Annotated in this window: 177 protein-coding genes, 1 other RNA gene and 1 pseudogene (1 of these 179 cut by a window edge); 74 read left to right on the top strand and 105 right to left on the bottom strand. The window is 59.3% G+C overall.

Annotated features, from left to right (window positions below; all coding sequences use genetic code 11):
* Positions 1 to 231: 231 nt before the first annotated feature.
* Together ACN0SD_RS08580 and ACN0SD_RS08575 are read left to right on the top strand one after the other, a co-directional pair.
* Positions 232 to 1,008, top strand: a complete 777-nt coding sequence (locus ACN0SD_RS08580) for a GNAT family N-acetyltransferase (RefSeq protein WP_417807814.1) — start codon at positions 232 to 234, stop codon at positions 1,006 to 1,008.
* Positions 1,005 to 1,832, top strand: a complete 828-nt coding sequence (locus ACN0SD_RS08575) for a lysophospholipid acyltransferase family protein (protein ID WP_417807813.1) — start codon at positions 1,005 to 1,007, stop codon at positions 1,830 to 1,832. Before ACN0SD_RS08580 ends, ACN0SD_RS08575 begins: the two co-directional genes overlap by 4 nt.
* Here the strand turns inward: ACN0SD_RS08575 and ACN0SD_RS08570 are convergent.
* From ACN0SD_RS08570 to ACN0SD_RS08540, 7 genes are all read right to left on the bottom strand, one after another.
* Positions 1,808 to 2,032, bottom strand: a complete 225-nt coding sequence (locus tag ACN0SD_RS08570) for a ribbon-helix-helix domain-containing protein (RefSeq protein WP_417807812.1) — start codon at positions 2,030 to 2,032, stop codon at positions 1,808 to 1,810. The genes ACN0SD_RS08575 and ACN0SD_RS08570 overlap by 25 nt on opposite strands.
* Positions 2,029 to 2,211, bottom strand: a complete 183-nt coding sequence (locus ACN0SD_RS08565; RefSeq protein ID WP_417807811.1) for a DUF4169 family protein — start codon at positions 2,209 to 2,211, stop codon at positions 2,029 to 2,031. Before ACN0SD_RS08565 ends, ACN0SD_RS08570 begins: the two co-directional genes overlap by 4 nt.
* Positions 2,212 to 2,297: 86 nt before the next feature.
* Complete coding sequence (gene fumC, locus ACN0SD_RS08560; protein WP_417807810.1) at positions 2,298 to 3,692, bottom strand: class II fumarate hydratase; 1,395 nt, start codon at positions 3,690 to 3,692, stop codon at positions 2,298 to 2,300.
* A 103-nt stretch (positions 3,693 to 3,795) separates the two neighbouring features.
* Positions 3,796 to 4,251 carry an SspB family protein gene (locus tag ACN0SD_RS08555; RefSeq protein ID WP_417807809.1) on the bottom strand — a complete coding sequence of 152 codons (456 nt, stop codon included), beginning with the start codon at positions 4,249 to 4,251 and terminating at the stop codon, positions 3,796 to 3,798.
* Between the two features lie 133 nt (positions 4,252 to 4,384).
* Complete coding sequence (locus ACN0SD_RS08550; RefSeq protein WP_417807808.1) at positions 4,385 to 4,810, bottom strand: hypothetical protein; 426 nt, start codon at positions 4,808 to 4,810, stop codon at positions 4,385 to 4,387.
* 107 nt (positions 4,811 to 4,917) lie between these two features.
* Positions 4,918 to 5,273, bottom strand: a transfer-messenger RNA (tmRNA) gene (gene ssrA / locus ACN0SD_RS08545).
* Between the two features lie 17 nt (positions 5,274 to 5,290).
* On the bottom strand, positions 5,291 to 6,472 hold the full coding sequence (locus ACN0SD_RS08540; protein ID WP_417807807.1) for a hypothetical protein: 1,182 nt from the start codon (positions 6,470 to 6,472) through the stop codon (positions 5,291 to 5,293).
* Positions 6,473 to 6,667: 195 nt separating this feature from the next.
* On the opposite strand from ACN0SD_RS08540, the gene ACN0SD_RS08535 reads away from it, so the two are divergent.
* From ACN0SD_RS08535 to ACN0SD_RS08510, 6 genes are all read left to right on the top strand, one after another.
* Positions 6,668 to 8,086 carry a cryptochrome/photolyase family protein gene (locus ACN0SD_RS08535; protein WP_417807806.1) on the top strand — a complete coding sequence of 473 codons (1,419 nt, stop codon included), beginning with the start codon at positions 6,668 to 6,670 and terminating at the stop codon, positions 8,084 to 8,086.
* A gap of 179 nt (positions 8,087 to 8,265) precedes the next feature.
* Positions 8,266 to 8,703, top strand: coding sequence for a TrgA family protein (locus ACN0SD_RS08530; RefSeq protein ID WP_417807805.1), 438 nt, complete (start codon positions 8,266 to 8,268; stop codon positions 8,701 to 8,703).
* A 63-nt stretch (positions 8,704 to 8,766) separates the two neighbouring features.
* Entirely contained in the window at positions 8,767 to 9,894 is a 1,128-nt protein-coding gene (locus ACN0SD_RS08525) for an NUDIX domain-containing protein (protein ID WP_417807804.1), read from the top strand.
* 68 nt (positions 9,895 to 9,962) lie between these two features.
* Complete coding sequence (locus ACN0SD_RS08520; RefSeq protein WP_417807822.1) at positions 9,963 to 10,994, top strand: cysteine synthase A; 1,032 nt, start codon at positions 9,963 to 9,965, stop codon at positions 10,992 to 10,994.
* Positions 10,991 to 13,513, top strand: coding sequence for a DUF3772 domain-containing protein (locus ACN0SD_RS08515; RefSeq protein ID WP_417807803.1), 2,523 nt, complete (start codon positions 10,991 to 10,993; stop codon positions 13,511 to 13,513). The genes ACN0SD_RS08520 and ACN0SD_RS08515 overlap by 4 nt, the downstream gene beginning before the upstream one ends.
* The gene (locus ACN0SD_RS08510) at positions 13,513 to 14,241 is read left to right on the top strand and encodes an alanyl-tRNA editing protein (RefSeq protein WP_417807802.1); all 729 of its coding nucleotides are present in this window, start codon (positions 13,513 to 13,515) and stop codon (positions 14,239 to 14,241) included. The genes ACN0SD_RS08515 and ACN0SD_RS08510 overlap by 1 nt, the downstream gene beginning before the upstream one ends.
* Positions 14,242 to 14,346: 105 nt before the next feature.
* On the opposite strand, the gene ACN0SD_RS08505 is transcribed toward ACN0SD_RS08510, so the two are convergent.
* The 6 genes from ACN0SD_RS08505 to ACN0SD_RS08480 all read right to left on the bottom strand — a co-directional run bounded on the left by ACN0SD_RS08505 (position 14,347) and on the right by ACN0SD_RS08480 (position 20,792).
* Positions 14,347 to 15,681 carry a branched-chain amino acid ABC transporter permease gene (locus ACN0SD_RS08505; protein ID WP_417807801.1) on the bottom strand — a complete coding sequence of 445 codons (1,335 nt, stop codon included), beginning with the start codon at positions 15,679 to 15,681 and terminating at the stop codon, positions 14,347 to 14,349.
* The gene (locus ACN0SD_RS08500) at positions 15,678 to 16,685 is read right to left on the bottom strand and encodes a branched-chain amino acid ABC transporter permease (protein ID WP_417807800.1); all 1,008 of its coding nucleotides are present in this window, start codon (positions 16,683 to 16,685) and stop codon (positions 15,678 to 15,680) included. Before ACN0SD_RS08500 ends, ACN0SD_RS08505 begins: the two co-directional genes overlap by 4 nt.
* Positions 16,686 to 16,688: 3 nt before the next feature.
* On the bottom strand, positions 16,689 to 17,393 hold the full coding sequence (locus tag ACN0SD_RS08495) for an ABC transporter ATP-binding protein (protein WP_417807799.1): 705 nt from the start codon (positions 17,391 to 17,393) through the stop codon (positions 16,689 to 16,691).
* Entirely contained in the window at positions 17,390 to 18,250 is an 861-nt protein-coding gene (locus ACN0SD_RS08490) for an ABC transporter ATP-binding protein (protein WP_417807798.1), read from the bottom strand. The genes ACN0SD_RS08495 and ACN0SD_RS08490 overlap by 4 nt, the downstream gene beginning before the upstream one ends.
* A gap of 105 nt (positions 18,251 to 18,355) precedes the next feature.
* The gene (locus ACN0SD_RS08485) at positions 18,356 to 19,540 is read right to left on the bottom strand and encodes an ABC transporter substrate-binding protein (RefSeq protein ID WP_417807797.1); all 1,185 of its coding nucleotides are present in this window, start codon (positions 19,538 to 19,540) and stop codon (positions 18,356 to 18,358) included.
* 196 nt (positions 19,541 to 19,736) lie between these two features.
* Positions 19,737 to 20,792, bottom strand: coding sequence for a GlxA family transcriptional regulator (locus tag ACN0SD_RS08480; RefSeq protein ID WP_417807796.1), 1,056 nt, complete (start codon positions 20,790 to 20,792; stop codon positions 19,737 to 19,739).
* A 175-nt stretch (positions 20,793 to 20,967) separates the two neighbouring features.
* Between ACN0SD_RS08480 and ACN0SD_RS08475 the strand changes: the two genes are divergently transcribed.
* A complete protein-coding gene (locus tag ACN0SD_RS08475; protein WP_417807795.1) occupies positions 20,968 to 22,338 on the top strand; it encodes a class II 3-deoxy-7-phosphoheptulonate synthase in 1,371 nt (456 codons plus the stop codon).
* Positions 22,339 to 22,635: 297 nt separating this feature from the next.
* On the opposite strand, the gene ACN0SD_RS08470 is transcribed toward ACN0SD_RS08475, so the two are convergent.
* Together ACN0SD_RS08470 and ACN0SD_RS08465 are read right to left on the bottom strand one after the other, a co-directional pair.
* Positions 22,636 to 23,127, bottom strand: a complete 492-nt coding sequence (locus ACN0SD_RS08470; RefSeq protein WP_417807794.1) for a DUF805 domain-containing protein — start codon at positions 23,125 to 23,127, stop codon at positions 22,636 to 22,638.
* A gap of 216 nt (positions 23,128 to 23,343) precedes the next feature.
* Entirely contained in the window at positions 23,344 to 25,818 is a 2,475-nt protein-coding gene (locus ACN0SD_RS08465) for a penicillin acylase family protein (RefSeq protein ID WP_417807793.1), read from the bottom strand.
* Positions 25,819 to 25,904: 86 nt separating this feature from the next.
* On the opposite strand from ACN0SD_RS08465, the gene ACN0SD_RS08460 reads away from it, so the two are divergent.
* Positions 25,905 to 26,828 carry an NAD(P)-dependent oxidoreductase gene (locus ACN0SD_RS08460; protein WP_417807792.1) on the top strand — a complete coding sequence of 308 codons (924 nt, stop codon included), beginning with the start codon at positions 25,905 to 25,907 and terminating at the stop codon, positions 26,826 to 26,828.
* Here the strand turns inward: ACN0SD_RS08460 and ACN0SD_RS08455 are convergent, their stop codons facing one another.
* Together ACN0SD_RS08455 and ssb are read right to left on the bottom strand one after the other, a co-directional pair.
* Entirely contained in the window at positions 26,829 to 27,596 is a 768-nt protein-coding gene (locus tag ACN0SD_RS08455; protein ID WP_417807791.1) for a heparan-alpha-glucosaminide N-acetyltransferase, read from the bottom strand.
* Between the two features lie 101 nt (positions 27,597 to 27,697).
* Positions 27,698 to 28,219, bottom strand: a complete 522-nt coding sequence (ssb, locus tag ACN0SD_RS08450) for a single-stranded DNA-binding protein (RefSeq protein WP_417807790.1) — start codon at positions 28,217 to 28,219, stop codon at positions 27,698 to 27,700.
* 281 nt (positions 28,220 to 28,500) lie between these two features.
* Between ssb and ACN0SD_RS08445 the strand changes: the two genes are divergently transcribed.
* From ACN0SD_RS08445 to ACN0SD_RS08430, 4 genes are all read left to right on the top strand, one after another.
* Positions 28,501 to 28,761, top strand: a complete 261-nt coding sequence (locus ACN0SD_RS08445) for a PepSY domain-containing protein (RefSeq protein WP_417807789.1) — start codon at positions 28,501 to 28,503, stop codon at positions 28,759 to 28,761.
* 66 nt (positions 28,762 to 28,827) lie between these two features.
* Positions 28,828 to 29,403: a cytochrome b/b6 domain-containing protein gene (locus ACN0SD_RS08440; RefSeq protein ID WP_417807788.1), complete on the top strand. Its 576-nt coding sequence runs from the start codon at positions 28,828 to 28,830 to the stop codon at positions 29,401 to 29,403.
* A 6-nt stretch (positions 29,404 to 29,409) separates the two neighbouring features.
* On the top strand, positions 29,410 to 29,964 hold the full coding sequence (locus ACN0SD_RS08435) for a helix-turn-helix transcriptional regulator (RefSeq protein ID WP_417807787.1): 555 nt from the start codon (positions 29,410 to 29,412) through the stop codon (positions 29,962 to 29,964).
* Positions 29,965 to 30,068: 104 nt separating this feature from the next.
* Positions 30,069 to 30,677 carry a lytic transglycosylase domain-containing protein gene (locus tag ACN0SD_RS08430; protein WP_417807786.1) on the top strand — a complete coding sequence of 203 codons (609 nt, stop codon included), beginning with the start codon at positions 30,069 to 30,071 and terminating at the stop codon, positions 30,675 to 30,677.
* A 96-nt stretch (positions 30,678 to 30,773) separates the two neighbouring features.
* Here ACN0SD_RS08430 and ACN0SD_RS08425 read toward each other — a convergent pair whose 3' ends face one another.
* Together ACN0SD_RS08425 and hemB are read right to left on the bottom strand one after the other, a co-directional pair.
* Entirely contained in the window at positions 30,774 to 31,331 is a 558-nt protein-coding gene (locus ACN0SD_RS08425; RefSeq protein WP_417807785.1) for a YSC84-related protein, read from the bottom strand.
* A gap of 141 nt (positions 31,332 to 31,472) precedes the next feature.
* Positions 31,473 to 32,474, bottom strand: a complete 1,002-nt coding sequence (hemB, locus tag ACN0SD_RS08420) for a porphobilinogen synthase (RefSeq protein WP_417807783.1) — start codon at positions 32,472 to 32,474, stop codon at positions 31,473 to 31,475.
* 172 nt (positions 32,475 to 32,646) lie between these two features.
* On the opposite strand from hemB, the gene ACN0SD_RS08415 reads away from it, so the two are divergent.
* Both ACN0SD_RS08415 and mfd read left to right on the top strand, forming a co-directional pair.
* Positions 32,647 to 33,183, top strand: coding sequence for a component of SufBCD complex (locus ACN0SD_RS08415; RefSeq protein ID WP_417807782.1), 537 nt, complete (start codon positions 32,647 to 32,649; stop codon positions 33,181 to 33,183).
* 42 nt (positions 33,184 to 33,225) lie between these two features.
* A complete protein-coding gene (gene mfd / locus ACN0SD_RS08410) occupies positions 33,226 to 36,669 on the top strand; it encodes a transcription-repair coupling factor (RefSeq protein ID WP_417807781.1) in 3,444 nt (1,147 codons plus the stop codon).
* A gap of 66 nt (positions 36,670 to 36,735) precedes the next feature.
* On the opposite strand, the gene ACN0SD_RS08405 is transcribed toward mfd, so the two are convergent.
* The 6 genes from ACN0SD_RS08405 to ACN0SD_RS08380 all read right to left on the bottom strand — a co-directional run bounded on the left by ACN0SD_RS08405 (position 36,736) and on the right by ACN0SD_RS08380 (position 42,730).
* Positions 36,736 to 37,953, bottom strand: a complete 1,218-nt coding sequence (locus ACN0SD_RS08405) for a multidrug effflux MFS transporter (RefSeq protein WP_417807780.1) — start codon at positions 37,951 to 37,953, stop codon at positions 36,736 to 36,738.
* A 107-nt stretch (positions 37,954 to 38,060) separates the two neighbouring features.
* Positions 38,061 to 38,708, bottom strand: coding sequence for a DsbA family oxidoreductase (locus tag ACN0SD_RS08400; protein ID WP_417807779.1), 648 nt, complete (start codon positions 38,706 to 38,708; stop codon positions 38,061 to 38,063).
* Positions 38,695 to 40,224 (bottom strand): class I adenylate-forming enzyme family protein, encoded by a 1,530-nt coding sequence (locus ACN0SD_RS08395; protein WP_417807778.1) that lies wholly within the window; start codon positions 40,222 to 40,224, stop codon positions 38,695 to 38,697. Before ACN0SD_RS08395 ends, ACN0SD_RS08400 begins: the two co-directional genes overlap by 14 nt.
* Positions 40,225 to 40,327: 103 nt before the next feature.
* Positions 40,328 to 40,642 carry a hypothetical protein gene (locus ACN0SD_RS08390; RefSeq protein WP_417807777.1) on the bottom strand — a complete coding sequence of 105 codons (315 nt, stop codon included), beginning with the start codon at positions 40,640 to 40,642 and terminating at the stop codon, positions 40,328 to 40,330.
* Between the two features lie 137 nt (positions 40,643 to 40,779).
* Positions 40,780 to 40,896 (bottom strand): lipoprotein, encoded by a 117-nt coding sequence (locus tag ACN0SD_RS08385; protein WP_417807776.1) that lies wholly within the window; start codon positions 40,894 to 40,896, stop codon positions 40,780 to 40,782.
* A 16-nt stretch (positions 40,897 to 40,912) separates the two neighbouring features.
* The gene (locus tag ACN0SD_RS08380; RefSeq protein ID WP_417807775.1) at positions 40,913 to 42,730 is read right to left on the bottom strand and encodes an extracellular solute-binding protein; all 1,818 of its coding nucleotides are present in this window, start codon (positions 42,728 to 42,730) and stop codon (positions 40,913 to 40,915) included.
* 311 nt (positions 42,731 to 43,041) lie between these two features.
* Here ACN0SD_RS08380 and ACN0SD_RS08375 point away from each other — a divergent pair, with 311 nt between their 5' ends.
* Both ACN0SD_RS08375 and ACN0SD_RS08370 read left to right on the top strand, forming a co-directional pair.
* Positions 43,042 to 43,815 (top strand): 3-hydroxybutyrate dehydrogenase, encoded by a 774-nt coding sequence (locus ACN0SD_RS08375; RefSeq protein ID WP_417807774.1) that lies wholly within the window; start codon positions 43,042 to 43,044, stop codon positions 43,813 to 43,815.
* 66 nt (positions 43,816 to 43,881) lie between these two features.
* Positions 43,882 to 44,919 (top strand): patatin-like phospholipase family protein, encoded by a 1,038-nt coding sequence (locus tag ACN0SD_RS08370; protein WP_417807773.1) that lies wholly within the window; start codon positions 43,882 to 43,884, stop codon positions 44,917 to 44,919.
* Here the strand turns inward: ACN0SD_RS08370 and ACN0SD_RS08365 are convergent.
* From ACN0SD_RS08365 to ACN0SD_RS08350, 4 genes are all read right to left on the bottom strand, one after another.
* Positions 44,901 to 45,599, bottom strand: a complete 699-nt coding sequence (locus ACN0SD_RS08365; protein ID WP_417807772.1) for a DUF502 domain-containing protein — start codon at positions 45,597 to 45,599, stop codon at positions 44,901 to 44,903. The genes ACN0SD_RS08370 and ACN0SD_RS08365 overlap by 19 nt on opposite strands.
* A 72-nt stretch (positions 45,600 to 45,671) precedes the next feature.
* Positions 45,672 to 46,592: a pseudouridine-5'-phosphate glycosidase gene (locus ACN0SD_RS08360; protein WP_417807771.1), complete on the bottom strand. Its 921-nt coding sequence runs from the start codon at positions 46,590 to 46,592 to the stop codon at positions 45,672 to 45,674.
* Entirely contained in the window at positions 46,589 to 47,491 is a 903-nt protein-coding gene (locus tag ACN0SD_RS08355) for a PfkB family carbohydrate kinase (protein WP_417807770.1), read from the bottom strand. The genes ACN0SD_RS08360 and ACN0SD_RS08355 overlap by 4 nt, the downstream gene beginning before the upstream one ends.
* Positions 47,492 to 47,557: 66 nt before the next feature.
* Positions 47,558 to 49,147, bottom strand: a complete 1,590-nt coding sequence (locus tag ACN0SD_RS08350; protein ID WP_417807769.1) for an alpha-glucosidase — start codon at positions 49,145 to 49,147, stop codon at positions 47,558 to 47,560.
* A 176-nt stretch (positions 49,148 to 49,323) separates the two neighbouring features.
* Between ACN0SD_RS08350 and ACN0SD_RS08345 the strand changes: the two genes are divergently transcribed.
* From ACN0SD_RS08345 to ACN0SD_RS08320, 6 genes are all read left to right on the top strand, one after another.
* The gene (locus ACN0SD_RS08345; RefSeq protein ID WP_417807821.1) at positions 49,324 to 51,705 is read left to right on the top strand and encodes a glycogen/starch/alpha-glucan phosphorylase; all 2,382 of its coding nucleotides are present in this window, start codon (positions 49,324 to 49,326) and stop codon (positions 51,703 to 51,705) included.
* 29 nt (positions 51,706 to 51,734) lie between these two features.
* On the top strand, positions 51,735 to 53,882 hold the full coding sequence (gene glgB, locus ACN0SD_RS08340; protein WP_417807768.1) for a 1,4-alpha-glucan branching protein GlgB: 2,148 nt from the start codon (positions 51,735 to 51,737) through the stop codon (positions 53,880 to 53,882).
* A gap of 21 nt (positions 53,883 to 53,903) precedes the next feature.
* Complete coding sequence (gene glgC, locus ACN0SD_RS08335) at positions 53,904 to 55,175, top strand: glucose-1-phosphate adenylyltransferase (protein WP_417807767.1); 1,272 nt, start codon at positions 53,904 to 53,906, stop codon at positions 55,173 to 55,175.
* A gap of 78 nt (positions 55,176 to 55,253) precedes the next feature.
* Complete coding sequence (gene glgA / locus ACN0SD_RS08330) at positions 55,254 to 56,681, top strand: glycogen synthase GlgA (protein WP_417807766.1); 1,428 nt, start codon at positions 55,254 to 55,256, stop codon at positions 56,679 to 56,681.
* Positions 56,671 to 58,689, top strand: coding sequence for a glycogen debranching protein GlgX (gene glgX, locus ACN0SD_RS08325; protein ID WP_417807765.1), 2,019 nt, complete (start codon positions 56,671 to 56,673; stop codon positions 58,687 to 58,689). The genes glgA and glgX overlap by 11 nt, the downstream gene beginning before the upstream one ends.
* On the top strand, positions 58,686 to 60,311 hold the full coding sequence (locus ACN0SD_RS08320) for an alpha-D-glucose phosphate-specific phosphoglucomutase (RefSeq protein WP_417807764.1): 1,626 nt from the start codon (positions 58,686 to 58,688) through the stop codon (positions 60,309 to 60,311). The genes glgX and ACN0SD_RS08320 overlap by 4 nt, the downstream gene beginning before the upstream one ends.
* Before the next feature lie 117 nt (positions 60,312 to 60,428).
* Here the strand turns inward: ACN0SD_RS08320 and cbbR are convergent, their stop codons facing one another.
* Positions 60,429 to 61,355 carry a LysR family regulator CbbR gene (gene cbbR, locus ACN0SD_RS08315; RefSeq protein ID WP_417807763.1) on the bottom strand — a complete coding sequence of 309 codons (927 nt, stop codon included), beginning with the start codon at positions 61,353 to 61,355 and terminating at the stop codon, positions 60,429 to 60,431.
* Positions 61,356 to 61,462: 107 nt separating this feature from the next.
* On the opposite strand from cbbR, the gene ACN0SD_RS08310 reads away from it, so the two are divergent.
* The 17 genes from ACN0SD_RS08310 (at position 61,463) to ACN0SD_RS08230 (ending at position 79,661) form a co-directional block, all read left to right on the top strand.
* A complete protein-coding gene (locus ACN0SD_RS08310; RefSeq protein ID WP_417807762.1) occupies positions 61,463 to 62,458 on the top strand; it encodes a class 1 fructose-bisphosphatase in 996 nt (331 codons plus the stop codon).
* Positions 62,459 to 62,461: 3 nt separating this feature from the next.
* Positions 62,462 to 63,334, top strand: coding sequence for a phosphoribulokinase (locus ACN0SD_RS08305; RefSeq protein ID WP_417807761.1), 873 nt, complete (start codon positions 62,462 to 62,464; stop codon positions 63,332 to 63,334).
* A 17-nt stretch (positions 63,335 to 63,351) separates the two neighbouring features.
* Complete coding sequence (tkt, locus tag ACN0SD_RS08300; protein ID WP_417807760.1) at positions 63,352 to 65,310, top strand: transketolase; 1,959 nt, start codon at positions 63,352 to 63,354, stop codon at positions 65,308 to 65,310.
* A gap of 76 nt (positions 65,311 to 65,386) precedes the next feature.
* Positions 65,387 to 66,448 carry a class II fructose-bisphosphate aldolase gene (gene fba, locus ACN0SD_RS08295; RefSeq protein WP_417807759.1) on the top strand — a complete coding sequence of 354 codons (1,062 nt, stop codon included), beginning with the start codon at positions 65,387 to 65,389 and terminating at the stop codon, positions 66,446 to 66,448.
* 75 nt (positions 66,449 to 66,523) lie between these two features.
* Positions 66,524 to 67,957 (top strand): form I ribulose bisphosphate carboxylase large subunit, encoded by a 1,434-nt coding sequence (locus ACN0SD_RS08290; protein ID WP_417807758.1) that lies wholly within the window; start codon positions 66,524 to 66,526, stop codon positions 67,955 to 67,957.
* Positions 67,958 to 68,004: 47 nt separating this feature from the next.
* Positions 68,005 to 68,364: a ribulose bisphosphate carboxylase small subunit gene (locus ACN0SD_RS08285; protein ID WP_417807757.1), complete on the top strand. Its 360-nt coding sequence runs from the start codon at positions 68,005 to 68,007 to the stop codon at positions 68,362 to 68,364.
* A gap of 80 nt (positions 68,365 to 68,444) precedes the next feature.
* Complete coding sequence (locus ACN0SD_RS08280) at positions 68,445 to 69,281, top strand: CbbQ/NirQ/NorQ/GpvN family protein (RefSeq protein ID WP_417807756.1); 837 nt, start codon at positions 68,445 to 68,447, stop codon at positions 69,279 to 69,281.
* A gap of 10 nt (positions 69,282 to 69,291) precedes the next feature.
* On the top strand, positions 69,292 to 71,619 hold the full coding sequence (locus ACN0SD_RS08275; RefSeq protein ID WP_417807755.1) for a nitric oxide reductase activation protein NorD: 2,328 nt from the start codon (positions 69,292 to 69,294) through the stop codon (positions 71,617 to 71,619).
* Positions 71,620 to 71,637: 18 nt separating this feature from the next.
* The gene (gene rpe, locus ACN0SD_RS08270) at positions 71,638 to 72,339 is read left to right on the top strand and encodes a ribulose-phosphate 3-epimerase (RefSeq protein ID WP_417807754.1); all 702 of its coding nucleotides are present in this window, start codon (positions 71,638 to 71,640) and stop codon (positions 72,337 to 72,339) included.
* Between the two features lie 87 nt (positions 72,340 to 72,426).
* Entirely contained in the window at positions 72,427 to 73,335 is a 909-nt protein-coding gene (locus ACN0SD_RS08265; RefSeq protein ID WP_417807753.1) for an MBL fold metallo-hydrolase, read from the top strand.
* 1 nt (position 73,336) lies between these two features.
* A complete protein-coding gene (locus ACN0SD_RS08260) occupies positions 73,337 to 74,293 on the top strand; it encodes an MBL fold metallo-hydrolase (RefSeq protein ID WP_417807752.1) in 957 nt (318 codons plus the stop codon).
* 8 nt (positions 74,294 to 74,301) lie between these two features.
* Positions 74,302 to 74,856 (top strand): thioredoxin family protein, encoded by a 555-nt coding sequence (locus tag ACN0SD_RS08255; RefSeq protein ID WP_417807751.1) that lies wholly within the window; start codon positions 74,302 to 74,304, stop codon positions 74,854 to 74,856.
* Entirely contained in the window at positions 74,853 to 75,512 is a 660-nt protein-coding gene (locus ACN0SD_RS08250; RefSeq protein WP_417807750.1) for a phosphoglycolate phosphatase, read from the top strand. Before ACN0SD_RS08255 ends, ACN0SD_RS08250 begins: the two co-directional genes overlap by 4 nt.
* A gap of 130 nt (positions 75,513 to 75,642) precedes the next feature.
* Entirely contained in the window at positions 75,643 to 76,506 is an 864-nt protein-coding gene (locus ACN0SD_RS08245; protein WP_417807820.1) for an MBL fold metallo-hydrolase, read from the top strand.
* Positions 76,507 to 76,568: 62 nt separating this feature from the next.
* Positions 76,569 to 77,012 carry a TIGR01244 family sulfur transferase gene (locus ACN0SD_RS08240; RefSeq protein WP_417807749.1) on the top strand — a complete coding sequence of 148 codons (444 nt, stop codon included), beginning with the start codon at positions 76,569 to 76,571 and terminating at the stop codon, positions 77,010 to 77,012.
* 9 nt (positions 77,013 to 77,021) lie between these two features.
* Positions 77,022 to 78,773 carry a SulP family inorganic anion transporter gene (locus ACN0SD_RS08235; protein WP_417807748.1) on the top strand — a complete coding sequence of 584 codons (1,752 nt, stop codon included), beginning with the start codon at positions 77,022 to 77,024 and terminating at the stop codon, positions 78,771 to 78,773.
* A 114-nt stretch (positions 78,774 to 78,887) separates the two neighbouring features.
* Positions 78,888 to 79,661: a helix-turn-helix transcriptional regulator gene (locus ACN0SD_RS08230; RefSeq protein WP_417807747.1), complete on the top strand. Its 774-nt coding sequence runs from the start codon at positions 78,888 to 78,890 to the stop codon at positions 79,659 to 79,661.
* Between the two features lie 74 nt (positions 79,662 to 79,735).
* On the opposite strand, the gene tsf is transcribed toward ACN0SD_RS08230, so the two are convergent.
* From tsf to ACN0SD_RS08215, 3 genes are all read right to left on the bottom strand, one after another.
* On the bottom strand, positions 79,736 to 80,617 hold the full coding sequence (gene tsf / locus ACN0SD_RS08225) for a translation elongation factor Ts (RefSeq protein ID WP_417807746.1): 882 nt from the start codon (positions 80,615 to 80,617) through the stop codon (positions 79,736 to 79,738).
* Between the two features lie 72 nt (positions 80,618 to 80,689).
* Positions 80,690 to 81,466 (bottom strand): 30S ribosomal protein S2, encoded by a 777-nt coding sequence (gene rpsB, locus ACN0SD_RS08220; protein WP_417807745.1) that lies wholly within the window; start codon positions 81,464 to 81,466, stop codon positions 80,690 to 80,692.
* 200 nt (positions 81,467 to 81,666) lie between these two features.
* Positions 81,667 to 82,719, bottom strand: a complete 1,053-nt coding sequence (locus ACN0SD_RS08215; RefSeq protein ID WP_417807744.1) for a sensor histidine kinase — start codon at positions 82,717 to 82,719, stop codon at positions 81,667 to 81,669.
* Positions 82,720 to 83,047: 328 nt separating this feature from the next.
* Here ACN0SD_RS08215 and ACN0SD_RS08210 point away from each other — a divergent pair, with 328 nt between their 5' ends.
* Positions 83,048 to 83,383 (top strand): hypothetical protein, encoded by a 336-nt coding sequence (locus ACN0SD_RS08210; RefSeq protein WP_417807743.1) that lies wholly within the window; start codon positions 83,048 to 83,050, stop codon positions 83,381 to 83,383.
* Here the strand turns inward: ACN0SD_RS08210 and ACN0SD_RS08205 are convergent.
* Genes ACN0SD_RS08205 through ACN0SD_RS08195 form a run of 3 tightly spaced genes read right to left on the bottom strand, consistent with a single transcriptional unit; the run spans position 83,380 to position 85,425 of the window.
* The gene (locus tag ACN0SD_RS08205) at positions 83,380 to 83,901 is read right to left on the bottom strand and encodes a gamma carbonic anhydrase family protein (RefSeq protein WP_417807742.1); all 522 of its coding nucleotides are present in this window, start codon (positions 83,899 to 83,901) and stop codon (positions 83,380 to 83,382) included. The two genes, ACN0SD_RS08210 and ACN0SD_RS08205, sit on opposite strands and share 4 nt — an antisense overlap.
* Positions 83,898 to 84,542, bottom strand: coding sequence for a guanylate kinase (gene gmk, locus ACN0SD_RS08200; protein WP_417807741.1), 645 nt, complete (start codon positions 84,540 to 84,542; stop codon positions 83,898 to 83,900). Before gmk ends, ACN0SD_RS08205 begins: the two co-directional genes overlap by 4 nt.
* Positions 84,543 to 84,546: 4 nt before the next feature.
* A complete protein-coding gene (locus ACN0SD_RS08195; protein ID WP_417807740.1) occupies positions 84,547 to 85,425 on the bottom strand; it encodes a YicC/YloC family endoribonuclease in 879 nt (292 codons plus the stop codon).
* 232 nt (positions 85,426 to 85,657) lie between these two features.
* Between ACN0SD_RS08195 and ACN0SD_RS08190 the strand changes: the two genes are divergently transcribed.
* Positions 85,658 to 86,380 carry a PAS domain-containing protein gene (locus ACN0SD_RS08190; RefSeq protein ID WP_417807739.1) on the top strand — a complete coding sequence of 241 codons (723 nt, stop codon included), beginning with the start codon at positions 85,658 to 85,660 and terminating at the stop codon, positions 86,378 to 86,380.
* A 58-nt stretch (positions 86,381 to 86,438) separates the two neighbouring features.
* Here ACN0SD_RS08190 and hflX read toward each other — a convergent pair whose 3' ends face one another.
* The 8 genes and pseudogenes from hflX to ACN0SD_RS08150 form a co-directional block, all read right to left on the bottom strand.
* Entirely contained in the window at positions 86,439 to 87,725 is a 1,287-nt protein-coding gene (gene hflX / locus ACN0SD_RS08185; protein WP_417807738.1) for a GTPase HflX, read from the bottom strand.
* Positions 87,726 to 87,736: 11 nt separating this feature from the next.
* Complete coding sequence (hfq, locus tag ACN0SD_RS08180) at positions 87,737 to 87,970, bottom strand: RNA chaperone Hfq (protein WP_275811718.1); 234 nt, start codon at positions 87,968 to 87,970, stop codon at positions 87,737 to 87,739.
* A gap of 143 nt (positions 87,971 to 88,113) precedes the next feature.
* Positions 88,114 to 89,610, bottom strand: coding sequence for a TrkH family potassium uptake protein (locus ACN0SD_RS08175; protein ID WP_417807737.1), 1,497 nt, complete (start codon positions 89,608 to 89,610; stop codon positions 88,114 to 88,116).
* A gap of 26 nt (positions 89,611 to 89,636) precedes the next feature.
* Positions 89,637 to 91,013 (bottom strand): Trk system potassium transporter TrkA, encoded by a 1,377-nt coding sequence (trkA, locus tag ACN0SD_RS08170; protein ID WP_417807736.1) that lies wholly within the window; start codon positions 91,011 to 91,013, stop codon positions 89,637 to 89,639.
* A gap of 396 nt (positions 91,014 to 91,409) precedes the next feature.
* A pseudogene (locus tag ACN0SD_RS08165) lies at positions 91,410 to 91,622 on the bottom strand (IS3 family transposase); the annotation flags it as partial.
* 634 nt (positions 91,623 to 92,256) lie between these two features.
* Positions 92,257 to 93,648 carry an HlyD family type I secretion periplasmic adaptor subunit gene (locus ACN0SD_RS08160; protein ID WP_417807735.1) on the bottom strand — a complete coding sequence of 464 codons (1,392 nt, stop codon included), beginning with the start codon at positions 93,646 to 93,648 and terminating at the stop codon, positions 92,257 to 92,259.
* Positions 93,645 to 95,387, bottom strand: coding sequence for a type I secretion system permease/ATPase (locus ACN0SD_RS08155; RefSeq protein WP_417807734.1), 1,743 nt, complete (start codon positions 95,385 to 95,387; stop codon positions 93,645 to 93,647). Before ACN0SD_RS08155 ends, ACN0SD_RS08160 begins: the two co-directional genes overlap by 4 nt.
* Positions 95,388 to 95,588: 201 nt before the next feature.
* Positions 95,589 to 98,297: a hypothetical protein gene (locus tag ACN0SD_RS08150; RefSeq protein WP_417807733.1), complete on the bottom strand. Its 2,709-nt coding sequence runs from the start codon at positions 98,295 to 98,297 to the stop codon at positions 95,589 to 95,591.
* Between the two features lie 248 nt (positions 98,298 to 98,545).
* Here ACN0SD_RS08150 and ACN0SD_RS08145 point away from each other — a divergent pair, with 248 nt between their 5' ends.
* The gene (locus ACN0SD_RS08145) at positions 98,546 to 98,998 is read left to right on the top strand and encodes a host attachment protein (protein WP_417807732.1); all 453 of its coding nucleotides are present in this window, start codon (positions 98,546 to 98,548) and stop codon (positions 98,996 to 98,998) included.
* 65 nt (positions 98,999 to 99,063) lie between these two features.
* On the opposite strand, the gene ACN0SD_RS08140 is transcribed toward ACN0SD_RS08145, so the two are convergent.
* On the bottom strand, positions 99,064 to 99,846 hold the full coding sequence (locus ACN0SD_RS08140) for a Crp/Fnr family transcriptional regulator (protein ID WP_417807731.1): 783 nt from the start codon (positions 99,844 to 99,846) through the stop codon (positions 99,064 to 99,066).
* Positions 99,847 to 100,093: 247 nt separating this feature from the next.
* Between ACN0SD_RS08140 and ACN0SD_RS08135 the strand changes: the two genes are divergently transcribed.
* On the top strand, positions 100,094 to 100,876 hold the full coding sequence (locus ACN0SD_RS08135; RefSeq protein WP_417807730.1) for a Crp/Fnr family transcriptional regulator: 783 nt from the start codon (positions 100,094 to 100,096) through the stop codon (positions 100,874 to 100,876).
* 365 nt (positions 100,877 to 101,241) lie between these two features.
* On the opposite strand, the gene ACN0SD_RS08130 is transcribed toward ACN0SD_RS08135, so the two are convergent.
* The 5 genes from ACN0SD_RS08130 to dusB all read right to left on the bottom strand — a co-directional run bounded on the left by ACN0SD_RS08130 (position 101,242) and on the right by dusB (position 108,373).
* Complete coding sequence (locus ACN0SD_RS08130; RefSeq protein WP_417807729.1) at positions 101,242 to 102,642, bottom strand: sigma-54-dependent transcriptional regulator; 1,401 nt, start codon at positions 102,640 to 102,642, stop codon at positions 101,242 to 101,244.
* Positions 102,639 to 104,918 carry an ATP-binding protein gene (locus ACN0SD_RS08125; protein WP_417807728.1) on the bottom strand — a complete coding sequence of 760 codons (2,280 nt, stop codon included), beginning with the start codon at positions 104,916 to 104,918 and terminating at the stop codon, positions 102,639 to 102,641. The genes ACN0SD_RS08130 and ACN0SD_RS08125 overlap by 4 nt, the downstream gene beginning before the upstream one ends.
* Positions 104,919 to 104,987: 69 nt before the next feature.
* Positions 104,988 to 106,364 carry a response regulator gene (locus tag ACN0SD_RS08120; protein WP_417807727.1) on the bottom strand — a complete coding sequence of 459 codons (1,377 nt, stop codon included), beginning with the start codon at positions 106,362 to 106,364 and terminating at the stop codon, positions 104,988 to 104,990.
* Positions 106,365 to 106,367: 3 nt separating this feature from the next.
* Positions 106,368 to 107,435, bottom strand: coding sequence for a two-component system sensor histidine kinase NtrB (locus ACN0SD_RS08115; protein WP_417807726.1), 1,068 nt, complete (start codon positions 107,433 to 107,435; stop codon positions 106,368 to 106,370).
* Positions 107,432 to 108,373: a tRNA dihydrouridine synthase DusB gene (gene dusB, locus ACN0SD_RS08110; RefSeq protein WP_417807819.1), complete on the bottom strand. Its 942-nt coding sequence runs from the start codon at positions 108,371 to 108,373 to the stop codon at positions 107,432 to 107,434. The genes ACN0SD_RS08115 and dusB overlap by 4 nt, the downstream gene beginning before the upstream one ends.
* Positions 108,374 to 108,627: 254 nt before the next feature.
* On the opposite strand from dusB, the gene ispD reads away from it, so the two are divergent.
* From ispD to ACN0SD_RS08090, 4 genes are read left to right on the top strand one after another with little or no spacing between them, the layout of a single operon-like run.
* Positions 108,628 to 109,275, top strand: coding sequence for a 2-C-methyl-D-erythritol 4-phosphate cytidylyltransferase (gene ispD / locus ACN0SD_RS08105; protein WP_417807725.1), 648 nt, complete (start codon positions 108,628 to 108,630; stop codon positions 109,273 to 109,275).
* Positions 109,276 to 109,755, top strand: coding sequence for a 2-C-methyl-D-erythritol 2,4-cyclodiphosphate synthase (gene ispF, locus ACN0SD_RS08100; RefSeq protein WP_417807724.1), 480 nt, complete (start codon positions 109,276 to 109,278; stop codon positions 109,753 to 109,755).
* Between the two features lie 4 nt (positions 109,756 to 109,759).
* Positions 109,760 to 110,254 carry a phosphatidylglycerophosphatase A gene (locus ACN0SD_RS08095; RefSeq protein WP_417807723.1) on the top strand — a complete coding sequence of 165 codons (495 nt, stop codon included), beginning with the start codon at positions 109,760 to 109,762 and terminating at the stop codon, positions 110,252 to 110,254.
* A complete protein-coding gene (locus tag ACN0SD_RS08090) occupies positions 110,251 to 110,730 on the top strand; it encodes a CinA family protein (protein ID WP_417807722.1) in 480 nt (159 codons plus the stop codon). Before ACN0SD_RS08095 ends, ACN0SD_RS08090 begins: the two co-directional genes overlap by 4 nt.
* Here the strand turns inward: ACN0SD_RS08090 and ACN0SD_RS08085 are convergent.
* Positions 110,721 to 112,199, bottom strand: a complete 1,479-nt coding sequence (locus ACN0SD_RS08085) for a calcium-binding protein (protein ID WP_417807721.1) — start codon at positions 112,197 to 112,199, stop codon at positions 110,721 to 110,723. The genes ACN0SD_RS08090 and ACN0SD_RS08085 overlap by 10 nt on opposite strands.
* Before the next feature lie 195 nt (positions 112,200 to 112,394).
* Positions 112,395 to 112,853 (bottom strand): type II toxin-antitoxin system RatA family toxin, encoded by a 459-nt coding sequence (locus ACN0SD_RS08080; protein ID WP_417807720.1) that lies wholly within the window; start codon positions 112,851 to 112,853, stop codon positions 112,395 to 112,397.
* A gap of 96 nt (positions 112,854 to 112,949) precedes the next feature.
* Here ACN0SD_RS08080 and hpt point away from each other — a divergent pair, with 96 nt between their 5' ends.
* Positions 112,950 to 113,498: a hypoxanthine phosphoribosyltransferase gene (gene hpt, locus ACN0SD_RS08075; RefSeq protein WP_417807719.1), complete on the top strand. Its 549-nt coding sequence runs from the start codon at positions 112,950 to 112,952 to the stop codon at positions 113,496 to 113,498.
* The gene (locus tag ACN0SD_RS08070) at positions 113,495 to 113,677 is read left to right on the top strand and encodes a hypothetical protein (RefSeq protein ID WP_417807823.1); all 183 of its coding nucleotides are present in this window, start codon (positions 113,495 to 113,497) and stop codon (positions 113,675 to 113,677) included. The genes hpt and ACN0SD_RS08070 overlap by 4 nt, the downstream gene beginning before the upstream one ends.
* A 13-nt stretch (positions 113,678 to 113,690) precedes the next feature.
* On the opposite strand, the gene ACN0SD_RS08065 is transcribed toward ACN0SD_RS08070, so the two are convergent.
* From ACN0SD_RS08065 to yajC, 9 genes are all read right to left on the bottom strand, one after another.
* Positions 113,691 to 114,233 (bottom strand): DsbE family thiol:disulfide interchange protein, encoded by a 543-nt coding sequence (locus ACN0SD_RS08065; protein WP_417807718.1) that lies wholly within the window; start codon positions 114,231 to 114,233, stop codon positions 113,691 to 113,693.
* Positions 114,226 to 114,444: a heme exporter protein CcmD gene (ccmD, locus tag ACN0SD_RS08060; RefSeq protein WP_417807717.1), complete on the bottom strand. Its 219-nt coding sequence runs from the start codon at positions 114,442 to 114,444 to the stop codon at positions 114,226 to 114,228. Before ccmD ends, ACN0SD_RS08065 begins: the two co-directional genes overlap by 8 nt.
* A complete protein-coding gene (locus tag ACN0SD_RS08055) occupies positions 114,441 to 115,169 on the bottom strand; it encodes a heme ABC transporter permease (RefSeq protein WP_417807716.1) in 729 nt (242 codons plus the stop codon). The genes ccmD and ACN0SD_RS08055 overlap by 4 nt, the downstream gene beginning before the upstream one ends.
* Positions 115,170 to 115,230: 61 nt before the next feature.
* Entirely contained in the window at positions 115,231 to 115,887 is a 657-nt protein-coding gene (gene ccmB, locus ACN0SD_RS08050) for a heme exporter protein CcmB (RefSeq protein WP_417807715.1), read from the bottom strand.
* 145 nt (positions 115,888 to 116,032) lie between these two features.
* The gene (gene ccmA, locus ACN0SD_RS08045; protein ID WP_417807714.1) at positions 116,033 to 116,665 is read right to left on the bottom strand and encodes a heme ABC exporter ATP-binding protein CcmA; all 633 of its coding nucleotides are present in this window, start codon (positions 116,663 to 116,665) and stop codon (positions 116,033 to 116,035) included.
* A 4-nt stretch (positions 116,666 to 116,669) separates the two neighbouring features.
* Positions 116,670 to 117,038: an Mth938-like domain-containing protein gene (locus ACN0SD_RS08040; RefSeq protein WP_417807713.1), complete on the bottom strand. Its 369-nt coding sequence runs from the start codon at positions 117,036 to 117,038 to the stop codon at positions 116,670 to 116,672.
* Positions 117,022 to 118,002 carry a protein translocase subunit SecF gene (gene secF / locus ACN0SD_RS08035; protein ID WP_417807712.1) on the bottom strand — a complete coding sequence of 327 codons (981 nt, stop codon included), beginning with the start codon at positions 118,000 to 118,002 and terminating at the stop codon, positions 117,022 to 117,024. Before secF ends, ACN0SD_RS08040 begins: the two co-directional genes overlap by 17 nt.
* A 13-nt stretch (positions 118,003 to 118,015) precedes the next feature.
* Entirely contained in the window at positions 118,016 to 119,680 is a 1,665-nt protein-coding gene (gene secD / locus ACN0SD_RS08030) for a protein translocase subunit SecD (protein ID WP_417807711.1), read from the bottom strand.
* Positions 119,681 to 119,701: 21 nt separating this feature from the next.
* Positions 119,702 to 120,043 carry a preprotein translocase subunit YajC gene (gene yajC / locus ACN0SD_RS08025; protein WP_417807710.1) on the bottom strand — a complete coding sequence of 114 codons (342 nt, stop codon included), beginning with the start codon at positions 120,041 to 120,043 and terminating at the stop codon, positions 119,702 to 119,704.
* A 209-nt stretch (positions 120,044 to 120,252) separates the two neighbouring features.
* Here yajC and mazG point away from each other — a divergent pair, with 209 nt between their 5' ends.
* Positions 120,253 to 121,095, top strand: coding sequence for a nucleoside triphosphate pyrophosphohydrolase (gene mazG / locus ACN0SD_RS08020; protein ID WP_417807709.1), 843 nt, complete (start codon positions 120,253 to 120,255; stop codon positions 121,093 to 121,095).
* A 3-nt stretch (positions 121,096 to 121,098) separates the two neighbouring features.
* Here the strand turns inward: mazG and ACN0SD_RS08015 are convergent, their stop codons facing one another.
* Positions 121,099 to 122,364, bottom strand: coding sequence for a M20 family metallo-hydrolase (locus ACN0SD_RS08015; protein ID WP_417807708.1), 1,266 nt, complete (start codon positions 122,362 to 122,364; stop codon positions 121,099 to 121,101).
* A gap of 71 nt (positions 122,365 to 122,435) precedes the next feature.
* Here ACN0SD_RS08015 and ACN0SD_RS08010 point away from each other — a divergent pair, with 71 nt between their 5' ends.
* On the top strand, positions 122,436 to 123,191 hold the full coding sequence (locus tag ACN0SD_RS08010) for a FadR/GntR family transcriptional regulator (RefSeq protein ID WP_417807707.1): 756 nt from the start codon (positions 122,436 to 122,438) through the stop codon (positions 123,189 to 123,191).
* On the opposite strand, the gene ACN0SD_RS08005 is transcribed toward ACN0SD_RS08010, so the two are convergent.
* On the bottom strand, positions 123,178 to 123,897 hold the full coding sequence (locus ACN0SD_RS08005) for a DUF1028 domain-containing protein (protein ID WP_417807706.1): 720 nt from the start codon (positions 123,895 to 123,897) through the stop codon (positions 123,178 to 123,180). The two genes, ACN0SD_RS08010 and ACN0SD_RS08005, sit on opposite strands and share 14 nt — an antisense overlap.
* Before the next feature lie 103 nt (positions 123,898 to 124,000).
* On the opposite strand from ACN0SD_RS08005, the gene ACN0SD_RS08000 reads away from it, so the two are divergent.
* From ACN0SD_RS08000 to ACN0SD_RS07985, 4 genes are all read left to right on the top strand, one after another.
* On the top strand, positions 124,001 to 125,587 hold the full coding sequence (locus ACN0SD_RS08000) for an ABC transporter substrate-binding protein (protein WP_417807705.1): 1,587 nt from the start codon (positions 124,001 to 124,003) through the stop codon (positions 125,585 to 125,587).
* 67 nt (positions 125,588 to 125,654) lie between these two features.
* A complete protein-coding gene (locus ACN0SD_RS07995) occupies positions 125,655 to 126,602 on the top strand; it encodes an ABC transporter permease (RefSeq protein ID WP_417807704.1) in 948 nt (315 codons plus the stop codon).
* Complete coding sequence (locus ACN0SD_RS07990; RefSeq protein ID WP_417807703.1) at positions 126,599 to 128,485, top strand: dipeptide/oligopeptide/nickel ABC transporter permease/ATP-binding protein; 1,887 nt, start codon at positions 126,599 to 126,601, stop codon at positions 128,483 to 128,485. The genes ACN0SD_RS07995 and ACN0SD_RS07990 overlap by 4 nt, the downstream gene beginning before the upstream one ends.
* The gene (locus tag ACN0SD_RS07985; protein ID WP_417807702.1) at positions 128,482 to 129,435 is read left to right on the top strand and encodes an oligopeptide/dipeptide ABC transporter ATP-binding protein; all 954 of its coding nucleotides are present in this window, start codon (positions 128,482 to 128,484) and stop codon (positions 129,433 to 129,435) included. Before ACN0SD_RS07990 ends, ACN0SD_RS07985 begins: the two co-directional genes overlap by 4 nt.
* A gap of 1 nt (position 129,436) precedes the next feature.
* On the opposite strand, the gene ACN0SD_RS07980 is transcribed toward ACN0SD_RS07985, so the two are convergent.
* The 19 genes from ACN0SD_RS07980 to ACN0SD_RS07890 form a co-directional block, all read right to left on the bottom strand.
* A complete protein-coding gene (locus ACN0SD_RS07980; RefSeq protein ID WP_417807701.1) occupies positions 129,437 to 130,276 on the bottom strand; it encodes a dipeptide ABC transporter ATP-binding protein in 840 nt (279 codons plus the stop codon).
* Complete coding sequence (locus ACN0SD_RS07975; protein WP_417807700.1) at positions 130,273 to 131,106, bottom strand: ABC transporter ATP-binding protein; 834 nt, start codon at positions 131,104 to 131,106, stop codon at positions 130,273 to 130,275. Before ACN0SD_RS07975 ends, ACN0SD_RS07980 begins: the two co-directional genes overlap by 4 nt.
* A 4-nt stretch (positions 131,107 to 131,110) precedes the next feature.
* Positions 131,111 to 132,001 carry an ABC transporter permease subunit gene (locus ACN0SD_RS07970; protein ID WP_417807699.1) on the bottom strand — a complete coding sequence of 297 codons (891 nt, stop codon included), beginning with the start codon at positions 131,999 to 132,001 and terminating at the stop codon, positions 131,111 to 131,113.
* Positions 132,002 to 132,005: 4 nt separating this feature from the next.
* Entirely contained in the window at positions 132,006 to 133,013 is a 1,008-nt protein-coding gene (locus tag ACN0SD_RS07965) for an ABC transporter permease (protein ID WP_417807698.1), read from the bottom strand.
* A 71-nt stretch (positions 133,014 to 133,084) separates the two neighbouring features.
* The gene (locus ACN0SD_RS07960) at positions 133,085 to 134,683 is read right to left on the bottom strand and encodes an ABC transporter substrate-binding protein (RefSeq protein ID WP_417807697.1); all 1,599 of its coding nucleotides are present in this window, start codon (positions 134,681 to 134,683) and stop codon (positions 133,085 to 133,087) included.
* 152 nt (positions 134,684 to 134,835) lie between these two features.
* Positions 134,836 to 135,714, bottom strand: a complete 879-nt coding sequence (locus ACN0SD_RS07955) for a transglutaminase family protein (protein ID WP_417807696.1) — start codon at positions 135,712 to 135,714, stop codon at positions 134,836 to 134,838.
* 4 nt (positions 135,715 to 135,718) lie between these two features.
* The gene (locus ACN0SD_RS07950) at positions 135,719 to 138,136 is read right to left on the bottom strand and encodes a circularly permuted type 2 ATP-grasp protein (RefSeq protein WP_417807695.1); all 2,418 of its coding nucleotides are present in this window, start codon (positions 138,134 to 138,136) and stop codon (positions 135,719 to 135,721) included.
* Between the two features lie 22 nt (positions 138,137 to 138,158).
* On the bottom strand, positions 138,159 to 141,533 hold the full coding sequence (locus ACN0SD_RS07945) for a DUF2126 domain-containing protein (protein WP_417807694.1): 3,375 nt from the start codon (positions 141,531 to 141,533) through the stop codon (positions 138,159 to 138,161).
* 208 nt (positions 141,534 to 141,741) lie between these two features.
* The gene (locus tag ACN0SD_RS07940; protein WP_417807693.1) at positions 141,742 to 142,962 is read right to left on the bottom strand and encodes a cysteine desulfurase; all 1,221 of its coding nucleotides are present in this window, start codon (positions 142,960 to 142,962) and stop codon (positions 141,742 to 141,744) included.
* 9 nt (positions 142,963 to 142,971) lie between these two features.
* Positions 142,972 to 143,553, bottom strand: coding sequence for a YIP1 family protein (locus ACN0SD_RS07935; RefSeq protein WP_417807692.1), 582 nt, complete (start codon positions 143,551 to 143,553; stop codon positions 142,972 to 142,974).
* A complete protein-coding gene (locus tag ACN0SD_RS07930) occupies positions 143,553 to 144,044 on the bottom strand; it encodes a Yip1 family protein (protein ID WP_417807691.1) in 492 nt (163 codons plus the stop codon). Before ACN0SD_RS07930 ends, ACN0SD_RS07935 begins: the two co-directional genes overlap by 1 nt.
* A 1-nt stretch (position 144,045) precedes the next feature.
* Complete coding sequence (locus ACN0SD_RS07925) at positions 144,046 to 145,323, bottom strand: SufB/SufD family protein (protein WP_417807690.1); 1,278 nt, start codon at positions 145,321 to 145,323, stop codon at positions 144,046 to 144,048.
* Positions 145,323 to 146,096: a Fe-S cluster assembly ATPase SufC gene (sufC, locus tag ACN0SD_RS07920; protein ID WP_417807689.1), complete on the bottom strand. Its 774-nt coding sequence runs from the start codon at positions 146,094 to 146,096 to the stop codon at positions 145,323 to 145,325. Before sufC ends, ACN0SD_RS07925 begins: the two co-directional genes overlap by 1 nt.
* 27 nt (positions 146,097 to 146,123) lie before the next feature.
* Positions 146,124 to 146,744, bottom strand: coding sequence for a hypothetical protein (locus tag ACN0SD_RS07915; RefSeq protein WP_417807688.1), 621 nt, complete (start codon positions 146,742 to 146,744; stop codon positions 146,124 to 146,126).
* Between the two features lie 2 nt (positions 146,745 to 146,746).
* Positions 146,747 to 147,067, bottom strand: a complete 321-nt coding sequence (locus ACN0SD_RS07910; protein WP_417807687.1) for a heavy metal-binding domain-containing protein — start codon at positions 147,065 to 147,067, stop codon at positions 146,747 to 146,749.
* Between the two features lie 46 nt (positions 147,068 to 147,113).
* On the bottom strand, positions 147,114 to 147,647 hold the full coding sequence (locus ACN0SD_RS07905; RefSeq protein WP_417807686.1) for a hypothetical protein: 534 nt from the start codon (positions 147,645 to 147,647) through the stop codon (positions 147,114 to 147,116).
* 102 nt (positions 147,648 to 147,749) lie between these two features.
* Complete coding sequence (gene sufB / locus ACN0SD_RS07900; RefSeq protein ID WP_417807685.1) at positions 147,750 to 149,270, bottom strand: Fe-S cluster assembly protein SufB; 1,521 nt, start codon at positions 149,268 to 149,270, stop codon at positions 147,750 to 147,752.
* A gap of 19 nt (positions 149,271 to 149,289) precedes the next feature.
* On the bottom strand, positions 149,290 to 150,336 hold the full coding sequence (locus ACN0SD_RS07895) for a cysteine desulfurase family protein (protein WP_417807684.1): 1,047 nt from the start codon (positions 150,334 to 150,336) through the stop codon (positions 149,290 to 149,292).
* 129 nt (positions 150,337 to 150,465) lie between these two features.
* Positions 150,466 to 150,924: an Rrf2 family transcriptional regulator gene (locus tag ACN0SD_RS07890; protein ID WP_417807683.1), complete on the bottom strand. Its 459-nt coding sequence runs from the start codon at positions 150,922 to 150,924 to the stop codon at positions 150,466 to 150,468.
* 231 nt (positions 150,925 to 151,155) lie between these two features.
* Here ACN0SD_RS07890 and ACN0SD_RS07885 point away from each other — a divergent pair, with 231 nt between their 5' ends.
* From ACN0SD_RS07885 to ACN0SD_RS07865, 5 genes are all read left to right on the top strand, one after another.
* Complete coding sequence (locus ACN0SD_RS07885) at positions 151,156 to 151,833, top strand: alpha/beta hydrolase (protein ID WP_417807682.1); 678 nt, start codon at positions 151,156 to 151,158, stop codon at positions 151,831 to 151,833.
* Entirely contained in the window at positions 151,833 to 152,087 is a 255-nt protein-coding gene (locus tag ACN0SD_RS07880; protein ID WP_417807681.1) for a hypothetical protein, read from the top strand. The genes ACN0SD_RS07885 and ACN0SD_RS07880 overlap by 1 nt, the downstream gene beginning before the upstream one ends.
* Positions 152,084 to 152,518 carry a hypothetical protein gene (locus ACN0SD_RS07875; protein ID WP_417807680.1) on the top strand — a complete coding sequence of 145 codons (435 nt, stop codon included), beginning with the start codon at positions 152,084 to 152,086 and terminating at the stop codon, positions 152,516 to 152,518. The genes ACN0SD_RS07880 and ACN0SD_RS07875 overlap by 4 nt, the downstream gene beginning before the upstream one ends.
* Complete coding sequence (locus ACN0SD_RS07870) at positions 152,515 to 153,108, top strand: HD domain-containing protein (RefSeq protein ID WP_417807679.1); 594 nt, start codon at positions 152,515 to 152,517, stop codon at positions 153,106 to 153,108. Before ACN0SD_RS07875 ends, ACN0SD_RS07870 begins: the two co-directional genes overlap by 4 nt.
* Positions 153,109 to 153,206: 98 nt before the next feature.
* The gene (locus ACN0SD_RS07865; RefSeq protein WP_417807678.1) at positions 153,207 to 154,418 is read left to right on the top strand and encodes an NADP-dependent isocitrate dehydrogenase; all 1,212 of its coding nucleotides are present in this window, start codon (positions 153,207 to 153,209) and stop codon (positions 154,416 to 154,418) included.
* A 57-nt stretch (positions 154,419 to 154,475) separates the two neighbouring features.
* Here the strand turns inward: ACN0SD_RS07865 and ACN0SD_RS07860 are convergent, their stop codons facing one another.
* Positions 154,476 to 154,691, bottom strand: a complete 216-nt coding sequence (locus tag ACN0SD_RS07860) for a hypothetical protein (RefSeq protein WP_417807677.1) — start codon at positions 154,689 to 154,691, stop codon at positions 154,476 to 154,478.
* Positions 154,692 to 155,099: 408 nt separating this feature from the next.
* Between ACN0SD_RS07860 and ACN0SD_RS07855 the strand changes: the two genes are divergently transcribed.
* The 3 genes from ACN0SD_RS07855 to typA all read left to right on the top strand — a co-directional run bounded on the left by ACN0SD_RS07855 (position 155,100) and on the right by typA (position 158,313).
* Positions 155,100 to 155,717: a YitT family protein gene (locus ACN0SD_RS07855; RefSeq protein WP_417807676.1), complete on the top strand. Its 618-nt coding sequence runs from the start codon at positions 155,100 to 155,102 to the stop codon at positions 155,715 to 155,717.
* Positions 155,718 to 155,802: 85 nt separating this feature from the next.
* Positions 155,803 to 156,423, top strand: a complete 621-nt coding sequence (locus ACN0SD_RS07850; protein WP_417807675.1) for a YitT family protein — start codon at positions 155,803 to 155,805, stop codon at positions 156,421 to 156,423.
* A 69-nt stretch (positions 156,424 to 156,492) separates the two neighbouring features.
* On the top strand, positions 156,493 to 158,313 hold the full coding sequence (gene typA / locus ACN0SD_RS07845) for a translational GTPase TypA (protein ID WP_417807674.1): 1,821 nt from the start codon (positions 156,493 to 156,495) through the stop codon (positions 158,311 to 158,313).
* A gap of 81 nt (positions 158,314 to 158,394) precedes the next feature.
* Here typA and lpdA read toward each other — a convergent pair whose 3' ends face one another.
* The 5 genes from lpdA to ACN0SD_RS07820 form a co-directional block, all read right to left on the bottom strand.
* Positions 158,395 to 159,789, bottom strand: coding sequence for a dihydrolipoyl dehydrogenase (gene lpdA / locus ACN0SD_RS07840; RefSeq protein WP_417807673.1), 1,395 nt, complete (start codon positions 159,787 to 159,789; stop codon positions 158,395 to 158,397).
* Positions 159,790 to 159,825: 36 nt separating this feature from the next.
* Complete coding sequence (locus ACN0SD_RS07835; protein ID WP_417807672.1) at positions 159,826 to 160,410, bottom strand: DUF924 family protein; 585 nt, start codon at positions 160,408 to 160,410, stop codon at positions 159,826 to 159,828.
* Positions 160,411 to 160,477: 67 nt separating this feature from the next.
* A complete protein-coding gene (locus ACN0SD_RS07830) occupies positions 160,478 to 161,785 on the bottom strand; it encodes an MFS transporter (protein ID WP_417807671.1) in 1,308 nt (435 codons plus the stop codon).
* 91 nt (positions 161,786 to 161,876) lie between these two features.
* Positions 161,877 to 162,938, bottom strand: a complete 1,062-nt coding sequence (gene queA, locus ACN0SD_RS07825) for a tRNA preQ1(34) S-adenosylmethionine ribosyltransferase-isomerase QueA (RefSeq protein ID WP_417807670.1) — start codon at positions 162,936 to 162,938, stop codon at positions 161,877 to 161,879.
* Between the two features lie 5 nt (positions 162,939 to 162,943).
* Positions 162,944 to 166,360, bottom strand: coding sequence for a hypothetical protein (locus tag ACN0SD_RS07820; protein WP_417807669.1), 3,417 nt, complete (start codon positions 166,358 to 166,360; stop codon positions 162,944 to 162,946).
* A 159-nt stretch (positions 166,361 to 166,519) separates the two neighbouring features.
* Here ACN0SD_RS07820 and ACN0SD_RS07815 point away from each other — a divergent pair, with 159 nt between their 5' ends.
* The 3 genes from ACN0SD_RS07815 (at position 166,520) to ACN0SD_RS07805 (ending at position 169,157) form a co-directional block, all read left to right on the top strand.
* Positions 166,520 to 167,020 carry a peroxiredoxin gene (locus ACN0SD_RS07815; protein WP_417807668.1) on the top strand — a complete coding sequence of 167 codons (501 nt, stop codon included), beginning with the start codon at positions 166,520 to 166,522 and terminating at the stop codon, positions 167,018 to 167,020.
* A gap of 297 nt (positions 167,021 to 167,317) precedes the next feature.
* Positions 167,318 to 168,634, top strand: a complete 1,317-nt coding sequence (locus ACN0SD_RS07810) for a DUF5930 domain-containing protein (protein WP_417807667.1) — start codon at positions 167,318 to 167,320, stop codon at positions 168,632 to 168,634.
* Positions 168,624 to 169,157: a bactofilin family protein gene (locus ACN0SD_RS07805; protein WP_417807666.1), complete on the top strand. Its 534-nt coding sequence runs from the start codon at positions 168,624 to 168,626 to the stop codon at positions 169,155 to 169,157. Before ACN0SD_RS07810 ends, ACN0SD_RS07805 begins: the two co-directional genes overlap by 11 nt.
* Positions 169,158 to 169,228: 71 nt before the next feature.
* Here ACN0SD_RS07805 and ACN0SD_RS07800 read toward each other — a convergent pair whose 3' ends face one another.
* From ACN0SD_RS07800 to ACN0SD_RS07770, 7 genes are all read right to left on the bottom strand, one after another.
* Complete coding sequence (locus ACN0SD_RS07800; protein ID WP_417807665.1) at positions 169,229 to 170,002, bottom strand: DUF2189 domain-containing protein; 774 nt, start codon at positions 170,000 to 170,002, stop codon at positions 169,229 to 169,231.
* Positions 170,003 to 170,105: 103 nt separating this feature from the next.
* Positions 170,106 to 170,837, bottom strand: coding sequence for an SDR family NAD(P)-dependent oxidoreductase (locus ACN0SD_RS07795; protein ID WP_417807664.1), 732 nt, complete (start codon positions 170,835 to 170,837; stop codon positions 170,106 to 170,108).
* A 52-nt stretch (positions 170,838 to 170,889) separates the two neighbouring features.
* Entirely contained in the window at positions 170,890 to 171,438 is a 549-nt protein-coding gene (locus tag ACN0SD_RS07790) for an AAA family ATPase (protein ID WP_417807663.1), read from the bottom strand.
* 4 nt (positions 171,439 to 171,442) lie between these two features.
* The gene (gene prfB / locus ACN0SD_RS07785; RefSeq protein WP_417807662.1) at positions 171,443 to 172,570 is read right to left on the bottom strand and encodes a peptide chain release factor 2; all 1,128 of its coding nucleotides are present in this window, start codon (positions 172,568 to 172,570) and stop codon (positions 171,443 to 171,445) included.
* Between the two features lie 195 nt (positions 172,571 to 172,765).
* Positions 172,766 to 175,327, bottom strand: a complete 2,562-nt coding sequence (locus ACN0SD_RS07780; RefSeq protein WP_417807661.1) for a penicillin-binding protein 1A — start codon at positions 175,325 to 175,327, stop codon at positions 172,766 to 172,768.
* Between the two features lie 166 nt (positions 175,328 to 175,493).
* The gene (locus ACN0SD_RS07775) at positions 175,494 to 176,720 is read right to left on the bottom strand and encodes an N-acetylmuramoyl-L-alanine amidase (RefSeq protein WP_417807660.1); all 1,227 of its coding nucleotides are present in this window, start codon (positions 176,718 to 176,720) and stop codon (positions 175,494 to 175,496) included.
* Positions 176,721 to 176,796: 76 nt separating this feature from the next.
* Complete coding sequence (locus ACN0SD_RS07770; RefSeq protein WP_417807659.1) at positions 176,797 to 177,936, bottom strand: pyridoxal phosphate-dependent aminotransferase; 1,140 nt, start codon at positions 177,934 to 177,936, stop codon at positions 176,797 to 176,799.
* Between the two features lie 159 nt (positions 177,937 to 178,095).
* On the opposite strand from ACN0SD_RS07770, the gene ACN0SD_RS07765 reads away from it, so the two are divergent.
* Positions 178,096 to 178,860, top strand: a complete 765-nt coding sequence (locus tag ACN0SD_RS07765) for a DsbA family protein (RefSeq protein ID WP_417807658.1) — start codon at positions 178,096 to 178,098, stop codon at positions 178,858 to 178,860.
* Positions 178,861 to 178,947: 87 nt separating this feature from the next.
* On the opposite strand, the gene ispG is transcribed toward ACN0SD_RS07765, so the two are convergent.
* From ispG to hemA, 3 genes are all read right to left on the bottom strand, one after another.
* Positions 178,948 to 180,069 (bottom strand): flavodoxin-dependent (E)-4-hydroxy-3-methylbut-2-enyl-diphosphate synthase, encoded by a 1,122-nt coding sequence (gene ispG / locus ACN0SD_RS07760; RefSeq protein WP_417807657.1) that lies wholly within the window; start codon positions 180,067 to 180,069, stop codon positions 178,948 to 178,950.
* A gap of 85 nt (positions 180,070 to 180,154) precedes the next feature.
* A complete protein-coding gene (locus ACN0SD_RS07755) occupies positions 180,155 to 181,390 on the bottom strand; it encodes a helix-turn-helix domain-containing protein (RefSeq protein WP_417807656.1) in 1,236 nt (411 codons plus the stop codon).
* A gap of 120 nt (positions 181,391 to 181,510) precedes the next feature.
* On the bottom strand, positions 181,511 to 182,740 hold the full coding sequence (gene hemA / locus ACN0SD_RS07750; protein WP_417807655.1) for a 5-aminolevulinate synthase: 1,230 nt from the start codon (positions 182,738 to 182,740) through the stop codon (positions 181,511 to 181,513).
* Between the two features lie 237 nt (positions 182,741 to 182,977).
* Between hemA and ACN0SD_RS07745 the strand changes: the two genes are divergently transcribed.
* From ACN0SD_RS07745 to ACN0SD_RS07735, 3 genes are all read left to right on the top strand, one after another.
* On the top strand, positions 182,978 to 184,354 hold the full coding sequence (locus tag ACN0SD_RS07745; protein WP_417807654.1) for a dipeptidase: 1,377 nt from the start codon (positions 182,978 to 182,980) through the stop codon (positions 184,352 to 184,354).
* A gap of 603 nt (positions 184,355 to 184,957) precedes the next feature.
* Positions 184,958 to 185,392 carry a hypothetical protein gene (locus ACN0SD_RS07740; RefSeq protein WP_417807653.1) on the top strand — a complete coding sequence of 145 codons (435 nt, stop codon included), beginning with the start codon at positions 184,958 to 184,960 and terminating at the stop codon, positions 185,390 to 185,392.
* Positions 185,379 to 188,018, top strand: a complete 2,640-nt coding sequence (locus ACN0SD_RS07735) for a M64 family metallopeptidase (protein ID WP_417807652.1) — start codon at positions 185,379 to 185,381, stop codon at positions 188,016 to 188,018. Before ACN0SD_RS07740 ends, ACN0SD_RS07735 begins: the two co-directional genes overlap by 14 nt.
* Positions 188,019 to 188,147: 129 nt before the next feature.
* On the opposite strand, the gene ACN0SD_RS07730 is transcribed toward ACN0SD_RS07735, so the two are convergent.
* The 3 genes from ACN0SD_RS07730 to ACN0SD_RS07720 form a co-directional block, all read right to left on the bottom strand.
* Positions 188,148 to 191,240, bottom strand: a complete 3,093-nt coding sequence (locus ACN0SD_RS07730) for a M14 family zinc carboxypeptidase (RefSeq protein WP_417807651.1) — start codon at positions 191,238 to 191,240, stop codon at positions 188,148 to 188,150.
* A gap of 39 nt (positions 191,241 to 191,279) precedes the next feature.
* Positions 191,280 to 191,615 (bottom strand): hypothetical protein, encoded by a 336-nt coding sequence (locus tag ACN0SD_RS07725; protein WP_417807650.1) that lies wholly within the window; start codon positions 191,613 to 191,615, stop codon positions 191,280 to 191,282.
* 1,036 nt (positions 191,616 to 192,651) lie between these two features.
* Positions 192,652 to 193,788, bottom strand: coding sequence for a DUF6456 domain-containing protein (locus ACN0SD_RS07720; protein ID WP_417807649.1), 1,137 nt, complete (start codon positions 193,786 to 193,788; stop codon positions 192,652 to 192,654).
* A 213-nt stretch (positions 193,789 to 194,001) separates the two neighbouring features.
* On the opposite strand from ACN0SD_RS07720, the gene ACN0SD_RS07715 reads away from it, so the two are divergent.
* Complete coding sequence (locus ACN0SD_RS07715) at positions 194,002 to 194,322, top strand: DUF6477 family protein (protein WP_417807648.1); 321 nt, start codon at positions 194,002 to 194,004, stop codon at positions 194,320 to 194,322.
* Positions 194,323 to 194,325: 3 nt separating this feature from the next.
* On the opposite strand, the gene ACN0SD_RS07710 is transcribed toward ACN0SD_RS07715, so the two are convergent.
* Positions 194,326 to 195,906: a helicase HerA-like domain-containing protein gene (locus tag ACN0SD_RS07710; RefSeq protein WP_417807647.1), complete on the bottom strand. Its 1,581-nt coding sequence runs from the start codon at positions 195,904 to 195,906 to the stop codon at positions 194,326 to 194,328.
* 474 nt (positions 195,907 to 196,380) lie between these two features.
* Between ACN0SD_RS07710 and ACN0SD_RS07705 the strand changes: the two genes are divergently transcribed.
* Positions 196,381 to 197,109, top strand: a complete 729-nt coding sequence (locus tag ACN0SD_RS07705; protein WP_417807646.1) for an invasion associated locus B family protein — start codon at positions 196,381 to 196,383, stop codon at positions 197,107 to 197,109.
* A gap of 69 nt (positions 197,110 to 197,178) precedes the next feature.
* Here the strand turns inward: ACN0SD_RS07705 and ACN0SD_RS07700 are convergent, their stop codons facing one another.
* The 3 genes in view from ACN0SD_RS07700 to lpxD are tightly spaced (at most 6 nt apart) and all read right to left on the bottom strand, a layout consistent with a single transcriptional unit that may run on beyond the window.
* Positions 197,179 to 198,384 (bottom strand): beta-ketoacyl-[acyl-carrier-protein] synthase family protein, encoded by a 1,206-nt coding sequence (locus ACN0SD_RS07700; protein ID WP_417807645.1) that lies wholly within the window; start codon positions 198,382 to 198,384, stop codon positions 197,179 to 197,181.
* The gene (locus ACN0SD_RS07695) at positions 198,384 to 198,665 is read right to left on the bottom strand and encodes an acyl carrier protein (RefSeq protein ID WP_417807644.1); all 282 of its coding nucleotides are present in this window, start codon (positions 198,663 to 198,665) and stop codon (positions 198,384 to 198,386) included. The genes ACN0SD_RS07700 and ACN0SD_RS07695 overlap by 1 nt, the downstream gene beginning before the upstream one ends.
* A 6-nt stretch (positions 198,666 to 198,671) precedes the next feature.
* Positions 198,672 to 198,813 carry the final stretch of a UDP-3-O-(3-hydroxymyristoyl)glucosamine N-acyltransferase gene (gene lpxD, locus ACN0SD_RS07690; protein ID WP_417807643.1) on the bottom strand. Its footprint extends 959 nt past the window's final position, so only the last 142 of its 1,101 coding nucleotides appear in the window; the start codon falls outside the window, past its right edge — the gene reads right to left on this strand; it ends in the stop codon at positions 198,672 to 198,674.

Raw genomic sequence — 198,813 nt, 5'->3', positions numbered from 1 at the left:
TCAACCGCGCGCATTCGGTCTTCGTAGCTGTACATGAACTATCTCCAAGATAGTCCAACTTTTCGTCCGCACCCCCGCGCGATCAGAATTGACAAAAGGTTAACAAACCTGAGGGGCGTCGAAGAAATACACGCATAGGTTGCGCCATGCCTAAGCCGAGCGCAAGGAAATATTGCCAAGCGACGCGCGGGTTTTTACACCAGTGTAAGAAGTTAAAGGAACATCCTGCACGTGATCGACACGGCGTCATTTGAAATCCGACTTGCGCAAAGCGAGTCCGATATCGCTGCCTCACAGCGGCTGCGCTACCGTGTGTTTGTGCAAGAGCTGGGCGGCGGGGGCGAAACCGTTGATCACGCTGCGCAAATCGAACAGGACGCGCTGGATCCGCTTTATGATCATCTACTGCTGATTGATCGCAATCTGCCCGAGGGAGAGCACGTCGTGGGGGCCTATCGCTTGTTGCGCTCCGATCAGGCTCAGGCGGCGGGGCGGTTTTACTGCGATGGCGAATACGACCTAGCCCCGCTTAAAAGATCGGGCCGTAAGCTCTTGGAATTAGGGCGCTCTTGCGTGCATCCAAATTATCGCGGCGGCGCGGCGATGCTGTTGTTGTGGAACGCGTTGGCCGATTACGTGCTTGCCCATGAGGTCGAGATCCTGTTCGGCGTAGCCTCGTTTCATGGCACCGATCCCGACGCCCTGGCCCAGCCGCTGTCGTGGTTGCACCACCACCACCTGGCCCCCGAAAACCTGCGTCCGCGCGCGCTGCCAGAGGCATTCCAGCCGATGGATATTGTGAGTGCACAAGACCTTGATCGTCGCGCCGCGATGGCAGCGATGCCCAACCTAATCAAGGCCTATTTGCGTCTTGGCGGCTTCGTCGGAGAGGGTGCCTACATCGACGCACCTTTCAACACCACCGACGTTCTTTTATTGATGGATACCAAGGCGATGAGCGACAAACATCGCGCGTTTTACACCCGTCGTTTCGAAGGCCGTGCATGAGCTGGGACGCGCAAGAACCGCCACCCATACGAATATCCGCGCTCGGCTGGCTACGCGCACTAATGCGCGGCGTTGCGCTGGCTGCGTTGTGTTATGGCGGCTTGGTTTTGCTGTTGCTCCTGCGCCTGATCGAGCGTCCGCTCCACGGCCTTAACCGCCCGTGGACGCCCCGTATTACGCGAACGGTGTGCCGCATGTCCTTTCCGATACTTGGTATGCGCTATCGCGTGCGCGGACGCCCAATGCATCATATCGGCGCTGTAGTGGCCAATCATGGCTCGTGGCTTGATATTTTCGCGCTGAATGCCTGCCAGAACATCTATTTCGTATCCAAGGCCGAGGTCGCGCGCTGGCCGATGATCGGTTGGCTCGCGCGCGCGACGGGGACGGTGTTCATCCGTCGGGATCGACGCGAGGCAAAGATCCAGCAGCAAGTCTTTGAGCAGCGTATCCGCGCGGGGCATCATTTGTTGTTTTTCCCGGAAGGAACCTCCACTGACGCGCGCCGTATTTTGCCTTTTAAACCAACGCTTTTCGAGGCGTTCTTCAGTCACGGATTGGATCGGATCATGCAGATCCAACCGGTCACGGTGATCTATCATCCACCCCAAGGCGAAGATGCGCGGTTTTACGGTTGGTGGGGTGAGATGAGCTTTGGCCCGCATCTTCTCAAGGTGCTTGCGCAGCGACGCCAAGGGGCGGTGGATATCGTGTTCCACGACCCGCTTGATGTGGCCGATTTCGCCTCGCGCAAAGAGTTGGCGTTGCGTGCCGAACAAGCGGTGCGCGAGGGGCTACCCTATGAGGACGCGCCCGAGCGGTAATGCGCCAGAACGTAGAGCCGGATCGCCGTGGCAAGCCCGGCATCGACACCGCGCTCTACATCAATTTCAGCGGCTAATTCATTGATACCTTTTTCTTTTTGGTCTGCGATGTCGCGAAAGGCTTGCCAGAACTCATCTTCCAAAGTCACTGAGGTCCGATGCCCGCCCAAGGTCAGAGAGCGTTTTTTCGGGCGGCTCATTCTTCGTCCTCACGCGCATGCCCGTCCAAATCCCGACGCGCTTTGTCCCTTCGACGATCATCGAGCGAGGTTTGCGCCTTAGTGCGGCCAAATTTCACAGCGTTTTCATCTCCTTGCGCGCGATTTTTCACGCGGGCTTGCTGTTTGCGGAATTGGTTGAGATTGGTGACTTTGCTCATGCGCGCGAGTTTGCCACAGCTTTGCAGGACAAAAAAGGGGTGGCCAATCGCGGCCACCCCTTTGCGTTTTTAAGCAGCGAGAAAAATCAGCCTTTTGGGCCGATCATCTGTTCGGGGCGCACCACTGCGTCGAACGTGGCCTCATCGACGAAGCCCAGCGCGATCGCCTCTTCCTTCAACGTGGTGCCATTTTTATGCGCGGTCTTGGCAACTTTGGTTGCGTTGTCATAGCCGATTGTGGGCGCAAGTGCCGTGACCAGCATCAGCGATTCTTTCATCAGCTTGTCGATACGCGGCAGGTTTGCCTCGATGCCCACCACCATGTTATCGGTGAAGGCCGACGCCGAGTCGCCCAAAAGCTGCATGCTTTGCAAGACGTTATAGCTCATCATGGGGTTATAGACGTTGAGCTCGAAATGACCCTGCGAGCCAGCAAAGCCCACCGCCGCGTCGTTACCCATGACATGGGCGCAGACCATCGTCAGCGCTTCGGCCTGCGTCGGGTTCACTTTGCCCGGCATGATCGAGCTGCCGGGTTCGTTTTCCGGCAAGATCAGCTCACCCAGTCCCGAGCGCGGGCCCGAGCCGAGCAGGCGGATATCATTGGCGATCTTGAACAGCGAGGCGGCGACGGTTTTTAGCGCACCCGAGAACATCACCATCGCATCATGCGCGGCGAGCGATTCAAACTTATTGGGGGCTGTGACAAAGGGCAGGCCGGTGATCTCGGCCATATTGGCCGCGACCGTTTCCGCCCAGCCTTTGCGCGTGTTTAGCCCGGTGCCAACGGCCGTGCCGCCCTGCGCCAACTCATAAATATCGCCCAAGCAGGCTTCGACCCGCTCAATGCCTTTTTTCACCTGATGCGCGTAGCCGGAGAATTCCTGGCCCAGAGTCAGGGGCGTGGCGTCTTGGGTATGGGTGCGCCCGATCTTGATGATATCTTTGAAGGCAACTGATTTTGCCTCAAGGGCTGCGTGCAGTTTGCGCAAGCCCGGCAGCAACACGTCGCGCGCCTGCATCGCGATCCCAACATGCATTGCGGTGGGGAAAGTGTCGTTGCTGGACTGCCCCATGTTGCAGTGATCGTTAGGGTGGACCGGATCCTTAGATCCCATCTTGCCGCCCAACATTTCGATCGCGCGGTTCGAGATCACCTCATTGGCGTTCATGTTCGACTGCGTGCCCGAGCCGGTTTGCCACACGACCAGCGGGAAGTTGTCGTCGAATTTTCCGTCAATCACCTCGGTCGCGGCAGCGATGATCGCGTCAGCTATTTTGGCATCCATCGCGCCTTGCGCCTTGTTAACCTGAGCGCAGGCTTTTTTGATCACACCCAGCGCGCGGATGATCGGCACGGGTTGGCGCTCCCATCCGATCGGAAAGTTGATGATCGAGCGCTGCGTTTGTGCGCCCCAATATTTGTCGGCGGGAACTTCAAGCGGGCCGAAGCTGTCGGTTTCGGTGCGTGTCGCGGTCATCAGGGCCTCCATGAACTGCGAAAAACTCTTGCGCGTTCTAGGCCGAGTGGGGGTGATTTGCAATCGGTATGCGGATGTATACTGCCCCTAAGGCAGGTTCGCGCTATTTGCGGAATTGATCGAGGCTGACGACTTCGGCATCGCCGCGCGGCGCGGCCTCTGCTTTTTCGCCCTCGTCGTCGTCTTCTAGTTCGTCTTCGTCATAGGCTTGCGTTTCGAAACGCAGGCCAAACTCAACCGAAGGGTCCACAAAGGTCGAGACCGCGTCAAAGGGCACATACAACGGCTCGGGGGCATTGCCGAAATTCAGCGTAATCGAAAACCCGTCATCGGTGACCTCAAGCCCCTCATACCAATGCTGGATCACGACCGTCATTTCTTCGGGATAGCGTTCGCGCAGCCAGTCGGCGAGTTCCGCGTCAGGGTGGCGGGTGTCAAACGTGATGAAAAAATGATGTTCGCCTGGCAAACCGTTCGCAGCAATATCCTCAAGCACGGTCTGGATCAGCCCGCGCATCGCATCATGCATCAGATTGCCGTAATCTATCGAACGCGTCATGCACGGTCCCTTCTTCAACTTACCCTCAGCATAAGGGATTCGTTGCCAGAGGGAAGGGGGGTGCAATCACACAGCGGCGGAAGCAAAAAGACAGCGCTGAGCCGGGGTTGCACACTGCGTCTTAAACCCGCCGTCACGCCAATGTTTCACCCGATAGGCACAGCGCGACCGTCTCGGGGGGAAGCAGACCGAGTTGTTCGAAAATGGAAATTGCATCAAAGCTGTTGTAGGCCTCGGCGACTTGATCGCCCTCAAACCGCATCGCGAGCTGGCCCGTCGCACTGACGGCTGCGCAATTTGCGACCCCGATCCCGTCAATCTTGAGTAGCGTCCAAACCCAATCATCGCTCTCGACGCTGCGCAGGATCGAGATGTTCATGTTTCGCAGATGGGCGCGAAACGCCGGGACAAATTCGAGAAATTCCTTCGGACCAAGATTAAGTCCGTCCATGATTCCTGCTGCTTGTGCGCGATGGGTAAAGAGCGGCTTGATCAGATCGAGGCGCCCGTCGCCCCAAACGGCATTTAGCCACATTTCAATATTTTGCAGACGTGACATCGCAATCCTCTCAGGCTCGTGATCACCGCCATATTGTGCATGAACAGTTTACGATGGGGTTAACGCCGCTCGGATCACGCGATTGATCGGGTGCTGAAAGGGGAAAAGGTGCAGGATTCTGTTGCAAGGCTCCTGCGGGCCCCGCCTTACGCTGCTAGGCGCAAGGAGTTAGGTTTCGATCTCTCGAACTGCTTACGCAGCAAGAGCGACCGGAGCACGGTTGTCATTGGCAACTGTACAAATCGCACCGATAACGGTGGTAGCTCACCGAGACAAAGCATAACCCCTTTAGACGTTCGTCGATCCTATTTCGGCCCCATTCTCCCCCAATGAGGGTGGTTTGGTGGAGCCGCCGGGTACCGCCCCCGGGTCCGATCCGCTTATTACGAGCGCGTTTATGTCCATAGTCCCCCCGAAAGGGAACACATAACATATAGGCTGGGCGGGGCGCGTGATCAAGGGCGCGCGAGCGTGACACGCTTAGCTGCCCTCGGCGGGGGTCCCCAAGACGGTCATTGCCACACCGAGCAGTGCGAGCGCCCAGAAGGCCTTGCTTTTCAACCCCCTGCTTTGCAGCGCCGCCAACACGGCCTGCAATGTGTAATAGCCTGCAAAGGCGCGTGAGGCGTAAGAAATGATGACAAAGATATTCGTGCTCCATGTCAGGGCGATACCCGCCGCGATTAGCACGGGATAAGCGTGTCTGGGTTCCAGCCGTCCGCGTGTGAACTCGGAGATCAGCCCGCCTGCGCCTCCGGTATCGGCGACAGCGGCGGAAAACTGCGCCGCCAAGGCCGCTGCAACCAACATCGCGGGTAAGATCGGGGCGACCAAGCGCATCATCTCGATGATCGAGGTTTCGGTCAGGTTGTGGGCGTCGGGCACAAAGATGTAGGCCAACAGCACGATATAGACCATGTAGATAGCCGTGGAGAGCATCTGCGCCCATCGCATTGCGTCTATGCGCGTTGGGGCATCATAGCTTTTGCCCAGATAGCGCGCGGTTTCGAACCCTTGCACCGTGACGATCAGGCCAAAGATCAAACGCAGCGAGTCCCACGGCCCCAACTGACCGGGATCGAAAATCAGATTGCCCTGCGCTGCTGTCTTGCCAAAATACACGGCCAAACCCAGCAACAGCCCCCCGATAATTGCCAGTTTCAGCGCAACAGTGGCGTATTCCATCCGCTCAAGCGTGTGAAATCCGCCACCAAACCCCGCTACGGCAACCACGCCCAACGCGGCTGTCGTTACGACATTTGCCATGAAATGGCTGTTCCACGGTGTCAGCGACACAGCAAAAGCGCCAAACAGGTTGAGGTAATATGCGACCGAGATCACATAGGCGAAGGACAGCGAAAGCTGGGCGAGCTGCTCGATGCGCGAAATCAAAGCCGTATCGGGGCGCTCTTCGGCGGCGATATTGTTGCGCACGGCCGCCCCAAACAGCCAGCCCAGAATGCATAGCACAGCCATCGCAAAGGGTGCCCATGCCCCAAAACGAACCTCAAGGATCGGTCCGAGTACCAGAAACCCCGAGCCGATGATTGAGGCCAGCGGCGTCACCATCGCGCGCCAACGCGGCCGTGCGCGCAGCGCGGGCAGAAACATTCCCCCCAGAACAAGCAGGGCGACCAGCAGGATCGAAATGTTGAGAATCATATGGCCTCTCGCCTTACGACGACGATGGGGCGACACGCACGCCGCCGAAAAATCAAAGGATGCACCGCACGTTTGGTTCCTGATATGACGGGCGAGCGCAAGCTACGTCGCGCTTTTCGGAGCCACAAGAGGCGAAAAGTGAACCTTTCGCGCGCTTATGCGTATAAATTGAGCGGCTATAAATGCGAGGGATTGATGAGCGCGGATGTAACACTGCTTTGGCTCCGGCGGGATTTCCGCTTTTACGATCATCCTGCGATGGTTGTGGCGGCTGCAAACGGGTCGGCGGTGATCCCGGTCTTCATTTACGACGATCATGTTGAGACGTTGGGAGCTGCGCCAAAATGGCGTCTGGGTGAGGCCGTGGGCCATTTTGCCGACGCACTCGCGGAAAAAGGATCTCGCCTGATTTTGCGCAAAGGCGACCCGCTTGAAGTGTTGCGCGATTTGATCGCTCAAACCGGAGCGCGCGCGGTGCATTGGTCTCGCACTTATGATCCGGCCTCAATAGCGCGCGACAAGCGCGTAAAGGCGGCGTTGAAAGAGGACGGGATCACGGCCCAAAGCCACGCTGGTCATCTGCTGTTTGAGCCGTGGAGCGTGCAGACAGGCAAGGGAGAACCCTACAAAGTTTATTCTCCCTTTTGGCGCGCGGTGAAAGGCCGAGATATTGCCGTGCCACTAAAAACGGTGTCTGAACTTCGCGCTCCAAGTGTTTGGCCCAACAGTGAAAACCTGTCTAGTTGGCGAATGGGCGAGGCAATGAAGCGCGGCGCGGCAGTGGTGGCGAAATACGCCCATATCGGCGAGGATCGCGCGCAGGGTCGGCTGGCGGCTTTCCTGCGCGATCATATCGATCATTATAAAGAGCTGCGTGATTTCCCGTCTGCGGGCGCGACCTCGGGTCTGTCTGAAAACCTGACCTATGGCGAGATCTCCCCGCGCGCGATCTGGCATGCGGGCTGGCGTCACGTGCAAGAGGGCGCGGCGGGGGCCGAGCATTTCCTCAAGGAGCTGGTCTGGCGGGAATTTGCGTGCCATCTGCTCTATCATTTCCCCGATCTTGCCGATGCGAACTGGCGCAATGAATGGAACGGATTTCCATGGCGGCCCGACAATAAAGATGCCGAGGCGTGGCGGCGCGGCATGACGGGCGAACCGTTCGTAGATGCCGCGATGCGCGAGATGTATGTCACGGGAACGATGCACAATCGCGCGCGCATGATTGTGGCGTCATACCTGACCAAACATCTTATGACGGATTGGCGCGTCGGGCGGCGCTGGTTCGAAGACTGCCTGATCGACTGGGACCCGGCCAGCAATGCGATGAGCTGGCAATGGGTGGCAGGATCTGGGCCCGATGCCGCACCGTATTTCCGTGTCTTTAATCCTCGAACACAGCTTGAAAAATTCGATAAATCAAATGAATATCGTGAGAAGTTTATCTTTGAGGGGCAAGCGAACCCACCGCAATCGGCGCGCGATTTTTTTGACGCCATCCCACGCAGTTGGGGGCTGACGCCAGATCAAACCTATCCCTCACCAATCGCCGATCTCAAAGGCGGGCGAGAGCGTGCGCTGGCGGCCTACCAACGCCATCGCGACCCATCTTGAGCGACGGTTTCGGATCACCTCAGAGAAAAATCCATATCATTGTGTAATCGTTCGCAATTTTGCCGTAATTCTTCTTTAACTCTATAGGTCTATCGTATGCCCCAGCACCATTTTCGCTGGGTTAGGAGTATGTTATGCAACGCTTGGCCGTTCGAAATACAAAGATGCAGATACCGACCATGGCAAAATTTTTTGCCGCGATTTCGCTTGCGGGGACGGGCTTTTTTACTGCTAACGAAATTGTTCCTGCATTGCCCCAAGGAGTTGAAGGATCAGGTATTTTACCGCTGGTCGCGTCGTCCTTCGGGCTATTGCTGGGCTGGCGGGTCGTGGGTTTGGAGCCTGGGCGGCGCTGGATGAGCGCGCTTAGCGATGGTCTTCGCGGTGCGCTTTACATGATGGCGTGGAGCTATGCATTTCTTGGCGCGGCGCAGATGCTGAAACTGGCGGTGCGGATGCGCTATGATGATGCTGTTGAGGCGTTGGTCGACATCATCGGTCAGGGCGCAGCGATTGCGCAGGCATCGTTTGGCGTCAATGTTTTGCTTGTTTTGATCGGTGGTGCGGCCCTTTCCGGGGTGTCGTCAGAGTGGGCCTACCGCAAATACGGCCGCTAAAATCTTGACATTAGGGGGCATGCGCGCAGGGTGTCTCTCGAAATCAGGTCTTTGGGCAGTCCCTTGAGCATCCGCCATTTTTTCTACGGAACACTCTGTCATCCGCCGCTTTTGCGCGCGGTGATCGGGCGCGTTCCCGACATGTATCCAGCGGCGTTGGAGGGCTATCGCGCGCGTGAGTCGTGCCGTGATGGCGTGCCGCTTGGCTTTCCCGTGCTTGAGGCGCAGGCGGGGGCGACCGCGACGGGCCTTATCTGCACATTGACCACGCATGAGGCCGAGCGCATCGCGTGGTATGAGGCGGGTTACGCGCCTTACGATCTGACCGTGTCGCAAGGTGGCGCAGACGTGATGGCGCGGGTTTGGCTGCCCGGCGCGGGCCATTGGGATCTGGGCGCAGACTGGACGCTCGCGCACTGGCGCACGCAATGGGGCGCACTCAAAACCGAGGCGGCGGCGCAATTTATCCACGAGGCAGAGCAGATCGGGCCGGAGGCGGCCAACAGGCGCTATCATTCGATTTTAGTCAGTGCGGCGTCGAAACTGGCCGCGCAGGTGCAACCGATGCCGCAAACGTTACGGCGACAGGCGCAAGAGAGTGACATTAAGGTCGAATCACAATCTATTGGCTATAATGGATTTTTTCTTGTCGAAGACTACCGGCTGCGCCACCGACTGTTTGCCGGCGGTTACTCAGAGACGTTAGATCGCGCAGCCTTTATCTCAGGCGATGCGGCGGTTGTTCTGCCCTATGATGCGCGCCGCGACCGCGTTTTGTTGATTGAGCAGTTTCGCACTGGACCTTTCGCACGCGGAGAGGCGAACCCTTGGATGATCGAGGCCATTGCCGGGCGGATTGACCCCGGCGAAAGCCCCGAGCAAACCGCACATCGCGAAGCATTGGAAGAGGCCGGCATCACCCTTGATTGCCTAATCGAAGCGCCGCGTTTCTACCCGACGCCGGGGGCGAAAACTGAGTTCATTCATTGCTATATCGGCCTGACCGATCTGCCCGATGATGCAGGGCGACCGGGCGGGATGGAAGACGAGGGCGAGGATATCCGCCCCCATCTGGTGCCGTTTGATACCCTCATGGAGATGGTGCAAAGCGGCGAGGCAGGTAATGCGCCCCTTGTTGTGTTGGCGCTGTGGCTGGATCGGATGCGTGAGAGTTTGCGCGCCAAGGCTTGAGGTGGCGCGCGCGGCAGCCTAAGTCTGGGGACGATGCCCTGATGGGGCGCGCGACACTGGAGGATTTCATGCGCATTTGCGGCGATCTGGCAGCAGCGGTGGGCTACACCCCACTTATCAAGCTGAGAAAAGCGTCCGAAATGACGGGCTGCACGATTCTGGGCAAGGCAGAGTTCCTCAATCCCGGCCAGTCGGTCAAGGATCGCGCGGCGCTGTTCATCATCCGCGATGCGATCCAGCGCGGCGCATTGCAACCGGGCGGCACAATTGTCGAGGGCACGGCGGGCAATACCGGGATTGGCTTGGCGCTGGTGGGGGCCTCAATGGGGTTTCGCTCGGTCATCGTGATCCCCGAGACGCAAAGTCAGGAAAAGAAAGACATGCTGCGTCTTGCCGGGGCACAACTGGTCGAAGTGCCTGCCGCGCCTTATAAAAATCCGAATAATTTCGTGCGCTACTCTGAACGGCTTGCGGTCGAGCTGGCGCAAACCGACCCCAATGGCGCGGTCTGGGCCAACCAGTTCGACAACGTGGCCAACCGCCAAGCCCATATCGAAACCACCGGCCCCGAGATTTGGGAACAGACCGGCGGGCATGTGCATGGGTTTATCTGCTCGGTGGGGTCTGGGGGCACACTGGCAGGGATCGGGATGGCTCTGCAACCCAAGGGTGTGAAGGTCGCTCTGGCTGATCCCGATGGCGCAGCGCTGCACAGTTTTTACACCACGGGCGAGTTGAAATCCGAAGGCTCCTCGATTGCCGAGGGGATCGGGCAGGGGCGCATCACCGCCAATCTTGAGGGTTTCACCCCGGATATGAGTTACAACATACCCGATTCTGAAGCGCTGCCGATTGTCTTCGATCTGCTGAGTGAAGAAGGCCTGTGTCTTGGTGGCTCGTCGGGCATCAACGTGGCGGGCGCAATCCGCATGGCGCGCGAGATGGGGCCGGGCCATACTATCGTGACGATCCTGTGCGATTACGGCACGCGCTACCAGTCCAAGCTGTTCAACCCCGTCTTCCTGCACGAAAAAGGTCTGCCGGTTCCTGAATGGCTTGATGGCCCCGGGCGCGTTGTCCCCGAGGTATTCGCGCAATGATCTGGCGCTTTTTGCGGCTTTCTGCCTTGCTGCTACTGCTGGCGGTTCCGGCGCTGGCGCAAGATACGCAAAGTCCCGGTTACAAGGCGTTCGACACCGAGGCGACGCAGGTCGAATCGGCGGTGGCCGAAGGCAAGGTGCTGGATAGCAAACTGTCCGAGATGCGCGCTGAGATGGTCAAGTGGCGCTCGACCTTTACCAATGCGCAGGACGTGAACGCCGATCAGATCGCCACCGTAAAGAGCCAGATCGCAGCACTTGGCCCAACGCCTGCCGAAGGCGCAAGCGAAGATCCCGCGATCGCCAAGCGTCGCGATGAACTGAACGCATCGTTGACCAAATTGCAGGCGCCGGTCCTGTCGGCCACCGAAGCCGCCAGCCGCGCAGACAGCATCATTCGCAGTATCGACAAGCTGACGCGGGAGCGACAGGCTGACAAGCTGCTGCGACTGTCGCCCTCAGTGCTCAATCCTGCCAACTGGCCCGCAGCAGTAACGTTGTTTCGATGGATGAGCTCGTGGATCTACGACGAAACGCGATGGCGCTTTACCCAGCCGGTGAACTTCGATTCATTGCGCGACAACGCACCGCTGATCGCGGTCTTGGTGGTGCTGTCGATCGTCTTGCTGCTGAAAGGCGGGCGGTGGATGGCGCGGCTGACCGAGTGGTTGCTGAACAAGACGGCGATGCGCGGTCATTCGTTGATTTCAGGGCTCGTGTCGCTGGGCATGGTGGTGTTGCCGGTGCTGGGGGCCACAATGTTGGTCACGGCGGTCGACAGCACGTCGTTGTTCGGCCCGATCCTGACACAGCTTTACCATCTGCTGCCGATCATTTTGGCGATCGTGATGATGGCGTGGTGGCTGGGCGGACGGGTATTCCCGTCGCGCGATGGAGTCGAAAGCGCGCTATCGTTCAACGATGAGGGGCGTGCCGAAGGGCGATTTCAGGCGCTGATGCTGGGCATTGCGCTAGGGCTTCATGTGCTGGTGATTCGCTGGATTGCGCCGCGCGCCGAGAATTATCTGGGTGGCGCGGGTGATATCGGTTCGGACAAAGCGCAGGTTGTGGCCGAACGCGCCGATGCCGCTATGTCGATGCTATATGTCCCGCTGGAGATATTCGCCGCGCTTGTAATGTTCCGCTTGGCGCAACTCGTGCGTCGGCAGGTGCGTGCACGCAAGATTCAAAGTGACGACGACGCGTTCGCGCGCAAGCTGCTGCAGGGTCTGGCCAATGTGATGCTGGTGGTCGCGGTGGTTGCGCCGCTGCTAGGCGTGATCGGCTATGTCAGCGCAGCCGAGGCGCTGATCTGGCCAATGACGCTGACATTGGGGGTATTGGCGACGCTCGCAGTGGCACAAGCCTTCGTGGGCGATCTGTATGTAATCGTTTCGCGCTCGGAAGAGGCGCGCCGAGATTCCCTAGTGCCGGTGCTGGTGGGATTCGGGCTGATACTGGCCTCGGTGCCGGTGCTGGCGCTGGTCTGGGGCGCGCGGGTCAGCGACCTGGTCGAGCTCTGGACCTCGTTTCGTGCCGGCGTGTCGGTCGGTGGTGTGCGGATCTCTCCCACCGTTTTTCTGATGTTCGCGACAGTGTTCGTCGCTGGCTATGCGATGACGCGCGCGCTGCAAGGCGCGCTGCGCGCCTCGCTTTTGCCAAAAACCAAGATCGACAAGGGCGGTCAAAGCGCGATCATCTCGGGCGTTGGGTATATCGGGATTTTTCTGGCCGCAGTCATTGCGATTTCCTCGGCCGGGATTGACCTTAGCTCTCTGGCCATCGTCGCAGGTGCGCTTTCGGTCGGTGTTGGTTTTGGTCTGCAAACCATCGTGCAGAACTTCGTTTCCGGCATCATTTTGTTGATTGAGCGCCCGATCTCGGAGGGTGACTGGATCGAGGTTGGCACCCAGCAAGGTATCGTCAAGGCGATCACCGTGCGCTCAACGCGGATCGAGACCTTTGATCGCTCCGAGGTTATCGTGCCCAATGCAGATCTGATCTCGGGGCAGGTGACGAACTGGACACGCGCCAATGTCACGGGTCGGTTGATCGTGCCAGTGGGCGTGGCCTATGGCACCGATACGCGCAAGGTTGAGAAAATCTTGATTGAGGTCGCCGAAAATCAGCCGCTGATCATGATGAACCCCGAACCTTACGTGCTGTTTGTCGCGTTTGGCGCCTCGAGCTTGGACTTTGAAGTGCGCGCAATCCTGTCGGATGTGAATTTCAAGCTGCGCGTGATGAGCGAAATGAACCACGAGATCAACGCCCGCTTTGCCGAGGCCGGGATCGAAGTGCCGTTTCCCCAAAGCGATCTGTGGCTGCGCAACCCCGAAGTTCTGCGCGACGTCGGGCGCGGGGAACCGAGCGCACAGACGCCCGACAAGCCTGATGCGCAATCAGAGCCCGCCGCGCCGGCCGAAGCCATCACGCGCACTGATCTGGGCCGTCCAGCACCGGGCGAAGGCATTGAAGATATCGACGTGGATGGAGATGGTGATGGAGGAGCTCGCTAATGCCCCAACGGCAAAGCTACCGCATCCACCCCTACGCGCGCGATCTTGAGACGCGCGTGACGGGGCACACATCCGAGGGCGGCATTTACTGCGCGGACTCGATCTTTTACCCTACCGGAGGCGGGCAGCCCGGCGATAGCGGACGGCTGATCTGGGATGGCGGCGCGCTGGAAATCGCCACTGCGGTCAAAGGCGAACCCGATGCCCCCGGCGCGGTCGTTCTGGTGCCAGCCGAGCCCGCGCCGCTGCCTCCCGTTGGCACGCGCGTGCATCACGAACTCGACTGGGAGCGCCGCCACCGCCACATGCGCGTGCACACCGCGCTGCATTTGTTATCGGTTGCGATCCCCTATCCCGTGACGGGTGGGCAGATCGGCGTTGAACGGGGTCGGCTTGATTTCGACATGGCCGAAAAGCCCGACAATATCGAGGCGCTTGATGCGTTGTTGAATGGCTGGATCGAACAGGATTTACCCGTCAGCGAAAGCTGGATCACCGATGCGCAACTCGCCGCGCAGCCCGAATTGGTGAAAACCATGTCTGTCGCGCCACCCGTGGGACAAGGCTGGGTGCGCCTGATCGCGATCGGGTCCGAGAGCGCGCGGATTGATCTGCAACCTTGCGGCGGCACGCATGTCGCGACTTTGCGCGAAATAGGTGGCGTCAAGATCGGCAAAATCGAGAAAAAGGGCCGCCAGAACCGCCGGGTTTACCTGCATCTGACCTGACGCGCGCCGAAACATCGGGCAGGGCGGGCGCCCGCTTCCTCTTGATCGAAATATCCCGGGGGTGAATGGCGAAAGCCAGAGGGGGCAGCGCCCCCCTTTCTTGCGTTATTTCTCGGGCAACAACCCGCGCGGGCTAAAGCGCAGCACACCCAGCAAGATGATCCCCATCACCAGCATCCGCATATGGGCGGCAAAGTCGATCATATGCTCTTTGAACGGACCTGCGGGGAAGGGGCTGGCCAGTAGTGCCATCATGTCAGGCCCCCAATCGCCCGCCTTCACCCAGACATACCAGATCAACACACCGCCCAAGATCGACCCCCAGTTAGAGCCTGAACCGCCCACGATTACCATGACGAGAACGATAAACGTATAGCGCAGCGGGTTGTAGCTTGACGGGGTCATCTGACCATCGAGCGAGATCATCATCGCGCCCGCCAACCCGATCACTGCCGAGCCAAGCACGAAGATCTGCAAATGCCGACGGGTCACGTTTTTGCCCATCGCCGCGGCAGACACCTCATTGTCACGGATTGCGCGCATCATCCGCCCCCAAGGCGAACGCAGCGACATTTCGCTCAGCCAGATCAGCGCGAAAATTACGATCACGAATAGCAACAGGAAGGCCAGCTTCACGGTAATCGTCGAGCCAAGCGTCGGGTCGATCCCCCAAGCCTGCATCTTGGTGACAAAGGCATGGCTGTTTTGCAGATCAATCTCATAGGGCACGGGCCAAGGGCGCGGAATGCCGTTGACGTTAAGGACGCCACGATCCAGCCATTGCTCGTTCTTCAGCACAGCGACCACGATTTCCGCAATGCCCAGCGTCGCGATGGCCAGATAATCCGAGCGCAGCCCCAAAGCGATCTTGCCCACCAGCCACGCCGCACCCGCGGCCAGCAGCGCACCGACCGGCCAGCTTACGAGCGTCGGCAGGCCCAAGCCACCCAGATTGCCCGCCGCTGAAGGGTTGATCGCCTCAATCGCGTCAACCGACGGGTCAAAGACCCAACGAAAGGTGAAAAAGCCCGCGATCAGCACGCCCGTCACCGCTAGCCCGCGGATCTTGCCGCGCAAGTTGCGATAGAGCCAAACCGCGCCAAGCACCGCGATTGCGGCCACCGCGAAGGCTGCGAGAATACCAAAACCGCCCGCCTTGAACGCGCCGGGCGTGGGGGGCATCGAAATCAGCACCGGCGCCAGCCCGCCAAGCGCCACGAATCCCATGGCGCCTGCGTTAAACAGCCCCGCATAGCCCCATTGCATGTTCACGCCGAGCGCCATGATCGCGCTTAGCAACCCCATGTTGAGAATGCCCAACGCTGAGTTCCAGCCCGAGGTCATCCCCTCGAGCACGATCAGCCCCGCCATCAGGGCAAAGAACAAGGGAGCGCGCAAACGGCCACCCGCTGCTGCATCGGCTTGACGTGCGGTGCTCATACGATTTTCCCCTTGAAGAGGCCGGTCGGCTTAAAGATCAGGACGAGGATCAAAATGGTAAAGCTGACTGCGTATTTGTAATCGGTGGAGAGAAGCTGCACGAGCCCGTCCGGCTCCCAATTCGGGATCAGATAGGTGACGACCTTTTTCCACGCATAGGTGAGGCCGACTTCGGAAAATGAAATCACGAAACCGCCCGCGATGGCCCCCACGGGGCTGCCGATACCGCCCACGATGGCCGAGGCGAAAATCGGCAGCAATAGTTGGAAATAGGTGAAGGCTTTGAAGGATTTGTCCAGCCCGTAAAGCGTGCCCGCAATGGTCGCGAGCGCACCGGTGATGATCCAAGTGACAGCCACAACACGGTTCGGGTCGATGCCCGACAACAGCGCCAGATCCTCGTTGTCGGAAAACGCGCGCATGGATTTGCCTGTGCGTGTGCGCCCCAAAAACCAAAACAGCGCCCAGACCACTAACATAGCTGTAACCAAGGTAATAACTTGGGTAGAGCGCAGCGTAAGTGGTTCGGACATGCCCGTCATCTCGCGCCATTGCCGCGCGTTAATCACAAACCGCGCGCCGTCGGCGAAGTTGATCTGATCTACGCCAATCAGGAACCGCGTCAGCGCGTTCATGATGAACATCACCCCGACCGAGACCATGACCATCACCACCGGCGCGGCCTTCACCTTGCGGTAATACTGATACACCACCTTATCCGTGCCCAACATCAGCGCCGATGTAACGATGATGCCAAAGGGCAGGGCCAGCAGCGCCGTGGGCAGCGGGCCAAAGCTGATGCCCATCGCCTGAAAGCCCCAGGTGATCAGGATCGTGACCCCGGTGCCAAACGCCATCGTGTCGCCATGGGCAAAATTGGAGAACCGCAGGATCGAATACACCAGCGTGACCCCAAGCGCCCCCAGCGCTAGCTGCGCGCCGTAAGCTGTGGCAGGGATGATGACGTAATTGGTGATCGCGACCAGCGCGTTAAGGAAATCCATCACTCAGCCCCCCAAGAATGTGCGCCGAACTTCTGGGTCGGCCATCAGGGCCTTGCCAGTGTCGGTATATTTGTTTTCGCCTTGCACGAGGACATATCCTTTGTCTGCAATCTCAAGGGCTTGTCGGGCGTTTTGTTCGACCATCAAGATCGAGATGCCGCTGCGCGCGACCTCAATGATGCGGTCAAACAGCTCGTCCATCACGATGGGCGAGACTCCGGCTGTGGGCTCATCCAGCATTAATAGTTTCGGCTGCGTCATCAGCGCGCGTCCGACGGCGACCTGCTGGCGTTGCCCACCCGATAGCTCGCCCGCGTTCTGGCGGCGCTTGTCTTTCAGGATCGGGAACAGGGTAAACACCTGCTCCATCGTGACCTTGAAATCATCGTCGCGGATGAACGCGCCCATTTCGAGGTTTTCCTCGACGCTCATGGTTGGAAAGACGTTGTTGACTTGGGGCACAAACCCCATGCCCTTTTTCACGCGGTCTTGCGGGGACAGCGCGGTGATATCGACCCCGTCCAGCGTGACCCGGCCCTCACGCAGGTTGAGCATGCCAAACACGGCCTTCATCGCGGTCGATTTGCCCGCGCCATTGGGGCCTACGATCACCGCGATTTCACCCTTTTCGACGGTCAGGGTGCAGCTGTGCAAAATGTCGGCCTTGCCATAGCCGCCAGTCATATCGCGCGCTTCAAGATAGCTCATGACTCGCCCCCTTTGCCCGCTTCATCGCCAAGTCCGGGCTGGGCACCGTGATCTTCGCGTTGCGCGTGTTCTTTGACTTCCTCGGCCTTGACCTTGTTCTTAAGGCCGGTGCCAAGATAAGCCTCAATCACTGCCTCGTTTTCCATGATGTGATCGGCAGAGCCCTGCGCCAGAACGCGCCCTTCGGCCATCACGATCACCGGATCACACAGCCGCCCGATGAAATCCATATCATGTTCAATGACGCAAAACGTATAGCCGCGTTCCTTGTTCAGGCGCACAATTGCATCGCCAATCGTGTTAAGCAGGGTGCGGTTCACGCCTGCGCCGACCTCGTCGAGAAACACGATTTTTGCCTCGACCATCATTGTGCGGCCCAGTTCCAGCAGCTTTTTCTGCCCGCCAGAAAGGTTACCCGCCTTTTCATCGCGCAAATGGGAAATCGTCAGAAATTCAAGAACTTCGTCGGATTTCTTCATCAACGTGGCTTCGTTTTCACGAATTTTCTTGCGCGCAAACCAAGTGTTCCACAGCGTCTCACCGGGTTGACCGGCGGGCACCATCATCAGGTTCTCGCGCACAGTCAGCGAGGGAAATTCATGCGCGATCTGAAAGGTGCGCAGCAGCCCCTTGTGAAATAGCTCATGCGGTTTGAGGCCAGTGATATCCTCGCCATCCATCGTGACACGGCCAGCGGTGGGTTCATGAACCCCGGCTATCACGTTGAAAAGGGTGGATTTTCCGGCACCGTTCGGGCCGATCAAGCCGGTAATCGAGCCGGTCTCGATACTCAGGCTAGCGTCGTCGACGGCACGAAAGCCGCCAAAGGATTTGACGAGATTTTCAACCCGGATCATAGGGTCCCCTGAAGCCATGCGACCACCTTAAGATTGTGCCGCAAGATATTGTTATAATTGAAAACAGCCCGGATCGCTCCGGGCTGTTTTAGTGTGAGTGGCCGATCAGCGGTATTTCACCGTTTCGATTTTGCCATCCTTGATCACGACTTCGCGGAAGGTCCCCGCAGCTTCGCCATTGCCGATCATGTTGACGGCCGTAGCGCCTTCATAATCAATCGGCTTGCCTTCCTTAATGAGATCCAGCGCCTTGCCCAGCTCGCCGGGATAAATCTTTTCGCCCGGGCCGTTGGCGATCTCCATGATCTTGTCTTTGTAGACCTTGGGATCGGTGGAATCTGCCGCCTGCATCGCCAGCAGCATCAGCGCAGCGCCATCGTAGGAACCGCCCGAATAGGCCGAGGAGCCATCAAAGCCAGCCGCTTCTGCCATGCCAAGATAGGTCTGCATACCCTGACCTTCGGAATCCGGGAGCTGCCCGAAGGAGCCGTTGATTTCGGGTCCGAAGTTGTCTTCAAGCGCTTGGCTAACCATGCCATCGGGGAATACGAAGGTCGAGAACGCGCCGGTATCAAGTGCGCCGCGCAAGATGCCCGAGCCGCCCTGATCTACATAGCCCGCGATCACCAGCGCATCGCCACCTGCCGACGCCAGCGAGCCGACTTCAGCCGAATAATCGCCCTTGCCGTCTTCATGTGCCGCCGAGATCGTGACCTTGCCGCCCTTGGCGGTGTAGGCTTTCTCGAAGCTGTCGGCGAGACCCTTGCCGTAGTCGTTATTGGTATAGGTCAACGCCACCGATTTGATGCCTTTTTCAAGGATCTCATCAGCCATCACATCACCTTGACGCGCATCTGAGGGCGCGGTGCGGAAGAACAGACCATCATCGGGCAGGGTCGACAGCGCCGGCGAGGTCGCCGAGGGCGAGATCATTACCATGCCGTTGGGCATCGCGACGTTTTGCAGCACTGCCGTGGTCGCGCCCGAGCACATCGCGCCCAAGATGCCGCGCACCTTGTCAGACGTCACCAGCGTTTCGCCCGCTGCCGTAGCGGCCGCCGCGTCGATACAGGTCGAGTCGCCCTCGATCGGGGTCACGGTATCTCCACCCAGCAGCTTGCCGGAATCCGAGACTTCCTTCATCGCCATTTCGGCGCCTTTTGCCATGCCCGGCGCAAGCGATTCCAACGGGCCGGTAAAGCCCAGCAGAACACCCATCTTCACGTCATCGGCAAAAGCGCCGGTCGCGCCAAAAGCGATCGCGGCAGAGGCCAGAAGAATTTTTTTCATTTATTCACTCCCATGTTGAACTCGCGTTCTAGCGCGAGATTAGTGCGCGGCTGTGTAAAAGGAAACACCACGGATGACGCGAAGTCATGGAAATTCGGACCAAAAGGTCAAGCACCAATCGCACTGTCGTAACGCCAACTTGGGTGTTTGTGCATTTTTGTGAGGTGCAAACGCGGGTATGCGGGCGCGCTGTGCGTTAATGATCAGTCTCTGGCGCGGCGCCCAGATCGCCGCCGCCCGATGTGCCGCGTTCGCGGTAGGGCGTGGTTTGGTAATGCGCACGGTAACATTTAGAGAAATGCGAGGGCGAGGCAAAGCCGCACGCCATCGCCACGTTGATCACGCTCATCTCGGTTTGCATCAACAGATTGCGCGCCTTTTGCAGCCTTAGCTCCATATAATAGCGCTTGGGCGAGCGGTTCAGGTAGCGACGAAACAGTCGTTCCAACTGGCGCGCGGACATTCCGACATCGGCGGCCAATGTGGCGGGGCTGATTGGCTCTTCGATATTGGCCTCCATCTGGCCGATCACCTGCGCCAGTTTCGGGTGGCGCACGCCGATACGCGTCGGAATCGAGAGGCGTTGAGAATCGCGATCGGTGCGGATCGAGGAATGAATCATCTGATCGGCCACGGTATTGGCCAGTTGCTCGCCGTGATCTGTCGCGATCAGACGCAGCATTAAATCAATCGAGGCGGTGCCGCCCGCTGTGCTCAGGCGATTGCCATCAATCACAAACACGCTGCGGGTCAGTTCGACATCGGGGAAATCCTCGCCGAACGCATCGGTGTTTTCCCAATGGATCGTGGTGCGCCGCCCATCCAGCAACCCCGCCTCCGCCAGCGCCCAAGCGCCGGTGCACAGCCCCCCCATCGCGGCCCCGCGCCTTGCCTCGCGCCGCAGCCAGTTCAGCACCGGCTTGGTGATCGCCTCGGCCACGTCAATGCCGCCACAAACCAGCACCGTGGAATCGCGCGCCAGTTCCTCCAGCCCGATATCGGTGCGAAACACCGTGCCGTTTGAACAGGTTACATCGCGATTACCTTCGCTGACGAGTTGCCAATCATACAGCGTGCAGCCCGATACCTGATTGGCCAATCGCAGCGGTTCAATCGCGCTGGCAAAGGCCATCATCGTAAAGCGATCAAGCAGTAAGAACGCAAAGCTGCGCTTGACGCGATCTTTCTCCAGCCGGACCGAGCCCTGCGACGGTGCGGGGCGGCGATGCAGACGAGAGGGGGTTTGGGGCATGGTGATGTCTCGGATCTTGGGTCTGGTTCCCAGCGTGCACCGGAAATCTGCCCCCCCGCAAGAGCCAGTCTGTCAAGTGCGTGCCGATTGCACGCGCGCATTTTCGGGTTTGTCCTTGTGCGACGGCACCGCTATAAGCGCGGTCGAACAGAAAAATCACGCTTTGGAGGATCAGATGGGCAAGGGTTGGAGCAAATCGGACTGGCGCGCAAAACCGCGGGTTCAGATGCCTGACTACCCTGATGCCGCAGCACTAAGCGCGGTTGAGGGCACCCTGTCACGCATGCCCCCGTTGGTCTTTGCCGGTGAGGCGCGCCGTCTTAAGGCCGATCTGGCCAAAGCCGCGACCGGTGAGGCGTTCTTGTTGCAAGGGGGCGATTGCGCCGAAAGCTTTAGCGAGTTTTCCGCTGACAATATTCGCGACACGTTCAAGGTCATGCTGCAAATGGCGGTGGTGCTGACGTGGGGTGCGAAAGTGCCGGTGATCAAGGTGGGCCGGATGGCGGGGCAATTTGCCAAGCCGCGCTCGGCCCCGACAGAAATGATCGGCGGCGTCGAATATCCCAGCTATCGCGGCGATATCATCAATGGCTTTGAGGCCACGATGGAGACGCGCCAGCCCGACCCGAACCGGATGTTGCAGGCCTACACGCAGGCGGCGGCCTCGCTGAACCTGCTGCGCGCATTCTCGACGGGGGGATTCGCCGATATCCACCGCGTCCAAAGCTGGATCGCAGGCTTCGCCGATGCTGATGAGGCCGAGAAATATCGCAAGGTGGCCGATCAAATCTCTGAGGCGATGGAGTTCATGCGCGCCGCTGGCGTGACCTCGGAAACCGCGCATGAATTGGGCGCGGTCGAGTTCTACACCAGCCATGAGGCGCTGTTGCTGGAATATGAAGAGGCGCTGTGCCGCATCGATTCCACCACCGGCCTGCCCATCGCTGGCACCGGTCACATGCTGTGGATCGGCGATCGCACGCGCCAGCCCGATGGCGCGCATGTCGAGTTCTGCCGCGGTGTGCAAAACCCGATCGGTCTGAAATGTGGTCCCTCGACGACCGAGGATGACCTCAAGGTGCTGATGGCCAAGCTGAACCCGGAAAACGAGGCGGGCCGCCTGACCCTGATCGCACGTTTTGGCGCGGGCAAGGTCGGCGATCATCTGCCCCGTTTGATCCGCACGGTCGAGTCCGAGGGTGCCAATGTCGTGTGGTCCTGCGATGCGATGCATGGCAACACGATCAAATCGGCGAGCGGCTTTAAGACCCGCCCGTTTGACTCGGTGCTGCGCGAAGTGCGCGAGTTTTTCGCGATCCACAAGGCCGAGGGCACGATCCCCGGCGGTGTGCATTTCGAAATGACCGGCAAGGACGTGACCGAATGCACCGGCGGCGTGCGCGCTGTGACCGACGAGGATCTGTCCTCGCGCTATCACACCGCTTGCGACCCGCGCCTGAACGCCTCGCAATCGCTGGAACTGGCGTTCTTGGTGGCCGAAGAGCTGCAAGACCGCCGGAAACTGGCAAAAGCTGCCTCGCAGTAAGGCGCTGCGAAAAAGGCTCGAGATGCGGTGGATGCCGCATTGCGGGGCTTGCAACACGATAAGGCCCCGGCGTTTTACCGGGGCCTTTAGTTTGAGGGCTGGGGTTGCACGGGGTGCAACGGATGATGGCTATCTTGTAAGGACCAAAAACGTTCAACAATGGTTGAGTTTTGAACGGAGTTTTGGTGGCATCAAACGGGGTGGTTCACGCAACCTTCAAAAACGAGGGTTTTTGAACGCTCTCAGAACTCGTCAATGTAGATGGAATAGCCTCGCACGAAAAAAACATTCGCACCACTAGCAGCCTTCATTTGGGTTCGGGCCGAACTTGTTAGAAGACCGTTCAGATGGAACTAACAGTTGTCCTATCGTCGGACCGAGGAACATAAACGCTAGAAAAATCGTGATTCCGATAATAGGAAGATATAAAAAACCAAAAACTATAATTGCGATGAAAATGTTTGCGGCTGAAAGGGCCGTAACACCCAGCATTGATATCATTGGTATTCCAAAGAAAATGACTGCGGAAAAAAAGATATCTTTCCCGTCTTCTCCTGTGTCCTGTAAGCGCCGTGAGCCAGCCGCCCATACTGGTATTAGCAAGAAAAACGCAAAGACGTATTTCGTGTACCAGTTTAACGAAATGATTATCGGTAGGAGGCCCCAAGTGGCCGTGATTGCAAACGCAATCCCTACTGGGAAAAACCACCAAAACTCTGAGCGTGAGCTGCGGCCTGAAAAAATGAAAGATTTTCTAATACAAATCTTGATGGCTTGTGATGGCCTCATAAAAACGTCCTGACGAGCGTTTGAAAATAATTTAAGTGCTTCTATGCAGTCAAACAAAGGTAGCGCAGTACTAGCGCTTATCATAGTTCTTTTAAGATTAACGGAACGTCAGAAAAGTTCCAAGAAACAACCGTTTGCTGAACGACTTTCGCCAACCCCGACTGCCTCACCGACTACCCATTCAAACCACGTTCGCCACGCCGCACCCAAACCGCCCTATTCCTTGGCCGTTTGCGGAATTAGATGCGTCGTGCCCACAGCCGCTGCACGCGCCAGTGCGGGGTCCAGCGACATCGGAATATACTCGCCCGAGCGCCAGAGTTCGGACAGATCATCGTAATGGCTGCTCAGCGGATGGCCCGATTGTCCGGTTGAGATGATAAACACCGAGGAATCGGGATCGGCGAAATCAAGCACTTCGCGGTAGCCCGCCGCATGAACATTGGCGAACGCATCCGGCCCGTCGCCGCCCCGCGTTTTGCCGCGCATCAAGGTGAAATCGCCGCCCGAGGTCGATTGGCGGATATTGACGAACCACTTCAGCCCCGGAACCTTGCCCAACACCGGGTGATCCTGCTCGGCAATATGCACATCCCCCCAGCGCCAGCTTTCGACATTGGGGCCGTATTTTTTGCTCAGGTCCAGCAGCGCGGCATCGAGCGACTGGCGCGCGATGTCGGTGCAGGTCTCTTTCGGAGCGGACTGGAGGATATCGCACCAGCGGCTTGCCCCATCGGTATTGCGAAACACGCGTTCGATGAAATCCGGTTCGAGATGGTCGAACTTTTTCGCCAGCGGCCCCAGCTCGTCGCGGATCAGCCGGGTCTGTAACTCGCGCATCCAAGCGGCGTAGATCAGCGGCTCGGGCAGGTGTTCAGACATTTCGCCATCCCAGCTTGCGAGCAGTTCCAGCGCGCGTTGGCGTTGGCGTTCCGGCGTGCCATCGGGGGCCGGATCGCCGGTGAACCACAGGTTCGCGCCCACCAGCGGCAGCAGACCACGCGCGGCGGGGCTGACGGTGTCAAGCTGGGCTGCGATAAAGCTGTCGCGCGAATGCACCTCACGCTCACCCAGAAGTTTGCTCAGGCGCTGGATGCGCTGCGTATCGCCCCAATGAAAGCTGACATTATAGGGGAAGGGACGATCCACCGTCTTGTTATTGGTGTTCAGCACTATCCCGCCTTTGGGGTCGATGAATTGCGGATTGTCCTTGAACGGCAGATAGCCTTGCCAGCGGTTTTGCGGCTCCCATCCGGGGCTTGGCATGCGCCCCTGCGTGACATTGGCCGGGTCGCGCAGCGGAATGCGTCCTGCGGTCATTAGCGCCACACCCGTTTTGTCCGCCATGGTGATGTTTTGCGCAGGCACCACGACCTCGGACGCGGCTTTAACCCCGTCGGCAATCGAGTGCGCGCGCATCAACGCCATCGCGCCCGACATTGACGTGTCATGCGAATCAAACGCGGTCCATGCCAGCGAGACCACCGAATTGGGCGGGGTTACAGTCGCCAGATCAAAATGGCTGCCCGGCAGCACCGGGCCGTTATCCGTCCAGCGCAGGGTGATCGTGACAGGCTTGGCATCCTTGACGTTGATGATCACGCGCTTGGAGCGGAATTTCTTAAAACCATCGGGCGTGCGATATTGCGTAGGATCTTTGGGATCGAGCTGTTCAATATAAAGATCCTGATCGTCGACATAGGCCGTGGTTAGCCCCCAGCCGAGATCCTTGTTGCGCCCCGACAGCACCAGCGGCATCCCCGGTATCGTGCCGCCAATCACGCCACCGCCTTGCAGTTGCAACCGCGCCAGATACCAGATCGAGGGGGCCGTCAGCCCCAAATGCGGATCATTGGCCAACAGCGAACCGCCAGCCGCCGAGCGATCGGGCGCTGCCGCCCAAGCGTTCGAGGCCCCCGCCATGCCGCGTTCGGGGAAGGGCGAAAATGGGCCTTCGCTTGCGTTACTCGCGGTCTGGATCCCGCGCGGCATGCTCTGGAACAGGCTGGCATAGGCGGGCAGGGTGGCCACCGCCTGCTGGGGGTCATCTGGCATGATATCGTTCACCCAGCCTTGCCCCAGCATCGAGACCCGCGCGCGCAGCACCTCGTCTTGCAACTGGCTCGATAGCTGCACCGCCATAAGTTTCAAGATCGCCAGCGAATCCGCAGGGGTCCAATAGCTGATCTTGGCGTCAAACAAAAAGAACTCGGGCGCACCACGCCCCATTGCGCCTTTATTGACGATCTCGATCCATTGATTGATGCCACGCGCATAGGCCTCAAGTGCGGCCTTGGTGTAGTCATCTTGCGCCGAAACCGACGACACAGCGGCATCGTATAGCCCCAGCCGCCGCATCAGCTCATCCGTCTTGAGCGTCTTTGTGCCAAACATTTCGGACAATCGACCCTGAACCGTGCGCCGCAGCAGCAACATCTGCCACAACCGATCCTGCGCATGTGCCAGCCCCAATGCGAAAAACATATCCGGGTCGTCTTGGCCAAAGATATGGGGCACGTCCTCGGTGTTGCGCACGATCTCGACCGGTGCTTGTAGCCCTTCGACCTTATAGGTGGCGTTGTAATCGGGCAGCGACCGCGAGGCGAAGAACCACACGAGCGCGCCCATCAGGAAGATGCCTATGATTGCCGCCAGAACCAGCCGCACGCCCCATCGAAATGCCTTATACATCGCGCCTCACGTTCCCTTTGTCGAGCGCTTTGGTTGACGCCCCCGTTGCGCGCGTTACTAGATGAGCGCGACACTACAATCAACGCATGAGCGCCATTCAACGGATTTGTGCGCAGCTTACAGCAAGGGAGAGCAAGATGGCGAAACTGGCATTTCTGGGTCTTGGGGTAATGGGCTATCCGATGGCGGGGCATCTGCAAGGCGCGGGCCATCAGGTCACGGTTTACAATCGCACGGCGGCTAAGGCGGCGGATTGGGTCGCGCAACATGGCGGCGCAAGTGCCCCAACCCCGCGCGAGGCCGCGCAGGGCGCGGATTTTGTGATGTCCTGCGTGGGCAATGACGATGACCTGCGAGTGGTCTGTCTGGGTAAGGATGGCGCGTTCAAGGGTATGAAAACGGGCGCGGTGTTCGTCGATCACACTACCGTTTCAGCGGCTGTGACGCGCGAACTTTGTAAAGAGGCCAAGGGTCATGGCGTGTCTTTTGTCGACGCGCCGATCTCTGGCGGGCAGGCAGGGGCGGAAAACGGCCAGCTCTCGGTGATGTGCGGCGGCGAGCAAGCCGCCTATGACAAGGCCGAGCCGGTGATCGCCGCCTATGCCAAAATTTGTCGTCGTTTGGGCGACAGTGGCGCAGGTCAGGTCACCAAGATGTGCAACCAGATCGCGATTGCAGGGCTGGTGCAGGGGCTTTCGGAAAGCCTCCATTTTGCCGAGAAGGCCGGGCTCGATATTGCCGATGTGGTCGAGGTGATCAGCCAAGGCGCTGCCGGATCGTGGCAGATGTCCAACCGCTATCAAACGATGGCCGAAGATAAGTTCGATCACGGTTTTGCGGTGGATTGGATGCGCAAGGATCTCAAAATCTGCCTGCAAACCGGCGACGAAATTGGCGCAAGCCTGCCGATCACCGCGCTTGTCGATCAGTTTTACAAAGAGGTTCAGGCGATGGGCGGGGCACGTTGGGACACGTCGTCGCTGATCGCGCGGCTGCGCAAGCTTGATTGATTAACCCAGCAGTTGGTAGGCGACCCAAGTCGCGCCAAACAGCATTGGCTGGTGGATCAGATAAATCGGCAAACTGTGGCGCCCGGCAAAAAGCGCCACACGCATAGCGCGCCCGCGCGTTCCGATTTGATAGCGCGGCGCGCGCGCAAGCCAACCTGCGCGCGCCGCCAGTTTCGCCAGTGCCATCCCCCATAAAAACGGCGCAAGCCACGGCAAAACGGGTTCGAAATCAATCGAAGGGCGCCACTGTGTCGATAGCCCCAGCCACCACAGGGCAGGGTGGTTGAACGCGGGGCTGGCGTAATCGAGATGGATCCATAGGATCGCGATCCCCAGTGCCGCAAGCGCTGCCCAAGGCAGGCGCAGCAAAAGCACTCCAATCACCGAGCTTACGGCGATGGAATGCAAGATACCGTAATAGATAAAGACGCTGGGCATCATCAAATAGGTCGCGATGCTGACCAGTGCCGCCGCAGCGATCAGCTTGGCCAGACGGTTCAGGAACGGGCGCAAACGCAGCCCGCGCCCATGCGCGAGAACCAGACTAATCCCCGCGAGAAACACGAAGCTGCCCGCAACTGCGCGCCCAAACGCCTCCCATCCCGGCGTAAAGATGGTGCCCGGCGCGACAAAGCCGAAATTTTGCAAATCAAAGGTGAAATGGAAAATCGCCATCCCGATGAGCGCAATCGCACGCGCCAAATCGGGAAAAAGAAGCCGCATTTTGGGCGCGCTTTGGTCGGGGGAAACGTGGGGTGCCTGTGTCATACGCCCCTCATTGCGCCCCTGTGCGCATCGGTCAAGACACAAGATAGACGCTGCACAAAAACGGCATCCAAAGAAAAAGGGGGCACGTGGCCCCCTTTGGATCAGAACGGGATTTCGTCATCAAAATCAGGACGGCTACCGCCACCACCCGAGGACGAGCCACCGCCGCTTGAGGGGCCGCCGTAGCCGCCCTCATCGCGCCCGCCGCCACCCGAGGACGGGCCACCATAACCGCCTTCGTCACGGTTGCCGCCACTCGAACCACCACCCGAAGGCCCGTCAAGCATGGTCAATGTTCCGTCAAAGCCTTGCAACACGACCTCTGTCGAATAGCGATCCTGACCGGACTGATCCTGCCATTTGCGGGTTTGCAGCTTGCCCTCGATATAGACCTTGGAGCCCTTGCGCAGATATTGCTCGGCGATCTTGACCAGACCCTCTTGGAAAATCGCAACGGAATGCCATTCGGTGCGCTCTTTACGCTCACCGCTTTGCTTGTCGCGCCAGGTTTCCGAAGTAGCGATGCGCAGGTTGCACACCTTGTTGCCGTTGGAAAAGGTCCGCACCTCGGGGTCGCGCCCCAAATTGCCGATAAGAATGACCTTGTTGACGCTGCCCGCCATGCGCACCTCCCGCGTGATGTGAGCCGCGCCTGTCGTGACGCGCGGCGATTCTGAATAAGTTGCGCCGTGTATAAAGCAGCCATGACCCAGAGGGTAGGGGCAGCATGTCGCCTAAGTGCCCCCCAAGGGCGGCAAGTTCCCGCGTGCACCTTTGGTTGCACGGCCCGCACACGCCCCTCTCTCCATCCTTCCTACGATAGCGCCCGTCCGGCTGTCGGCACAGGTCAGGCCCACCGGTTCGGGATGGTCCCGCACTGGCACATAAATGAGGAATTGAGCCGATGAAAAAACTCACCCTGATCGCCGCAGCCGCACTGATGACAGCCACCGCGAGCCTACCTGTCTTGGCCGCAAGCAAGGTCGATTCCGCCAAGGAAAAAACGCTGCAAACGCAGCTTGTTGCGCAGGGCTACGAGGTGCGCCGCTTAGACATGGAAGACGGCTATATCGAGGTCTACGCGCTCAAGGATGGCAAGCGCATGGAGATGTATTTCGACGCCAAGACCCTCAAGCAGGTGGATCGCAAGGGCGACAGCAACTGATCGCCTCAACACGGGGCCGGGGTAATCCCGGCCCACCCCTTATCCGCGTTACAGGAGGGCGCCGCCATGGCCCATGAAGATGCTTCCTTCACCGATATTTCCATACAAGCTGCCTCCAGCCATCAGGTCTGGGACCCGTTCGTGCGCCTGTTTCACTGGGCGATTGCGGGGCTGTTTGTCGCCAATGCGTTTTTCACTTCGCCCAAGCACGATCTGCACCACTGGATCGGCTACACAATTGCCGCGCTTGTGGGTGCGCGTATTCTTTGGGGGCTGATCGGAACCCGTCACGCAAGGTTCTCCGATTTTCTCCCGTCCGTCTCTGGCGCGCTGAACCAGTTGCGCGATATGGCCACAGGGCGACGCCACGCCCATATCGGGCATTCGCCGCTTGGCGCGTTGATGATCTACAACCTACTGGTGACGCTGCTGGTGATTGCGGGCTCGGGCTGGTTGATGACGACGGATGCTTATTGGGGCGTGAAATGGCCCAAGGATCTTCACGAGATCGCAGTCAACTGGGCGGAATTGTCTGTCGCGGCCCATATCGTGGCGGTGATCGTTGAAAGCCTGCGCTTGCGCGTCAATCTTGCGCGCGCGATGATTACGGGCAAGAAAGACATCCGGCGTGACTCGAGGTGAGAATTGATGACAACCGCGCGCAGGCGTTCTTCGCTCTGGTCACAAGAGATCGGGCTGGCCGCATTGATCATCGTGCAGGCCGGATGTGCCTTTGTGTTTTTGATGGACGTATTTGGCGACATTCAGGACACGGGGCATTTCTCGCTGAACATCAATATCGAGCTTTTCGCCAATCTCGGCCTCGTTGCAGCGATCGTCGTCGAGGCGCGCGTGCTATGGACCCTGCTGCGCCGTCAGGCGATCGCGGATCGCGCGATTTCGGCCGCGCGCGGGGCGATGGCGCAACTGATGAGCGATCAGTTCGCTGCCTGGGGGCTGACGGCGGCCGAGGCCGATGTGGCGAGCTTTACAATCAAGGGGTTTTCCATCGCTGAAACCGCCGGTTTGCGCGGGGCGAGTGACGCCACGGTAAAATCTCAACTCAACGCAATCTATCGCAAAGCTGGTGTTGCGGGGCGTGCGCAGCTTGTCTCGGTGTTTGTCGAAGAACTGTTTAGCGGCCCGCTCCATAGCGATGCCCAGACGCAACAGGTCCGAAAAACCCCCAGCCAGACCATGTGATCAGCGGTTCTTTGCCGACTAACGGCGGGTTTTAGTTTAACTTTTCGCCTTTATGGCTATAGTCACAGCCAAGAAGACTGGGATAGTGAACGTTAGGGTGGCCGATGCGTAAGTTAATCGGGGCAATTTTTGGGGTTGCTGTGATCGCCAGCCCAATGATCGCGCAGGCCGAGGGATTGCGGTTAAGCGCAAGCTCTTCGAAGTCGCGCACGATGCTGTTTCGCAATCAGACAAAGCTTCTCGATACGCGCGGCGCACAGCAATATGAACATTCCACACGCCTCCAGCCGGGCGCGAAGAAGCTTGTGAGTGCTGGCACTGAAATCGTGCCCAATTACCGCGGCAAGTATCGTGGCCAATATCTGAGCATTGCCAAGGCCGCTGCCGCCCGCCACCGCATCCCTGAAGACCTGTTCTTGCGTCTCGTGCAGCAGGAAAGTGGCTGGAACCCGAGGGCGCGCTCGCATGCGGGGGCGCACGGGCTGGCACAGTTGATGCCCGCCACGGCTGCCAAGTTGGGCGTTGACCCTAGCGATCCCGCGCAAAACCTAGAAGGCGGCGCGCGCTATCTGCGTATGATGTATGACCGCTTCGGAAGCTGGCGATTGGCACTGGCAGCCTATAATGCCGGTCCGGAAGCGGTGGCAAAGCATAACGGCGTGCCCCCTTATAAAGAGACGACGAATTATGTTCGCGTGATCCTCGGCAGCTAATTTTTCACGCCAAAGCAAAGAAAAGCCCCGCAAAATCAGCGCTTTGCGGGGCTTTCTTAGTGTTATTCCTTAAAATCATGCCATAAGCCGCTGATCTTACGGGATAATACGGGTGTATTTCGTGCCTGCAAGCGAGGCTCCGGCAATCAAACCCGATTGACCAAAGACAAGCGCAATCACCGGTGCGGTAGAGGTCAGTGTCGAGGCGTTGATCGCGCCGCCGCCATCGGGCAGTGCATAGCGCGCATCTGCCCCAAGCTGCCAGCCATCCGAGCGACGGAAGCTTGCCAAGGATTCGGGTGTCATAAAGAACAGGGCGTGGGCGTATTGCTGCGCGCCGATCTGCAGGCCAAAGCTGGCAGAGGCCGCCGAGTAATAATCAACCGTCACATTGTTGATCCGCAGCGCGCCACGGCCATAGGAGCCGCCAAAGCCAAAGCCCGCCTCGGTCATCAGCGGCATCCACAAGACGCCAAGCGCCTTTTGTTCAAGCTCGGATGTGCCGGGGTATTTGTTCAACAGGAAGCTGCGCGTCGCATCGACCCGCGCGTCTAACTCGGCAGCACCCGTGTTGCCAATTCCGTTGCCGCAGGCTGCCAGCGTCAGCCCCGCGCCACCCATCGCCAAAAGCGACCGTCTGGAAAGATGTGTCATGTTCGTTCTGCTCCGCTCAAGTGCCCAGGTTGACCGGGCCGATACGGTCTTATTCTAACCGATTGCTACAATGTATAGCGTATGGAACCCGCGCTGTCACTTCTTCTTGAGCCATTTCACGGTGTTGTGGCGAAACCCTGCCTAGCGCCCCGCCAAGAGTTTTGCAGCCTTGGGCGCGAAATAGGTCAGCACCCCGTCACAGCCCGCACGACGAAACGACATCAGGCTTTCCATCATCACCTGATCATGATCGAGCCAGCCATTTTGCACCGCCGCCATCGCCATCGCATATTCACCCGACACTTGATAGGCATAGGTCGGCACGCCGAATTGGTCTTTCACGCGGCGACAGATGTCGAGATAGGGCATGCCGGGCTTGACCATCACCATATCGGCCCCCTCAGCCAGATCGCGCGCGACCAGCCGGATCGCCTCGTCTGAATTGGCGGGGTTCATCTGATAGGTTTTCTTGTCGCCCTGCAGCGCACCAGTTGCCCCGACCGCATCGCGAAACGGGCCGTAAAACCCGCTGGCATATTTCGCCGCATAAGACAGGATGGTGACGTTGCGATGACCCTTGGCCTCAAGCGCTGTGCGCATCGCGCCAATTCGCCCGTCCATCATGTCAGATGGCCCCAGAATATCGGCCCCCGCATCGGCCTGCGCGACCGCCATTTTCACAAGGCATTCAACGGTTTCGTCATTGATGATCTCGCCGTTGCGCACCAGTCCGTCATGGCCGTTCGCGTTATAAGGATCAAGCGCGATATCGGTCATGATCGCGATCTCGGGCACCGCTGCCTTGATCGCGCGGATCACGCGGTTGGTGATGTTTTCGGCGTTCCATGCCTCTTCGCAGGCCTCGGTTTTAACGGCCGGATCGGTATAGGGAAACAGGCAAATCGCGGGGATACCAAGGCTGGCCGCCTCTTGCGCGGCGCGCACGGCCCCCTCAAGCGTATGACGAAACACGCCAGGCATTGAGGGCACTTCGACATCGGCGCCCGCCACATCGGTGATAAAGATCGGCCAGATCAGGTCTTTCACGCTCAAGCGGTTTTCTTGCGCAAGATCGCGCAAAGCAGTGGTGCGGCGCATACGGCGCAGGCGGGAATGGGGGAAGGGCGGTAGGATCGGCGTCATTTTGGGCTCCAGTTTGGGCTCCGGTCGGTAGCTGTGTTGGGGTGCCACGGATTGCGCGCGCAATCAAGCACGCGCGCAACACAGGCCCGTCAGCGTGGCTTTGGATCTTTTTCTCGGCGCGCGGCTGGTCTAGACAGGCCAGACGGGGCGAATAAGCAATAAAGAGGCACGCGTGGACATCTTCCAAGTTATCGTCCATCTCATTGATCTGCGTAGTTTTTCCAATATGTGGTATTGGATAGCCTTGGCTGTGGTGTGGTCTTCGGCCTCGCATTGGGTGATGGGGGTTCCATGGGACATGGTGGGGCGTGCGCGACGTAGGGGCGGGCTGGCTGCGACCGATCTGGTTGAAATCACGTTCATCAACGCGCGCAGGTTGGACGGGATATGGGCGGATGCGGGCGTTGCCATTTCGATCATACTCCCCTTTATACTTAGTTTTCTTGCCATTAGCGGGTTTTTCTACGGCGCAGAAATTTCTCAAGCCGTGTTCTTATTCGCGCTGCCGCTGAGTGGGGTGTTTGCGCTAAGCGTCAGCCTGTCACATCGGCTTTGCACGCAACCCGACGTCGAGAAATCGCCCGAAATGGTGATCCACGCGCTGTCTCGTCATCGCGTTTGGGTGCAGGCAATCGGGGTTGCGTCGATCATCTTTACCTCGTTTTGGGGGATGTTTCAGAACCTGCGTTTCTCCTCGCTGTTCTTCTGAGCGCCCTTGACACGCAAGACAGGGCGGATACCTCGCTAGGCTATGGAGCAATTTACACTTTCGGGCGCCCCTGAGGGCTATGACGCCGCGCTGATTGCGCGCGAGCTGGGCAAGGGTCGCCCGGTCATTCATGTCGCACGCGATGATCGCCGATTGGCTGCAATGCGCGCGGCTTTGGCGTTTTTCGCGCCCGACACGGTGGTGCTGGATTTCCCGGCTTGGGATTGTCTGCCCTATGACCGCGTCTCGCCAAATCCTGACGTGTCGGCCACGCGCATGGCGACGCTCGCAGCACTCGGCGCGGGCGTTCCCGGTCCCTTTGTTTTGCTCACCACCCTATCGGCGGCTATGCAGCGCGTGCCTGCGCGTGAAGTGCTGCAAGGGGCGAGTTTCAGTGCCCGCGTCGGTCAGCGCATCGACGAGGCGGCGCTGCGGAACTTCCTCGTTCGCATGGGGTTTTCGCAATCCTCCACCGTATCTGAGCCCGGCGATTACGCGCTGCGTGGGGGCATCATCGACATCTTCCCCCCCGGTGATGGCGGACCAGTGCGCCTCGATCTGTTTGGCGATGTGCTTGACGATGCGCGCGGCTTTGATCCCGTCAGCCAGCGCACCACACAAAAGTTGCCCGGTATCGAACTGGCGCCGGTCAGCGAGGTGATCCTCGACGAGCCCTCCATCGCGCGGTTCCGCCAAAACTACCGCGTCGAATTTGGTGCAGGCGGGGCGGATGATCCGCTTTACGAAGCGGTTTCGGCAGGGCGCAAACAGGCAGGGATGGAGCATTGGCTGGGATTCTTCCATGACCGTCTGGAAACCCTGTTTGACTATCTGCCCGAGGCCTCGGTGATGCTCGATGATCAGACCGGCCCCGCGCAAACCAGTCGCTGGGAGGGGATCGCGGATCAGTATGACACGCGCCGCGAGGCGATGACGCGCCGCGACCGTTTGGATTCCGTTTATAAGCCCGCACCGCCCAAGTTGCTCTATCTCGACCCCGACGGATGGGAGGCCACGCTTGCGCCGCGCCGCGTGCTGCGCTTGCAGGTGATCTCGGCCCCGCCCGGTCCCGGTGTGCTAGATGCAGGCGGGCGGCTCGGGCGCAATTTTGCTCCCGAGCGGCAAGTCGAAAACCTGAGCCTTTTCAGCGCACTGAAGGACCATGTTCAAGCGCGCATGACGCGCGGTCCGGTGGTGATCGCGTCTTGGTCCGAAGGCGCGCGCGAACGCCTGAAGGGATTGATGGAAGACGAGGGTCTCGCCGGGGCCAAGCTCATCAGCGACGCCCGTAACATTGGCGATGGCGTGAACCTGACGGTTTGGCCGCTTGATGAAGGGTTCGAAGCGCCCTTCGAGGACCGTCCTCTGACAGTGATTTCTGAGCAAGACGTTCTGGGCGAGCGCCTTGTCAGCAAGCCGCATCGCAAGCGCAAGGCTGAGAATTTCCTCACCGAACATGGCACGCTCAGCCCCGGCGATCTGGTGGTGCATGTCGATCACGGGGTCGGGCGCTATAAGGGGCTGGAAACCGTGCACGCCCTTGGCGCGCCCCATGATTGCGTGCTGCTGGAATATGCGGGCGGCGACCGGCTGTATCTGCCCGTCGAGAATATCGAACTGCTCAGCCGTTATGGCCATGAAGAGGGGTTGCTGGACCGTCTTGGCGGCGGCGCGTGGCAGGCGAAAAAGGCCAAGCTTAAAGAACGCATCCGTCTGATAGCGGACAAGCTGATGCGTATCGCTGCCGAACGCCATTTGCGCGTAGCGCCCATCCTTGAGGTGCCCCATCATGAATGGGAGGCCTTCGCCGCGCGTTTCCCTTATACCGAAACCGACGATCAAATGTCGGCCATTGAGGATGTGATTGAAGATCTGAAATCGGGCCGCCCGATGGATCGCCTGATCGTGGGCGATGTCGGCTTTGGCAAGACCGAGGTCGCGATGCGCGCGGCCTTTGTCGCGGCGCAATCGGGCATGCAAGTCGCAGTGATTGCCCCGACAACCTTGCTGGCACGTCAGCACTACAAAACCTTCGCTGAACGCTTTCGTGCCACCGCGCTTACGGTGCGCCCCTTGTCACGTTTCGTGTCGGCCAAGGCTGCGGCAGCCACGCGTCAAGGCTTGGCAGATGGCAGCATTGATATCGTGATTGGCACCCATGCGGTGCTGGCAAAATCGGTGAAATTTCACAACCTTGGACTGTTAGTCATCGACGAGGAACAACATTTCGGCGTTCAGCACAAAGAGCGTCTGAAAGACATGCGCTCGGAGATCCATGTATTGACGCTGACCGCAACGCCGATTCCACGCACCTTGCAGCTTAGCCTGACGGGCGTGCGTGACCTGTCGATCATTGGCACCCCGCCCGTCGACCGCCTCGCGATCCGCACCTACATCTCCGAGTTCGACACCGTGACGCTACGCGAGGCCTTGCTGCGTGAACATTATCGCGGCGGGCAAAGTTTTTACGTCGTTCCCCGGATTTCCGATCTTCCTGAAATTGAGGATTTCCTAAAAACCCACATCCCCGAGGTGAAATATCTCGTCGCGCACGGGCAGCTTGCGGCGGGTGATTTGGACGACCGGATGAATGCGTTTTACGACGGACAATATGATGTGCTGCTGGCCACGACCATCGTCGAAAGCGGCCTCGACATCCCGACCGCCAACACGATGATCGTGCACCGCGCCGATATGTTCGGCCTGAGCCAGCTTTACCAGATCCGCGGCCGCGTCGGGCGTGCCAAGACACGGGCCTATTGCTATCTCACAACAAAACCGCGCAGCCCGCTGACGCCTCAGGCACAAAAGCGGCTGCGGTTGCTCGGCTCACTCGACAGCCTTGGCGCGGGGTTCAATCTGGCGGCGCAAGACCTTGATCTGCGCGGCGCGGGCAACCTGCTGGGCGAGGAGCAATCGGGCCATATCAAGGAAGTCGGCTACGAACTGTATCAGGCGATGCTGGAGGAAACGATTGCCAAGCTGAAATCGGGCGAGCTGACCGAGACCGGCGATGGCGATTGGTCGCCGCAAATCAATCTTGGCGTGCCGGTGATGATCCCCGACAGTTACATCCCCGATCTCGACATTCGCCTTGGCCTGTATCGTCGCCTGTCCAGCCTGACCACCAAGGTCGAACTCGAAGGGTTCGCAGCCGAGTTGATCGACCGTTTCGGCACGCTGCCCAAAGAGGTCAACACGCTGCTTCTGGTGATGCGCATCAAGGCGATGTGCAAACGCGCCCAAATTGCCAAGCTGGACGCTGGCCCCAAGGGCGCGACGGTGCAATTTCACAATGACAAATTCCCAGACCCCGCCGGGCTGGTGGATTACCTCACCGCGCAGCGCGATCTGGCAAAGGTTAAAGACAACAAGCTGGTGATCCGGCGCGACTGGAAATCGGACAAGGACAAGATCAAAGGCGCCTTCGCGATTGCCCGCGATTTGGCCGAAAAGGTCATCCAATTCGAGAAGAAAAAGGGCTAAGCGCCTTTCATCTAGCCAGAAATACTCCCGCCGGAGGCATCTCAACCCCAGCCCAAAGCGCGCCCGTCAGTTGGTTTGCGTCTTGCGGATCAGCCACCACGCAAGGCTGGAACAGGTGAGCGTCGCAATCACAATCGGCAGCGCCGTACCATTAAACAACTGCCCCACCGGTGCCGCGATCAACACAGCCCCCACCGTTGAAATCGCCGTGACAATCGAGGCCGCCATGCCCGCAATATGGCCCATATGCTCCAGTGCCAGCGCGTTGAGATTACCAAAGGTCACGCCCGCCATCCAGAACACGCTGACCGTGTAGATAAAGATCAACGGCAGGCCCGACGCACCCGCAGTGGCTCCAGTCAGCACCAACACCAGCATCACGCTTGAGACGATGATCTGCATGATATAGCTGGCTTTGACGATCTTGCGCATGCCCAGCCGCATAACATAGCGCGCGTTGAACACTGATCCCGTGCCCGCCAGCAACGCCCCTGCGGCGAACCACATCGGGAAGGTGTCGGTCACACCATGCGCGGCATAAAGCTGTTGGGATGACGAGAGCAGCGCGAACATCTGCCCGAAACCCAACGTGATGGTCACGATATAGATGCGCACCTCATAATGGGCGAGCACCTCGCGCGCGGCAGCACTCAGCTTTGCTACGCTTAGCGGACGCCGATTTTCAGGGGCCAATGTCTCGGGTTGGCGCAGCCAAAGCCAGCTTACGCCAACCAAGCCGAACACGATGAAGGCCCAAAACACGCCGCGCCAGCCGGAAAACGAAATGATCATCGCCCCGACCGAGGGCGCGACCGCAGGCACTAGAATGAAAATCATCATGATGAACGAGGTCACCCGCGCCATTTCGCGCCCCGCAAACAAATCGCGCACCAACGCCATCACTGTGATCCGGGGGGCCGAGGCCCCAACCCCTTGCACCACACGCGCGATCAGCAACGCCTCAAGCGATTGCGCATGCACCGCCATCAACGCTCCTACGATGTAAATCGCAATGCCGCCCGCAATCGTAAGCTTGCGCCCGATCGCATCTGAAATCGGCCCGGCAAACAGCGTGCCGACCCCCATGCCCAGCACGAATGACGTCAGCACAAGCTGCGCGCGGTTGATCGCATCGGGGCTTAGCTCGGTGGCGATCTGGGGCAGGGCGGGCATCATCGCATCGATGGAAAACGCCACCGTCGCGGTGAGCGAAGCCAGCATTACCGTCAATTCCGGCAGCGACAATGGAGAGCGCGCAGTCGGCGCGCTGGACGTTTGTGTCATGTAATACGGGCTTTGCATAAAGGATAAGAGAAAACAAAATACAGCGTTATACGTCAAACACCAGAGGGCGGTGCGCGCACCCATCTGTGCGCTCACGCGGAGGTGTGTTAATGCTGTGTGGCCTCGGGCGGAGCGCTGCTGAGCTCGTCAATGACCTTGATCCACAGATCCGTTGGCTGCGCGCCCGACACGACATGGCGCTCGGCGACGATAAAGGTCGGCACTGCAGTGATCCCGCGTTGGCGCGCATGGGTTTCCTTGGTGGCGAGCGTATCGATATCGGCATCCGAGGCCAGCAACCGCGCGGTCAAATCGCCGTCCATTCGCGCCGCGCGCGCGATCTCGCTCAGCGTCGCGGCATCGGAAATGTCGCGTCCCTCGCGCCAATGCGCGCTCAGTAGCGCATCCATCACCGCGCCCTGCGCATGCTCAATCCCCGCCCAGTAAAGTAGGCGATGCGCGTCGCGCGTGTTGGGCTGATGGGTGACGCGCTCGGGGTGGAAATCAATCCCCTCGGCCTGCGCGATTTCTAGCAATTGCACATGCATTTTGACCGCACCGTCCTGACCGAATTTCGCCTGTAGATAATCGGCGCGCGACATGCCCTCAAGCGGCATGGTCGGGTTCAATTGAAACGGCTGCCAGCTGATCACAAAGGGATGCGCGGGGCGCGCCGCCAGTGCGTTATCCAGCCGCGCCTTACCAATCAAACACCACGGGCAAACAGGATCAGCAAAGATATCAAGCGGGATCATGGGGGCGTTCCTTGCTCCAGTTGGCGCGGATCTCTTTGCGCAGCAATTTGGCGTTGCGATTGCGAGGCAATGTGGCGAAATGGCGAAACAGCCGGGGCTGCTTGTAGCGTGCCAGACGCGTTTCACTATAGGCGGCAAGATCTTCGGGCGTCGCATTGCCCGTGTAGGCCAAGGCAATCACGCTGACATCTTGCTTGACCGCGATCTCGACGGCGGCAACCTCGCCAGCGCCGGGGCACTCGGCCATGACAGCTTCAATCTCAAGGGGCGAGACGCGAAACCCGCCCGCATTGAGCATATCATAGCCACGCCCCAAATAGGTGATTGCGCCGTCCTCGGCCATCGCCACCGTGTCACCAGTTAAAAACCAGTCGCCCATGCGCCGCGCAGCGCTTTCTTCCGGTGCATTCCAATAGCCCAAGTAAAGCCCCGGATCAGATATGTGAATCGCAAGTGTGCCGGGGGTGGTGCGCGCCACAGGCTGACCGGCGCTATCAAGCACTGCAATATGGCGACCGGCCTGGGCATAGCCGGTCGTGCCACGCGGGGCAGGGCGCGCGGGGCTGCCCGAGATAAAGGTCGAACATTCCGACATGCCCAACGCCTCGTAAATCTTGGTGCCACTGGCGACGTTCCACGCGGCACGCAGCGCGTCGGGCAAAGCCTCACCCGCGCTCAAGCAGTGACGCAGATGTGGCAAATCGAGGTGGTCGTGATGCTTCAGGATCTGACGATAAATCCCTGGCGCAGCGGCGAAGATGGTTGCATCAAAGCGTTTCATCAACTGCGGTAAGCTGCGCGGCTCCACGCCATCAGCTGGGATCAACGCGGTCGCGCCCACTGTCCAAGGGTCCATCAGGCCGGTGCCCAGCGTATAGGTCCAGTTGAAGGCTCCTGCATGCATCAGCCGGTCGGTTTCACCCAAACTATACCAGCCCTCATACATCATCTGGCGCGCCCAGATGACGCGATGGGCATGCATGACCGCGCGCGCCTGGCCACCTGTGCCCGAGGTGAAGATCATATAGGCAAGCCGGTTCGGATCACCCATCGCAAAGTCGCAAGGCGGGGCGTCGGGCGCATGGCTTAGTGCCTGCGCGTCAATCACCTGCGCAGGGTGATCTGGCAGCGCCACCCCATTCGAGGCAATCACCGCCGCCGGGTCCAGATCGCGTGCGAGCTTGGTGATCTCGGGTTCGGTCAGTTGCGCGGAACTTGGCACCGGCACCAGACCCGCTGCGATCGCGCCCAGAAATGCCACCGGAAATTCTGGCCCGTTTCCCAGGCGCAACAGCACCCGATCACCGGGCTCCAACCCAGCTTGCAAAAAGATCGTGCCAGCCCCGCGCACCGCCGCGATGAGGCGCGCATAAGACCAGCTTTGCGCATCCGACGGCCCGACGATCTGCATCGCCAGTTTGTCAGGCACACGCGCGCCAGCGGCCAAAACATGCGCGGCCATGTTGAACGCCGCCGGAGGTGGGGCCAAAGGATCAGAGTAAACTTCAGATTTCATAACGCCTAGCTAGGGCGCGCGCCGATATCAGACAAGCGCGAAATCGCCCGCTCCACATTCTGCACCTATCGCGAAGGGCTGGGGCCGTGCGCCCTGACAGGGCTCAATCGTCGCCAAAGCGCTTGTCATCATCGGATTCATCTTCGCCTTCGGGTATGTATTTCCCCGAAAGCGAAATCGAGTGGCTATCATGGGCCGGGTCCATCACCACATCCGAGGGCAATTCACCGCGCAGCCATTCGACCACCTCTTCGCGGGCCTCGACGGGTTCTTGCTCGGTCAGCTTGGCAATGTAGCGCAGGAAGGCGCGTTGGTCGCCGTCGATTTCATCAAGTTCGGATTCCTCCGCCTCGGGCCAGCGATCCATAATCGCTTCGTAAAAGGCCGCCCAGTTTTCCTCGATGTGATGCCATTTCATAGTCTGCTCTCCTCGTATTCGTGCAGCGCCCGACGCGGCTCCTTTATCAAAGAAGGATCGCGCGCCTAGAGTTTCAAGGCAAAAGGAATCTCATGGTGAAAGAGTTGCGTCACGGCAATGTCAGCCCCCGCAGCGGCCTATAGCCAGCCCTGCACCTGACGTGCACCGCCGGAAAGGTCATCTCCGACGCCCGCAACCGTATTGCACCCTGCCAACGCCGCAGCCAGCGCGGCCAGAAGGATCAGCTTTTGCATCGTCTTACTCCTGTTCTCACGATTTGTCGTCATACCACCAAACATCGGGCGCAAAACCCGGCCACGCCCCGTATAACGGAGTTTCATCTGGGTAGTGAAGCGCCTTGATATGGGCAATGCGATCTTTGGGCGCATACCAGATCGGGATCACGTAACGCCCCGCCGTGAGGATGCGATCAAGCGCGCGGGTGGCGGCGACGAAATCCTCGTGGCTACGCGCATTTACCATCGTGTCGATCATCGCCTCGGCAGCGGGTGAATTCATCCCCATCCAGTTACGCGTGCCTTGTTCGGTGACGCCCTTGTGACCCCAATACAGCATTTGCTCATTGCCCGGAGACAGCGACAGCGCGCGCCAATACCACGCCATATCAAAGTCATAGGCATTGGTGCGCTGGGTATATTGCGCATCATCAATCACCGTAACCTTCGCAAGTATCCCAAGGCGTTTCAGCGATTGGGTGTAGATATCGACGATGCTTTGCTGTTGCGCTGCGCCTTGTTGCAGCACGATTTCAAAGGTGAAGGGCTGCCCGTCCTTGCGCAAAACGCCCGCATCATCCACCTGCCAGCCCGCCTCATTAAGCAGCTTTGCCGCCGCGCGCATGTTTTTGCGGTTGCGCGTGCTGCCATCGCTTTGGGGCAGGGAATAGCCCGCGATGACGCCGGGCAGCAGCTGATCTTTGAACGGCGCGAGCAGATCAAGAACCTTGCCGCTGGCTGCGTCATGGCTCATGCCGAGTTCGGAATTTGAGAAATAGGACGTAATACGCGGCTCGGCCCCACCATTGATCGTCTTGTTGATAAACTCGAAATTGAACGCATCAATCAGCGCCTGTCGCACCCGCCAATCGGCAAAAAACGGGTTGCGGGTGTTCATCACCAAGCCCTTGATCCCCGAGGGGCGACCGTTTGGGATCTCCGATTTCACGACCTGACCCGAGGTCATCGCGGGAAAGTCGTAATTGCGCGCCCAATCGGCGGCGCTGCCCTCAATATAGCTATCGGTCGCGCCGCCCTTGAAGGCCTCGAACACCACGCCGCCATCGCCAAAATAGTCATAGCGCAGCGTGTCGAAATTATTGCGCCCCTTGTTGAACCCCAGATCGCGGCCCCAATAGTCGGGATTGCGCCTGAGCGTGATGTATTTCCCCTGATCGACCTTTTCGATCACATAAGGCCCTGATCCAATCGGCGCGAGCGTGGTGGTGTTGGCAAAATCATGCCCCTCCCATTGCGCTTTCTCCAGCACTGGGCGCATCCCCATCAACAAGGCCAATTCGCGATCGGGCGCTTTGAAGGTGAACTTCACCGCGCGCGGGCCGGTCTGCTCCATCTTGGCAATTTTCGACCACGCGTTTTGATAGCGCGGATGGCCTTGCGTGCCGAGCGTCTCATAGCTCCACATGACATCCGCGATGGTGACCGGGTTACCGTCGGAAAATTTTGCCTCGGGGCGCAGGGTGAATTCGACCCACGAACGCGCCTCATCGGTTTTGATCGACTGCGCGAGCAACCCATAGAGCGTGAAGGGTTCATCCATCGAACGTCCCATTAGCGATTCGCTGACATAATTTGCGATTCCCTCGGCGGGGCGACCGTTCAGTATCCAGGGGTTAAGCGAATCAAAACTGCCCGCGACCCCGAATCGGTAGGCACCGCCTTTGGGCGCATCGGGGTTGGCGTAGGGCAAATGGTCAAATCCCGGCGCAAGGGCCGGTGCGCCATACATCGCAATCGCATCTTGCGACTCAGCAACTGCATTTTGCGCAAGGATTGGGCTCAACCCCAAGGCCAGCACGCCCAAAGCACGGAAAAACACCGATCTCGGCATCGCAACAATCCCTCTTCTGCCCGTATTTTATAGCGCCAAGCTAGCGAGACGATTGAAAGGGCGCAAACTTTTCCCTTGGAGAGAGGCGCTGCATTGCTTATAAGAGACTCACTGCTCGATAGGTTTCTTGCCTGTATGAAACCTGCCTCATGACTTGACGCCCGCCTTGTGCGGGCGTTTTTTTTATCATTCCCCCAAACATCGCAATGCCGCACTGCCGCGATCACGACCTTTTGCGCGTGCAGCATGGTATTCGCCCGCCGGGCGCGCCATGATCGCGGCGCAATCGGAATCACCACGCAGGAGGGAATATGTCGCTTCAGGGAAAAACCGCCGTCATCACGGGGTCGAATTCGGGAATCGGGCTTGGGGTCGCGCGGGAACTCGCGCGCGCAGGTGCAGATGTGGTGCTCAATTCGTTCACGGATCGCGCGGAGGATCACAAACTCGCCGCTGATCTGGGTGCGGAATTCGGCGTCACGGCGCGCTATATTCAGGCTGATCTGTCCAATGGCGAGCAGGCGCGCGCCTTGATCGAGCAGGCGGGTCAGTGCGATATTTTGGTTAACAATGCCGGCATCCAGCACGTCGCTCCGATCGAGTCCTTCCCAGTCGAGACGTGGGATCGCATCATCGCGATCATGCTGACTTCGGCTTTTCACACCACCGCCGTCGCGCTGCCGATGATGCGCAAGGCGGGCTGGGGTCGGGTGGTGAACATCGCCTCGGCGCATGGTCTGACGGCCTCGCCCTATAAATCGGCCTATGTGTCGGCCAAGCACGGCGTTGTCGGCTTTACCAAGGTCACGGCGCTGGAAACGGCCAAGGAAGACATCACCGCGAATGCGATTTGCCCGGGCTATGTGAAAACCCCGCTGGTTGAGGCGCAGATTCCCGACACGGCCAAGGAATATAACATGACCGAGCAAGAGGTGATCGAACAGGTGATCCTTGCGCGCCAACCTTCCAAGCAGTTCGCCACGACCGAGCAGGTGGGCGGCACGGCGGTGTTCCTGTGTTCTGATGCGGCAGCGCAAATCACCGGCACCACGATCTCGATCGATGGTGGCTGGACCGCACTGTAATCGAAGCGGGCAGGGGGCCGCGCGCCCCTTGCCAGCTATGTCCGCCAAGCTAGGAGTTGCCCACAGATGAAAAGCAAATCCGTCAACCTAGCGCTGCAGGGCGGTGGCGCGCATGGGGCGTTCACCTGGGGCGTGTTGGACCGCCTTCTGGATGAGGAATGGCTGGAATTTCGCGCCATCTCGGGCACGTCGGCGGGTGCATTGAACGGCGCGGCGTTCAAGGCGGGGCTGGTGCGCAACGGGCGAGAGGGCGCGCGCGCGGCGCTGGATGAGCTTTGGGGGCAGGTTTCTGAAAGTGCCGATTTGCGGATCGGGCGCTATTTCCCGGCGCAAATGCCTGGAACGCAGGCGCTGTTGCGATGGTTCGAGTCCTTCACGCCCGCAGCGCTTCTCGACAACGTTTCGCGGGTGTTTTCGCCCTATGATACCGGGCCGTTCTACGTCAATCCGCTGCGCTCTGTGGTCGAGAAATTCGACTATAAGCATGTCTGTGCACAGGCTGGACCTGCTCTTTATGTTGCTGCCACCAATGTGCGCACGGGAAAGGTGCGCGTATTTGAGGGGGCGGAAATCACGGTTGATGCAATCCTTGCCTCGGCCTGCCTGCCCGAAGTGTTCCGCGCGGTGGAAATCGACGATCCCAAGACTGGCAAGCGCGAGGCGTTCTGGGATGGTGGGTTCACCGGAAACCCGCCGCTCTTTCCGCTCTTTTCGTTCGACTATCCACGCGATATTGTGGTCGTGAATGTCAATCCGATGATACGCGACGGCGTGCCCAAAACACCCTCCCAAATCGAAGAGCGCATCAACGAGATCAGCTTTAACAGCTCACTTTTGCGCGAATTGCGCGCGGTTGATTTCGTGCGGCGGCTGCTGGCCGAGGGGCGGATGCCCGAGGGCGCGATGAAAGACGTGCTGATCCATATGATTGGCGATGACACGATCATGACTGAGCTTTCAGCCGCCTCCAAGATCATCCCCGAATGGGGCCAGCTTAACCGTCTCAAAGAGGCCGGGCAATCGGCGGCAGAGACCTGGCTTGGCCAACATGCCGACAAGATCGGGGTGTCTGCCTCGACCGATCTTCAGGCTTTGTTTAACTGAGATTTGTCCTTGGGTTTCTTGGCGTCTTTCGGCTGAGGATAGACCAGTCCAGCCGAGATGATCAGCTTGGCGGCATCTTCCACCGACATATCCAGATAGGTCAGTTGCGATTGCGGCACGAACAGCAAAAAACCCGAGGTCGGGTTGGGCGTGGTCGGCAGGAACACTGAAATCAGCGGATCATCGGGGGCAGCCATTCCGGCCACCTCGCCCTTGGCGGTCGATGAAACAAAGGCAATCGCCTTAAGACCGGGGCGGGGATACTCGATCACACAGGCGCGGTCGAATTTTGCCTCCGATTGGCTTAGCACCGTCTCGGCGATTTGTTTCAGCCCGCTGTAAACAGTGCGCACGAAGGGCAAGCGATTGACGATACTTTCCCCGATGCGCAGAAATGTGCGCCCGAAAAAGCCCTTGGCGAGCCAGCCCACGATCACCGTGAAGATCAGGAAGATCAGCACGCCAATACCGCGCACGTTTACGCCGATGTAATGCTCGGGGCGCATTTCTTGGGGGACTAGCGGCAAGACCCAGCCATCGACCCAGCCTGCCATCGTCCACATCAGCCAGATCGTGAGGCCAATCGGCGCAACCACGATCAGGCCGGTGAAAAACGACCCGCGCAGCGCCGCAAACCGGGATCGGCGGCGCGGGGGATGGGAATCCTCAGGTTTGCTCATAAGCCGCCTCTCGCGCCAAATTGTCTCACGCTATCTATGCACGCGCGCAGGGCAGAGCAATGGGCGTGCGCGTCAGCCCGCCGCTGATTGCGCTATTTCACTCGCAATTTGCGCACCCAAGCGGGCATTGTTCAAAACAAGGGCGATATTGGCGTCCAGCGAGCGCCCATCTGTCAGCTCGAAGATCCGCGACAGCAGGAAGGGCGTGACGGATTTCGCCGCAATACCTTGCGCGCTGGCCTCGGCTAAAGCGGCCTCGATCACCGGCACGATGTCTTCGCGCGCGATCTCGGACTCGGTCGGGATCGGATTGGCGATCAGTTGCCCGCCGGGCAAACCAAGACGCGCGCGCATCAGATGGGCGGCGGCGATTTCAGCAGCACTATCGGCGCGCAGGGGGGCAAGTAGGCCCGAACTGCGCGACCAGAAAGCAGGGAAATCGTCTTGGCCATAAGCGATCACGGGCACACCGTGGGTTTCCAGAACTTCCAGAGTTTTTGGGATATCCAGAATGGCCTTGGCCCCTGCGGCCACAACCGTCACCGGCGTCGCGCCAAGTTCCAGCAGATCGGCGGAGATGTCAAAGCTGTCCTCAGCGCCGCGATGCACGCCGCCAATGCCACCCGTGGCAAACACCGAAATCCCCGCAAGATGGGCGCAGATCATTGTGGCGGCGACAGTAGTCGCGCCCGTCGCACGCTTGGCCAGACACACAGCCAGATCGGCGCGGCTGACCTTCATCGCGTCGCTGGTCTGGGCGAGACGCTCCAGAATGTCCGCCTCCAGCCCGATATGGATAGCGCCATCGAGCAGCGCGATGGTCGCGGGCGTGGCCCCCGATGCACGCACCTCTGCCTCAACCGCCTGCGCGGTTTGCAGGTTTTGCGGATAGGGCATGCCATGGGTGATGATCGTGGATTCCAGAGCCACAACGGGATGACCGGCATCCAGTGCGGCGCGCACTTCGGGGGCAAAGATCAGCGGCAGGGTCATGTGGCAAGTTCTCCGGAAACATAGCGGGCAGCGGCGATCAGCGCATGTTCCAGCGCCTTCTCACGCGCACTGCCGCGCCGTTCAGCCACCAGATGGGCGGCCATGAAAGTATCGCCTGCACCCGTCACGCGGGTCACAAGCACGGCAGGCGGGGCCGAGGCAATCACATCGCCCGCAGTGGCGCAGCCATCGGCTGCCGCGCGCCCGCCATCGGTCACCAGAACGCGGCGCGCGCCACGATCCAGCAGGCCCTGAGCGGCCTCATACGCGCTTTTGAAATTGCGCTGGCACAGGATGCCCGCCTCTTCGAGATTGACGTAAAGGGTGGCGCGCGGATGGGCCAAAAGCGGCGTCAGGCGTTCGGCCTTACCGGGGCTGGCCGGGGCGACGCGCAGGTCGGATTTCGCGAATAGTGGTGAGCTTGCAATTTGCGACAACAGCGCCTCTGTGAGGTTGCCATCCAGCGCGACCGGACCTTCCCACGGGGCATCGGCTGATCCCAAGCGGCCATCAGAAAGCGGGGTCAGGATTTTATCGCCAGCGGCCTCAAGACTATGCGCATCCGCAATCGCCGCGATCAGCCCATTGGCCCCCTCGATCGCCATATAGCGGTCGGTGGGCAGGTCATCAGAGCGGTAAAGATAGTCGCAATCCACACCCAGAACCCGCGACGTTTCGATCAGGTCATTGCCTTGGCTGTCACGCCCCAGCGCGGTCAAAATAGCCGGGCGCAGACCAAAGCGGCGCAGGGTCATCGCGATGTTCATCGCAACACCACCAGGCAGGCGCTCGATCCGGCCCGGAACGTCCGAGCCAAGATGCATATGGAGCGAACTGCGCCCGATAATGTCCCACAGGACCGAGCCGATACACAGGATATCAGGGGGTGAGTCTGTCATGCCCCTTGGTGGCCCGAGACGGGGCAGGGCGCAAGGGGTGGCGTCGATGCAAACGCCCCCCGTTTATCAGCTTTCAAGCCACGCGGCGGCGTTCGGCCCTAGCGTCAGCCTGCCGTCCGACAGTGTCGCGGCTAGCGAGGGGCCGATTAGTGCGCCTTCGGGGGCATCAATCGTCACCGGATCGGGGCCAAGGTTGAACAGGCAGATCACCGTTTGATCGTTCGCGATGCGGGTAAAGCCAAGGATCGGGTCGGGCAGATCCAGAAAGACGCTACGCCCGTTTGACAGCGCCGCCGAGCCTTTGCGAAACGCGATGGCGGCGCGGTAATGGGCCAGCACGCTGTCAGGTGCGCCCTCTTGCAGGCTGAGCGCGCGTGCGGCTTGCTGCGCTTTCACCGGCAGCCACGGCTTGACGGTGGAAAACCCAGCATTGGCGGTTTCGTCCCACACCATCGGCGTGCGACACCCATCGCGGCCCTTGTTTTCGGGCCAGAACCGCAAGCCCGGCGGGTCGGTCAACTCGCTATATTCCAGCTCGGTCTCGCTCTGGCCCAGCTCCTCGCCCTGATAGATCCCGATCGTGCCTTGGAACGAGACCAGCATCGAGATCGCCAGTTTCGCCACTGCGTCCTGCGTGCCGTATTTGGCCCAGCGGGTCACATGGCGCTGCACGTCATGGTTGGAAAACGACCAGCTTGGCCAGCCATCGGGGGCACCGTTAAAGAACCCCTCGATCTTAGAACGGAAATGTTCGGGCGTGAATTTCGGCCCCAGCATGTCGAAGCTATAGGCCATGTGCAGCCGTTTGGTGCCCGAGGTGTATTCCTCCATGATACCAAGCGCGCGATGGGGGGCCTCGCCGACCTCGCCGACGAGCGTGCGCGCCTCGAACTCATCCATCAGCGTGCGCATCCGTTCCAGAAACGCCAGATTCTCGGGGCGGTTCTTGTCGAACGCGTGATCTTGCATGTCATAGGTCGACAGCGGCGGCCAACGATCAACGTCGGGCGACATGGCGGGGTTGTCGCGCAGCTCGGGGTCGTGGAAATAGTAGTTCACCGTATCAAGGCGGAACCCGTCGACGCCACGTTCAAGCCAGAAGCGCAGCACATCAAGCAACTCATCTTGAACCGCCGGATTGTGCAGGTTCAGATCGGGCTGCGAAATCAGGAAGTTGTGCAGGTAATACTGGCCTCGTTTGGGCGTATATTCCCAAGCCGAGCCGCCAAAGACCGATTGCCAGTTATTGGGCGGAGAGCCGTCGGGTTTGGGATCGGCCCAGACATACCAATCCGCCTTGGCGCTGCCCTTTTTAGAGTCTTTGAACCACGGATGCTGATCCGAGCTATGCGAGATCACCTGATCAATGATCACCTTCAGCCCCAGATCATGGGCCCGCGCCACCAGCGCGTCGAAATCGGCCAAAGTGCCAAATTGCGGATCAATGTCGCGGTAATTTGCCACATCATAGCCCATATCGGCCATCGGCGAGGTGAAGATCGGCGACAGCCAGATCGCATCCACGCCAAGGCTCGCGACATGATCAAGGCGGCGCGTGATGCCCGCCAGATCGCCGATCCCGTCCCCTGAATCGTCTTGAAAGCTGCGGGGGTAAATCTGATAGATCACCGCGCCGCGCCACCAGTCCTTGTTCATATCGCGCTCCTGCCGTTTCGGGTTTGCCTGATCTTTGGCCAAGTTTAGGTTTGTTAGCGCAAACGGCAACCGTTATAGAGGGGGTATTCTCCCATCGCTTGACCTTATTGGCGCGGGTGCCCATCAATCAATCGAGATCACAGCTTTCGGAGGCTTCGCCCGTGACCGACACCCCAATGCCGACCGCCGAGTCACTGCGCGACGAGATTTTGCATCACGTCACCTATTCGATGGGCAAGGATGACAAACACGCCTCGGTTTATGATTGGCGTATGGCGCTGAGTCTGGCGCTGCGTGACCGGGTGGTCGAGCCGTGGTTTGCCGCGACCCGCAAGACGTGGGAACAGGGGCGCAAGCGCGTCTATTACCTGTCGATGGAGTTCTTGATCGGGCGGATGCTGGAAGATGCCGCGATCAATTTGGGTCTGCGCGCGACGTGTCGCAGCGCGATTGAGGGCTTGGGACTGGATTGGTATGAAGTCATCGAAAACGAACCTGATGCAGCCCTTGGCAATGGCGGGCTGGGCCGGTTGGCGGCGTGCTATATGGAGAGCATGGCAAGCCTTGGCTGTCCGGGTTACGGCTATGGCATCCGCTATGAGCACGGCCTGTTCAAGCAGCGCTTTGAGGGCGGCCAGCAGGTTGAGTCGCCTGAAGATTGGCTAAAACAGCGCCATCCTTGGGAATTCGAGCGCCCCGAAAGTGCGTATGAGATCGGCTTCAAAGGCTATGTCGAAACGATTGACGGTAAACCCCATTGGGTGCCCGGCGAAACCGTTCTGGCCGAGGCCTATGACATGCCGGTGATCGGCTGGGAGGGCAAATGGGCCAACACGCTTAGGCTGTGGTCTGCCAAGCCCACCGAGATGTTCGATCTGGCGCGTTTCAATCATGGCGATTATGCCGCTGCCGCCGAGCCAGAGGCATTGGCGCGCACACTCAGCCGGGTGCTTTATCCCGATGACACGACCTACGCAGGCAAGGAATTGCGCCTCAAGCAGGAATATTTCCTGACCGCCGCCGCGCTGCAAGACATCCTGCGCCGCCATCTTGCAGCGGGCCTGTCGCTGGAACAACTCCCCGAACATGTCGCGATCCAGATGAATGACACGCACCCCGCGATTGCCGGGCCGGAACTGATCCGCCTGCTGAGCGATGTGCATGGGATGGAGCTAACGCAAGCTATTGAAACGGCTGTGCAATGTCTGGGCTACACCAACCACACTTTGCTGCCCGAGGCGCTGGAGCATTGGGCGACCTATCTGATGGGCACGGTGCTGCCGCGCCATATGCAGATCATCGAAAAAATCGACAGCTGGCATCGACGCAACCACCCCAACCGGCCGCATTTTGTAGGCATCATCAAACACCAAGAGGTGCGCATGGGCGAGCTGGCCTTTATCACCTCGCATAAGGTGAACGGGGTGTCGGCACTGCACACCGAGTTGATCAAGAAGAACCTGTTTCCCGAGCTTAACAAGCTGCATCCCGGGCGCATCATTAACCAAACCAACGGCATTACCCCGCGCCGCTGGCTGCGCATGGCCAACCCCGCGCTGTCGCATCTGATCATCGACACGATTGGCGACGGTTGGGAGGGTGACTTGGACCGGCTGCGCGAACTTGAACCCTTTATCGAGGATTCCGCGTTCCTTGATAAATTCATGGCCGCCAAACGCACCAATAAGGAACATCTGGCCGCATGGATCGCGCAAAGCGAAGGGATCACGGTCAACCCGGATGCGATTTTTGACATTCAGGTCAAACGCTTGCATGAATACAAGCGGCAGTTAATGAACATCTTGCAGACCATCGGCGAATGGCACGAGATGCGCGAAAACCCTCAGACCGACTATCAACCGCGCGTCAAGATTTTCGGCGGCAAGGCGGCTCCGGGTTATTACGCAGCCAAGCAAATCATCCGGCTGATCAAAGATGCCGCCGAGGTGATCAACAATGACCCGCTGATCGGGGATCGCCTGAAAATCGTCTATCCGGCCAATTACAACGTCTCGATGGCAGAACGTCTGATCCCGGCTGCGGATCTGTCGGAACAGATCTCGACGGCGGGCAAGGAAGCCTCGGGGACGGGGAATATGAAATTCGCACTGAACGGCGCGTTGACGATTGGCACGCTGGACGGCGCGAATGTGGAAATCCGCGAACAGGTGGGGGCGGAGAATTTCTTTCTGTTTGGCCTGACTGCCGATGAGGTGATGGAGCGTCGCCGCGACCCTGAACATGCCCGCCACGCGATTCTGGCCAGCCCGCTTTTGCAGGATGTGTTGCAGATCATTGCTGAGGGGCGTTTCTCTGAGGATGAGCCGGAACGCTATCACGATCTCATTCATAATATGTGGAATAGCGACTACTTCCTCGTGGCCTCGGACTTCGAATCCTACCGATCCTCTCAGAAAGGGGTGGACGTAGCCTTTGGTGATCGCGCAAGCTGGGCGAAGATGGCCGCCCTCAACACGGCGCGGATGGGATTCTTTTCATCTGACCGCGCGATTGCTGGTTATATGAAGGATATCTGGGACACGACATCTGCCCTCTAGGCAGCCTCGCGCCCGGGCGAAGGAGCGACATGGCACTGATCGATCGCGCAACCGCCGAGGCTTTAAGCGAAGGGCTCCATCCCGATCCATTCTCAATTCTGGGGACGCATGAGGGGCGGTTGGTGGCCTTTGTGCCGGGCGCGAAACGGGTCTGGGCTTTGGGTAAGCGCGAACAAGAACTGACCAAGATCATCCCCGAAGTGTTCGCCGCTAAATGGGACAACGGCCCCTATCGGCTGCGCGCCAGCAATGACGAAGCGATATGGGATTTCGACGATCCCTACAGCTTCCCGCCCGTGCTGGGCGAGATGGATGAATATCTGATCGGCGAGGGCACGCATAAGCGGCTTTGGGAGAAACTTGGCGCGCATGTGATCACCCATAGCGGTGTCGAGGGCGTGCATTTCGCAGTTTGGGCGCCCAATGCGCGGCGCGTGTCCGTCGTGGGCGATTTCAATTTCTGGGATGGTCGGCGTCATCAGATGCGTCGCTTGGGGAAGGCCGGGGTTTGGGAAATTTTCGTTCCCGGTCTGCATGAAGGCGCGCTTTATAAGTACGAATTGCTTGATGGCGACGGGCGGTTGCTGCCGCTCAAAGCCGACCCACTTGGGTTTGGCTCGGAACATCCGCCCGCACAGGCCTCGGTCGTGCGCAAGCTGGGGCTGCACCATTTCGGAGATGGGGCATGGCTGAAACACCGTGCCGCGCGTCAGGAACGTCACGCGCCAATCTCGATCTATGAGGTCCATCTGGGGTCGTGGGTGCGCGTTTGGGATGAAGGCGGCAGGCCGCTGAGCTATCACGAACTGGCCGAGAAGCTGATTGATTACGTTTGCGACTTGGGATTCACCCATATCGAGCTGCTCCCGATCACCGAGTTTCCGTTTGATGGGTCGTGGGGCTATCAGCCGATCGGGCTTTATGCGCCTACGATCCGCTATGGCCGACCCGAGGAATTCGCCGAGCTGGTCGATGCCGCGCATCGCCGGGGCGTGGGCGTGATCCTTGACTGGGTGCCCGGCCATTTCCCGACCGATGAACATGGATTGCAGAAGTTCGATGGCACAGCGCTTTATGAACATGCCGATCCGAAAGAGGGGTTTCATCAGGACTGGAACACGCTGATCTACAATTACGGTCGGCGCGAGGTGTCTAATTATCTGCTGGCCAATGCGCTTTACTGGCTGGAGGAATATCACCTGGACGGGTTGCGCGTGGATGCGGTGGCCTCGATGCTCTATCGTGATTATTCCCGCGAGCCCGGTGAATGGGTGCCCAACAAGGATGGCGGGCGCGAAAATCTTGAGGCGATAGAGTTTCTCAAGGCGATGAACGCGGCGTCGTATGGCGGGGCGGAAGGGATCATGACAGTGGCCGAGGAAAGCACCGCCTTTCCCGGCGTCACGCGTCCGGTGCATGAGGACGGGCTTGGCTTTGGCTACAAATGGAACATGGGCTGGATGAACGACACGTTGCGCTATTTCGCGCGCGAGCCGGTGCATCGCAAGTTCCACCATAACGAACTTACCTTCGCGTCTTCATACACTTACAGCGAAAACTTCATCCTGCCGATCAGCCACGACGAGGTGGTGCATGGCAAGGGCTCGATGCTGGGCAAAATGCCGGGAAGCGAACCCGAGAAATACGCCAATCTGCGTGCGTTCTATGCGTTTCAATGGGCGCATCCGGGCAAAAAGCTGTTGTTCATGGGCCAAGAATTCGGCCAATGGTCAGAATGGAGCCATGAGCGCGAGCTCGACTGGTATCTGCTCGACGATCCGCGCCATGCAGGTTTGCGCAATTTGGTGCGCGACCTCAACCGCTTGTATCGCGACATGCCTGCGTTGCATTGGGGCGATTGCGATCCGCAAGGGTTCTCGTGGATTGAAGCCGATGACGCGGAAAACTCGGTTTTCGTGTTTGAACGCCGTGCGCCGGGCGTGGACCCGGTTGTCGTCGTCGCCAATCTGACGCCGATAGATCGCACTTACCGCATTGGCCTGCCGCAGGGCGGCGAATGGGTTGAGTTCATGAACACCAATTCGGCCCATTACGGCGGCGACAACTGGGGTAATCTTGGTTATATCACGGCCCAATCACAGCCCCATTCGAACCGTCAATACAGTGCAGAGGTTTATGTGCCGCCGCTCTCGGTCGTGATGTTCACGCCCGGTTAAGCGCCTGAAGGGAGGGAGAGAATGCTACCACAACCCAATACACGCCTGAGCGCGCAGGCGATGGCCTTTGTTCTGGCGGGCGGACGCGGGAGTCGCTTGAAAGAGTTGACCGACAGGCGCGCCAAGCCAGCGGTCTATTTTGGCGGCAAGACACGGATCATCGATTTCGCGCTGTCCAATGCGCTTAATTCCGGCATTCGCAAGATGGCAATCGCGACGCAATACAAGGCGCATTCGCTGATCCGCCACGTCCAGCGCGGATGGAACTTTTTCCGCGCCGAGCGCAATGAATATCTTGATATCCTGCCCGCAAGCCAGCGCGTCACCGATAGTCGCTGGTATCTGGGCACCGCCGACGCCGTGGCGCAAAACATTGATATAATAGATGATTACAAGGTGAAATTTGTCGTGATCCTCGCCGGTGATCATATCTACAAGATGGATTACGAAATTATGCTGCGCGAGCATGTCGATACTGGCGCCGATGTAACCATCGGCTGTCTGACCGTGCCACGCGAAGAGGCGACGGCCTTTGGTGTGATGGCGATCGACAAAACCGGGCAGGTAACGGAGTTTTTGGAAAAACCGGAAAATCCGCCGGGGATGCCCGACGATCCCGATAACAGTCTCGCCTCGATGGGGATCTATATCTTCAACTGGGATTTCCTGCGTGATTTGCTGCGTCGGGATATGGAAGACACAAATTCCAGCCATGATTTCGGCCATGATCTGATCCCCCATATTGTCAAGCATGGCAAAGCGATGGCGCATAAGTTCAGCGATAGCTGCGTGACTTCGGGGCTTGAGACGGAACCCTATTGGCGCGATGTGGGCACAGTGGATGCGTTCTGGCAGGCCAATATCGATCTCACCGATTTCACGCCCAAGCTGGATCTTTATGACAATGAATGGCCGATCTGGACCTATGCCGAGATCGTGCCGCCCGCGAAATTCATCCATGACGAGGATGGGCGGCGCGGCTCTGCTGTGTCCTCGCTGGTCTCGGGGGATTGTATTGTCTCAGGGTCCGAGGTGCGCCATTCACTGCTGTATACAGGGGTGCGTGCGCATAGTTTTTCAGCGCTGGATCAAGCGGTTGTGCTGCCTTATGTCGATATCGGGCGCAATGCGCGTCTCAGCCATTGCGTGATTGATCGCGGTGTGCAAATTCCCAAAGGCTTGGTCGTGGGCGAAGATCCCGACGAGGATGCAAAGTGGTTTCGCCGCACCGAAGGGGGCGTCGTGCTGATTACCCAGCCGATGCTTGATAAACGCGCGGCGGTGCTGGATTAAATCTGGGGAGGGGGCTGTCTGCCCCCACGGCTTGCGCCGCCCCCCCAAGAGTATTTGAGGCCAGATGAAATGGGCAAAATGCGCAAGGTTCTTTCCGTCGCCTCAGAAGCCGTGCCGCTGATCAAGACAGGCGGTCTGGCCGATGTGGTGGGGGCGCTGCCGGGCGCGCTAGCCGGGCAGGGCTGGGAGATGCGGGTAATGATCCCCGCCTATCGCGGTGTCCTGAAATCCCTGAAATCTACGAAAGAGGTCTGGCAAAGCCCCGATCTATTCGGCGCTCCAGCGCGGTTGATGCAGGGGCGGGCGGGCACGATGGCGGTTTTGGCGCTGGATGCGCCCCATCTGTTTGATCGCGCGGGCGGGCCGTATTCCGATGCGGCGGGAGATTACGCCGATAATGGCGAGCGCTTTGCTGCGCTAAGCTATGTCGCAGCCGAGGTCGCGCGCAAAGGGGTGGCGAGTTGGAAGCCCGAGATCGTGCATGCGCATGATTGGCAAACCGGGTTGGTGCCGTGGTATCTGCGCGGCTCGGGCATTCCCAGTGTGATGACGATTCACAATATCGCGTTTCAAGGGCGGTTCCCGCGCATCAAGCTGGAGGCGCTGGGGCTGACAGCGAACGATTTTCAGCGTGATGGCGTTGAGTTTTGGGGGGACATCTCGACGCTTAAGGCCGGGCTGATGGCGGCGGATGCGATCACCACGGTCAGCCCGCGCTATGCGGATGAGTTGATGCGCCCCGAATTCGGCATGGGACTAGAGGGGGTTTTGCAACTTCGCGCGCGTGATTTGCATGGCATCCTGAATGGCATCGATGCCACGGCTTGGAACCCGGAGACGGATCCGCATATCAACCCGTTCTCAGTAAAGAAAATTGCGGATAAAGATAAGAATCGCAAAGCCTTGCAGGAAGAGTTTAATCTTGATGTCAAAGGTCCGTTGGCGATCTTGATCAGCCGGTTGACCGATCAAAAGGGGATTGATCTGATCGCGCCCGCGATTGAACCTTTCCTTGCGGCGGGTGGGGGTTTGGCGGTTCTGGGGTCTGGGGATCGCTGGGCAGAGGCCTCGATGCTTAATCTCGCCGCGCGTTATCCCGGTCAGGTTGGCGTCAAGATCGGCTACGATGAAACGTTGAGTCATCGCATGTTTGGCGGCGGCGATGCGGTGCTGGTGCCGTCGCGGTTCGAGCCGTGCGGTCTGACCCAGCTTTACGGTTTGCGCTATGGGTGTTTGCCGATTGTAGCGGCGGTGGGCGGGCTGGCCGATACTGTGGTGGGTGCGACGCCTGCGACGATGGCGGCCAAAGCTGCGACAGGCGTGGTGTTTCATCCCGTGGATGCGCTGGCTTTGCAGCAGAGCTTGCTGAAACTGGTGTCGCTTTATGAAGATCGCGCACTTTGGCGGGCGATGGTGGCGCGCGCTATGAAGGTCGATTGGGGATGGGAGCGCTCGGCCAGTCTGTATGCAGCGCTTTATGATGCGTTGATTTCCAATGCAGATTGAGATCGGCTGCGGCGATACACTGGGGGCCACGCTTAGCAATGACGGCGTGAATTTTGCGCTTGCGTCGCAGCATGCCGAGGCGGTCGATCTGTGCCTGTTTACCCAAGGTGATGAGGTTCGATTGCGCCTGCCGGGACGTTCCGGTGCGATCTGGCACGGCTTTGTGCCGGGGCTTGGGGCAGGGGCGCGCTATGGCTATCGCGTGCACGGACCTTGGGCGCCTGAATCGGGGCATCGATTTAACCCCGCCAAGCTGTTGATCGACCCTTATGCGCGTGCGCTTGATCAGCCCGTGATCTGGCAAGCCGCTATGGCGCAAGGGAAATCCAAGCCGGAACCGCATAATTCCGCATCCGAAATGGCGAAGTCGGTCGTGTGCGAGACGCAGCTTCCCGAGTGGAATCGCCCGGCGCATCGTTGGCGTGATAGCATCATTTATGAGGCCCACCCAAAGGGCCTGAGCAGGCTGCATCCCGATATCCCCGAGTCCTTGCGTGGCACTTGGGCGGGGCTGGCGAGTGATCCAATTTTGGCGCATCTGGGCAGGCTTGGGGTTACCGCGATTGAGCTACTGCCGACCTGCGCCTTTCTCGATGACAAGTTCCTCGTGGAAAAGGATCTGCGCAACTATTGGGGCTATCAGCCGGTTGGCTTTTTCGCCCCCGAACCGCGTTATGGCGGCCCAGATCCGCGTGCTGAGTTTCGCGACATGGTGCGACGGTTTCATAATGTCGGAATTGAGGTGATCCTTGACGTGGTGTTCAACCACACCGGCGAGGGCGATGCGCGCGGCCCTATGCTGTCGCTGCGCGGGATCGACAATGCCAGCTATTACCGCCTTGGCGATCGCGGCGCGTATATTAACGAAACCGGCACGGGAAATACGCTGAATCTGTCTAATCCGCTTGCGCTGCGCCTTGTGATGGATTGTCTGCGCCATTGGGTGCTTGAGATGGGCGTGGACGGGTTTCGCTTTGATCTGGCCGCCACTTTGGCGCGTGGCGCAAGCGGCGCGGTTGAGGCAAACGCGCCGTTCCTAAGTGCCATCGCGCAAGATCCGGTGCTTCGCGGCGTCAAGTTGATCGCTGAGCCTTGGGATATCGGTCCCGGCGGCTATTTCTTAGGCGGGTTTCCCCATCCGTTCACCGAATGGAATGACCGGTTTCGTGATGATACGCGCCGGTTCTGGCGCGGCGATAACGGCATGGCGGGCGATCTGGCGCGCCGAGTTGCGGGTTCGGCTGAGGTGTTTGACCATGACGGTCGCTGCGCCTACGCCTCGGTCAATTTTGTATCCGCACATGATGGCTTCACCTTGCAAGACCTTGTAAGTTTTAACGAAAAACACAATGAGGCGAATGGCGAGGGCAATCGCGACGGCCATAATGCGAACTTTTCGCAAGCGTTGCCAGACCGGGCGTCCCAGGATGCGCGCAAACGCGCGTTGCTCGCCACATTGATCCTGAGCCAAGGTGTGCCGATGCTGTTGGCGGGCGATGAGTTCGGCAATTCTCAAGGGGGCAACAACAACGCCTATGCGCAGGACAATCCGATTGGTTGGCTGGACTGGCCCAATGCCGATGAGGCCCTGATCGAGTATACCGCGCGGCTGATCGCGCTGCGCAACGCCTATCCGGTTCTGCGCCAGCGCCGTTTTTTGCACGCCTTGACGCGCGCGCAAGATGGGATGCGCGACTTGATTTGGCGGCTGTGTTCAGGCGGCGAACCCACGCCTCACGATTGGGGCAATCCCGATCTGCGCTGCATTGGCGTGGAAATTCGTGGTGCCGCCGAAGGGTCATCGGGGGAGGCAGGCGATCACGCTGCCTATCTGATTTTTAATTCAGGCGGCGCTTGCGAGGCGCAATTGCCAGCTGGCGCGTTGGAGCGCGTGCTTGATAGCGCCGATCCCAATGGCGCGATTTTGCCCACGCGTGACACATCAACTTGTCTTGCCGCTCAATCGCTGCAAGTTTTCATCCAATCGCCACGCCAGGAGCCAACATGACCCGCCACGCCACGACGCCCTTTGAGGGGCAAAAACCCGGCACCTCTGGTTTGCGCAAAAAGACCAAGGTCTTCATGCAGCCGCGCTATCTTGAGAATTTCGTGCAAGCGACCTTTGATGCGATCGGCGGGATTGCGGGGCAGACTTTGGTGCTGGGCGGCGACGGGCGCTATTTCGGGGCCGAGGCGGCGCGCACGATCCTCAAGATGGCGGCGGCGAACGGTGCGCGGCGGGTGATCGTGGGGCAGGGCGCGTGGCTCTCGACCCCGGCAGCCTCGCATCTGATCCGCACGCGCGGGGCGATGGGTGGGATCATCTTGTCGGCCAGCCACAATCCGGGCGGTCCGAAAGAGGATTTCGGTGTTAAATACAACATGGGCAATGGCGGGCCTGCGCCGGAATCGGTGACTTCGGCTATTTATGCGCGCAGTCAGGAGATCACGGAATATCTTTGTCTGGATGCGGGCGACCCTGATCTCGCGACCGTCGGTGAGGCCCAGCTTGGCATGATGGTGGTCGAGGTAGTGGACCCGGTAGAGGCCTATACAGACATGATGAAAACTTTGTTCGATTTCAATGCATTGCGGGCCATGTTCAACGCGGGATTTCGGATGCGGATGGATTCGATGTGCGCGATTACCGGGCCCTATGCCGTCGAGATTTTGGAGCGCCGCTTGGGTGCGCCTGCGGGCACCGTCACCCATGCCACGCCGTTACCTGATTTCGGCGGAATGCATCCCGATCCCAACCCGACTTGGGCGCATGAATTGATGGCGGAGATGATGGGTGCGGATGCGCCTGATTTCGGTGCAGCCTCGGATGGCGATGGCGATCGAAATATGGTTCTAGGCGCGGGCGTTTATGTGTCGCCCTCTGATAGCCTAGCCGTTCTGGCCGCCAATGCGCATCTGGTTCCGGGGTATAAATCGGGACTGAAAGGGGTTGCGCGTTCGATGCCGACTTCTGCTGCGGTGGACCGTGTGGCCACCGAGATGGGGCTGGATTGTTATGAAACACCAACGGGTTGGAAGTTTTTCGGCAATCTGATGGATGCCGGACGGGTTAGCCTGTGTGGTGAGGAAAGCTTTGGCACCGGCTCTGATCATGTGCGCGAAAAGGACGGGCTTTGGGCGGTGCTGATGTGGCTCAATATCCTAGCCGTGCGCCAGATGAGCGTAGCGGACATTTTGCAAGATCACTGGGCGCGGTTCGGGCGCAATTACTATTCGCGACATGACTACGAAGCGCTGCCCAGCGATCAGGCCGAGGCGATGCTGGGGGACCTGCGCACGCGTCTGAATGGGTTGAAAGGCACGCAATACGAGGGTCTTACCGTCGAGAGTGCCGACGAGTTTTCTTACACCGATCCCGTCGATGGTTCGATCTCGACAGGCCAAGGGTTTCGTATTCTGTTCGAGGGTGGCTCGCGCGTTGTGCTGCGTTTGTCGGGAACGGGCACCGAGGGCGCGACGTTGCGCGTCTATCTTGAACGCTACACGCCGGGCCCGGACGGGCTTGAACACGATCCGCAAGAGGCGCTGGGGCCGATCATCAAGGCAACCGAGGCAATCGTAGGGATCCGCGAGCGCACAGGGCGCACGGAGCCCAATGTGATTACGTAAAGCTGCAAATGGATGCAGAGCGTCTTACAAGAACTGGGCATATATTAATCCTATAATCGGTATTATGTAAACATACCACATCAGGAAAACCCGCTAAACACTTGTTTTCATATCCTACTACCGTATTGGCACCGGTAGAAACTTTCCACTTAGGCCGATGATCTCATCCCATATCCGCAATGTCAGATCGCGCGGACGCTCCTTTACTGGACGCACGAGAAACCAATGACGCATTAATGGCAGCCCCGGCGCATCCAGCAACACCAGACGCCCGGTGTCGATCTCATCCGTCACCGTATGCAGGCTGAGGAACGCAACCCCTAGACCGGCCATGACGGCTTGCTTGATCGTCTCGTTGCTGTCCATCTCAAGCGTGTCATAGATCCGCCCGTCGCCAACCCGGTCCAGCCAGCGCGTCATCAGAATGCGTGTTCCCGAGCCTTGTTCGCGTGCGATGAAGCGCTGAGAAAACAACATATCCAGATCGCTGGCATGACCGATCAGCGGATGACCCGGCGGCGCGATTAACCCGTGCGGATGATCCCCTAGCGGCTCAGCAATCACCTCGGGTTGACGTGGCGGCCGCCCCATCACGACTATATCGAACGAGCCGAGTTCCAACCCTTGCACGATTTCGGTGCGGTTTCCGATCTTAAGGGACAGTTCTATTTCGGGATGCGCGTCTTGCATCAGTTTTACCAATCTAGGCGCGAAATACTTGCCCGTTGAGACCACACCCAGCGTCAAACGGCCGACCTGACCACGTTGAATCGCGCGCAAATTGGCCTCAGCCTGCGACAAACTGTCCTCAATTCGCAGCGCCGCATCGCGCAACGCGTGGCCCGCCTCGGTCAGCTCTGATCCCGCGCCATCAACGGCGCGCTGGATCAGCTTCATCTGCGAAGCCTCTTCCAAGCCTTTGATTTGTGTGTGAATTGCGGGCGTCGTTAAGCCAAGAGCCTCGCCAGCAGCGGTCAACGACCCGCCTTTGGCCACCGCATCGAGTGCGCGCAATTGTTTTAACGTGAGGGCGTTCATTCGCATCGATATTAAAATTCCCTGAAGTCTATTTATAATTATTTAAATTCCATAAAAACACAAATTCCGCAATCGTAACCTCACTTCAGCACGTCACCTTGGAGGAGGAGCCGATGTCCGTGAGTTTCGAAGGCCTCGGCCTATCTAGCGAACTATCTGATACAATGACCCGCCTGACACAGGTCGGTGCGAAGCTCGCTCGCATCATTGCACGCAACGGGATTGAAGCGGATCTCTCGCAAGCAGCCGGCGTCAATGCTGGCGGCGATGGTCAAAAGGCGCTCGATGTGATTGCCGATGAGGCCTTCATGGATGCGTTGCGCGATAGCGCGGTGATCCATTACGCTTCGGAAGAGCAAGACGAGGTTGTCGATTTTGGCAACGGCTCATTGGCGCTTGCCATCGATCCCCTCGATGGATCATCCAATATCGACGTGAATGTCTCGATTGGCACGATCTTTTCGATCTTTCCCGCCGCCGAGACGCATGAAGCCAGCTTTCTACGCCCCGGAAGCGAGCAAATCGCTGGCGGCTATATCATCTTCGGGCCGCAAACCGCGCTGGTGGCAAGTTTCGGGCACGGTGTTCAGCAATGGGTGCTGGAGCCGGGCGGCGATAGCTGGACCCGCGTGGCCGACCCGCGCCCCCTGCCCGTCGATACGTCCGAATATGCGATCAACGCCTCGAATTACCGCCATTGGCCGGTGCCGATCCGCGCCTTTGTCGATGACATGGTGGCGGGGTCTGAAGGGCCGCGCGGGCGCAATTTCAACATGCGTTGGATTGCTTCTCTGGTGGCAGAAACCCATCGCATCATCACGCGTGGTGGCGTGTTTCTCTATCCCGGAGATGACCGTGAGGGCTACAAGCGCGGTCGTCTGCGCCATGTCTATGAATGCGCGCCGATCGCATTGCTGATCACGCAGCTCGGGGGCGGGGCCACCGATGGGGCCGACCCGATCCTGAGCGCCCTGCCCGACCAATTGCACGCCCGTACGCCGTTCGTCTTTGGGTCCAATGCCAAAGTCGCCCGCGTCGCCGCCTATCACGATTTGCCGCAAGACGAGGCTCTTGCCCTGTTCAATAATCGCGGCCTGTTCCGGAGTTAAAACATGTCCAAGAAACACCCGATCATCTCTGTCGTGGGCTCCTCGGGGGCTGGCACTTCGACCGTGAAAAACACCTTCGAGCAGATCTTTCGCCGCGAGGACATCTCAGCCGTCTCGATCGAGGGCGATGCGTTCCACCGCTTCAACCGCGCCGACATGAAGGCCGAGCTGCAAAAACACTATGACGAGGGCGATCCCGGTTTCTCGCATTTTTCTTATGAAGCCAACGAGTTATCCGAACTAGAGCGGGTCTTTCGCGAGTATAGCGAGACCGGCAAGGGCAAGACGCGCCACTATGTCCACGATGATATCGAGGCCGAACGCCACGGCACGCCGCCGGGTCATTTCACGCAATGGGCAGAATTCTCCGATACGTCTGACCTGCTGTTTTACGAGGGGCTGCACGGCTGCGTCGTCAATGATGAGGTCAATCTCGCGCAACTCGCCGATCTGAAAATCGGTGTCGTGCCGGTGATTAACCTTGAATGGACGCAAAAAATCCATCGCGACCGCGCCTCGCGCGGCTACTCGACCGAGGCCGTGACCGATGTGATCCTGCGCCGGATGCATTCTTATGTGAATTGCATCGTGCCGCAGTTTTCAGAAACCGACATCAACTTTCAGCGTGTGCCGGTGGTGGACACCTCAAACCCCTTCGTCGCGCGCTGGATTCCGACACCCGATGAAAGCCTCGTCGTGATCCGCTTCAAGAACCCGCGCGGCATCGATTTTCCCTATCTCACCTCGATGATCCACGGCTCGTGGATGAGCCGCGCCAATTCCATCGTGATCCCCGGCAACAAGCAGGATCTCGCGATGCAATTAATCCTAACCCCGTTGATCGAGCGCCTCGTGCGCGACGGCCGACGTGCTTGAGAAGGATGAACAAAGCCATGAAAGACATTCAAACCACTCAAGAAACCGAAATGGCCAACGCCATTCGCGCGCTTGCGATGGATGCAGTGCAGCGGGCCAATTCCGGTCATCCCGGTATGCCGATGGGCATGGCCGATGTCGCAACCGTCCTGTTCAACCGCTTTATGTCGATTGATCCGAGCGCGCCGAAATGGCCGGACCGCGACCGGTTCGTTCTGTCTGCCGGGCATGGCTCGATGCTGGTCTATGCGATCCATCATCTGCTGGGCTATGCAGATATGGACATGGATCAGCTGCGCAAGTTTCGCCAGCTCGGGTCGCGCACGGCAGGCCACCCGGAATATGGCCATGCCGATGGGATCGAGGTGACCACAGGCCCCTTGGGTCAAGGGATCGCAACCTCGGTCGGTATGGCGCTAGCGGAAAAGATGAAGAACGCGCGCTATGGCGATGATAACGTGGACCATTTCACCTATGTCATCGCGGGAGATGGCTGCCTGATGGAAGGCATTAGCCACGAGGCGATAGATCTCGCCGGGCATCTTGGCTTGGGCAAGCTGGTGGTGATGTGGGACGACAATGCGATCACGATTGATGGCGATACCAACCTGTCCACCTCGACCGATCAGCAGGCGCGCTTTGCGGCTGCGGGCTGGCATGTCAGCGATTGCGACGGTCACGATACGAACGCTATCGCAGAGGCGATTGAGGCCGCGCGCCACGACCCGCGTCCCTCGCTGATTGCCTGCCGCACGATCATCGGCTTTGGCGCGCCCAATAAGCAAGGCAGCCACGATGTGCACGGCGCGCCGCTGGGCGATGCCGAGATTTCAGCCGCGCGCAAGCAGTTGAACTGGGATCATGAGCCCTTTGAAATTCCTGCATCTATCTATGATTCGTGGCATCAGATCGCCGCGCGCGGAGCGCGCAAACGGGCGGAGTGGGAACAACGGATCAGCGCCGATTTTCAAGCCGCCGAGGATTGCGACACAAGCGCCCTGGCCGCCGCAACCGAGGCGTTCAAGCGTCAACTCTCGCAGGACAAGCCCAAGGTCGCGACCCGCAAAGCCAGCCAGATGGCGCTGGAAGTGGTTAATTCCACCCTACCCTTCACGGTTGGCGGCTCGGCCGATCTGACTGGTTCGAACCTCACGAAAAGCTCGAAAATGCAATCGGTTACGCCCGATAGCTTTAGCGGTGACTACATCCATTACGGCATTCGCGAGCACGGGATGGCAGCGGCAATGAACGGGATTGCGCTGCATGGCGGGCTCAAGCCCTATGGCGGCACCTTCATGGCCTTTGCCGATTACTGTCGCCCCGCGATCCGGCTGTCTGCGCTGATGGGCGTGCCGGTGATCTATGTGATGACCCATGACAGCATCGGTCTGGGCGAGGATGGCCCGACCCACCAACCCGTCGAGCATCTCGCCAGTCTGCGCGCCATTCCCAACCTGTTGGTGATGCGTCCGGCAGATGCGGTGGAAACCGCCGAGGCTTGGGAAATCGCAATGATGTCAAAGGACAAGCCGGTGATGATCGTAGCGTCGCGGCAAAATCTGCCACTGCAACGTACCGATCATGTGTCTGAGAACCTGAGCGCGCGCGGTGCCTATCTGCTGCGCGATCCCGACCAGCGGGATGTGACGCTGATTGCCACGGGGTCCGAAGTGGAAATCGCGATTGCGGCGGCAGATCAGCTTGAGGCCGAGGGGATCATGGCCGCCGTGGTGTCCGCACCGTGTTTTGAGCTGTTTGAGGCGCAGGACCAAGCCTATCGCGATGCCATCCTTGGCACCGCCCCGCGTGTGGGCTGCGAGGCTGCGATCCGGCAGGGCTGGGATCTGTTTCTCGACCGACAGGACGGCTTTATCGGGATGACGGGCTTTGGTGCTTCGGCCCCTGCCCCCGCCCTTTACGAACACTTCAATATCACCGCGCAAGCGATTGTAAATCAGGCGCAAAACCGGATCTGAACACGCCGGGGGCCAGCCCCCGGACCCCCGGGATATTTTGGTCAAGAGGAAGACCAGAGAAAGAGGAACGACTGATATGGCATTGATAACGCTCAGACAACTTCTAGATCACGCCGCCGAGCGTGGTTATGGCGTGCCCGCGTTCAACATCAACAATATGGAACAAGGTCTGGCGATCATGAAGGCGGCGGCGAAATGTAACTCGCCCGTCATCATGCAGGCCAGCCGCGGCGCGCGCAGCTATGCCGGTGACATCATGCTGCGCCATATGATTCAGGCGCTGGCCGAGATGTATCCGCATATCCCGCTGTGTATGCACCAAGATCACGGCAATAACGAGCAGACCTGCCTAAGCGCAATTCGTCACGGCTTTACCAGTGTTATGATGGATGGCTCGCTAGAGGCGGATATGAAAACGCCGTCGTCTTATGAGTATAACGTCGAGATCACCGAGCGCGTTTCACGGATGGCCCATTGGGTCGGGGCCTCGGTTGAGGGCGAGTTGGGTGTGCTGGGTAGCCTTGAAACCGGCGAAGCTGCGGCGGAAGACGGCTCGGGTGCCGAGGGTAAGTTGAGCCGCGAAGACCTGCTCACCGATCCCGACCAAGCCAAGGATTTCGTGGCCAAAACCAAGGTTGATGCGCTGGCGATTGCTTGCGGTACCAGCCACGGTGCCTATAAGTTCTCGCGCAAGCCGACTGGCGATATTTTGGCGATTGAACGGATCGAGCAGATTCACGCCAAGATCCCGAATGTGCATCTGGTCATGCATGGCTCGTCTTCAGTGCCGCAATATCTGCAGGATCTGATTAACGAGTTTGGCGGTGAGATGCCCCAGACCTATGGCGTGCCCGTCGAAGAGATCGAGCGCGGCATCAAATCGGGCGTGCGCAAGGTCAATATCGACACCGACAACCGCATGGCGATCACCGGGCAGTTCCGCAAAGTGGCGATGCAGAAGAAGACCGAGTTCGACCCCCGCAAATTCACCATTCCCGCGATGGAAGAGATGGAAAAGCTGTGTCTGGACCGGTTCGAGCGTTTTGGCACAGCCGGGAACGCCAGCAAAATCGACGTCATCGACATGGATGAGATGGCCGAACGCTACAGCGCAGGCGCGCTTGATCCAAGCGCATAAGGCAAAACCCCGCCCATCGCCCCACGGCAATGGCGCGGAAACGACCGGATTTTCAGGGAGAAGGAGACCCCGACCATGAACACGCAAGCCCCCTCTGGCAAATATTCCGCAGGCGTTAAGGAATACCGCGAGACCTATTGGGAACCCAATTACACCCCCAAGGACAGCGATATTCTGGCCTGTTTCAAGATCACCCCGCAGGCGGGCGTTCCGCGCGAAGAGGCCGCGGCAGCAGTGGCGGCGGAATCCTCAACGGGCACATGGACAACCGTCTGGACCGACCTGCTGACCGACCTTGAGTATTATAAGGGCCGCGCCTACGCGATTGAGGACGTGCCCGGCGATGATGAAAGCTATTATGCCTTTATCGCCTACCCGATGGGGCTGTTCGAAGAAGGTTCGGTCGTCAACGTCTTTACCTCGCTCGTGGGCAACGTGTTTGGCTTTAAAGCGGTGCGTGCGCTGCGTCTGGAAGACATCCGCTTCCCGCTGTGGTTCGTGACGACCTGCGACGGCCCGCCCCACGGCATTCAGGTCGAGCGCGACAAATTGGACAAATATGGTCGCCCGTTCCTTGGCTGCACGATCAAGCCGAAACTGGGCCTTTCAGCCAAGAATTACGGGCGCGCGGTTTACGAGGCGCTGCGCGGCGGGCTCGATTTCACCAAGGATGATGAAAACGTCAACTCGCAGCCCTTCATGCGCTGGCGCGACCGCTTTGAGTTCTGCCAGGAAGCCATTGAAAAGGCTGAACTTGAGACTGGCGAGCGTAAGGGGCATTACCTGAACGTCACCGCGCCCAACATTGAAGAGATGTATAAACGCGCCGAGTTCGCCAAGGAAATTGGCAGCCCGATTATCATGTCGGATTACCTCACGATGGGCTGGGGCGCACAGGCGTCGCTGTCGCGCTGGTGTCGCGATAATGGCATGTTGCTGCACGTTCACCGCGCAATGCATGGCGTGATTGACCGTCACCCCAAGCATGGCATCAACTTCCGCGTGCTGGCGAAAATGCTGCGCCTGCTGGGGGGCGATCACCTGCATTCCGGCACAGTTGTCGGCAAGCTTGAAGGCGACCGCGCCGCCACGCTGGGCTGGATCGACCTGTTGCGCGACAAATACATCAAAGAGGACCGTTCGCGCGGCATTTTCTTTGATCAGGACTGGGGCCAGATGCCGGGCGTTCTGCCGGTGGCCTCGGGCGGTATTCACGTCTGGCACATGCCTGCACTGGTCAACATCTTTGGCGATGACAGCTGCTTGCAATTCGGTGGCGGCACCTTGGGTCACCCTTGGGGCAACGCGGCGGGGGCTGCGGCCAACCGTGTCGCCGTCGAGGCCTGCGTCAAGGCGCGCAACGAGGGCCGCGATCTTGAAAAGGAAAGCAAGGATATCATGACCGAAGCGGGCAAATACTCCCCCGAACTTAAGATCGCCATGGAAACATGGAAAGAAATCAAGTTCGAGTTTGACACCGTGGACAAGCTGGACGTCGCACACCGGTAATCCGTTCGGATCATCGCATGAGGAACACCTGAGAAAGGATTGAAACCATGAGTGAAATGCAAGATTATGGCTCGCGATTGTCAGACCCGAACAGCCGCAAGATGGGCACGTTTTCCTATCTGCCGCCGCTGAGTGCCGATGAGTTGCGCAAGCAGGTCGAATATATTGTGAAGATGGGCTGGAACCCGGCGATTGAGCATACCGAGCCGGAAAATACCCGCTCCAACTACTGGTATATGTGGAAGCTTCCGATGTTTGGCGAAACCGATGTTGATGCGATCTTTGCTGAGATCGACATGTGTCGCAAAGCCAACCCCAAGAACCACGTCCGCCTTGTTGGCTATGACAACTTCAAGCAGACGCAGGGCACCTCGATGGTGGTTCACCGGGCCGAAATGACGGGCTGATTGAACCCGAGGCTGGGCCGCATCCCGCGCGGCCCAGCCCCATCACGTTTTCCCACCCGCGCAAACGGAGGGCGCCGGCCATGAGCGATATCGATACTAGCCAGTTTCTGATCAAGACCGAACCCTATTACCGCCCCGTCGGGAATGAGATCGAGCAATACGCCGCCGCTTATGACGTGCGTATGCCGGTGATGCTAAAGGGGCCAACGGGTTGCGGAAAATCTCGCTTTGTCGAATATATGGCGTGGAAATTGCAGCGCCCGCTGATCACCGTGGCCTGCAATGAGGACATGACCGCCTCTGATCTGATCGGGCGGTTCTTGCTCGATATCAACGGCACGAAATGGCAAGATGGGCCGCTGACGGTGGCCGCGCGGATTGGCGCGATCTGTTATCTCGACGAAGTGGTCGAGGCGCGCCAAGACACCACCGTCGTGATCCACCCGCTGACCGATCACCGCCGCCAGTTGCCGCTGGAGAAAAAGGGCGAGCTGGTCGATGCCCATCCCGATTTTCAGGTCGTGATTTCCTATAATCCCGGCTACCAATCGATGATGAAGGATCTCAAACAATCCACCAAACAGCGCTTTGGCGCGATGAGTTTTGACTACCCCACGACCGACACCGAGGCCGAAATCGTGGCGCATGAGGCCGGGATTGACCTTAAAACCGCCGAGCGTCTGGTGCAGGTCGCGCAGCGCTCGCGCAATCTTAAAGGGCACGGGCTGGATGAGGGGATGTCGACACGCTTGCTGGTTTATGCCGGCCAGTTGATCGCGAAAAACATCGCCCCGCAAGCCGCCTGCCAGATGGCGCTGGTCGAGCCGCTCACCGATGACAGCGATATGCGCGACACGCTGCAAGCTGCGGTGGCGACTTTCTTCCCCGAGGTCTCGGACAGTTCCAAGGTGGCGTGAGGGCAATCTTATGAAACTCGCGCTTGAGGAGTATGCACCAGATCTGATCAAGGCCGCCCCCGAGTTGGAGGACAGCCTTGAGGGGCTGTTTCACGAATCCGCGCGGATGATGTCGCCCATCGGGCTCAAGGATTATCTGGATGGCGCGCGTGCGATGATCGCACTTGGCAAGGGGCCGAAACTGCTGGTGAGCTATCTTGACGAGATGCCCCAGGTCGTCAAGGAATGCGGCGAGGATGCGATCCGCGATGTTGTTGGCGCGGTGCTAAAACTGTCCTCAATGGTGTCGGGCGAGGTGTTGATGCTGATGCTTTCGACCCTGCCCGGTGCGGCACGCCGCTTTGGCGATCCTGAATTGCTGCGCGGCTATCTGGCGCTGCTGCATCGGTTGGCTGCGATTGCGCCGCGCGGCTTGCGCCCGATGTTTGGCGTGCTCGAAGAGTTGCTGGGCAAGCTGACATTGTCTGGCCTACGCCGCTGGGTTGATTTCGGTGCCGAGGCCTATCGCCGCGATCTGCCAAAACAGGCCGATTACTTCGGTTTAGTCTCGCAAGACAGCCGCGCCATCCTGAAACAGGAACGCCGGGGCACGCTGTTTATCGACTCGCAGCGGCGGCTCAATTTCTACCTGCGCGCATTCTGGGCGCGCGATTTCTTCCTGCGCCCCTCGGCGGCCGATTTCGCAGGGTTTCGCCCCTTTATCGAGTCCGGCGCGCTGCATCTGCCCGATGCTGTAGACGCGATCGGTGCGACCTCGGGGCTGGATCTTTATCGCGCGATGTGTGCGCATATGGCCGCCCATATCGCCTATTCCGATCGCGGTCTGGGGCAACAGGCGCTCAACCCCGCGCAGATTTTCCTGATCGGTCTGTTTGAAGATGCGCGCGTCGAATACTGCGCAATTGACGCCTTTCCCGGTCTCAAGACGATGTTTCAAACGTTGCTGCCCGTAAGCGCGGCCGGCACTTACGAACACGAAACGATGTATCTGCTCGAACGGATCGCACGCGCGCTTATTGAGCCGGAGCTGCGTCTGGGTGATGTCGAGATCGACAATCTCATCGAGACCTTCCACACCAATATCGCCGAAAACATGCTCGAGACGATGATGTCTTGGTCGCTTGGCGTCGAGCTGTTTAACCTGTTGGCAGAGCGGCGCGCCGTGCCCAGCCTGCGTATCCTTGAAAGCCTTGCCATTCCCTATCGCGACGACAACCGCTTTGTCTGGGCGATGGAGGGGTATGATTGGGACAACACCAGTGCCTATCAGCCCGAGCACGGTCAGGTGCGCAAAAAAGTCGGCTTGATGGAGTTCGTCAACGAGGTCGATGTCGAAACCGCTGGCGATGATGCGCAAGAGATCTGGGTCTTGGGGTCTGAACTATTCCCCTACGAGGACGAGGGCGTGTCCTATAACGAGCGCGAGGGAAAAGAGCCGGTCTCGGACCCGTTTCATTACGGTGAGTGGGATTACAAAGTGCAGCTGCATCGCCCCAGCTGGGCCACGGTCTATGAGCGCCGCCAAGGCAGCGGCGACCCCGGGGCCATCGACACCATCCTGACTGCCCATCGCGGCATCCGCCACCGCATCAAGCAGATCGTCGACCGGCTGCGCCCGCAAGGCGTGTCGCGCCAGCGCCGACTTGAGGATGGCGACGAACTCGATATCAACGCCGCCGTGGATGCGATGGTGATGACGCGGATCGGCCATCAGCCCGACATGCGCATTACCATGCGCAACGTGATCAACCGGCGCGATCTGGCGGTGGTAATCTTGCTTGATCTGTCGCAATCCACCAACGAGATGGTGCGCGGCGCGGAGAAAACGGTGCTCGATCTGACGCGCGAGGCCTCGGCGCTGGTAGCTTCGGCTATTGAGGGGATCGGCGATCCTTACGCCATTCACGGCTTTGCCTCGGACGGGCGTCATGATGTGCACTATTACCGCTTCAAGAATTTTGAACAAAAGCTCGACGCCGAGGCCAAGGCACGTCTTGCTGGCATGAAGGGCGGGCTGTCCACGCGCATGGGCGCTGCGATGCGCCATGCCGGGCACCACCTTGCCGCGCGCCCGGAATCCCACAAGCTGTTATTGATTGTCACCGATGGCGAGCCTGCCGATATTGACGAGCGCGATCCGCAATATCTGCGCGCAGATGCCAAGAAAGCGGCTTCCGAATTGGCGCAAATCGGCATATCCAGCTACTGTCTGACCCTCGACCCCGAGGCCGACCGCTATGTCTCGCGGATATTCGGGGCCAATAACTACACCATCATCGATCAGGTCGAGCGCCTGCCCGAAAAACTGCCGACGCTATTTGCGCAACTGACGAAATGAGCCGCCAAGGAGGCCCCCATGAGCTTTGACCGTTCCATTAAAATCGCCCCCTCAATCCTCTCGGCCGATTTCGCCAATTTCGGCGCCGAGATCCGCGCCATCGAAGATCAGGGCGCCGATTGGGTGCATGTTGACGTGATGGACGGGCATTTCGTGCCCAATCTCACCTTTGGCCCGCCTGCCGTTAAGGCGTTTCGCCCGCATGTGAAAACCTTCATGGATGTGCATCTGATGATCGCGCCGGTGGACCCCTATATCGAGGCCTATGCCGAGGCAGGTGCGGATATGATCGTGGCCCATTACGAGGCCGGGCCGCACCCGCATCGTACGCTTCAGGCGATCAAGGCGACGGGCGCGAAATGCGGCATCAGCCTTAATCCCGGCACGCCCGCCAGCGCCATCGAATACCTGCTCGATCTGTGCGACATGGTGCTGGTGATGAGCGTGAACCCCGGTTTCGGCGGGCAGAAATTTATCCACTCCAGCGTGCAAAAGGTCGCTCAGGTACGCCAGATGATCGGCGATCGCGAGATCCATATTCAGGTCGATGGCGGGGTCGATCCGAACACTGTCGGTCCGCTGGTTCAGGCGGGGGCTGATTGCTTTGTCGCAGGCTCGGCCGTGTTCAAAGGCGGCTCGGTCGACAAACCCGAGGTTTATGGCGAGAACATGCGCGCCATCCGCACCGCAGCCGAAGGAGCGTTAAAAGCGGCGCAATAATCGCACCTTTGTGATCTGCATGCTTGCCCTGTGACATTCTGTCGTTCATATTCGCTAAATTGAATACCTGTTTAGGGAGGAATGGGCATGAAAGTCACGCGACGCACGCTTTTGCGCAGCGCGCTGGCGGTTACGGCTGCCAGCACCCTGCCCCGCTTCAGCTTTGCCGCGCAATCGCTGGAACTGGGCACCGCACGGATCGACACGCTGTCAGATGGCAATCTCGTCTTGCCGCTCAGCTTTGTCTCCGATGATCCCAAGGCCGCGCCGATCCTGAAGGATTACGGCATCACCGGCCCCGAGGTCGAGCCGCCCTGTAACCTGACACTTTATCGTGATGGCACCAATGCCGTGCTGTTTGATGTCGGCGCGGGCCCCGATTTCATGCCCTCGGCGGGCAAGCTGCAAGCCGCGCTGGATGCGCTTGAAATCAGCCGCGATGACGTGACCCATGTCGTGTTCACCCATGGTCACCCCGACCATCTTTGGGGCGTGCTCGACGATTTCGACGAAGCGATCTTTGCCAATGCTCAGCACCTGATGGGCAAGACCGAGTTTGATTTCTGGATCAACCCCGAGACGGTGAACACCATCGATTCCGGACGCACGACATTTGCTGCGGGCGCGCTGCGGCGTTTGCAAACGCTTGAAGATCAGATCACAACCTTTGGAGATGGCGAGGAAATTCTGCCGGGCATCGCGTCGCGCATGACACCGGGGCACACGCCGGGTCATATGTCGTTCGAAATCCGCAATGGGAACACCTCCGCATTGGTGACGGGCGATGCGATCGTTAATCACTACCTTGCGTTCGCCGCCCCGGGTTTGGCGGCAGGTTCAGATCAAGACCCAGATCTTGGCGCGAAAACCCGTGTGGCGCTGCTTGATCAGATTGCGTCCGAGAAGATGCCGATCATCGGCTTTCACCTGCCAGAGGGCGGGTTGGGCCATGCCGAGCGCGTGGGTGACGCTTATCGTTATGTTCCCGAGGTGTGATATGAAAAAACTGTTCATTGCCAGCGCATTAATGGCGCTTCTTAACGTTTCTCAGGTCTTGGCTTCCGAGGATATTCCCGATCAGTATCCCGGCTCGGTGCTGTATTCCAAACCCTATGAGGTGATCCCCGGAATCTGGTCGGCGATTGGTGCCACTGCGCCGCCGACCTATGAAAATGCAGGCCATAACAACAACCTCTCGTTCATCGTGACCGGCGAAGGCGTGGTCGTGGTGAACTCGGGGGCGTCTTACAAGCTGGCAGAGGCATTGCACAAGGAAATCAAGGACGTAACGGACGAACCTGTTAAACTTGTCATCAATGAAAACGGTCAGAACCATTCGATGCTGGGCAATAATTACTGGATTGAACAGGGCGTGCCGGTGCTCGGCCATGTGGATGCAGCCGCCGAGTTCGAAGACGGGATGGGTTCGGCGCTTGCGGGACTGCAAGGCTACGCCAAGGAAAACGCCGAAGGCACCGACCCGATGGGGCCGACCGAGACATTTGAAGACGAGCGCGTGATCACGATGGGCGATTTCGAGATCCACGTCATGCATCTTGGCCCCGCACATAGCCCCGGCGACACGCAGGTCTGGATGCCCAAGCAAGGCTTTATGATTGCCGGGGACATCGCGTTTTCTGAACGCATGATGCCAATCTTTTCCGGTACTTGCACGACTTGCTGGATCGAGACTTGGGAAACCAAGTTCATGCCGCTCCAGCCCACATTCATCATCCCCGGTCATGGCCACCCCACGAACCTTGCCCAAGTCACCCGCTTTACGCGTGACTATCTTGTGTATCTGCGCGGCAAAATTGGCGCGCACATTGAAGAGGGTGGCGATCTTGCCAGCGCCTATTACGTTGACCAAAGCCCCTACGCGCACCTTGATACGTTTGAGGAACTGGCGACGAAAAACGCAGGCGTCGTCTATGAGGAAATGGAATTCGAATAGGAGACCGCATGGCTGTCACCCCCCCTGTATGCGATTTCGGCTGGAAGGCACCGGGTTTCTCGCTGCCCGCCACTGACGGCAAAACCTACACGCTGGATGATATCCGCGGCCCCAATGGCACGCTGGTAATGTTCATCTGCAACCACTGCCCCTATGTGCAATCCGTTCTGCAACGGATCTTGCGCGACGCGGCAGAGTTACAGGCGGCAGGCATCGGGGTGGTGGCGATCTCGGCCAATGATGCGACTGATTACCCCGAGGATAGTTTTGAAAACATGGGGAAACTCGCGCGCGATCGCGGTTTCACCTTTCCCTACCTCTATGACGAAAGCCAAGCGGTCGCCAAAGCCTACGGCGCGGCGTGCACGCCGGATTTCTTTGGATTTGATGCCCAAGACGGGCTGCAATATCGCGGTCGCCTTGATGCCTCAACCAAGCAGGCCGGTCCGGCAGACGCCAAGCGCGAGCTTTATGAGGCCATGATGATGGTTGCCAAAACGGGGATAGGCCCGCGCGACCAGATCCCCTCGATGGGCTGCTCGATCAAGTGGAAAACCCAATGAGCGCGCCCGCCGTTATCTTCGATCTCGACGGCACGCTGATCGATTCCGTGCCCGCCATTCACGCGGTCTCGAACACTGTGCTAGATGATCTGGGGTTCGCGCCGCTCTCGCTTGGCATGATCCGCTCTTTCGTGGGCAAGGGCGTGCCCAATCTCGTGCGCGAATTGCTGATTTCCTCGGATGAAGACCCCGACGGTCCGCTCTTTGCCCATGTCGAGCACGCGCTAATCAAGCGCTATGAAACCGATGTGGATGGCAATGTCATCTATCCCGGCGTGATCACCGCGCTTGATCAACTCGCGGATCGGGGCTGTAAAATGGCTGTGTGCACCAACAAACCCTATGCCCCTGCCGAGGCTGCGCTGCGCCATGTTGGGCTGTGGGAGCACTTTGACGTTGTCCTTGGCGGCGACAGTCGCCCGACGCGCAAACCCGACCCAGAGATGCTGCATCATTGCCATACGTTGCTGGGTGGCGGCGCAATGCTTTACGTCGGCGATAGTGAAGTTGACGCCGAAACCGCCACCAATGCCAAGGCAAAATTTGCGCTTTATACTGAGGGTTATCGCAAGACCCCGGTGCATAAGATGCCCCACGATGTGGCGTTTTCCGACTTCAAAATGCTACCCGCAATTGTCGAGCATTTCCAATGGTAACGCTCGGTTTCAATACGATCTCGCGCAAGACTTACCGCCCAGACTCACATCGACACTGGGACATCGTGCCGCAATGTCATAAATTCAACCCGCGCCATATGGCAGGGAAACGTTAATGGAGGCCAACATGATCAAACCAGACGTCAAAGGCTTTTTCGACACGGCCACGTTCACCGTGTCATATGTCGTGAAAGACCCCGGCAGCACTGCCTGCGCCATCGTTGATAGCGTGCTGGATTTCGACTATTCCTCAGGGCGCACCGATACCAAATCCGCCGATGAGGTGATCGCCTACGTCAAGGAGCAGGGCCTTGATGTGAAATGGATTTTGGAAAGCCATGTCCATGCCGATCACCTCTCAGCCGCGCCCTATATCCAGGAACGCGTGAGCGGCAAAATCGGCATCGGCGGGAAAATTCAGGTTGTGCAGGAAACCTTTGGGAAGATCTTTAACGAAGGCACCGAATTCCAGCGCGACGGCAGCCAGTTCGACAAGCTCTTTGAGGAAGGCGACACGTTTGAAGTCGGCGCGCTTCAGGGCCGTGTGCTGCATACGCCCGGCCATACGCCCGCTTGTCTCACATATGTTATCGGCGATGCCGCCTTTGTCGGTGACACATTGTTCATGCCCGATTTCGGCACGGCACGTTGCGATTTCCCCGGTGGGTCTGCAGAAATGCTATATGCCTCGATCCAGAAAATCCTGTCTTTGCCTGATGAAACGCGGATTTTCGTGGGCCATGATTACAAAGCGCCGGGTCGCGATGAATATGCTTGGGAGACCTCGGTGGCTGAGGAAAAGGCACGCAACATCCATATCGGGGGCGGTAAATCGCAGGCCGATTTCGTCAAGATGCGCTCGGATCGCGACGCGACACTGGCAATGCCAAAACTGATCATCCCGTCGTTGCAGGTAAATATGCGCGCAGGCCAGATGCCGCCCGCCGATGACGAGGGTAAAACCTATCTTAAAGTCCCGGTGAACGGGCTTTGACGAAACGGGGCGGGCGCGAACACCCGCCCTTTTTTGACCATGCAGGACAGACAGGAAACGCCATGGATCATCGTAAACTTTCCGACCATTTTTCAGTGTCCCCCCAGATCAGCGCCGAAGACGTTGAGAAACTCGCCAAACTGGGCTTTCGCACGCTGATCACGAACCGCCCCGACGAAGAAGTCGAGGAGGAGGAACACCGCTCGAGCAATATCTCAAAGCTGTGCGCCAAGCACGGTCTGAACCACCATTACCTTCCCTATTACCCGGGCGAGATGACATTTGATCTGGTGGCCGATTACGAGGCGATCATGAAAACGGCACCGAAACCCGTCTTCGCCTATTGCCGCTCGGGCACGCGCTCTTCGCATCTTTGGGGCATGAGCCAGGCAGGCCGGATGGATCTCGACAAAATCGTCGAAACGGCGGCGGATGCGGGCTATGATCACAGTTCACTCATGCCAGTGTTGAAATTCTACGCTACGCGGCGCGGCAAGAACGGCTAATAACACCTTATGCTAAAAAGATATTTCCCGATCCTCACTTGGGGTCGCACCTATGATCGTCCGACATTTGAGGCCGATCTTGTTGCCGCTGTCATTGTGACGATCATGCTGATCCCGCAATCGCTGGCCTATTCACTTCTGGCGGGGATGCCGGCGCAATACGGGCTGTATGCGTCCGTGCTGCCGCTGCTAATCTACGCGGTCTTTGGCACGTCACGCCCGCTGGCCGTGGGCCCGGTTGCCGTGATCTCACTGATGACGGCGGCGGCGGTCAGCAAGGTCGCCACGCAGGGCAGCGCCGAATACATCACGGCTGCGGTCGCGCTGGCGTTCTTGTCGGGCGTGATGCTGGTCGTGATGGGCCTGCTGCGCATGGGGTTCGTCACGGCGTTTCTCAGCCATCCGGTGCTCTCGGGGTTCACCTCGGCGGTGGGGATTTTGATCGCGGCCGGCCAGATGAAGCACTTCTTCGGGGTCAAGGCCGATAGCGGCGGGCTTTATGAGATATTGTCGAGCCTCTGGGCCCATCTGCCCCAGACCAACGTACCGACCGTCGCGATCTCGATCTTGTCGCTGGGCTTTTTGTTCTGGGCGCGGCGCGGAATGAAGCCGCGTCTGCTGCGCGCCGGGGTTTCGCCGCGCATCTCTGATATTCTTAGCCGCGCTTCGCCGGTCTTTGCGGTCGCCGCCACAATTGCGCTGACTTGGATCTTCGGTCTAGAGGGGCGCGGTGTTGCGGTCGTGGGCACCGTGCCGCTAGGCTTTCCCGCACCCACCCTACCCTCGTTTGATCCAGCACTTTGGCAAGAACTGTTCGTCCCGGCGCTGCTGATCGCGATCATCGGCTATGTCGAAACAATCTCGGTTGCCCAGACCTTGGCGGCCAAAAAGCGTCAACGCATTGATCCCGATCAGGAATTCATCGCGCTTGGTGGCGCCTCGATCGGCTCGGCGATCTCGGGGTCTTTCCCGATCACTGGCGGGTTCGCGCGCTCGGTCGTCAGCTATGAGGCAGGTGCGAGCACGCCCGCCGCTGGGGCCTACACAGCCATCGGCGTGGCAGTCGCGACCTTTACGCTAACGCCTGCACTGTATTTTTTGCCCCAAGCTACGCTGGCTGCAACGATCTTTGTTTCGGTGCTGACGCTGGTGGATTTCGCCGCGCTCAAACGTACCTTCAGCTACGCCCCGCGCGAAGGAGTCGCAATGGCGTTGACAATTATGGTGACGCTGCTGCGTGGTGTCGAAGACGGGATCGCCTTTGGCGTGGTTCTGTCAATTGCGCTGCATCTCTGGAGCAGCTCGCGCCCCCATGTTGCCGTGTTGGGTCAGGTGCCGGGCACCGAGCATTTCCGCAATGTCGAACGTCACCGCGTAATCAGCGCCCCCGGCGTGCTGTCGCTGCGCATCGACGAAAGCCTGTGGTTTCCCAATGCCCGCTTCGTCGAAGAGATGATTTACGACCGCATCGCCGCAGATCAGTCGATCAAGCATGTCGTGTTGAATTGCCCTGCCGTGAACCACATCGACAGCTCTGCGCTTGAGGCACTGGAGGAGGTGAACGACCAGCTCAAGGATGCGGGCGTTCGGCTGCATTTGTCCGAGATAAAGGGACCGGTAATGGACGCGTTGACGCGCTCGGATCTGCTGACACATCTGGGCGGGCGGATCTATCTGACTCATCACGACGCGCTGGCAGCTTTGGCACCTGATCTCACCCGACAAACCGCCACCCAAGGCCGCTGCGAGACGCATCGATAAAAGCTGACGTCTGGGTCAGTTTAATGTATGTCTACCTTGATTGGTGCCAGTGGAGGGCCACCAATGCGAAAATCATTTTTTTGACTAAGGTCGACTGTACGGGGGCATATTTCAATGTTAGCATTTTGCGAAGCCGTCTTAAATTCACGCGATATCAAAGAGATCTGGGATCTCCATTGCCGTGAGATGGCGCGATACGGGTTTGACCGCCTGATTTACGCCTTCAGCAGTTTCCGCACGACCAACAATTTTGGTGATCTGGACGACGCGCTTATTTTGTCAAACCATTCCAAAGCCTATCTTGATGATTTTCTGCATTCCGGAAAATTCCGCGATGCTCCGATGGTGAATTGGGCGGTCGACAATGACGGGGCAAAATCGTGGCGTTGGGCAGGCGAACGTGCGCAGCGCACCGAACTGACCGCCGCGGAAATCGAGGTCATCAACGTGAACAATCGCCATGGGGTCACGGCGGGGTATTCCATTGGCTTTGGCGACCTATCAAGCCGCGCGCATGGTGCGATGGGGCTCGTGGCGCAATACGGGCTAAGTCAGGATGACGTTGACCAGATCTGGGATGAAAATTCGCGCGTTCTGCTGACGATGAACCGGCTGGTGCATCAGAGGATTTCCACAATGCCATTCGCAACTGCGCGCCGCCCGTTAACCAATCGTCAGCGCGAAGTTCTGGAATGGGTCGCGGATGGAAAAACGACGGCAGATATCGCGGTGATCATGGGACTGACAAGCTCGACGGTAGAAAAGCATCTGCGTCTGGCGCGCGAGGCTTTGGATGTCGACACGACAGCACAGGCAGTGATGAAAGCCTCGTTGCAAAAGCAAATATTCATGACGGCGCCGCCCTATCGCGGGGCGATTTCGCCCTAAGCGCGCGCAACTATTGCCATAACAAACGCCGCCCTCTTTGCAGAGAGCGGCGTTTATTTCATCAAAGAAAGAGATCAGTTGCCAGCAGCGGTCTTGGCGACCTCAGCGGCAAAATCTTCTTCTTTTTTCTCAATGCCTTCGCCCACTTCCATGCGCACAAAACCGGTGATTTCCACACCCGCTTCTTTGGCAGCGGCACCAACCGTCAGGTCGGGGTTAACCACAAACGCTTGATTGAGCAGCGTGACTTCGGCGACGAATTTGTTCATCCGGCCGACGATCATTTTCTCGATCACGGCTTCGGGCTTGCCCGATTCACGTGCGATGTCCATTTGGATCGCTTTTTCTTTCTCGACCACGGCGGGATCGAGATCAGCCTCGGACAACGCAGCCGGGTTAGTCGCTGCGATATGCATCGCAATCTGTTTGCCGATGCCGTTGTCAGTACCTTTCAGCGCAACCAGAACGCCGATTTTGCCCATACCATCGGTCGCGGCATTGTGGACGTAATGCACGATTTCGTCGCCTTGCAGCATGTTCATGCGGCGCAGCGTCATATTTTCACCGATACGCGCGATTGCACCGGTCAGCACGTCTTCGACGGTCTTGCCGTTCAAATGCGCAGCTTTGACAACTTCCACCGACTCGCCGGTTTCCAGCGCCACTTCGGCGATGTCAGCCACGAGCTTTTGGAAGTCGGCGTTCTTGGCGACGAAATCGGTTTCCGAGTTCACCTCGATGGCGACCCCTTTGCCATTGCTGACAGCGACGGCCACAAGACCCTCGGCAGCCACACGGCCCGATTTCTTGGCCGCTTTCGCAAGCCCTTTGGTGCGCAGCCAGTCAACGGCGGCTTCCATATCGCCATCCGTTTCGGTCAACGCTTTTTTCGCGTCCATCATGCCTGCGCCGGTGGATTCGCGCAGTTCCTTAACCTGAGCGGCAGTAATCGCCATGGTCGGATCTCCTTAATGAAGTCTTGGAGGGCGGGGTATCCCGCCCTCATGTCAACTGGGTGACAGCGAAGATCAGGCTTCGGCCTGAACCTCGGTCTCGGCCAGGGCCTCTTCAACCGGGGTGTCGGTCAGAGCGCCCAGATCGACGCCCGCCGCGCCCATTTGTGCGGTCATGCCGTCCAGAGCTGCGCGCGACACCAGATCGCAATACAGCGCAATCGCACGCGCCGCATCGTCATTGCCCGGAATGATGTAGTCGATGCCATTGGGCGGGCAGTTGCTATCCACCACGGCCACAACCGGGATGCCCAGTTTATTGGCTTCTGCGATGGCCAGCGATTCCTTGTTGACGTCGATCACGAACAGCAGGTCGGGAAGACCGCCCATTTCGCGGATACCGCCAAGCGAGGCTTGCAGTTTCGTTTGGTCGCGCTCAAGACCGAGACGCTCTTTTTTGGTCAGACCACCAGCACCGGTTTCCAGCTTTTCATCAATCTCGTTGAGACGTTTGATCGATTGCGAAACGGTTTTCCAGTTGGTGAGCGTGCCGCCCAGCCAACGGTGGTTCATGTAATACTGTGCGCATTTTTCCGCAGCATCTGCGATCGGCTTGGCAGCCTGACGCTTGGTGCCCACAAACAGCACGCGGCCGTTTTTGGCAACGGTATCACGCACGACTTGCAGCGCCGCGTCCAGCATCGGGACGGTTTGCGTCAGATCGAAGATGTGGATGCCGTTACGCTCGCCATAGATGAACTCGCCCATGCGGGGGTTCCAGCGTTGCGTTTGGTGACCGTAGTGAACGCCAGCTTCCAAGAGCTGACGCATGGTGAATTCAGGAAGCGCCATGTCCATTTTCCTTTTCCGGTTTGGCCTGAGCGGAGGATCTCAGGGCGAATGCCCCAACCGGTGGACCTTTGGGGATGTCTCTCCCATTGGCCCGCCTCCGCCTGTGAAGTGCGCGCGATATAGACGCTGTGTGCGGGCTTGGCAAGCCAATTGGGCAGAATTGCCAAGTTTATTGGCGCGTCAAAGAAATCACGCGCGGCTCAGGTCTCGGGCAGAATGATGGTGAACCGGCTGCCCTCGCCCGGTTTGCTGTCGATGCGCATCCGGCCACGATGGCGCGCCACGATATGTTTCACAATCGCAAGCCCCAGCCCAGTGCCGCCCTGCTCACGCGAACGGTGGGTATCGACGCGGTAAAACCGCTCGGTCAAGCGCGGCAGATGCTGCGGATCGATTCCCTCGCCACGATCGCTGACTTCGATGCGCAGAGCGGGGCCGCGCAACAGCGGCTCGGTGGCGATACGGCTGACCGAAACGCGCACCTCACCGCTCTGCCCGCCATATTTGATCGCATTCTCGATCAGGTTGGTGAAAACTTGCGTAAGCTGGTCGCAATCGCCGGGCACCGTCAGCACCCCGCCCTCGCCTTCACGAATGAGGTTAACGGATGCCGCCTGCGCGCTATGCTCAAGCGTCTGCATCACCGAGCGCAGTACGGCGCTGATATCGACCGAGCCCGTCGGGCGCATCCGCTCATCACCCTCAACCCGGCTCAGCGACAAAAGATCGCCCACAAGACGGTTCATCCGCGCCGCCTCGCGCTCCATGATGGTCAAGAACCGGTCGCGCGCGGCTGGATCATCGCGCGCGGCCGAGCGCAAGGTCTCGATAAACCCCATCAAGGCGGTCAGCGGCGTGCGTAATTCATGGCTGACATTGGCCACAAAATCGCGTCGCATCTCGACAGCTGTTTCCAGCGCCGTGATATCCTCAAAACTCACCAACACGCCGCCTTCGCCCTGTGATAGCTCAGGCGAAAGCGCAACCACGCTGGCCAGTTGCACGCTCTGCGCTCCGTCGCGCGCGCTCAAACGCAGCCGCACACGGTCAGGCTGTTCCCCGCCAAGCGCGCGATCAACGGCCGTTCCGAAATCGGGCTGGCGCAGAATGGTGACATAGGGGCGCCCCAACGCATGTGCGCCAAAGATCCGCCGCGCCTCGGGGTTGATCGCCAAAATCCGCTCATCTGCCCCGATTTGCAGCACGGCATGGGGCAAAATCTCGATCATGGCAGTCAAATTCGGTTCGCTCATCTCTGCTCCATACAATGCAGTATGCTCAGTTGATGATTTTTTCGTTCAGTGTAAAGCATTTGCGCCCTTATAGTGGTGTTGCGTTATGTTTTTGTTAAGCTTTTAATGTGATCCTAATCTCGTAGATTGAGAAACGGCGCTTGAGGCTGGCTGAAGAACAAGCTAAACCCTAGCGTGTAAGCCGGGGATGGGGTGTGTGTCTGCAATTTGAGATGACACATCCTTTGAGACAAGAGAGTAGCTTAGTTAAATGTCCCGACTACCCTATTCCCGACAGGCGTTACGCGCAGTTTTTCTCCACTCAAACGCGCTGAAAAACTGTAAAAGAATGCTGTTGGTTGAACCAGCGCGCGAATTGCCCATCGCGTTGCATGGGATTGAGGGGCTCAATCTGACGGTCGTACAGTGGGATTCGATCACCACGGATTTACTTGGCAGCGTCGCACCCGAGATAATTCTTGCGCCCCTGCTATCGACCCGCTTTGATATCCTAGATCTGGCGCGGTTGCTGAATACGCTTGGCTATCGCGGGGCGTTGCGGGCCTATTGTGCGCCGCTGCCCAATACCAAAGTTATCCGCTCGGAAGTCAAAGCAGAGTTCCCCAACCTCGATTTCACAATTTTTGAGGTGCCCCCCGGCCCCGACCCAGAGCGCGATCATTAGCTGATCGCGCGCAAGCCTGCCCGAAAACGCGCCGCATTCTCGCGGTAATGGGCGGCCGATTGCAAAAGCTGATCCTGCGCCACCGCGTCAAGCTGGCGCACCACCTTGCCCGGCGCGCCCATTACCAAAGACCCGTCGGGAATTTCCTTACCCTCAGTGATCAAGGCCCCCGCGCCGATCAGACACCCCCGCCCGATCTTGGCGCCGTTCAGCACCGTCGCCCCCATTCCGATCAGTGACCCCTCGCCGATCACGCAGCCATGCAGCATCGCCTTATGCCCGATCGTGCAATTCGCCCCGATTACCAAAGGAAACCCTATATCGGTATGGCACACCACGTTCTCCTGCACATTCGACCCTGCGCCAACGCGAATTTTTTCGTTATCGCCGCGTAGCGTGCAACCAAACCAAACCGATGCCGCGCCCTCCAACACGACCTTGCCGATTAGATTGGCATCGGAGGCCACCCAAGCATCGGGCGCAATTTGCGGGGCAATTCCATCAAGTTCATAGATCATCGTGCATCGAACTCCGCGTTGAGGGCGCGAACGAAATCGTTCAGGCCGGGTTGGCGATCTGCGCGGGCGCGCTCTGCCGTAAGAATGGTTTTCAGCTCGGCTTCGGCTACGTCCACATCGCTGTTGATGATGACATAATCATATTCGCCCCAATGGCTGATTTCGTCGCGCGATTTTGCCATGCGTCCCGCAATGATTTCATCGCTGTCTTGCGCGCGGGTGCGCAGGCGGGCCTCGAGATCGGCAATTGAGGGTGGCAGGATAAAGATCGACACCACATCCTTGGCCAAGCTAGAGCGACGGATCTGCTGGCCGCCCTGCCAGTCGATGTCAAACAGCGTGTCGCGCCCCTGCGCCATCGCAGCTTCGACCGGGCCTTTGGGCGTGCCGTAGAAATTGCCAAATACCTCGGCATGTTCCAGCATCTCGCCGGCCTCGATCATGGCTGCGAATTCCGAACGGGTCTTGAAGAAATACTCCACCCCGTCCGTTTCGCCACTACGCGGCTGGCGGGTGGTGGCAGAGACCGAAAAGCGCAGCGTCGGATCCCATTGCATCAGCCGACGCGCCAAGGTGGATTTGCCTGCTCCTGAGGGCGAAGACAGGATAATCAACAGGCCACGGCGGCGGGGCGTTTGCATCGGCTTACTCCACGTTCAAAATTTGTTCGCGCATCTGGTCGATAGCATATTTCAAATCCAACCCGATCGCGGTCAATGCCGCATCACTGGATTTGGAACACAATGTGTTGGCCTCGCGCACAAATTCCTGCGTAAGAAATTCAAACTTGCGCCCAACCGCGCCGGGATCGCCCAGCAAGGCCCACGCGGCGGTGATATGGGCGCGCAGCCGGTCGATCTCCTCGGTGATATCGGCCTTCACCGCCAGAAGGGCGAGTTCCTGTGCCACGCGCGCCTCATCTGCGCCATGCGCGCCCTCCATCACCCGCGCAAGGTTGTCGCGCAGGTTGCGTGCCACTTCGGGGCGGCGCGCGGCGGCGGCGTGGTCGGCGGCATGCGTCAACTCGGTGATCCGCTCGATCTGCGCGGCAATGATCTGGCCCAGTTCACGCCCTTCAGCGACCCGCATCGCCAGAAAATCCGCCAGCGCCGTTTGCACATCTTCCAGCAACAGCTCTGTCAGCACCGTCGGGTTTTCCAGCGGCGCCACCGTATGATCCAGCACACCGCGCATTGCCAAAATCTCGACCGGATTGGGCGCAACAATGGTGACGCCGCGATCTTTCGCGGCCACTTCCGCTGCCATCACGGCATCAAGGGCGGCATCAAGCGCCAGATGATTGACGCGCAATGTCTCGCCCCCACCTTGTCGGCTCAGACGCAACGAGATCTGAATATTGCCGCGCGTCGCCACGGCTGCCACCTCGCGACGCACCCCCACCTCTAGCCCCTCCAGTTCGGGCAGGCGCAGACGTAGATCCAACCCCTTACCATTGACCGAGCGGATTTCCCAACTCCACTCATGCCCCAGCCCCGCCCCTTGCGAGGCCGCGAACCCGGTCATGGAAACGGTCTGAATTTGCGGGCGGGGAGGTGCGGACTGCTTAACCATTTAAAGGTTTTGTTCTCCATTTAGTGAAAAAAGAGCGTATTAAGAGTTCAGTAACAATTCAGCCCCGCCGGTCAAGCCAAACCATTGGAACAGGCCACCGAGCGGGGCGTTTCAAATGCGCGCCACGCGGCAATGTCATGTTATAATGACATCGCCAACACGCGCTCGCAATGGCAGGTATAAGATGGAACATGACAGCGATGGCAGAGTGATCACAATGGGTTCGGGCGTAGGACGTCGTATCAGCAATGAGCTGCGCGCCTATTGGGAAGGGCTGCGCAAAGGGCGTGCGGTTCCGCCGCGCTCTGAGGTAAATCCGCGCGGCATCGAACGTGCGCTGGAATTCTCGTTCATTCTGGAACGCGTGGCACCGGGAATGGGGCGGTTTCGCCTGGCGGGCATGCATCTGAACGACCTGATGGGGATGGAAGTGCGCGGCATGCCGCTCAGCGCGCTATTTGCGCCCGATGGTCGCAAAAAGATCGCGGAGATCACCGAAGCCGTCTTTACCGATCCCGCGATTGCAGAGGTCGAACTGTGCGCCGAAACGAGCATCGGCAAGCCCGAAATGATGGCGCGTGTGCTAATTTTGCCGCTGACGTCGGATTTTGGCGATGTCAGCCGGGCTTTGGGCTGTTTGGTGGCTGAAGGCGAGATTGGCCGCACGCCGCGCCGATTTGAAGTTACAGGGGTACGCATGACGCCGATTGCGACGCAGGCGCCGTCTCTGGCAACCGCCCCTGCCCCGCTGGATCCTGATGTGCTTGGGTTTTCTGAAAGCCAAACGCCCTACGGTCGCGCACCCAGTGTTGCGCCAAGTGCGCCAAAATCCCCCGGAGAGCACCTGACAGAGATGACGCCAGACGAGCGGCGCGCGATGTTTCGCGTTGTGCGCACGTCAAATTGAGGGCCGATTATTGCAAAGTTGCAGGCAGCGGGGCGTTTCATGACGTCCCGCTCAACTATTAAAGCGCGCGAAAACGATTGCGTTGCGCCGCACTCCATTCGACATCACAGCGCCAACCGGTTTTCGTCTCACGTTCCGCGCGCACCACGTTTTGTTCATGGAGCCACGCGTGTTTGCGCCCCTGCGCAAAGGACAGATCCAGCGTTTCAAACAGCTTTTCTTCGGCCAAACGCGCATCGATGGCAGCAAGTAAATCATCAAGCCCCGTGCCCGTCAGCGCCGAGACAGCCTCAATATCGGGATCGCGGCTGGCCTGCATCTGCAACGCGGCGCGTTGATCGGGGGCCAGCGCATCGATCTTGTTCCAAACCTCCAGCGACGCCACATCCTCATCGACACCCAACGTGGCTAGGATGTCATTGACATCGGCTGCCTGTTCCTCGGTCTCGGGATGAGAAATGTCGCGCACATGCAAGATCAGATCGGCCTCAAGCACCTCTTCAAGCGTGGCGCGAAACGCGGCGACCAATTCATGGGGCAGATCGGAGATAAACCCAACCGTATCGGACATAATCACCTTGCGCCCCGAAGGCAGCGTGAGCCCGCGCATCGTGGGATCAAGCGTGGCAAACAGCATATCTTTGGCCAGAACATCGGCCCCTGTCACGGTGTTGAACAGCGTCGATTTGCCCGCATTAGTATAGCCAACCAACGCGACAATCGGGAACGGGATCTTGCGACGCGCAGCGCGGTGCAGCTCGCGGGTTTTCACCACGCGCGTCAATTGACGGCGCAGGCGCACCATCTGATCGTCAATCGCGCGCCGGTCGGCCTCGATCTGGGTTTCGCCGGGACCACCGACAAACCCAAGCCCGCCGCGCTGGCGCTCAAGGTGGGTCCAGGCCCGCACCAACCGCGTGCGCTGATAGCTTAGCGCCGCCAGTTCGACCTGCAACACGCCCTCACGGGTGCGCGCGCGATCGGCGAAGATTTCAAGGATCAAGCCGGTGCGATCCAGCAGCTTGACGCCCCATTCCTTTTCCAGATTGCGCTGCTGCACTGGCGTGACCGGACCATCGACCAACACCAATTCAATCTCATCAGCCTCAAGCTGCGCTTTTAGCTCGGCCATTTTACCGGTGCCAAACAGATGTCCCGGATGTGGCTTGGGCAGGCGCACGATCTGTCCGCCAATCACCTCAAGGCCGGGCAAGGCACGCGCCAACGACTCAGCCTCGGCCAAGGCGAATTTGGGCAAGTGCCGAGGCCCCTCTCGCGACGGGATATCGGGATGGAGCACGAAAGCGCGCGTGGGCGCGCGTTCAGAGGAATGAAGATCGCTCAATTAGCGCGCACTCAGTCTTCGCCTTCATACAGCGAGATCGGCTGACCCGGCATGATGGTGGAAATTGCGTGTTTGTAGACCAGTTGCGATTGACCATCGCGGCGCAAAAGCACGCAAAAATTGTCAAACCAGGTGATCACACCTTGCAGCTTTACCCCGTTGATCAGAAAGATCGTCACAGGCACTTTGGTCTTGCGGACGTGGTTAAGAAACGCGTCCTGAAGGTTCTGTTTATCGCCAGCCATTGTTCTTGCCCTTATTATTGTCGCGCATGCAGCAGCCCCGTTGACCTGCCGGTTCGTTAAAATATGCAGCGCAGCGCCGAAGATTCCAGCCCAAAAATCATATTGTTAAGGAAATCGGCGGATTTCGCGCAATTTCTTTGCGATCAACCGCGCCAAAACTCGGGATTGAACAGCGCGATAATCGCCAGAGTCTCTAATCGACCCAACACCATCGCCAGTGCGAACACTGACTTGACCGGCTCGCTCAGCGTGGCCCAGCTTAGCGGAATATCGGCGGCAATACTGGCAAGCGGACCAGTATTTGACAGCGATGCAATAGTCAGGATCGTTGCAGGTTCAAAAGATAACCCGAACAGCGAGACCAGCATCATTACCACAGCAATCGAGATCGCGAATAGCATGAAGAAAATCCAGCTGATATAGGCGCCATCGCGGCGCAGCTTGCGCGCCATCGCGCCGCCCCCTGCCACCGAAGTTGGATAAATCAGCTTGTCGAGTTCGCGCTCGCCGTGGCGCAGCAGCGCATAGACGCGCAACAACCGCACGCCGCCCGCCGTGGTCGCCACGCCGCCGCCGATAATCGCTAGCCCCGCCAGAATCAGCCCCGGCGTGCCCAAGCCAGACCAACTGCGCGCGTCATGCCACGCGGTGGATTCAAACCCCGTGGTGGTCAGAAACGACAGCGAGGTGAACAGGCTGCCCCAGATCGAGCGAAAGATCGCACCAAAATCGGCCGGCATCTTGACCTCAAGTGCGGCAAGCCAGTGACGCAGAAACAAGAACAGCGGCACGATCACCACCAAAAACGCCGCCAGTCGCAATTCAGGATCATTGCTGAGCTTGTCCGAGGCGCGCAACTCGCCACCGCCGGGCCACAAACGACGCGACAACGCGGGGATGAAAAACAGGAAAATCAGCATCTCGCCGCCCAAACCCGACGAGCTACCCGTCATCCCCCCGACCGGAGAAATCCCCGAGGTCGAGAGCGTAGACATCGCGTGAATAAACCCCACCAACGGCGGATCGCCCGCCATCATTAGCCCCAGCCACAACGCGCCCGTCAGCCCGATATAGGCCGGAGCAATGCGCGTGGCGTAATGGGCGATGCGCTCACTCGTTTCGGCTCCGCCATCGGCTGCGGGGGCATTGGCACTGGGTGCGCCCGACGGACCGCCCGAGAAAAACACCTCAAACCCGCCAAGCCGCATCGGCGCCAGCACCGCAATCGCCATCACAAGCATGTAAAACCCGCCCATCCACGCCACCAACCCACGCCACAGATGCAGCGAGCCGGGCAAGCGCGCGGGCTCATACAGCGTGCCGCCGGTGGTGGTCAGCGAGGACACCATCTCCCACCAGCTATTGAAGAAACTGGTATCGGGCAGCGATTGATCGAACGGCAGCGCCAGCATCATCGGCAAGAGCAAAAACACCGCAAGCATGCTGAGCAGGCTTGCCCGCCCGGCACGATGCGGGCGCGCATTGGCGGCATTGGCCAGTGCCACCAACACCGATACGAACAAGAACAATGTGCCCGAGTAAAAGAACGCGCGGCTAATTTCATGGTGATGCGTAATCAAAGCATGGGTTGCGGGCAAAAACATCGCCAGCGACGAGACCAGCATCAGCTGGATCGGCATTGGCAAAGCCTTGAGCGCGCGTATCATCAGAAGAAGTCGATGGAGACCTGCAACAGGCGCTCCACCTCCGGCACATCTGCGCTAAGGGCAAACAGCACAACGATATCGCCCTCATCAACGCGCGTGTTGCCCGAGGGTTTGATCAGCTTGTCGCCTTTGCGGATCATACCAATCAGCACGCCTTCTGGGAAAGCAATCTCGCGCACCATCTTGCCCGACATTGGCGACGTGCCCATCACTTGCGCCTCGATCACCTCGGCCTCGGCATCGCCAATCGAGTAGATCGCGCGCACCCGCCCGTGGCGAATATGGCGCAAGATCGACGACACCGTGGTCGCACGCGGGTTGATATAGGCGTCGATATCAAGATCGTTCAGCAAAGGCGCAAGGGTTGGATCATTGATCAAGCAAATCGCCATTTTGCAGCCCGCCTGCTTGGCGCGCACTGATACCAGAATGTTGGTTTTATCGTCATCCGTCACGGCCAGAACCGCGTCGGCATTACCGATATTGGCCTCCTCCAACAGCTCGGAGCTCATCCCGTCGCCATTGAGAACAATCGTGCGATCAAGCGCATCCGCGGCCTGTTCGGCACGCGCGCGATTGGCCTCGATGATCTTGGCACGCACCCGGTCCGTGCGGGCCTCAAGCGCGCGCGCCACGCCAAGCCCGACATTGCCCCCGCCGATGATCACGATACGCTCTTGCTTGCGCGTGGCCTTGCCGAAAATATCGAGCGTTCGCGCCGTGTCGTCGATATGCGAGAAGATATAAATCTGATCGCCTGCGAATAGCTGATCGCCGGGTTCGGGCGCAAAAAGACGCCCCTCGCGCCGAATGCCCACGACCAACGCGCGCAGCGTCGAGAACAAATCGGTCAACTGGCGCAGCGGCGTCTCTAGGACAGGGCAGTCGACATCCAGATCAATGCCCAAAAGCTGCAACTTACCGTTCAAAAAGCTTTCCGTGTCAAAGGTCGAAGGCGCGGCGAGCCGCTGCAAGGCGGCCTCGGCGACTTCGCGTTCAGGGCTGATCACGACATCAATGGGCAGGTGATCGCGTCGGTAAAGATCGGAATATTGCGGTGCAAGATAGGCCTGTGCACGAATCCGTGCGATCTTGCGGGTGATCCCAAAGACAGACATGGCAACTTGACAGGTCACCATGTTGACCTCATCGGAATAGGTTGCAGCGATCATCAAATCGCAATCGCGCGCCCCTGCACGCTCCAACACATCGGGATGCGAGGCAAATCCGACGACACCCTGAACATCCAGCGTGTCGGCAGCGCGACGTACCAGATCGGCGTTGGAATCAACCACCGTGACGTCATTGCGCTCGCCCGCAAGATGGCGCGCGATCTGCCAACCAACCTGACCCGCCCCGCAGATGATAACTTTCATGCATATTCTCCGCGCCGCTCACTCGCCCCTATCTAGGCTGCGATTGGCGATAGGGTCAAACAGTAAGCGCGCTAAATTCGGACCATGTGCGTTTGACGATCACAGATGCCTCCGGCGGGGAAATTTGGCAGCAAAAAGGGACAGCGTTCTACGCCTTACCAATAATCGTTGCTTGCCTGTGAACTTATCCACGATCAGCTTATGTGTGCCTGCGGCTAAAAGCAAACCGCCGAGTTCGGTTAGGATATCGATGGAAATGGCATCAGCGGCCTCAGGGTTTGGTGTGAGGGTGATGCTTCTTATCAGCTCTATGAGACAGTCGTTGGCTTCGTGCACCAAATCCGGGTCAATGAGCAACTGGTCTTGTCACGGTTGCGTTCCGGTCTCTCAGTGCATTTAGGCAGCCTCTCGTTTGAAGGCCAAGGGGCTTTTGTCACCTAACGACGCGTGCCGCCGTCGTGGATTGTAGCCCCCATTGATATACTGGACCATCACCCCTTCGGCGTGGCGCCTGATTTCCCAACGGTTGCACCAGATCGGCTCTACCATGAGTGATTTGAAGAACGTTTCAACCATAGAATGGTCATAAAAATTGCCTTTTCCACGCATCCACTGCCCGGCAGGCGCATCTGAAAGATGCTGCCGAGAGGGGCGTTGTCGCTGACACATTGGGCGGGCGCGCCACGCACGATACCCACGTGAGGGGACCAGCATAACTCGACATAGAAACTCAGTCGGCAATTTTTCTCTCCAAGCGTCAATGCGGGCCAACCTCACCGACTTTGGCCTGCAAAGAAGCCTAACGGTGAATGTATCAGTCACCTACCGGCCTGCGGATTGCCGCTTTTTTAACGCTTCCCTCACCTTGCGAAGCCGTTGGTTCTATTTCTCAACGTCTTCGTGCGGCCCAGACATCAAATCATCATACAGGTGTTTTTGAACCCACTCGTTAAGGGGCGAATGCCCAACACTCAAATCAAATGAAATCTAAGGGCTAAGCTGCTGTTTGTTGCGATGCGCACGGCATCGCGGCGAAAATCGTCTGTGTGTCTCGTTGCCTTTCATTGGCTCCTTCAAAGCAAACATTGCCCGAAAAAGATCCGAACTAAACGGTGACATGACCAGCCGTTTCATCGCAAAATGCCGCGAGCTTTGTTGCAACTGCCTTCAGCGGAAAGAAACTCTCCGTCGCTTGCCGCCAAGACGGGGCCGCAAGCGACGAAATGATGCTCAAAAAGCAGTTTCAAGTCTCGCGGAAGGCACGGGTGAAATAGTCGGTAAATGGCTTAAGCAGATACGCGATCGGGGTACGTTGAGCAGTCGCCAGATACACCTCGGCGGGCATGCCTGGGATCAGGACCTTGCCGTCTAGCTTTTCAAGCTCACCCGCCGATAGCGTGACCTCTATCTTGTAATAGGGCTCGCCACTGGCTTGGTCCGTCAACACATCGGCTGAAATCCGGCTGATCTCGCCGGTAAGCGTTGGCGTGATGCGGCTTGAAAGCGCGGGAAAGCGCACGGCGGCTGGCTGGCCCGGCGTGACCTCGTCGATACTGGTCGTAGCGATGCGCGCATCAATGACGAGAGGTCGATCTTGCGGCACAAGATAAAGCACAGGTTCAGCCGCGCGGATCACCGCCCGCGGGGTCGTCACGCTCATCGCATGAACGATTCCCGAAACGGGTGCGCGAATGTCGAGCCTGTCGATCTGCCCAATCAGGGCGCGGCGTTGCTCGGCCAGTTCAAGTTCGCGATAGCCAATGTCGCGCAGTTCTGTCTCGGCTTGTTCACGGCGTTGGGTCTGCAACCGCAGGCGGGTGATTTCCAGTTCGCTCAAGCGGCTTTCTGCCTGAGCGCGCTGTGCAACCAGCGCCCCGATCCGCCCGGCAAGATCGGCTGATTCCCGTTCCAGCGCAGACACCCTGCTTGCCTGAGCGAGCCCACGATCCAGCAGGCTGCGCTGATCGGTTAGCTCGCGCGCGATCAGCTCTTGCTGCGTGGCCAGAGCGACAAGTTGGGCATCTACCCCATCAACTTGCGAGCTAATTTGTTCCGCTTGCTTTTCGAGCTGTTCAAGCGACTTTTCAAGCGAGGCCAGACGCGCATCAAACAACTCTTGCTGCCCCTTCATCTGCATCGCGACATGCGGATTGGTCACTGCGCTTTCGGACAGCTCGGCGGGAAACAGGATTTCGGGCGCATTCGCGCGCTCGGCTTCAAGACGCCCACGCCGGGCGAGCAGCTCGAAATACTGGTTTTCGACGATAGTGCGTTCGGAGTTCAACTGATCGCCATTCAACTCAACCAGCAAATCGCCCGCCTTCACAAGGCTGCCGTCATGGACAAGGATCTTTTCGACAACACCGCCATCGGGATGCTGCACAATCTGAAGGTTTTCCTCGACCTGCACGCGCCCCGAGGCAATCACGGCCCCCGCGATCTGGGTGTTGACGGACCATAGCCCGAAACCACCCACCAAAACCGCCAGCGTCAGAAAGCCTGCGATGATCGGGCCCTTGGGGGAATAGCCCAGACGTGGCCCAGTGTGTGGCGCTACTGGCGTTGGCGTGTCCTGAGCCGGACGCTGCGTTGTCGGTTGCTCCGCTTTGCTGTTTTTTTCATGCGTTTCGCTCATACCACACCCCCTTGCCCGGGAACGCGCTGGATGTTCTCGGCATTTTTCACCATTGCGCGCAGCACCTCGTCGCGTGGACCATAGGCCCGCCGCCGCCCGCCTTCGAGCATCAACAACGTATCGCATTCCTGAATAGCCGCAGGCCGATGCGCCATAATCACCACCGCCCCGCCGCGTGCCTTGGTGTCATGCACCGCAGCGTTAAGCGCGCGCGCGCCCTCGCTATCAAGATTGGCATTGGGCTCATCCAGCACCAGCAGTACCGGATCGTCATAAATCGCGCGCGCTAACCCGACGCGCTGTATCTGGCCACCCGAAAGCAGGCCACCAGACTGGTTGACGGGTGTATCGTAGCCCTTTGGCAGATCAAGGATCATCTGGTGTGCACCGGCGCGCTTGGCGGCCTCGACCACCTTTTCGGAATCGGGCGCGGCATCAAGACGCGAGATATTTTCGGCAATCGTACCGTCAAACAATGTAACGCGCTGGGGCAGATATCCGATCATTCGCCCGCGACGATCGGGGTCGTATTGATCAAGCGTTGCGCCATCAAGCCGGATCCAGCCCGCATTGGGCTGCCAGACGCCGCAGATCGCGCGCGCGAGGGTCGATTTGCCCGCACCCGAAGGGCCGATCACGCCCATCGCTTGGCCCGGTTGCAGATCGAAACTTACGAGTCTTAGCGTCGCCTGAGTGTGCCCCGGCGGGATGACGGTCAGTTGATGGGCCTCAAGATGGGCTGCGGGACGGGGCAGATCGGTGATGGTCTCGACCTCGGGATGGGCGCCCAAAAGCTGTTCCAGACGCTCGCGGCCTTCTTTTGCGCGATTGTAGATTGGCAAGCCCGCGATTGCCGTCTCGATCGGTGCCAGCGCACGACCCATCAAGATTGAGCCTGCGATCATCGCCCCTGCGGTCAACTCTCCGCGCAGCACCAATAGCGCGCCCAGCGCAAGGATCGCCGATTGCAGGAACAACCGGAACACCCGGCCCGTCGCCTGAAAACTGCCGCCCAGATCGGCTGCGTTAAGCTGTGCGGCCATCGCCTGTTCACGCCGCTGCTGCCAGCGCTGGAAACTCGACATGCGCATGCCCAGCGCCTGCACCAGTTCCGCCTCGTCGCGCATCTGGTCTGCCATGCGATCAGCCGTAACCTGTCGCGCCGTCGCATTGCGCATTGGCACGCGGGTCAGGCGCGTATTCAGCAAGGTGATCACGACCAACACCATCCCACCGGCCAGCGCAAGCACACCCAACCACGTGTTGAACAGGAACAGGATCGCGAAAAAGATCGGCACGAACGGCATGTCATACAGCGCCATCGCAACCGGAGCCGCATAATATTTCTGCATCGCTTCGAGATCGCGCATGGCGGTCAGCGCGATCGTATCGCCGGGCTTGTCGCTTGCGCGGCGTAGCGCGGCCTTGAAAACCCGCGCTTCGAGGCGTTGCTGTAGCCCAGAGCCAACCCGCGCCATGACGCGCCCGCGCGCCCAATCAAGCATGCCCATCATCAGGTAGAGAAAACACACCAGCAGGAAAAGTGCGGTCAGCGTTTCCACCGCGCGCGACCCCAGAACCCGGTCGTAAACCTGCAACATGAACAGCGGCCCCGTGAGCATAAGCAAGTTCACGAATGCCGAAAACAGCCCCGCCGAGATCCGCGCCGCGCGGCTTGCGCGCCGGACAGCTTCAATCTCTGCGCGGCCTTGCCGGATCTGCATCAAGTCAGCACGCATTTCTGCCTCGCAAATATTTTGCCACAGTGATCGGGGCACGCGCCCCTTGCCGTGAATAAAGACAATGTCCCGACCATTGGGCAGCGGGTGAAATCATGGCCCGCATGTCCAAAGCGCACAGTCAGAGAGATCATCTGTAGGGTTCGGGTGGCGGCCAAATGCCCGCCACCCGAAGGGTTTCAAAGACAGCGTCAACATCGCTTAGGCGAAGTAGAACTGATCGGCCTCCAGCATTTCCGTAACGTTGTAGAGCGTTGCGATCTCGGTTCCGTCGAGGCTAAGTAAGAGATCCTCGTCGACGATTTCTTGCGTGATGTGGACGCTGTAGTTGTCAGGGTCCAAATCAAAGCCGACAATACCGATGGCGTCTTCTTCGAGGCCAAAGTTATAGACCGAGTTGCTGCCCATATCGGCGGCAGTTTCCGCACCATAACCGATCACAACGATGTCGCTTTGCGCGTCGGTATCATCGTAGCTCTCGCCACTCAGATAGAACGTGTTGTTACCCAAACCGGCAAGCACATCCGCATAGATCGAGCCCGAAGTTGTCGCACCGTCCGCCGATACCGCAACCTCGTCATAAGAGATCACAAGCTGCGCGTCATAGAGGTTCACCGGCTTGGTATCGCCTTTCACATAATAGGCGAGATCGAAGTCTTCGGTCATGTTCACGCCGTTGATCGAGACCTCTCCGGAATTGCTCATCCAGCCAGCACTTAGCGAAAGCGGCGAAGTCCCGTCCCAGTCGAGCAGGTTCAACACCGTTGTGGTATCGACCCCGGTTTCGTATTTCTCGTCGCCATTCGAGATCGGCAACGGCTCGCTCGGGTCTTGCGGGATGGTCACACTCGGAAGATCCTGGCCGTATTTATCCGGCTGAAGCCGCCAGCGCGGACCGATCTCATAGTCGCCATCTTCATTGAGCACAGCCGTGAAGGGCTCGCGGTCCATGGTGGTGTACCAAGCTTCGGTATAGCCATCGGTGAGATCAGCGGATTGCGCGCCAATGTCGGCCAGCGTCGAATCCGCAGCCGCGTCGATCAGCGAGAAGTCCCGTAGAACGGTGCCGATCGCATCGCCAGCCGCATCAACGTTGAGATAGCCCACCGGAGCCCCATCCAGCCCTTCGACCACAGTGCCTGACGTGGCATCAGGGTCAAGATAAGCTGCCAAGAAGTCTCCGTCGCCTGTGTAATAGGCACCAGTTGCGACCCACAGAACGTTACCGACCCAAGCGCCGCTGGCATCTTCGTAACCAGATGCGTCCATTGGATCGCGCACGGCGATAAAGCTCGGAAGTTGACCGATTGCGGCCTCGTTCTCGAAATCTTCGGGCCGGATCTGGTCGTTGGGGTTGTTTGTGACCGTATGGTTGACAACAAGTTCCGCTGCCGTGACGTGATAGAGCTTATTCAGCCCGGTCTCGGGATCGGTTTGCGACCAATCGTCGGGCAGTTCCATCTTCGCATCAATGCGGATGTCGTTTGGACGCTTGATCGCGTTGCCCCAGCGATACAGCAGTTTGCCATCGTCCTTCACGGTGATCGAATAGTCGTCACCAACCGCGATATTCTCGATGATCGTGCTTTCGTTGGGCACCAGAACGTCCTGAACCCCATAGGTGCCAAAGCCGTTCAATGCATCGTCGTGATAGTCGATGGTGCCATCGTTGCCGATATCGACCGCCGCAACATTGCGCACAACACCGTCGATTTCGACATCAGCCATATAGGCGCTGTAGACATCGTCCACACCGTCACGGTCGAAGTCCTTGAACATCTCTGTGGGCGCGGTGTTGCTCTCGGCTTCGCCAAGCGCTTCAACCAATTCCTTGAGATAGAAATGGTTCATATTGCCTTCGACGAGCGAACTGCTCGGGTTTCCGTCGGCGTCCACGGGCATGCCATCGGCCCCCGCCAGATAATCGACAATCCACAGATCGTCATCAAGGTGGTAATAGCCACTTTCGTCGCCCGGATAGGCCTGATCGGACAGCACGGCCTGCATTACGGAATAATGCTCGGTCGAGGCTTTTACGAAGTCGCCGCCAATCCCCTCAAGCCAAGTTCCCATACGGGCCGGGGTCGAGAAGGTATCGGTGCGCGAATCTGCAACAGAGATGCCGCCACCCGCCAATTCACCAGCCCAGCCTTCAGAGTAGTCACCGTCAATTTCCTTGTCGACTGCGCCGACAAAGTCGGTGACGTGGAAGCCGAAAGCGCTGTCTAGCGGATGGAGTTCGACGCCATCCTTGGTCACTTGCGTGGTCGTCATGTCCATGCCAGCGGCATAATCGCCCAGCCTTAGCCCATCATAGTTCAGCGTGATGTCGTCCAGAGTGAAGGTGTAATTCGACACCCAATCCGCCGTTGCGGGATCCTGCACAAGAACATCGGGCGGAGTCGGCGCTGCATCTGGCTTGTCAGAAACACCGTCGCCGTCGCCCGAGCCATCACCATTGCCGCTGCCGGGATTGCCCGTATCGTCGCCATGATCAGGGGTGCCATCGCCGCCACCTTCGCCATTGCCCTGACCGCTGCCAGCACCGTGATCGGGATTGCCGCCGCTGCCAAACCCAGATCCGGAATGGGTTCCGCGATCAGGGTTGCCGCCACTGCCAAAGCCAATGCCGCTGCTACCGCTGGAGCTGTTGCCACCGCTGCCAAATCCGGTGCCGCTGCTGGCACTTTCGCCAGAGCTATCGCTGTTATTGCCAGTGCCGCGGGACGTATTCCCGCCCGAACCAAAGCCAAGCCCCACACCACCCCGTGAGGAATTGCCCCCAGTGGCAAAACCACTGATCGTGCCCAAGGCTGTGCTTGCTGTGTCCATCAGCGGAACGATGTCCAGAAAGTTGGTCGTCGCTGAGGATGGTAGTGAGCCGGTCAGAGGCTCTATGAGTTGTTTCATTAGTCCATTTGTTCCGCGGGCCATTGCCGTTTCCCTCCTGTCATACCACGCACCAACCGTGCACAACCCAAGGGTTATTGGGTTTGGGAGGGGGTCGCATTGACGGCTATCAACAGTTTGTGAACTGGTGTGTGGCAGGACGTCGCATGGGGCTGGGGCAAGGGACCAGCCGCTTTGACGTTGGTCAATGCGGGGCCTTTTATCTTATGCTTTCATGGACGAACTCTGATCAGTATGTGAGCTGTAAAATGACACAAGGTCATATCTGGGTGGTGGTGGCCGACGCGACACGGGCACGGATCCTGCGCAATGCAGACTGTCTCGGGGAAAATCGGCTGCCAGAGTTGGTGATGCGCGCTCCGCACCGGCATCTCGAGTCACTCATGACGCATAAAACCGATGAGACGTTGGGCGCGGTCCGTTCGGGTGCGCGTGCAAGTGACGCACAGAGCAGAGTCACGCAGGATTTGCAGGAATTCGTGCGCCAGATCGTAGCGCTTCTCGAAAGCCACAGGCTTGCTGAGGATTTCAACCAGCTTGTCCTGTTCCTCGCCCCATCGGTCTTTGCGCTGTTGCATGAAGAACTCTCACCACGGCTCGCTGCGACGATCATTTCCGAGCGATGCGTCAACACGTTACACCTGACGCGGGGTGCTTTTCCCTATGGGATCGAAGGGACACCGTCGGACACCGCGACATAACGAAGACCAAACGCGGACTTTCGCGGTGTTTCCATGTGGAGGCAGAGCGTTGAATGACGCATCCGTCAGGCGACGCTGGCCATAATCTTGCGATCAGTCTGCATGATATAGGCTAGGCTGACCGGCTCGTTGATCAGCGCCGCGCGCTGGATCAGACCCGCACGATCAATCACCCTGACATGGACGGGGTCGATCATCTCAATCAGCCCCTCCTGCTCGAACTTTTTGAGCGTGCGGCAAACGGTTTCCGGTGTGGTCGCCAGCAAATCGGCAATGTCACGCCGACTGATCGCAAGCGTCAAAACGCCCCGATCATGGCTTTGCGCGTGCCACGACATGGTGAATTTACCGCTAAGGAGAAAGCACGCAAGACGCTCGTCAGGACGCAGCGCCCCAATAATCACCGTCAGCCACCTCAGCCGTTCCACCTGCGCCATGTTGTTGAGGTAGTGATTCCGTCTCAGCATGCTGTCGGAGTACATAAAATCATCGTAAACCTTGCGATCAAACCAATAAATCGTGGCGTCGCTCGCAGCTTCAAGGCTTAGATCCGGGCGTCCGGAGACGCGGTCGCCAACAATGTCGCCCGGCACGACGAGCCCCATAATCTGACGTCGCCCGTCCAGTCCGTTGCGCTGAAAGCGTAAATACCCCTGACACAGAATCCCGATACCGGGCCTCTCCATACCGTCTTCCCACAAGACAGAATCTGCCGCAAATCGCTGGGTTTTCGCAGTTTCACAAAGTGTTTCAAAGACTTGCTTCGGAATCGACTTTTGCAGATGGGCTTTTATTTCGGCGCAATGCAAGTCATCTCTGGTCTTGGATGTAAAAAGAAAATCTTTCATAAAGCCCCCCGGCCGCTTTACTCGAAAAAAACAAACTCGCCAAGAACCGACCGCGCGCGCACCCCTTTCGCGCCACGGCCCCACAAAGGCTCGCACCCGGCCTCAAGACGAAAGTTAAGACTATCTTAAATCTGCCTAAAACGCTTTGATCGCGATCAATGTGTGCTAGGTTTAGCCCCAATAATACGCAAACTGGCGTTGCCACTCTGGGTTCGGCCCAAGGTGCACGACCAGTTGGAGATTGTTCGTGACCAAAAATTTGAAGACCAGCCATTTTTCTGAAATCGAGTCGCTCGCACACGGTCGCATTGAGACGCTTCTTCACGCCCTGCCTGAAACGGCCCAGCAGGCGCTTGCCTCTGCGGCGCGCATTACGCAAGTGGCGCGCGGCACCTGCCTTATTTCTGAAGGCGATCATTCGACAGAATTGAGCTATCTTCTGGACGGCGCGCTGGCGATGGAGAAGACACTGGCCGACGGGCGCAGGCATATCATCGGCGTTCTGGTGCCCACCGATATGTTCGGGCGCCTCTTTAATGGCGGTTGCGTCTATGACATCGTCGCGCTTACCGACTGCCGCATCCTGAATTTTGAGCGAAGCCGTTTCGAAGCAATCCTCAGCGACTTCCCAGAACTCGAGCGCATCTTTCTGGTCAGTGTTCTTGACGAGCTTGATTCTGCGCGTGAATGGGTGCTGCTGATGAGCGCGCGCAAGGTCTCGGAGAGATTGGCGTCGTTTCTGCTAATCTTGTTGCGGCGCAACCTGCGCACGACACTCTTAAAGGAGCAACGCCAAAAACATACCATCGTGCATATCCCGATTGGGCGTCGTGATCTTGCGCATCATCTGGGGACCACGCCCGAGACGATCAGCCGCGTGCTGACCGAATGGGAACAAGACGGCGTCATCCTGCGCAAGGATACCGACGAGATCGAGGTTCTCGAACCGGCCGCGTTGGTGCGTATCTCGGGTGCAGAAGATGTGGACGCCGTAGTCGCCGCGGGCCAACAGCCGCGTTTCCTCGCCTAAGCTAACGGACAAATCCACCACCGGATTAACGGCGCAGCCGGTTCTGTCTATGGCGTGCCCGTTTCTGAAGACATTGAAATGTGGATTGGGATTGCAGAAGCGACTACCACCGATTGAAGGCGCATACTGAAACCGGGCACCCAACTGAACCAAACAGTGTTCATAAAGGTTGAGGCCGTCCACGCTGTCGACACGCAGCGCATAGACATTGCATCGTAGTGACGTCGCCCCACGCAGCTTAAAGCGACACAAGCGCGCGGTTTCACACCCGCATCCTTCTTTTTTCTCTACCTAGCCCAAGGGGCAATTCCACGCGGCAACCTCTATCGGTCGGACTAGGCCCCTTGCCCCAGCGACTGCTCAGATCATTCGTCATCATCTTCGACATGCGCCACGCGCGCGCCAGCCTTATTAGAGGTCACAACGCCCAGCGTCTTGAGTTTACGATGCAGCGCCGAGCGCTCCATGCCGACGAAATTCGCCGTGCGCGAGATATTTCCGCCAAACCGGTTGATCTGGGTCAGCAGGTATTCACGTTCAAACAGCTCGCGCGCCTCGCGCAGCGGCAAGGTGGGCAGCGCCCCGCCCAGAACGATGCGCCCCTCTTCTGCGGGAACCGATTGACCGGGCAACTCGCGCGCCTCAATCGGGCCTGTTCCCTCGCCCAAGATCAGCACGCGCTCGATCACGTTGCGCAACTGACGGATATTGCCGGGCCAGTCCATCGTTTGCATCAAGGCCGCTGCCTCGCTGGATAATTCGCGCAGCGGCAGGCCTTGGGTTTCGTTAAACCCGCGCACGAAATAACTCGCAAGCAGGGGCACATCTTCGCGACGTTCGCTAAGCGCGGGCACCTCGATGGGCACGACGTTAAGGCGATCATAAAGCTCCTGACGGAAGCTGCCCGCACGGATCATCGCGGTCAAATCGCGCGTTGTGGAACTAATCACGCGCAAATCAACGCGCACCTTATCGGCCCCGCCCACACGCATGAATTGCTGCTCGGTCAGCACGCGCAGGATCTTGGATTGCGTGCCCGGCGGCATCTCAGCCACCTCGTCGAAATAGATCACGCCCCCATTGGCCTGCTCAAGCAGACCTTTCTCAACGCCGCGTTCCAGCGTTTCGCGCCCAAACAGAACCTCTTCCATCCGGTCAGGTTCGATCGAGGCCGAATTGACGGTAACAAATGGCCCCGCCGCGCGCGTCGAATTCTGATGGATGAAGCGCGCTGCCATTTCCTTGCCCGAGCCCGGCTCGCCCGACAGCATCACCCGCCCATTGGATTTGGTCACCTTGTCAAGCTGCTCGCGCAAGCGCCGGAAGGCAGCCGCCTCGCCGATCATCTCGCCCGAGCCGATATCGCGCCGCTTGAGCGTGGAATTTTCCCGCCGCAGCCGCGCGGTTTCCATCGCGCGGCCGATCACCACCATCAACTGGTCGATATTAAAGGGTTTTTCGATGAAATCATAGGCACCTTGCTTGATCGCGGCGACCGCGATTTCGATATTGCCATGGCCCGAAATGATGATCACCGGCACATCCGGGTTGTCGCGTTTGACCGTTTTGAGAATGTCGATCCCGTCCATCTTGCTGTCCTTCAGCCAGATATCGAGGATCATCAAGGCCGGTTCACGGGCGTTGATCTCATCCATGCACTCATTGGAATTGGCCGCCATGCGCGTTTGAAACCCTTCATCGCGCAGGATGTCAGCTATCAATTCGCGGATGTCTTTTTCATCGTCGACGATCAGGATGTCGCTCATGTCACGTCTCCGGGGGGCTCGCCCCTCTCTTTGATGGCCCGATGTGCCGCGCGGGCGCGTGGCAAACGGATTTCGGCAAGCGCACCGCAATGCGCCCCACTACTAAAGGCAGGCGCGTCGCTGAGTGTCAGCGTCCCGCCATGTTCCTCGATGATTTTCTTGACGATCGGCAGACCCAGACCAGTCCCCTTTGCACGCGTCGTGACGTAAGGCTCAAACAGGCGCGCGCGGTCAGGCGGCAAGCCCAGCCCGTTATCCGCGATCTGGATGGTGACCAATTCGGGCGTAGCGGTCATTGCAACGCGCACCTCAGGTTCAAACCCCTCCGGAGCGCCTTTTTCCACATATGTTTCAATAGCTTCACCTGCGTTTTTAATCAAGTTCGTGACGGCTTGTGAAATCATCGTCGCGTCCAGTTCGACAATCACCGGCATATCGGGAATGTCAGATATCAATTTCGCCCCATGCAGGGAATCTTGCTGCAAAGTGGCCGCATCCCGCAAGAGCTGCGCGAGATCGTGATCGGCGCGGTCGGGTTCGGGCATTCTGGCAAAGCGCGAAAACTCATCAACAATGCGGCGCAAGTCATTCGTTTGGCGCACAATAACGCCCGTAAGGCTTTCGAGAACTTCAGTATCTTCTCCACTCGTGAGCTTGCTGAATTTGCGCTTGATCCGTTCCGCCGATAGCTGGATTGGGGTCAGCGGGTTCTTGATTTCATGCGCAATACGACGCGCCACATCGCCCCAAGCCGCCATCCGCTGCGCCGAGACCAGTTCGGTTACATCTTCAAAGGCGACAACATAGCCTTCGGCCTCGCCGTCATCATTGCGCCGCACGGCCATGCGCACCAGCAGGCTTTCAAGACGGGCGTCGCGCGACACCCGGATCTCTTCTTGAACGACCTCTTGAAAGCCGTCATGCAAGCGTTTGTAAAGGCCGGTAAACTCAGGGACGATCGTCGAAAGTTCCTTTGAGTGGACTTGAGCGGCGTCAAGCGCGAGCAGTTGCATCGCGGCGCGGTTCACGAAATCGACGCGCCCCTCGGCATCCAACCCAATCACGCCCGAGGTCACCGAGGACAGCACGGAATCAAACAGTCTTCGGCTTTCTTCGGTCTCTCGGTGGCTTTCGATCAGGGCCGCGCGCTGCCCCTTAAGCTGGCTCGTCATGCGGTTGAAGCTATGGCCCAAAGTGGCGATCTCGTCATCGCCCTCGGCCTCGATCACGCGCGCATCCAGATCACCCGCGCCGATGCGTTCGGCTGCGGCTGCAAGCCGCCCAATAGGGCGCGAAAGCCGCTCGGCAAACCACAGCCCCATCCAGATCGCCGCCAGAATAAGGATCAGCGCAAAGCCGAAATAGACCAAGCCAAATTCAAAAATCACCCGCCCCCGCGCACTTTCAAGCTGTTGATACAGCGACACTGTTTCGCGCGTCTGATCCAGTAGTGACAGGATTTTCCCATCGACCTTGCGCGAAATATACAGGTAGCGATCCACAAACGCATTCAGCCGGATCAATCCGCGCAATTCCGAGTTCGACCAATCCTCGATCAGCACGGTCTCGCCCTTTTGCGCCTCGACAATATCCTTGGGGGCCGGTTCTTCGTAATCAAACAGATACGAGCGATCCCCACGCGCCACGATCTTGCCGGTGCCGTCGATGACATAGGCCTCTTTGACGCCGCGCTGCACGCTGGATTGCCCCGTGATGAGCAATTCGCGCAGCTCCCCATCTGACATGAATGTCGAGGCCTGACGGCGCAGGTTCAAGAACGCCGCAAGCGCGCGAACATCTTGCACGAGATCTTGTTTATGCTCGCTTTGATAGGCCTCAGCCGCTTGGAGCGACGTACTGACAACCGAGCGCACGCGGTCGGAAAACCAGCCCTCAAGCCCGATATTCACCGTCAGCCCGGCAAACAGCGCGACCAACACGGTTGGCACCAGCGCGATGCCCGCAAACACACCGGTCAACCGCAAGGTCAGGCGCGACCCGGCCGAGCGCGCGCGTTTGGCCGCGATAATCTGGGCCAGCCGCATCATGATCAGCCCGGCAAGCAGTAGGAAATAGACGAAATCGGCCAGCAGGATCAGCCGCAGCGCGGCGCTATCGGCACCCTGCCCCAATGGCCCGAGCACGACAAAGGTCGCGATTGCCAGCGCCGGGCCTAGCACAACCAATCCCAAAGTCAGGATATTGCGCACCCGCCGTTGACGCCGAAAACGCGCCAATCGATCCCAGCCTGAACGATATGCCGTGCTGCCTTGCACCGATGCCCCCTCAACACAGAGCGTGACAAATCCGCCTCGACGGAAAAGTCACAGGTCTCTGTTGCGGGTTTACATCAGTTTGCGCCGCCGTGTCACCTGAATATCCAGATCGGTGATCTTTTTTCTCAAGGTATTGCGGTTGATGCCAAGCAGGTCGGCACATCTGGCTTGATTTCCGCCCGTCGCATCCAACGCGATTTCCAGCAAAGGGGCCTCCATCTCCTTGAGAATGCGATCATAAAGCCCCGGTGGCGGCAGATTTCCACCGTGCAAATCGAAATAGCGGCGCAGATGACGCCCGATTGAGGCCGACAGCTTTTCGCCCTCGCCCCCCTGACGGAGCGGCTCAATCGCGGGCTGGTTGCCTAGCACGAATTCCACTTCAGCGCGCGTGATCTCGTCTTCGGGCGAGGTCACGGTCAAACGACGAATCGTATTTTCAAGCTGGCGCACGTTGCCGGGCCAGGAATAAGCGCGCACCAGTTGCAGCGCGTCATTGGTAAAGCGGCGCGTCCCAAGCCCGTCACGCTCGGCACGGATCAGAAAATGATCGGCCAGAAGCGGAATATCTTCGACACGTTCGCGCAGGCTCGGCACCGTCAGGGTCACGCCGCCGAGGCGGTAAAACAGGTCTTGGCGAAAGCGACCCGCCTCCATCAAAGCTGACAGATCGGCTTGCGTTGTTGCCATGATGCGCGGCGCGGGGTCGGGCAAAGCATCAAGCATCCGCACAATGCGCGCCTGCGTATCATCATCATAATCGCCCACCTCATCAAAGACGAGCGAGCCGCCTTTGGCGCGCGCAAGCAAGGCTGCGGGGCCATCTGCGCCTTGCAAATCGCCCGCTTGCGCAACGATGAAGGGCAATGATCGACGGTCCGAGAAATCGTGAATGGCGCGCGCAATCAAAGACTTGCCTGTGCCACTTTCGCCCACGATCAACACCGAGAGATCAGCATTCATCACTCGCGCGACCAGCCGATAAAGCTCCTGCATCGCTGCCGTACGCCCGACAAGCGGCAGATCGCCTTTATCGCTGGTGAGGCCCTCAGCGGTCTTGACCACAACCGGCGTTACGCGGCGCTTTTGCTCCAGCGCCTTTTGCGCCCGCTTCATCAGATCGGGCAGATCAAAGGGCTTGGGCAAGTAGTCATAGGCATCTGCTTCGGCGGCCTGAATCGCGGTCATGATGGTGTTTTGCGCCGAGATCACGATCACCGGCAGACCGGGGCGTTCCTGCGCGATGCGCGGCAGCGCCTCTAGGCCATTGCCATCGGGCATCATCACATCGGAAATCACCAGATCACCCTTGCCCTCCTCGACCCAACGCATCAGCGTCACAAGCGAGGCTGTGGCATGCACCTTACAGCCCGCGCGTGTCAGCGCTTGGGTCAAAACGGTGCGGATGGTGCGGTCGTCATCGGCGACAAGTACGGTGCCGTCCATGGCTTAACTCTCCTTCGGCGCAACTGGCAGGGAAATACGAAAACGGGTTTTGCCGGGCACAGAATCAAGGCTGACCCAGCCGTCATGTTCAGAGATAATCTTGGACACCAGCGCCAACCCCAAGCCGGTGCCATTCTCGCGCCCTGAAACGAAGGGCTCAAAGATTTCATTCGCGATAGCGGGCGGGATGCCGGGGCCATCGTCGATGATTTCGACCTGCAACGGCAACGGCTGTCCAGAGCCATCGGCGCGGCGCAGGCGAAGGCTGTGTTCATAGAAGGTGCGGATTTTTATTTTTCCTTTGCCGTCTGAGGCTTGCGCGGCATTCTTCAGAAGGTTCAGGAACACTTGTGTCAACTGATCGGCATCGCCATAGGTCGCGGGCAGCGAAGGGTCATACTCTTCTTCGATGACCATATGTGCGCCAAACCCGACGATTGCCGATTTGCGCGCGCGTTCCAAAACATCATGGATATTGACGGGTTTACGCTCGGGTAGGCGCACGTTTCCAAACTGCTCGACCTGTTCAAGCAGCTTTACGATGCGCCGGGTCTCATCGACAATTAAGTCTGTAAGTTCAAGATCTTCACCGCTTAGGTTCATGCTAATAAGCTGCGCTGCCCCCGCGATCCCCGCCAAGGGATTCTTGATTTCATGGGCCAACATTTCCGCCATCCCGATGGCAGAACGTGCCGCCGATTTCACCATGCTCGCGCGTCCCAAGCGATCCGCCAATTCGCGCGGCTCAATCACAAGCAACACACGATCTGGTTCCTCGCCCACAGGCGCGGCTTGCAAGTTGCACTGCACCGGGGCTTTCTCGCCCGTCGTCACCTCAACATCATTGACGAAAAGCGAGGCGCGATTGGCGCGCACACGTGCGAAAATCTCTTCCAGCGGCGCTGAAATCGCCAGCCGCTCGCCAATCGCCTGCCCACGCAGGGATTTGGCCGAAATGTTGAGGAACAGCTCGGCGGCGGGGTTCACCTCCGAGACGAGATCGGCGCCATCAATCAGCAAAGCGGGCGTTGGGAGCGAATTCCAGATAACTCCGGGAGCAGGCAAGCTCATGCTGCAATCCTTTCACCAAACGCGCGCGCGATCAGGCCCAGCGTGGCCTCTGGCGTGGCGCTGATCATCATCTGCGCGCGCAGCGGCGCGTTGGCAACATCTGTATACCAACCCAGATGTTTGCGCGCCAAACGCAAGCCAAGATTGCGTCCGTAAAAACTTAAGATAGACTCGTAATGCTCTGATATGATGTCACAAAGAGCATCTCCTTCGGGCACGTTCGGCGCGGGCGTACCATAAATCGCATGTCCGATTTCAGCCAACCGCCATGGCGCACCCTGCGCCCCACGCCCGACCATCACCCCCGCCGCGCCAGACTGATCGAGTGCTGCGCGCGCTGACGCTGCGTCCACGATATCGCCATTGGCAATCACCGGGATCGAGACGGCCGCGCGGGTTGCCGCAATGGCCTCCCAATCAGCAACCCCTTTGTAAAACTGCATCCGCGTGCGCCCATGCACCACGATCATCTGCACGCCAGCGTCCTCGGCACGACGCGCGATTAACGGCGCATTACGGCTATCGTCATCCCAGCCCAGCCGCATCTTCAGCGTCACGGGCAGATCGACCGCCTTCACCGTGGCCTCAATCAGACGCAACGCGTGATCGGGATCACGCATCAGCGCCGACCCAGATGCCCCACCCGTCACCTTTTTCGCCGGGCAGCCCATGTTAATGTCGATAATACGCGCGCCCATATCCGCCACCAGTTTAGCCGCCTGCGCCATCGGTGCGGCTTCACGCCCGGCAAGCTGCACGGATGTGGGCAGGTCTAGACCCAGCTCAACGCGCGCCTTGGCACGCACCGAGGGCAGCTTGGTGATCATCTCGCCCGAGGCGACCATTTCCGACACCACAAGCCCCGCGCCAAAGCGCGCCACGATCTGGCGAAACGGCAGATCGGTGATTCCCGCCATCGGTGCGAGTAGCACAGGCATATTCAGGGTCGTTTGGCCGATTGGCACAGTGGTTTGCACGAGTCTTCCTGTTCCTCTTTGGTTATGGCTACGCGTTTGAACCCGAAATCACAATTTGTGAACATGCATTTTTGACGGAAATATTTGCATATGCCCATTTTTTAATCACGTATTTGGCGGATTTCGGCTAAGTCTGCGCAAATTTGCGCCCGGCGCGCATATATTGCGCCGCTTCACGCCATGGCCTAAGCCTGTGGCGAAGGAACGGGGGACGCATGGACACAGCCGTTATCATCGTAGCCGCTGGACGGGGCACGCGCGCGGGCGGGGATGCGCCCAAGCAATGGCAGTTGCTGGCTGGACAGCCGGTGCTGGCCCATACGGTGGCGCGCTTTGCGGGTGTGGGGCGGATCATTGTTGTTCTACACCCCGAGGATATGGCGCGCGGTGTGACGTTGTTTTGCGGCTCGGTCGTGCTATGTGCCGGGGGGCAAACGCGGGATGCCTCGGTGCGCAACGCCCTTGAAATGCTTGGAGGGTCAGGCGTGACGCGCGTTTTGATCCATGACGGCGCGCGCCCGCTGGTCAGTCGCGCGGTGATTGAGGGCGTGCTGACGGCCCTTGACACCCACCGCGCTGCTGCCCCCGCGCTTGCGGTAAGCGATGCGTTGTGGATTGGATCCAACGGCGAGGTCACAGGCACCCAAGATCGCAGCAATCTATGGCGTGCGCAGACCCCGCAGGGCTTTGACTTTGATACTATTTTGGCCGCGCATCGCGCCCATCCCGGCGGCGCGGCCGATGATGTCGAAGTGGTGCGTGCGGCAGGTGTTGGCGTGGCAATCACGCCGGGCAGCGAAGACAATCTGAAAATCACCTACCCCGCAGATTTCGCGCGGGCAGAACGGCTACTGGGGGCATAAATGGATATTCGACTGGGCCATGGCTATGATGTGCATGCGTTTGAGGAGGGCGATCACGTCATTCTCTGCGGTATGCGCGTGCCCCATACACGCAAGCTCAAGGGTCATTCCGATGCTGATGTCGGAATGCATGCGCTGACGGACGCGATCTATGGCGCGCTGGCCGAGGGCGATATCGGGCGCCATTTCCCACCCTCGGACCCGCAATGGAAAGGGGCTGCGTCCGAGATCTTCCTCGATCACGCGGCAAAACTGGCCGAGGCGCGCGGATTTCGGATCGGCAATGTTGATGTGACATTAATTTGCGAGCAGCCCAAGATCGGCCCGCATGCCAGCGCAATGGCGCAGGAATTGGCACGCATCATCGGGCTGGAGCCGGGGCGGATCTCGGTCAAGGCCACCACATCCGAGCGTCTGGGATTCACCGGGCGCGAAGAAGGCATCGCGGCGATTGCCACAGCCACTTTGATTGCGGAGTAACCCCATGTTGAAAATCATCAATACCGTCTTCTATGTCGGGCTGTTGCGCCCAGCACCGGGCACTTGGGGCTCGCTTGCCGCCGTTCTGGTAGGCTGGGCGATCGAGCATTACCTCGGCTTCATCCCGCTGGTGATCGCTTTTGTCGCCGTCACGGTGCTTGGCTTCTGGTCTGTCGAGGCCGAGCTAAAGGATCGCCCCGGCGAGGACCCTTCCGAGATCGTGATCGACGAGGTCGCAGGCATGTGGCTGGCGCTTTTGTTCCCGGCAATGGGGTTTTGGATGCGCGACACATCAATGGTTTGGCCGGGCCCGGTCGCGGCGTTTTTGTGCTTTCGCCTGTTTGACATCTGGAAGCCGTGGCTGGTCGGGCGCGCAGATCGCCGTCACGACGCCAAGGGCGTGATGCTTGATGACCTTTGGGCGGGGGTGTTCGCCGGTATCGTCACGATCATTCTCGCGGGCCTCTATCACGCGGTCTTTCTGGGCATGATGCAATGAGCCTTGCGCGCGACGTTCTCGATGCCTGCAAATCGCGCGGGCTGATGGTGGCGACGGCTGAAAGCTGCACGGGCGGGATGGTCGCCGCCGCGCTGACCGATATCGCGGGGTCTTCCGCTGTTGTAGAGCGCGGCTTTGTCACCTACACCAATGCCGCCAAGCGCGAGATGCTGAAGGTGAACGAGGGCACGCTGCAGGTCCATGGCGCGGTCTCTGAACCCGTCGCACGCGAGATGGCCGCAGGCGCGTTCGCCCATTCTCACGCGCAAATCGCGGTCGCGATCACCGGCATCGCAGGCCCCGGCGGGTCCGAGCACAAGCCCGAAGGCCGCGTCTGTTTTGCGCTGGCGATGGCCGGCGCGCCCGTCACCACCGAAACCGTCGAGTTCGGCGCATTGGGCCGCGCGCAGGTGCGCGAAGCTGCGCGCGATCACGCGCTGGGGCTATTGCTGCGCGCCGCGCAATCTCAGCCATAGGCTTGGGGCAGCTCGGAATCCGTCAGCACCCGCGTCATGCCGGGCAAGAATGCGACCTGCGCACCATTGGCCGAAATCGCCAAGCCCGCGCTGCTGAGCTGCTGGGTCACGGGAACCGCAGATGGCGTTCCGCCCTCTCCCAATGGGTTTTGCACATCAAGCTGGATCACCTCACCGTCCTGAAAATCCGAGATCGTGACATGGCTGGTGTCAAAGACGACGAACTCATCTTTGTCCGCGCCCCCGCTAAGCGTCGCATTGCCCGTCGCGGCCAATGTGTCATCCCCGGCCCCGCCGTTCAGATCGCTGGCGTTGCTCGGGTCGAGCGCGATAAGCGTGTCATCGCCGCTGCCACCGTCCAGCGTATTGCCCCCCGCGCTGCTCAGCAGATCGTCTCCGCTCGCGCCAAACACCGCGCTGCCGACATAGCTTGCATCAAGCGTGTCATCGCCAAAGCCGCCCCACAGATCTTGCCCCGAAAAACCCGTCTCGGCCCTGTAGCCCGTCGCATCGTCCGCCGTCGGCGCGCTTGGATAGATATCGCCAAGATCGGTGCCCGCCAGACCGGTAAAGCGGACAATCGACTGGCCCTGCGAGGTAAGCACAAGGTCGTTGCCATCATCATGCGCCGTAATGCCCGCATCTGCCACACCATCAAGGTGAAGCTGATCGAGACCGGGTTCAAAATCATCGACCGTCATGACGGTGCTGCCATGTTGGGCAGCATCGGCACCTTGGTCAACGACTGGCGTCACATTCAACATATCGGCCGCACCGTCGCCCGCAACGCTCGTGTCCGCGCCCTGCCCCAGATCGACATGCGCCTGCGAGATCGACGAGATCGTGTCCGCCCCGGTGCCGCCATCAATCGAGGCCTGCGCGCCCGGTTGATCGGTGAAATCCGCGCCCGGTTCAAAGCGAATATTATCATCACCCGCACCGCCCAGGGCCGTATTGCCATCGCCGCTGCTAAGGTTGAGCCAGTCATCGCCCTCCCCCCCAATCAACGTGTTTTGAGTGCCATTGGCGCTCAGGCTGTCATTGCCCGCGCCGCCATCCAGCAGATCTTGGCCATCCGAGCCCGCGCGCAACACATCATCGCCCCCGTCCCCATAGGCGCTATCGGCCCCAAGACCGGGATCAAGCGTGTCATCGCCCGAACCACCATGCAGCAGATCGTCCCCCGGCCCGCCATAAAGCAGATCGTTGCCCGCGTTTCCTTGCAAGGTATCATTGCCGCCATAGCCCGAAAGCGTGTCATCGCCCGACTTGCCGCTCAGCGAATCCGCGTGGGACGTGCCAATCAGATCATGATTGTCATCCAGCAAATCGCCGCCACCGTTTTGGGTATCATTGTGATCGCCATTCTCATCTGCGCCAGGCTCGTCAGAGTAGCTGTGATGGCTTGAATGATCATCCAGCATGAATGCCGCAGGCAAAAGCCCAAGGAAAAATAAAAAGCCCAACATATGTTTGCCGTCGAAAATTTCGCTGACTGTCTTTGAGAAGTCAGTCCAGCGTCAATTCACAACGCGCGGTGCGCCGGGAAACGTGACCAATCGCGGAAGCGACGGAAACAATTCGGTAGAATTATAATGTGATCTCGAAACAGTGGCGGTTGGAACGCACGGTTTTCCCCTACAGCTCGCATTCGCGGGCTAAGACTACGCCTTCGCCCCGTATAACGCCTTTGCGCGCGTTTCGAACGCCTTGACGATGCGGTTCATCGCCTCGTTGAACACCACGCCAATCACGCTTTGCAAGATCCGGTTCTTAAACTCGAAATCGACGAAAAACGCGACCTTGCAGCCGCCCTCGGGGATATCCTCGAACTGCCAATAGCTTTTGAGATATTTAAACGGCCCGTCGAGATATTCGGTGTCGATCCGGTGGGTCTGGGGAAACAACGTCACACGTGAGCCGAATTTTTCGCGAAACACTTTGAACGAAATCACCAGATCCGCCTCAAGAATTTCCGACCCATCTGCCTGGGGTTTGCGTGCGCGAATGCGCGCAGCAGAATTCCACGGCAGAAATTGCGGATAGCTTTCGACATCAGCCACCAAGCCGTACATTTGCTGGGCCGTATAAGGCATGACCCGGTTTTCGCGGTGCTGCGGCATATCACTTCCGATTTCTTGGCCGTTTTCTTGCCGCCCTTGATGCGATAAAGCAGGGGGCAAAGGCAAGCCCTGCCCCAGCCCGAAAGGCCCGACATCATGCCGCAGCGCCCTCATGTGATTGATCAGATGATTTCCGCCAAACAAATCGCCGCACGCGTCGAGGAACTGGCAAGCGAGATCACGCAAAGCTATGCGGGCACCGACAAGCTGGTGGTCGTCGGGCTGCTGCGCGGCTCGTTCGTGTTCATCGCCGATCTGGTGCGCGAAATCGAACTGCCGATCGAGGTCGATTTCCTTGAGGCCTCGTCTTATGGCGATGGCACGGAAAGTTCGCGCGAGGTGCGGATTTTGAAAGACCTGCGCGCAGGCATCGAAGGGCGCGATGTGCTGGTGGTTGAGGATATCGTCGATACCGGGTTCACGCTGAAGCACGTGATGGGGCTGCTGCGCGCGCGCAATCCGCGCCGGATTGAATGTTGCGCGCTGCTGGACAAGCCCTCGCGGCGCGAGGTGGATGTGCGCGCAACCTGGACCGGCTTTGAAATCCCCGATGAGTTCGTCGTCGGTTACGGCATTGATTTCGCGCAACGCAACCGCAACCTGCCCTATATCGGCAAGGTCCGCTTCACCGAGGATGCGTCGTGAATATGACGTGGTTGCTGCGGATGGCGCGCTGGGTGCGCCGCCCGCCCTCGATGTTGCAGGTCAAAATAGTGGCGGTCGTCATCGCGCTGGCGATCGTCATCGTGGTGCTTGGCAAAACCGGATACTGGCCCGAATGGGCGCGCCTCGACCCCAAGGCGATGCGCCGCATGCGGCCCTAGCCCTGCGCGTGGTTTACTGCGCAGGCGCGGTGGATTTCCCCTCAAGCAACGGGCGCAAATCCGAGGCGATCACCCTCTCGGTCACCGGCCCGGCAAAGCGGTAAAGCACTTTGCCCTCACCATTCACGACAAAGGTTTCCGGAACGCCATATACGCCCCAGTCCAGCGCCATCTTACCCTCTGGATCGGCACCCAGCTCTGAATAGGGATTGCCCATTTCGGAGAGAAATTTCTGCGCATTGGCCGGTGTGTCCTTGTAGTTCACGCCGTAAACCGGAATTCCTTCATTGGCCAAGGCTTCTAGATTGGGATGTTCAATACGGCACGGCGCACACCACGAGGCCCAGAAATTCACCAACTTAACCTTGCCATCGCGCAATTCCATATCGGTGAACGGCTCGAACGCACCAAGCGGTTCCAGCTGCACGGGCGGCGCGGGTTTGCCTGCGAACACGGTGGGCAACTGGCTGGGGTTTTCGCGTTGCATGCCCCAGATAAACATTCCGGCAAGCCCTGCGAAGATGAGTGGCGGGATGAACATCAGCGGCTTAACCATTGGCTTTTTGTCCTTTTCGTGCCTCGGCCTCAGCGAGCGTACGCTTGACGCGCGCGCCTTGCCACAGGCTTACCAGAACCAGCACCACCAGCAACCCGATGGTCGCAGCCCACGCAATATTCACCGTATAAGTGTAAGATTTCGTTGACGGGTCCACCAGAACAACGCCGCCTTCGGTGATGGTGGTTCCGGTCGTTGTTGTCTCGGTCATGCCATACGCTCACGTTGCTGCAAGGCACCCAAACGACGGGTGCGGATCTCGGTGCGCGTGCGCACCAGAACGAGGGCGACGAAAAACAGCACAAACCCGGCCATGCACAGCAAAAGCGGGAACCAATAGACATCCGCGATATGCTGTTCTTTATCGAGCGACAGAGTTGCACCCTGATGCAGCCCTTGGTTCCAGAAATTCGCCGCATAGCGCGACAGCGCCGCAAAGACCGCGCCCACAAGTGCCAGAACACTGGTCAAGTCGGCCGCCGTATCGGGGTCCTCGACCGCAGCCCAAAGCGCGATATAACCAAGGTAGAACAAGAACAGGATCAGGAAAGAGGTCAGCCGCGGGTCCCATTCCCACCACGTCCCCCACATAGGCTGCCCCCAGACCGCGCCGGTGATCAGCGCAATCAACGTCATCACCGCCCCGATCGGGGCTGCCGCCTTGGCGGCCAGCGCACTGACATGATGGCGACGGATCAGCCAGATCAACGAGGTGACCAGCATCATCCCCCAGATATTGACCGCCATCATCGCGGCGGGCACATGGACATAAATCACCTTGACCGAACCACCGAAATTTTCCGCCGCAGGGACAAAGAAATAGCCCCAGATCAACCCGCTCACCAAAGTAATCGCCGCCAGTCCCACGACCCACGGCAACAGAAAACCCGAGGTCTTCATGAATTTTACGGGGTTTGCATATTCCCAGAGTGACATTGTCTCGTTTTGTCCTGCTTAGCTTGTTGCTCTGTCTCTAACATGTTTCGCGCGCGAGACCCTAGCGCAGATTGACGCGGATCGCGGCGGCTGACGCAAAGGGAACAAGGGCCACGGTGGCGGCGGTAATGCCCGCCAGCATCAACAGTGGAACTTCGGTCGCCATGCCCTGCGCGCCCCGCCGGATCAGCTCGGCCCCAAAAATGAGTGTGGGCACGTAAAATGGCAAGACCAGCAGCGAGAGCAATAGCCCGCCCCGCTTCAGGCCAACCGTCAACGCCGCACCAAACGTGCCCAACACCGACAGCGCAGGCGTGCCCAGCAACAGCGAAATCACCAGCCACCCCTGCGCGCTTGCGGGCAGATGCAGCAAGATGCCAAACACCGGCGCGGCAATCACCAAAGGCAACCCCGTCGTCAGCCAATGCGCCAGCGCCTTCATCGACACAACGCCTTCCAGCGGCATCGGCGCCGTCGCAAGAAGATCCAGCGAGCCATCCTCGAAATCAAGCGCAAAGATCCGGTCAAGCGACAGCAGGCACGCCAGCAACGCCCCAAGCCACAAAATTCCCGGTGCAATCCGCGCCAAAATATCCCCCTGCGGCCCAACCCCAAACGGCACCAGCGTTACCACGATCAGGAAAAACGCAAGGCCCAAGCCAAAGCCGCCGCCCGCGCGCACCGCAAGGCGCAAATCGCGTATCAACAACGCAATCATGCTCGACCCCGGACTATGTGGCAACGTCGGGACGCTGCGCGGCGAGTATTTAGAGCTAGATGAAAAGGCACCGCCCTGCCCTTTTCATCTAGCTCTAAATACTCCCGCCGGAGGCTCTGGCCACATCCACATGCGCGCCGCTCGCTCATAAAAACGCCTCGTCAAATGCGCCCAGCATGCCGCCCTCTTCCGGCGGCAAGGCTTTGAAAGGGGCAAGGTCCAGCACTTTGGCTTCCTCAAGCCCCAGATCAATATGGGTTGCCAAAAGCGCTGCGCCGCCGGTGGCAAGATGACCACGCACGGCTTGGGCAAATAGCGCCACCGAGGCGGTATCAAGCGATACGGTCGGCTCATCGAGCACCCAGACGGGACGCCCGGTCACCAGCAAACGCGCCAATCCAAGGCGGCGCTTTTGCCCTGCAGACAGACTCATGGCGGCGCGGTTGGCAAGCCCGCGCAGGTTCATCCGTTCTAGCGCGGACTCGATGTCTTGAGTAGCATAGACCGAGGACCAGAATTTCAGATTTTCACTCACGGTCAGGGTCGATTTCAACCCATCGGAATGCGCAGCATAGGCCATGCTTTCGCTTGGCATCGAAATCGTTCCCGCCAGCGCGGGTTGCAACCCAGCCAAAGTGCGCAACAGCGTCGTTTTGCCAATCCCATTGGGGCCGCGCACCACCAGCGCTTGCCCCGCATCCACCGCGACAGACAGGTTTTCCAGAACGGGTAGCCCGCCGCGTGAGACTGCCAGATTGCTCACGCTGAGCATTGCCATATCGCTAGTCCTTTGCCGGCATCGCGAGTAGCGCACAGCCCACGCGCCGCCCTTCAGATAGCAGCACGTTATAGCTGCGCGCCGCCGTCGGCGTGCCCATTGGCTCGCACATGATCCCCTTGGCTTCAAGCGCATCGACAAGCGCTTTGGGCAGATGCGCGAGTTGTGGACCCGTGCCGACGAACAGCAGGTCAATCTGGCCCGATAGCGCCTCGAGCGGTGCGAAATCGTCCAATCCGCCCCAGTCGCCCTTTTGATCCGCCATCAGCCACAGATTACCGTAATGCACCTCACCTGCGACCCGGAAAAATCCCGGGCCATAGCCGTCGATGGGCAGCGAGGCGCCAAAATTGGCTTCAGTCAGTAGCGACATCGGTTTTGTCGAAGAACTTCTCGGAAGGGTCCTTCTTCTCCTTGTTGCGATTGAGGCCGATAAACAAAACGATGTTTTTGGCGACGAAAACCGAGGAATAGGTGCCCACGATTACGCCCCAAGTCATGGCAAACACGAAGTTGCGGATCACATCGCCGCCCAGCACCAGCAGCGAGATCAGCGCCAGCAGCGTGGTCCCCGAGGTCATCACGGTACGCGACAGCGTTTCGTTGACCGAGATGTTCATCACCTCGCGCAGCGGCATCTTCTTGTATTTCACGAGGTTCTCACGCAGCCGGTCGAACACCACCACCGTGTCGTTGATCGAATAGCCAAGGATCGTGAGCAAAGCCGCGATGATAGACAGGTCGAACTTGAGCTGGAACAGCGAGAAAATCCCGATCGTTACCGTCACATCGTGAATAAGGGCGGCCACCGCCCCGATCGAGAACTGCCATTCAAAGCGCAGCCAGACATAGATCAGGATCGCGGCCACTGCTGCCAGCACCGACCACACCGCCGTCCAGACCAACTCGCCCGATACTTTCGGTCCAATCGATTCGGTCGAGGTGATCTTGACGTCCTTGTTCACCGTTTGCAGCGCAGCGAGCACCTGGGACTGGGTCTCGGGCGAGATCGCCTCTTGCCCGTCCTGCGCCTGAATACGCAGCGTTGCGACGTGCTGATCGGCGCGGAAGTTGGGATCATAGACTTCGGTGATCGCCACGTCGCCCAGATCGAGCGGCGCAATCGCTTTGCGATAATCCCCGACATTGATCGCAATATCGCTTTCGGTGCGGATCGTGGTGCCGCCCCGGAAGTCGATCCCAAGGTTCAGCCCCATCGTGAGGACCAGCACCAGCGATGTCAGCACCATCATCAGCGAAAAGCCGAAAGTCAGCTTTTGATGTTTGAAGAAGTCGAGTTTGGTCTCTTCAGGGACCAGTTTCAGACGGAATGCCATGATCTTTGCTCCCTTACAGAATGAGCTCTTTGGGACGCTTGCGTGCGAACCAGAAGCTGATGAAAAGTCGTGTCACCCAAATCGCGGTAAACACAGATGTCACGATACCAATCAAGAAGGTCACCGCAAAGCCGCGCACCGGCCCTGCCCCCAGCACGAACAAGATCAGCGCCGTGAGGAAGGTGGTGACGTTGGCGTCGATGATTGCTGACATCGCGCGCTCATAGCCCAGCTCGATGGCGCGGGCAGGTTTCTTGGCAATCTTCAGCTCCTCTCGGATGCGTTCAAATACCAGCACATTGGCATCCACCGCCGTGCCCATCGTCAGCACGATCCCCGCGATGCCGGGCAGCGTCAGCGTGCCGCCAATCACCGACATGATCGCGAAGATCAGCGCGATGTTGATCCCCAACGCAATCGAGGCAAAGAAGCCAAACATGCCGTAAGACGCGATCATAAAGACCACAACCAGCACAGCCCCGACGGCGGCGGCCAGTTTACCTGCCTTGATTGAGTCTGCGCCCAGTTCCGGTCCAATGGTGCGTTCCTCAAGGAACGTCATAGAGGCCGGCAGCGCGCCCGCACGCAGCAACAGCGCCAGATCGGTTGCTTCTTTCACGGTGAAACGCCCGGTGATGATGCCTGAGCCCCCCGCGATATGCGACTGGATCACAGGCGCCGAAATTACCTTGTCATCCAGCACGATCGCGAACGGCTTGCCGATATTGGCCTGCGTATAATCGCCAAAGGTGCGCGCCGCAGAGACATTGAAGCGGAACGCCACCGCCGGATAGCCGTTCTGATCGGTATCGGGGCGTGCATCGGTCAGATCCTCACCGGTGACGACCGGCGCTGTATCTAGCACATAATACAGCCCCTGCTGATCGGAGGACGGCAAGATTTCCTCGCCCGCGCCCACCGCCTCATTGGGGTTCGACGTGGTTGAAATCACCGAGTTGAAGGTCAGCTTGGCTGTCGTGCCAATCAGCTCTTTCAGCTCTTGCGCCGATTTCAGCCCCGGCACCTGAATCAGGATCCGGTCTGCGCCTTCGCGCACGATGCTGGGCTCGCGCGTGCCTGCCGCGTCGATCCGGCGGCGCACGATTTCCAGCGATTGCTGCACCGTGCGATCATCGGTCGAGGCCTTTTCGGCATCCGATAGCTGGATCACAAGCTGGTCGCCCTCACTGGTGATCGCATAGGTTTTCTGCCCGACGCCTGTCAGCGACGTGACCGGCGTGTTCAAAGTCTCCGCGACCGCCATCGCCTTTTGCATTTGATCGGCGTTGCCAATGCGGATGCGCAAGATGCCCGGATCGGCCTGCACGCGCCGGATGGCCCCAAGGGTGGCACGATCGGCTGCCAGCGCCTTGCGGAACTCGGGCCACAGCGAATCCACACGGCTTTTATAGACATCGGCCACGTTCACCTGCGCCAAAAGCTGCGCACCACCGCGCAGATCAAGGCCCAGATTGACCAGACCCGAGGGCAGCCAATCGGGCCATCCGGCCTGCGCTTGCTGTTGTTCTGGCGTCATCGCGCCGTTTTTTGTCAGGGCCGTGAGCGCATCATTATGCCCCTCAACCCGGTTGTAAAAAGCGTTCGGCGCGGCGAAAACGATCCCTGCCAGTATAACGGCAAGGATCAGCACGCGCTTCCACAGCGAGATCTGCAACATGGGCGATAGGCCTTCGGCTAATTATTTGGCGCTTGTGGCAGGTTCGGTCTTGGAGAGAACCTGCACGACGGTGCTTTTAATCACGTTGACTTCAACGCCTTGCGCGATCTCGACCTTAAGCTCGCCATCCTCGAGCACCTTGGTCACCTTGCCGACAATCCCGCCTTGCGTGATGACCTTGTCGCCGCGGCGCAGAGCCTCGACCATGGCTTTGTGATCTTTGACTTTTTTCTGCTGCGGGCGGATCATCAGGAAATAGACGATCACGAAAATCAGGATCAGCGGTAGAAACTGACCGAGGGCGGCAACGGGGTTGGCGCCAGCGCCACCTGCGGCTTGTGCGAATGCGGGAGTTGCGAACATATTGTGGTCCTTTGTCTTTGGGCCTTGGGGGCAGATCGCCCCGCCTGTCGGCGCGCACACTATCCGCGCCTCTCTTGGTTGGCAAGCAATGGCACGCGCCTTTCGGGGCTGTTCACGCAGGCATGACGTGACGGCGTGCGCAGATGGTGGACTTTGCGCGCGCGGCGTGGATGATGCGCCCCGATATAAGTTGAACCGGAGCGCCTGCCATGCCCGCCTATGACCCTGCCCTGATCTTTGATGCAACGGGGGGCTATCTGCGCCAGTTTGAGCGGTTGGTAGCAATCATGGCCGCGCTGCGTGACCCTGATACCGGCTGCCCGTGGGATATCGAGCAGGATTTTACCACCATCGCGCCCTACACCATTGAAGAGGCCCACGAGGTCGCCGATTCCATCGCACGCGAAGCGTGGAACGAGTTGCCCGGCGAGTTGGGTGATCTGGCCTTGCAGGTCGTCTATCATGCGCAAATGGCGGATGAGGGCGGCAAGTTCGACATTTCCGACGTGCTGGGCGCGATCAACGCCAAGATGGTCGCACGCCATCCGCATGTTTTTGGTGACGAGAGCCGCGATAAAACACCCGAACAGCAAACCGCAGATTGGGAGGCGATCAAGGCCGCCGAGCGCGCGGCTTTGGGTAAATCCGAGCGCGTGGGGGTGCTGGATGGCGTGGCGCATGGGCTGCCCGCGCTTAGCCGTGCCATCAAGCTGCAAAATCGCGCCGCTCGGGTTGGATTTGACTGGCCCTCGACCGATCAGGTGCTTGATAAGATCGCCGAGGAAGCGCGCGAATTAGAAGAGGCCCGCGATGAGCTAGGCCCAGATGAGTTGGCCGAAGAATATGGCGACCTACTGTTCGTGATGGTCAATCTGGGCCGCCACCTGGGGCTAGACCCCGAAGCGTCCCTGCGTGCAGCCAATGGAAAATTTATTCGTCGTTTCAATTATATAGAGCGCGAGCTTCAGGCGCGTGGCAAGGCTCCCAAAGACAGCGATCTCACCGAGATGGATGCGCTTTGGGATCAGGCCAAAGAAGCGGGTATCAAATAGCGCTCACACATGAACGGGTTCGGCTTCGGGAGCGCGATTGTAGGTTGCCAATGTCAAGGCAAGCGCATCGACGGCCGCCCCCATATCCGCATTGCTTGCATATTCCGCCGGGCTATGGCTGATACCGCCGCGACAGCGTACGAACAGCATCGCCACCGGGCATAGATCCGCCATTGCCGAGGCGTCATGCGTCGCCCCCGAGGGCAGGTCTGGTGCCTGCCCGCTGACTTGCGCAACCGAGTTGGACAAAAGCGCGCGCAACTTTGGATCACAGGCAACGGCGGGCTGGGCGTAGCTGCGCGACTGCTCGATCTGGGTGCCAGTTTCAGACGCAATCTGTGCGCAAATCTCGGCCAATTCCACCCCAGCCGCTTCGCGTGTCTCATCATTCGGGGCGCGAATTTCGACCGTCAGATCGACTTGCGCGGGAATTGCGTTCACCACATTCGGGCTGACTGTAAGTGCCCCCACCGTCGCGCGCAGATCATGGCGCAGCGCCAGATCATGCACCGCCTCGACCAACTTGGCCCCCGCGCGCAACGCGTCTTTTCGCAGCGTCATTGGCACCGTTCCTGCATGGCCCGCCTCGCCAAAGATCTGAACCGAATGACGCTCAATTCCCGAAATCGCGGTGACCACGCCCAGTGGCGCATCCAGCGATTCCAGAACCGGGCCTTGCTCGATATGCACCTCAAGAAAGCCAAATATATCTTTGTTATCACGTGTTAATTTCAGTGCGACCTTGCTATTGCCGCCGATCTGCGCAAGCGCCTCAGACAGGGTTTGCCCCGTGTTATCTGTCATCGCAAACACCGCCGGGTCCAACGTGCCCGCCAGCGCGCGCGGCCCCATCAGCGCGGTGGGAAAGCGCACGCCCTCTTCATCGGCAAAGGCCAAAATCTCGACCGCAAAGGGCAATTCAACCCTGTCCTGCGCCAGTTTTTCCAGCGCCAGACAGCCCAAAGCCACGCCCATAATCCCGTCAAAACAGCCCCCCTGACGCACCGAATCTTGATGCGAGCCGATCAGCAGCGTGCCCGCCCCCTTAGGCCCCGCGCGCCGCCCCACCAGCGTGCCTGCCGCGTCCAGATGGACTGCACAGCCTGCTGCCGTCATCCAGCTCGTAATGAAGCCGATCGCCGCCTCATACTGTTCGCTAAAGGGCAAGCGGGTGACGCCCGGACCGGCCTCCGAGGCCATCGAGATAATCTCAAGACGCTCACGCGCAATATCGCCCCAATGGGTCATGCGGGCACTTTCATTTATCATGATAATTATCTGACTACTCTTTCCCTCCGCTATGGTCTAGAAAAAAAGACCTTCCTAGCAGAATGACGCCGATGCCCCGCAAACCTGACACCGAGCCCAAACGCCGCCGCCCCGCAAGGGTGGCCGATCAGATCAAGGATTGGGTCGTCGCCCAAGGCCTGCAACGCGGCGACCGTCTGCCCGGCGAGGCCGAGATGATTTCGCGCTTTGGCATGTCCAAAGGCACGATCCGCGAGGCGATGCGCCTGCTTGAGGGCCAAGGCCTGATCGAGACGCGCACGGGGCCGGGAGGCGGGTCTTTCGTGGGCGAGGTTAGCGAGGAGCGCGCGCGCTCGTTGTTGGGGAATTACTTTTATTTCAAAGATTTGACGGTGGCGAACATCTATGATCTACGCCGCGTTCTTGAACCGGAACTGGCCGCGCAGCTGGCGGGCACCCTGTCTAATGAAGCGCTGGCTGAGCTGGAAGAGCTGGTCTCGCATTACGCCGCGCCCGCGCAATCGCCCGAGGAAGAGCGCAAGCAGCATATCGAGTCGCTGAAGTTCCACGCCCGCCTTGCACGCCAGTCCGACAACGCGCTTTTGTCGTTTCTGATCGGCTTTATGGCACAGATTCTGTCGGATCTGACCGTCTATCGCAAACTCTACGCCCCGCCCAATCGCGAATTGTGGGAGAGTGGTCGCAATCACCAGATCCAGTTGATCGCGGCGCTGCGCGAGGGGCGATCCGAGGATGCGCGCCAGATCATGGCAACCCATATGGAGACGGCGCAACGCCTGATGGAGGCGCAAGAGGCCGAGGTTCTGAAACGCTTCATCGCAGAATAGCCCCGTCTCGATCATTGGGGATCGGCAGCGGCTCGGGCGTAACCAGATTGGGCGCGCGATAGGGATCGTCCAGCGTGGGCACAACGCGGGTCCACCCCCAATAGGGCTCGGTGCGTACCGCCGCCAGCAGGTTTGACAGATCGGCCAGGGGCTGGGCCGAACGATCAATGCGCAAGCTTAGCGGCGTTTGGCTGCGCGACACCACCAACAGCGCCGCCGAGAGTAAGCCGCGACTGTCGCCCCCTGCCCGTGCGCCCGCCATCAAACCCGCCATCAAGCGATCCGGCATCGCCCCGCTGCTGGCCAGATAGGCCGCGCGCGTCGCGACAAGCACTTCGGGCGCAGATAGCATATTGCCCGCAACCACTACGCCCGCCCCCTCAAGCGCGCCGCAGACCGGCACGCTTTGATCGCCGGTGAAATGGGCCGTGCGCCCACGCGGGTCAATCGCGGCCAATTGACGGTGCGCGCGCCCGGTATCGGGTGCCGTTACCTCTGCTACCGCTTGCGCCGCCGTCTTTCGCGCCGCCATCGCCCGCAAGACATCCTCGCCCCAAAGTGTCGAAGGCGCGGTGCCCTGACTTGCCGAAAGCCCGGTTTCGGCCCCGCCGCGCAGAACCCAGCCGCCCACGCACAGGCTGCCCGTCATCGCCGCCCCACCAAAACTGCCGGTTTTTTCGTCATATGCGAGGATCGAAACCGTCATGCGCGCGTCTCCTAAAATCTGTGACTTGCAATTATCATGATAATTTGGCCTGATGCAATTATCATAAGAAACTATCAACCATGTCTGAACAGGAGAGGTCACAATGTCAAAACTCACCCTCACGCGGCGTGCGCTACTGATTTCAGGCGTGGCGAGCGGCGTTCTTATGGGCACGAACCTAGCCGCTATGGCCGAAACGCCTGCCGGCGTTCTGGTCGTCGGCCAGATTGCCGAACCCAAGGCGCTGGACCCGGCTGCGGTTACCGCAGTGAACGATTTCCGCATCCTGATGAATATCTATGACGGTTTGGTGCGCTACAAATCGGGTACGCTCGAGGTCGAACCGGCACTGGCGCAAAGCTGGGAAATTTCAGAGGACGGCAAGACGTATACCTTCAAGCTGCGTGAGGGTGTAAAATTCCATGATGGCAGCGCGTTTGATGCCGACGCGGTGGTGTTCAACTTCCAGCGGATGCTGGATGACACCCACCCATATCATCACACCGGGCCATTCCCGCTAGCGTTTTTTTTCTCTAGCGTGGACAAAGTCGAGGCCACCGATCCCGCCACCGTGACCTTCACGCTGAAAGAACCTTACGCGCCCTTCCTGTCCAACCTCGCCTATCCGACAGGGATGATCGTCTCGCCTACGGCAGTGAAAAAATTCGACGCGGATTACGGGCGCAATCCAGTGGGCACGGGACCGTTCGTGTTCAAGGAATGGCGCGCCAATGAGGCCGTGGTGGTCGAAGGAAATCCCGATTACTGGGACAGCCCGACCAACCTCAAGGCGGTGATCTTCCGTCCCATCACCGACGCCAATACCCGCGTGGCCGAGATGCTGGCAGGCGGGATCGACCTGATGGTTGAGGTGCCGCCCGTCGCACTCAAGGAATTCCAGAACGACCAATACAAGCTGGTCGAACAGGCCGGCCCGCATCTGTGGTTCCTAATCTTGAACTGCGCCTCGGGGCCGTTCAAGGACAAGCGCGTGCGTCAGGCCGCCAATTACGCAATCAACAAAGAGGCGCTGGTCAACGATGTGCTGGAGGGCACCGCGACCGTCGCGGCGGGCCCGACGCCTGCCGCCTTTGCTTGGGCGCATGATGACAGCTTGCAGCCCTATCCCTACGATCCCGAAAAGGCCAAAGCCTTGATCAAAGAAGCCGGGGCCGAGGGCGCGGAGGTGGTATTTTATGTCACCGATGGCGGCTCGGGAATGCTTGACCCGGTGCCGATGGGCACGGCCATTCAAGCGGATTTGAAGGCCGTGGGGCTGAACGCCAAAATCGAGACCTTTGAATGGAACACCTTCTTGGGCAAGGTCAATCCGGGTCTGGATGCCAACAATACGCATGTCGATATGGCCGAGATGGCATGGATGACCAACGATCCCGACACCCTGCCCTATCTGGCGCTGCGCACCGATGCGTGGCCCGATAAGGGCGGCTTCAACTCGGGCTATTATTCCAACCCCGAGGTGGACAAACTGCTGAACGAGGCCCGGAGCTCGACCGATCAAGCCAAGCGCGCCGAGCTGTATAAGAAGATGCAGCAAATCGTGCATGATGACGCGCCTTGGGTCTTTGTCGCGAATTGGAAACAGAACGCAGTGAGCAATGACAAGGTGAGCGATTTTACCCTGCAGCCGTCCTTCTTCTTGCTGCTCAAGGACGTGAAAAAGGCCTAAGCGGGTTTAGAGGGCAGGCTGATTGGCCTGCCCTTTGTTTTTGAGACGCGAACCAAGCGGAGCGGCAATGGGTGGCTATATCCTCAAACGGCTTTTGCTGGCGATACCGGTGATTTTCGAGATCACGGTGATCGTGTTTTTGATCATGGCGATGATCCCCGGTGATCCGGCCACGGCCATTCTGGGCAGCTACGCGACGCCTGACAACGTGGCCAAGATCAATCGTGATCTGGGGCTCGATAAGCCGCTGGTCACGCGCTATTTCATCTGGTTGGGAAACATGCTGCATGGCGATTTCGGCACCTCGTTTTCGCTTAACCGTCCGGTTATCGATGAGGTGCTGGAGCGGTTCAACAACACCCTGATCCTTGCAGGCACGTCTTTTGTGATGTGCGCCGTTTTGGGCATCATCGCAGGTTCAATTTCGGCAGCGCGCCAATATGGCTTTGCCGATAAGGCGATCACCTTTGTCGTGCTGCTGGGTATCTCGATCCCGTCATTTTTTCTTGGCATGATGATGATCCTTTTCTTTGCCGTCGATCTACGCTGGCTGCCAGTTTCGGGGATGTATGCGATCTATGGTGGGGGCGATTTGCCCGATCTGATCCGCCATCTCACGATGCCCGCGCTTGCGCTTGCGGTGGTGGCGACGGGGGTTGTGGCGCGGCTGTCGCGCTCGGCCATGCTGGAAGTGTTGCGTCAGGACTTCATCCGCACGGCGCGCGCCAAAGGCGTCAAGGAAAGCCGCGTGATCTGGGGCCATGCCCTGCGTGCAGCGATGGTCTCGATCATCCCGGTGCTGGGCATTCAGGCGGGGTTCGTGCTGTCGGGCGCTGTTTACATCGAGATCGTGTTCCAGTGGCCCGGTATTGGGCGGATGCTGGTCGATGCCATTTTGCAGCGTGACATTTTGCTGGTCCAAGGCGGCGTGGTGTTCGTCGCGGCCTGCTATGTGATCTTCAACATCATCGTCGATGTGGCGCAAAGTCTGCTGGACCCGAGGATCAAGACATGAGCGCGTTTTTCAAACTGCTTGCGCGCAACCGAATGGCGCTGGGCGGTCTAGTGGTGATGGGGCTGGTGGTGACGCTGGCGCTAATCACGCCGCTTTTGCCGCTGATTGACCCCGATGTGACCAATACCGCTGAGCGCTACCTACCGCCCTTCTCGGCAGGTCATCTGTTGGGCACCGATCAGCTTGGGCGCGATCTGCTGTCGCGGCTGCTTTGGGGCACGCGGCTTTCGCTGGCCGTGGGCTTTGCTGCCGCACTGTTTGCCGCTGTGGCGGGCGCGGCCGTGGGCATTATCGCGGGATTTTACGGCGGGCGCACCGACAACATCATTATGCGCGGCATCGATATGCTCATGGCGTTCCCCTATATTTTGCTGGCGCTGGCGATTGTCGCAGCCCTTGGCCCCGGCCTTGTCAACGCGCTGATCGCGGTGTCGGTCGTCAATATCCCGTTTTTCGCGCGCAACATTCGCGGCATCACGGTGGGTCTTGCGCATAAGGAATTCGTCGATGCGGCGAAATTGGCGGGCATGTCGAATGCGCGAATCATCCTCTCCGAGATCCTACCCAACGTCATTCCCGTCATCGTAATCGCGATGTCCACCACCATCGGCTGGATGATTTTGGAAACCGCGGGTCTTAGCTTTCTCGGCCTTGGCAGCCAACCGCCGCAGGCCGATCTGGGATCTATGCTGGGCGAAGCGCGCTCGGCGCTGATAACCAATCCGCATACCTCGGTCATTCCCGGCATCATGATCCTGATCATCGTGATGAGCATCAACCTGCTGGGCGATGGCGTGCGCGACGCGCTGGATCCGCGCCTCAAATCGGGTGCGCTGAGCCGACCGATGGCCGCCACGCGGGTGGATCGCCACGACAAACCCGCGCCCAAAGCACAGACCGATGGGCTGCTCAGCGTTGAGAACCTGCACACCCAATTCCAAGTTAAAGACCGCATCTACAAGGCCGTTTCAGGCGTATCCCTGTCGGTCAAACCGGGAGAATGCCTTGGGGTGATTGGCGAGAGCGGCTCGGGGAAATCGGTCACGGCGCTGTCGATCATGGGGCTGGTGGCCTCGCCGCCCGGCGTGATCACCGGCGGCGCGGCACGCCTTGAGGGCCGCGATATGATTGGCGCGCCCTATTCCGAATTGCGCAGTCTGCGCGGACGTCGTGTGGCCTATATCTTTCAAGATCCGCTTGCCACGCTGCATCCGCTTTACAAGGTCGGCGACCAGCTGATCGAGGCGATCTCGTGTCATCGCGCGATCTCAAAATCCGACGGGCGCGCCAAGGCAATCGAGCTGCTGAAATCGGTGCGCATCCCCAATGCCGAGGAACGCATCGACAGCTACCCCCATGAAATGTCGGGCGGAATGCGCCAGCGCGTGGGCATAGCGATGGCGCTGGCCAACGATCCTGACGTGATTATTGCTGATGAGCCGACCACGGCGCTTGATGTCACCGTGCAGGCGCAAATCCTGTCGCTTCTCAACGATTTGCGCCGTGAACGTGGGCTGGCAATTATCTTTATCACCCATGATTTCGGCGTTGTGGCGCAGCTTTGCGACCGCGTGGCGGTGATGTATGCAGGCCGAATTGTTGAGACCGGACCGACGATGGCGGTCCTAAATGCGCCCGCGCATCCCTACACCGCGCGACTGATCGCTTGCGTGCCCGAACTGGGCGCAGGCAAGCGCAAGCTCGAGGCTATTGCGGGCCTGCCGCCCTCGGTTGATGATCTGCCCATGGGCTGCGCCTTTGCCCCGCGCTGTTTGAAGGCGCAAGACGCTTGCAAGCAAGGCGAGATTGCGCTGGAGGGGCCCGGCCCGCGCGCCGTGCGCTGCCTGTTCCCCGAGGCAAATCTAGCGGAGGAAACCGCATGAGTATCGCATTACAAGTCACTGATCTGTCGAAAATATTTCCGGTTGGAAAGAAACTGTTCGGCGGTGCCAAGGGGGCGGTCAAGGCGGTGCATCCGATCACGCTTTCGGTCGAAACTGGCGAAACTTTGGGGATTGTGGGCGAAAGCGGCTGCGGCAAGTCCACCTTGGCGCGCATGCTGGTGGGGCTCCTTCCGGCGAGTACGGGCCGGATCGAGATCGAGGGCGAAGCGCTCAACACTGCCGATCCGGCGGAATTTGGCAAGCGCATCCAATATGTGTTTCAAGACCCGATCAGCAGTCTCAACCCGCGCAAGACGATCCACAAAATCATGGATACCCCGCTGAAACTGCTGCATAAAATGGATCGCCCCGCGCGCGAAAAACGCATCCTTGATATTTTCGAGAGCGTGAACCTGCGCGCCGATTTTCTGGATCGCTATCCGCATGAGTTTTCCGGCGGTCAGGCGCAGCGTATCGGCATCGCGCGCGCCCTTGCCGCCCAAGCGCGCATCCTGATTTTGGATGAACCAGTGTCCGCGCTGGATGTGTCGGTGCAAGCGCAGGTTTTGAACTTACTCGCTGATCTTAAACGTGAATTTGGCTTGACATATCTGTTCATCAGCCATGATCTGGCGGTGGTCGAGGCCGTGTCTGACCGCATTGCCGTGCTCTATTTCGGCTCGGTCGTTGAGGAAGGGCGCGCCGAGGAGATTTTCGCCAATCCCCGCCATCCTTACACTAAATTGCTGGCCGAGAGCGCCCCGGTCGTGGGCCGTCCAATCAGTGACCCCGAAAACACGCAGGCGGAACTGCCCAACCCGTTGAACCCACCGCCCGGCTGCGCCTTTGCCAAGCGCTGCGCGCGTGCCAGTGATATCTGTCGCAAAACCACACCAAAGCTAGAGCAAATCGGAGCAGATCAACGGGTGGCCTGTTACCACCCGCTTTAGATCAGGCGTCTTGAAATAGCGCCTTACGGCGTTCCTGACGGGCGCGGATTTTTTCGATATCGGCGATCGGCGTTGCCGCCAGCAGCGTGCGGGTGTATTCGTGCTGCGGATTTGCGAAAATCGCATCGCGCGGGGCGTGCTCCACGACCTCGCCATCCTTCATCACCATCACCTCATCGGCGAAATAGCGCACCACCGACAGATCGTGGCTGATGAAGGCGTAAGTTAGGTTAAATTCGTCCTGCAAATCTTTGAGAAGGTTCAAGACTTGCGCCTGAATCGACAGATCAAGCGCCGAGACGGGTTCATCCAAGATCAACACTTTCGGGTTCAGCATCAGCGCGCGCGCAATCGCGATGCGCTGGCGTTGACCACCCGAAAACATGTGCGGATAGCGGTTGTAATGGCTCCGCTCCAGCCCGACTTTTTCCAACATCGACTCAGCACGTTCGCGTCGCTCGGCGGCAGGCATGTCGGTGTTGATGATCAACGGCTCGGTCAGCACCTCTCCCACTTTTTGACGCGGGTTGAGCGAGGAATACGGGTTTTGAAATACGATCTGCACCTTCGCGCGAAGTTCGGGAGTGACCTTTTGCGCGGTGATGTCGATGCGCTCACCTTCGATCAGCAACTCACCGGAATTGGCCGGATCAATCAGCGTCAAAATCCGCGCGAGCGTGGATTTGCCACAGCCAGACTCACCGACAATCGCCAGCGTTTTGCCCTGCTCTAGCGCGAATGAAATTCCATGCAGCGCGCGAATGATGCGATTGGGGCGCATAAACCCGCCCGAGACTGTGTAGTCGCGCGTCACATTGCGCACCTCTAGGATCACGCTCATATCGCCCCCTCCCAGCCATCGCTGACGGTCAACAATCGGTCCCCGGTCGCGTTTTCGGGCAAAGCGGCCAGCAGCGCGCGGGTGTAGGGGTGTTTGGGGTTTTCAAACAGGCTCAGCACATCGGCCTCTTCCATCTTTTTACCCTGATACTGCACACTCACTCGGTCGGCGGTTTCGGCCACAACGCCCATGTCATGGGTGATCATGATCAGCCCCATGCCGTAATCTTCCTGCAAGCTCATCAGCAGATCGAGGATCTGTTTCTGGATCGTCACATCCAATGCCGTCGTCGGCTCATCTGCGATCAACAGCTTGGGTTTGCACGCAATCGCCATCGCAATCATCACGCGCTGACATTGCCCGCCAGACAGCTGATGAGGATAGGATTTCAGCCGCCTCGCCGGTTCGGGAATGCCGACCTGCTCAAACAGCTCCAGCGCGCGTTGACGTGCCGCCGCCCCTTTCAAACCAAGGTGGCGATGCAGCACTTCCTCGATCTGATAGCCGCAGGTGAACGACGGGTTAAGCGAGGAGATTGGTTCCTGAAAAATCATCGAGATTTCGCGCCCGATGATTGAACGCCGCTCACGATCCGACATTTTCAGCATGTCGCGCCCGTCATATTCCATCAGATCGGCGGTGATCGTGGCGGTGTTGGGCAACAGCCCCATCACCGCCAACATCGAGACGGATTTGCCCGAGCCGGATTCCCCGACGATAGCCAAAACCTCGCGCTGGCTGACCTCGACATCAATGGAATCTACGGCGCGGAACGGTCCTGCGGCGGTGTCGAATTCAACGGTGAGATTGCGGATTTTCAGCAAGGACATGGGCTTAGCTCCGCTTCAATTTGGGATCGAGCGCATCGCGCAGCCCGTCACCCATCAGGTTGATCGCCAGCACCGTGATCAGGATCGCAAGACCGGGGAAGGTCACAACCCACCACGCGCGCAAGATGAATTCGCGCGCCTCAGACAGCATCGTGCCCCATTCCGGCGTCGGGGGCTGCGCGCCCATGCCGAGAAAGCCAAGTGCTGCCACATCCAAAATCGCGTTGGAAAAGCTCATCGTGCCTTGAACGATCAGCGGCGCAAGGCAGTTGGGCAGCACGGTGCGAAACATCAACCGCATATTGCCCGCGCCGGCGACTTGCGCGGCCATGACGTAATCTTTGTTCTTCTCGCCCATCACGGCGGCTCGGGTCAAGCGCGCGAAATGGGGTTGATACACCACCGCAATCGCGATCATCGCATTGATCAGACCGGGGCCAAGGACCGCCACAAAGACCAGCGCCAGCAGCAGCGACGGGAACGCCAAGATCACATCCATTACCCGCATGATCACGGTATCAACCCAGCCGCCAAACCAGCCCGCCAGCAGCCCCAGGATCACCCCGACGGAGAGCGCCAGCACAACCACAAAAAAGCCCACGAACAGCGAATAGCGCGCCCCAAACAGCAATCGCGACAAGATATCGCGCCCCACCGCATCGGTGCCCAGCCAGAAATGGCCGTGCGCCGTATCGGTCATCGGCTTGGCCAAAAGGGCGTCGCGAAATTGCACATCGGGGCCGTGCGCCGCCAGAATCGGCGCGGCTATTGCGGCCAATAGGACTAGCACGAAGACCACCAGTGCTATGACAGCGCCGCGGTTCTCGCTGAAGTAAAACCAGAATTCGGCCAGTTGAGCGCGACGGGTTCCCGGCGTGATTGTTGTGTCAGCCATCATGTCACCTATGCCGAATGCGAGGATTGATAAGACCGTAAAGCAGATCTACGATCAGGTTCACGACCATCACGATCACCGCGATCATCAACAACCCACCTTGGACCGAGGGGTAGTCGCGCCGCGAGATTGAATCGACCATCCATTTGCCGATGCCCGGCCAGCTAAAGATCGTCTCGGTCAAGATTGCGCCTGCCATCAACATGCCAACCTGCAAGCCGATCGTCGTAATCACCGGAATCATCGCGTTGCGCAGCGCGTGAATTCCAATCACACGGCGCGGCGGCATGCCCTTGGCACGTGCAGTGCGCACATAATCTTCGCCCAGCACTTCCAGCATCGCCGAGCGGGTCTGGCGCGCGATCACCGCCAGCGGAATGGTCGCCAGCACGATCGCGGGCAGCACCAAGTGGCTTAACGCCGAACTCAGCGCGCCTTTTTGACCCGAAGCAATCGCATCCCAGATCATGAAATTCGTGCCATTGGGGAAGTAATACATCAGCGAAATGCGCCCCGAAACCGGGGTCCAGTGCAGCACGCCCGAGAACAGAATAATCAGCAGCAAGCCCCACCAAAAGATGGGCATCGAATAGCCCACCAGCGCGGTCGTCATTGAGACCTGATCAAACCATGAACCGCGCTTGATTGCCGCGACGACCCCCACAGGCACGCCGATCACGATGGCGATGAACATCGCGCAAAACCCCAGCTCCAGCGTGGCCGGGAACAGCGTGAGAAATTCGTGTAAAACGGGGCGGTGCGTGACCAGACTGTCGCCCAGATCGCCATGCAGCACGCGCCAGACGAACTCGCCATATTGCACCCAGATCGGGCGGTCAAAGCCAAGCTGATGGGTCAATTCGGCGTAGCGTTCGGGGCTAAGCCCGCGCTCACCTGCCATCAGCAGCACCGGATCACCGGGCAGCACCCGCACGAAACCGAACGCGACGATGGTGATACCGATCAAGGTCGGGATCAGCCATAAAATCTTGCCAAGGATGAATTTGATCATGAGAGCCTGTTCATATGTCAGGGCGCCCGGGTAAACCGGACGCCCCTAAAGGATGTGTCAGTGGGTCAGGATTACTCCGAGATGTCCACCCCGTAGAAGTCATGACCACCCAGCGGGCTCATCACATAGCCGCTAACTTTTTTCGACATCGGCATGAACACGGTGGAATGTGCGAGCGTGTCCCACGGTGCCTGCTCTTTGAACACGACTTGCGCCTGCTCATACAGCTTGGTGCGCTCGGCCATATCCGAGGTTTGCTTGGCCTTGTTGATCAAAGCGTCGAAATCCTTGTCACACCAAGCCGCACGGTTTGCGCCGCTTTCAGCACCCGCACAGCTAAGCAACACGCCCAAGAAGTTGTCGGGATCGCCGTTGTCACCCGTCCAACCCAAAATCACCGCGCCGTCGTGGTTCGGGTCTTTGGATTTGCTGAGGTATTCACCCCACTCATAGGACACGATGTTGACCTTGACGCCGACTTTCGCGAGATCGGATTGCATCAACTCAGCCGTGCGACGTGCGTTGGGCATGTAGGGCCGCTGCACGGGCATCGCCCAGATGTTCATCTCAAGGTCTTTGACACCGGCATCGGCCAGCATTTTTTTGGCCGCTTCGGGATCATAAGCATCGTCCTTGATGTCGTTATTATAGGACCACATGGTCGGCGGGATCGGGTTCTTCGCAACTTGACCTGCGCCTTGGAACACCGCGTCGATGATCGCCTGCTTGTTGATCGACATATTCAGCGCTTTGCGCACCTCGGCTTTGTCGAACGGCGCTTGCGTGGTGTTATAGGCCAGATAGGCGACGTTTAGACCGGGCTGTTCCTCGACGTTCAGATTGCTATCGCCTTTCAGCGCCGCAATGTCAGCGGGTGCCGGATAAGGCATGATCTGACATTCGCCAGCTTGCAGCTTTTGCACGCGCACAGCCGAATCCGGCGTGATCGCAAAGATCAGGTCGTCGACCGGCGTTTTGCCTTTGAAATAGTCCGGGTTCGCCTTGTAGCGGATCACGGCGTCTTTCTGATAGGACACGAACGAGAACGGCCCCGTGCCCACGGGCACGTTGTTGATCTCGGCCTTCTTGTCCTCAGTCGCCAGTTTGTCGGCGTATTCTTTGGACAGGATCGACGCGAAATCCATCGCCATATTGGCAAGGAACGGCGCGTTCGGCTCGGTCAGGGTGAACTTGACGGTCATGTCATCGACTTTTTCAATCGACTTCACGATCTTGGGCATGTCCATCGCGTTGTAATATTCATACGAGATGCCAGGCGCGTATTGGAAATACGGATTGTCGGGGTTGCCCTGACGGTCAAACGAGAAAATCACGTCATCGGCGTTAAAATCGCGCGTCGGGGTAAAGCCGTCGACCGAGTGGAATTTCACGCCCGGACGCAGGTGGAACGTATAGGTCAGCCCGTCATCGGAAATGTCCCAAGTCTCGGCAAGGCCCGGTTCGATCTCGGTCGTGCCGGGTTTGAACTCGACGAGCTCGTCATAAACCGGGTGCGAGGATGCATCAAAGGTTGTGCCAGAGGTGTAGGGCGCGGGGTCAAAGCCCTCGGGCGACGCCTCGGAGCAATAAACCAGCGTTTTGGCCCCGGCCGCGCCTGCCGTCATCATGACGGCTGCGGAACATGCCAGAAGCATTGAGCGAATTTTCATTATCTGTCCTTCCTGTTGGTTGGTCTGGGGCTGTGCCGACTCACCATCTTGTGTGGTCAAATCTCGACACGAACTGGTGAAAGAGTAAAACGCCATTTGATTGTTTGGTCAACAAATGCCGCGACGTCGCCTGTCACGAGGCATTGGTGCCCTTATTCTAACGCAAGAATATCCACCGCCTGCTCACTTTGCTGCCCGCCGGTGCCGCGCATCGCGCCGCGCAACGGCGGCACATCATCATAATCGCGCCCGTAACCGACGGTGATGTAATCTTCGCCCGCGGCTTGATTGTTGGTTGGGTCAAACTCGACCCAGCCCATATCGACGCCAGCCCAAGCCCGCACCCAAGCATGCATCGCGTCTGCGCCTTCAAGACGGGGCTGGCCGGGGGGCGGATAGGTGCGCAAAAAGCCCGAAACATAGCCCGCCGGAACCCCGATCCCGCGCAGGCACGAGATCATGATATGGGTGAAGTCCTGACACACGCCGTGACGATTGGCGAAGGCCTCGGCGGCGGGGGTGTCGACATCGGTGGCCTCGGCGTCAAAGCGCATCTCGTGAAACAGCGCGCGCCCGATGGCGGTGATTACCTGATACGTTGTCATGCCCGGCTGCACCTGCGCGCGCGCAAACTCGGTCATTGCCGGGTCCGGCGCCGCGCGGCGCGACGCGCCCAGAAAGTGATGCGGATTGGCGGGACCAAGATCGCGTTGCTGCGCGATCTCATCTGCCAAGCGCGCAAGCGGCCCTGACAGATCAAAGGTTGCCGAGGCCGCCTCGCGATCAATCTGCGCATTCAGCGTGACGCCAATTTCCGCCACGGGGCGATGCCACGCCACCGAGGTCAGGACGTTGCCAAAAAAATCGCGACTGTCATGGCGCTCAGATGGGGGTGGATCAAACTGCAACAAACGTGAGCGCACCAGTTGCACCCCCGCAATATCGCAGGGCAACAGGCGCAACAGATTGCGCGCATGATCCGAGGGCGCATCATAGACGTAGGTCAACTTTAACTTCACCTCGTAACGCATTCACCTACCTCAGGTATTGATCTGCAATCAGATCAGAGACCCGATACAGCCGCCCGCGCAGCTCCGACAGGTATTTAATCGTGATCCTGCTGGGGTCTGCTACCGACAATTCCGTGCACAAGGGCAAAAGCGCGCGTAAGATCGGCCCCGGCCGACCATCAACCCGCGCCTTGGGAAGTTCGTCAAGTATGAACTTTAAGTCATTGATCATAAACATTATTGAACGAGGGTTGTCGGCATCCAAAACCATCAGATCCACCACCGTATCGCGATTGGTGCGCACCCGGTAGCGGCGCTGATGGGTGATCACGCTATCACCCACCTCCACGGCCAGATCTAGAGAACCCTCGGGCGCATCTGCATCGCTAAATTGCGCCAGCAGCGCCGCCATCGCATCGGCGCGTTCCAACGCGCGCCCGATCGACAGAAACCGCCAGCCCGCAAAGCGATACATGTTTTCATGCACCAAGCCGGTAAACCCGGTAATCTTGCGCAGCAAAACCCCCATCGCGCGCGCCGTGTCATCGCCCGGACGCGCGGTTTGCGTCATCTGGCGCGCGGTCTTGGCCAAATCCTGCAACGCAAGCCAGCCATCGGTTGAAAAGCGGTCCCTGACTTTCGAGGCGCAAAACCGCGCTGCATCAAGGCGCGCAATCAGCGCCTCGGGGATCGGATCGGTGACATCAACGCCGCTCGATTTCAGGAATTCGGCCATGCGCTCAAGGCGTGGATCATTGGCGCTGCCGGTTGCCGCAAGGCGCAGATGATAGGCCCGGATCAGCCGGATCGCATCTTCGCAGCGCTCGATATAGCGCCCCAGCCAGAACAGATTATCCGCCGCGCGCGCTGGCAGAATACCGGTTTTTTCACGTCGAAATTCGGCTCCGGTCGGGCTTGCCAGCGTGATCGGAGGCACCGGGCGATCTGAGACGATCCAGACATCGGCCACCGCCCCGCCGCGCTGCATCGACAGAGCAGTCGTATCGCCCTCGGGGCCGATCCGAGCATAGCCCCCTTTCATGAACGTCCAGCCATCCGCCGTGCGCCCCGCAAACACCCGCACCGTCATCGGACAGGGCTGCAACGCACCGCCCTCGGGCGTGTCGCGCCAAGCTGGGGTCGTCGAGAGCGTGACCGCCTCTTGGCCCACAAGCTGCCCGCCCTCGCCCTCAAGCCAATGCGCAATCGAGTCCTGCGCCGCGCCCCGAAATTCGCCGCCAAGGGCCGTGGTCGCGTCCAGATCAAAGGGCAGATCGACCGCCATCGCGGGGCCGATCATCATCTCGGCGGCGTTCTTGCGCACATGTTCGCGCTCGCTCGCGCTGCCACACCACCACGTCGCGATATTGCTCATCGCAAGGGGCTGGCCCGTCAGAACGCGCGAAATTTTGGGCAAAAACGCCATCAGGGCGCGCGTTTCCAGCACGCCAGCGCCCAAAGCATTGGCCATCGCCAAGTTGCCCAGCCGCACCGCCTCCATCAGGCCGGGCGTGCCGATGTGACTTTCGGGGCGAAACTCCAGCGGATCGGCAAAGCCCGCATCCATGCGCCGCCACAACGCGCCCAGCGGCTTTGGCCCCTCAATCGTGCGCACCATCGCCTGACCATTTTCGACCAGCAGATCCTCGCCCTCAAGCAGCGGCAGACCAAGATAGCGCGCGATATAGGTGTGCTCATAGTAGCTGTCATTGGCGGGACCGGGCGTCAGGATGGCGGCGCGACGGGTGCCCTCGTGGCCTTGCGCGGCCAGTTCCTCGAGCGCGGTGCGGAAATCACCGAAAAACGCGGCGAGTTTATGGATGTGATCGCGCGGGAAACTCTCGGGGAAGATCCGCCCCGTCGCCATGCGGTTTTCCAGCGCGAAACCAGACCCTGATGGGGCCTGCGCGCGATCCCCCAGCACAAACCACGACCCGTCCGGCGAGCGCCCGATCTCAAACGCCAAGAAGTGCAGGTAATGCCCGCCGCGCGGAGGCACGCCGACCATCGGGCGCAACCAATGTTGATTGCCCGCGATCAGTTCGGGCGGCAAATGCCCCTCAGAAACCAGCCGGCCCGGGCCATACAGATCGGCCATCACCGCCTCTAGCAGATCAGCGCGCTGCGCCAGCCCGTCGCAAATCCGGCCCCATTCGGTTTCGTGCAGGATCACCGGAATATGGCTTAGCGGCCATTCGCGCTCGCCCAACGCGTCGTTGGAGTAGCGCCGGTAATACACCCCTGCATCGCGCAGATATTGATCGCCGCACTCGAACCGCTGCGCGATCTCATTCAGCGGCAGCGCGAGAAATTTTTCGACAAAGGGGCGCCAAACCGGACGCATCATGCCGGAGGTATCAAACAATTCATCCGACACGCCCGGCGCAGGCCGATAGCGCGCCAAAAGCGGGTGGCGTTCGATCTGGCGATTGGCTTGCTCCATCGGGTCTCCGAAATTTACCGGATCAACTCAGCCCGATGGGGCGGCGCAGGTCAAGCGTGTGCGGGAACTCGGGATGCGTTTGTTCAGGCGCGGGTCGGTAATCGCCCGGCGTGTAACCATGGGGTTCAAAGCGCGCAAGTCGTCGTGCCTCTGCCTCGTTGTTATTGATCGGGAAGGTGTCATAGCTGCGCCCGCCGGGATGGGCGACGTGATAGACACAGCCCGCAATCGCCCTGCCCGTCCAAGTATCATAGATGTCAAAGGTTAAGGGCGCATTGACCGGTAAGGTCGGGTGCAACGCCTCGGCGGGTTGCCACGCCTTATAACGCACACCCGCCACCGATTTGCCGGACGTCGCCGTCTTGGCCAGCGGCACCGGGCGTTGATTACACATGATCTTGTAGCGATCCTGATGCAGCGAGGTCATCGTCACCTGAAGCCGCTCGACCGAGCTGTCGGTATAGCGCACGGTGCCGCCAATCGCGCCGGTTTCGCCCAGCACATGCCACGGCTCCAGCGCCTGACGGATTTCCAGATGCACGCCCTCGGCCTCAATCTGGCCACAGAAGGGGAAACGGAACTCAGCCTGCGCCTCGAACCATTGTGGATCAAGATCAAAGCCATGCGCGCGCAGGTCCGACAGTAGATCAAGCAGGTCTTCCCACAAGAAATGCGGCAGCATGAAACGGTCATGCAGCACCGTTCCCCAGCGCACCGGCTTGCCCGAGATCGGCGCATTCCAGCAGCGCGCGATGATGGCGCGCAACAGCAATTGTTGGGCCAAAGACATCCGCGGGTCTGGCGGCATCTCAAAGCCGCGGAATTCGACCAGACCCAGGCGGCCTGTTGGCCCGTCAGGCGAGAACAGCTTGTCGATGCAAATCTCGGCGCGGTGGGTATTGCCGGTCACATCGGTTAGCATATTGCGCAGCAGCCGGTCCACCAGCCACGCGGGCGGCACGGCACCCTCGGTTGGGGCGTTGATCTGACTCAGCGCGATCTCCAGCTCATAAAGCGTGTCATGACGTGCCTCGTCGATGCGCGGGGCCTGCGAGGTCGGGCCGATGAATAGCCCCGAGAACAGGTAGCTCAGGCAGGGGTGGCGCTGCCATGTCAGGATCAGTGATTTGAGCAAATCGGGGCGGCGCAGGAACGGGCTGTCAAGCAGGGTTTCCCCGCCGACCACCACATGGTTGCCCCCGCCGGTGCCAGTATGGCGCCCGTCGATCATGAATTTGTCGGCCCCGAGCCGCGATTGGCGGGCCTCTTCATAGATCGCCTCGGTGGTCGCCACGCATTCTTCCCAGCTATGGGCGGGGTGAATGTTGACCTCGATCACGCCGGGATCGGGAGCGACGCGGATCACGTTCAGGCGCGGGTCCGAGGGCGGTGCGTAGCCCTCGATATGGATCGGCAGACCCATTTCCTTGGCGCTTTCCTCGGCGGCGGCGATCAGCTCAAGATAGTCCTCAAGATCCTCGGTTGGGGGCATAAACACGCACAGCCGACCATCGCGCGGCTCAACCGAAATCGCCGTGCGCACGACGCCGTCAATCGCGCCCAATTCCTGCTCCACGATCTGCTGCGCCCCGTCCGACGATTGCGCCTCGGACACGGGTTGGCTGCGCTCTTTGCTGGCTGCGGCCACCAAGCCATCGGCCACGGCGCGTTCGACCTGTTCGTGGAAATCGGGCAGTTCGTCTTTGGGCAGCGAGGTGTCGGTGACGTAGTGATAGGGGTATTGGCTGGGCGGCACATGGGGCAGCGCGCCCAAGGGCAAACGGAACCCCGCCGGGCTGTCGCCGGGCACCAGAAACAGCTTGCCGCGCCGCGTTTTCCATTTTTCCGAGCGCCAACGATGGCCCGGCATCGCCTTGGATTGCCAACGCTGGATCGGCAGCACAAAGCCGGTCGGCTTGTCCAGACCACGATCAAAGACACGCGCGAAACGAGCGCGATCCTCGGGGTTTTTCAGCTTGCTGTCTTCGGGAGTGACATTTTCCGGCAGATTGCCCTCTTTGAGCATCCATTCGGCGGGATCCTCGAATGCGGGCTGGGCGTTTTCCGGCTCTAGCCCCAAACGCTGCGCAATGCCGCGCATCAGCGTGCCCGCCTGTTCCGGCCCTGCGCCAGTGTCATCACCCTCAAAGGCAATCAGCGATTCATCGCGCCAGACCGGCTGGCCATCGCGCCGCCAATATAGCGAAAACGTCCAGCGTGGCAGGCTTTCGCCGGGATACCACTTGCCCTGCCCGTAATGCAGGAAACCGCCGGGCGCAAAACGGTCGCGCAGTTTGCGTATCAGCGTATCGGCCAGCGCGCGCTTTTGCGGGCCAACGGCGTCAGTGTTCCACTCATCGCTTTCGAAATCATCAATCGAGACAAAGGTCGGCTCGCCCCCCATCGTCAGGCGCACATCGCCTGCCGCGAGGCTTTCATCGACCTTGCGCCCAAGTGCGTTGAGTCGCGCCCAAGATTCATCAGAGAACGGCTTGGTGATGCGGGGATGCTCGGCCACGCGCGTCACCGACATGTCGAAATCAAAGCTGACCTCAGGCGTGCCATTGGCGGCATAACCGCCCGAAATCGGCGCGGCGTTGCGATAATGGGGCGTCGCGGCCAGCGGAATATGGGATTCGCCGGTCAGCAGCCCCGAGGTCGGGTCCAACCCGATCCAGCCTGCACCGGGCAGGAATACCTCACACCACGCGTGCAGATCGGTGAAATCGTGATCGGTCCCCGAGGGACCATCGAGCGCCTCAAGATCGGGTTTAAGCTGGATCAGATAGCCCGAAACAAACCGCGCCGCAAAACCCAGATGGCGCAGGGTTTGCACCAGCAACCACGAGCTATCCCGGCAAGATCCCATCTTACTGGAGAGCGTCTCATCTGGCGTCTGCACGCCTGCCTCCATGCGGATCGTATAGCCCACGACCTGCGAAATCTTGGCGTTCAGCGCGATCAGGAAATCGACGGTGCGGTTTTCCTGAAAATCAATCGCACCGACGAATTGCGCCAGCAGCGGGCCTTCGGGTTCGGGGGTGCGATAGATCGAAAGGTCGTCGCGCAGTTCTTCGGGATATTCAAACGGCCAGTGCTCGGCCGATTCCTCGACAAAGAAATCAAACGGGTTGTAGACGGTCATGTCTGCCGTCAGATCGACTTCGATCTTGAACTCACGCACGGGTTCGGGAAAGACAAACCGCGCCAGCCAGTTGCCGTAAGGGTCTTGCTGATGGTTCACAAAATGCCCGCCGGGCGAAACCTTAAGCGAGTGCGATATCACACGGGTGCGCGAATGCGGCGCGGGTCGCAGCCGGATCAACTGGGGGCTAAGCGTTACGGGCCGATCGTAGGTGTAATGTGTCAGATGGTGAATACTGGCATGAATCGCCATAATCTGTGCGCCCCCTCGGGTGTTGGTTGCAACCAGACTAAGCGGGATGCGCGCAGGCGAAACCCGCAAAATGCGCTCTTTGGCGAAAACATCTCGTTTCGCGGGCGGTTGCGCAATATTTCAGCAGGTCGGAAAGGCGCGCTGTCCCCAACTGTCAAAGCGGCGGCTTTGACAGTCTCCCCTGGTGTATTTCGAGAAATTGCAAGGCTTAGCCAAGCAGATCGTGGCAAAGCTCAAGCGCAGAGATCAACGCATCGACCTCGTCGCGGGTGTTATACATCCCGAACGAGGCGCGCGCGGTCGCCGAAACGCCAAGCCAGTCCATCAACGGTCCTGCGCAATGTTGACCGGCGCGCACTGCCACGCCGCGCTTATCAAGAATCGTTGAAATATCATGGGGATGGGCGGGACCGCTCAGCGTGAAAGAAAAAATCGCGCCTTTGTCGGGTGCGGTGCCTTGCTGGCTCAGCCAGTTCAAACCCGCCAGCTTGGTTTGCGCGTAATCGCGCAACTCGCGCTCATGCGCGGCAATGTTGCCCATCCCGACGTCCATCAAGTATTCAAGCGCCACGCCCATGCCGATTTGCTGCACGATGCCGGGGGTTCCGGCCTCAAACTTCATCGGCGGCGTGTTGTAGGTGACGCTGTCGCGCGTGACTGTGTCGATCATATCGCCGCCGCCTAAAAACGGGCGCATCTGAGTCATGCGATCAGAGCGGATATGGATCGCGCCAGACCCCGACGGACCATAAAGCTTATGCCCAGTGATGACATAGAAATCCGCACCAATTGCATCGACATCCACCGGCCCGTGCACCGCCGCTTGCGAGCCATCAACGAGGGTTACAATGCCCTTTTCGCGCGCGCCCTTAACAATGGTCTCCACATCAACTTTGGTACCTAACACATTGGACATATGAGATATTGCGATCAGCTTTGTGCGATCCGTGATGGCGTCGAGGACTTTCTCAGCAGGCAGCGAGCCATCCGCGTCCGGCTCGACCCATTTCAGCACCACGCCTTGGCGTTCGCGCAGGAAATGCCACGGCACGATATTGGCGTGATGCTCCATTACCGAGAGCAGGATTTCATCGCCGGGCTGCAAATTGGGCGCGGCCCAAGCGTAAGAGACCAGATTGATCCCCTCGGTCGCGCCAGTGGTGAAAACGATTTCGTCCTCATCCTTCACGCCAAGGAACCGCGCAACGATGGCGCGGGTATTTTCGTATTTCTCAGTCGAGATATTGGAGAGCGTATGCAGCCCCCGATGCACATTCGCATAGTCGTTGAGATAGAGATCACTCATCGCGTCTATCACCACGCGCGGCTTCTGCGCGGACGCCCCGTTATCAAGATAAACCAAAGGCTTGCCATTGATTTCGCGGCTCAGGATCGGGAAATCGGCGCGGATTTTTGCGATATCATACATCAGTTTTCCTCACACCGTTGCGGGCACTTGCAAAAGGCCTGTCGAGACCAGCACCAACCCCGCGACCAGCGCCGATCCTATGAAGGTCAGCAGAACCCCCACCGCCACGGCGAACGGGTTGGTGAATCCATGCAGCGCCATGGTGAACTGCACCATCAGCCAGAACATCAGCCCGACCAACAGGATCGACATGATCGTGGCCGAGATTGGAAAGAACACCATCAGCACTACCTGAATTGTCTGCCCGACCATCAGGACGAACTCGATCCAGGTGATTAGCAACAGCGCATCCGCAAAGCTGCCCTGCCCGCCAAAGCGTTGCCCGACAAAGCTAAGCACGACCGCGCCATAAAGGATCAACGCGATTTGCAGGCCGACCACGGCGACCGGGGCGGTTAACTCGCCCAGATCCAGCTTGGTAATCACGACGAACACCATCTGCGCCAAGGTGCCCAAGATCGCCGTCATTACAACGACCAGAACCATCGCAAGAAGGCGGGTCTGCATATCAAGGCGCAGCGCCATCAACTCGCGCGCGACCACTTGTGGCTCAGAGAAACTGCGGATCAACCAATCCTTGAGATCGGGCATTATGAGCCCTCCGTTTCGAACTCGGCCACGCGCAGCCCCGCCATCCAGAACACCACAAAGACGATAAAGACAAGCCCCGAAACCAGCGCCAGTTGCGGCCCCGCCCCGATAAACCCCGCGACCAGCCCTTGCAGCAACATCAGCGGAGACACCGCCAGCAGCGCCCAAAACAACGCCACGCGCGCGCCATACCAACTCCCCTGCCCGCCCACCAGTTTCGCGCCGAGATGACCAAGCGCCGCCAAGGCGTAAAACACCGGAATCATCGCCAAAAGCGCCAGAAGCGTGCCCATCATCAGCCCGACCATTGGCTGGTCTGGCATTTGATAGGCCAGACGCGACAAGCGCGGCCATTGGCCGATGAAAATCACCGTCAGCGCCAGCAGCAAGAACACCAGCGCGCGCGGCTCAGAGCGTGCGCGCGCCAGATGTTCGCGCATCACCACGCGCGGGCGGCGATAGCTGCGCCAGATGTCATCGGTCGCAGCCATATTAGCTGCGATGCCGCGCGAGCCAGCCTTCCAGCCGGGTCACGATCTCATCGCGGAACCGCTCTTGCTCGATCTCCTCGATCGCATCGGCAAGGAAAGACAGCACCAGAAGCGCCGTCGCCTCCTCGGTTGGGATGCCACGCGAGCGCAAGTAGAACAGCGCCGTTTCGTCAATCGCGCCGGTGGTCGAGCCATGCGAGCATTGCACGTCATCGGCGTAGATTTCCAGTTCGGGCTTGGCGAGGAACTGGCTGTCTTCATCCAGCAGCAAGGCCTGACTGATCTGGTAACCATCGGTTTTCTGCGCGCCGGGTTTCACCAGAATTTTGCCCTGAAAAATGCCCTGCGCGCCGTTTTTCAGCACCTTCTTGAACACCTGACGGCTTTCACCGCGCTCGGCCCCGTGGGTGATGAAGATCGTGTCGTCATGGTGGAAGGGGTCAGATCTACCATCGCCCAACGCCGCGCCCGCGACATGCGCATTGGCATCATCGCCCACGATATCCAGCACACATTCGTTGCGCGTCAGCACGCCATTCGAGCTGAGCGTGAAGCTTTTGAACAGCGCGCCCTCGTTAATGCGAGCAAAAATACCCGTCAGCATGCGGCGTTCATGATCGCGCCCCTGCACGCGGATATGGTGGAAACGCGCGGATTTGGCGACATCGACTTCCATCACCAAATTGGCGCGCGCACCTGCGGGGCCGTTTTCCAAAACAGTGATCTCAGCACCTTCTTCAAGCTTCACAAGATGGTGTAGGATCGCATCGGAACTATCTGATTCATGGGCATAAATCAGATTAACGGGTATCTCGACCTTGCCCGTCACACGGATCAGGATGCCATCTTCGGCTGACGCGGTATTGAGCGCTGCAAAGGGGCGCTCGACCGGGGTTTGACCTGCGGTTTCAAGCGCGCCATAGAGCGAATTGGCCCAAGACAGATCGCGCGCTTCGGCCAGACGCGAAATTTCGATGCCTGACAATGCGAGATCATCCGACGCCTCAGCGTCAAACACACCATCGCGGAACACGATTTTGAGCCGCTCAACATCGCCAAACAGATCGGGTTCGTCATCCACGAACGGCGCAGCGGGCACCGGAACCGGAGCGATCAGATCGGTCGGGTTGGTCCAGCGCCAATATTCGTCGCGCCGACCCGGCAGGCCCATCGCGACCAAACGGTCAAGTGCTGCACGGCGCGCAGTGCCCATCCCATCGGGCAAGGTGACGCGGGCAAGGCGCGCCTCGGCGGGGGTCATTTTTTCGACAGCTGACATTACGCCATCTCCTGCGCGATACCGTGCTTGGCCAGCAGATCGGCATAGCCGTTTTTCTCGACCTCAAGCGCCAGTTCCGGCCCACCGGTTTCAATGATGCGACCATCGGCCATGATATGCACAAAGTCGGGTTTGATGTGATCGAGCAGGCGCTGATAGTGAGTGATCACAAGGAACGAGCGCGTGCCATCGCGCAGCGCATTCACGCCCTCGGACACCAGACGCATCGCATCCACATCAAGGCCCGAATCCGTCTCGTCCAGAATGCACATCTTCGGCTCAAGGATCGCCATCTGCAGGATTTCGTTGCGCTTTTTCTCACCGCCCGAGAAGCCGACATTCACCGGACGCTTCAGCATCTCGGCGTCGATTTTCAGCGATTTCGCCTTTGCGCGCACCAGTTTCAGGAAATCACCGGCCGAGATTTCATCCTCGCCGCGCGCTTTGCGCTGCGAATTCAGCGCGGTGCGCAGGAAAGTCATGTTGCCCACACCGGGGATTTCAACCGGGTATTGAAACGCCAGAAACAAGCCAGCGGCCGCGCGTTCTTCGGGCTCGGCCTCTAGCAGATCAAGATCGTTCAGATGCGCCTCGCCCTCGGTCACCTCATAGCCATCGCGCCCCGAAAGAACATAGCTCAAAGTCGATTTACCCGACCCGTTCGGCCCCATGATCGCATGGACTTTTCCGTCCTCAAGCGTAAGGTTCACGCCCTTGAGGATTTGCTTGTCTTCTTCTTCAAGTTTGACGTGCAGGTTTTTGATTTCTAGCATCTGGTTATTCCTCTATCGCGCGCCGGGTTATTGCTGGCGCAGGTAGGTTGTTACGATCTGACCGAGCTTGTCGGCCGGAATTGTGGTTGGGTGCAGTTCGAACACTGCCATGCGGCCCACCAGCGCGCTGGGGGCGGCGAAGTCTTCCATTTCGTGATAGGGCTTGCGACCGACGTAATCATCCCACAGCACGGTCACGGGACGGGCGATGCGAAACAGCGTGGTCAAAAAACACGCGGCTCTAAAGCGGCCATCGACCAGAACAACGTCGGGATGACGAAAATCGTCCCGGTCCCAAACCTCAATCGGATAGGACGGCCACCGACGAAAGCTGCCTTCACGCGCAGGAGCGCCCCATTCCTTGGTCGGGCCGATATTGCCGTAATGCAGGTGCACATCGCAAACCGGAGGATTGGCGGCAAACCAATCGCGCATCCCTTGCAGCCAATCTGCATCGCTTTCGACGGAAAACACCGTTTTACCCGGCATCTGCGCGGCCAGCACCGTCGACCCACCCGAGCCATATTCCAAGATCACGTCCGCAGCCTCGTAGACTGTGCGCACAACCTCAGCCTCAGCCGGTGGAAGCGTCAGTGTGGGGCGCATCAACGCCCCCGGCCCTGCGATATGGTGTAAACCCTGTGCCATGCTCACATCTCTGCAATCGTCACGGCGGTGCCCGACGCTGACACCATAAGCATGGATTGACCGACGATCTCATAATCAAGATCGACGCCGACAACGGCATTCGCGCCCAATTTCAAGGCACGCTCTTCAAGCTCGCGCAACGCAGTATCGCGCGCATCTTGCAGTTTGGATTCATACGCCCCCGAGCGCCCACCAACGATATCGGTGACCTTCGCAAACAGGTCGCGCACGATATTGGCGCCCATGATAGCCTCACCCACGACAATACCGTGATAGGTGGTGACCGGGCGGCCCTCGACTGTGGGGGTGGTGGTGACGATCATAGCTGACCTCCGGCGCTGCGACCCACGCGGGCCGCGCGCCCGAGGGTCAGAAGGGAATCGTGGTCTGTCCGATAACAACGGTGCGCGGCGCGTGCGTGGTGCTTTGCTCGCTCACCCAATTGGGCGAAAACACCTGCGCGGCAATCTCGGGTTGCCAGAACGCAAGATTGTGTAGCGTCGCCATCGCCAGAAAAATTCCGACGATTTGAAAGGCAATCAGTTTGGTGGACGTCAGGCGCAGGAAAAAGCCCACGATCATTGTGATCAGCAAAGCGCTGCCAGATAGCGCGAGGTTTGGATATTCCTTGATCAAATCGGCAAGTTGAGGTGTCATAAAGTGTTCGCGCAACGCCAACGCCGCGACAACCCCGAACGTCCCCAGAACCGTTGCTCCAAGAAACGCGAAGGGCCGAAAGCCGGTGCTTTTCTGCTTTTGCGGGACGACGCGGCGCAACTCGGCGATCGAGCGCACCTTCAATTCGGCGTCGCCGACATGCAGCACAACGCCGCCCTTGAGACGCTTTTGCGACGATTCGATGCGCGAGAGGCGCTCGGTGAAATTGGTGCTGGCTAAGGACATCTACAACCCCAGATCTGTCATTCAACAGATACGAAACTGCCCCCCGATTGCGCCCGAATTGGGGCACATCGGTGACAACCTCAGGGAGAAATGAGGACTGTCTCACCCGACGCTCCCCTCCAACGAGATCGCGACCAGCGCTTGCGCTTCCATCGCGAATTCCATCGGCAGCGCTTGCAGCACTTCACGGCAGAACCCGTTCACGACAAGCGCCACGGCCTCTTCCTCGTCCATGCCCCGCGCGCGGCAATAGAACAGTTGGTCATCATCGACTTTTGAGGTGGTCGCCTCGTGCTCGACCCGGCTCGAGTTATTCTTCACCTCGATATAGGGCACGGTATGCGCGCCACATTGATCGCCGATCAGCAAACTGTCGCATTGCGTGTAATTGCGCGATTCCTTGGCCTTGGGATGCATCGAGACCAACCCGCGATAGGTATTTTGCGCATGCCCCGCCGAAATCCCCTTAGAGACAATGCGCGAGCGCGTGTCACGACCCAGATGGATCATCTTGGTGCCTGTGTCAGCCTGCTGGTAGTTATTGGCGATCGCGATCGAGTAGAACTCGCCCTGGGATTCGTTGCCGCGCAAAATGCAGGACGGGTATTTCCACGTGATCGCAGATCCGGTTTCCACCTGTGTCCACATCACTTTCGCCCGATCCCCACGGCAATCGGCACGTTTGGTGACGAAGTTATAGATCCCGCCTTTGCCGTTCTCATCGCCCGGATACCAATTTTGCACGGTGGAATATTTCACTTCCGCGTCTTCTTCGACGATGATTTCCACCACGGCGGCGTGCAGTTGGGCAGTGTCACGCTTGGGGGCGGTGCAGCCCTCAAGGTAGCTCACATAGCTGCCCTTATCGGCGATGATCAGCGTGCGTTCAAACTGGCCTGTGTTTTCGGCGTTGATGCGGAAATAGGTCGAAAGTTCCATTGGGCAGCGCACGCCCGGCGGCACATAAACAAACGAGCCATCCGAGAACACGGCCGAATTCAGCGCGGCGAAATAGTTATCCGCCTGCGGCACGACCGAGCCGAGATATTTCTTCACCAGCTCGGGATGATCCTGAATCGCCTCGGAGATCGAGCAGAAAATCACCCCCGCTTCGGCCAGCTTGGCCTTGAAGGTCGTGCCCACAGAAACGCTATCAAACACCGCATCCACGGCAACCTGACGCTCGTTGGGGTCGTAATCCTCTGCGCCCTCAACGCCGGCCAGAACCATCTGCTCTTTCAGCGGAATGCCCAGCTTTTCGTAGGTCGCCAGCAGCTTAGGGTCGACCTCATCCAAAGATTTCGGCTTCACCTCCATGCTTTTGGGGCGCGCGTAGTAATAGATATCTTGAAAGTCGATGCCCGGAACGTTCAGCAGCGCCCAATCGGGCATTTTCATATCCTGCCAGCGCGCAAAGCCCTGAAGCCGCCACTCGGTCATCCACTCGGGTTCTTCATTCTTGCCAGAAATCAGGCGCACGATATCGGTGTTCACGCCCTTGGGCGCATACTCCATCTCGATTTCGGTGTTCCAGCCGTATTTATACGCGCCCATGTTTTGAACGGCTTCCACCGTCTCACGGTCCACGCCCTCGCGAACTTCCACTTGATCAACCTCTGCCATGCTCGGCTCTCCTGTTCGCTCAGCCGCGCCGCGCGCGGTGTTTCCCTTCGCATTTCAGCCAATACTCGGCGAAACGCATCACATCTTCTTCGCGCGTGTCCGGCCCCAATGAGACCCGAAGCGCACAGGCCCCCGCCTCGGCGTCAAAGCCCATCGCCTGCAACGCGTGACTGGCGCGCACCTTGCCACTGGAGCAAGCCGAACCCGCCGAAACCGCAAACCCGCCCAGATCCATCTGCATCACCTGCGTCTCACCCTTCCAGCCGGGCGTGATAAAGCAAGAGGTGTTCGAGAGCCTACGCGATTCATTCCCGACAAAAATAGTATCTTTTGTCCGATCCGCAATGGTGTTTTCTAGAACGCTTCTAAGTTTTTCAACGTTTTCCCAAATTCCAGCCTCAAGATCGCGCGAGGCAGCCTGCGCAGCCGCGCCAAATCCGGCAATGCCGATCAGGTTTTCGGTGCCCGCGCGCCGCCCCATTTCCTGCCCGCCACCTTTCAGCTGCGCGGCGATGTCAGTGCCGCGTTTCACGATCAGCGCCCCTATTCCCTTCGGGCCGCCCAGCTTGTGGGCCGACACGATCCCCGCACGCAGCCCAAGCCAGTTGAACGCGAAAGGGATCTTGCCAAAGCCTTGCGTCAGATCGCTGACCGCCAGCCCCTCGGGCAGATCCTGAATGACGCCAGTCTCGGAATTGGCGAGCTGAACGCAAGCGCACCCCGGATCGGGAATGGCAATGCGCCCGGTACAGTCCACCCCGATGTCCTCGACACACCAACTGCGCACCGCGTCATGTTCGACGCCCGCGCAATGATAACCCTGCCCCGCCAATACCAGCGCCGCCGCCTCGGTCGCGCCCGAGGTAAAGATCACATCCTGCCCCTCAGCACCCAATGCCGCAGCAACCTGAGCGCGCGCGCGCTCTAGCAACGCCTTGGCGGCGCGCCCGGCAGCATGCACTGAGGATGGGTTACCCACCACATCCATCGCCGCAATCATCGCCGCGCGCGCCTCGGGGCGCAGCGGCGTGGTCGCGTTCCAGTCAAGATAGGTTGCAGATGTCATAGCGCCTCGCGAGTTGAGCGATCAGATGCCTCCGGCGGGAGTATTTTCAGCTAGATGAAAGGGCGCGCCGCCTTGGGTTTCATCTAGCTAAAAATACTCATCTTCGCCCAGCCAGATAAGCCTTGGGGGTTATTCGTCCACGACCTGAAACAGATGCGTGACCGCCGGACAGGGTTTGAGCCCGTTTTTGACAACATCTTCCAACGAGGTCTGGTGCAAGAACACAAAGACCTGCGCGCTCAGGCTTTCCCAAAGGCGGTTGGTCAGCGATTGCGCGCGCGAGCCTGAAATCCCGCCAGAGGCGCCCGCGCCAACATGCATGGCTGATACGGTTTCATCCACCGCCTCGAAAATCTCGGAGATGCGAATGTCGGCGGGCTCGCGCGCAAGGCGGTAACCGCCACCCGGGCCGCGCACCGATGTCACCAATCCCGCGCGACGCAGGCGCACGAATAGCTGTTCAAGATAGGGCAGCGAGATATCCTGACGCTCCGATAACGCGGCCAGCGAGGTGCGTTGCCCCTCTCCTGCCAGCGCAAGATCGACCAGTGCGACCATCGCGTAGCGCCCTTTTGTCGATAGTTTCATGCCGCTCTCCTGCTTATCGGCCCCAAACCGGGGCGAAATCGCCCCTGCGTGCGCTCAATCTTTGCTAAAGCATTGACGCAAGCGCGAGGGCCGATTACCTCCACCCTTACCCGATCCTCCAGCATAATGCCGGGGGTGGCTTCCTCCTAGGGCAGCCGCGCGTGTGCGTCAAGAAAAGCACCACCTGCGCCGCACGCCCAAAAGGCAGCGAATGAACGAAAACGAGAGACAATGCCCGAAGTCATTTTCCCCGGTCCCGAAGGTCGCCTTGAGGGGCGCTATCACCCGCAGCCCGCACCCGATGCGCCCATTGCCATCGTGCTGCATCCCGACCCGCAGTTCGGCGGCACGATGAACAATCGCGTCGTCTACAATCTGCATTACGCGTTTTACAAAATGGGCTTCACCGTGTTGCGGTTCAATTTCCGCGGCGTGGGGCGCAGTCAGGGCGAGTATGATCAGGGCATTGGCGAGTTGTCCGATGCCGCCTCGGCGCTGGATTATCTGCAAACGATGAACCCCAATTCGAAACATTGCTGGGTGGCTGGCCACAGCTTTGGCGCGTGGATCGGCATGCAATTGCTGATGCGTCGCCCTGAAATCACCGGATTTATCTCGGTCGCACCTCCGGGGCCTTCCTCGCCCGGTCCGGGCAATTACGACTATTCCTTCCTTGCGCCCTGCCCGTCTTCGGGTCTGATCATCAACGGTTCGAACGACCGTATCGCGCAGCCCAAGGAAACCGAACAGCTTGTGGCCAAACTACACGAGCAAAAGGGCATCACGATCACTCATACGGTCATGGAAGGTGCGGATCACTTCTTCAAGAATGAAGAAGAACATATGAAGCCGATGATCGAAACGGTGCAGGCCTATGTGCGTCGTCGCCTGACGGAAGGCACGCGTTAATGGGGCTGATTGACGACCTTGCCGAAAAGCTTGCCCATGACGTGATTGAAGCGCAGAAAGAGCTGGATGAAGATCGGTTCTATATCGACATCGGCAACTATATCGGCACGTCCAGCCCGTCCCTGCAAGAAGCGTTCATGACCGCCTGTCGTCTGCGGCTGGCAGAATTGCGCGGGCGGACCTATTTTGAGAAACGTCTGGGCGAACGGCGCAAAGCCAAGGCCGCAGAGCCAACCGATGGTGCGCCCAAGTGAGTCCAGCAAGCGCGCGGTGGGTCTATGCCGCGGCGCTTGCGCTGGCTCTTTCGCTGCTTGTGGCGACCGGATTTCACAGCACGCATCTGATTTGTGACGCCAAGTTAGCGGGCGGTGGAAAAGGTACGCTTTTGCTTGCGGGCGTGGGTGATTTACTGCGCCATCCGCTGCATTTGCTAAGTGTCGGCGGTCCCCTTTGGGTTGGCTGGACGCTGCTGTTGGTGGCTGCAGCCAATCGCGCGATATCGCCCGTCCTGGGGATGGGGGTTGTCGTGGTTTCGATCCTTGGCACAGTATCTTTTTATGCATTCATTGCCCCGCGCATTACCTGTGACAGCCGTAGCGATGACGCGATGACCTTGCGGATCGCGGTGTTTCTTGTCTTTCTGGCGGTACTTTTGGCAATCCCAAGGCTGTGGAGACAAAAATGAGCGCGCGACTGGCAGAGCAGATGGCCTTTCTGGCCGAGGTGGAAAAGCTGAAATCCGTCACCCGCGCGACCCCCATTCACGACGCCTCGCGCCCGGAAAACTCGGCAGAGCATAGCTGGACCTTGGCGCTTTATGCGTTGATTTTGGCAGATCAGGCCCCTGCCGGAGTTGATCTGAACCGCGCGATCAAGATGCTGCTGATCCATGATCTGGTCGAGATTGACGTGGGCGATGTGCCGATCCATCTGCAAGGGGGTGCGGCGCATGGATCCGCCGAAATCCAAGCGGCTGAAGCGCAAGCTGCAAAACGTATTTTCGGACTACTTCCCAATGATTTGGGAGACGAACTTCATACACTTTGGACCGAATTCGAAGCCAATGAAACTCCCGATTCTATCTATGCCAAATCGCTTGATCGCACGCAGCCGGTAATGCTGAACCTGCAGGCGGGGGGCGGGTCTTGGATTGAATATGATGTCAGTTTTGAGCAGCTTGAAACCCGGATCGGCACCAAGATTGCTAATGGCCTTCCCAGCGTGTGGGACTGGGTGCGCGCGCGCGTCGCCCCTTGGTTCGAGATGCGGCGCTGAGCAATCTTTCGTATACCATCGCATACCGACTAGCCAAGCCCGCGCGAATAGGCTATGACGCGCTCAATTCTTAAGTCACCCAAAACCAAGAGGGCAATATGACCAAGATCAAGGTAGCGAACCCCGTCGTCGAACTCGACGGCGATGAGATGACCCGCATTATCTGGGACTTCATCAAGAAAAAACTGATCCTGCCCTATCTCGATATTGACCTGAAATACTACGATCTTAGCATCGAGTCCCGCGACGCGACCGACGACCAGATCACAGTGGACTCCGCCGAAGCGATCAAAAAATACGGCGTTGGCGTGAAATGCGCCACCATCACCCCCGATGAGGCCCGCGTCGAGGAATTCGGCCTCAAGCGCATGTATCGCAGCCCCAACGGCACGATCCGCAACATCTTGGGCGGTGTGATTTTCCGCGAGCCGATCATCTGCAAAAACGTTCCGCGTCTGGTGCCGGGCTGGACCCAGCCGATCGTTGTGGGCCGCCACGCCTTTGGCGATCAGTATCGCGCGACCGACTTCCTGTTCCCCGGCAAGGGCAAGCTGACGATCAAATTCGTCGGTGACGACGGCACCGTGATTGAGAAAGACGTCTATGACGCGCCCTCCGCCGGTGTGACGATGGCGATGTATAACCTCGACGAATCGATCATCGACTTTGCGCGCGCTTCGATGAACTACGGTCTCGTCAAAGGCTGGCCGGTTTACCTGTCCACGAAAAATACCATCCTCAAAGCCTATGACGGCCGCTTCAAAGACCTGTTCCAAAAGGTCTTCGACGAGGAATTCGCCGATAAGTTCAAAGCCGCTGGCATCACCTATGAGCACCGCCTGATCGACGACATGGTCGCCTCTGCGATGAAATGGTCGGGTGGCTATGTTTGGGCGTGCAAAAACTACGATGGCGACGTGCAGTCTGACACCGTGGCGCAGGGCTTTGGCTCGCTCGGTCTGATGACCTCGGTGCTGATGACGCCCGATGGCAAAACCGTTGAGGCCGAGGCCGCACACGGCACCGTCACGCGTCACTACCGCCAGCACCAGGCGGGCAAGGAAACCTCGACCAACTCGATCGCGTCGATCTTTGCCTGGACCGGTGGTCTGAAGCACCGCGCGAAACTTGACGATAATGCAGAGCTGCTCAAATTCGCCGAGACGCTGGAGAAAGTCTGCGTGCAGACGGTTGAAGACGGCTACATGACCAAGGATCTCGCGCTGCTGGTTGGCCCCGATCAGAAATGGCTCACCACGATGGGCTATCTCGAAAAGGTTGACGAGTATCTGGGCAAAGCGCTGGTATAAGCCACGTTTTAGTCGTGAATTTTAGGGCCGGACGCAGGATGCGCCCGGCCCTTTTGATTACCGCATGAATCTCCACGGATCAGGTGGCGGTTCGTTTGGCCCCAAGCCGATGTCCTTGCGCAAGTGGTTGCTGAGCGTATCGACATTGACGGGTTTCGGGCTGCGTGTCAGCAACGCCACAATAGCTGTGCGCAGGACTTTGCCCGCACCGAATTTAGCGATTGCGGCGTCAATCGTGAACGGGTCGTTTCGAGTTTCAACTGTTTGTATCATTTGGATACTTCCGGCATACGGACATGCGCCCGCAACCGGCCTTTCATCTAGGGTTCTAAGATGAGTCCTAGCGCGCGATTGCGACCAGTGCGGCCGGAAATCGGGCGGTAATATCAGACTCGGGGTTGCGGGAATGGGGCGTGGCCCCAAATGGTCAGCGCGTGCGTTTAGCCTTGGCGTCGTGCAAAGCGGCGGTCGGCGAACCAGTTTCCGAAACACGCGACGGGGGCGAGATAATGGGACATGATCTACCCTCCTCTGATTGGGGCGTTTCGGAATGCCAGAATAACGCCCGATGCCGTGATTCTATGCAACTCGCACGAGCATGTTCGCGCAAATCGCTGTCAGATCGTGGCGCAACTGCACCACCGCTTGCACAGGCGCGCGCCAAGTGGCAAAGCAATCCGCATGAGTGATATCCCCGCCCCCGGCCCCGCCCGCCACACCCTGCTAGAAGACACCCAAGGCCTGCTCAGCGGCACGGTTCTTGTGTCGCTGTCGGTGGTCTTTCTACATGGCGCGGGGTTATTTACGGGGCAGATCGCGGGGCTGTCGCTGGTGATTAGCTACCTGTCCGGATACAGCTTTGGTGCGGTATTTTTCCTGCTCAACCTGCCGTTTTACTGGCTGGCGTTCCGTCGGATGGGGCTACGTTTCACGCTCAAGACGATGATCTCGGTGGCGCTGCTATCCGCGATGACCGAAGTGTGGCCGCATCTCATTAGCTTTGCCAATCTACATCCTGGCGCGGCGGCGGTTTTGGCAGGGGCAACTGCGGGCGCGGGGCTGCTGGCCCTGTTTCGCCACGGCGCAAGCTTGGGCGGCGTGGGGATTGTCGCGCTGTATCTTCAGGACAAGACCGGCTTCAAGGCGGGCAAGACGCAGATCCTGTTTGATTGCTGCGTGTTCCTGTTCGCAGTGTTCGTCTTGCCGCTGGACAAGGTGCTGTGGTCGCTGCTCGGCGCGATGGTCCTGAATGTAATCATCATGATCAACCACCGCCGCGACCGTTATATCGCGATCTGAACCGCCTCCAGCTATTCGCCCCTATCATATCGGCTCTGCGCGAAAGCTACGTTGGTTTTCCAGCGGGATGCGTCATAATTAGGTCATGGATATTGACCTGAATGTGCAAGAGCATCCCCGCTACTCCCCTGTCGAAGACCTGCAAGGGTTGTTCGTGGCCTCGGCGCAAGCCGCACTTGGTATCCATCTGCTGCGGGCGGCGGGGCTGGTGACCGGGGGCACGGCGGGCACGGCACTGATCCTGTCTTATGTCAGCGGCCTCAGCTTTGGCGTGGTGTTTTTTGCGATCAACATCCCGTTTTACGCCTTTGCCTATTACGCGCGCGGCCTGCCCTTCGCGCTGAAAAGTCTTGCAACCGTTAGTCTTGTGTCGGTGATGGCCGAGGCGCTCAAGCCGCTTTTGCATGTCGATCACATCCATCCCGGCATCGCAGCACTGTTGTTTGGCGTCTCAGCCGGGGTTGGTTTGTTGGGCCTGTTTCGCCACCAAGGCAGCCTAGGTGGCGTGTCGATTGTGGCGGTGATCTTGCAAGACAAGTTCGGATTTCGCGCGGGCTGGACGCAGGCAATCCACGATCTGGTGCTGTTCGTGATCGCCAGCTTCATTCTGGCCCCCGAGCAGGTGCTTTGGTCATTGCTGGGCGCTTTGGTGCTGAATTTTGTGATCGCGATGAACCACCGGCGCGATTGGTATGTCGCGAACTGATCACCGGGGCTAGCCAAGCCAAAGCTTTTCGCTTATGGGCGGGGCAACTCAGAAAACAGGCGGTTTCTCATGGACCTTCGCAATATTGCGATCATTGCACACGTTGACCACGGCAAGACGACGCTGGTTGACCAACTTCTGCGCCAATCCGGCGCGTTTCGGGAAAATCAGGCTGTCGCGGAACGCGCGATGGACAGCAACGATATCGAACGCGAACGCGGCATCACCATTCTCGCCAAGGCGACTTCGGTGGAATGGAAAGGCACGCGCATCAATATCGTCGACACCCCCGGTCACGCCGATTTCGGCGGCGAGGTCGAGCGCATCCTAAGCATGGTGGACGGCGTGTGTCTGCTGGTGGACGCGGCCGAAGGCCCGATGCCGCAGACGAAATTCGTGACCTCCAAGGCGCTGGCGCTGGGTCTGAAACCGATTGTCGTGCTCAACAAGGTGGACAAACCCGCCGCTGAACCCGACCGCGCGCTTGACGAGGTGTTCGATCTGTTTGCCAATCTCGGCGCCAATGACGAACAGCTCGACTTCCCCCATGTCTATGCCTCGGGCATCGGTGGCTGGGCAGATCTGGAACTGGACGGGCCGCGCAAAAATCTTGACGCGCTGTTTGACCTGATCCTGAAACATGTTGAGCCGCCCAAGCAGGAATTCCGCGCAGACGAGCCGTTCCAGATGCTGGCAACGACACTGGGCGCTGACCCGTTCATCGGGCGCATCCTGACGGGGCGCGTTGAGGCGGGTCGTTTGAAAGTGGGCGATACGCTCAAGGCGCTGTCGCGCGACGGCACCAAGATTGAACAGTTCCGTGCCACCAAGATCCTCGCGTTCCGCGGCCTTGGTCAACAGCCCATCGACGAGGCCGTGGCAGGCGATATCGTAACCGTTGCGGGCATGTCCAAAGCCACTGTGGCCGATACGCTTTGCGCGCTTGAAGTCGATGCCGCGATCCCCTCGCAGCCCATCGACCCGCCCACGATCTCGGTTACGTTTGGCATCAATGACAGCCCGCTGGCGGGCAAAGACGGGTCCAAAGTGCAATCGCGCGTAATCCGCGAGCGCCTGATGAAAGAGGCCGAAACCAACGTCGCCATCAAGATCGAGGACACCCCCGGCGGTGAGGCGTTCGTCGTCTCGGGACGTGGCGAATTGCAGATGGGCGTTTTGATCGAAAACATGCGTCGCGAAGGGTTCGAACTGTCGATCTCGCGCCCGCGCGTCATCTTCCGCGAAGAAGACGGCCAGCGCATGGAGCCGATCGAAGAAGTCATCGTCGACGTGGATGACGAATATTCCGGCGTCGTGATCGAAAAACTCACCTCGACCCGCAAGGGCGAGTTGACCGAGATGCGCCCCGCAGGTGTGGGCAAAACCCGCATCGTGGCGCTAGTACCTTCGCGCGGTCTGATCGGTTATCAGGGCGAGTTCATGACCGACACGCGCGGCAATGGTGTCATCAACCGCATTTTCCATAGCTGGGCACCCTACAAGGGCCAGATCGACGGACGCCGTCAGGGCGTGCTGATCTCGATGGAGAACGGCGTCTCGGTGGCCTATGCGCTATGGAACCTTGAAGAGCGCGGCAAGATGTTCATCGGCGCGCAAGAGCAGATCTACACCGGCATGATCATTGGCGAGCATTCGCGCGACAACGATCTTGAGGTGAACCCGCTCAAGGGCAAAAAGCTGACCAACGTGCGCGCGAGCGGCACGGATGAGGCCGTGCGCCTGACGACGCCGGTGCGCATGAGCCTTGAAGAGTCGATCTCGTATATCAACGATGACGAGCTGGTCGAAGTCACGCCCAAGGCAATCCGTCTGCGCAAGCGCCACCTTGACCCGCACGAGCGCAAACGCGCCACGCGCGCAGGGGCCTGAGGCGCAAGCCTTCCCCGTCATTAGACATTAAAAAGGGGCGCTTTCGAGCGCCCCTTTTGCTATCTGGCGATGGTTCGCGCCTTAGAAGTGAATCGCGCGCCCGTAAGCGTCCAGCACCGATTCATGCATCATTTCAGAGAGTGTGGGATGCGGGAAGACGGTGTTCATCAGGTCTTCTTCGGTCGTCTCAAGCTGGCGGCCAATCACATAGCCCTGGATCAACTCGGTCACCTCGGCACCGATCATATGCGCGCCCAGCAACTCGCCCGTCTTCGCGTCAAACACGGTTTTCACCATGCCCTCGGGTTCGCCAAGCGCAATCGCCTTGCCATTGCCGATGAACGGGAAACGGCCAACCTTAACGCTGAACCCCGCCTCTTTCGCCTTTGCTTCGGTCATCCCGACGCTGGCCACTTGCGGCTGACAATAGGTGCAGCCCGCAATCGCGCCCGGCTTGACCGGATGGGCGTGTTTGCCCGCGATCAGCTCGGCCACCATGACGCCTTCATGGCTGGCCTTGTGCGCCAGCCAAGGCGCGCCCGCGATGTCGCCAATCGCGTAAAGCCCGTCCACGCCAGTGCGGCAGAATTCATCGGTCACGACATGGGTGCGGTCGACTTTCACGCCCGCCTCTTCGAGCCCCAGATCCTCGACATTGCCGACGATGCCAACGGCGGAGATCACGGTATCGACCTCAAGCGTTTCGGTCTTGCCACCCGCTTCGAGCGTCGCGATCACCTTGTCGGCCTTGCGATCCAGCTTGGTCACGGTGGTCTTTTCGCGGATTTTCATGCCCTGTTTCTCGAACTGCTTCTTGGCGAATTTCGAGATTTCTTCGTCCTCGACGGGCAGCACCCGATCCATCACTTCGACGACCGTCGTATCAGCGCCCAAGGTGTTGAAGAAGCTCGCAAATTCGATGCCAATCGCACCCGATCCGATGACCAGCAATTTTTTCGGCTGATGGGGCGGTTGCAGCGCGTGTTTATAGGACCAAACGCGTTTGCCATCGGCTTCAAGGCCGGGCAGGTTGCGCGCGCGCGCGCCTGTCGCCAGCACGATGTTTTTCGCAGTGAGTTCCTCGGTGCCCTTGTCGGTCTTGACCGAAACCTTGCCTTTGCCCGCCAGCTTGCCGGTGCCCATCACAACGTCGATCTTGTTCTTCTTCATTAGATGCGACACGCCCGAGGACAGCTGCTTGGCCACCCCGCGCGAGCGTTTGACGACCGCGTCCAGATCATAGCCGATCTTATCCGCGCTCAGACCGAAATCCTTGGCGCGCTCCATCAGGTGATACACCTCAGCCGAGCGCAGCAGCGCCTTGGTCGGAATACAGCCCCAGTTCAGGCAGATCCCCCCGATATGCTCGCGCTCAACGATGGCCACTTTCAGACCCAGTTGCGCCCCCCGGATGGCGCTGACATAGCCCCCCGGCCCTGACCCTATGACGATCATATCGTAGCTTTTCGAAGCCATGTCTTCCCTCCGGATAGAAATTAGTTTGACGTTAAACTATTTGACCACAGCGTTCAACTCATCCTGTGCTTGCAACGCCTTTTGATAACCACCTTCGCGCATGTAGGCGGCCTCGTCTTTCGTCGTCTCGCGTTCCAACGCAGCATTGCGCCAAGGAAAGCGGCCAAACCGTTCAATCACCGCGCGGTGCGCACGCGCATGGCGCAGATTGTCGGTGCCGCGCAAGCGGTCGGTAAAACAGGCGATCGCACGGTCTTGATCCGCGAGAACTTCGGAATGCATGAACGGCAGGTAGAAAAACTGCTGCAAGGGCGGCCCGATTTGCAAATCAAACCCTTCCGAGATTGCGCGATCCGCATGTCGTCGCGCCGCAGGATCGGTGGCAAAGCTGCGCGGATCGTCACGAAACATATTGCGCGGGAATTGATCAAGCAAAAGGATCAGCGCTAGCGCGCCGCGCCCAGAGCTATCCCATTCTGCCAGCGCCCCTTGGGCCGCCACCTGCCAAAGCGGCGCATATCGGCGGCGAATTGCGGCGTCGATCTCTTCGCTGGATTGATACCAATTTGCTTGTCCGACCTCGTTGGTCCAAAAACTGAGGATCTCTTCGATACGGTCCATGTCGCGGCCCTCCCCTGCCATTGCTATTTACAATGGTAGAGCAAGGCAACGTTTGGGCAAAGGGGCGTTATGCGGCGGCGTCTTTGCCCTCTTGGGGAGCCGCCCCGGCGGCATCCTCTGCGACATCCTCTGCAGCGGCTTCAGCCTCTTCCTGCGCGACCTCGAGCGCCGCCTCAACAGCGACAGCAGTAGCCGTCGGCGAAATCACCGTATGCGCCCCGGTGTCCGAAACTGCGATCGAATCGCGTCGGGTCATCCGCCAGCCTGCATAGCCCGCAATCGCAAAGAAGAGCACGCCGATATAGAGGAAAAACCCGCCCGGCCCGACAATCCCCATTAACCAACCCGTCAAAATAGGCCCGCTGACCGCCCCCAGCCCGTTGATGAACATCAGTCCCGCCGAAGCTGACGCCATATCAGAGAAATGAAGATAGTCGTTGGTGTAAGCAATCAGCAGCGAATACAGCGGGTTCGCAACGCCGCCGATTAGCGCCGCCGCGAACAACAGCACCCAGAACGGCGGGTTGAACAGGAAAATAGCCCCCGTCACAACGCCGCCGATCAGCGCTGAGCCTGCAATCAAAACGCGGCGATCCATGCGGTCAGACGCCCAGCCGATGGGGTATTGCAGCACCATGCCGCCGACATAGATCGCGGCCACAAATTCCGAGATCTGACGCACGCTTAGCCCCGCCGCGGTGCCCCAGACAGAGGCCATCCCGAACATCGCCGAAAACACCCCCCCCAGCAGGAATATACCGATTATCCCCAACGGCGAGGTCTCCCAAAGCCGCTTGAAGGTCATGCGCTGGATTGTCTCGAAGCTGGGCGCGGGCGATGCCGACAGCAGGATCGGCGTAAACGAGATCGACACCAAAACCGAGGGAATGACGAACAGCAAATACCCCGCCGGATCACCGACGTTTAGCAAGCCTTGCGCGACGACAATCCCAAGCATCTGCATGATCATATAGAGCGACAACGCCTGACCGCGCGTCTCGTTGGTAGCGCCTGCGTTCAGCCAGCTTTCCGCGGTGATATAAACGCCCGAAAACGAGAACCCGATCAGCACCCGCATCAAGACCCAAGCCGGCCATGACGGAATAGCGGCGTAAAGCACCAGCACAGCTGAAATCAGCGACGCAAGGGCGGCAAACACCCGCACATGCCCAACGCGACCAATTAGCCCCGGCACCATGCGCGAGCCAAACAGAAAACCTGCGAAATAAGCCGACATAACCAGCGACATGTAAAACGTGTCGATACCCTCGATGCGGCCGCGAATACCCAGCAGGGTGCCCTGCATCCCGTTGCCCACCATCAACAGCAAAATCCCCAAAAGAAGGGGCCAAGTCCGGCGCAGCACTGTCAGCATGACGATCCCTCGGGGTTAGGCGTGAACGAGACGCTCCTCCAACTGCGGCATCTAGGACCGCATCGCGCAAGTAACAAGCCCGATTGCGACCTTATGGGATCAGAAGCGACGAATCCCCATAAGAGAAGAAACGATAATCGTTTTTCACCGCATGATCATAGATCGCACGGATTCGGTCATGCCCCATCAGCGCCGAGACCAGCATCAAAAGCGTTGATTTTGGCAGGTGGAAATTGGTCATCAAAGCGTCGGTGATGCGAAACGCGAACCCCGGATAAATAAAGATGTCGGTGGCGTCTCGAAACGCCACGATATGCCCCGGCCCCCCGCCTGGTGCGCGCGCGGCCGATTCGATCAGGCGCAGCGCCGTGGTGCCCACCGGGATGACGCGCCCGCCCGCGGCTTTGGTGGCGTTGATCTCGGCGGCCGCTTGCGCGCTGACCTCGCCCCACTCCGCGTGCATTTTATGGGTGGTCACGTCATCAACCTTCACCGGCAAAAACGTGCCCGCCCCGACATGCAGGGTCACTTCGCTGAACTCAACGCCCTTCACGGCCAGTTTTTTCAGCAATTCAGGCGTAAAGTGCAGGCTGGCAGTGGGGGCGGCCACCGCACCGGAGTGGCGTGCGAACACAGTCTGATAGTCGGATTTATCGGCCTCATCTGGCGCGCGCAAAGCGGCAATATAGGGCGGCAGGGGCATCGCACCAGCCTGCGCCAAAGCGGCATCGAAATCCTCGCCTGCAAGGTTAAAGGCAAGGCGCATCTGGCCATCCTCAATCGCAACAACATCCGCCGACAGCGTTTGCGAGAACACGATCCGCTCACCCGGCTTGACCTTGCGCAACGGCTTGGCCAACGCCTCCCATTGCCCTCCCGGCAAAGGTTCGAGCAGCGTGACTTCGATCTTGGCAGTCACTTCGCCCTGGGCGGATTGGCGCGTGCGCGTGCCGCTCAATCGCGCCGGGATCACCTTGGTATTGTTCAAAACCAACCGATCACCGGGACGAAAAATATCTACCAGATCAAATACATGGCGATCAGAAATCGCATCGCCTTGCGCCAACAGCAAGCGCGCGGAATCGCGCGGGCGCGCGGGGCGCGTCGCGATCAGCCCGTCGGGCAGATCAAAGTCGAAATCGGCTAGCTGCATCGGTTTTACTCGCTCAGCACCGGCGGGGCCGCAGATCGAAACAGCTCGCGCGAGGCGCCGGGGGCCAGCACCGAAAGCGGATTGATCGATACTTTGGGTTGCGTCGCGGTCCCGCCCAAAGAATAGGAAAACCCAAACAGCCCCTCACCTTTCTTGGCAAAGATCTGCCCGATCCCGTTGATCAGATAAAATGGCGAAATCACGCCCTTCATCTCCAGCCTCCCGCTTTGCGGATAGTAATTGCCCGCCATCGTTACCCCCATCGAGGCCCCGACAGCCGCGCCCCTTGTGACGCTGACCCCGTTGGGCGTCAAGCGAAAGGCCCCGTCCACGGTGTTAAACAAAATACCCTCACCGCCAAGCTGTTCCAACAGACCAACGCCGGAGGCCGCCGAGAGCAGCGAGGCCAGAACCGGGGCGTCTTTAACGCGCAAATCCTTGACCTGAACTTGGCCGTCGTAGCTTTTTTGTCCCAGCGGCGTAAGCACCAGCACACCCTGTCCGCCTCGCGCCTTGGAAAATATCCCCGTCGCCGCCAGCGTGGCACCCGCGTCGCCCGTTTGGATACGCACCGCCGCGCGCCCGCCCTTGGAAGGAACCACCGTGCCCGCAATCGGGCTTGCGCCATTCACCCGCGCCTGAAACGGCCCCGAAAAGCCCCCCCGCGTGGTGAAATTGCCGCGAAACCCGGTCAGCGCGATCCCATCGGTGACCTGCACGCGATCCAGCGCCACCGATATTTTCGCCCCCCCCGCGCCAGAGCCAGAGCTACCCTGCCCCAGATCGGCCTTGGCCAGATTGAGCTGCCCGGAATGCACCTCGACATTCAAAGCCCGCCCCGCGCCTTGCCCCACAAGATCGGCGCTACCCGTAAACCAACTCCCGATCTTCAGGTCGGAAAATTTCGCCCGCGCCAAGGCACCAGCCGCGGTCAAACTGAGCGCACCTTTAACGCTAAGCCCCGGCGCATCCATGGCGATCTTGGAAATCTTTGGCGGCTTGCCAAGACTACCAGACAGCGTCAGCTTACTCCGAGACGGAGCACTTTTCGACCAGCCAATCTGTGGAATCGACAGCTGCACCCCTTTGAGATCACTGGTGAAATCAAACAAAGTCGGTGCGTCTTTCGTCAAATCCAGCGCAATCGAGCCCCACCCCTTGCCGCGCACCATCCCGGAGGGCAAACCCACCCCAAAGGCTTGCAACGCGGAAGGCGTGATCTCGATAAAGCCTTTGACGCTGGAATGGCCCTTGGCGGCAGGCCCAAAGCGTTGGTCCCAAGCGGCATCAAAGGCGACGTCTGACAGCGTTCCCTTGCCTGAAATCACCATGCCAGCATTGTCGGCCCGCAGTTGCAGCTTGTCGGCGCGCAACGGTCGCCCCGGCACCAGCGTGTCGCTTTTGACCTCGGTCAGGCGCGCGGTGACGTCAAAGCCGATCTCCTCGGCGGGCACTTTGGGTTTGAGCGGCAGCTTGATCACCGAGCGCGCCTCGGCCCAGCCTTTGGCAATATCCGTGCCCATCCCGGCCTTTTTCAGAAACTCGAAGGGCGGTTGATCAAGCAACGACAGCGCCGCAGGAATCGGCGAGCGCGTGATCAGCGTGACCACGGCAGGCGCGGGCTTGATGCGAATGTCGGGCACGACGAGCTGGGTATCGGCCACCTCGATGCGCCCGCCAGAGGGCGCGGTAATGTGGCCTTCCTCGACCTTAAGTGCCTGACGAAATCCGATAATCGTCGCATATCCGCGCCCCTGCTGCACCTGAGGCAAGGTGCGGATCACACGCACATCCGCACCGCGAAATTCGTAGTTCAGCGCGACGCGCGGCTCGACACCTGGTTGCAAACGCACCGCCGCATGCACCCGGCGCAACTGGCCGGTGGTAACGTTTTTCTCAACCCATTCGCGCGTCTTTGGCACCAACGCGGGCGGCCAAAGCTGCAACAAGCGGGTCTGATCAATCTGATCGATCCCGGTGTCAAGCGAGACACGCCATCCATCGCTGCGCGCCGCTGCAAACCCTTTGGCCGAAATTTTCGTGTTCTCGTCGGTCAACTCAAGCTGGCCCAGATCAATCCGGAACGGGTCAAGCGACAGTTTGAAATCTGCGGCCCCTTGCGAGAACCGCGCGGGCGTTTCAAACAGGCCTTGGGGGTCAAGCTGCAGATCGGAAATCGCGATCTGACCGGGCAAAGATTGCGGTATTCCGTTTTCAATATCGCGCAAAAACACCTGACCACTGGCGCGCAACCGCGCCGCACGACTGTCCAGCGCGAGGTCAGTCAGCTCAATACGTTGGCGGGCGCGATCATAGGTCAGATAGAGCTTGCCAGACCGCAGCGGGATGGGCTGAACGCCCGGACCGGGTTTGATCGACCCTGCCCCGATCTGCAGCATCGCATTCAGCCCCGTCAGCGTGCCCGCGTCATCCAACCCCGAGCGTAGCGCGCCCGAAATCGGCGCGTCGAGCACGCCAAGGGCGGCCAATGCGGGCGATTGCACGGCCAGATCGCGGGCGGGCAAACCGGTGATCGCAGCGCCAAAGCTCGCCTCAAGTCCCTGTTTTTGCGCGGTCATTGAAACTGCCACCTGCGCGGGCTTTTGCCCCGGCACCTGCCCCGTATCCCCCAGATCGAAGCCAAGCGTGACCGACAGCTCCTGCGCGTTCTGCACCAGTTTGAAATTGCCCTGCGAGACCCGCCAAACGCGATCAAGGCGCTCGTCCATCATGCGAAGCTGAATATCTTGCGCGGTGATTGTGCGCAGATTGCGCAAAGCGGGCACGTCAAAGACGCGTTTCAGCGCCTCGACGCCCTCGGACGCGCTGTTTGCAGAGAGCGAGCCGAACATCTCGCCCCCGCCCAAATCCAGATCAAGCCGCCCATCTGGCAAGCGATGCAGCGACAGGCTTGCGCCGCTAATGGTAAACGAACGCGGCTCAATTTTGCCCCTTAACAAGGGCTCGCTCCAAAGTGTTGCGCGCAGTTCGGGAAGCAGGACGATCGGCAGGCCCGAGGGGCGTTCAAGTTGCACCATCCGTGCGCGAATACGGGGACGAAGCCCCTCGGTGACAACAATATCGATGCCGCCGGAGATCGCTATTTTCAACCGCCCCTCAAGGGCCACATTGGCGCGGGTTTCCAGCTTGCTCACGATCCATTGCGGCGCGGCAAGCGGGCGATGCGTGATCGCGAGATAGGCAAAAAGGACTGCGAGCGCCACAAAGGGCCCGAGGAGCAAAAGTGTCAGGCCAAACTTTCCACGACCTCGGCCATATGATGAGTTTTTGAGTTTATCCTCAATAAATTGCGCGGCGTTTTTAATGTCGCCTTCAAAGACATGATCGCCCTGCGCGCGCCCTTCAGGCACCCGTGACAACTCCCGCTTTTGGGGCTGGGGCGTGTCTTGCTCCATCGTCATTCTTCGGGGCGTCTCCTTAGCATCCACCTCAAACAAGCCGCGCGGCGCGCGCGTTCGCAGGTGAACGTGTATGACTTGCCCCACCTTCCTGCCTCGTGGTTAATAATCACTCAAGCCCGGCTCAAAAGTAAGCCCCAACCTGCATCGGAGGATCGAGACGTGATCGAACTTGGCAAAAAAGCGCCGGATTTCACCCTTCCCGCAACCGGAGGCGCGGCGTTTGAGCGCGCCAAACTGATCACGCCCGAGGGGAATTTGACGCTGTCACAGGCGCGCCCCAAAGCGGTGGTTTTGTATTTCTACCCCAAGGACAACACGCCGGGCTGCACCACCGAGGCGCTTGATTTCACGCGTCTCGCGGATGAATTTGCAAGCGCGGGCGCGGTAGTTATCGGGGTATCAAAGGACAGCCTGAAGAAGCATCAGAACTTTTGCGCCAAACACGATCTGGGAATTTATCTGGCCTCGGATGACGCGGGCGAGACGTGTGAAAACTACGGCGTCTGGGCTGAAAAATCCATGTATGGCAAGACTTTCTGGGGCATAGTTCGGGCAACCTATCTGATTGATGGCGCAGGCCATGTTGCGCGGGTCTGGCCCAAGGTCAGCGTCAAAGGACATGCCGCCGAGGTTTTGGAAGCCGTGCGAGCCGAGGTCTAGGGCTGCGTAACGAACGAGGCAGCAAGGATTCGCGCATACCTGACAACCCCGTGAGATCACAGGAAAAACACGCCAAAACACGCCAGATTTTCGGCGAAAAACCGCCGATCCCGCCCGCGCGAGGGAACTGTGACTGGATGCCTCTGCGAAAGCGGTTGCCCGATCCGGTCGCAGTTGCTACTTCCCTAAGCAGATTGGCGGCGTGGTTCATCCACAGGGCGGAGACGCCCCTTGCTGTCCCCGTTCGCGGCCTCAGGGCCATATCTCGCACGAAAACCAGAAAACAGGATCGACGGCTTGCCCAGACGCATTCTCGACCGCCTGAATACGCGCCTAGAGCGCTGGCTGCCTGAACAGCGGCTCTTCTTGAAATCCGACAGCGCGACGCGTTTCGTGCGGTTGCGACCGTTGACGCAGGCAAGTGTGCTGGCGATTGGCGCGGGCCTGTTTGCTTGGGCCACAGTGGCCACGTCGATGCTGTTCATCGACGGGATTTCCTCGGGCGGGGCTGCGCAGAACGAAAAGATCGCCAAAGCCGCGTTTGAACGCCGTCTCGATACGCTCTCAAAAGAACGCGACACGCGCGCCGCCGAGGCATTGGCCGCGCAGGATCGTTTTCAAACCGCGATGACGCAGGTGTCGAAAATGCAGTCGGCGCTCCTGTCGTCGGAGGAACGCAAGCGCGAATTGGAAACCGGGATCGGCGTGATCCAGTCCACGCTGCGCCGCACGATGGATGAGCGTGACGATGCGCGCACCAAGCTGGCCAAGGTCGAAGGCACGGGTGCCAATGGCGGCGCGACGCAGGCTGCACGCGCACAGGATATGGCAAAAACGGTCGATTTCCTGAGTGCCGCATTGGGCCAGACCGCGCAGGAACGCGACAGCGCAAACGCCGATGCCAAGGCTGCGCAGATCGCCGTGGACCGCATCGCGATGCAAAAACGCCTGATGGAAGAACGCAACGACGAGATCTTTACCACGCTGGAAGGTGCCGTCAAAATCTCGATGGAGCCGCTTGATAAGGTGTTCAAACAAGCGGGCATGGACCCCGATCATGTGCTGGCGCAAATCAAGCGCGGCTATTCGGGCACCGGCGGGCCACTGACTACGATTTCGCTCTCTTCAAAGGGCACGGCAGATCTGGGTGGCGATACTGCGCGCGCCGAAGATATCCTGCGCAAGCTTGACGATATGAACATGTATCGCATCGCTGTCGACAAGCTGCCCTTTGCGATGCCGGTCAAGTCGCATTTTCGCTTTTCGTCGCCCTTTGGCCGGCGCTGGGGCAAGATGCATGAGGGCGTCGATATGGCCGCCCCCACCGGAACGCCGATCTATGCCCCCGCTGACGGAGTTGTGATCGCAGCCGAGTGGGAGCGCGGATATGGCAACCTTATCAAGATCCGCCACGAGTTCGGTATCACCACCCGTTACGGTCACCTATCCAAAATCCGCGTGAAGCGCGGTCAAAAGGTGTCGCAAGGCGAGCGGATTGCTGATATGGGATCTACCGGACACTCCACTGGACCACATCTCCACTATGAAATTCGGATCAGTGGCAAAGCAATCAATCCGATGACCTTCATCAAGGCTGGCAAGAATGTTTTCTAAAAGCAAAATCCACGAACCGGGCAACAAAGCCGGAACCGAAACTGACAAACACGCCGGTAGCGCTCCGCCGCCGCCCCCGCGCCCTGCGTCAAGCGAGTTTGCCCCCTCAACATCGCCGCGCGTGAAACCCTCGCCCTCGGTGCTGTCGTCGGATCTGACCGTGACGGGCAATCTGAAAACCAGCGGCGACATCCAGATTGAGGGTGTGGTCGAGGGTGACATCCGCGCGCATCTGCTGACCGTCGGCGAAAGCGCCACGATCAAAGGCGAGATCATCGCCGATGACGTTGTCGTCAATGGCCGTGTGGTGGGCCGCGTGCGCGGTCTGAAAGTGCGCCTGACCTCGACGGCTCGGGTCGAAGGCGACATTATCCACAAAACCATCGCGATCGAAAGCGGTGCGCATTTCGAAGGCTCGGTTCAGCGTCAAGACGACCCGCTGCAAACCGGTCAGGGCACGCCCAAGCTGGCCCCGCCGCGCGCCGAGGCGGCTGCAGCACCCGGAGCACCGGAAACGAAATAAGCGCCTCCTTTCACGGAACGCAAAAAGGGCAGCTCTCGGGCTGCCCTTTGTCATATCTGCGCCCGTTTCGGTCAGGTGGTGAGGTGGCGATACATGTGCCAGCTTGCATGCCCCAGTACCGGCAGCACGATCAGCAGCCCCAGGAACATCGGGATCATGCCAATGAACAGGCTACCCGCGATCACGATTCCCCAGACGCCCATCGAAACCGGATTGGCCGCGACAGCGCGCATCGAGGTCAGGATTGCGGTGATGATGTCGATCTCGCGCTCCATCAGCAGCGGCAGGCCGACGACGGTGAAAGAAAATAGCACCAGCGCAAAGCCCGCCCCGATTGTTGAGCCAACCGCCAGCATCACCAACCCCTGTCCCGAAAACAAGATTTCGGGCGACGAGCTGACATTGGTAAAGGCCGACAGCCCCATGAACAGCGCAAAGGTGGTGTGCGCCACAAAGACCCAGAACATGAACATCATCAGGATCAGCATCGCCATCGAAGGGATTTGTCGATCCTTTTGCGAGATGCAGCACGAGATCACCTCTCCCCAGATCAGCGGCTCTCCCGCTTCGATCCGGCGGCTGATTTCATAAAGCCCAATTGCGGCAAAGGGCGCCAGCAAGGGAAATCCCAGCGCAAAGGGGATCAGCCACCATTCCTGACCTTCTGCGGCGAACACCATCCACAAAATGATCCCGCCCAGAACATAAAACCCCGAAAATGCCAGCCCAAAGGCGGGCGCGCGCATGAAATCCCGCAGACCTGCGCGCAACACTTGTGGAATTTCCGACACCGAGATGTCGCGGAACTGCGGTAGTTCTGATGGCTGAGGTATCACTTGAGGCATTTTTCTCTCCCTGATTACGCGCGCCCTCTCCCAAAAGCGCGTGGTATCAGGTTGCGTCACGAAGCCGTGATCTGTCGAGGGAAATCAACGCTGCGTCGCAGCATTACATCCGTGCGGTCAGCCATAGCGAAAGCCGATACGGCAGGCGTTGCAACAATTTCAGCCCCCAAGTCAGGCGGCGCGGAAAATGCGTCTCGAACTTGCGACCCGCCAGCCCGTCTGCGATGCGGCGCGCGGCGACCTCGGGTTCGATCACGAAGGGCATGTCGAAATCATTTTTCTCGGTCAGGCGCGTGTTCACAAAGCCGGGCGAGATCAGCCGCACGTCGATCCGGGGCGCAAATTCCACGCGCAGGGATTCGGCGAGATTGATCACCGCCGCCTTTGAGGCCGAATAAAGCTGACCCCGAGGCAACCCGAAATAGCCCGCGACCGAGCCAAAGATCACCAACTGCCCGCCCTCGCGCAGCAGCCCCTTGGCGGCTTGGGCAAACCAAAGCGTGCCAAGCAGATTAACCTCAACCAGCTTGCGCGCCGCGTCACGCTCGACTTCTCTGACATAGCCCGGATCATAGAGCGCTGCGGTGGTGATCATGCAATCGAGCGGTCCGCTGGCCAAGATCTCGGCGCGCGCATCATCCAGACTATCAGGGTCGGAAATATCAAACGGCACGACCTCGCCCTGGCCCAATTCACCGGCCAGCGTTTCTAGCGGCTCAACCGAGCGCGCTGAAAGCACCAGCCGCGCTCCACGCCGCGCCAATTCCCGCGCGAGCGCCTGCCCGATGCCCGAGCTTGCCCCGACGATCCAGATCAGTTTGCCGTTGAATTCCATGTCTGCAGCTCCCTTGGTTCTCAAGGGATACGCATGGCCACCGCGCTTGGTTTCATCGCAGGTTTTGCAAGCAGCGCGCCACAAGGCTATCGAGATCCTCCGCGCCCGAGGCCTCAATCACCGGCTCAGACCGACCCGCCAGCCATTCGCGCTGACGCGCCAGAGAGCGGCCCGAAAAATACGGCTCGTCATAGCTCGCGGCCCATTTCAGGAATGCGATGTGATTGTAATGCATATCGCCGCCCGGCTTGACGCGCGCGCCGAATTTTTCGGCCTCGCGCTTGCGCAACCGGGCCAGCCGGAGTGGCGTGGGCGCGCTTAGAAAGATGATAGCATCCAGCCCACCAAGCGCCGGTTCGCCCCAGCCATCCAGCGAGCCCGACAGCACCCAACCGCCCTGCGCACCCTGCGCCATCTGATCGGCAGCAATCAGGGCGAGACGCTCGTCAACGGGGCGTTTTTGGGTGAAGGGCGGATCAGAGGGCGCCCAGAAATAGCGGTCGGTATCAAGATGGGGCACATCGAGCGCGCGCGCCAGTTCGCGCCCCAGCGACGAGGTGCCCGATCCGGCGGCGCCGGTAATATGAACCCGCGCCGCCATCGCCTTATTCGTCCGCCTGCGCGTCGGCGCGGCTCTTGCCCTCGACCCCCAGCGCAAGGGTGGCGGCCATGAACCCGTCGAGATCGCCGTCCAGAACGCCTTGGGAATCCGAGGTCTCATAGTTGGTGCGCAGGTCTTTCACCATCTGATAGGGCTGCAAAACATACGACCGTATCTGGTTACCCCAGCCCGCGTCGCCCTTGTTTTCATGGGCCTCGTTAATGGCGGCGTTGCGCCGATCCATCTCCATTTGATACAGCCGCGATTTCAATGCTTTCATCGCGATATCACGGTTCTGGTGCTGCGATTTTTCCGAACTTGTCACCACGATACCGGTCGGCATGTGCGTGATGCGCACTGCCGAGTCGGTGGTGTTGACGTGCTGACCACCCGCACCCGACGAGCGATAGGTGTCGATGCGGATGTCATTCGGCGCGACCTCGATCTCGATGTTGTCGTCCACCACCGGATAAACCCAGACCGAGCTGAACGAGGTATGCCGGCGCGCCGCCGAATCATAGGGGCTGATGCGCACCAGACGATGCACGCCGCTTTCCGATTTCAGCCAGCCATAAGCATTGGGCCCTGAAATTTTATAAGTGGCGGATTTGATGCCCGCCTCGTCGCCCGCAGTTTCCGATTGCAGCTCGACCTCATAGCCCTTTTTCTCGGCCCAGCGAACATACATCCGCGCCAGCATCGAGGCCCAGTCGCAGCTTTCCGTGCCACCGGCGCCCGAGTGGATTTCAAGGAAGGTATCGTTGGCGTCCGCCTCGCCATCCAACAGCGCTTCAAGCTCTTTCGTGTCGGCCTCTTCTTTCAGGATGCGCAGCGATTTCTCGGCCTCGGCGACGATCTCGTCATCGCCCTCCATCTCACCCATCTCGATCAGCTCGATATTGTCGGTCAGTTCTTGTTCGATGCGGGTGTAGGTCTCGAACTTGTCTAATAATTGCTGGCGGTCCCGCATCAGCTTTTGCGCGCGCGCCTGATCGTCCCACAAAGTGGGATCCTCGATCATCGCGTTGAATTCCTCAAGCCGGTGCGGGGCGGTTTCCAGATCCATGCGCTGGCCCAGCAGCGTCAGGGATTTGCGGATCGCATCAGCAATATTTTGCGTCTCGGCGCGCATGGGTCATCCTTTGAAACTCTTGGCTTGGGTGATACGAAATCGGGGACGAGGCCGCAAGCGCCGCGCGCGAGCATTTGGGGCGCTGCCCCCGGCGCGTACCGCGCCTCCCCCGGGATATTTCGATCAAGAGGAAGGAAGGCATTTGATCTGACCATCAAGACACGGGCGTAAAAGTTGCCCTGCGCGGGGCGCCGCTTAATACAACCCGCCTGCGCTAAGCGTGCCAAAATCGGCCTTTTTCGGGATCACCTTGGTTTTGCCCGTCGAGGTGGTGATGGTTTGGCCACCCTCGTCGCTTTGGCCTTGCGCGAAAAGCGGCAGGTTCACGCCCATGCCAAACCCGCCATCCACGACCAGCGCGCCCAGTCCCGACATATCCTGACCGGGGCGCAAATATTCGGCCTGCACGAACTCGCCCGTGGCGCTGTCAGACAGACGCTCGCCGGTGTAGCGGTTGAACTTGACCCAAGTGCCGCCCGGGGGAACCTTGAAGTTGGTGCCACCGAAATCCTTGACTGCCTCTTTCATAAACTCGTTGAACACCGGCACACAAAGCGTGCCGCCATAGGCGTGTTTACCCAAAGAGCGCGGGTTGTCATAGCCCATGTAGCACGAGGCCACGATGTTGGAAGTAAAGCCGGTGAACCACACATCTTTCGCGTCGTTTGTCGTGCCGGTTTTGCCCGCGACCGGGACAGAAAGATTAACCCCGCTGCCAGAGCCGCGTTTGATCACACCCTGCATCAGCGAGATCATCTGATAGGCGGTGATCGGGTCGATGATTTGCTCGCGGTGGCTGGTGATTTGCGGGCCGCGTCCCTCGGGGAGGTTGGGGTCGTCACAGGTGTCGCAGGTGCGCGTGTCATGGCGGTAAATCGTGCGCCCGTAGCGGTCTTGCACGCGGTCCACCAGCGTCGGTTCCACCCGCTCACCGCCATTGGCAAACATCGCATAGGCCGAGATCAGGCGGAACATCGTGGTTTCCTGCGCACCCAAAGCATTGGCGAGGAACTCGCGCATATCGTCATAGACGCCGAATTTCTCGGCATAAGCGGCAATCGTATCCATGCCGATTTCCTGCGCGATGCGGACCGTCATCAGGTTGCGCGAATGCTCAAGCCCTGTGCGCATTGGCGTGGGTCCATAAAAGCGGTTCGAGGCGTTTTTCGGGCGCCACATGCCTTGGGGCGTGTTCACCTCAATCGGGGCGTCGACCACAATCGTTTCGGGGCTGAAACCGCTATCCAGTGCAGCTGCGTAGACGAAGGGTTTGAAGTTCGAGCCCGGCTGGCGTTCGGCTTGCGTTGCGCGGTTAAACACCGAGGATTGATACGAGAACCCGCCCTGCATCGCCAGCACGCGCCCGGTATTCACATCCATCGCCATGAACGCACCCTCGACCTTGGGCACTTGGCGCAGCGTCCAGCGAATGAACGAACCATCGCTGTCTTTGGTCATCGCGCGCACTTCGACGACATCGCCGGTTTCCAGCAGATCCTGCGCCTTTTTCGCGCGCGGCCCCAGTTTGCCATCATCCTTTAGCTTGCGCGCCCAAGTCACGTCCTCGGGTGCAATCCAATGGCCGTCTTCGTCCTCTTGGATGCCTTCAATGCCGATGCGCGCCGAGTTACCCTCAAAGCCCAGAACCACCGCCGGATGCCAACCCACGACATCGCGCGGGGCCTTGTTCGTAGGAATATCGGCCAAAGCGGCACGCCAACTGGCCTCATCGCCCAGCTTGTCTTGGGCAATCTTTGCGCCGGTGCCGCGCCAGATGCCAAGGCCGCGATCATAATTCTCAAGCGCGCGCTGCAACGCCTTGCCCGCGAGCGCCTGCAAATCGGGATTTACGGTTGCGCGGATTGTCAGGCCACCGCCGAAAAATTCCTCACGCCCGAAGCTTTTGGACAGCTGGCGGCGGATTTCATCGGTGAAATAATCGCGTGGCGGCAGTTGCTCGCGGAACGGCGGGTAGTCGCCATTTTGCACAGACTTGAGCGGTGAGGCCTGCTCTTTATCGAGCATCGCCTTGTCGATCCGGCCATCCTCAAACATCCGGCGCAGCACATAATTGCGCCGCAGACGGGCCTTTTCGATATCGCGCACAGGGTGCAACGCGGCGGGGGCCTTGGGCAGAGCTGCCAGATAGGCAGCCTCGCCGGGGGTCAGTTCCGACAGGGTTTTGTCGAAATAGGTCTGCGCCGCAGCCGCCACGCCGTAAGAGTTCTGGCCCAGATAAATCTCGTTGAGATACAGTTCGAGGATGCGGTCTTTGCTTAGGACATGCTCGATGCGCGAGGACAGGATCAATTCCTTGATCTTGCGCTCAATCTTGCGATCTGACGACAGCAGCAGGTTTTTCGTGACCTGTTGCGTGATCGTCGAGGCCCCGCGCACATCGCGCCCGCCTGACTTCACTGCCGTAATCACCGCCGAGGCAATGCCGCGCGGATCAAAACCGGGGTGGTAGTAGAAATTCTTATCCTCGGCCGAGATGAACGCGCCTTTCACCAGATCGGGAATATCCTGACTTGGCACAAACAAGCGGCGCTGCTCGGCAAATTCGTCGATCAGGCGGCCGTTACCATTATAGATGCGCGAGATCGTCTTGGGGCGATATTGCGCCAACTGGTCGGTGCTGGGCAGATCGCGCGAGTAAATCCAAAAGATAGCCCCGATCGTGAGGGCGGCAAAAACCAGCCCGGTCACAACCCAGGAAAACACACCACCAATGGAGCTAAGAATGAATCGGACCAAGAGATATTCCTCGCAAGGGGCGCCGTTCGCCCCGGTTTGCCCTGCCTATACATCGCGTTTACGTGACGGTCAAAGTAATGCGCGATCACGCAATCGGGAAGTGGGGCTGCGTTCAAATCTTTGTCCGATGCGCGGATGCCCGCGCGTAAAGCAGCGTTTTGCGCCGCTATTGGCGCAGCAGCTTTGCCTCGGCGGCATCCGATTGCGCCCAACTCAGCACACCGCGCGTGATCGCATCGGCCATGCGCGCGCGCCAATCGGGATCGCGCAGCCGCTTGCGATCCGCTGCTGAGGACAGAAAGCCTAGCTCCAGCAGCACCGACGGGATATCGGGCGATTTCAACACCGAGAAATTCGCGCCTTGCACGGGGTGTTTGTGCATCCTCAACCCCTCGTGCTTGATCGATCCTGCCAGAACCTGCGCCAAGCGAACCGAGCGCGGCTGCGTCTCGCGCCGCGCCAGATCCACAAGGATATGCGCGACCTGATCGCCCTGCCCCTCCAGATCGACGCCTGCCAGAATATCGTCGCGATCATGGCGCGCGACCAGTTTGCGCGTGGCCTCATCCTCGGAGTGATCGCCCAGCCGATAAATCGTGGCCCCCGTCGCGACCCCCTCGGCAATCGAATCCGCATGCAGCGAGAGGAACAAATCCGCCCCGGCGGCGCGCGCCACTGTCACCCGCGTCTCAAGAGGAACGAACACATCCTGATCGCGCGTCATCACCACCGTCATCCCCGCGCGGCGCAACTTGTCACGCAACTGGCGTGCGAATCCCAAAACGATGTCAGCCTCGCGCAAGCCACCATCCTGCGCGCCTGGATCAAGCCCGCCATGACCGGGATCGATCACGATTTTCAGTGGACGCGAGCCATCCTGACGACGATGGGGCAGCGCGACTTCGGCGGGCTGGGGCAAACCCCAAAGCGCGCTATCGGCCGCGCCTTTTTCAGCCTGAAAATCTGCCGCCGGAACCGCGCGCAACGCCAGCTGGATTTGAGGTGTGTCGCCGCTGCGTTCCTCGGCCGAGACCAGCACCATCGGTCGCGACAATTCCGCCACCATGCGTGACCAGCCGGGGCGAAACGCGCCCCAGCGCAGATCGGTGATCGTGCTGGCCTTGCCCAGCAGCGTCTTCGGGTCATGGCCGGTAAAATTCACTTCGCGGAAATCGACCACCAGCCGATAGGGATCGGCCAGAAGGAAGGCGCGATACGGCACCGGCTGGCTGATCCCGAGCGCAATATCGGTCTGCCCGCCGCCTTGGCTGATCTTGGAACGCGCAGGATCAAACTGCGCCAGCGCCGACAGCCCCTGCGCAGGCGTTTGCGCAAGACTTGGCCCCGCCAGCGCGCAAACTGCCGCAAGAAAAATAAGAATCCGCCTGATCATGCCCGTCGCCCTGCCTTCACGCCGTCCCGCTCTTTTGCGCGCCACTATAGCGAAGCCGCACGCGAGGGGCAAAGCCTCAGCGCGCGGCCATGAACGCGGCCAGACGTTTCAGCCCTTCGGCGATGCGCTCGGGCGCTTGTGCGTAAGACAGCCGGATCGTGGTGGCGCCGCGCTCGGCGTCGAAATCCATCCCCGGCGTGACCGACACGCCCGCTTTTTCCAATATCTCGGCGGCGAAGGCGGCGCTATCGTCTGTCAACGCGGACACATCGGCATAGATGTAAAACGCCCCGTCGGGCGGTGCGATGCGCGAAAACCCCATCTTGGGCAGTTCTTCAAGCATCATCGCGCGGTTTTGCGCATAGGCGGCGCGGTTTTGCTCTAGCTCATCAAGGCTTTCGAGTGCCCCAAGGGCTGCAATCTGCGAGGCATGGGGCGCGCAGATGAACATATGCTGGGCGAGACGTTCAATCGTGCGCAGATGGCTTTGCGGCACCACCATCCAGCCCACGCGCCAGCCCGTCATCGAGAAGTATTTCGAGAAACTGTTGATCACGAAAACATCGTCGGAAATTTCCAGCGCCGAGACTGCTCGGGCATCATATTGCAGACCGTGATAGATCTCATCGGACACAAAGGCGATATCACGCGCGGCGCAATGGCTCATCAGCGCCTCCAATTCCTCCGCGCCAAGCATCGTGCCCGAAGGATTGCCCGGCGAAGCCACGATCAACCCGGCAAGATCGTCGGGAATTTCGCTGGGCGTGGGCTGATAGCGGTTTTGCACCTCGGTCGGGATACTCACCGGCTCAATCGACAACCCTTTGAGGATCTGGCGATAACTGGGATAGCCCGGCGCGCCCAAACCCACTTTGTCGCCCGCATCAAACAGCGCCGTGAAGGCCAGCAGAAACGCCCCGGACGACCCCGAGGTGATCACCACCCGCGCGGGATCGAGATCGACATCATACCAACGCTTGTAAAGCGCCGCGATCCCGGCGCGCAATTCGGGTAGCCCCAGCGCCACGGTGTAGCCCATCGCGTCTTTTTCCAGCGCCTGCGCCAGACGACGGCGCGCAGCAGCAGGAGCCGGAGTTGCAGGCTGGCCGACCTCCATATGCACAATGTCGCGCCCGCTCGCTTCGGCCTCGGCAGCCAGCCGCATCACATCCATCGCGAGAAAAGGTTCGACCTGTCCACGTTTCGACTGCCGCATGATCATATCTCCCGATTTTTTGACCGACCGGGGCGGGTTAGGCCCTGCGCCCTGCCCCGTCAATGCGCTGTAACGTCCAACCGCTCTCACAAGCCCTTGAACCTGAGCGCGCAAGAGGCCAGTTTGACGCGCAACAGCACCGAACAAAGGAAACGCCCGATGCTCCGCACCCTTATGGCCGCCACGGCCTTCGCAGCGCTTGCCAGCGCCGCCCCCGCGCAGGACTTCGACTTCTCGAAAATGAGTGAGCCGCAGAAAACCCAGTTCGGTGACGCCGTGCGTGACTATCTGATGGCCAATCCCCAGGTTCTCGTCGAGGCGATCAACGAGCTGGAAACCAAACAGCGCGCCGAGCAGGCCGACAATGATGCGCAGTTGATCCAAACCAACTCTAAGGACATTTTCGACGACGGTCACAGCTGGGTCGGCGGCAATCCCGATGGCGATATCACCATCGTGGAATTCACCGATTACAAATGCACTTATTGCAAAAAAGCGTTCGGAGAGGTCAATGACCTGCTCAAGAATGACGGCAATATCCGATTTATTATCAAAGAGTTCCCGATCCTTGGGCAGCAATCCGAACTGGGCTCGCGCTTTGCCGTGGCGGTACAGCAGCTTGATGGCGACGCGGCCTATGAAAAGGTGCATAACGCGCTGATGACCATGCGCGGCGATCTGACGGTGGACAGCCTGAGCAAGCTGGCCAAAGATCAGGGGCTCGACGCCGATGCGATCGTCAAACGGATGAACGAGGATTCGGTGACCGAGGTATTGCGCGCCAATTACCAACTCGCGCAGCGCATGGCGATTTCGGGCACGCCCGGCTTTGTCATCGGCGATCAACTGCTGCGCGGCTATGCTCCCGAAGCGGCGATGGCGCAGATCGTGGCCGAAGAGCGTAAGGCCACAGCCGCCAAGTAACGCGCGAGACGAAAACGGGGGGCCAAGCCCCCCGGATACCCGATCAGAAACCGCAGGCCCAAAGGTCTGCGGTTTTTGCGTGCGGTTTTATTCGGTAGCGTCCTGCGCAGCATCCAACTCGGCGGCGCGCTTTTCGACCAGTTCAACGATGTGCTCAATCATTTGGTCGTTGGAGAGTTTGTGGCTTTGCTTGCCCGCAAGATAGACCATCCCCGAACCAGCCCCGCCCCCAGTAAAGCCGAGGTCGGTCATCAGCGCCTCGCCCGGACCATTCACCACGCAGCCGATGATCGACAGGCTCATCGGTTGCTTAATGTGCTCCAGACGTTGTTCCAGCGCCTCGACGGTCTTGATCACGTCAAAGCCCTGACGTGCGCAAGACGGGCAGGAAATGATCTGCACGCCGCGGGTGCGCAGGCCGAGCGATTTCAGGATCTCGAAGCCGACTTTGACCTCTTCAACCGGATCGGCCGATAGCGAGACACGCAGCGTGTCGCCAATGCCCATCCACAGCAGATTGCCCAGACCAATCGCCGATTTCACGGTGCCAGAGACAAGTCCACCCGCCTCAGTGATGCCAAGGTGGATCGGCGCGTCGGTCGCCTCGGCCAGCCCTTGATAGGCGGCAGCGGCGAGGAACACATCTGATGCTTTCACCGAGATCTTGAATTCGTGAAAATCGTTATCTTCCAGCAGCTTGATATGATCGAGACCGCTTTCCACCATTGCCTCGGGGCATGGCTCGCCGTATTTTTCCAGCAGGTGCTTTTCAAGACTGCCCGCGTTCACGCCAATGCGGATCGAACAGCCGTGATCCTTGGCGGCCTTGACCACCTCACGCACACGCGATGCATCGCCGATATTGCCGGGATTGATGCGCAGACAAGCCGCGCCCGCCTCGGCGGCCTCAATCGCGCGTTTGTAGTGGAAATGGATGTCAGCCACGATCGGCACCGGGCTTTCGCGGCAGATTTCGCGCAGCGCACGGGTGCTCGATTCATCAGGCGTCGAGACGCGCACGATATCAGCGCCCACATCGGTGGCGCGAATGATCTGATCAAGCGTCGCGCGCACATCCGAGCTGTCGGTATTCGTCATCGTCTGCACGGTGATCGGCGCATCGCCCCCCACGGGCACGGAGCCAACCATGATCTGACGAGATTTGCGGCGGTATATATTGCGCCAAGGGCGCACCGGGTTGAGCGACATCGCCCCCTCCTTTGCGGATTTCGCCCCAGACATAGGCCAAGCCCTGCGCAGGCGCAACGCTTGGGCTATAATTGTGAGCGGCTTATTACTGCTGCGCGGCGTCGGGCTCGGCGCTGATCGGGCCTGCATCAGCGACCGCGATCATCTTGGCAAGATCCTTATCCTGCCCCAGATCGGCGACCGGATAGCTTTCATCTAGGTTGCTCGGCGAGAGCGTGATGTTCTTAGTCACTTCGCCACGTTTGCCGACCGGACCATGCGTCACGCCATTGACCGCGAAGTAGATCGCGCCGGATTCGCCGGTGCGCATACTGGGGGCTTCGGCAAGCTTGGGCAGCGCAAAGCGTTCGCCCGCATCCATAACCTTTTCAAAGATCGTGGCGCCGTCGGCGGATTTGATACGCACCCACGACGGGCGCACAGCCATCACCACCACTTGCGGCGCATCTGCGCCAAGCGCTTTGGCAACTGCCGATTGAATATCACCTTCAGGGCCAGCGGCACTCGCAACTTGGGTCGGTGCGACACCCGAGAAATTCGGCGTCAAATCGGGGGCAATCGCGCCCGCAGCTTGGCGCAGCAAGCTGTTCGTTGCGTTCGGGTCAATCGAGGCAATCGGGCCGTCGCGTGAAATCAGCACGGGCGCATCCAGCGCGGCGGGGCGATAGATGCGATCGGTTGCCTCGGGTTGCGGCGTGTCCGGCAGCGTGTCGTTTTGCGCGACCTGCGTCACCGAATCAAGCGGGTCGAGATCAGCCACCACACCGGGGGCCTGATCGACGGGGGAAAGCTGCACGCGCTGCACCTCTTGCAGAACAGTCCAGCCGCCATAGCCGATCCCGCTAGCGATCAGTGCCAGCACCATCAGCGAGCCAACAGCACGCGGCTCGATCTGCGACCAAAACGCCTGTTTCTTGGGGATAAACGTCGCGTTCGGATTGGCCAAAGCATGGGCCACATCGGTCGGGTGACGTTGCGGTTTGGGACCAGAGGCCGCCGATGACATCCCGTGAATCGGTTGATATCCGGATTCGGTTGAAAACCGCTGGAACGCCCATTCGGGATCAAGGCCAAGGTAGCGCGCGTAAGAGCGCACATAACCTGCGATGAACGAGGGCGTATCGAAGGCCTCGATATCGCAACTTTCGATGGCGGCAATATAGGCAGCTTTGATGCGCAGCTCACGCTGAACATCCAAAAGCGATTTCGCAAGCGTTGCACGCTCGCCTCGCATCACATCGCCTAGGCGCAGTTCGAAATCGTCAAAGCCCTTCGGCTTAGCGTCGTCCTGCGTCGAAGGTTTCGCCCTCCGCCCGATCATGCCGCTTGTCCCTGCCCCAATTTTTTTGCCCGTTTAGCCTGTCTCGATTCGCGGCACATAGCCACTTCGATTAAGAAAGACCTATCACAAGCAGGAGAGCCGTGCACCTGCAGAAATCGGTTAAGCTGATGCTTCGGCGCGATTTAGCTCACAACGCGACCAGAGTTGATCGATGCCCTTGACCAATCCATCGATCATCCCAAGGTCATGCACCGGCGAAGGAGTAAAGCGCAAACGCTCGGTCCCGCGGGGCACTGTGGGGAAGTTGATCGGCTGCACATAGACGCCAAATTCCTCAAGCAGCATGTCCGACAGCGCCTTGGTGTGCTTGGCATCGCCAATGATCACCGGCACGATATGGCTGCCATGATCAATGATCGGCATCCCCATCGCTTTCAGGCGCATTTTCAGAACTTTGGCGTGCAACTGCTGCTTGTCGCGCAACTCTTGCCCCGCTGCCGTCTTGAGAAACGCGATCGAGGCTGCGGCGCCCGCCGCAATTGCTGGCGGAATCGAGGTGGTAAAAATGAATCCCGGAGCATAGGAGCGCACCGCATCCACCATCTTGGCGCTGGTCGCGATATAGCCGCCAAACACGCCAAAAGCCTTGCCCAGCGTGCCGTTAAAAATGTCGATGCGATCCATCTCGCCCAGTTGCTCTGCAATGCCAGCCCCGCGCGCGCCATACATGCCCACTGCGTGCACTTCATCAAGATAGGTCAGCGCGTTAAATTCCTCGGCGAGATCGCAAATCTCGGAAATCGGGCCGAAATCGCCATCCATCGAGTATACCGACTCAAACGCGATCAGCTTGGGCGCGTCCGGGTGATCTGCGGCCAGCAATTCGCGCAGATGCGCAATGTCATTGTGGCGGAAGATACGCTTCTCACCGCCATTGCGTTTGATCCCCTCAATCATCGAGGCGTGGTTCAGCTCGTCGGAATAAATGATCAGACCGGGGAACAGCTTGGGCAAGGTGCTCAGGGTTGCATCGTTGGCGATATAGGCCGAGGAAAACACCAGCGCCTGTTCCTTGCCGTGCAGATCGGCCAACTCGGCTTCCAAACGCTTGTGATACACCGTAGTGCCCGAGATGTTGCGCGTGCCACCCGAGCCTGCGCCAGTGGCATCAAGCGCCTCATGCATCGCGTCCAGCACGACAGGATTTTGCCCCATGCCGAGGTAGTCGTTGCCACACCAGATGGTGATATCTTTCTGGGTACCATCTTCCTTGGTCCAGACCGCCTTTGGAAAAGCACCCTTTTCCCGCTCAATATCGATAAAGACGCGGTAGCGACCCTCGGCGTGCAGTTTGCCAATCGCCTGATCGAGCCCCTTGTCATAATCCATCTTGCGCATCCCTTGCTATTCCGTTCGCTGGGGTTAGTCCTAGAGAGACTAAACAAGCGTTACTTTGACTGATGTCAAATTTCTCTCCCGAGGGGCGAAAATGTCTAAAAGATGCGCGAAAAGCAAACATTCATTTCGCACAATTTGTCGCACCACAATTTGTCGCGCCTTGATGTCAGCCGCTCTGGACAGCGCCGTGTTGCGCCTTACGCTATAGCAAAAATAAAGGAGGTCCGAATGGATCTGAACGACGTGCTAACTGAAATCGATTCCGGTCTGGAAGACGCGATGACGCGGTTGTTTGAATTGCTGCGCATCCGGTCGATTTCCACCGATCCCGCGTATAAATCCGAAACGAAAGATGCCGCCGAGTGGATGGTCAAGGAATTGAATTCGCTGGGCTTTGAGGCAGAGTTGCGCCCCACGCCCGGTCATCCGATGGTGGTCGCGCATCACCGTGGCGACGGCCCGCGCCTGCTATTTTATGGCCATTACGATGTGCAGCCCGTTGACCCGCTGGAGCTGTGGGATACCCCCCCGTTCGAACCCGCCGTGCAAGACACTCCCAAGGGGCGCGTGATCCGTGGGCGCGGGGCGTCCGATGATAAAGGTCAGTTGATGACCTTTATCGAGGCCTGCCGCGCTTACAAAACCGTGAACGGGACGTTACCCGGCAACTTGACGATCTTCCTTGAGGGCGAAGAGGAATCAGGCTCGCCCTCGTTGATCCCGTTCATGAAAGACAATGCCGAAGAGTTGACCTGCGATCTGGCGCTGATCTGCGACACCTCGATGGTCTCGCCCGGCGTCCCCTCGATCGCGGGGCAATTGCGCGGGATGCTCAAAGAGGAATTCACCCTGCACGGGCCGCGCATCGACCTGCATTCGGGCCATTACGGCGGCCCCGCGCTGAACCCGCTGCGCGAGATTTCCAAGATCATCGCCAGCTTTCACGACGATCAGGGCCGTGTCGCGGTGAAGGGGTTTTATGACGGCGTGCATGACGTGGCCCCCGAGCAGCTTGAGGCGTGGAAAACCTGCGGCTTTGACGAGCACGAATATCTGTCAAGCGTCGGCATGACCAAAGCCCATGGCGAGACGGGATATTCCGCGCTGGAGCAGCAATGGGCGCGCCCGACGTTGGAAATCAACGGTCTTTGGGGTGGCTATCAGGGCGCGGGGTCAAAAACCGTGATTCCCGCCGAGGCGCATTGCAAAATCACCTGCCGTCTTGTGGGCGATATGGACCCCGATCATGTGCGCAAAGCGCTGCGCGCCCATGTCGAGGCGCACCTGCCAACAGATGCGAAAATCACATGGGACAATGATCTTGATGGCGCACCGGCCGCCGTGATGAACACCGACCGCCCCGAATTCGAACAAGCCCGTCAGGCGCTGTCGGATGAATGGGATCGTGAGGCGGTCATCACCGGCATGGGTGGCTCGATCCCGATTGCGTATTACTTCAAATCGATCCTCGGGATGGATGCGATGCTGATCGGGTTCGCCAATGACGATGACGCGATCCATTCGCCCAACGAAAAATATGACGTGAAAAGCTTTCACAAGGGGATCCGTTCATGGGCGCGCATTCTGGATCGCATCGCCAAGTGACTCGCGCCGGGGGCTTCGCGCCCCCGGACCCCCGCGGGATATTTTCGTCAAGAGGAAGATCCTACGGGCTTTGCTTCTTCTTGGTCGAAATATCCCGGGTGAATTTGCGAATCAAAGAGGGGCAGCGCCCCCTACTTGCCTAATGATCGTAGCATTCAAGGCCATGCAGCCTTGCCAGACAAGGGGTTTGAGGCTTGCGGAGCACGACCAACCGCACCGATATACGGCCTAGGGCACCCGGTTGGCCTTGAGTTTGCTGTCGCAAGCGCATCTGCGCATCGGGGTTCGATGAAAAGCTTGTTTAGACAGGCGTCGCGCAATCTGCTATGGTTGAGTGACTTCGACGGATGTCCGCTATGCGTGTGCTTCGGTCCTCTTTCTTGTTTCTCAGTTGATGGGCGTCAGTGACGCCGGACTGATCGAATGCCGTTGAGATGCTGATTAATCCGTGAAGCTACTATCTTGGTCGGCGCGAACGGGTCCGTTCTTCGGACGCAATAGCGCGATGACCCACAGAAAAAGCAGGGAACGAACGGAATTCCGCCTGCGACCATCACGGTTCTTGGACAGCATTTGCTCTTTGATAAACGGGAAGGAGGCGCCATGTCAGCTCAGAAAGCGTTGCGTATTGTACTTACCCAAGAGGGGAGTTCCTTTCGCTTGGAATCTGCGACACGGATCGACAAGGTGCTTCAACCCTCCGAACCGTTGGAAGCGTCAGACGGTGAATTTGGTGCCTGGGTGGCGTTGGAAGACGGGAGCGGGCGTCAACTATTTCGGCGCGATGTAAGCAATCCACTGGACCTGCGAGAGATCTTTACCGGAGAGCGACAGGAAATGCGCCGCGTTCGAATAGAGGAGCCGCAGGCTGTGATCAGCTTCCTGATGCCCCTGTTGGACGACGCCAAAACGCTGACAGTCCATGCCAGCGACGCACGCGGAAAAACCGCGCCCCCCGCAGACGCTGTCTTCAAGATTGAACTGCGCAAGCTGCTTGCGCGCAGCAAGGAAGGGAGGCCGAGCCATGGGCGTCAATGATGGGGCCGTCATCGGCCTGAGCAAGGTCGTCGATCATGGGCCTGCGACGGAGCGCTGGAACATCGTGTTGGTGGCCGAAGGGTTTCGGGCCGCAGAGATGCCGAAATTCCACAACGAGGTTAGCAAGTTCATCGACAAGCTGTTCAATACCGTTCCGTTTGGCGACATGTGGTGCGGGATCAACATCTACCAGTTAGACGTATCCTCGACCGATAGCGGCGCTGACGAACCGGGCGGGGGCGAGTGCACCGGTGCGAATGTGTTTCGCGATACTTATTTTGACGCGACCTTCTGCTCGGGCGGGATCCAGCGTGCGCTTACGGTCAATTCCTCGCTTGTGCTGCAGGAGGTGATAGATCTTCTGCCAGAGTATGACGAGGCAATCGTCATCGTGAACAGCGATGTTTATGGCGGCACAGGGGGCTCGGTGGGAACCTATTCGTTGGGCTTCAGCCCGATCACCGGCAAAGGCGGTGTCGAGATTGCCATCCACGAGCTTGGCCATGCCGGGTTCCAGCTTGCCGACGAATATGATTATGACAGCGTCGGCACCTATGGCGGAAGCGAGCCGACACGCGTCAATATTACCGCCAATGCCGACAAGGATACGATCAAATGGGGTGATCTGATTGCAGGGCCGACAGCGGTCCCGACCCAGACGAACGGCAATTGCAACGAACCAAACGAAGACGCGAGTCCGGTCGCCGATGGCACCGTCGGCGCGTTCGAGGGCGCAGGCTATTGGCCCTGCGGGTTATACCGGCCCGAATATACATGTATGATGCGAGAACTCGCCCAACCGTTCTGCGCGGTCTGCGAAAGGCGTATCCGTGAGGTGTTGCAAACCTATATTGCTCCGGTGACCGTCACGCTTGCAACGCCGAGCATCGATTTCCACGACATTCCAGAAGGCATCGGCGGCGCAGGGGTAACAACCTATCGCGCGATCATCTTTGATGTCGGGTCCTGCGCGCCGTTGCAATTGCAGGTCATCAGCGGACCGACGGGCGGCTTCGGTCTTCCCGTAGGTGGCAATATCATCGTCTCGCCGGGTCAGGCGATGACGCAGGGCAAGATCTGGGTTTCTTATACCTCCACGACCGCAGGAGCGAGTTCCAGCGGCACAGTCACCATCGAGGCCGTGGAAACCGGCGAGACGTTTGTCGTGACGATCACGGCCAATACCGTCGCGCGACCTACTGCGGCGGCGGCGTTGGTGCTCGACCGGTCGGGGAGCATGAACGAGGATGCTGGCGACGGTACCGCCAAGATTAGCAAGCTGCGCCAAGCGGTGAAGACGTTTGTCGATGTCATGCTGCCGGGGGACGGAATCGGGTTGGTTCGCTTCAGCAGCGATGCAAATATTGTCGAGCCCATTGGCGACGTCGCCCTGATCGGCGGCACGGTGAAGACAGCAGTTGATAGTGCCGACTTCAATCCCGGTGGCAACACCTCAGTCGGGGATGGGCTTGTCGCGGGGACGGATGCGCTGAATGCTGCGGGCAGTTACGACACTAAGGCTATGGTGGTGCTGACTGATGGTAAGGAAAACCGGGCGGAATTGATCGAGGATGTCGCGGGGCTGATCACGGCCAATACCTTCGGCATTGGCTTTGGAACGCCTGCCAATGTCGATGTTGGAAAATTGGAAATCCTGACCGGAACGCATTCGGGATATCTTTTGATCACCGGAGCGATCACGCCGGGCGAACAGTTCCGGTTACAGAAATATTTCCTGCAGATTCTTGCGGGGATCACCAATTCCGAGGTCATCGTCGATCCAACGGGCATCCTGACCCGCAAAGATCCGCTTCAGATTCCGTTTTCGGTGACCGAAGCCGATTACGGCATCGACGTGATTTTATTGGCGAAAGAGCCGCGCGCCGTTGATTTCAGGCTCGAAACACCGTCGGGTGCGATCATTGATGCCAACGTGGCCATTATGGAACCGAACGTCGATCTCATCCGCACACCCAATGTCGCCTATTACCGGATCGGGTTGCCTGTGGGCGTTGAGGGTGGTCATGCCGGACAATGGAAGGCGCATCTGCGGCTTATGGGTACCGTTCAAGACGATGCTGTCGCGGCCCAGTCATATCTGCAACAAATGCCTTTCAGCCTGCTGGTGCATGCCTATTCTACCCTGAGTTTTCGCGCGCACCTGACCCAGTCAGGGCTTGAACCGGGAGCCACATTGACACTCAGCGCTGTTCTTACGGAATATGCGCGCCCCCTAAGCGACGGGGTCAGCGTCTGGGCCGAGATGACCCGCCCGGACGGCACCACCATCTCGATCCCGCTGATCGCAAACGAACCGGGCCGCTTCGTCGCGACGATAAGCGAATTCGCGGCGGGGCTTTACAGGTTCCGGATTCGCGCCTTCGGGATGACGACAAGCGAACGCCCCTTTACCCGCGAGCAAACGCTAACCGCGGTTATCGGTTTGACCAAGCCGGGGAATGGTAATACCCGCCCCGACTATTGCGATCTGCTGGACTGTATCGTTCGAACCCAGCGCGACCCCAAGGACGCGACTACATCTTCGACCGGGGCGATCGACGTCGATTGGAATTCTCTGGCGCGCTGCCTGAGCAAGATCTGTCGGACCAAGCGCACTGACGGATGAACGGCCCTATGTCGGCATATGGCGCGCAGCCCCGGCTTCGGAGGTGCGTGTGGCGACGGTGAGGTCGTCGCGTGGCGCACAGCCGCAACCGTCTAACTTCCCCCATCGCCATCGTATTTCGCGCGCTTTTTAGCGTTTTAACAGAATGTCGCGCAGAAATTCGGCGAGGGCCGCGTCGTGTGAACCATCTTTAAGCAGATCCGACAGAGTCGCCTTTGCGTCAAGCGACAAGCTGCCCGCCTTGCCTCCGGTCTCGCCCTTCCCGTCGTCGGCTGAGCGGCAAAATACATCCAGACATTTCATCAGGGCCTCTGGCTCGATGCCCTTCTCTTTTAGAAGGCGCAAGATGCTGTCCTGAGCCAGCAGGCAATGGATAAAGCGGCAAAGCGCCTCATGACCGGGGTCGCCGGGATCAGAGCGGGGCGGCGGGGTGTCACCGCCGCGATAGACCGCCGCCGTCAGCGCTCGCTCGCGCGTGAAGGGCAGGCCGCGCCGACTTGTGCCAGCGGCCTCGACCTGTATCCGGTAAAGCCCCGCTTGTGAGGCGTTCAACGTGACCTCGAAATTCCCCGGCAGGTGCTCGGTCATCGCCAGCGCGAGCGTGCCACCCGACGGCAGTTCGATCCGGGCGAGAACCTTGGCGCGCCCTTCAAGAGGCACGTCATATTCGCTCAGGCTGGCATGCACCGTGACACTCGCGCCGGGCTCAAGGCTGGTTTGATCGCAGCGCGCCTGCATGCGCAGATTGGAGTAGCTCTGCACGGCCACACTGTAGCGCGCGCCAAGCGGATGGGTTCCCTGCGCAGCATTCACGGCGGCATAATCAGACGTGTCGAAATACCGCTTCCAAAGCTTTTCGTCGATCTCGAGCACGGCGTGCCAAGTGCCGCCATGCGCGCCCGCATCCTTTAGCGGGAAAGGCAGGCCAAAGCGATAATAGGCCATCCGCGTGCCAGTCGCAAAAGTGGCCCCCGCCGCCCCGGCAACGCCCGGGTCGATCAGATCACCGGCGGGCGTTTGCAAGCTGAACCGAATGACGGGGAAGTCCACCAGCAAGATCGCGGTTGCCTCCACATCGGCTTCGCTGAGTTGGAACGGGATCTTCACCGTTTGCCCAAGGCCAATATGACCGCTTGGGTCGCGAACGATGTCTGTCCGCGTGGCGCCCGCGAGAATTTGGTGGAAATATTTGGTAAGCCGGAAGTAGTCATCGGTGCTGCTGCTCAAATGCCCGGTCAAAAGCAAATAGCCGTCGCGAACCCCGGCAAGGGCCATCAGACCAGCGGTGCTAACCTGTGCCTCGGTGCCAAGCGCAATCGCAAAGGTGCGCGCGTCGATCTGGCTCAGGACATCGGCGATGAAGGCGGCGCGATTTTCGATGCCGTCGGTGAAGACGATCATCGCCTTTTCATCATAGCCCCCCACCGGGTCGAGTACCGAACGCGCCTCAAGAACGCCATTGCCGATAGAGGTAAACCCGGCCGGGTTGGTCGCATGGGCGTTTGCTGCTGCGCGAGCCAAGGTCCGGTTAGGATCGGACATGTCGTCGCTCATGATCGGCGTTATTGCCAAGCCGGGATAGGTCGGGTCGTTCACCGGATAGGCGTTATGATCAAAACGGATCATACCCACGGCATTGCCCGCTGGGATTAGTTCGGCAAAGCGCACCGCTGCCTCGCGCAGCAGTTCGACCCGGGTGGCCCCCAGATCGCCAGCGGGGCCATCCATGCTGCCCGATTGGTCAAGCGCCAACATCACCGCCACTGTGGGACGGGCGCGCGTGTTGGCCCGGATCAGAACGTCCCACTCTTGACCAGTATCGTCACAGCGGATGCGCACCGTGCCTTGGGCCGTGTCGCCGTCGCTGGTGCCAGTATAAGAAATCCAGATTCGCGCCTGATCCGCCGTCTCGAAATCGGGGCGCGGGTCGGCAACCTCGCTCGTCATGCCGTTGGGCGTGCCAAATACCGTGCCCGCCGGTCCCGAAGTAACTGTCGGTCCAGATATGATGCGCACCGTGGTGGCGCTGCAGCCGGTAACATCGAAAACCACAGCACGATAAGTCGTAAGCCCCTCGGGCACGTCAGCGAACTCGACCTCAAGCGGACTGGGGGGCGTGACGGTAAGCGGCCACACGGCGCAGGGCGCGGCGATCAGCATCCGCGTCAGCCCTGACGATACCTCGCAGATCACGTCCTCGGCTTCGGACCAAGGTGGTCGAAAAGACCTACCGGTTTCGATGGTATAACCATAGACCCGTGTCAGCGCGGGATTAACCAAGTGTCGCGCCCAAGCATAGTCCGAGGCAGACCCCGTCGTGGGATAAAGACCAAACGAGATGTCAGGCTGGTAGTTGCGCCCGTTGACGCCTTGAATTCCTTGGCGGATTTCTTCTGCCAGATCCGCATGCGCCGTTAGGGCGGGCGCGAGAATATATTCGGAGTAGGCGTCGTTGGCCACACCACGCTGGCCGTCAAAGGCAGGGTTGAGAAAGTTCTGCGAGGCATTGCTGCTCTGGACCTGATCATGGCCCCAAGGATAAAGGATCAGTTCGGAATAGCTGTGAATGTCGAAAAATATCTGGATCTCGGGATACGTATCCAGCAGCCAGGCGATATTGCGCGTCTCTTGCTCGGACATCGGCGATGGCCCGTGATAGACCTGATCACTATTGCAGGGATCGGTCGAGATGTAGCCGGTATTGGCCGCGTTCGACAGCAGGGTCTGAAAGTCGAACAGAACGTCGAAGTTGCGGTTCAGATCGACCCCGATGCAACTGTCATTGCCCCCACTTTGCGCGGGGTTGCGGTTGCGCCGCCAGCCCCCGTTGCCGCCCACGGCGTCATGCGCTTTGGAGTAGTCGAAACCGTCGGGGTTGCCGCTGGGCACGAAGAACAGGTGATAGGTCTCGAATATGGAGGCAATCTGTGACGCCGTGTAGCTGACCGGTCCATAGCCCAAACCGGTGCCGAGGTCATGGGCCTCCAGAAGGTCGGCCGCGAAGGACAGGCATATCTCGGGCGGCATCCATTCGCGCGCATGCAACCCCCCAAGAAAGGCCACGCCGATCTTCTCGCCGGGCGTGCCGATCCGCATCGCGCGCACGGTGTTGGCCTGCGCGGTGGTATTGGGAAGGTTTATGGCGGTGCATGTGGACGGATAGGCCGACACCAGTGCCGCAATACCCGTCTCGAGCTCTGAAAGACTGTTCAAATAGGCCATTGCGCGACTCCGTGTCTTAGTGACGACAAGAAGAACGGCTTACTCCTTGCGGCCTAGACCGCGCGGAATGGCGCCCTCTTCTTTGTACCGGTTTCCACTGGCAGATTTCTTTTCTTCGGCGGGGATCTTGCTCTCTGGCTGAATCTCGATCGTGGCGAGATCCGCTGACAGGTCGTCAAGAACCGCCTTCTTGGCGATGACATTTGCGATAAACGTGCCATCGGGGGCCTGACGCGGACCACGGCCTACAGTCTCAATCTCGCGTTCTTCAAGAAGGCGCGTCATGTCTTGGGCTGTCTTTGTAGTGATCATCGCCCGACGCAGAGGCGATGACGGAGTTTTCGACTCGGTGGACTTACCCTTCGGATCAGCCATGTCCAAACGCCTTTCTGCAATTGTCCCTCGCCAGTCGATAAAGTGGCAAGAGATCGGAGACAGATCGTATTCAATCACCGTATCACAAAATCTCCCTTGGCGCGTAAATTTTACCAACGAACTAAACTCAAGGGCGAGTCTGCGCGTACACCGCGCCGCCCGTTACACCGCAAGTGGCATTATCGAAGGCCTCGGACGCGCTAGGAACAAGTTCCGATCATAATGGGTAGCCGGATGCCATCCACTTACTGATTCGGACAAATACCCACAGAAAGGCAGGTCGTTCTGGTAAATCCGAGCCGTCTCCAGACCCGTCGAAATGCTTGGCACGGGACAGCTACGACAGTGAGGTCTGGCCGTCATGACGTCTAGGTCAACGGCGTTCCATTGGCTCGCTCCAGCGGATATGCGGGCATTGTTGGTCAAACCGCCGTCCATGGGGCTCGAACCAATGGTGCCTTGGTAAACGGCCCTGTACTCCTGCGTCGGGCCGGGAGAAGGTAAAGGTCGAGAACCATGTTAGCGTTGTCTGGCGGCGGTTCTTTGTGCCCAAACCGAAGGTCTAAAAGCTACGCTGAGCCTAATGCCTGGCTCGAGAGCCGCTGCAGTGTCCGCGCCAAGTCCCATCCGCACTTCCGAGCGCCCGCGAGACGCTTGCAAAACGTGTCTTACTTTCTCGCGCCCCATCTCAGCCCTGCACCCGCTGTTCGCCACCAAAGGGGGTCAACCTATGCGCCGCGATCAGCGCAAAGATCGGGTGGACTAAACAATCTCAGATCGCTTTTCCGCGAAGCCGCACTTGAACCCAAATCTTTTTTGCAGGCCGAAACACCTCGCGATTGGCGCGAGGCGAGCGCCGCCCACGTCAGGACCAATACAAAGGGCGACATCGGACCAAAGTGAGGCGACACAACGCATTACGAGGGCGTTCAAGGGCGCGGCTTTACCTCCGCGCCCTTTTTTATTGCTCTCGCCAGCCCACGGGCAACGATACGACAATTATCGATCGGGCTAGTTCCCCTGCCCCTCTTTCCCCTTACCCGATCATCGGGCTCGCGCCGCCATAGGTCTCGTCATAATGCTGCTTAAGGCGCTGCAACGCGATGCGTAGAACGATTTTGCCCGAACGTGCCGACCAACCCAGCCGCTTTTCGGCGGTCTCCAACCCCTCAAGGAAGCAGCAGCAGCGCAGCGCCATATCGCCAAGCCCCGGCCCAAGATCGCGCAGTGCCAACGCCACGCGTTCACGCGCCCGCTCTGCCCCGCCGCCGCCTTGCGTCAGGTCGGGACGATATTGCCCGCGCCCGCCACCTCCGGTCAGAAAGCGTTCCCAGTTCTGCCCCACGCGCGGACCCATCTGCGCCAGTTCGAAATCCTCGCGTAGCTGTTCACCTGCGGCGACCAACTCGGCGCTTAGGAACGGCGCGCCATCCTTATCTCGCCGCCGTGCCAGCACCCCCAAGGGGCTTTCTGCAAGGTTGACGCGCATCCGGCGGCGCCGTCCATCGGGCGTGACACCTTCGCGGCTGTCAAAGTCGCGATGCTGCGCACCAAAGGGCTGAGCGCCGTCTTCACTATCGCCGCCAACCTGTTGCTCTTGTTCAAGTAACCGCTTAAGCGCTGCGCGCCCCGCCTGCGTCACGCTATAGCTGGTGACGCGCCCTTCATGGGCCACCTCGATCCAATCTTTCAGCGCAAACGCCTGCGCAACAGCGCGTTCCAGCACCGCCGTACGCACCGTGCCACGCAGCACCACCGATTTGTCCATGTCGGCCGCGACAACAAGCAGCGCGGTGGGTTCACACAGGCGGCGCAGGATACGCTTGGCCTCGCGCATCAAAACAGCTTCGTCGGCGGGTATCTCGGTGTGGCGGAAGGGGGCAGTCATGGGCGGTTCGTCCTTATCAGGGACGGTTGTATTAGGGGGCGCAGGTTCATTTGCGGCGCTGGGGCCGGTGGTGCGGCCCAGCGTCGTCAATGCTTCATCGACCAGCGGATCATCCCGCCGTGCCTCTATCGCGCGCACGCGGCGCAGAATGGTCGAGGCGGCGCACCCTTCGGCCCGTGCAAGCGCCCGGATCGGCACGCCCTGCTCAACATGGCGCAGGTATAGCCGGGCATGGTCAGGCAGCCAAGCGGGTAGATCCGCCAAGCTTGGTGCGGTCGAATTCATGTGTTCCCCCAGATAGCACCGGGGCAAACCGGCGAGTCCGTTTCATACAACCGTGAGTTGCTTTGGTTACCCGTTCGTTAATAAATCGGGCAGGGGAAAGAATTCCTTAAACTTCCTAAACAAATCCTTGCGATGCGCACGCTGAAACCCCCGCGCGCGCAACACCCGCATAGGTTGAGTAAAGGTGAGATGCATCAAACACAGGAGATCACCATGACCGCGCCCATCACCGCCCCGCTCATCCCCGACCTGCGCCAGACGCTTGAGGCGCTGCGACGCCCGCCGCTATTGGTGCGTGCCGCACGGTTCGGGGTGCAGGACTATAGCCGCAAGCGCGATCTCAAGCGCCTGTTGCATACGTCCGACCTGCCCCGCCCCGGCGCCGCGCTATTTCAGTTGATCGACTTGGAAGCCGAACAAGACGCCCTGCGGCGTGCAGGCGAAGCCACCTATATTCTGACCCGTCAGATTGATCTGCTGATCGCGATCATGGCAGAGGCACGCCTGTTGCCACGCGCACCCACCCTGCCCTGAACGCTAGCGCGATTTAAACAGCGACCCCAGCACCCCGCGCACCAAAGCCTGCCCGGTTTTGGTGCCAAGCTGGCGGGCCAAAGATTTCCCAAAGGTCGTGACAACCGAATCGGACCGGCTGGATCGTGTGGAGGTTTTTCGCGGTTTGGTTTTGCTTGCTGGCTCATAGCGGCGGGCGTTGTTGAACTCGGCAAAGCTGTCATCCAGCTTGCTCGCCGCGCCCGATTGCGCGCTCGCTTTGGCCTCGGCCTCGGCGGCCTCTTTCGCCGCAGCATCCGCCCGGCGCGCCAGAATTTCCTGCGCCGAGTCGCGATCGACCGTGGTGTCATATTTCGCGCCAAAGCCCGAATGGGCCATGACATCGGCGCGCTCGGCATCGGTGAGCGGGCCGAGGCGCGATTGCGGCGGACGCACCAAAGTGCGCTCGACGACGCCCGGCACGCCTTTGGATTGCAGGAACGAGGTCACAGCCTCTCCGGTGCCGACCTCTTTGATCGCAATTTCCGTGTCAAAGCGCGGATTGGTGCGGTAATTTTCGGCGGCGCGTTTGAGATCACGCTGATCGCGTGCGGTAAAAGCGCGCAGCGCGTGCTGCACCCGGTTGCCAAGCTGGCTGAGGATGCCATCGGGCACATCGGTCGGGTTTTGCGTAATGAAATACACCCCGACCCCTTTGGAGCGGATCAGCCGCGCGACCTGCTCGACCTTGTCCACCATCGCTTTGGGCGCGTCGTCAAACAGCAGATGCGCCTCGTCGAAGAAGAAAACCAGCTTGGGTTTGTCGGGGTTTCCGACTTCGGGCAGTTCTTCGAATAGCTCCGACAGCAGCCACAAAAGGAAGGTCGCGTAAAGCTGCGGGCTTGCCATCAACTGATCGGCAGCCAGCAGGTTGATCTGGCCCATGCCATTGGAATCAGTGCGGATCAGATCACTCAGCTCCAGCGCAGGTTCGCCAAAGAACTGATCGCCGCCTTGGTTTTCCAACACCAAAAGCTGGCGCTGGATCGCCCCGACCGAGCGCACATCGACATTGCCATACTCCAGCGCGATTTCCTTGGCCTGCTCGCCGACATGGCGCAGCATCGCACGCAGATCATCCAGATCGAGCAGCGCCAGACCCTCTTTATCGGCCAGATGAAAGGCAATGTTCAGCGCGCCTTCCTGCGTATCGTTCAGCCCCAAAAGACGGCTGAGCAGAAGCGGCCCCATCTCGGACACCGTAGTGCGCACCGGGTGACCCTTTTTGCCAAACATATCCCAGAAAACAGTGGGATAGCTGCGATAGTTCAAGTCAAATCCAATAGTCTCCGCGCGCTCCATAAAGGGTTTGTGCAGCTTGCCCGTTTCAGAACCTGCCGCCGCGATCCCCGACAAATCCCCCTTCACATCGGCCATAAACACCGGCACGCCCGCGCTGGAAAAGCCCTCGGCCAGAATTTGCAGCGTGACCGTTTTGCCCGTGCCGGTCGCCCCCGCGATCAGCCCGTGACGGTTGCCATATTTCAACGTCAGCTGCTGCGGCACGCCGTAGCCCTCGCCACCGCCGCCGACAAACACCCCATCTTCGGTCAAAACACCCGTCATATTTGCCGCCTCTGTCAAATTGTCTTGCCCCGACAATACAAAATTAACCCTTTTGCGCCAGTCTGTTCCTATCCCATCCCCAAGTTCTTTTGGCGGATCGGGCACTTCCTCCCTGTCAGACTGGACCGCGCCCTTTTGGCGCGGTCTTTTTTCAGGCGCGCCAGTGGCTTGAGCCACCTAATGTCGCGCGCCCTGCCCGATCACGATTCATCACGATTGCCTGTTGACCTGTAAAAATTTCCGCCATAGCTTCGCCTCAATAACGAAGTCGGCCAGTCCGGCAGGGGGAATAAGGAAGGGGTCCACTGTGGCCCCTTTCGACTTTTACGCCCCCATATCACGCCCAAGACGCCATCGTTTCACCATCATCGGCAGCTGCGCGCTTATCCGTGATTAAACGACCCCATATTGGCCCTGACATGTCTGAAAGGGCATGATAAGCCGCACCCGATGAAGTTCAGGAGTAGAGTAACCATGTCTCAACTGACGAAGCCGCTTATTCTGGCGCTGACGCTTGGAATGGCGCATGGCGCTTATGCGCAAGACGCCACAACTGCGACCGATCAGACCGCACCCGCAGCTGACGCCGCAACCCCGGCCCCGGCTGCCCCGGCAAGCGATGCCACCGCGCCGACGGCAGATGCCCCGGCAGCGACAGCCCCGGCCGCAGATGCAACAGCCCCGGCTGCTGACGCCACTGCACCGGCTGCGAGCGCCGCTCCGCAGCCGCCCGAAAACAACACCTACGTCAAAGCGACCTATGACGACTGGGAAATGCAGTGCATCAAGACGAAAGATGGCAAAGATCCTTGCCAGATGTATCAGGTGCTCAAGGATGCCAAAGGCGGCAATGTCGCTGATATCTCGCTGTTCGGTCTTCCTGCGGGCGGCAAGGCAGTCGCTGGTGCCACGATCATGGTGCCGATGGACACGCTGCTGACGCAGAACCTCACGATCCAGGTCGATAGCGCCGAACCGCGCGTTTATCCCTTTACCTTCTGCCAGCCGATGGGTTGCTTTGCCCGCATCGGTTTGACCCAAGCCGAATTGGACGCCTACAAAAAGGGCGGCAAGGCGACGATTACCATCGTACCGCTGGCATCTCCGAACCAGAAGGTCACGGCTGATATCTCGCTCAAGGGGTTCACCAACGCCTATGATGCGGTTGTGAAATCCAACGCAGACACCGGCGCCGTTAAGTAATTCGCGTTAAGATCGCCACGTAAGTGGCTGACAAGCAAGAAAACGCCGCGCAAATCCAGCGCGGCGTTTTCATATTGCGCGCAAAGCCAGCACCGCATTAAACCCGCCAAAAGCGAAGGCGTTAGACAGCACCGCCCCGACATGTGCGCGCCGCGCCTCATTCGGGACGACATCCAGATCGCAGTCGGGATCAGGCGCGGAATAGTTGATAGTCGGCGCAATCACCCCGTCTTGCAACGCCATCAGGCACGCCACCAATTCGACCGCGCCGGTCGCGCCAATGCAGTGACCATGCATTGCCTTGGTCGAACTGACCGCCACCAGATCAGCGGCCCCGCCAAAAACCTGCCGGATCGCAGCGGTCTCGATACGGTCATTGGCGGCCGTGCCAGTGCCATGGGCGTTGATGTAGCCGACCTCCTCGGGGGCCATCCTGGCATCATTCAGCGCCCCTGCAATTGCGCGCGCGGCACTCGCTTGATCGGGCATCACAATATCGCTGGCATCACAATTCATCGCAAATCCTGCAATCTCGGCCAGCGGCGTGGCCCCGCGCGCAAGCGCCGCATCGAGCGTTTCCAGCACGAACACCCCCGCGCCCTCGCCCTGCACCATGCCGTTGCGATCCACCGAGAACGGGCGGCAGCCATCGGGGGACATCACACGCAGACCCTCCCACGCCTTGAGCCCGCCGAAATTAAGCATCGCTTCCGCGCCGCCCGCCAGCATCCCGTCAACCATCCCGCTGCGCACCATCTGATAAGCCAGCCCGATCGCGTGATTGGAGCTCGCACAGGCCGTCGCCACCGCAAAACCGGGGCCTTGCAGATGAAAGCGGATCGCAAGATGAGCGGGCGCGGCGTTGGCCATCAGCTTGGGCACGGTCAGCGGATGCACCCGGTTCTTGCCCTGCGCATAGACCGCGCGATAGGCATCATTGGCGGTGCCATGCCCGCCCCCCGCCGTGCCGATAATACAGCCCCAGCGCGCGGGATCGGGGGCGCATTCCAGCCCGGCCTGCGCCATCGCCTCCGTGCCCGCGACCAACGCATATTGGGTAAACGCGTCATACAGTGCGAGCTTGCCTGTATCGAAATGATCCTGCGGCGCAAAGCCATGGATCTGCGCGCCGATGCGCACATTCAGACGCTCAACATCGGGAAACTGAAGCACCCCGATCCCTGAACGCCCCTCCGCCAGCGCTGTTTTCGTCGCCCCCACCCCCTCGGCCAGCGCGTTGATCGTGCCCGCCCCAGTGATGACGACACGGCGCATCACGCGACCGCCGCTGAGGGAGACTCTCCGGAAATTAGCCGCTCAACCGCGCGCACAATCGCGCCCACCGAGGAAATATCAAACTGCGCTTGCGCCGTGTCATTGGCGTTGAAGGGCACCGAGATATCGAACTGCTCTTCAATGGCGAAAATCACCTCGACCAGCCCAAGACTGTCGAGCCCCAATTCCTCAAGCGTCATATCCGCGCGCAGCTCGTCGGGCGCGCGATGTGCCTCATGGGCGATGATGGATAGAACCTGATCGTGCACCTTTGACCTCATGCTCTGCTACTTGGCGCCCCCTTTTTGCGTGAGTCGCGTAACAGTTTCCCGAAGTTCGCCAAATTGCGCAAACAATCTTGGCAACCGGCGCAGCGCCTTGTTGATCTCGACCTGCGTTTCCATCTTGACCGCCGGACTGCCCCAGACC

Source organism: Thioclava sp., from assembly GCF_048263065.1.
Lineage (GTDB): Bacteria > Pseudomonadota > Alphaproteobacteria > Rhodobacterales > Rhodobacteraceae > Thioclava.
Note: the sequence above shows the minus strand (reverse complement) of the source record. Positions and strands in the feature narration are given on the sequence as shown.

What these genes read in the sequence shown, in the direction of transcription:
- ACN0SD_RS08575 (WP_417807813.1), top strand. Translation starts at nt 1,005, where the DNA reads ATGAGCTGGGACGCGCAAGAACCGCCACCCATACGAATATCCGCGCTC.
- ACN0SD_RS08570 (WP_417807812.1), bottom strand. Translation starts at nt 2,032, where the DNA reads ATGAGCCGCCCGAAAAAACGCTCTCTGACCTTGGGCGGGCATCGGACC.
- ACN0SD_RS08565 (WP_417807811.1), bottom strand. Translation starts at nt 2,211, where the DNA reads ATGAGCAAAGTCACCAATCTCAACCAATTCCGCAAACAGCAAGCCCGC.
- fumC (WP_417807810.1), bottom strand. Translation starts at nt 3,692, where the DNA reads ATGACCGCGACACGCACCGAAACCGACAGCTTCGGCCCGCTTGAAGTT.
- ACN0SD_RS08555 (WP_417807809.1), bottom strand. Translation starts at nt 4,251, where the DNA reads ATGACGCGTTCGATAGATTACGGCAATCTGATGCATGATGCGATGCGC.
- ACN0SD_RS08550 (WP_417807808.1), bottom strand. Translation starts at nt 4,810, where the DNA reads ATGTCACGTCTGCAAAATATTGAAATGTGGCTAAATGCCGTTTGGGGC.
- ACN0SD_RS08540 (WP_417807807.1), bottom strand. Translation starts at nt 6,472, where the DNA reads ATGATTCTCAACATTTCGATCCTGCTGGTCGCCCTGCTTGTTCTGGGG.
- ACN0SD_RS08535 (WP_417807806.1), top strand. Translation starts at nt 6,668, where the DNA reads ATGAGCGCGGATGTAACACTGCTTTGGCTCCGGCGGGATTTCCGCTTT.
- ACN0SD_RS08530 (WP_417807805.1), top strand. Translation starts at nt 8,266, where the DNA reads ATGGCAAAATTTTTTGCCGCGATTTCGCTTGCGGGGACGGGCTTTTTT.
- ACN0SD_RS08520 (WP_417807822.1), top strand. Translation starts at nt 9,963, where the DNA reads ATGCGCATTTGCGGCGATCTGGCAGCAGCGGTGGGCTACACCCCACTT.
- ACN0SD_RS08515 (WP_417807803.1), top strand. Translation starts at nt 10,991, where the DNA reads ATGATCTGGCGCTTTTTGCGGCTTTCTGCCTTGCTGCTACTGCTGGCG.
- ACN0SD_RS08510 (WP_417807802.1), top strand. Translation starts at nt 13,513, where the DNA reads ATGCCCCAACGGCAAAGCTACCGCATCCACCCCTACGCGCGCGATCTT.
- ACN0SD_RS08505 (WP_417807801.1), bottom strand. Translation starts at nt 15,681, where the DNA reads ATGAGCACCGCACGTCAAGCCGATGCAGCAGCGGGTGGCCGTTTGCGC.
- ACN0SD_RS08500 (WP_417807800.1), bottom strand. Translation starts at nt 16,685, where the DNA reads ATGGATTTCCTTAACGCGCTGGTCGCGATCACCAATTACGTCATCATC.
- ACN0SD_RS08495 (WP_417807799.1), bottom strand. Translation starts at nt 17,393, where the DNA reads ATGAGCTATCTTGAAGCGCGCGATATGACTGGCGGCTATGGCAAGGCC.
- ACN0SD_RS08490 (WP_417807798.1), bottom strand. Translation starts at nt 18,250, where the DNA reads ATGATCCGGGTTGAAAATCTCGTCAAATCCTTTGGCGGCTTTCGTGCC.
- ACN0SD_RS08485 (WP_417807797.1), bottom strand. Translation starts at nt 19,540, where the DNA reads ATGAAAAAAATTCTTCTGGCCTCTGCCGCGATCGCTTTTGGCGCGACC.
- ACN0SD_RS08480 (WP_417807796.1), bottom strand. Translation starts at nt 20,792, where the DNA reads ATGCCCCAAACCCCCTCTCGTCTGCATCGCCGCCCCGCACCGTCGCAG.
- ACN0SD_RS08475 (WP_417807795.1), top strand. Translation starts at nt 20,968, where the DNA reads ATGGGCAAGGGTTGGAGCAAATCGGACTGGCGCGCAAAACCGCGGGTT.
- ACN0SD_RS08470 (WP_417807794.1), bottom strand. Translation starts at nt 23,127, where the DNA reads ATGAGGCCATCACAAGCCATCAAGATTTGTATTAGAAAATCTTTCATT.
- ACN0SD_RS08465 (WP_417807793.1), bottom strand. Translation starts at nt 25,818, where the DNA reads ATGTATAAGGCATTTCGATGGGGCGTGCGGCTGGTTCTGGCGGCAATC.
- ACN0SD_RS08460 (WP_417807792.1), top strand. Translation starts at nt 25,905, where the DNA reads ATGAGCGCCATTCAACGGATTTGTGCGCAGCTTACAGCAAGGGAGAGC.
- ACN0SD_RS08455 (WP_417807791.1), bottom strand. Translation starts at nt 27,596, where the DNA reads ATGACACAGGCACCCCACGTTTCCCCCGACCAAAGCGCGCCCAAAATG.
- ssb (WP_417807790.1), bottom strand. Translation starts at nt 28,219, where the DNA reads ATGGCGGGCAGCGTCAACAAGGTCATTCTTATCGGCAATTTGGGGCGC.
- ACN0SD_RS08445 (WP_417807789.1), top strand. Translation starts at nt 28,501, where the DNA reads ATGAAAAAACTCACCCTGATCGCCGCAGCCGCACTGATGACAGCCACC.
- ACN0SD_RS08440 (WP_417807788.1), top strand. Translation starts at nt 28,828, where the DNA reads ATGGCCCATGAAGATGCTTCCTTCACCGATATTTCCATACAAGCTGCC.
- ACN0SD_RS08435 (WP_417807787.1), top strand. Translation starts at nt 29,410, where the DNA reads ATGACAACCGCGCGCAGGCGTTCTTCGCTCTGGTCACAAGAGATCGGG.
- ACN0SD_RS08430 (WP_417807786.1), top strand. Translation starts at nt 30,069, where the DNA reads ATGCGTAAGTTAATCGGGGCAATTTTTGGGGTTGCTGTGATCGCCAGC.
- ACN0SD_RS08425 (WP_417807785.1), bottom strand. Translation starts at nt 31,331, where the DNA reads ATGACACATCTTTCCAGACGGTCGCTTTTGGCGATGGGTGGCGCGGGG.
- hemB (WP_417807783.1), bottom strand. Translation starts at nt 32,474, where the DNA reads ATGACGCCGATCCTACCGCCCTTCCCCCATTCCCGCCTGCGCCGTATG.
- mfd (WP_417807781.1), top strand. Translation starts at nt 33,226, where the DNA reads ATGGAGCAATTTACACTTTCGGGCGCCCCTGAGGGCTATGACGCCGCG.
- ACN0SD_RS08405 (WP_417807780.1), bottom strand. Translation starts at nt 37,953, where the DNA reads ATGACACAAACGTCCAGCGCGCCGACTGCGCGCTCTCCATTGTCGCTG.
- ACN0SD_RS08400 (WP_417807779.1), bottom strand. Translation starts at nt 38,708, where the DNA reads ATGATCCCGCTTGATATCTTTGCTGATCCTGTTTGCCCGTGGTGTTTG.
- ACN0SD_RS08395 (WP_417807778.1), bottom strand. Translation starts at nt 40,224, where the DNA reads ATGAAATCTGAAGTTTACTCTGATCCTTTGGCCCCACCTCCGGCGGCG.
- ACN0SD_RS08390 (WP_417807777.1), bottom strand. Translation starts at nt 40,642, where the DNA reads ATGAAATGGCATCACATCGAGGAAAACTGGGCGGCCTTTTACGAAGCG.
- ACN0SD_RS08385 (WP_417807776.1), bottom strand. Translation starts at nt 40,896, where the DNA reads ATGCAAAAGCTGATCCTTCTGGCCGCGCTGGCTGCGGCGTTGGCAGGG.
- ACN0SD_RS08380 (WP_417807775.1), bottom strand. Translation starts at nt 42,730, where the DNA reads ATGCCGAGATCGGTGTTTTTCCGTGCTTTGGGCGTGCTGGCCTTGGGG.
- ACN0SD_RS08375 (WP_417807774.1), top strand. Translation starts at nt 43,042, where the DNA reads ATGTCGCTTCAGGGAAAAACCGCCGTCATCACGGGGTCGAATTCGGGA.
- ACN0SD_RS08370 (WP_417807773.1), top strand. Translation starts at nt 43,882, where the DNA reads ATGAAAAGCAAATCCGTCAACCTAGCGCTGCAGGGCGGTGGCGCGCAT.
- ACN0SD_RS08365 (WP_417807772.1), bottom strand. Translation starts at nt 45,599, where the DNA reads ATGAGCAAACCTGAGGATTCCCATCCCCCGCGCCGCCGATCCCGGTTT.
- ACN0SD_RS08360 (WP_417807771.1), bottom strand. Translation starts at nt 46,592, where the DNA reads ATGACCCTGCCGCTGATCTTTGCCCCCGAAGTGCGCGCCGCACTGGAT.
- ACN0SD_RS08355 (WP_417807770.1), bottom strand. Translation starts at nt 47,491, where the DNA reads ATGACAGACTCACCCCCTGATATCCTGTGTATCGGCTCGGTCCTGTGG.
- ACN0SD_RS08350 (WP_417807769.1), bottom strand. Translation starts at nt 49,147, where the DNA reads ATGAACAAGGACTGGTGGCGCGGCGCGGTGATCTATCAGATTTACCCC.
- ACN0SD_RS08345 (WP_417807821.1), top strand. Translation starts at nt 49,324, where the DNA reads ATGCCGACCGCCGAGTCACTGCGCGACGAGATTTTGCATCACGTCACC.
- glgB (WP_417807768.1), top strand. Translation starts at nt 51,735, where the DNA reads ATGGCACTGATCGATCGCGCAACCGCCGAGGCTTTAAGCGAAGGGCTC.
- glgC (WP_417807767.1), top strand. Translation starts at nt 53,904, where the DNA reads ATGCTACCACAACCCAATACACGCCTGAGCGCGCAGGCGATGGCCTTT.
- glgA (WP_417807766.1), top strand. Translation starts at nt 55,254, where the DNA reads ATGCGCAAGGTTCTTTCCGTCGCCTCAGAAGCCGTGCCGCTGATCAAG.
- glgX (WP_417807765.1), top strand. Translation starts at nt 56,671, where the DNA reads ATGCAGATTGAGATCGGCTGCGGCGATACACTGGGGGCCACGCTTAGC.
- ACN0SD_RS08320 (WP_417807764.1), top strand. Translation starts at nt 58,686, where the DNA reads ATGACCCGCCACGCCACGACGCCCTTTGAGGGGCAAAAACCCGGCACC.
- cbbR (WP_417807763.1), bottom strand. Translation starts at nt 61,355, where the DNA reads ATGCGAATGAACGCCCTCACGTTAAAACAATTGCGCGCACTCGATGCG.
- ACN0SD_RS08310 (WP_417807762.1), top strand. Translation starts at nt 61,463, where the DNA reads ATGTCCGTGAGTTTCGAAGGCCTCGGCCTATCTAGCGAACTATCTGAT.
- ACN0SD_RS08305 (WP_417807761.1), top strand. Translation starts at nt 62,462, where the DNA reads ATGTCCAAGAAACACCCGATCATCTCTGTCGTGGGCTCCTCGGGGGCT.
- tkt (WP_417807760.1), top strand. Translation starts at nt 63,352, where the DNA reads ATGAAAGACATTCAAACCACTCAAGAAACCGAAATGGCCAACGCCATT.
- fba (WP_417807759.1), top strand. Translation starts at nt 65,387, where the DNA reads ATGGCATTGATAACGCTCAGACAACTTCTAGATCACGCCGCCGAGCGT.
- ACN0SD_RS08290 (WP_417807758.1), top strand. Translation starts at nt 66,524, where the DNA reads ATGAACACGCAAGCCCCCTCTGGCAAATATTCCGCAGGCGTTAAGGAA.
- ACN0SD_RS08285 (WP_417807757.1), top strand. Translation starts at nt 68,005, where the DNA reads ATGAGTGAAATGCAAGATTATGGCTCGCGATTGTCAGACCCGAACAGC.
- ACN0SD_RS08280 (WP_417807756.1), top strand. Translation starts at nt 68,445, where the DNA reads ATGAGCGATATCGATACTAGCCAGTTTCTGATCAAGACCGAACCCTAT.
- ACN0SD_RS08275 (WP_417807755.1), top strand. Translation starts at nt 69,292, where the DNA reads ATGAAACTCGCGCTTGAGGAGTATGCACCAGATCTGATCAAGGCCGCC.
- rpe (WP_417807754.1), top strand. Translation starts at nt 71,638, where the DNA reads ATGAGCTTTGACCGTTCCATTAAAATCGCCCCCTCAATCCTCTCGGCC.
- ACN0SD_RS08265 (WP_417807753.1), top strand. Translation starts at nt 72,427, where the DNA reads ATGAAAGTCACGCGACGCACGCTTTTGCGCAGCGCGCTGGCGGTTACG.
- ACN0SD_RS08260 (WP_417807752.1), top strand. Translation starts at nt 73,337, where the DNA reads ATGAAAAAACTGTTCATTGCCAGCGCATTAATGGCGCTTCTTAACGTT.
- ACN0SD_RS08255 (WP_417807751.1), top strand. Translation starts at nt 74,302, where the DNA reads ATGGCTGTCACCCCCCCTGTATGCGATTTCGGCTGGAAGGCACCGGGT.
- ACN0SD_RS08250 (WP_417807750.1), top strand. Translation starts at nt 74,853, where the DNA reads ATGAGCGCGCCCGCCGTTATCTTCGATCTCGACGGCACGCTGATCGAT.
- ACN0SD_RS08240 (WP_417807749.1), top strand. Translation starts at nt 76,569, where the DNA reads ATGGATCATCGTAAACTTTCCGACCATTTTTCAGTGTCCCCCCAGATC.
- ACN0SD_RS08235 (WP_417807748.1), top strand. Translation starts at nt 77,022, where the DNA reads ATGCTAAAAAGATATTTCCCGATCCTCACTTGGGGTCGCACCTATGAT.
- ACN0SD_RS08230 (WP_417807747.1), top strand. Translation starts at nt 78,888, where the DNA reads ATGTTAGCATTTTGCGAAGCCGTCTTAAATTCACGCGATATCAAAGAG.
- tsf (WP_417807746.1), bottom strand. Translation starts at nt 80,617, where the DNA reads ATGGCGATTACTGCCGCTCAGGTTAAGGAACTGCGCGAATCCACCGGC.
- rpsB (WP_417807745.1), bottom strand. Translation starts at nt 81,466, where the DNA reads ATGGCGCTTCCTGAATTCACCATGCGTCAGCTCTTGGAAGCTGGCGTT.
- ACN0SD_RS08215 (WP_417807744.1), bottom strand. Translation starts at nt 82,719, where the DNA reads ATGAGCGAACCGAATTTGACTGCCATGATCGAGATTTTGCCCCATGCC.
- ACN0SD_RS08210 (WP_417807743.1), top strand. Translation starts at nt 83,048, where the DNA reads ATGCTGTTGGTTGAACCAGCGCGCGAATTGCCCATCGCGTTGCATGGG.
- ACN0SD_RS08205 (WP_417807742.1), bottom strand. Translation starts at nt 83,901, where the DNA reads ATGATCTATGAACTTGATGGAATTGCCCCGCAAATTGCGCCCGATGCT.
- gmk (WP_417807741.1), bottom strand. Translation starts at nt 84,542, where the DNA reads ATGCAAACGCCCCGCCGCCGTGGCCTGTTGATTATCCTGTCTTCGCCC.
- ACN0SD_RS08195 (WP_417807740.1), bottom strand. Translation starts at nt 85,425, where the DNA reads ATGACCGGGTTCGCGGCCTCGCAAGGGGCGGGGCTGGGGCATGAGTGG.
- ACN0SD_RS08190 (WP_417807739.1), top strand. Translation starts at nt 85,658, where the DNA reads ATGGAACATGACAGCGATGGCAGAGTGATCACAATGGGTTCGGGCGTA.
- hfq (WP_275811718.1), bottom strand. Translation starts at nt 87,970, where the DNA reads ATGGCTGGCGATAAACAGAACCTTCAGGACGCGTTTCTTAACCACGTC.
- ACN0SD_RS08175 (WP_417807737.1), bottom strand. Translation starts at nt 89,610, where the DNA reads ATGCCGATCCAGCTGATGCTGGTCTCGTCGCTGGCGATGTTTTTGCCC.
- trkA (WP_417807736.1), bottom strand. Translation starts at nt 91,013, where the DNA reads ATGAAAGTTATCATCTGCGGGGCGGGTCAGGTTGGTTGGCAGATCGCG.
- ACN0SD_RS08160 (WP_417807735.1), bottom strand. Translation starts at nt 93,648, where the DNA reads ATGAGCGAAACGCATGAAAAAAACAGCAAAGCGGAGCAACCGACAACG.
- ACN0SD_RS08155 (WP_417807734.1), bottom strand. Translation starts at nt 95,387, where the DNA reads ATGCGTGCTGACTTGATGCAGATCCGGCAAGGCCGCGCAGAGATTGAA.
- ACN0SD_RS08150 (WP_417807733.1), bottom strand. Translation starts at nt 98,297, where the DNA reads ATGAAACAACTCATAGAGCCTCTGACCGGCTCACTACCATCCTCAGCG.
- ACN0SD_RS08145 (WP_417807732.1), top strand. Translation starts at nt 98,546, where the DNA reads ATGACACAAGGTCATATCTGGGTGGTGGTGGCCGACGCGACACGGGCA.
- ACN0SD_RS08140 (WP_417807731.1), bottom strand. Translation starts at nt 99,846, where the DNA reads ATGAAAGATTTTCTTTTTACATCCAAGACCAGAGATGACTTGCATTGC.
- ACN0SD_RS08130 (WP_417807729.1), bottom strand. Translation starts at nt 102,642, where the DNA reads ATGAGCGACATCCTGATCGTCGACGATGAAAAAGACATCCGCGAATTG.
- ACN0SD_RS08120 (WP_417807727.1), bottom strand. Translation starts at nt 106,364, where the DNA reads ATGGACGGCACCGTACTTGTCGCCGATGACGACCGCACCATCCGCACC.
- ACN0SD_RS08115 (WP_417807726.1), bottom strand. Translation starts at nt 107,435, where the DNA reads ATGAGCTTGCCTGCTCCCGGAGTTATCTGGAATTCGCTCCCAACGCCC.
- dusB (WP_417807819.1), bottom strand. Translation starts at nt 108,373, where the DNA reads ATGCCTGTGCTACTCGCACCGATGGCGGGAATCACCGATCTGCCGTTT.
- ispD (WP_417807725.1), top strand. Translation starts at nt 108,628, where the DNA reads ATGGACACAGCCGTTATCATCGTAGCCGCTGGACGGGGCACGCGCGCG.
- ispF (WP_417807724.1), top strand. Translation starts at nt 109,276, where the DNA reads ATGGATATTCGACTGGGCCATGGCTATGATGTGCATGCGTTTGAGGAG.
- ACN0SD_RS08095 (WP_417807723.1), top strand. Translation starts at nt 109,760, where the DNA reads ATGTTGAAAATCATCAATACCGTCTTCTATGTCGGGCTGTTGCGCCCA.
- ACN0SD_RS08090 (WP_417807722.1), top strand. Translation starts at nt 110,251, where the DNA reads ATGAGCCTTGCGCGCGACGTTCTCGATGCCTGCAAATCGCGCGGGCTG.
- ACN0SD_RS08085 (WP_417807721.1), bottom strand. Translation starts at nt 112,199, where the DNA reads ATGTTGGGCTTTTTATTTTTCCTTGGGCTTTTGCCTGCGGCATTCATG.
- ACN0SD_RS08080 (WP_417807720.1), bottom strand. Translation starts at nt 112,853, where the DNA reads ATGCCGCAGCACCGCGAAAACCGGGTCATGCCTTATACGGCCCAGCAA.
- hpt (WP_417807719.1), top strand. Translation starts at nt 112,950, where the DNA reads ATGCCGCAGCGCCCTCATGTGATTGATCAGATGATTTCCGCCAAACAA.
- ACN0SD_RS08065 (WP_417807718.1), bottom strand. Translation starts at nt 114,233, where the DNA reads ATGGTTAAGCCGCTGATGTTCATCCCGCCACTCATCTTCGCAGGGCTT.
- ccmD (WP_417807717.1), bottom strand. Translation starts at nt 114,444, where the DNA reads ATGACCGAGACAACAACGACCGGAACCACCATCACCGAAGGCGGCGTT.
- ACN0SD_RS08055 (WP_417807716.1), bottom strand. Translation starts at nt 115,169, where the DNA reads ATGTCACTCTGGGAATATGCAAACCCCGTAAAATTCATGAAGACCTCG.
- ccmB (WP_417807715.1), bottom strand. Translation starts at nt 115,887, where the DNA reads ATGATTGCGTTGTTGATACGCGATTTGCGCCTTGCGGTGCGCGCGGGC.
- ccmA (WP_417807714.1), bottom strand. Translation starts at nt 116,665, where the DNA reads ATGGCAATGCTCAGCGTGAGCAATCTGGCAGTCTCACGCGGCGGGCTA.
- ACN0SD_RS08040 (WP_417807713.1), bottom strand. Translation starts at nt 117,038, where the DNA reads ATGTCGCTACTGACTGAAGCCAATTTTGGCGCCTCGCTGCCCATCGAC.
- secF (WP_417807712.1), bottom strand. Translation starts at nt 118,002, where the DNA reads ATGGCATTCCGTCTGAAACTGGTCCCTGAAGAGACCAAACTCGACTTC.
- secD (WP_417807711.1), bottom strand. Translation starts at nt 119,680, where the DNA reads ATGTTGCAGATCTCGCTGTGGAAGCGCGTGCTGATCCTTGCCGTTATA.
- yajC (WP_417807710.1), bottom strand. Translation starts at nt 120,043, where the DNA reads ATGTTCGCAACTCCCGCATTCGCACAAGCCGCAGGTGGCGCTGGCGCC.
- mazG (WP_417807709.1), top strand. Translation starts at nt 120,253, where the DNA reads ATGCCCGCCTATGACCCTGCCCTGATCTTTGATGCAACGGGGGGCTAT.
- ACN0SD_RS08015 (WP_417807708.1), bottom strand. Translation starts at nt 122,364, where the DNA reads ATGATAAATGAAAGTGCCCGCATGACCCATTGGGGCGATATTGCGCGT.
- ACN0SD_RS08010 (WP_417807707.1), top strand. Translation starts at nt 122,436, where the DNA reads ATGCCCCGCAAACCTGACACCGAGCCCAAACGCCGCCGCCCCGCAAGG.
- ACN0SD_RS08005 (WP_417807706.1), bottom strand. Translation starts at nt 123,897, where the DNA reads ATGACGGTTTCGATCCTCGCATATGACGAAAAAACCGGCAGTTTTGGT.
- ACN0SD_RS08000 (WP_417807705.1), top strand. Translation starts at nt 124,001, where the DNA reads ATGTCAAAACTCACCCTCACGCGGCGTGCGCTACTGATTTCAGGCGTG.
- ACN0SD_RS07995 (WP_417807704.1), top strand. Translation starts at nt 125,655, where the DNA reads ATGGGTGGCTATATCCTCAAACGGCTTTTGCTGGCGATACCGGTGATT.
- ACN0SD_RS07990 (WP_417807703.1), top strand. Translation starts at nt 126,599, where the DNA reads ATGAGCGCGTTTTTCAAACTGCTTGCGCGCAACCGAATGGCGCTGGGC.
- ACN0SD_RS07985 (WP_417807702.1), top strand. Translation starts at nt 128,482, where the DNA reads ATGAGTATCGCATTACAAGTCACTGATCTGTCGAAAATATTTCCGGTT.
- ACN0SD_RS07980 (WP_417807701.1), bottom strand. Translation starts at nt 130,276, where the DNA reads ATGAGCGTGATCCTAGAGGTGCGCAATGTGACGCGCGACTACACAGTC.
- ACN0SD_RS07975 (WP_417807700.1), bottom strand. Translation starts at nt 131,106, where the DNA reads ATGTCCTTGCTGAAAATCCGCAATCTCACCGTTGAATTCGACACCGCC.
- ACN0SD_RS07970 (WP_417807699.1), bottom strand. Translation starts at nt 132,001, where the DNA reads ATGGCTGACACAACAATCACGCCGGGAACCCGTCGCGCTCAACTGGCC.
- ACN0SD_RS07965 (WP_417807698.1), bottom strand. Translation starts at nt 133,013, where the DNA reads ATGATCAAATTCATCCTTGGCAAGATTTTATGGCTGATCCCGACCTTG.
- ACN0SD_RS07960 (WP_417807697.1), bottom strand. Translation starts at nt 134,683, where the DNA reads ATGAAAATTCGCTCAATGCTTCTGGCATGTTCCGCAGCCGTCATGATG.
- ACN0SD_RS07955 (WP_417807696.1), bottom strand. Translation starts at nt 135,714, where the DNA reads ATGCGTTACGAGGTGAAGTTAAAGTTGACCTACGTCTATGATGCGCCC.
- ACN0SD_RS07950 (WP_417807695.1), bottom strand. Translation starts at nt 138,136, where the DNA reads ATGGAGCAAGCCAATCGCCAGATCGAACGCCACCCGCTTTTGGCGCGC.
- ACN0SD_RS07945 (WP_417807694.1), bottom strand. Translation starts at nt 141,533, where the DNA reads ATGGCGATTCATGCCAGTATTCACCATCTGACACATTACACCTACGAT.
- ACN0SD_RS07940 (WP_417807693.1), bottom strand. Translation starts at nt 142,962, where the DNA reads ATGTATGATATCGCAAAAATCCGCGCCGATTTCCCGATCCTGAGCCGC.
- ACN0SD_RS07935 (WP_417807692.1), bottom strand. Translation starts at nt 143,553, where the DNA reads ATGCCCGATCTCAAGGATTGGTTGATCCGCAGTTTCTCTGAGCCACAA.
- ACN0SD_RS07930 (WP_417807691.1), bottom strand. Translation starts at nt 144,044, where the DNA reads ATGGCTGCGACCGATGACATCTGGCGCAGCTATCGCCGCCCGCGCGTG.
- ACN0SD_RS07925 (WP_417807690.1), bottom strand. Translation starts at nt 145,323, where the DNA reads ATGTCAGCTGTCGAAAAAATGACCCCCGCCGAGGCGCGCCTTGCCCGC.
- sufC (WP_417807689.1), bottom strand. Translation starts at nt 146,096, where the DNA reads ATGCTAGAAATCAAAAACCTGCACGTCAAACTTGAAGAAGAAGACAAG.
- ACN0SD_RS07915 (WP_417807688.1), bottom strand. Translation starts at nt 146,744, where the DNA reads ATGGCACAGGGTTTACACCATATCGCAGGGCCGGGGGCGTTGATGCGC.
- ACN0SD_RS07910 (WP_417807687.1), bottom strand. Translation starts at nt 147,067, where the DNA reads ATGATCGTCACCACCACCCCCACAGTCGAGGGCCGCCCGGTCACCACC.
- ACN0SD_RS07905 (WP_417807686.1), bottom strand. Translation starts at nt 147,647, where the DNA reads ATGTCCTTAGCCAGCACCAATTTCACCGAGCGCCTCTCGCGCATCGAA.
- sufB (WP_417807685.1), bottom strand. Translation starts at nt 149,270, where the DNA reads ATGGCAGAGGTTGATCAAGTGGAAGTTCGCGAGGGCGTGGACCGTGAG.
- ACN0SD_RS07895 (WP_417807684.1), bottom strand. Translation starts at nt 150,336, where the DNA reads ATGACATCTGCAACCTATCTTGACTGGAACGCGACCACGCCGCTGCGC.
- ACN0SD_RS07890 (WP_417807683.1), bottom strand. Translation starts at nt 150,924, where the DNA reads ATGAAACTATCGACAAAAGGGCGCTACGCGATGGTCGCACTGGTCGAT.
- ACN0SD_RS07885 (WP_417807682.1), top strand. Translation starts at nt 151,156, where the DNA reads ATGCCCGAAGTCATTTTCCCCGGTCCCGAAGGTCGCCTTGAGGGGCGC.
- ACN0SD_RS07880 (WP_417807681.1), top strand. Translation starts at nt 151,833, where the DNA reads ATGGGGCTGATTGACGACCTTGCCGAAAAGCTTGCCCATGACGTGATT.
- ACN0SD_RS07870 (WP_417807679.1), top strand. Translation starts at nt 152,515, where the DNA reads ATGAGCGCGCGACTGGCAGAGCAGATGGCCTTTCTGGCCGAGGTGGAA.
- ACN0SD_RS07865 (WP_417807678.1), top strand. Translation starts at nt 153,207, where the DNA reads ATGACCAAGATCAAGGTAGCGAACCCCGTCGTCGAACTCGACGGCGAT.
- ACN0SD_RS07860 (WP_417807677.1), bottom strand. Translation starts at nt 154,691, where the DNA reads ATGATACAAACAGTTGAAACTCGAAACGACCCGTTCACGATTGACGCC.
- ACN0SD_RS07855 (WP_417807676.1), top strand. Translation starts at nt 155,100, where the DNA reads ATGAGTGATATCCCCGCCCCCGGCCCCGCCCGCCACACCCTGCTAGAA.
- ACN0SD_RS07850 (WP_417807675.1), top strand. Translation starts at nt 155,803, where the DNA reads ATGGATATTGACCTGAATGTGCAAGAGCATCCCCGCTACTCCCCTGTC.
- typA (WP_417807674.1), top strand. Translation starts at nt 156,493, where the DNA reads ATGGACCTTCGCAATATTGCGATCATTGCACACGTTGACCACGGCAAG.
- lpdA (WP_417807673.1), bottom strand. Translation starts at nt 159,789, where the DNA reads ATGGCTTCGAAAAGCTACGATATGATCGTCATAGGGTCAGGGCCGGGG.
- ACN0SD_RS07835 (WP_417807672.1), bottom strand. Translation starts at nt 160,410, where the DNA reads ATGGACCGTATCGAAGAGATCCTCAGTTTTTGGACCAACGAGGTCGGA.
- ACN0SD_RS07830 (WP_417807671.1), bottom strand. Translation starts at nt 161,785, where the DNA reads ATGCTGACAGTGCTGCGCCGGACTTGGCCCCTTCTTTTGGGGATTTTG.
- queA (WP_417807670.1), bottom strand. Translation starts at nt 162,938, where the DNA reads ATGCAGCTAGCCGATTTCGACTTTGATCTGCCCGACGGGCTGATCGCG.
- ACN0SD_RS07820 (WP_417807669.1), bottom strand. Translation starts at nt 166,360, where the DNA reads ATGACGATGGAGCAAGACACGCCCCAGCCCCAAAAGCGGGAGTTGTCA.
- ACN0SD_RS07805 (WP_417807666.1), top strand. Translation starts at nt 168,624, where the DNA reads ATGTTTTCTAAAAGCAAAATCCACGAACCGGGCAACAAAGCCGGAACC.
- ACN0SD_RS07800 (WP_417807665.1), bottom strand. Translation starts at nt 170,002, where the DNA reads ATGCCTCAAGTGATACCTCAGCCATCAGAACTACCGCAGTTCCGCGAC.
- ACN0SD_RS07795 (WP_417807664.1), bottom strand. Translation starts at nt 170,837, where the DNA reads ATGGAATTCAACGGCAAACTGATCTGGATCGTCGGGGCAAGCTCGGGC.
- ACN0SD_RS07790 (WP_417807663.1), bottom strand. Translation starts at nt 171,438, where the DNA reads ATGGCGGCGCGGGTTCATATTACCGGCGCCGCCGGATCGGGCACCTCG.
- prfB (WP_417807662.1), bottom strand. Translation starts at nt 172,570, where the DNA reads ATGCGCGCCGAGACGCAAAATATTGCTGATGCGATCCGCAAATCCCTG.
- ACN0SD_RS07775 (WP_417807660.1), bottom strand. Translation starts at nt 176,720, where the DNA reads ATGATCAGGCGGATTCTTATTTTTCTTGCGGCAGTTTGCGCGCTGGCG.
- ACN0SD_RS07770 (WP_417807659.1), bottom strand. Translation starts at nt 177,936, where the DNA reads ATGCGGCAGTCGAAACGTGGACAGGTCGAACCTTTTCTCGCGATGGAT.
- ACN0SD_RS07765 (WP_417807658.1), top strand. Translation starts at nt 178,096, where the DNA reads ATGCTCCGCACCCTTATGGCCGCCACGGCCTTCGCAGCGCTTGCCAGC.
- ispG (WP_417807657.1), bottom strand. Translation starts at nt 180,069, where the DNA reads ATGTCGCTCAACCCGGTGCGCCCTTGGCGCAATATATACCGCCGCAAA.
- ACN0SD_RS07755 (WP_417807656.1), bottom strand. Translation starts at nt 181,390, where the DNA reads ATGATCGGGCGGAGGGCGAAACCTTCGACGCAGGACGACGCTAAGCCG.
- hemA (WP_417807655.1), bottom strand. Translation starts at nt 182,740, where the DNA reads ATGGATTATGACAAGGGGCTCGATCAGGCGATTGGCAAACTGCACGCC.
- ACN0SD_RS07745 (WP_417807654.1), top strand. Translation starts at nt 182,978, where the DNA reads ATGGATCTGAACGACGTGCTAACTGAAATCGATTCCGGTCTGGAAGAC.
- ACN0SD_RS07740 (WP_417807653.1), top strand. Translation starts at nt 184,958, where the DNA reads ATGTCAGCTCAGAAAGCGTTGCGTATTGTACTTACCCAAGAGGGGAGT.
- ACN0SD_RS07735 (WP_417807652.1), top strand. Translation starts at nt 185,379, where the DNA reads ATGGGCGTCAATGATGGGGCCGTCATCGGCCTGAGCAAGGTCGTCGAT.
- ACN0SD_RS07730 (WP_417807651.1), bottom strand. Translation starts at nt 191,240, where the DNA reads ATGGCCTATTTGAACAGTCTTTCAGAGCTCGAGACGGGTATTGCGGCA.
- ACN0SD_RS07725 (WP_417807650.1), bottom strand. Translation starts at nt 191,615, where the DNA reads ATGGCTGATCCGAAGGGTAAGTCCACCGAGTCGAAAACTCCGTCATCG.
- ACN0SD_RS07720 (WP_417807649.1), bottom strand. Translation starts at nt 193,788, where the DNA reads ATGAATTCGACCGCACCAAGCTTGGCGGATCTACCCGCTTGGCTGCCT.
- ACN0SD_RS07715 (WP_417807648.1), top strand. Translation starts at nt 194,002, where the DNA reads ATGACCGCGCCCATCACCGCCCCGCTCATCCCCGACCTGCGCCAGACG.
- ACN0SD_RS07710 (WP_417807647.1), bottom strand. Translation starts at nt 195,906, where the DNA reads ATGACGGGTGTTTTGACCGAAGATGGGGTGTTTGTCGGCGGCGGTGGC.
- ACN0SD_RS07705 (WP_417807646.1), top strand. Translation starts at nt 196,381, where the DNA reads ATGTCTCAACTGACGAAGCCGCTTATTCTGGCGCTGACGCTTGGAATG.
- ACN0SD_RS07700 (WP_417807645.1), bottom strand. Translation starts at nt 198,384, where the DNA reads ATGCGCCGTGTCGTCATCACTGGGGCGGGCACGATCAACGCGCTGGCC.
- ACN0SD_RS07695 (WP_417807644.1), bottom strand. Translation starts at nt 198,665, where the DNA reads ATGAGGTCAAAGGTGCACGATCAGGTTCTATCCATCATCGCCCATGAG.